The sequence below is a fragment of the Cohnella faecalis genome (genome assembly GCF_003570905.1).
Classification (GTDB): domain Bacteria; phylum Bacillota; class Bacilli; order Paenibacillales; family Paenibacillaceae; genus Cohnella; species Cohnella faecalis.
Map to the genome: position 1 here is coordinate 57,454 of NZ_QXJM01000040.1, position 230,686 is coordinate 288,139.

Below are 230,686 nucleotides of genomic sequence, written 5' to 3' on the forward strand. Positions count from 1 at the left end.
CGTCTGCGTACACCAGATGCATCGTTCATGCACCCTCCTTTTTAACCGGCTTCGCTTATCAGGTCGGGCTGCCGCTGCGCGGCTTGCGAATTCCGCCGGTTCGCGAACCGGAGGCGTCCGGCACCATGCCCGAAGTGTCCAGAGAATCGATGAATTCCTGATTCGTCTTCGTTCTGCCGAGTTTTTTCAAAAATTGTTCGACGTATTCCATCGAATCGTTCATGTTTTTGCGGATAGCCCACAATTTCTCCAGATCCTCCTGGGATTGCAGAAGCTCTTCGCGACGGGTACCCGAGCGGCGAATGTCGATTGCAGGGAAAATACGTCTTTCCGCCAGCTTGCGATCGAGATGCAGCTCCATGTTGCCGGTACCCTTAAACTCTTCATAAATGATATCGTCCATCCGAGAGCCTGTCTCGATCAGCGCCGTCGCGAGAATGGTCAGGCTGCCGCCCTCTTCGATATTCCTCGCCGCTCCGAAGAAACGCTTAGGACGATGGAACGAAGCCGGATCGATACCGCCGGACAGCGTACGACCGGACGGAGGAACGACTAGGTTGTACGCTCTTGCAAGCCTCGTGATGCTGTCCAGCAGAATAACGACGTCGCGCTTTTGCTCAACCAGCCTCATCGCTCTTTCCAGTACGAGCTCCGCCACCTTGATGTGATGCTCCGGCACTTCGTCGAACGTCGATGCCACAACCTCGCCTTTGACCGAGCGCTGCATGTCCGTCACTTCCTCCGGACGCTCGTCGATCAGCAGGACGAACAGGTCCATGTCCGGGCGGTTCAACGAAATGCTGTTGGCGATTTCCTTCAGCAGCAACGTCTTGCCTGCCTTAGGCTGGGCAACGATAAGGCCGCGCTGGCCAAGTCCGACGGGAGCGAGCAAATCGATAATTCTCGTGGATAGATGAGTGGGAGACTGTTCGAGCTTCAGCTTGTTCTGTGGATAGAGCGGGGTCAATGCGGGAAAATGGAGACGGTCGGCGGCAACCTCGGGAGGTTCGCCGTTAACGGCGTTTACTTGCAGCAATCCGAAAAACCGTTCATTTTCTTTTGGGGCCCGGCATTTGCCAGACACCAAGTCGCCCGGCCGCAAATCGAACTTGCGGATTTGAGACTGCGAAATGTAAATATCCTCGGAGCTTTGCCAATATTTCAGCGGTCTGAGGAAGCCGTAGCCGTCCGGAAGCACGTCCAACACGCCTTCCATGAACATGAATCCGCTTCGCTCGGCTTGTGCCCGCAAGATCGCGAGGATAAGCTCTTTCTTCTTCATTTGCCCGTAGGCGGCAATCTGATGCTCCTTGGCCAGCTTATAAAGCTCCGTAAGCTTCTTCTCTTCCAAATCGGACATTTGGTAGTCGCTCATTGAATCCCTCTTTTGCTAAAAAGTGAGGCGGTGACGCCGGCTTTATCCGTTGCGCCACACTTCCGCCCCGAGATTGCTCAGCTGGGTAACGAGCTTGTCGTACCCTCGGTCTATATATTCGACTCCGCTGATTTCGGTCGTTCCTTCAGGTACCGTCAAGGCGGCAACGACGAGCGCCGCGCCTGCTCGAAGATCCGCGGCCCGAACTTTGGCCGCGTTCAGCAATCCGCCCTCGATAATCGCCGAGCGGCCTTCCACCCGGATTTGCGCGCCCATGCGGACGAGCTCCGGAACATGCTTGAACCGATTGTTGTAGACGGTGTCCGACAGTACGCTGACGCCGCGCGCCTGGGTAAGCAGACTCGTCATCGGGGATTGCAGATCGGTAGCGAAGCCGGGGTAGACGAGCGCTTTCACGTCGACCGCCTCGTAATCCGGCTGTCCGACGACGCGAATGGCTTCGTCCATTTCATAGACGTGGACGCCCATTTCCTGAAGCTTGGCCGTCAGTGCTTCGAGATGTTTCGGAATAATATTATCGATGAGGACGTCGCCGCGAGTCGCGGCAGCGGCAATCATATACGTTCCGGCTTGAATGCGGTCGGGAATAATCGAATGGCGGCAGCCATGCATGGAGTCAACGCCTTCGATCCGAATCGTCTCGGTGCCTGCGCCTTTGATCTTGGCGCCCATCGAGTTGAGCAGCGTAGCTACGTCGATAATTTCCGGCTCTTTGGCTGCGTTCTCGATGAGAGTGGAGCCTTTGGCCCGGGAAGCCGCGAGCATAATGTTGATTGTCGCCCCGACACTAACGACATCGAGGTAAATCTTCGCCCCGCGAAGCTCCTTCGCCCGAATCTTAATCGATCCGTGATCGTTGGTAACTTCAGCGCCGAGCGCTTCGAAGCCTTTGATATGCTGATCGATCGGCCGGGGCTCGAAGTTGCAGCCGCCTGGCAGCCCGATCGTCGCTTCGCCGAACCGGCCGAGCAGCGCACCCATTAGATAATAAGAAGCGCGAAGCTTTTTGACCCGTCCGTTAGGCATCGGAACCGACTTCATCTTGGAAGGATCGATGGTCATTCGGTCGTCCATCCAGGTTACGCTGCCGCCCAGCTCTTCGAGAAGCTCCGCATAGACGGCTACGTCGCTGAGCTGAGGCAAATTATCCAGGCGCACTTCCGACTCCGCCAAGATGGCGGCTGGCACAAGGGCAACGGCGCTGTTCTTCGCGCCGCTAATCGCGACCGTTCCGCGAAGGGGGCGCCCGCCCCTAATCAATAACGTTTCCATATGAGGCAGGGTCCTCCTCGTGTTGTTGCCGGACACGTAAGCGTCGGCACATGAAGGAAAGGGAAAACGCCGAACCGACGTTTTCCCGAATGATTACCTTCCGGCTATTAAGGTCCGATCGCAAACGGCAACCCGTTCGGATCGGAGTAAGTTCGTGCTAAAGCTTCTTGCTTAAAAGCCTGCCCCGGATTGTCTCCGGGGCTTCGGCTGTGTAGCTGTTACGCTTGGTTGCTCGATCCGAAAAGACGGATTTTTTCTTGAACGACCGCTTTCATCGCGTTGCGGGCAGGCGTCAAGTATTTGCGAGGATCGATGACGTTAGCGTCTTTGTTGAGAACTTCGCGAATGGCGGCTGTGCAAGCCACTTGATTCTCCGTGTTGACGTTGATTTTGCCGACGCCGGCTTGGATAGCTTCGCGAATCATTTCGTCCGGTACTCCGGAGCCGCCGTGAAGAACGACAGGAACCGGAATTTGGGAAACGACGGCTTTGATGATATCGTAGTGAATTTTCACTTCGCCTTTGTACATGCCGTGCGCGGTACCTACCGCGATAGCGAGGCAGTCTACGCCGGTTTCTTCGTAGAAACGGATAGCCTCTTCCGGTTTTGCGAGGGAAGCGTCCGCTTCGTCGACGCTAAGGTCGTCCTCGACTCCGCCGATCGTTCCAAGCTCGCCCTCTACGGATACGCCCATGGCGCGAGCCGCTTTAACGACTTCTTTGGTCAGGCGGATGTTGTCTTCGAACGAGTGGTGCGATCCGTCGAACATAACGGAGGAGAAGCCTGCGCGAATACATTTCATCGCGACATCGAATGTGGAGCCGTGATCCAAGTGCAGCGCGATTGGCAGGCCGGATTTCTCCGCAGCCGCTTTAGCGATTGCAACCGTGTATTCGATTCCCATGTATTTCAGCGCGCCTTCGCTAACGCCGAAGATAAATGGGGATTTTTCTTCGATTGCGGCTTCGGTGATCGCTTGAGCGAACTCCAGGTTGTTCATGTTGAATTGACCGACTGCGAATTTGTTCGCTTTGGCTTTAGGTAGAAATTCGTTCATTGATACGAGTGGCATAATAGACAATTCCTCCTGCTTTTTCTTTTCGCTTACCTTGAATCTTCTCCGATAAAAACGAACTCGCCCACTCTAGCATGGCGGCGCCGCTTTTACTTGCGTGACAAGCATACTGCGATATTATAACACAAAATGTCTTTTCATAGTAAAGCGAACGGGTGTTTCCAACCTTGCAAGAAAAAAAAGGCCTTACGACCCCGATGCATATCGGGACGAAGACCCTTCGTCTAGCTGAGCGTTCACGGCCGAGCGCAATTCGTCGATATCAAACGGCTTCGTGAAATGCATCAAGGCGCCTAGATCGGTCGCTTCCTTGATCATGTCCAGTTCGCCGTATGCGGTCATCATGATAACCTTGATCGAACGATTGATCTCTTTAATTTTCTTCAATATTTCCAAACCGTCCATGCCGGGAATCTTCATGTCAAGCAGCACCAAGTCCGGGGAATGCAATCTGACGATATCGAGCGCCGTCTTCCCGTTAGCCGCTTGGAATGTTTCGTATCCTTCGGTCGCGAATACTTCCAATAGCAAAATGCGGATACCGACCTGGTCATCCACAATCAGCAACCTCTTTTGGTCCAAGATCGTTCCCTCCGTAACAGCAGTCCGTTTCCTTGCTGTATTCGCGGTATGTGGTACGAAATCCTTCCTTTTCCAATAAAAATTGTATTGAAAAACCGCTTCGCAATGGCGCGAAGCGGTTTTTAGCTTTGATTTAGTCTTGTTTGTGGTTCAAGGAAGCTTTAACGAATTCGCGGAACAGCGGCTGCGGACGGTTCGGACGGGACGTGAATTCCGGATGGAATTGCACGGCGAGGAACCACGGATGATCAGGTAGCTCGATCATCTCGACGAGGCGGCCGTCCGGCGACGAACCGGAAATGCGCAAGCCTGCGGATTCGATCCGCTCGCGGAACTCATTGTTGAATTCGTAACGATGGCGATGACGCTCGTAGACGAGCTCGTCGCCGTAGCATTGAGCAGCCAAGCTGCCTGGCACCACTTTGCATGGGTACAAGCCTAGACGCATCGTGCCGCCGAGATCCTCGATATCCTTTTGCTCGGGAAGCAGGTCGATAACAGGATAAGGCGTTGCCGGATGAATCTCCGAGCTGTTGGCGCCGTCCAATCCGGCCATGCTGCGGGCATACTCGATAACTGCGACCTGCATGCCCAGACAGATACCGAAGAATGGAACTTCTTTCTCACGGGCATAACGAATCGCGGTGATCTTGCCCTCGATTCCCCGATCGCCGAAGCCGCCGGGAACGAGAATGCCGTTCACGCCGCCGAGCAGCTCTCCGACGTTGGAAGGAGTGATCTCTTCCGCGTTCACCCAACGCAGCTTCACTTGAGAGTCGGCATGGATACCCGCATGGCCGAGCGATTCGACGATGCTGAGGTAAGCGTCGTGAAGAGCGACGTACTTGCCGACGATGGCGATTTCCGTCGTCTTGGAGAGAGACTTCACGCGGTGGACGAGCGCTCTCCATTCTTCCATGTCGGGCGTCGTGTCCGGCAAGCCCAGATGCTTGCACACGTAGTCGTCCAACCCTTGCTCGCGAAGCATTAGCGGAACCTCGTATAGAGTGGAAGCGTCGCGGCATTCCACTACCGCGCCCGCGTCAATGTCGCAGAACAAAGCGATTTTGCGTTTCAGATCTTCCGCGAGCGGATACTCTGTCCGGCAGACGATCACGTTCGGCTGAATTCCGATGCTGCGCAATTCCTTCACGCTATGCTGCGTCGGCTTCGTTTTTACTTCTCCGGCGGCTTTGATATAAGGGATAAGCGTAACGTGGATATACATAACGTTGTCGCGTCCGATATCGCTCTTGATCTGACGGATCGCTTCCAGAAACGGAAGGCTCTCGATATCCCCTACCGTACCGCCGATTTCCGTAATGACGACATCCGAACCCGCCTCGCGTCCCGCGCGGAAAACGCGGTCCTTGATCTCGTTCGTGATGTGGGGAATAACTTGAACGGTGCCGCCCAGATATTCGCCGCGGCGCTCCTTGCTGATGACGGTCGAATAAATTTTGCCCGTCGTTACGTTGCTGTTCTTCGAAAGATTAATGTCGATAAATCTCTCATAGTGCCCCAGATCGAGATCGGTCTCGGCTCCATCGTCGGTTACGAACACTTCTCCGTGCTGGTAAGGACTCATCGTCCCCGGGTCTACGTTAATGTACGGATCGAACTTCTGAATCGTCACCTTAAGTCCGCGATTCTTGAGCAGCCTGCCGAGCGAAGCGGCGGTAATCCCTTTGCCGAGCGACGACACGACGCCGCCGGTTACGAAAATGTATTTGGTCACTCTGAACGAAACCTCCCACCCCATGCCGGTTCGGCATTGTCTTTATCGTTGCCAGTTGAACGTGATTCCTTAAGTCTAAAAAGCCAAGAAAAACAAAAAAGTGACACCCAATAAATGGGGGCACTTTTAGGATTTCGTTACCTATGGTCAAGCATGCTTCCAAAGCCCAAGCATAAGTGTACCGTCTCGTAAGGACAGTGTCAAGCCTGAACCCTAGGTGAATCGAACGTCTTTTTTCTATTACTTGTCGTCTTCGTCATCGGCGTCGGAATCGTCGTCTTCGTCGTCGAAGTCGTCCTCGTCATCCGCTTCGCCTTCGCCTAAATCCTCGTCGAGAGACTGCTCTTCCTCTTCCTCGATGGCGACTTCCTCGTCCACCTCGGCCGTCTCTTCGCCTTCGTCGAAAATTTCTTCCCGCTCTTCGTCGAACAGGTCGTAATTCTCCTCGTCGGGCGTAAAGGTTTCTTCCTCTTCCTCGCCGTAGATATCCTCGTCCAGCTCATCGTCGTCGTCATTGATAATGCGCGGACGCTTGGCGCCGCCGGTGACCGGATCTTCGGAACGCTCGACGGGGTACCAGCGCTTCAAGCCCCAGACGTTGCTTCCGACGCAAGCGAAACGGCCGTCGATGTTAATCTCGGTATACACCTGCGCAATAACTTCGTTGACAGCTTCTTCGGAAAAACCGCGATGCTTCGCGATTTCCGTCATGAGATCACGGTAGTAAAACGGGGTATTAGCCGCTTTCAGCACCTCAAAAGCAAGGTCGACCATCGGCATTTCCCGAATCTTCTCGGAGTCGAGTTTCAGTACGTACTCGGCGCTCACGTGACTTCCCATCCTCTCTGTATATGAACCCTATAGTGTTGTGCTTCGGTTTTATCAACCTATAGTAAACCTCATTTCTTACCAAAATGCAAGCAACGAAAAAGCGAAGGCGCGTCCCGTCGGACATACGCCTTCGCTTTTCGACTGTATCCCCTCACCGGCCGCTCCGCGGGCGGAGGAACCGGCAGGCCAAGAGTCTCGCCGGGAAACTCTCCATTTATCGTATGTTATTCCTCCCGAATTGACACGGAACGCCGCCCATTTCCGGGCAAAAAAGGCCGTTTCCCAAGCTTTTAGCCTCGCGCCTTCATAGTATAGGGGAGCACATTCGTCGGGGAGGGGTTCCAGATTGGACATGAGGCGCATCGCCGATTGGCTGCAGCACTCCCTAGCAGCAAATGAACGCAGACATAGCCGCAAAATCCTCCGATTTACGAATCCCGGCGACTATCGTTCTTTCCTGGAAGAATGGGTCAGGCGCCTGCCCGGTATCGACAGCCCGACACCCGTCCGAGCTCTCGGCCTCATCCAAGCGCTTGCTTGCCCGATCCCCGAAGGCGATTCGCCTCCTTCGCCCGGGGACCGGATCATCTGCGAGGAAGACGAGAAGGTTGCAATCGCAGGGTTGCCCAAAGGCGAGATCACCTCCGACAAAGGCATTCCGTGGGGAGTGCGCCGCATCAAAGCGCCGGAAGCCTGGAGCCGAACGACGGGACATCGAATCCGGGTAGGCGTAATCGATACCGGTGTCGATTTCCAGCACCCGGACCTCGCGCATTCGCTTGAACGCGGAATCAATCTGCTCCAACGCTCGATGCTGCCTCAAGACGATAACGGCCATGGCACCCACATTGCAGGCACAATTGCCGCGGCCAACCAGTATTACGGGATGATGGGAGTTGCGCCCCGCGCCTCCGTCCATCCTATCAAAGCGTTCGACAACAACGGGACCGCTTACGTCTCGGACATCGTGCTCGGCATCGACTGGTGCGTCCGCAACCATATCGACGTCGTCAATATGAGCTTCGGCATGCGAACGCGCAGCAAATCGCTGCTGAACGCAGTTGCAGGAGCTTACCGCTCCGGCGTGCTCATCGTCGCCTCCTCCGGCAACGATGGCCGCAAGGAGGAGATCGACTATCCCGCTCGATACCACCAGTCTGTAGCCGTAGGGGCCATTAACCGCCAAGGCCGCATCGCCGCTTTTACCAACCGAAGTCCCTTGATCGACATCTATGCCCCTGGAGAACGCATTTCCTCCGCATGGATCCGAGGCAAGCATCGAATCATGAGCGGCACCTCCATGGCGACCTCTCACGTGACCGGAGCCGTCGCGCTGCTTCTCTCGTACCGGCCCGGGCTTTCCCCCGCGCAAATCAAAGCGATATTGAAACAGTCCGCCAAGCCGTTAAAATACGGAAAAGCTCCCCGGTTGGCCGGGGAGCTTGATATCTCAAGGATGCTTCATATCGCCGAAAGAGATTACTAGGCTACAGAGCAGCGGTTGCTTGCAGGTGCTTTGAGCGAGGCCTGCAGGATGCTTGAGCAGGCGCGTTAGACAGGGGCTTTGCGATGTCTAGGGAGGCAGGCACGGAGTGCCGCGAAGCGCGTTAAGCGCGGGCACGGAGTGCCGCGAGGCTCGTTAAGTGCAGGCACGGGGTGCCGCGAGGCGCTTGCAGGCGCCTTTTTTCATGATGAACGAATAAGTCCGCGTGAATTCGCAGTCGTTGCCCATTCGAGGCGACAATAAGACGATTTTTCCGTCTTATTCGCCTCATAAAAGGATGCAGGGCAGAAATAAGACGAAAAAATATCGCTATGCCTCCACCGACACGCACTTTTGAGAAACCAAGCTCGCTTTAAGACGAATTCCTCACCTTATCTACCCGCTATAGGTAGGCCGTGTTGGAAATAGAGTGATTTCTTCGCGCTATTGCCTCTTTTGAAAGAACATCCCGGGCACGACCCGGCAAACCAGCTCATCACAACCGAAGACCCGCCACCGACTCCAACGCATCCTTGATTATCATATAGACTTGCTGGTCGGTCAGTTGATCCTTGTTCGTTATGAGGCCAACGGTGGCTTTGCTTAATATGCCTCTGCTCTCAAGCTCCGTTTGTGCCTTGTCGAGAGAGATGTCCATTCCGAGCGTTTGCGCAATTGTGTAGCTGGCCTGGCTTAGCGTCAACACCGTTTTTTCCGGCGTCTCAAGTCCGGCGATTGCCGCCGACGGATCTCCCTTGAAGTAATCTTTGTACATCCGTTTGACGCTGCCCATTTGATTAACCAAACGTTTGGCATTAGAAGGCTTGTCCTCTTCAAAAGCGGCGTTGCCGTAGGAGCCGTACGCTATACCCATATACACGGCCGCCTTGAGGCCCGCATAGGTCGGATAGGCGGTGAAAGGCTGCGGCTCCGCCGTGTAAGGTTGCAGGTCCATCCCTTGTTTGTTAAGCCTTTGCTGCAGCTCGGCGATCAGCGGCTTCGATTCGGCCATCGCACGGAAAGTAACTCCCCGTTCCGACGCCAGCTTCGCTGCAGCACCCGCTGCTTCCCCTCCGCCATTCCCGTCGGAATGACGCGCGCGCTGCCGTGTGCCAACGTATCGTAGCTGGCGGAGCGGCCGACAACGAGCAGCCCGTCGATCTCCCGCGGCACGATGCTTCGGAATGGAACCGCGTATTGGATCGGATCGACGACGACCGCACCATTGTCCGATGGAGCCGTCCTCTGAATATCGGCCGGATAAGAACCGAACGCAATCCGATCCCACTGGTCGCGATTTTCCAGCAGATCGACGACGTTCAACCGATACAATCCGTTCATATGCCTCGTCTCCCGTATGTAAAGCTCGGGCGCAATAGCATCCAGCTCAACATTCTTGAATTCTTCGAATTGCTGCAAATATTTCACGACATTCGGCAATTCTTTGGCTGCGATGTCCAAGCCCTCTTGACGCGATTCCGCACTCAACCCATCGATGCCGAAAATATGCAGCGCATTAAGAAGGATCGTGCCGTCCAATTGCCTTCCGATGTTCAGGCCGCGCATTTTCGTGCGTTCCTTGTTGATGGGCTCATACCCTTTCATCTCGTTGCCATAGCCCCATGCCGACAACTCGCTGACGCCCGTATTGGCATCATTGTCGCCGTTCAGTCTCTTGGCGATCAAATCCCATGCTGTATCATCGACATTTTTCAGACGAAAAACGGCCGTTGCCGCCATTCGGGAAGTCGGATCCCCCAAATCTTCGCGTCCGATAGTGAACGAAGCGCCCGCGGCGGCGGCAATGTCCGCATCCTGCGTAGCGTCTATGACGGCATTCGACAGAACCTGTAGTTTCGTTCCATCTGGCTGCGCAATACTGATTCCTTCCACCAGCCCCGCTTCTCCACTTTTTTTGACAATTGGCTCGATGTCCTGCGACTTCACATACAAATCAATGTTGGACTCTGCTCGAACCAAATCGTAAAAAGCGTTGGCCGCCGTCGTTACGTCGAAGGAGTGGCCTTCTGTCTTGTCGTACCATTCCTTAAAAATCCCTTTGTTCAAATAATCGTCGTCTTGAGAGGTCTTGCGATCCCAGTTCATATCGATGCTGTTCAGCCAGCCTTCTGTCATCAGCCCACCCAACAAAGTGCGGCTTCTGCCTTCCACGAGCAAGGTTTTCTGGCCGTTGCGCGCTGCCGAGACAGCGGCGCTGATCCCTTCCGGATCCGTGCCTACTACGATAACGTCATACCGGTCTTGGAGCTCGTCGACGGATACGACCTTCCGTTGCTCCTGCTTTTCGAATTTAACAAGCTTCTTTTTCTCCGCATTCCCATCTGAGGAATCCGAGAAATTACAACCCGACGTTACTGCGACAACCGAAGACAAAATCAAAGAAAATAACCATTTTCGCGACATTATGCACCTCAAATAAAGATAATGACCCTATTATACAGGAGAAAATCGCTCATTTAATTTGCTATATCTAACAATTTTCTTAAACATTTCATAAAAAGTCGGGGTTTCTTATCGATACAGCTCCCTCTCCGACATTTTAATGACACCTTATGCCGTTGCAAATCGATCCGGAGTAACTCTAGGTGCCTTATTCGACGGCCAACGCGGGCGGATCGCGGGGATAGTAACTCTAGGTGCCTTATTCGGCAGACAACCGGTCGGATGGAGGAGATAGTAACTCTAGGTGCCTTATTCGACGGTCAACGCGGGCGGATCGCGGGGATAGTAACTCTAGGTGCCTTATTCGGCAGACAACCCGGTCGGATGGTGGAGATAGTAACTCTACGTGCCTTATTCGGCGGTCAACGCGGTTGGATGGTGGAGATAGTAACTCTACGCGCCTTATTCGGAGCCCAACGCGGTTGGATGGTGGAGATAGTAACTCTAGGTGCCTTATTCGGCAGACAACCCGGTCGGATGGTGGAGATAGTAACTCTACGTGCCTTATTCGGCGGTCAACGCGGTTGGATGGTGGAGATAGTAACTCTATGCGCCTTATTCGGCAGACAACCCGGTCGGATGGAGGAGATAGTAACTCTAGGTGCCTTATTCGGCGGTCAACGCGGTTGGATGGTGGAGATAGTAACTCTACGCGCCTTATTCGGCGGGCAACACGGTTGGATGGTGGAGATAGTAACTCTACGTGCCTTATTCGGCAGACAACCCGGTCGGATGGTGGAGATAGTAACTCTAGGTGCCTTTCGGCGGTCAACGCGGTTGGATGGTGGAGATAGTAACTCTACGTGCCTTATTCGGAGTCCAACGCGGTTGGATGGTGGAGATAGTAACTCTACGTGCCTTATTCGGCTGGCAACACGGTTGGATGGTGGAGATAGTAACTCTACGTGCCTTATTCGGCGGCCAACGCGGTTGGACGGTGGAGATAGTAACTCTACGTGCCTTATTCGGCTGGCAACGCGGGCGGGCGAGGTCAAGCGGTGGTTCAGACTGAAAAGCCAGAGCACAAACGCACGCGAGGAAACACGAAAAAAAGGCTCCCCCTCAACAAAAGGGAAGCCTTCCACTCACAGGAAACTACATCCGGTCCGGAGCGGAGACGCCGACCAGACGCAGACTGTTCGCGATAACGATTCGCAGCGCGCCGAGAAGCTGCAGCCGGGCTTGGCTCTGCTCCGCATCCTCGGTAATGACGCGTTCCGCTCTATAGTAACTGTGGAACAGCGCCGCCAGTTCGTACACATAGCGGATGATCGCATGCGGCGCATAAATCCGCGCGGCGTCGGCGATCGTCTCCGGAAGCTCGCCCATTTTGCGAAGCAAATCAAGCTCGTGCTCCGTCGTCAGACGATCCAGCTTCGTCTCGGCAAGCGGCAACAAAGCAACTCCCTGCTCCTCCGCTTGGCGGAAAATGCTGCAAATGCGCGCATGTGCATATTGCACGTAGAATACCGGATTCTCGTTGGACGTCGAGACGGCCAGATCCATGTCGAAATCGAGATGGGAATCCATGCTTCTCATCGTGAAGAAGTAACGGATGGCATCGACGCCGACTTCGTCCATCAAATCTTCCATCGTAACCGCCTTACCGGTCCGCTTGGACATCTTCACCTTCTCGCCGTTCTGGAACAAGCTCACCATCTGTGCGATCAATACGGTCAGCTTATCCGGATCGTTGCCAAGCGCCGCCATCGCCGCCTTCACCCGCGGAATATAGCCGTGATGGTCGGCGCCCCAGATGTTGATCATCCGATCGTAGCCGCGACTGTACTTATCCATATGATACGCGGCATCCGGCGTCAAATACGTATAGCTGCCATCATTTTTCACAAGCACGCGGTCCTTGTCGTCGCCGAACGTCGTCGAGGACAGCCACACCGCTCCGTCCTGCTCGTACACTTGACCTTTCGCGCGAAGCGCGTCCAGCGCCTCCACCACTTTACCGGTTTCGTACAACGAAGTCTCGCTATACCACTCGTCGAAGCGGACGCCAAAGCGACCGAGATCGCGCTTGATTTTGTCAAGCTCCTTCTCCAGTCCGTACGTGCGGAAAAATTCGAATCTCGCCTTATCCTCCAAAGACAGAAGCTTGTCGCCTTCCCGCTCCGCCAACTCCTTCGCAAAACCGACGATGTCTTCTCCGTAGTAGCCGTCCTCCGGCATTTCGGCTTCTTGTCCGAGCGCCTGGCGATAACGGGCTTCGATCGACTTCGCCAAATTGTTGACCTGGTTGCCCGCGTCGTTAATGTAATACTCGCGCGTCACCTTGTAGCCGGCGAAGTCCAGCACGTTGCAAAGCGCATCGCCCACTGCCGCTCCGCGCGCATGCCCGAGATGCAGGCTGCCCGTCGGATTCGCGCTGACGAATTCAACCTGGACGGACTGGCCTCCGCCAGCCGCAACCGAGCCATAGCGCTCCCCTTGCTGCAGAACCTCCTCGACAACCGGATAAAGATAGCTTTTGTCGAGACGGAAGTTAATGAAGCCTGGGCCCGCGATTTCCGCAGATTGAATCCACGCGCGGCTCTTGTCGAGATGGGCGATAATCGTTTCCGCGATTTGGCGCGGTTTTTCTTCGCGATTTTCGTCAGTTGCATCGCCAGATTGGTGGCGAGATCGCCATGGCTTTTTTCCTTAGGCACTTCCAGCGCAATAGCCGGAAGCTCTTCCCGATTCTCTATGAGCCCTCCCGCCAACGCCGCTTCCGCCAACGCTTCGCTCACCGCTTGCTGCAATTTCTCCAATGCGTTCATAAGTAGTGATCCTCCCTAGTCGTTCTCTATAGATTCGGCATGAAGCCGTATGACGAACAGCCCCGCATCCTCGCCCGCAATTCGGAGCGTGTAATGCCATTCGAGCAGCATCGGAAGCTTCGGACTAGGCGTCTGATCCCCCGGCCCTTCTCCTCCCGAGCTTACGATTCGGAGAAAAGACGTCTCCGTCTCCAACGGAATTGGACATTGTCCGAGCGGTAATAGCCGGAATGCCGGCCTCCCGCCGAAAAAATTTGTTCCGATTCGACATCGCCCTGGCGTACCAGCCGCAGTCGCCCGTCCTTCCAGGACAGCAGCGTCCTGACAAGGTTCGCTCCTTCGGTTTCCTCATAGCGCAAATAGATCGTCCGGTTTTTGGAGTACCATTCGCCTTCCAGCGACTGTTCTTGTTTCTCGCCGCCTGCATCGCTTTCCAATCGGATTCGGACGAGAGCTTTCTCGTCCGAAGCTCCATCCCTCGGCAAAGGATTTCCCCCCTTCTCGCCTGAAAAAAATAAAAAGCCCCCGTCTCAATACAAGAGACGGAGGCTAAGTCCGCGGTGCCACTCTTCTGGCTTTCCCGATAACCGCGAGGTTACGCAATAGAAAGCCGCTCGAACACGATAACGGTGTGACCGGACAGCCCTACCCAGCGCGTTCGCCGCGCCTTCAAGCCGTCAACTCCCGGGTGCGCTTCCGCCACGCTGGAAACCGCCGGCTCCCACCGCCCCGGCTCGCTGTTCGTTCCATTCATTGGCGTACTGTCCCGATCATCGCAAGTTACAGTTATGCCTTTATTATAGGGAAGCCGTCAAAAAAAGCAAGAACGCTCTCCGCCTAATTACCGTTTGCGCGTCTCCGTTAAATGGAATTGCCCGACGAGCTGCTCCATTAACGCGGTAATCGCTTCTACGTTGCGCGAAGTGTGGCGAACGTCCACGATATCCGCTTGCAGCTCTTGAACCTTCCCTTCCACCTCCGAAGAGATGGAACGGTTATCTTGGCTGACCGCCGCGATCTTCTCCATCAGCACGACGACCTCGTCGATAATTCGCGCCTTCTGGGAGTCATCCGCCTTCGCAGCTCCGAGCGTCTCTACAGCCGCAGCGACAAGCTCGGTTCCCTCTTCCACTACGCGCGTCCCTTCCTCCATGGAAGCATAAGCTTCTTGCGCATGAAGAGACAGCTTCTCGATAATCTCGTGAACCTCTTCCGTCGATTGCTTCGTCAGCTCCGACAGCTTGCGAATTTCCGAAGCGACGACGGCGAAGCCTCTGCCGTGCTCACCTACCCTTGCCGCTTCGATCGAAGCGTTCAAAGCGAGCAAGTGAGTCTGAGCGGAAATTTCTTCGATAACGGTAAGCACGCTGCGAATTTCGTGTGCGGTATCCCGAAATACCCGAATCGTCCCGTTCGTATCCGCGACCCGATCCGAAATATGGGACATCTTGTCCCCGATCCGCCCGACCTCGCTTTGAGCGACCGTAATTTGCTCCGAAGCTTTTTGCTCCAATAGCTGGAGCGTCTCGCGCGCCTCGTCCGCCACCCCTTGGCCACGTCGATATCCTTCAGCTGCCGACGAATGCTTCGCACCATATCGTGAATGCGCCCGCTTACCCGATCGATGGACTGCGCGGTCGTTACGGTAGATTCGCCGAGCAGCCGCTGGCTCTCCGTCACGTCGGACGCCGCCAGCTTTACTTTCATCATAATGCCTTCCAGCGAATCGATCATATTATTGATCCATTTGGCCAAATCGCGCGTTTCGTCGTTCTCGAATTGAGCCGTGTCGAGCCTTTGGGTCAAATCCCCCTTGCCCTCCGCGTTGATCCGGATGAACCGATTGATCGGAGCAGAGGATCGACGACCTTCCGGCGGCTTCTCCCGTGAATAGCTCCGATCGTCACGAATCCGAACGCAAGATTAAACGCAAAGGCGCACAAGGCGATAACGGGAACGGATGCGGACAAAGCGATCAAGTAGACAAGGGCGGCAGCCAAAACCGCGCTTGCGACCGTCAGCCAAATATGCGGTCGAAGCTGTCGATACGCGATGCCCCGCCCTCGATAGACCTCTTCCAAATCCCCTTCGCACATCATCCCCCACAAATCCGGGCAATGCGGAAGCTTGAATGTTACGCCCTTCCCGATTACGGAAATATGCCGATAGTCGGAATACCCCGCGAATTCCACGAACAAATTGTGACCATTGCGAATCGTATTCGCTACGCCGGATGCAGCTGTCCGGTCGCCGGGTCCGTGAACATGAGCTCCAGCTCGGTATGCTCCTTCACCGATACCGTGCCCCAATCCGTCGTCACGCCGTCCTTCAAATTTTCCCCGTGCGTAAAGGTTCGCGTCCTCGAACCGGCTTCGCGAAAGCGCCGTCCCCGGCCACGATGTGCACGTTCAATTCCGCCTTCGCCATGAAAAGATAATTATCGCCGGAATCGGGGTACACATGGCCGGATCCCGCTGATCAAATCGCCGATGACATCGTTCGGAACCCGCGCTCCTATCGCCCCTTCCCATCGGCCGTCTTTCATAATCGAAAATGAACATCAGCGTCATTTTGTCATGGAAGAAGAAAGATCCGCCGGACCGATCGCAAGCGGTCGCGTCGGGTCCGCATGAAGCGAGGCCGCGAACAAGCACGGTCTCCATTCTTGCCGTCAAGAAGCGATAGCGTAGTTCAAGCCCGAAGCCAGCAACCGATCCTCTCCGTACCCACGGGCCATGTGCCGGGCAATTTAGGTTAGAGAAGACCGGACCGCGCCCGCTTGTCAAAATAAAAATTTCGTAAAATCCGCCGCGCGCAGAGTAGTTCGGCTAAGCAGCCGCTTGATTCCCTACTCGCCGATCCAGTTCTCCGGACGGAATTCCAGTGATCGCGAAGACGCTCCAGATGCAGCCAACAGCTCACCCGCCCAATCGGCAAAGCAGCTGCACCCTCGTCTCGGGCGAACCTTCAAAAATTTTTCGACATCCTCTTTGAGACCGCATTCCAACACTATTCGACCGCCACAACTGCAACCCCTTTTTGAAACCTAACCAATCGAACATAAGGTCGCTTCTCCTCTTGGTGAACATTTATATCTAATAATGTGAGGATTGTAGCACATTTTGTCGAATTGTTATTTTTTCATCGGGGATTTCTTTGCCCTCTATTTTTTCATTTCGCGGCAGATTTCATGCTGCCAGTCCTTATCTCGTCATCGAAGCGAAGCAATGATAGGTATATAACCCGGACAACCGGATATATGCGAAGCGTTGACGGCAAGACCAGTGCTCGAAGTCCGCCTGCTCCTGTGACGCTGAACGGACTTACTCTTCCTCAATGAACCACAGCTCAGCCAATCTTTTTCGTATAGGCACATCACATGGATCGAACATTCCCCCTCATGAGCCATTTATGGCAACGAGTGCATCTTACATAGCCTGCGTTAGCAGCTTTTGAGGTCGACTTATTTCCGCGGTTTCTCCCCTCCTTTCACAGACTAAAAAAGCGACCTCCCAAAAGGCAACTAGCCCCAGGAAAGATCGCCATTATTCGGATGGCCACGCTTTTTAGGCGCCGATTAGCTTACTAACCGAATGGCAGCATCTCGGCGAATTCATCTTCGAAGCGACGATCGGCCTCATCTCGGTCGGTCGGTGTAGATCGGAGCGACTTCGACGAGCGTCTGCTCGAGCGACGACGTTCACGCCGGAGCGCGCAATCGCATGATCGCTCGAGCAGTTCGCCCGACGTGATTGCCTCCCGCTCGGGTCGTTCCGGTCCCGGCGCCGCGAAGGGTCGAGCACGTCATACTTGTCTACTCGTCACGTACCACGGACGACCAGCCAGACGACGGCAATTCGCTTTAAGAGGCTCCGCGCACGACGAATGGGTGGAAGTGGATACCGATTGTGCGCATTACGTCAGTCTTCCTTCGAGCCGGAGCGGTGATGCCGAATTGATAGACGTTAGACGGACCCGATCAGCTCGGCGCTTTGGCGCAAAGGCGTCGAGTGGAGAGCGGCTCTCCTTCTTAGTCTTCGCGAAATCCGTTATGGGCGTCAAATGAAAGAATGCGAGATCCGGTACTTCTTGTACACCTCTTGAATAACGGGCCACGCTGACCAAGGTGCTTCGCCGCCCAGGGCCGACCGGAATTTTGCCGTCGTCCAGGACGCCGCGCACAAAACTCGCCGATGCATGTCTAGACTTTTGGCCGCATGCCGAACCCTTGCAGCAGCAAATCTCCGGCATCGAAGTATTCCAAATCTACAAGCTGCGATCCAGATAGGGGCTGTATTCCTCCAGCCGACGGACGCTTCCGCGAATGCGGGCCGGGGACCGAATCGGGGAGCGGACGCAAAGAAACGTTGTAATCATCGCATTTGCCGTAGATGACCGCCTTGGAGAGGCGTAATCGTCGAGCTGCAGATGAACAACTTGCCGGAATAGCTTGGGTAAAACGCATGAACTTGTGTTCCTCCTCTCAAGTAAAGGGAGCGACGGACGAGCGCGTTCCCGACGCATTTTTATTCGTCAAATCTTCCACGAACTTCGGCAGCGCGAAACGCGCCGCTTTGTGGCAGCGCGGCGATAGTATTTTCGTTCGAGCTCCAGAAAGCGCTCTCGTCGACTGCGAGCGGATCGTGCTTTTTTGCTGCCCATCGCTGAACGTCCACAGACCGCTTGGTGTAATCGGCACGTCGCCGCGATACCCGAAGAGATGGGGAACACTTTCTTACTCGCGGTTGACCTTGTGGATCAAAGTCCGGCTTTGAACCAACGGTTGTCCGTCTGCGCGACGAATAACCCGTCTTCCTTCAACGCCCGTAGATGCCTTGGTAGAAGCGCGAGTAAACAAGTTGACCGCTGGCGCCCATGCGGCTCGGTCGTGTCGCCTGATGACTCGTACGTATTTTTGTGATCGTGAATATGCATGAAAGCCGTCGTTCACAAGACTTCCACGCGCGAATCTTCCAGCTTTGCGGCAATCGAAGGAAGGTACTTCTTCGAATGCTCGAGGACTTTGCCGGTCGATGTCGACAAGGACGACTTTTTTCACTTTCGATGCTCAGCGCTTCGCGCACCGACGCCGCCGTCTCCTCCGCCAAACGATCAGCACGTGTCGGGTTCGAGTGGGTGAACAACGGCCACGTGGGCTACCATCTCTGATAGACGAACTCGTCTTTTTCGGTCGTCATGACGCTACCCGTCGAGAAGAGGCATGTTGCCCCATTCTTCCGTCTCAATCATGCAAGCTCTTGAAAGTCCGTCTGTTTCGTGGACGTGACGTTTGTTTAATTTCATCGTGATGCCGAATGGGCGCCGTCTGTTTCTCCGTATACCACAGTTTCCATCGAGGACGATGGATATCCCTTCTTTCTTCGAAAAATTCTCGTCGCTATTAATTGCAAACAAGGTATTATATAAAAAAGCTGCAAAATGCAACCGAATAGCCTCCTAACCTAACTTTTCCATACTGAAAAGGATACGGTTTCCGCAGGCGGAAGTTAGCGGCAGGGAGGTGCTTTCGTGACGTGCGAATTCGGAAAACCAAGCCTCCGAGAAGCCAAAAAAAATCGCGCTGGTCGGCCGGTAAACGCCACTTGGCTGGATGACGCTGTTCGCTTGCGTACGGCGGCGGCGGCGGATACGCTGCTTCGTTACGGCGCGCGGCGGCAGGCTCCGTGCCGCAGCCGACGCGAATTGCTGGGCGCGACCGCACCTAAATCGCCCAGCTTGAGGCGGCGTCAATCGACCCTCTGTTCGGCTCCGGATATTTGCCGTTGGTTGATCAAAGTACGCTCGCGGTTGAGGATCGGCGTTTCTACGAGCATTAGAGACTCCGACGTGAGAGGACTGGCGCGCGAGCCGCCTGGACCGACGTGCGTCACCTGTCCAAGCGGCAAGGAGCTGAGCACGCTAACCCAGCAGGCTCTCCGCTTTCCATGTCCGTCATGCGACAGAGTACAGGTTGCGGCGAGCTGCTGGTTAAGCGTGCTAGCCCTTGCCGTTTGGACAGCGTGAACGCACGTCGGTCCAAGGGGCGGCTTGGCGCGCCAGTCCTCTCAACGTCGACGCCTCTATGGCTCGTAGAAACGCCGATCCTAACCGCGAGCGTAGCTTGATCAACCAAGGCGAAATATCCGCGAGCCGAACAGAGCGTCGATTACGCCGCCCCAAGCTGGCCGCATTACCCGGTTTTGGGGTGGCCCCGCCGTCCGCGCCCGAGCAATTTGCGTTCGGCTGCGGCACGGAGCCTGCGCGCAGCGCGCCATTCGTAACGAAGCAGGACGTATCCGCGCCCGCCGCGTAAGCCAAGACCGAACAGCGTCATCCACGCCAAGTGGCGTCTTACCGCCGACCAGCGCCGATTTTTTTGGCTTCTCCGAAGGCTTGTTTTCCGAATTCGCACTCACGAAAGCACCTCCCCTGCCGCTAACTTCCGCCTGCGGAAACCGTATCCTTTCAGTATGGAAAAGTTAGGGGGAGGCTATTCGGTTGCATTTTGCCAGCTTTTTTATATAATACACTTGTTTGGCACATTATAGCGGACGAGCATTTTTCGAAGAAAGAAGGGATATCCATGTCCTCGATGGAACTGTGGTATACGGAGAAACAGACCGACAATTACGGCATCACGATGAAAATTAAACAAACGTACGTCCACGAACAGACGGACTTTAAGAGCTTGCAATGATTGAGACGGAAGAATGGGGCAACATGCTCGTTCTCGACGGTATGGTCATGACGACCGAAAAAGACGAGTTCGTCTATCACGAGATGGTAGCCCACGTGCCGTTGTTCACCCACCGAACCCGAGCACGTGCTGATCGTTGGCGAGGAGACGGCGGCGTCGTGCGCGAAGCGCTGAAGCATCCGAAAGTGAAAAAAGTCGTCCTTGTCGACATCGACGGCAAAGTCATCGAGCATTCGAAGAAGTACCTTCCTTCGATTGCCGGCAAGCTGGAAGATCCGCGCGTCGAAGTCATTGTGAACGACGGCTTCATGCATATTCACGATCACAAAAATACGTACGACGTCATCATGGCCGACACGACCGAGCCGATGGGCCAGCGGTCAACTTGTTTACTCGCGGCTTCTACCAAGGCATCTACGAGGCGTTGAAGGAAGACGGCTTATTCGTCGCGCAGACGGACAACCCGTGGTTCAAAGCCGACTTGATCCAAAGCGTCAACCGCGATGTAAAAGAAGTGTTCCCTCTCGTTCGGGTATACGCGGCGAACGTGCCGACTTACCCAAGCGGTCTGTGGACGTTCACGATGGGCAGCAAAAAGCACGATCCGCTCGCAGTCGACGAGAGCGCCATTCTGGAGCTCGACACGAAATACTACTCGCCGCGCCTGCACAAAGCGGCGTTCGCGCTGCCGAAGTTCGTGGAAGATTTGACGAAATAAAATGCGATCGGGGAACGCGGCTCGTCCGTCGCTCCCCTTTTACTTGAGAGGAGAACACAAGTTCATGCGTTTACCCCAAGCCTATTCCGGCAACGTGTTCATCTGCAGCTCCGACGATTACGCCTCCTCCAAGGCGGTCATCTACGGCATGCCGATGGATTACACCGTTTCTTTCCGTCCGGGCTCCCGATTCGGTCCGGCCGCATTCGCGAAGCGTCCGTCGGGCTGGAGGAATACAGCCCTATCTGGATCGCAGCATTGTAGATTTGGAATACTTCGATGCCGGAGATTTGCTGCTGCCGTTCGGCAATGCGGCCAAAAGTCTCGACATCATCGCCGAGTTTGTGCGCGGCGTCCTGGACGACGGCAAAATTCCGGTCGGCCTGGGCGGCGAGCACCTGGTCACGTGGCCCGTTATTCAAGAGGTGTACAAGAAGTACCCGGATCTCGCGATTCTTCATTTTGACGCCCATACGGATCTTCGCGAAGACTACGAAGGAGAGCCGCTCTCCCACTCGACGCCTTTGCGCAAAGCGGCCGAGCTGATCGGTCCGTCTAACGTCTATCAATTCGGCATCCGCTCCGGCTCGAAGGAAGACTGGACGTATGCGCAGCAATCGGGTATCCACTTCCACCCATTCGTCGTCGCGGAGCCTCTTAAGAGCGAATTGCCGTCGCTGGCTGGTCGTCCCGTGTACGTGACGATCGACATCGACGTGCTCGACCCTTCCGCGGCGCCGGGCACCGGAACGACCGAGGCGGGAGGCATCACGTCGGGCGAACTGCTCGAAGCGATCCATGCGATTGCGCGCTCCGGCGTGAACGTCGTCGGCTTCGACCTCGTCGAAGTCGCTCCGATCTACGATCCGACCGAGATGACGCCGATCGTCGCTTCGAAGATGATTCGCGAGATGCTGCTCGATTCGTTAAGTAAGCCTAATCGGCTAAAAAGCGTGCCATCGAATAATGAAGCGATCTTCCTGGGGCTAGTTGCCTTTGGGAGGTCGCTTTTTTAGTCTGTGAAAGGAGGGGAGAACGCGGAAATAAGTAACTCAAAGCTGCTAACGCAGGCTATGTAAGATGCACTCGTTGGCCATAATGGCTCATGAGGGGGATGTTCGATCCATGATGATGATGCCCATATACGAAAGATTGGCTGAGCTGTGGTTCATTAGGAGAGTACGTCCGTTCAGCGCACAGGAGCAGGCGGACTTCGAGCACTGTCTTGCCGTCAACGCTTCGCATATATCCCGGTTGTCCGGGTTATATAACCTATCATTGCTCGCTTCGATGACCGAAGATAAGGACTGGCAGCATGAAATCTGCCGCGAAATCGAAAAAATAGAGGGCAAAGAAATCCCCGAATGAAAAAATAACCAAAAATTCGACAAAATGTGCTACAATCCTCACATTATTAGATATAAATGTTCACCTAAGAGGAGAGAGACCTATGTTCGATTGGTTAGGTTTCAAAAAGGGGTTGCCGTTGTGGCGGTCGTATCGTTTGAATGCCGGTCTCAAAGAGGATGTCGAAAATATTTTTGAAGGGATTGCCGAGACGAGGGTGCAGCTGCTTGCCGATTGGGCGGGTGAGTGTTGGCTGCATCTGGAGCGTCTTCGCGATCAACTGGATTCCGTCGGAGATGGATCGGCCGGAGAGGGAATCAAGCGGCTGCTAGCCGGAACCTACTCGCGCGCGGCGGATTTTACCGAAATTTTTATTTTGGACAAGCCGGGCGCGGTCGTCTTCTCTACCTATGCTCCGCACATCGGCGTCGGGTACGGAGAGGGATCGGTGCTGGCTTCGGGCTTGAACTACGCTCGCTCTGACGGCAAGAATGGGAGACCGTGCTTGTTCGGTCCTTATGCGGACCCGACGACGCTTGCGATCGGTCCGCGATCTTCTTCCTTCCATGACAAAATGACGCTGATGTTCATTTTTCCGATTATGAAAGACGGCCGATGGGAAGGGGCGATAGGAGCGCGGGTTCCGAACGATGTCATCGGCGATTTGATCCAGCGGGAATCCGGCCATGTGTACCCCGATTCCGGCGATAATTATCTTTTCATGGCGAAGGCGGAATTGAACGTGCACATCGTGCCGGGGACGGCGCTTTCGCGAAGCCGGTTCGAGGACCGAACCTTTACGCACGGGGAAAATTTGAAGGACGGCGTGACGACGGATTGGGGCACGGTATCGGTGAAGGAGCATACCGAGCTGGAGCTCATGTTCACGGACCCGGCGACCGGACAGCTGCATCCCGGCGTAGCGAATACGATTCGCAATGGTCACAATTTGTTCGTGGAATTCCCGGGGTATTCCGACTATCGGCATATTTCCGTAATCGGGAAGGGCGTAACATTCAAGCTTCCGCATTGCCCGGATTTGTGGGGGATGATGTGCGAAGGGGATTTGGAAGAGGTCTATCGAGGGCGGGGCATCGCGTATCGACAGCTTCGACCGCATATTTGGCTGACGGTCGCAAGCGCGGTTTTGGCTGCCGCCCTTGTCTACTTGATCGCTTTGTCCGCATCCGTTCCCGTTATCGCCTTGTGCGCCTTTGCGTTTAATCTTGCGTTCGGATTCGTGACGATCGGAGCTATTCACGGGAGAAGCCGCCGGAAGGTCGTCGATCCTCTGCTCCGAATCAATCGGTTCATCCGGATCAACGCGGAGGGCAAGGGGGATTTGACCCAAAGGCTCGACACGGCTCAATTCGAGAACGACGAAACGCGCGATTTGGCCAAATGGATCAATAATATGATCGATTCGCTGGAAGGCATTATGATGAAAGTAAAGCTGGCGGCGTCCGACGTGACGGAGAGCCAGCGGCTGCTCGGCGAATCTACCGTAACGACCGCGCAGTCCATCGATCGGGTAAGCGGGCGCATTCACGATATGGTGCGAAGCATTCGTCGGCAGCTGAAGGATATCGACGTGGCCAAAGGGGTGGCGGACGAGGCGCGCGAGACGCTCCAGCTATTGGAGCAAAAAGCTTCGGAGCAAATTACGGTCGCTCAAAGCGAGGTCGGGCGGATCGGGGACAAGATGTCCCATATTTCGGATCGGGTCGCGGATACGAACGGGACGATTCGGGTATTTCGGGATACCGCACACGAAATTCGCAGCGTGCTTACCGTTATCGAAGAAATTTCCGCTCAGACTCACTTGCTCGCTTTGAACGCTTCGATCGAAGCGGCAAGGGTAGGTGAGCACGGCAGAGGCTTCGCCGTCGTCGCTTCGGAAATTCGCAAGCTGTCGGAGCTGACGAAGCAATCGACGGAAGAGGTTCACGAGATTATCGAGAAGCTGTCTCTTCATGCGCAAGAAGCTTATGCTTCCATGGAGGAAGGGACGCGCGTAGTGGAAGAGGGAACCGAGCTTGTCGCTGCGGCTGTAGAGACGCTCGGAGCTGCGAAGGCGGATGACTCCCAGAAGGCGCGAATTATCGACGAGGTCGTCGTGCTGATGGAGAAGATCGCGGCGGTCAGCCAAGATAACCGTTCCATCTCTTCGGAGGTGGAAGGGAAGGTTCAAGAGCTGCAAGCGGATATCGTGGACGTTCGCCACACTTCGCGCAACGTAGAAGCGATTACCGCGTTAATGGAGCAGCTCGTCGGGCAATTCCATTTAACGGAGACGCGCAAACGGTAATTAGGCGGAGAGCGTTCTTGCTTTTTTTGACGGCTTCCCTATAATAAAGGCATAACTGTAACTTGCGATGATCGGGACAGTACGCCAATGAATGGAACGAACAGCGAGCCGGGGCGGTGGGAGCCGGCGGTTTCCAGCGTGGCGGAAGCGCACCCGGGAGTTGACGGCTTGAAGGCGCGGCGAACGCGCTGGTAGGGCTGTCCGGTCACACCGTTATCGTGTTCGAGCGGCTTTCTATTGCGTAACCTCGCGGTTATCGGGAAAGCCAGAAGAGTGGCACCGCGGACTTAGCCTCCGTCTCTTGTATTGAGACGGGGGCTTTTTATTTTTTTCAGGCGAGAAGGGGGGAAATCCTTTGCCGAGGGATGGAGCTTCGGACGAGAAAGCTCTCGTCCGAATCCGATTGGAAAGCGATGCAGGCGGCGAGAAACAAGAACAGTCGCTGGAAGGCGAATGGTACTCCAAAAACCGGACGATCTATTTGCGCTATGAGGAAACCGAAGGAGCGAACCTTGTCAGGACGCTGCTGTCCTGGAAGGACGGGCGACTGCGGCTGGTACGCCAGGGCGATGTCGAATCGGAACAAATTTTTTCGGCGGGAGGCCGGCATTCCGGCTATTACCGCTCGGACAATGTCCAATTCCGTTGGAGACGGAGACGTCTTTTCTCCGAATCGTAAGCTCGGGAGGAGAAGGGCCGGGGGATCAGACGCCTAGTCCGAAGCTTCCGATGCTGCTCGAATGGCATTACACGCTCCGAATTGCGGGCGAGGATGCGGGGCTGTTCGTCATACGGCTTCATGCCGAATCTATAGAGAACGACTAGGGAGGATCACTACTTATGAACGCATTGGAGAAATTGCAGCAAGCGGTGAGCGAAGCGTTGGCGGAAGCGGCGTTGGCGGGAGGGCTCATAGAGAATCGGGAAGAGCTTCCGGCTATTGCGCTGGAAGTGCTAAGGAAAAAAGCCATGGCGATCTCGCCACCAATCTGGCGATGCAACTGACGAAAATCGCGAAGAAAAACCCGCGCCAAATCGCGGAAACGATTATCGCCCATCTCGACAAGAGCCGCGCGTGGATTCAATCTGCGGAAATCGCGGGCCCAGGCTTCATTAACTTCCGTCTCGACAAAAGCTATCTTTATCCGGTTGTCGAGGAGGTTCTGCAGCAAGGGGAGCGCTATGGCTCGGTTGCGGCTGGCGGAGGCCAGTCCGTCCAGGTTGAATTCGTCAGCGCGAATCCGACGGGCAGCCTGCATCTCGGGCATGCGCGCGGAGCGGCAGTGGGCGATGCGCTTTGCAACGTGCTGGACTTCGCCGGCTACAAGGTGACGCGCGAGTATTACATTAACGACGCGGGCAACCAGGTCAACAATTTGGCGAAGTCGATCGAAGCCCGTTATCGCCAGGCGCTCGGACAAGAAGCCGAAATGCCGGAGGACGGCTACTACGGAGAAGACATCGTCGGTTTTGCGAAGGAGTTGGCGGAGCGGGAAGGCGACAAGCTTCTGTCTTTGGAGGATAAGGCGAGATTCGAATTTTTCCGCACGTACGGACTGGAGAAGGAGCTTGACAAAATCAAGCGCGATCTCGGTCGCTTTGGCGTCCGCTTCGACGAGTGGTATAGCGAGACTTCGTTGTACGAAACCGGTAAAGTGGTGGAGGCGCTGGACGCGCTTCGCGCGAAAGGTCAAGTGTACGAGCAGGACGGAGCGGTGTGGCTGTCCTCGACGACGTTCGGCGACGACAAGGACCGCGTGCTTGTGAAAAATGATGGCAGCTATACGTATTTGACGCCGGATGCCGCGTATCATATGGATAAGTACAGTCGCGGCTACGATCGGATGATCAACATCTGGGGCGCCGACCATCACGGCTATATTCCGCGGGTGAAGGCGGCGATGGCGGCGCTTGGCAACGATCCGGATAAGCTGACCGTATTGATCGCACAGATGGTGAGCTTGTTCCAGAACGGCGAGAAGGTGAAGATGTCCAAGCGGACCGGTAAGGCGGTTACGATGGAAGATTTGATGGACGAAGTCGGCGTCGATGCCATCCGTTACTTCTTCACGATGAGAAGCATGGATTCCCATCTCGATTTCGACATGGATCTGGCCGTCTCGACGTCCAACGAGAATCCGGTATTCTACGTGCAATATGCACATGCGCGCATTTGCAGCATTTTCCGCCAAGCGGAGGAGCAGGGAGTTGCTTTGTTGCCGCTTGCCGAGACGAAGCTGGATCGTCTGACGACGGAGCACGAGCTTGATTTGCTTCGCAAAATGGGCGAGCTTCCGGAGACGATCGCCGACGCCGCGCGGATTTATGCGCCGCATGCGATCATCCGCTATGTGTACGAACTGGCGGCGCTGTTCCACAGTTACTATAGAGCGGAACGCGTAATTACCGAGGATGCGGAGCAGAGCAAGCCATTTTGCGAGCAAATCAAGCTCGTGCTCCGTCGTCAGACGATCCAGCTTCGTCTCGGCAAGCGGCAACAAAGCAACTCCCTGCTCCTCCGCTTGGCGGAAAATGCTGCAAATGCGCGCATGTGCATATTGCACGTAGAATCCGGATTCTCGTTGGACGTCGAGACGGCCAGATCCATGTCGAAATCGAGATGGGAATCCATGCTTCTCATCGTGAAGAAGTAACGGATGGCATCGACGCCGACTTCGTCATCAAATCTTCCATCGTAACCGCCTTACCGGTCCGCTTGACATCTTCACTTCTCGCCGTTCTGGAACAAGCTCACCATCTGTGCGATCAATACGGTCAGCTTATCCGGATCGTTGCCAAGCGCCGCCATCGCCGCCTTCACCCGCGGAATATAGCCGTGATGGTCGGCGCCCCAGATGTTGATCATCCGATCGTAGCCGCGACTGTACTTATCCATATGATACGCGGCATCCGGCGTCAAATACGTATAGCTGCCATCATTTTTCCACAAGCACGCGGTCCTTGTCGTCGCCGAACGTCGTCGAGGACAGCCACACCGCTCCGTCCTGCTCGTACACTTGACCTTTCGCGCGAAGCGCGTCCAGCGCCTCCACCACTTTACCGGTTTCGTACAACGAAGTCTCGCTATACCACTCGTCGAAGCGGACGCCAAAGCGACCGAGATCGCGCTTGATTTTGTCAAGCTCCTTCTCCAGTCCGTACGTGCGGAAAAATTCGAATCTCGCCTTATCCTCCAAAGACAGAAGCTTGTCGCCTCCCGCTCCCCAACTCCTTCGCAAAACCGACGATGTCTTCTCCGTAGTAGCCGTCCTCCGGCATTTCGGCTTCTTGTCCGAGCGCCTGGCGATAACGGGCTTCGATCGACTTCGCCAAATTGTTGACCTGGTTGCCCCGCGTCGTTAATGTAATACTGCGCGCCACTTGTAGCCGGCGAAGTCCAGCACGTTGCAAGCGCAGGCCTGGTCCGCGCGCATGCCCGAGATGCAGGCTGCCCGTCGATTCGCGCTGACGAATTCAACCTGGACGGACTGGCCTCCGCCAGCCGCAACCGAGCCATAGCGCTCCCTTGCTGCAGAACCTCCTCGACAACGGATAAAGATAGCTTTTGTCGAGACGGAAGTTAATGAAGCCTGGGCCCGCGATTTCCGCAGATTGAATCACGCGGCGGCTCTTGTCGAGATGGGCGATAATCGTTTCCGATTTGGCGCGGGTTTTTCTTCGCGATTTTCGTCAGTTGCATCGCCAGATTGTGGCGAGATCGCCATGGCTTTTTTCCTTAGGCACTTCCAGCGCAATAGCCGGAAGCTCTTCCGATTCTCTATGAGCCCTCCCGCCAACGCCGCTTCCGCAACGCTTCGCTCACCGCTTGCTGCAATTTCTCCAATGCGTTCATAAGTAGTGATCCTCCCTAGTCGTTCTCTATAGATTCGGCATGAAGCCGTATGACGAACAGCCCCGCATCCTCGCCCGCAATTCGGAGCGTGTAATGCCATTCGAGCAGCATCGGAAGCTTCGGACTAGGCGTCTGATCCCCCGGCCCTTCTCCTCCCGAGCTTACGATTCGGAGAAAAGACGTCTCCGTCTCCAACGGGAATTGGACATTGTCCGAGCGGTAATAGCCGGAATGCCGGCCTCCCGCCGAAAAAATTTGTTCCGATTCGACATCGCCCTGGCGTACCAGCCGCAGTCGCCCGTCCTTCCAGGACAGCAGCGTCCTGACAAGGTTCGCTCCTTCGGTTTCCTCATAGCGCAAATAGATCGTCCGGTTTTTGGAGTACCATTCGCCTTCCAGCGACTGTTCTTGTTTCTCGCCGCCTGCATCGCTTTCCAATCGGATTCGGACGAGAGCTTTCTCGTCCGAAGCTCCATCCCTCGGCAAAGGATTTCCCCCCTTCTCGCCTGAAAAAAATAAAAAGCCCCCGTCTCAATACAAGAGACGGAGGCTAAGTCCGCGGTGCCACTCTTCTGGCTTTCCGATAACCGCGAGGTTACGCAATAGAAAGCCGCTCGAACACGATAACGGTGTGACCGGACAGCCCTACCAGCGCGTTCGCCGCGCCTTCAAGCCGTCAACTCCCGGGTGCGCTTCCGCCACGCTGGAAACCGCCGGCTCCCACCGCCCCGGCTCGCTGTTCGTTCCATTCATTGGCGTACTGTCCCGATCATCGCAAGTTACAGTTATGCCTTTATTATAGGGAAGCCGTCAAAAAAAGCAAGAACGCTCTCCGCCTAATTACCGTTTGCGCGTCTCCGTTAAATGGAATTGCCCGACGAGCTGCTCCATTAACGCGGTAATCGCTTCTACGTTGCGCGAAGTGTGGCGAACGTCCACGATATCCGCTTGCAGCTCTTGAACCTTCCCTTCCACCTCCGAAGAGATGGAACGGTTATCTTGGCTGACCGCCGCGATCTTCTCCATCAGCACGACGACCTCGTCGATAATTCGCGCCTTCTGGGAGTCATCCGCCTTCGCAGCTCCGAGCGTCTCTACAGCCGCAGCGACAAGCTCGGTTCCCTCTTCCACTACGCGCGTCCCTTCCTCCATGGAAGCATAAGCTTCTTGCGCATGAAGAGACAGCTTCTCGATAATCTCGTGAACCTCTTCCGTCGATTGCTTCGTCAGCTCCGACAGCTTGCGAATTTCCGAAGCGACGACGGCGAAGCCTCTGCCGTGCTCACCTACCCTTGCCGCTTCGATCGAAGCGTTCAAAGCGAGCAAGTGAGTCTGAGCGGAAATTTCTTCGATAACGGTAAGCACGCTGCGAATTTCGTGTGCGGTATCCCGAAATACCCGAATCGTCCCGTTCGTATCCGCGACCCGATCCGAAATATGGGACATCTTGTCCCCGATCCGCCCGACCTCGCTTTGAGCGACCGTAATTTGCTCCGAAGCTTTTTGCTCCAATAGCTGGAGCGTCTCGCGCGCCTCGTCCGCCACCCCTTTGGCCACGTCGATATCCTTCAGCTGCCGACGAATGCTTCGCACCATATCGTGAATGCGCCCGCTTACCCGATCGATGGACTGCGCGGTCGTTACGGTAGATTCGCCGAGCAGCCGCTGGCTCTCCGTCACGTCGGACGCCGCCAGCTTTACTTTCATCATAATGCCTTCCAGCGAATCGATCATATTATTGATCCATTTGGCCAAATCGCGCGTTTCGTCGTTCTCGAATTGAGCCGTGTCGAGCCTTTGGGTCAAATCCCCTTGCCCTCCGCGTTGATCCGGATGAACCGATTGATTCGGAGCAGAGGATCGACGACCTTCCGGCGGCTTCTCCCGTGAATAGCTCCGATCGTCACGAATCCGAACGCAAGATTAAACGCAAAGGCGCACAAGGCGATAACGGGAACGGATGCGGACAAAGCGATCAAGTAGACAAGGGCGGCAGCCAAAACCGCGCTTGCGACCGTCAGCCAAATATGCGGTCGAAGCTGTCGATACGCGATGCCCCGCCCTCGATAGACCTCTTCCAAATCCCCTTCGCACATCATCCCCCACAAATCCGGGCAATGCGGAAGCTTGAATGTTACGCCCTTCCCGATTACGGAAATATGCCGATAGTCGGAATACCCCGGGAATTCCACGAACAAATTGTGACCATTGCGAATCGTATTCGCTACGCCGGATGCAGCTGTCCGGTCGCCGGGTCCGTGAACATGAGCTCCAGCTCGGTATGCTCCTTCACCGATACCGTGCCCCAATCCGTCGTCACGCCGTCCTTCAAATTTTCCCCGTGCGTAAAGGTTCGGTCCTCGAACCGGCTTCGCGAAAGCGCCGTCCCCGGCACGATGTGCACGTTCAATTCCGCCTTCGCCATGAAAAGATAATTATCGCCGGAATCGGGGTACACATGGCCGGATTCCCGCTGGATCAAATCGCCGATGACATCGTTCGGAACCCGCGCTCCTATCGCCCCTTCCCATCGGCCGTCTTTCATAATCGGAAAAATGAACATCAGCGTCATTTTGTCATGGAAGGAAGAAGATCGCGGACCGATCGCAAGCGTCGTCGGGTCCGCATAAGGACCGAACAAGCACGGTCTCCCATTCTTGCCGTCAGAGCGAGCGTAGTTCAAGCCCGAAGCCAGCACCGATCCCTCTCCGTACCCGACGCCGATGTGCGGAGCATAGGTAGAGAAGACGACCGCGCCCGGCTTGTCCAAAATAAAAATTTCGGTAAAATCCGCCGCGCGCGAGTAGGTTCCGGCTAGCAGCCGCTTGATTCCCTCTCCGGCCGATCCATCTCCGACGGAATCCAGTTGATCGCGAAGACGCTCCAGATGCAGCCAACACTCACCCGCCCAATCGGCAAGCAGCTGCACCCTCGTCTCGGCAATCCCTTCAAAAATATTTTCGACATCCTCTTTGAGACCGGCATTCAAACGATACGACCGCCACAACGGCAACCCCTTTTTGAAACCTAACCAATCGAACATAGGTCTCTCTCCTCTTAGGTGAACATTTATATCTAATAATGTGAGGATTGTAGCACATTTTGTCGAATTTTTGGTTATTTTTTCATTCGGGGATTTCTTTGCCCTCTATTTTTTCGATTTCGCGGCAGATTTCATGCTGCCAGTCCTTATCTTCGGTCATCGAAGCGAGCAATGATAGGTTATATAACCCGGACAACCGGGATATATGCGAAGCGTTGACGGCAAGACAGTGCTCGAAGTCCGCCTGCTCCTGTGCGCTGAACGGACGTACTCTCCTAATGAACCACAGCTCAGCCAATCTTTCGTATATGGGCATCATCATCATGGATCGAACATCCCCCTCATGAGCCATTATGGCCAACGAGTGCATCTTACATAGCCTGCGTTAGCAGCTTTGAGTTACTTATTTCCGCGTTCTCCCCTCCTTTCACAGACTAAAAAAGCGACCTCCCAAAGGCAACTAGCCCCAGGAAGATCGCTTCATTATTCGATGGCACGCTTTTTAGCCGATTAGGCTTACTTAACGAATCCGAGCAGCATCTCGCGAATCATCTTCGAAGCGACGATCGGCGTCATCTCGGTCGGATCGTAGATCGGAGCGACTTCGACGAGGTCGAAGCCGACGACGTTCACGCCGGAGCGCGCAATCGCATGGATCGCTTCGAGCAGTTCGCCCGACGTGATGCCTCCCGCCTCGGTCGTTCCGGTGCCCGGCGCCGCGGAAGGGTCGAGCACGTCGATGTCGATCGTCACGTACACGGGACGACCAGCCAGCGACGGCAATTCGCTCTTAAGAGGCTCCGCGACGACGAATGGGTGGAAGTGGATACCCGATTGCTGCGCATACGTCCAGTCTTCCTTCGAGCCGGAGCGGATGCCGAATTGATAGACGTTAGACGGACCGATCAGCTCGGCCGCTTTGCGCAAAGGCGTCGAGTGGGAGAGCGGCTCTCCTTCGTAGTCTTCGCGAAGATCCGTATGGGCGTCAAAATGAAGAATCGCGAGATCCGGGTACTTCTTGTACACCTCTTGAATAACGGGCCACGTGACCAGGTGCTCGCCGCCCAGGCCGACCGGAATTTTGCCGTCGTCCAGGACGCCGCGCACAAACTCGGCGATGATGTCGAGACTTTTGGCCGCATTGCCGAACGGCAGCAGCAAATCTCCGGCATCGAAGTATTCCAAATCTACAATGCTGCGATCCAGATAGGGGCTGTATTCCTCCAGCCCGACGGACGCTTCGCGAATGCGGCCGGGACCGAATCGGGAGCCCGGACGGAAAGAAACGGTGTAATCCATCGGCATGCCGTAGATGACCGCCTTGGAGGAGGCGTAATCGTCGGAGCTGCAGATGAACACGTTGCCGGAATAGGCTTGGGGTAAACGCATGAACTTGTGTTCTCCTCTCAAGTAAAAGGGGAGCGACGGACGAGCCGCGTTCCCCGATCGCATTTTATTTCGTCAAATCTTCCACGAACTTCGGCAGCGCGAACGCCGCTTTGTGCAGGCGCGGCGAGTAGTATTTCGTGTCGAGCTCCAGAATGGCGCTCTCGTCGACTGCGAGCGGATCGTGCTTTTTGCTGCCCATCGTGAACGTCCACAGACCGCTTGGGTAAGTCGGCACGTTCGCCGCGTATACCCGAACGAGAGGGAACACTTCTTTTACATCGCGGTTGACGCTTTGGATCAAGTCGGCTTTGAACCACGGGTTGTCCGTCTGCGCGACGAATAAGCCGTCTTCCTTCAACGCCTCGTAGATGCCTTGGTAGAAGCCGCGAGTAAACAAGTTGACCGCTGGGCCCATCGGCTCGGTCGTGTCGGCCATGATGACGTCGTACGTATTTTTGTGATCGTGAATATGCATGAAGCCGTCGTTCACAATGACTTCGACGCGCGGATCTTCCAGCTTGCCGGCAATCGAAGGAAGGTACTTCTTCGAATGCTCGATGACTTTGCCGTCGATGTCGACAAGGACGACTTTTTTCACTTTCGGATGCTTCAGCGCTTCGCGCACGACGCCGCCGTCTCCTCCGCCAACGATCAGCACGTGCTCGGGGTTCGGGTGGGTGAACAACGGCACGTGGGCTACCATCTCGTGATAGACGAACTCGTCTTTTTCGGTCGTCATGACCATACCGTCGAGAACGAGCATGTTGCCCCATTCTTCCGTCTCAATCATTGCAAGCTCTTGAAAGTCCGTCTGTTCGTGGACGTACGTTTGTTTAATTTTCATCGTGATGCCGTAATTGTCGGTCTGTTTCTCCGTATACCACAGTTCCATCGAGGACATGGATATCCCTTCTTTCTTCGAAAAATGCTCGTCCGCTATAATGTGCCAAACAAGTGTATTATATAAAAAAGCTGGCAAAATGCAACCGAATAGCCTCCCCCTAACTTTTCCATACTGAAAGGATACGGTTTCCGCAGGCGGAAGTTAGCGGCAGGGGAGGTGCTTTCGTGAGTGCGAATTCGGAAAACAAGCCTTCGGAGAAGCAAAAAAATCGGCGCTGGTCGGCGGTAAGACGCCACTTGGCGTGGATGACGCTGTTCGGCTTGCTTACGGCGGCGGGCGGCGGATACGTCCTGCTTCGTTACGGCGCGCTGCCGGCAGGCTCCGTGCCGCAGCCGACGCAATTGCTGGGCGCGGACGGCACCGTAATCGCCCAGCTTGAGGGCGGCGTCAATCGACGCTCTGTTCGGCTCGCGGATATTTCGCCTTGGTTGATCAAAGCTACGCTCGCGGTTGAGGATCGGCGTTTCTACGAGCATAGAGGCGTCGACGTGAGAGGACTGGCGCGAGCCGCCTGGACCGACGTGCGTCACCTGTCCAAGCGGCAAGGAGCTAGCACGCTAACCCAGCAGCTCGCCCGCAACCTGTACTTGTCGCATGAACGGACATGGAAGCGGAAGCTGAAGGAAGCCTGGTATGCGGCGCGGCTGGAGCAGACGTATACGAAGGACGAAATACTCGAGCTCTATCTCAACCAAATTTATTACGGGCACGGCGCATACGGAGCGGAAGCCGCATCCCGTCTCTATTTCGGCAAATCGGCGAAGGAGCTCACGCCGGCGGAGAGCGCCTTGCTCGCAGGCATCCCGAAAGGGCCCAGCTATTATTCCCCGCATCGGCACCCCAAGGAGTCGCGCCAACGCAGACAAACGGTGCTGCAGGTCATGAAAGATACCGGCGTGATCTCCTCCGCGACGGCAGATGAAGCTTCCCACACGGCCGTCTCGGTCCGTCCGCTGCCGGAAGAGCCAGAAGGAACCGCCCCGTATTTTGCCGACTATGTGTTAAAAATAGCCGAAAGCAAGCTCGGCATCGACGAAAGGCTGCTGCACGACGGCGGACTCGTCATCCGCACGACGCTCGACGCGGACATGCAGCGAAAAGCCGAGGAAGCCATTCGCGACGGCCTGCCGCCGAAGTCCGAGCTGCAAGGAGCGCTCATCGCCATCGATCCGCGCAACGGATACATCAAGGCGATGGTCGGCGGCCGCAGCTATCGCGGCAATCAATATAACCGCGTCTTCGCCTCGACCCGCCAGCCGGGCTCATCGTTCAAGCCGATCGTCTATGCGGCTGCGCTGGAGCGGCGGATCGTTACGCCGGCGACTCGGTTCCGGAGCGAGCCGACGATTTTCTATTACGACAACGATCGAAAAATATACCAGCCCAGCAACTACGCCGACCGTTACTTCCGCACGGAAATCGGGATGCGCCAAGCGATCGCCGCTTCCGACAACATTTTCGCGGTGAATACGATTATGCAGACGGGGGCCGAATCGGTCATCGCCATGGCGCGAAGGCTGGGCATCGGCTCTCCGCTCAAAGCCGTTCCTTCGCTTGCTCTCGGTACTTTTCCAATCAGTCCGTTCGAGATGGCTTCCGCCTTCTCGGCTTTCGCCAACGGAGGATTCAAATATACGCCCCTTGCCGTTCTGAGCATTCGGGATAGCAAGGGCAACACCCTGTATGAAGCTCATCCGCGCGGCGAGCAGGTTATCTCCCCTGCCCTCGCGTTCGTAACGACCCAACTGCTGGAGAGCGTGTTCCAAAAAGGCGGCACGGCCTACCGGGTATCGAGGCTGCTTGCCAGACCCGTCGCGGGCAAGACGGGAACGACCGACTCCGACGCCTGGACGGTCGGCTACACGCCGGAGCTGGCGACCGCCGTCTGGCTCGGCTATGACAAAGGAAGAGCCATTACTTCCGGCGAAGCGCATCGGGCGGCTCCCATTTTCGCCAATTTCACCGAATCGGCCCTCTCCGGCTCCGCTTCGCCCGGCTTGTTCACCATGCCGGAAGGAGTCGTCACCGCGTTGATCGACCCGGTTACAGGCTTGCTCGCAACGGACGGCTGCCCGAATCCCGTGCTCGAAACGTTCCTCTCCGGAACGGAGCCTTCGGCCTCCTGCTACGTACACGGCTCTGCAAAAGAGAAGACCGGCGGCACCGCCAGTCAAAAATCGGGAGCGTGGTGGAAAAAGCTGAGGCATTGGTGGAACTAAAGCCGATCTTGCGGCTTCCTCTTAACAGAAACTTAACGGTTTCCAACACATTTTGCTAACACTTTGCCCCTACACTTAGACCTACATACTAGTGTAGCGAGGTGCTTTCAGCTGTTTAAGTTCTTAAGACGCAAAAGCTTGATGTTTTCGAGCTCCTTGGTACTGGCATTCCTGTTTCTGTGCGTCATCTCCGTGATGGTGTGGGGCTCTACATTGCCCAGAAAAATGCCGCCTTCCACGAATTCGAACAGATCGGAGACAAGCTCCGCACGCAGGCGCAAGCCAACGTCAGCTTAATCTTACCGATGGCGCAGGCTTTCGACGCAAACCAAGAGCCGCCCGCCGACGAAATGGAAATTTTGAAGAAGCTGCTCGACGGCATGACGGACCCCGACCTGCTGACCAACTCTTACTATTTATCGGCGAATAAAATCGATAAAGACGGGACGGCCTACCTTAAGACGCTCCAAGTAAGCCAATCGCTAACCGACAAGCAATTCGTCGCAGGCAAGGAGTTTCCGGCGTCGGACGTTCTGTTGAAAGCCTTCGACGAGTCCGCCAAGGGCCATTCCGAGCTCACCGCCTCCTATCAAGACGAGCTTGGCTCGTGGATAACATACATAGCGCCCGTCCAAGACGAGGACGGGGATCCGGTAGCCTACTTCGCGATTGACTTCGATTACGATAAAGTCGAAAAGCAGATGAGCACGCTGCTTCTGCGCGCCGTCTTGTTCGGTATCATAGTCGCATTAATCGCGATTGGGCTCGTCATCTTCCTCATTCGAATGGCCGTTCGCCCGCTGCGCCTTTTGGCAGCGAATGCGAAAGAGGCGGCCAAAGGCAATCTGACCGTCTCCGTGCCCGTTACCAACGGCAACGAAATCGGCCAAGCGTCAGCCTCCTTCAACGAAATGATAGGCAGTCTCCGCGAGCTGGCGATCAACATTAAGCAGACTTCGGCGGAAGTGTCCGTATCCTCCCGCAGCCTGAAGGAGACGGCGAGCCAGACAGCTCAAGCAACGAACGAAATTACCGAAGCGATTCAGAACGTCGCCACGGGCACTGAGACGCAGCTCGGAAGCTCGCAGGAATGCCAGCGCGCCATGTCGGAGATGGCCGGCGGAATCCAGCGGATCGCCGAATCCGCCTCCGTCGTCTCCGATCTTGCGGTCAACACGGCGGACCTCGCTGCGGAAGGCGACACCGTCATTACCCGTACCGTCAAACAAATGCAAACGATCGAGTCTCACGTCTTCACCGCCTCCGATTCGATGCGCGAATTGAACGATTCGAGCGACAAGATCGAGGATATTCTTTCCCACATTTCCGAAGTCGCCAATCAAACCAATCTGCTCGCCTTGAACGCATCCATCGAAGCGGCGCGCGCCGGCGAACACGGCAAAGGCTTCGCCGTCGTCGCTCACGAAATCCGGAAGCTTGCCGAGCGCTCCAAGGAATCCTCGGAGGAAATCGTAGCGATTCTGCATTCGATCGGAATCCGCTCGAAGCAGGTCGCCGCCTCCTTGGCCGTGACGGCAGAAGAGACGCGAATCGGCTCGGAGCTGGCAGTCACTTCGGGCGAATCGTTCCGCTCCATCCTGCTCTCGGTCAAGCAGGTGTCCGAGCAAGTGCAGGAAGTGTCCGCTTCGTCGCAGCAAATGTCCGCCAGCAGCGAACAAATAGCCGCCTCGCTAGAGGAGCTCGAACGGATCGCCCAAACCTCGTCCGCCCACTCGCAGCAGGTTGCGGCCGCCTCCGAGGAGCAGTTGGCCTCCGTCGAAGAAATCGCCAGCGCCTCGGAGCAGCTCCGCTCGATGGCCGGCGATCTGAATGAAGCCGTCAGCCGGTTCGCAGTGTAGGCCGACGCGAATATATTGCAAAAAAGCGAGCAGGTAAATTCCCCGCTCGCTTTTTTGCAGCTTTCCCGCCGCTCCTTGGCACCTTGGGCGCTTCGAGCCTGCCTGGAGTCGGGCACCCCGCCTTACGCACACCCACCAAACCATTTAGCCTTACAGCAGCCGGTTACTCTCACCTTTTGCGCCCCACCAAACCATTTAGCCTTACAGCAGCCGGTTACTCTCACCTTTTGCGCTCCCACCAAACCATTTAGCCTTACAGCAACCAGTTACTCTCACCTTTTGCGCCCCACCAAACCATTTAGCCTTACAGCAACCGGTTACTCTCACCTTTTGCGCCCCACCAAACCATTTAGCCTTACAGCAGCCGGTTACTCCCGCCTTTTGCGCCCCACCAAACCATTTAGCCTTACAGCAACCAGTTACTCTCACCTTTTGCGCTCCCACCAAACCATTTAGCCTTACAGCAACCGGTTACTCTCACCTTTTGCGCTCCCTCTAGACCATCTAGCCTTACAGCAGCCGGTTACTCCCGCCTTTTGTGCTCAATCTAGACCATCTAGCCTTACAGCAGCCGATTACTCCCGCCTCTTGCGCTCCAGGCCGCATTTTACAATGTCGTGTATTTTTTACATCGCTTAGAGGAACTTTTTCTACTGTTACTCGTCTACAGATTGGTGCTAATTCCGAAACGAAGTGGGCGATGCGCTTTGAGAGAAAAGAAGAAGATTAACGAAATCAATATCGTCCGTGCGTTCGCCATCTTGGCGGTGCTAATCATCCACGCAACGGCGGGCGCCAGATCCAACGTTCCGTGGGGAAGCGCGTCCTCGCCGTTCTACATCACGGTAAACCAGCTCAGCACGTTCGCGGTTCCGCTTTTCATTATGATAACCGGGCTGGTTCTATTTTACAGATACTATGATAATTGGACCTGGGAGCAAGCTCTGACGTTTTATAAAAAAAGAATTCAATACATCGTCCTGCCCTATTTGATATGGTCAATATTTTATTACGTTTATAATCAAGCTGTGTACAACCATGAGGTTTCATTCGATATCGAAGCGCTCAGCCAGCAATTATTGTGGGGACGAGCGGGGTATCACCTTTATTTTATGGTTATCATTATACAATTTTACGCGGCATTTCCGTTGATCTTGACCCTTTTTCGTAAAATGCGATTAAGCGCGCGGAAAGTGATCGGAGCCGGCCTGCTCGTTCAAACCGTCTTTTATATTCTTCACTATTGGATCGGGCCGTTTGCCCATAAGGCTGCCTTGATGCCGAATTACTTTCTCGTCTTCTGCGTTGGCGCCGCCATCGGAATGAGCTATCAACGGTTTACCGAGCTTGCCGGACATCTTTGGTGGACTTTCGCCGCAAGCGTCGCGGTAGGATTCACGACTGTCTTGATCGGCCTCGCCTCTCGAAGCGGCGCCCACTACTGGCCGCCGGTATATGCCGTTTTATTTAATCTGTATGCGATTCTCGTCGGCTTCAGCGCGCTTTGGATCGCACAGAAGCTGGACGCTCGCGCATCGGCCGCTTCGAAGCTCGCGAACGCTTTCGGAGCTTTGGCCTTCGGGATCTATCTCATCCATCCTGCCGTCCTAACGCTCTGGAGGCAAATTTACAACCCCGATCCGCAGCAATCCGTTTACCACCTTTATAATTTAGCAAGCTTAATGATTATCATCATCGTGCCTTGGGCAGTCGCAAAGCTGATCAAACAATCCAAACACCATTGGCTGCTGTTCGGAAAATCATAGTGCTGCCGGTCTGTGGAAGGTAAGAGCCGCAGCTCCGGTTGAAAAGGCGATTCAACACCACGCTTGCCTCAAAAACGGCTATCGCCCTCTACGTTGCCTTCTTGGCAAGGTGGAGGGCGATCTTCTTTGTGTTTACGACTGAGCTAGGGGGATAGCGGCCGGACGTCAGTCCTGCAAAGTATCGCTGCCCCCTGTCGGCTCAACCGCCAAAGCGAACTTAACGACTCTGCTGAGCGCTGCGGGAAGCACGCTAGTGTGTTCCTCTTCGGCAAATTTGACGAAGGATGCCCGAAACGTAGAGAGGGTCTCAGCCGCTCGATCAGCGTCTCCGAGTCTGCGACCATGTCGGCCAGCTCTTCCGCTCCGATCGTCAGCAGCAGCCGCGCCTGGGCGGCGAACGACCCGAATTCGTCTGCGAAACGCTCCAACCCTTCAAGATCGCATAGTTCCCCACCAAATGGAGGGGCTGCCCGCCGCATAATTCGCGAACAGCCCCGTTCTGGCAAAAAGGGCGTGCAACACGAACAGCCCTCCGAGCGAATGTCCGAAAATCGTCTGCCGCGCGGAATCGACTTCAAATCGCGTCCCCACGAAAGGGAACAGCTCGAACTCCAGAAAGTCGAGAAACCGATCCGCCCCGCCGCTCTCCGGCCACGGACATCCATCCGGACGTACGGGCAAAGTTCCCTCCTCGGCGGGTATCGTAAAATCGAAGCATCTCCGAGTCATGTCGAACGGTTCGCCCGAAGGATAACCGATACCGACGACAATAGCGGGATCGTAGCCGTGCGGCTTGCGCGTCTGCAGCCGAACCGCTTCCGCCAGCGTGAAGAAGGTCGCGTCCCCGTCTAGGGCGAAGATAATCGGATAGCCGCCGGGCGGAGGGGGATCGGCAGGTCTAGCGATCAGAATGCGATATTCCCGCCCATTTTTCTCCGACAGAAGCAGATGCTCTTCGCTGCCTGCGATGCGGACGCCCGGAGCTTCGGCCCCGATCATGGTGCGAGCAGGCGGACGGTTTCGTCAATGACGTTGCCGCTGGCAATCAAGCCGCCGTAGAGCCATGATTCGTCCTGCACCTCGTACACATTCCCGTTCTTCACTTGCTTCATGCCTTTCCACAAGGCGCTTTCGGTCAATTCCTTCAGAAAAGCATTCCCGGTTTGGGAATCGTTGACGAGAAAAATATAATCGGCGTCCAGCTCGGGCAAAATTTCAAGCGACAAGTCCGCGCTGCTCTCGTGCTCGACCAGCTTGATCTTGCCGAAGCCGAGATCGTGCGCAAGGACGTAACCGCCGTAGTAATCCCCTCCGAGCAGGAACATGCCTCTGGCGTTAAAACGGATGATTACCGCTTTCTTCCCATCGGCAGCAGCAGCCAGCTTTGTTTTCGCCTGATCGACCTTGCTGCGGTAGTCTTCCAGAGCCGTCTCGGCTTCGGCGGATTTGCCGAACAGCTCTCCCAGTTTGCGGAGGGAGGTTTCGATATCCGTTGCCGCGTTGCTAAACACGTAAGTCGGAGCGATCTTCGCATACTTCTCGTACACTCCGTTTTCCGCATAGTACGAATTGTTCAAAACGATCAAATCGGGCGCGTACGACATGACGGTTTCCGGCGTCGGCAGCCCCGCCGCGAAGTCCGCTTTCGGAACGCTGGCCATTCGCTCCTGCAGGTAGGCGGGAACGACATTGCCGTTCGCCCATTGAGCAACCGGCGTAACGCCCAGCACTAACAAAGAATCCTCCAGCCCCGGGGCGAAAATGCGCACGGGAGCCGCAGGCAGCTTCACCTCGTGCCCAAGCTCATCTTGGAAGCTTTGCGGATAGACGGCAGCGGATGCCTGAGCGCTCGACTCGACAGCGGACGGTGCTTCGGAGGAAGCCGGAGCGGTTGCTGCGGGAGGGCCCGCAGAGTCGTTATCGGAGCTGCAAGCGGCAAGCAAGCCTGCACACAGCACAGTACAGAGCACGATAAGCTTGCCGGCTCTGCGGACATTCAGTGACCAAGAAAAACGATTGATAAACACATAAACCCTCCTTCAAATGATAACCATTCTCAGTAAATGATTATAGTTCAGAGGAGATCGAGCCGCCATGGACGGAAGCCGGATCGTAGTTTGGACATTTTCCGGTTATTATCATCACCATCTCATCCATCATTCGGTCGATCGAGAGGGCGGAGTATTCATACCACGGGTCGGAAGGAATGAGATGGACCTGGCCCTTGCCGACCGCATTCAGCGCGCGCCATCTGGGGGAATGCTGGATAGCAAGCCATCCGGCGCGAGTCTCCGCGTCGGACAGACGAGCAGCAGCACGCGGTCGGGATTCAGCCGGTCGATCGCAGCAAGGTCGGTCGGCTCGTTGTAGAGGTCGGCTTCGGGGGAGAATAGGCCGGATTCAGCCCCAAATCGCGATATACGACATCGCGTATTCCTTGGTTGCAATACAAATGAAACGTATTGCCCCACAGCCGCAGCGCGACGAACGTCTCTTTTCCGGTTAGCCGCTCAACGTCCCGGCGCGCCAGATCGGCCTTGTGTCGGTAAGCGCCGATCCAGGCCTCGCATCGCTCCTCCTTGTCGAGAAAGGATGCGATCCGGCGAAGCTTCCCGATCCAATTATCCTGTTCGGCAGGCACGAACAAGGGAAGAGCCGATCTCTCCAGCGCATCCGGCAAGCCGGAGTCCGAAGGGCGCTCATGGCTGACGACGATGTCGGGGCGGCTTTTGAGCAGCGTCTCCGTATCCTCGGAAAAGTCGCCATCGCCGGGCTTCAGGTGGAACGGGATGCGTGAAGCGTATGAATGATAGTAATAAGCCGTCCATTTGGCATCCAGAGGGGCGGCGACAGGAACGATGCCGAGCGCCAGCAAGTATCCGATCGAAGAGGGCGAGAGAACGGCGATCCGATGTTTGGAATTGCGCAGGTAGGCGGAAGGGGCGAAGCCGACCTCTTTCTTGAACTTGCGGCTGAAATAGAACTCGTCGCTGTAGCCGACTTTGCGCGCGATGTCCCGCAGCAGCTCGTCCGTCTCCCGCAAATAGCGCTTGGCATGGCGAATCCGCACCTCGGTTATGTAGTCCATAGCGCTTTGTCCGAACCTTTTTTTGAACAGTTCCCCAAAATATTTCGGGCTCAGCCTGGCCTTGTCGGCCAACAGATCGATTGTTATAGCCTCGTCATAATGTTCTGCAATATAGACGCGCGCTTCTTCGATCGCTTCCATCCGCGCAAGCTCCCCCATCCGGCTTGTCATGCTCATCCCCCCTCTTAATTGAGAATCGTTATCAATAATATATAAGCCAAATTATAGCGGAACCCCCTCCTCATTGCAAAAAGAATGAAAGCCCCACATCGTGAAGACGCTCGGCCAAACGTGCAGCTCCAGCCTCCTTCAAATTCCACCTCTCGGCAGACTCGCTAATGTTAGGTGTTCGCCGGCCCTGTTCGGTACTTTCACCGCCCATGTTGGGCGAACACAAAAAAAGCAAGGCCTCAGCCTTGCTTTTTCTTCGCCTTCCCTATGACTAAGCCAGCAATTCCTTCAACTGCTGGGACGAGCGGTCCCACCACTCGGAATTGTGCTCGACGAGCAGCTTCCGCAGCGCCGCTTTCTCGGCGTCGCCGATGTTGTCGAGCATGAACTTGCGCTTCAATGCCGCATCCAATCGATTCACATGATCGGGTAAAAGCTTCCATCCCCGCCGGGCTTCCGTATCGATCAGCATCTCGCACGACGTCGCGCCCGCGTAATAGCTGCCTTCCTCGTTGCGATCGACCGCAACCCACACGACCCAAGCAGGACGGCCGTTAGGGACATCCTCTTTGTTCGGGGAAAATTTGATTCCCTTCTCGATCTTGCTCTTCGCGTGCATGGCGCCGACATCGATGTAAGCTTCGCCGCCGTCAATAATGACGCACGATACTTGGCTAAGGTCGATAGTACCCGCGCCGAATCCGCGGTGCTCCTTGTTGCTTACAACGTTCAACGACAGCTTCTTTTTCTCCGGCTGTACGTTCGATTCCTCGCTCATCGAAAATCCTCCTCGTTCAAAAAACGGGCCGGATGCCTCGCGAAAGGCTCCGTCCCGCGCGATATAAGGTATGCGAACATTTGTTCGGGGTTTTTTAGGTAATCCACATTCAACATCATAACAAAACGGATAACATAAGTCTATTGTTTTCCTTCGTTTTAAGGCACAATGGATACTGTTACCGCAAAAGGAGGAACGGATGAATGGATGCATCAACCGAGCTTTATACGGAAGAGAGATCGAGGCTGGACGAGACGTTCGGCGAAATCGAGCGACAAAGAGCGGGCATCGGCCCCGTCTATTACGGCAACGATTTTGTCGAGCAGCTGCTGGAGGAAAAGAGGGAGGAGACGCGCAGACGTCTGGCGCTCCTGGGCTCGGAGCCCTACTTCGGGCGGCTCGACTTCCAGGAGAAAGGCAAGCAGAGCGAGCCTTCCTCCTTGTACATCGGCAAAAGAGGGATGGATCGTACGGAGACCGGAGAGCCCTATATTATCGACTGGAGAGCGCCGGTTGCGAGCCTGTTCTATTCGTTCACGGGCGGAGACGCGCCGGTCGCTTACGAGGCTCCGGAAGGGACGATTCACGGAGAGGTTCACCGCAAAAGAAACCTGTCGATTCGCGATAAGGAGCTTCAGCGAGTCGTGGAAAGCTACGTCCGGGGCGGCGACAACCTTGGCCTCAGCGACGACTTCCTCCTCTATCGTCTGGGAGAAAAGAAAGACAATCGGCTCCGGGATATCGTCTCGACGATCCAAGCCGAGCAGGATTCGATTATTCGCGCGCCGCGCCATAAAGCCCTCATTATTCAAGGAGCCGCAGGATCGGGAAAAACAACGGTAGCGCTGCACCGTCTGGCGTTCCTCTTGTATCAATACCAAGGGCAAATTCGCGCGGAACGGATGATTATTTTCGCGCCGAACGCCATGTTCCTCGATTACATCTCCGGGGTGCTGCCCGAGCTTGGCGTCGGAGAGGTGAAGCAGACGACATTCGCGGAATGGGCGCTGGACCGGATCGGCACGAAGCTTACGCTTCCGGATCACACGGACGATAAGTGGTTTTCCTTAGCTAAGAAGAGACCGAATATCGACGACGAGACGCCCGGACGGTTCAAAGGCTCGGACAGCTTCCGTCTTTGGTTGGACGGCAAGCTTCGTCAATACGAGGAAAGCTACTTGCAGGATCACGATTTCGAAGCGTGGGATCGCCGCGTGCTGAAGGCCTCTTTGATCCGACAATGGTTCGAGGTCGAATACCGTCACTATCCGCTCGCGGCCCGCAGAGAACGCCTCATCGGGCGCATCAAGCGGTGGCTGGACATGCAGCTGAACGAAATCGGCGATCCGAAAATCCGCAAGGAAAAAACGAAGACGTCTAAGCAAAAGCTCCGAACCCATCTGAAAAAGCTGCCGGAGATCGATGAAGTCGCCTTCTATCGGAGCTTGTTCGATCAACCGAATGAATTCGTTCCCTCAGACATCGCCAAGGAGACGAAGAACGGTCTGAAGCGAGGTTCCGCTCAGCCGGAGGACCTTGCTCCGATCGTATGGATACGAAAGTATTTTCACGGGCCGGAAGGCCTTACGTTCGACCACGTCGTCGTGGACGAGGCGCAAGACGTATCTCCTTTCCAAATCACGCTGCTGGGCTCCTTCATGGTCGAGCCGTCATACACGATCTTGGGCGACCTTGCGCAGGGAATTCACGCTTACCGAGGCGTACATCGCTGGGAAGAGCTCGCGTCCGTCTTCGACGAGAACTATTCGTCCTATCATGAGCTGAAGCAGAGCTACCGCTCGACGCTTGAAATCATCGAATTCGCCAACCGCATTCTGCCGTTCACGGATACGGGACTTCCTCCCGCTGAGCCGGTATTCCGCAGCGGCGATCCGGTCAAGCTCGTACAAGTTGCGAACGACGCCGAACGGCTCGCTTACATCCGGGACTTTATTCGCGATCAGCAAGCAGGCTCCATGCGAACGATCTCGCTCATCGGGAGAACTGCGGAAGACTGCACGAAGCTGCATGAGCGCCTGACAGCCGAAGGTATCGACACGAATCTGATCGCCGAAGGCCAATCCCACTACCGGGGCGGCGTCTCCATCGTGCCGGTTCATCTCGCCAAAGGTCTCGAATTCGATGCCGTTCTGCTGCTTGACGCCGACCGCGATCGCTATCCCGCTTCTCCGCAGGATGCCAAGCTGCTGTATGTCGGCTGTACTCGCGCCTTGCATCGGCTAACGCTGCTTCATGAAGGGGAGCCCTCCGAATTGGTGACGGCTGCGGATTCGCAACAGTAGGACGACATACCATACATTCGCCGAGAGATGTGTTCAGTCGCGCAACAGTTGGACGAGATCCCATACATTCGCCGAAAAATGTGCTCAAACGCGCAACAGTAGGACGAGGTACCATACATTCGACGGAAAATGCGGACGAGAGCGCAACAGTGGTACGAGATCCCATACATTCGGCGGAAAGTGTGGTCGAGCACGCCAACAGTGGTATGAGATCCCATACATTCGGCGGGAAGTGCGGTCGAGAACGCAACAGTGGGATGAGGTACCATTCATTCGGCGGGAAGTGCGGTCGAGAGCGCAACAGTGGGACGAGGTACCATACATTTGACCGAAAGTGCGGCCGACAGCGTATCAGTGGTACGAGATCCCATACAATCGGCGGGAAGTGCGGTCGAGTGCGCAACAGTGGGACGAGGTACCATACATTTGACCGAAAGTGCGGCCGACAGCGTATCAGTGGGACGTGGTACCTTACATTCGGCGGGAAGTTCGGTCGAGAGCACAACAGTGGGACGAGGTACCATACATTCGACGGGTAGCGTGATCGAGTGCGCAACAGTGGGACAAGGTACCATACATTCGGCGGAAAGTGTGATCGAGTGCGCAACAGTGGGATGAGGTACCGGGTAGCGTGATCGAGAGCGCAACAGTGGGACGAGGTACCATACATTCGGCGGGTAGCGTGATCGAGAGCGTATCAGTGGGACGAGGTACCATACATTCGGCGGGTAGCGTGATCGAGAGCGCAACAGTGGGACGAGGTACCATACATTCGGCGGGTAGCGTGATCGAGAGCGCAACAGCGGGATTAGGTACCATACATTCGGCGGGAAGTGCGGTCGAGAACGCAACAGTGGGATTAGGTACCATACATTCGGCGGGTAGCGTGATCGAGAGCGCAACAGTAGGACGACATACCATACATCCAGCGAGCAGGACATTCTACTCAAGAATGCAGCGATAATAGCGCCAACAGACGCAAGCAAGCCGACACCGCATTCAACGGTGTCGGCTTGCCGGCTTGTTGGCGGTACGACGCCAACTATTTGTTCAAATCATTCCACTTGGTCAGAAATTCTTTCAGCATAGCCTCTTTAGATAATTGTCCGCCAACATATCCTTGCATGGCGTCGGAGAAATAATGGCTGGTCGCTTCGCCGCCCGGGAACTTGAACCAGTTCCAGCTAATGGTGCGATTTGCTTGGCTGTAAGCGATAATATCGGCAGCCAACTGACCTAGAATTTCATTGTTTGCGGTAATATTGTCGAAGGCGGGAATGTGCTTAAACTCTTCCGTCATATAGCGTTTACCGATATCGGAGCTAACCATCCAATCGAGGAAAGCCTTAGCTTCATCCTTCACCTTGGACTTGTTGTATACGACCCAGCTGTAAGGAACTCCTACCGGCAGCTTGTCCATTGCTTCGGCATCGTTGTTAATAGGCATCGGAAGAAGGCCGATATTCAGGCTCGGATTTGTCTCGGAAAGGCTGACTTGGGTCCAGTTGCCCTGCTGCGTCATCGCAGCCTTGCCTGTGGCAAACTCCGAAATCTGGGTGTTGTAGTCCACCTGCAGCGAGTTCTTCCCCCCGTACTTCAGCGTCAAATCGAACAGCTTCACCCACTGCTGGAACTTCTCGTTGTCTACGAACGTTGCGGTACCTTGATCGAGTCCGGCAATAAAGGTGTCCGGATTATCCTGATAAGCGAAACCGATATTGGCCAAATGATTGCCAAGCACCCACCACTCGCCATACCCGTTCACAAAAGGAGTAATTCCCGCAGCCTGCAGCTTGGCGGCAGCCGCTTCAAGCTCGTCGAACGTTTTGGGCAGCTCGGTTATGCCTGCTTGCTTAAACAAATCCTTATTGTAAATAAAGCCGTACCCTTCCAGATTAAGAGGCTGTCCGTAAAGCTTGCCGTCCTTGGTCATCGGCTCTTTGGCGAACGGGAGCACGTGCTCCGCCCACGGCTGATCGGACAAGTCCTCCAGATGCTCCAGCCAGAGATCCAGCTCCTTGTAGCCGCCATTGAGAAAAATGTCGGGTTGATCGCCGGAGCTGAACTTGGTGCGCAGCGCCGCAGCGGAATCGGCACCCCCGCCTATCGTTTCCAGCGCGATCTTGACGCCCGGCGTCAATTGCTCGTATTCCTTAATCATAGCGGCCAATTGATCTTTGATTTCGACCTTGAAGTTCAGCATTTTAACCGTCTTGGTCGCTCCGCCGCTCCCTGTCCCCGTTGCGGCCGCGCCGGACGATGCATTCCCGCTCTCCGCAACCCCATTGCCGCCCGAGCTGCAGGCTGCGATGACGGATACCCCTGCAAGCAACAGCAGCATGCTTGCGATTTTCATTTTCCTCATTGTGATTTCCTCCCTTTTGACTTCATAGCCATGGACTAGCCCTTTATAGCGCCTGCCGTAATACCAGCGATAATCTGCTTTTGCAGCAGCAGGAACAAAGCCAGAATCGGGACGATACCCATCACGAGCCCAGCCAGAGCCAAATCCCACTGTTTGGAATATTGGCCGAAGAAGGCGTAGATGGCGAGCGGTATCGTACGTTTGTCCGGATCGTACAAGACGATCAGCGGCAACAGAAAATCGTTCCATATCCATAGACTGTTCAATAGAACAATCGTAACGGTGGCAGACTTGAGCAAAGGAAATACAATTCTCCAGAATACTCCGTAGGGCGTGCATCCATCCACAATCGCCGACTCTTCGATTTCCAAGGGAATGGATTTCACAAAGCCGTGAAAGAGAAATATGCTCAAGGACGCCCCGAATCCGAAGAAGCTAATAATCAATCCCGTCCTGCTGTTCATCAAGTCGGCCCACCCTAACACTTTTACAAGCGGAATCATCACGGCTTGGAAAGGAATGATCATGGCGGATACGAATAGGCCGAACAAGAAGTTATTGAACCGCGTCGGCCGGCGCACCATGCGATAGGCAGCCATTGCGCTGATCGTCACTATGCCCGCTATGCTGACGACGGTAATGAGGAAGGAATTCATGAAGGCGCGCGGGTAGTTCATAATTTCCCACGTTCTGCTGTAATTGCTCCATACGAAGCTTTGCGGCCAACTGGCCGAGTTGCTGAGCAGGTCGCTGAAGCTTTTGACCGAGTTGCTCAAGACGAAGTAAAAAGGAATCAAGAAGAGAAGCCCCAGCAAATAACACAACACTTCCAGACTGAACCGGCGCAGGTTGTATTTGTCGTCTCGCATCAGGCTTCAACCTCTCTCTTCTTGGTGAATCGGACTTGAAGGATGGACACCAGCGCCACCACTACGAAAAATATTAACGCCTTGGCTGTCCCCAGTCCGTAACGGTTGTTCCCGAACGCTTCGTTGAAGATATTGAGCGCAACCGATTCCGTTGACCTGAAAGGACCGCCTTTGGTCAAGGAAAGGTTCAAATCGAATACCTTGAAGCACCAGGACATGGCCAAAAAGAAGCAGATGGTGAAGGCCGGCATGATCAGAGGAAAAATAATACTGAGAAGCATGCGAGGCCCCGACGCGCCGTCCATCTTTGCCGCCTCTTTAATCTCCGGAGGAACGTTCAAAAGCGCCGCAATGTAAATGACCATTAAATAGCCGGAGTATTGCCATACGCTTACGATGACGAGTCCCCAGAAGGAAGTCTGGGCGGTGCCGAGCCAAGGCAATTGCAGCACGCCGATATGCAGCGCATCGCCTGCGGAAGCAAAGCCTTTAACGAATATGAAATGCCAGATAAAACCCAGGAACAGTCCGCCGATTACATTCGGCATGAAGAAGATCGTGCGCAGCAGATTCGTGGTCTTGAGCTTCTGAGTCAGCATCAACGCCAAGCCGATCCCCACGGCATTCATCAATACGACGGACACCAGAGTGTATCGGGCCGTAAACCAGAACGCTCTGCGAAACGCCGTGTCCTCCATAACGATTTGCTTAAAATTAGCCAGCCCGACCCAATCTATCTCGGAGTTGACTCCATTCCAATTCGTCAGCCCGTAGTAAATGCTCAACATGAATGGAGCGATGACGATTAAGGAGAAAAAAAGAACGGCTGGCCCCAAGAACACAAGCTGGAGTCGAAAATATGACCAGGAAAATCCACGTCTCTCCATTTGCACCCCCCGTTCTGTATGAAATGGAGTGATTCGGCGCTTGCTGTGTAATTTCGCAGTTAATCCTTACCATTCATTTTAGAATGCAGATTTTTAAGCTTTTAATGCACTTAACGATACTTTTGCATCGCGTGCATTCCCCGGTCTGCCGTGTAGATCGGGCCTTTATCCCATAGCTCCTGATTCAGAAGCTCCAGCGCAAGATAACCCGTGTACCCTTTGTCCCTCAGCACTTGCACGATTTTGTCCATCGGCAGTATTCCTTCGCCGGGCAGCAGCCGATGCGAATCGTCCAGCTCGGCCAGCTTCAAATGAGGAAGATCGCACAGGTGTACGTGGAACAGCTTCTCGACCGGCAAAGCTTCAATGTCTTCCAATGAGCCGCCGCTACGGTAAAAATGGAACAAATCCAGGTTATACCCGATGCTCGGATGATCGATGTCTTCCACTATCCGCAACGTTTGATCCATATTCTCCAAAATAAACGGACCGATCGGAGGAGCCAGGCTCATAAATTCCAACCCGAGTCGAACCTCGTATCTCTCGGCCAAATCTCCCGCCTTGCGCAGGTTGGCAAGCGCAGTCTCGTACCATCCCTCGTATTCCTTGGATGCCGGATCGGCTCCGATGCCCAGGTTCTTAATGCCCAAAGCCTTGCAAATAGCCAGCTGTCGTTCCAAACCGCGTTCATAAGACTCATAGTTGTCCTTCGTGGACAGAAGCAGCCCCGCCTCCGACGAAGCTAGTCCGATCGCAGCGATCGGGACAAGCCCCGCAGCCGTCAGGTCGGCGCCCAGCTGCTCGACCGAATGCTCGGCCAAATATCGATCGACCTTGCTGATGGCCAGTTCAACCGCTTGCCAGCCCGTTTGCGAGAAAGCTTCAAGATCGGCAGCGGTGCTTGCGGGGAGCGTCGTTATTTGCGAAATCGCGATGTTCATATAGTCTCCTCCGTCCGCTTAAGGAATAAGCGCACTCAATGTTTTGTAGCCTAGAATCAAACCGTTCCGATCCTGCACATAATTATTGACGATGTCCGATTCTTCCGTGATTTCGCCCATGTCGATCGTTTTGGCGAAGACGTCGTCCTCGTGCTCGATATCGATATTGCCGGTATAGTTCACTTCGATCAGCGCGGTGATATATTTATCCCATTTCACATCGCCCCAGCCCGGAGTTCTAGCGCGCCACCACCCATGGCCCAGATCGTCGATATTCCGGAACAACGTTCCGAATTGTCCGCTGCGTGCCTTCACATCATGGAGAATTTCCATGTCCTTGGCGTGAGCGTGGAAGATTTTGTGACCGAATTCATGGATCGCTTTAACGTAGTCGATTCCTTGCCACACCATATGGGACGGGTCGATTTCCAGACCGAGGTGATCGGACGGAACGGCATCGAAGAGCACCTGCCAGATTTCAGGGCTATAGGCGATATTTAATCCTTCGGAAGTAACGTGGTTCATCATGGGGCAATTTTCCATCGCGATTCGGATATTTCTCTTCTCGGCCTCCTCGCAAAATCTGGAGAACACCTCTTTGAACAGCGGAATGTTCTTCTCGACAGAAAGTCCGGGATGACGGCCGGCAAACGTCGATACGGTCCGCACATTCATCTTCACGGCCAGATCGAGCAGCTTTATGAAATATCTTTGGGCCTCGTCGCTGTGAGCCTTGTTCGGATCCAGGAAATTCGGATAATAACCGAGCGTCGAAATTTCGATATCATGAGCTTGCAAATCCTGCTGAATCTCTTCAATGCGCCGATCTGAGATGGTGTCCGCATTCAGCGAGGATTTGGGCCAAGCCGAGAGTTCCATGCATTTGAATCCAACCTCGGAAGCGAATTTGACTGTCTCAGGGGTGTAATTTCCGTAGAAGCCTAGTTTCATTGTGTGTAACCCTCCAAATAGTGTGATAATTCAAAATGTAACGCGTTACAATTTTATTATATTGGACATTAGCAACTCGTGTCAACAAGGTAAATAGTTTGGTCTTGAAACGAAAAGAGCTGCAAAATGTGAAGGATCACACTTTGCAGCTCTTTAACGGCTCTAAATTTAATAATTCATCGTCGACTCTCTAATGATCAAATCATGATCCAGGATGACATTCTTAATCGCGGCGCTTCTGTCGGCGATTCTCTTGAACAGCATGGCCGCCGAATGGCTTCCCATCTCGAACATCGGCTGGGATATCGTCGTCAAGGTCGGGTTCATAACGGACGAAAAATCAATGTTGTCGAACCCGCTGACTACGAGCTCTTCGGGAACTTTGATGTCGAGATCCTTGGCCGCTTTCAGCACGGAAATCGCAATCGTATCCGACACCGCGAACACGGCGGTAGGTCTGTCTTCCGTCATCAACAGCTCGCGAACGTCCTGCTGCGCGTTCTCAAAGTTCAGATCCGCATGCGCGATCCATCTTGGATTCACCTCAATGCCGTGCTCCTCCAAAGCTTTCAGGTAGCCTTGTTGCCTCAAGCCCGCCGTGTATATATTCGAATTGACGAGCGCGATTTTCCGATGCCCGAGCGCAATCAGATGCTTGACCGCTTTATAAGCAGCCTTGGCATTATCGATGCTTACGCAAGGCGCGTGGTCGTTGCCGACGTGCTCCCCGCAAATGACGACGGGGTAGCGGTTCGTTGTCGTCAGCATCTCGTAAAATTCGGAGGAAGGATCGATCGAAATCAGTCCCTCCGCCAGCTTTTTCTTCACCATATCGTAATACAGCAGCTCTCGCTCCGGATTGGAATCCGTTGTGCAGAGCATGATGTTGTAACGATTTGCCTTGGCTACGCTCTCGATTCCCGATACGACCTTGGCATAAAATGGGTTCGAAATGTTGGGAATCAAGGCCAGGAGAAGCCGGCTCTGAGAGGAACGCAAGCTTTTTCCCAGCATATTCGGTTCGTACTTCAGCTTCTCGATCACTTCTTCGACTTTCCTTCTTGTTTTCAGCGAGACGGAAGGATGATTGTTCAATACGCGCGACACCGTCGCTACGGAAACGCCGGCTTCTTTCGCAACTGTATGGATATCTGCCATAGTTTTCTCCTATTTTGCGAATAGATTTTGGAATAGATAATCAAAGTGATAGCGAAAAGCAACAAAATAATGTAACGCGTTACTGTCAATTTCATTATATTATGTGCGCGAATGGAATGACAATCCCTAAAGTGACGATAAAATCTTAACCTGCTCCATCGTTTTATTTTCTCCAACGTCGTCTGGCAGGAGCAACAAATAAAAGAACGAGCGCAGCTAAAATTATTGAAATAACGATGAGGGTGGCAGGGTTGCTCGCATCGTTATTAACAGTGTGAGGGGTAACAATGGCATTTGCTGCAATCGCATTTGACTCATCACGCTCTATTGCGTTAGAGTACTCCCTCTCCACATCGCTTTCGGCCAAGGCGATGATTTGATCCATTTCCTCCGGTGTATGCTTCTCACCAATAATGTCCTTGTACACATCGACCTGCTCTCCAAAAATATAATCCGATTGATAAACCCCTGTATAGTCGTACTGATCGACAAACTTCTTTGCATCCTCATCGTTCTTTATTTCTCGGTCCATATTATCTTCCTCAATAGTCATGGAGGCTGAATAATGTTCCACCCCTTCTCCCGGTGCCTTCTGAATGACGATGTAATGAACCTCTATGTACCTTTTTCCTCATTCCACACAATGTCGGTTAGTATTCTTCTTAGTATCCCATCTTCATATCTTGCCTGGACAACAGATGCCATACACAAAGAAAGAAAGCAAAATAAAATTATAATTTTTTTCACTTAATTAGGCACTCCTTCATTGATAAGAATACTTAACTTACAAGGTTATCTTTATCTTTATCTTTCAACTAATTTAAATCCGCATCGAAAGTTGATGTTTTGTATTTTTATGGAATAAAGCAGCGCTATTTTACCATATCGGAACCTAATTTCATACGGATTGAATAATCTTCCGCCGCCTAGACAAGCAGAAATATTCCGCGGACAACCGTCATATATATCCCGTAGATGCTTGTCAACGGGAGGGTTATCCGAATGCCTGAACGCCGTATGCTGCGAATGCTTCTATTCATCGCCGCCGCGATCGCGCTAGTTTTTTCCATCCGGTTCGGATTTGCCGACGCTTGGGTAGATCAGTACGCGCTGCCCGCTTCGGCCGTTACCGAGGAGCTTGAGCCTGAGACCCCCGCTTCGCCCGCCTCGCAGCCGATCGCAAGATCGGAGCCGGAAGCCGACGCCGCTCCCAAGCCCGCCGTGCTAAGCCAGCGAGTGACGGAGTATCACATATCCGTCTCGCTCGGGACGGACGGTACGCTTGCCGGCGAGCAAATCGTCACTTGGAAAAACCCGGGCCGCAAGCCCGTCTCCGACCTCGTCTTCCACCTGTACCCGAACGCCTTCTCCCCCGGCAGCACGTTCTTGGCGGAGTCGGGCGGACAGCTTCGCGGAGACAAGATGCAAGCGGGCGGACACGGCTCTATGGAGCTGACGGCGCTGACTACCGAGCAAGGAGAAACTCTCCTCCCCGACTTCGATTTATTCAGCCTGACGACGAGAACAAGACCGACCGGACGCTGGCGACCTTCCGCCTTCCCGAGCCGATAAGACCGGGCATGTCCGTCACTCTGCGGATGAAGTTCAAGGTTCAACTGCCGCCCATATTCGCCAGAATGGGCAAAACCGGCGACTTCGTCATGGCCGGGCAATGGTTTCCAAAGCTTGCGGTGTACGAGACGGTCGGAACAAGAGGGCGCAGCGATGAAGGCTGGAACATGCACCAGTACCACGGCAATTCCGAATTTTACTCCGACTTCGGCATTTACAGCGTTCGCATCGACGTTCCGGAAGCCTACAAAGTAGCGGCCACCGGCTTCCAGACGAAGACCCCTGCCGTCTCCAAGGGCCGCAAGTCATATCAATTTTACGCCGACGACGTCCACGACTTCGCTTGGTCCGCGTCGCCTCATTTTGAATTCACAGAGGCTTCTTATTCGAGCGCGGGCGTTCCCGGAGTCCGGATCAAGCTGTACCTCGATCCGTTGCACAAAAAATTAAGCGACCGCTACATGCACGCCGCCAAATCGACGCTAGCCAAGCTTGGCGAATGGTTCGGCGATTATCCCTATTCCACGCTTTCCGTCATCGTTCCGCCCTCGAACGCGAATGGGGCCGGCGGGATGGAATATCCGACGCTGGTGACAGCCGCCTCCGCCAAGGACGATACTCCCGGGTACGATCTCGAAAGAACGCTTGTTCACGAGATCGCCCATCAATACTGGTACGGCCTCGTCGCTTCCAACGAATTCGAGGAAGCTTGGCTGGACGAAGCCTTCACGTCGTACACCGAAGACAAGCTAATGGCCGCCATTTACGGCGTGCTTCCGAACACCCCCGTGGAATCCAGCTACTTGACCGATCCGGAGCCGCTTCAGCAAAATTCATGGAGCTTCGGCTCCTCGGATCGTTACGCTGACAACGTCTATCTTCGCGGGAAGCTCGTTCTGACGGCTATCGAGCGCCAAGTCGGCGATAAGACAATGAGCAAAATCATGCGGACTTATTTTCAAAAATACCGGTTCAAGCATCCCTCATCCTCTGACTTTCAGAGAGTCGTCGAATCCGTCACGAAGAAAGATTGGAGCGGCTTCTTCAAAGCCTACGTTCGTCAGGGTCAGGTGTCGGACTTCTCGGTCGACTCGATCAAAAGCGGTAAATCCGGGGATGGGAATTTCGAAAGCCGCGTCCTCATCCGCCGCAACGGAGGCAGCCCTCAGACGGTTTCGGTCATCTTTCACTTCAAGGACGGCAAAACGGTGAGCAAGGAATGGGACGGCGTTCAGAACCAAATCGAGCTGCAGCTCCGGTACTCCTCTCCGCTCGTGTATGTGGCCGTCGATCCTTCCCTGTCCGTCGTGCTCGATAATCTTCGCTATAACAATTATTTGAAGGCGGAGATTCCGGCTAAAGCGCGCACACGATGGACGACCGGATTGACCGACCTGCTGGAAAATCTGATCGGAACCTTGGCTTGGTGAGGAGGCTTAACAATGGGCGGAACGCTGCGAAAAGGATGGGACATGACGGTTCGGCATAAATACGTGCTGGTGCTCTTCTTTCTCTATCGATTGTTGTGGGGGTTCTTCATCTACCGTTTCATCGATTCCGTCGTCACGCCGATTTTGTCACGCTACCCGAACGAACATCCGAATGCCGGCGCCGCGGAGCTGTTCGCAATCGAAGCACAATTCCGGCTGCTGCGGACGGATCTGATCGATGAGACGCTGTGGACGCTGGGCGGGATGATCCTCACCCGCATGCTGCTGACACCGCTGTTGAACGCCGGACTCTATTACTCCTTCAACCATTCGGCCGACGGCCAGGGAACGCGAATGCTGACGGGAATGCGCCGAGCGTGGAAGCCGATTGTCGTGTTGTACTTGGCGGAAACATTTCTCCTGCTTCTCCCTGCCGTATGGCTGCTTCCGATGGCGAAGGATCGCTTTTTCTCGAACGGCTCTATGCAGGAATGGATATTCGGACTCTTGCCTTACTTCGCCGGGTGGATACTATGGGGGTTTCTCCTTCATCTAGCGTTCCAGTTCATGCAATTCGGCGCCGTCGCCGGCGAGAGCGTCTGGAAAGGGCTGCTCGGAGCCGTTCGAAAAGCGTTGCCGCTTACAATCGTCACCTTGCTTTTGGCGGCATTCGGCCTGCTCGCTTCGGCTGCCGCATCCTCGATCTCCATTCTCTGGTCCGGATTTCTGGCCGTCGTCCTGCACCAAGCGTTTCATTTCATCCGCTCGATGCTGTCGGTGTGGACCGCTGCGTCGCAATTCGAAATATGGCGTGAATCGTAACAACCATAAATAAACGACAGCCCCCGGCCGCGTCCAACAGACGCGAACCGGGGGCTGTCGTTTTCGCCCGATTCCGAACAATTCCGGGTTATTACCCATAATAGGTCGTAATAACCCCTATTCTGAGTATTTTCTAATCCTAAATGAGGAGGAAATTCGCCTTAAAACTCGAAACTTATATAGGAGCATGTTAAATATTGCCGAATTCCCGTGCGAGCGGGAAACGGGGGAACCATTTTATCTGGGTGAATTGACCTTGCCACACAGGGGTCATAGGGAGCCTTCAACCGAACCCTCCAGCTAACCTCGTAGGCATGGGAAGGGGTTTACCTGTTTTGCGTAAAGTTTCTGCATTACTGCTTGGTCTTGTATTTGTGCTTGCTTTTCAGGTTGGAAGCGCCTTCGCTTCCTCCAAGCTGGACGACACGATCGACAAACTGATCGGAATCGATTACAAGTACGGCGGAACGACGACGAAAGGGTTCGACTGCTCCGGTTTTACCGGTTATGTATTCGACAAACTCGGAATCGATCTGCCGCGCTCATCGAGAGATATGTTCGGTTGGGACGGCGGCACAAAAGTAGATCGCGACGAGCTTCGCGCCGGCGATCTGGTATTCTTCAACACGAGCGGCAGCGGCGTATCTCACGTGGGCATTTATGTAGGCAACAATAAGTTCGCCCACTCTCATTCCGCAGGCGTAGCGATTACGTCTATGGATGACAAGTACTACGCCAAACGCTATCTTGGCGCCCGTCGCGTAATGAGCACGGAAACGTACAAGAAGCTCGCAACGGAAGCCGAATAATTTTCGAGCTTCCCCCAAGTACAATAAGGCTTGTCTGTCCTTCGTGGACGGACAAGCCTTTTGTATGGGTGATGGCTTTTTCGAAGAACCCGGAAGGATTCGCCCGAACCCTTTACCCTCGCTGCTGCGGACTTATAAGATTTATTCTCTACTTCGTACGGCTGCGCATCATGAGCAAGAACAAATAGGGGGCTCCCATTAGCGCCGCGACAAGGCCGGAAGGAATTTCCTTGGGCTCCAGAACGGTGCGTCCGAGCCAATCCGCCGTAGCCAGCAATACGCCGCCCAGCAAGGCTGATAGGAGCATGGAGCGGCGATGATTCGTACCTGCGAGCATGCGGGAAGCATGCGGCGCAAGAAGGCCGATGAAGCCGATCGAGCCTACGCACGCGGCGGCAACGGAAGCAAGCAGCACGGCGATGAGGCCGGTCGCCAGCCGAGTACGGCGAACCGACAAGCCCAGCCCGGTAGAGCTCTCGTCGCTGAACGACAGCAGGTCCACCCTGCGCCCCATCCACCACGCAATCGGCGCCAGGACCAACAAAAGCGGAAGCAGCAGCCATACTTCCGACCACGAACGTCCGTACGTGCTTCCCGCCAGCCAAGCCAGCGCAGGAGCAAGCGTAAGCTTCGCACGGATAACGAAGAGGTTGATGAAGGCGGAGCCGGCCGCCGACACCGCAATTCCGACGAGCACGAGAACCGTCGGGCTGAGCCCTCTTCTCCAGGCTGAGGCATAGACGACCGCGGCTGCCGCAACGCCTCCGATAACGGCGCCGACCGGAATCCACCCTGCCGCCGCGCCCGGCACGACGAGCATGAGCAGCATAGCGCCGAAGCCTGCGCCGCTCGTCACCCCGACGACTTGCGGATCCGCCAGCGGATTGCGCACCGAGCTCTGCAGCAGGGTTCCGCTAATCGCAAGAGCCATACCGGCCAAGCCTGCCGTCAGCAGTCTGGGCAATCTGAAGTCGAGCACGATCTGCTTCGCCATCTCGTCCCCGCCGCCTGTCAGCGCCTGCAGCACCTCCCACACCGTCAGGTCGAGAGCCCCGCTCATCAGATTGAATATCCATACGGCAACAAGCAATGCGGTTAGGAAAACGACCCACACCTTGTATGGAATAAAGCCGCTTCCGCCGCTTAGTCGAACAGCCGAGGCTCCCGCGCTCGCCGAATCGGCCCTGTGAGCGGTCCGAAGCGCCAGCCAAATGAGCCAGGGGGCTCCAATAATCGCCGTTATGGCTCCGGCCGGAAGCTCTCCGTACGAGGCGATGAATGCTCTCGCGATCGTATCCGCCCCGACGAGAATAACGGCGCCCCATACGGCGCTTATCGGAATAAGCCAGCCATGCCGGGTCAAACCGGTCAATCGCACGATGTGCGGCGCCATCAGGCCGATGAAGCCGATCGGACCGACGACGCTGACCGTGACGCACGCCAGCAATATGGCAACTCCCATCGCGAACGCACGGATGACGATAATTTTTTGTCCCAGAGAACGGGCCGTATCTTCCGAAAAAGCCAACAAATCCAAATGGCGTACAGACAGCAGAACCGCCGCAATCCCCCCGATTACCCACAGCCAGGTGAATTGAACGCCGTCCCAATCGTTCTGGACAAGCGAGCCGGAGCCCCAAAGGAATATCCCTTGCGTGCTTTGCTCGTTCAGCATTTGCAAGGCGCTCGTAATGGCGCCGCACACTAGCGTGACGATCATCCCCGACAAGGTGATGCGTACCGGGGTGCTCTTCCGGCCCCCGCCCATGACGTAGACGGCGGCTGCCGCCCCCGCCCCGCCTGCAACCGCAAACAACAAAGAGTATTGGTGAAGAATCGCAGGCCAAAAAATCGTTCCGACAACCACAACCAAGTAAGCGCCGGCGTTCACTCCCAATGTCGTCTCGGAAGCGAGCGGATTACGGGTTACGCTTTGCATAAGAGCGCCCGCGATAGCCAGAGCCGCCCCTGCCAGCAAGCCCATCACCGTGCGTGGCAGCCTCATCCCGCGAATAAGCTGATGCTCGGTAACGTCGGGCTGAGGCGATAGTAAAGCTTCGATCACGGAGCGGACCGATACGTGGGCCAGCCCTTGCGTTAAGCTGACGAAGACAATGACGGCAAGCGCGATCAGACCTGCGACAAGCATCCCTAACGGCCTCCGGCCCAATCCGTCAGGAAGGACGGGTTGGGCCGGACGAGAGCTTGACGGCGGCTGCGCGCCGAAAACTCGGCTGCGCGCGCTCATTATTTCGTGAGCAGATCTACGATTTTGCCCGCTATGATTTTAGCCGACAGCGGTCCGCCATACGGCCAAGTATCGCCGCCAAGCGCGTAGACGCGGTTTTCTTTGACGAAGCTTAAGTTTTTCCAGATGGCATTGTCCTTCAATTGATTCTCGATTACGTTATCGCTCTCTTGAATCATGTGGATGAAGTTTGCGTCCTGAACGGGAGGCAAAGCTTCGACATCCGTAGTTGAAAAGCCGTACACTTCGAATTTTGCAGGTTTGTACGCATTGGTTAGACCGATATGCTCCAAAATCTTGACGGCCAACGAGTTGTCTGTGGACAAGCGGAATTGCACCGCGTTCTGATTGCTGTACGCCAGCGCAAGCACGAACGGCTTGTCGGTTTTGCCTGCGGACTCTAGCTTCGCCTTGGAGTCGGCGTAGACTTTGTCCAGATCGGCCAGAACGGCTTCCGCTTCGGCTTTCTTGCCAAGAACGTCGGCGATGGTTTTGAAGGTGTCGACCATCTCTTGATACTGGTCTCCCTTGCCTTCTTCCGGATAAGAATTGAAAACGAGCGTCGGAGCGATCTTGCTGAGCAGCGGATAAGACTCTTGACCGCGGAAGTGCGCAAGAATGATCAGGTCCGGCTTCAACGAAGCGATTGTCTCCAGGTTCGGCTCCTGGCGGGTGCCTACATCGACTACGTCCGCTCCAAGCTGCGGCTCAATGTTCACGTATTGCTTGTAAGTAGCGATATCGGCGAAGCCGACCGGCTGAACGCCGAGGGCGAGCAAGTCTTCTCCGTATGTCCATTCCAGCACGACAACGCGTTTCGGAGTTCCTTTGATTTCCGTTTTGCCCATGGAATGTTCGAAGACGCGAACCTCATCGGCAGCCGGAGCCGCTTCCGGAGACGAGGATGCGGATGCCGTTGATGCCGGCTTTTCGGAGCCCTGCGCGGACGCGTCGGATCCCTCGTTTTTGCCGCAACCGACTATAACTAACAATAACGAAAAGATAAGGAGCACAGACGATAACTTAAAAAGACGCACTTAAAGAAGCCTCCAGTTGGTATTCTTTTTTAGATGGATACCGCGATTTTTTCGGGAACGGACTCGAATTCGGCAGAGGCACTCTCAAGGCCCGATTCTTCCTCTTCGGCCAAGCCATAGGGCAAGCAAAGCGGCGAGCCCGTGCGAGGATCCGGAATAACGTCGGCATCGATGTTGAATACCGCACGCAGCATCTCGCTGGTCATAACCTCTTCCGGCTTCCCTTCGTACAGGACAGTTCCTTGCTTCAGAGCGACGAGATGCTGCGCGTAACGGGCCGCATGGTTCAAATCGTGGACGACCATAATGATCGTACGCTTTTGCTCGCGGTTCAGCTTCTCAAGAAGCGTCATGACCTCAATCTGATGTGCCATATCCAGGAAGGTCGTCGGTTCGTCCAGAAGAAGCACTTCCGTATCTTGCGCGACGGCCATTGCGATCCAAGCTCGTTGACGCTGACCGCCCGATAGTTGATCGACGGGACGATCGCCGAAGGCTTCCATTCCTGTCGCCTGCAAGGCCCATTGGATCATTCGCGCGTCTTCGGCCCTTAGACTTCCGAAGCCCTTCTGATGCGGGTAACGACCGAACGAGACCAGCTCGCGAACCGTCAACCCTTCCGGGGAAATCGGGTTTTGGGGCAATATAGCAAGCTGCTTCGCCACTTCTTTCGTAGCTTGGCGATGAATCAGCTTTCCGTCCAAATATACGCCGCCCGACACGGGATTCAAAATTCTCGCCATCGACTTCAAAATCGTCGATTTCCCCGAGCCGTTCGATCCTACCAGTGCGGTAATCAGACCGTCTGGCACATGCAAATTCAGTTCTTGCACGATCGGTCGATTTCCGTATGCCAAAGACAGCTTTTGTGTGCTTAATCGAGACAACAGCCTCACCTTGCCTCTCCAATGAAAATCGTTCTCATTCATTCCTGCTTTCATGAATGATAATAGTTATCAATGGCATTGTCAACGGTAATATAGCTCGCCAGCGAAAATAACCGGCCATCCGAAAGGCCTGCAGCCGGTTAGTTATCCCGCTCGCACGCCCGCCAACTCAGTAGCCCAACCTCAGCCGGTTATTCACTCTATTCGCACGCACGCCAACTCAGCAGCCCATCCTCAGCCGGTTATTTCCCCCATTCGCACGTCCGCCAACCCAATAGCCCAACCTCAGCCGGTTATTTCCTCCATTCGCACGTCCGCCAACCTAATAGCCCAACCTCAGCCGGTTATTTCCCCCATTCGCACATCCGCCAACCTAATAGCCCAACCTCAGCCGGTTATTCCCTCTATTCGCACGTCCGCCAACCCAACAATAGCCCAACCTCAGCCGGTTATTTCCTCCATTCGCACGTCCGCCAACTCAGTAGCCCAACCTCAGCCGGCTATTTCTTCCATTCGCACGTCCGCCAACCCAACAGCCCAACCTCAGCCGGTTATTTCTTCCATTCGCACGTCCGCCAACCCAATAGCCCAACCTCAGCCGGCTATTTCCCCCATTCGCACGTCCGCCAACTCAGCAGCCCATCCTCAGCCGGTTATTTCCTCCATTCGCACGTCCGCCAACCTAATAACCCAACCTCAGCCGGCTATTTCTTCCATTCGCACGTCCGCCAACCCAATAGCCCAACCTCAGCCGGTTATTTCCCCCATTCGCACGTCCGCCAACCCAATAGCCCAACCTCAGCCGGCTACTTCCTCCATTCGCACGTCCGCCAACTCAGTAGCCCAACCTCAGCCGGTTATTTCCTCCATTCGCACGCCCGCCAACTCAGTAGCCCAACCTCAGCCGGTTATTTCCCCCATTCGCACGTCCGCCAACCTAATAGCCCAACCTCAGCCGGTTATTTCCTCCATTCACACGTCCGCCAACTCAGTAGCCTTACCGAAGCCGGCTATTTCCCCCATTCGCACGTCCGCCAACCCAATAGCCCAACCTCAGCCGGTTATTTCTTCCATTCGTACGTCCGCCAACCCAATAGCCCAATCTCAGCCGGCTATTTCCTCTATTCGCACGCCCGCCAACCCAATAGCCCAACCTCAGCGGGCTATTTCCCCCATTCGCACGTCCGCCAGGTAGCGTCAAGAAGTTTGTGTAGTAGGTTTTTCCATCGGGATGATGGACATGATTTTAGGTTTTAGAGTTGGCGGAGAGCGCAGCTCAAGCGAAGGCGCGGGAGATTGGTTTTTGTGGCGCTACTCCTCGGATGTTATCTTGTCCGAATATCGTGCCTCAAACATCTCGGTTAACTTCTTCTTCACTTCAGGATCTGCAAACCCACGTATGGCGCGACTTTCGTTACGTTCGTTGTAGTCGATTGCCTGCAAGTAAACGATCTTCTCTGCCGCATCCATGTTCGTTAAACTATTCATCGGCTTGAGTCTCTTGCGGATTTCCTTATTCATCCGCTCGATTGGGTTGGAAGTGTAAATGGCTTCCTTGATGAGGCTGGGAAATTTGTAAAAGGTCAGCAACGTAGGCAGTTGCTCCTTCCAAAGTTCCATCTCTTTTGGATACAATTTGCCCCACTTTGCGTAAACCGTGTCGAAGGCTGCTAATGCAAGATCTTTGTCCTCAGCCGTGTAAACCGTTTTGATATCCTCGATAACTTCCGTTCGATGTTGCACCCGGATTTTTGGGAAAGTAGCACGGACTTTGTGCACCACACAATGCTGCACGTCGGCTTTCGGGTAAGTCTCGCGGAAGGCTGCTTCAAGCCCTGTCAGGCCGTCAAACACGCCGAGCAGCACGTCTGTCGCCCCGCGTTTATAAAGATCTTTGAGTACTTCCCGCCAGCCATTTGAACTCTCTTGGCCGCCAATGTAGAAGCCAAGGATTTGCCGGTGACCATCTTCGTCGATCCCCATCGCAAAGTAAACGACTTCGCCACTTACGGTGCCGCGTTTGAGTTTGACGTAAAGACCGTCGAGATAAATAACCGAGTAACGTTTTTTTAGCGGGCGCTGCAGCCAGATTTGAATGTCCTCCAACACTGTCGCTGTAATATTACTGACGGTCGTAGGCGAATATTGGCTACCAAACATGCTTTCAATGAAACGGGCGACGTCTCGTGTGCCCATACCGCTTTTGTACATCTGAATAACAGCTTCCTCTAGCCAACCATCTCGGCGCTGATACGGCTCGAATACGCTGGTTTGGAATTGGCCATTACGGTCACGTGGTACCTGGAGATCTTCAATGTGACCATACTTCGTGTGGAGGGTGCGCGTGTAATAACCGTTCCGGCTATTACGCTGATGTTCTTCCTGCTCCTCCAACATGTGTTTGATTTCAGCTCGCATGATCGTCTCAATGTTCTGTTTCACAAACTGTGTGACAAGATTTTCAAATAGATCGTTAAGCATGTTTTCGGGTATAGTAGTCATCGAGTAGGGCTCCTTCTTGGTGGCGTCGTAACCCCGAGAATACCCTACTTTTTTTTGTTTTGGTAAGACTCCAAAACATGGTACACAAACAATTTTACGTCATCGTCCGCCAACCCAATAGCCCATCCTCAGCCGGTTATTTCCTCCGTCCCTGCGCTCTCCGAGCGAAGCAACCGCTCGCAGCCGAACAATCCCGCAAAAAAGAGCTGCCTCGGCCAACAGTTGCCGAAACAGCTCTTTTGCGCTCACTATATCACGCTTATTAGTCGAACAGATCTCCAAATACGTCGAGCACGCTCTTTTTCTTCTTATGCTTGGGTAATAGTTGCCATGGCTTCCTTGAGACCCATAGCCCTGCGGCTGCTGGGAAGGAGGATAGCTCTGCGATGGATAAGGCTCCGGCTGCTTAGGCGGCTGAGCCTGTTGCGGACGCCGATCATTGCGCGACTCATCGTAGTACCACTCATTATAGTCCTGTCGAACTTCGCGTACTCCCTGCATCAACTTCTCCAGCTCGCCTCGATCCAGCCATACTCCTTTGCAGGACGGGCAAATATCGATCAAGATGCCGTCTTTCTCCACTTCTCTCATACGAGTGCTTTCGCAAACGGGGCAATTCACGGCTACTCCTCCTCTGAATCGTCGTTTTCATACTTCTAATACGAACTTGCCCCGAGATGGTTTCCATCAAACCTATCCGAAAGAACTTCTCCGCAAACAGCACGGGCAGCTCTCCTATTGAACGGAAAAAGCCGCCCTTCGCAAGGCGGCTTCATCTTCTTATTTTAACTAACCGTAAATCCCGGCGGAGGCGGAGGAGGTACGGCCACACGATCTTTCAGATCGTCATAGAAGTGTGCCGCGGACGTCAAGACATACGGCGCAATCCAGAGATAGCCTATACCGAACGTCAGAGCTCCAAGGATCCACCATCCGATAAACGACAGATACAGAACGAACAACCGCCATTTATGACCGACCATCATCTGCTTGCTTCTATTGATAGCCTCCAGAGCATCCATGTTCGGATTATCCTGCATAATGTAGAATGCCTGGGAATATCGGAACGAAGCGATAATACCCGGAATGATGAACAACAGCGACCACAAAAAAGTAAATATGCCCACTAATAGATACAGCACGAAGGCGGGAACAAAACGGCCGAATCCCTCAAAAGCGTCGCCGACGGACGGCGAATTCAAGCGAGCCAGCTTCACGAAGAACATATTAAGCCCCAAGGCCAAAGGACCTGCCAACACAAATCCGACAATCCATCCAGCGAAGGGGATCAAATTAAATAACCCCAGAGCAAAGCTTGCTATGTAGAAAAGTACCAACGTTCCAATCGCCAATCCCCAATTCCCTCTCAAGCTCTGCCTTGCTCTTGCCCGAATTTCCGCACTAGTAGGTAGCACGAATTCGTTTCCTCCCAACAATATGGTTTTATTTCCGGAATCCGGAACTTCCAGAACTACTCGACAATATTTGACGATTCTCCTTCCTTTCTTCTCATTTTTCTCATTTCATTATTTCATTGTATTCACACAGGAGCGGCAAATTGCCTAACTCCCACTTAATTGTAATTTCTCTTCAATTTGTATAGTATTGTCGAACCGTTCTGCGTATAATGGGTCGTAGAAACCATTTAGGAGGATCCGAAGTGGATCAATTTTCCAACGAATCGCAGCCTCATAACGATTCTCAGCCGATCAACGAATCCCAGCAGTACGCCTTTTCACCACCGCCTAACCCTTACCAACCGCCAAAAACGAACGGAAAATCGATCGCCGGCATGGTTCTAGGCATTTGCTCGATCGCAATCCCTTATATTGGCTTTATTATCGGCATCATTGCGATCATCTTCTCTTCGCTATCGCTCAAAGAGATCAAGCGGAACGGCGATCAAGGGCGCGGGATGGCCGTGGCCGGACTCGTATGCGGAATAATCGGAACGGCACTGTACGCAATCATTATCCTTGCCATTGTGCTGGTCATCGCTTTTAATCCCGACATAGGGAACAATTACGATTTCTCGAACAACAGCAACAATATTGAGCAATCTTTCTAAAATCATATTCAACACGAAGACCCGGCTGCGCATTCTAATAGCCGGGTCTTTGTCTTATACGGAGCGTGATTCCAATGAAAAAAATGCTGCTCGGCATCGTTATGGCATTGCTCCTGTTGAACGGAAGTTTGCCGGTTACTGCCGCTGCCGGAACGAACGATCAACTGTTCTGGACAGGCTCGTTCGACGAACCGAATTGGCTTGGCGTCAATCTTACGGTCGTCGACGGCAAGAAGAACGAGACCCGGCGACTTTACAAGGGCGCCGCCACTTCCCTCGCCGTGGTCGGCGACTGGATTTATTTCTTGAAGCAGGACCCCGATTCCGAAGTGATTATGGGCAACATCGTCAAAATGAAAAAAGACGGCTCCAAGCTAACCGAAGTAACGAAAGGGAACGACATCCAGCAGTTTTACGTCGAGGGTCAATCGATTTATTTTGGCGGCTACGATCGAAATTACAATTTTCAGCTCGGGGTCATGAGCCTTAACGGCACAGGTAAAAAAATCTTGCTCTCCAAAGCTCAGTTCTGGTCCTACTCCGCCATCAAGGGCTTTGTGTTCTACGTCGACATGAACAAGGACTCCCGCCTCTACCGGATAAAGCAGAACGGATCGGGAAAAACGGCGATATCCGCGGGAAAGCTAGAGGAATACGGCAGCTTCGCCCTTTATGGCGACACTCTTTATTACGCGGAGATCGCGAGCAAAGGCACGACCAAGTGGTACTTGTCCGACCTTGACGGCAAGAACAAGAAGGCGCTTGCTTCCAAGGGAACCCTCGCGCCAATCTCCTACCGGGACAAATGGTTCTATTATGAAGAAACGGTTCGCACATCGAAGACGACCGTCCGGTCGCTGCAAAAAATCAAGCGAGATGGCACCGGGAAGCAGGCTGTCTCGAATCTGTCGCCGAACGATCGCTTCATCGGTCTCGCAGGCGCCGCTTTCGTCTATAAGGCTCACGATGGAACCATTTATCAAATCGGGCAAGACGGCAAAATAACGAACCCGACGAAGTCCTGAACAATTTTCCACACAAAAGCCCCGCCAATCTAATTTGGCGAGGCTTTTTGCTTTACTTCCGCACTTCCCGGCTGCTGTGATAAAGCAGCTCCGATACGGTCACGAAGCGATACCCTTCGTTCTGAAGGCTCGGCAATATTCGGCTCAAAGCCTCTACCGTTTGCGTAGGCCCATGCACGTAATCGTGCAGCAAAATAATATCGCCGCCTCTAACGTTGCCAAGCACTTTGCGAACGATGCGGTTGACTCCGGGACGGGACCAGTCGTGGGTATCCTGATGCCACGACCAGAGCACCATCTGCAGCCCCTCTTCTTTGCCCACAGCGATCATTCGGGGTTGAACAAGCCTCCCGGCGGACGAAACAGACGAGCTCGAACCCCGGTCGCCGCAAAAATCGTTTCTTGCGTATCGACGATTTCCTTCCGGATTTGCTCCGCCGTGAAGGAGGAGTCCAGCATCCGATGCGTGAACGTATGGTTCGCCAGCTCGTGTCCCTCGGCGGCTGCCCGCCTGAGAATATCCGGATGCTCCTCGGCTTTACGGCCCATTACGAAAAAAGTCGCCTTGGCGTCGTACTTTTTGAGCAAATCCAGAATCCGCGGCGTATCCGTCGGATCGGGTCCGTCATCGAATGTGAGGGCAACTTGCTTTTCCTTGCTCGGCGCCTCCCATACGACGTCTCCTCGTGATTCGTAATAGTATCTGACGTTCGGAGCCGCTTGGACAAGCATGACCGGCATCACCGCAACCAGCAGACAAACAATAACGACGCTCCGAACGAAAAGCAGCTTAGAAGCCCTTATATTGAGGTTCTTCATTCTCCAGTTGCGTAACGCGCCCCTCCACTTGATCGACGATAGCTTGCGTCTGGGCGGCCGCGTTCGTGAACAATGACTTCGCTTCCTGGTTCTGGGTGCTTATCGCGAATTGCTCGAGACTGGCCTGTGCGCTTTTCAAAGAAGCGACACACGTTTTCACTTGCGACGATACGGTCACATGATCACCTTTTCCTTTGGAATTTTCCCTTGTAAGGACCCCATTACTTTGCCCCGCGGCACCGATTTTTAAGAATCAAATATTTGGAAGTTCTAAAATCCCGTTTTGGAGGAATCCTCACCTTAGTTTGGAAAACGAGGTGATCTAGACGTGGCCAATAAAAAAACGAAAAAGCTCACTCCCGTTCAGCAGCAATATCAGCAAGCAGCTCTAAGACGTATTCCTCCGCGCCCTTTCGTCAAAAACGGACTGCGAGCCTTCCTCGTCGGCGGAACGATCTGCCTGGCCGGGCAAGGTATTCAGCAAGCGCTAATCCACTACGGGGGCATGAACAAGCAGCAGGCGGCAAGTCCGACCGTCGCCATACTCATCATCGTATCCGTGATCCTGACCAGTCTCGGCGTCTACGACAAGCTCGGGCAATGGGCGGGTGCCGGATCGGCCGTTCCGGTAACCGGCTTCGCCAACTCGATGGCGTCCGCGGCGATCGAGCATCGAAGCGAAGGTCTCGTGCTGGGGTCGGCCACGAACATGTTCAAGCTGGCAGGCTCGGTTATCGTCTTCGGCACGGTCGCGGCTTTCGTTATCGCCTTTATTCGTTTGATTTTCCGATAAGGGGTTGATTGTGGCAATGCTCAAAGGACACCAAAGCTGGATATTCCGCCGGAGGCCGGTTATTACGGGAACGGCCGCCGTCGTCGGACCTTTCGAAGGTAGAGGGCCGTTGGGGGACGATTTCGATATTGTCCATGGCGACTCCATGGTCGGGCAAGATAGTTGGGAGAAGGCGGAGCAAGCGTTGTTGGAGGAGGCGGCCAATGTTGCGATTCAGCATGCCGGCATTACCAAGGAACAGGTTCACTTTCACGTCGGCGGCGATCTGATGAACCAGATCACGAGCACCAGCTATACCGCGCGCACGATGACGATTCCGTACATCGGCGTCTTCGGCGCTTGCTCCACCTCGATGGAGAGTCTGGCGCTGGGCGCTCAGCTCGTCGATTCCGGCGCCGCCAAGCATGTGCTCGTCGGGACTTGCAGCCACAATTCCAGCGCGGAAAAGCAGTTTCGCTATCCGACAGAATACGGATCCCAGAAGCCTCCGACGGCGCAATATACAGTGACCGGAGCAGGAGCCGCCGTCGTATCCGATGAAGGGGACGGCCCTGTCGTCGTGGCCGCCACAATCGGCAGAGTCGTCGACATGGGGATCAAAAATCCGTTCAACATGGGCGCTGCGATGGCTCCCGCCGCTGTCGATACGATCACGGCGCACTTTCGCGACCTACAGGTCGGTCCGGACCATTACGATCTCATCGTTACGGGAGATCTTGCAAAGGTCGGCTACGAAATCGCCAGCGACTTGTTCGAAAAACACGATATTCCCATGCACAAGACCCGTTACCGGGACTGCGGAATGCTAATCTACGACTACGAAAAACAGATGGTTCAATCCGGCGGCAGCGGCTGCGGCTGCTCGGCGGTCGTCACTTACGGGCACCTGATAAAAAAATTGCGAAAGCGGGAATTCCGCCGGATTCTCGTCGTCGCGACAGGTGCGCTCTTGTCGCCGATCGCCATGCAGCAAGGGGAGACGATTCCCGGCATCGCGCACGCCGTAGCAATCGAGGCCCCCGAATCCATCTAGCGGAAGGAGCAAAAAAGGCGTGCCTGAATGGACCCATATCGTGTTCCGCTCCCTCGGAGCCTTAGTTGTTCTATTTATTATGGCCCGCATACTGGGCAAGAAGCAGATTTCGCAGTTGACCTTCTTCGAGTATGTTATGGGAATTACACTCGGCGAATTGGCGGGCTTCATCTCCACCGACCTGGAGGCTCACTATACCCACGGTCTCATCGCCATGCTCGTCTGGTTCACCATTCCGTTCCTGCTGGAGCTTCTGACGCTGAAGAGCATCAAGCTGCGGCATCTGCTCGAAGGAAAAGAGCGCGTCGTCATCAAGGAAGGCAAGGTGCTGGAGAACAACCTGAAGAAAGAGCGGTTGACTGCGGACGAGCTGCTCGAACAGCTGCGGGCGAAGAGCGTCTTCAACCTTGCCGACGTCGAATTCGCGGCTATGGAGACGAACGGCGATCTCAGCATCCTGCTGAAAAAGGACAAGCAGCCATTGACCCCGAGCGACATGAACATGAAGAAGGTCACGGAGGTCGCCCCCCAGACGGTCATTATCGACGGCAAAATCATGGACGAGCCGCTCGCGACGATCGGGCTGAGCCGCGGCTGGCTCCGAACCGAGCTCGAAAAAATCGGCGTCAGCGTCGACAATGTATTCCTCGGTCAAGTGGATGCTTATCAGCAGCTTTACGTCGATCTGTTCGACGATAAGCTCCAGGTTCCCGCGCCGCAAGGCAAAGCGCTTCTGCTCGCGACGCTGAAGAAGTCGCAAGCGGATCTGGAGCTGTTCGCAATCGCGACCCGCAGCCCTGCAGCGAAAGCAATGTACGAAACGAACTCTGCGGCTTTGCAGCAAGTCATATCGGACCTTCGTCCGATTCTGAACGGATAGCAAATGTATGGTACCTCGTACCACTGTTGCGCTCCCGGACACGTTTCCCGCTCAATGTACGGTACCTCGTACCACTGTTGCGCTCCCGGACGCGCTTCACGCCCAATGTACGGTACCTCGTACCACTGTTGCGCTCCCGGACGCGCTTCACGCCCAATGTATGGTACCTCGTACCACTGTTGCGCGCCCGAACACGTTTCCCGCTCAATGTACGGTACCTCGTACCACTGTTGCGCTCCCGGACACGTTTCCCGCTCAATGTACGGTACCTCGTACCACTGTTGCGCTCCCGGACACGTTTCCCGCTCAATATACGGTACCCCGTACCACTGTTGCGCTCCCGGACGCGCTTCACGCTCAATGTATGGTACCTCGTACCACTGTTGCGCTCCCGGACACGTTTCCCGCTCAATGTACGGTACCTCGTACCACTGTTGCGCTCCCGGACGCGCTTCACGCTCAATGTATGGTACCTCGTACCATTGTTGCGCTCCCGGACACGTTTCCCGCTCAATGTACGGTACCTCGTACCACTGTTGCGCTCCCGGACGCGCTTCACGCTCAATGTATGGTACCTCATACCATTGTTGCTCGTCCGTACACGCTTCAATAGTGGCTATCCCGTGAGCCAATACAGCCCTTCCAGGGCAGCCCCATGCTCATTGGCGCTTACCCGACGTTCGCGCCGATCGGATCGGGCACGGGAACTTTCCGAGTGCGCGGCCTGCCGCTTAGCGACCAATAGGTTACCATTCGCAGCACCCTCTCCATCGGCCCGATCTTGAATCGGCTCAGCAGGAGCAAGGACGCGGCAGCCTGCACAGAGTAAATTCCCGCAGCCAGCAGCACGCCGCTTAGAACGCCCAGCTTTCCGAACCATCCGAAGCCGTAACCGTAGAAAAGCGTGGTGCAAATAACCGATTGCATGAGATAGTTGGTCAGCGACATTTTTCCGACAGCCTGAAACGCCCTTGCGACGACATTGCGATCCGGGACGATTGAAAATAGGAGCGCCGCCAAAGCGATATACCCGAGCGCCAACATGCCGGCCCCCGCCGTTAACCAAACGCCGCTCCAAGCTGAGGAAAGGTGCAGAACAGCCCAGCTCTTCAAGCCCAGACCGATCGGCAATAGGACAGACGCGCTTCCAATATACCGTCGGCGTTCCCTCCCGGGATCATGAAACCATCGCTTGCCCGCAGCTATAATGCCTAGGAGAAACATCGGGAGCATCGCAATGATAACGACAGCTGCCAGCACTGCCCCGTTACCCGGCAAGTCGGGAATATCCGGATCGTCGCTCAGTCGAAAATCGAATATCTCCGCGTAAGAGCCATGCTGGTACACCTCGATTGAACGTTCCACATACTCTTCGATCCGCTGCTTTTCCTCTTTCTCCGACTTCGAATCCCCCGTTCCGTAGCCGGCGGCAATTAATACGAGACTTAACAGGAGCGTCCATATAATCAGAGTTTTCGGCTTGCGGTTAGCAAACAAGAGCAGGGCGAATCCCATCGTCCCGTAGCCCATCAGGATGTCGCCCTCCCATAGAGCGAAGCTGTGTGCTATCCCGAAAACGATCAGCATCACAAAACGCCGGACCAGAACCCAGCCGGGCTTCAGGCCGCGTTGAACCAGCCCTCTCCTCAGCTTGTATACTCCGTACCCAAACAAAAACATGAAGATCGGAATAAAGTTTCCGTCAACGACAATTTGGAGTCCTCGATGGGCCCACTCGTCGATGCGGGACAGATGGAAGGCACTCCCCGCTTCCATTCCGTAAAAGCCGTACTGAAAAATAACCATATTCGCCATTAGAATGCCGAGCAAGCACAATCCTCTAATTTTATCGACTGCGCCTACCCGATTTCCTTGCTCGTCGATGCTCGTCATCTTCTTCACCTCGACACTCATCCTATCGCACCGCGGTGAACGGGGATCGAACGGAGTCGAAACGGATAATTAATTTTTTCCGTCATTTCGTTCAACTTCTGTTAAGGTTTTCAAGCTATCATATTATTAGGTGATAGGTGATGAATCCGAGAATCTTAATCGTGGACGACGAGCCGTCCATCGTGAAAATGCTGCATATGGTGCTGCAAAAAGAAGGCTTCGAGCAAATCTATACCGCCGGATCGTGCCGGGCTGCCCTCGACGCGCTCGATCGGCATGGCGCGGACATCGTGCTGCTCGACGTCATGCTGCCGGACGGCAGCGGCTTCGAGCTGATCTCGCAAATAAGGACGCGCGGAAATCCGCACGTCTTCTTCCTGACGGCCAAGGTGTCCGACCTCGATAAGCTGACGGGCTTCGCCATGGGCGGCGACGATTACATTACGAAGCCCTTCAATCCGTTGGAGATCGCCGCCAGAATCAAAGCTCGCCTTCGCCGAACCGATTCGTCAGCCGTTGCAGGATTGCCGGCCTCGCCGTCAAGCTCCTCGCCAAGCTATGATTTCGGCCGTTTTCGCCTATTCGAGGCTTCGGGAGAGCTCTATGTCGGGGACGCGCTCGTCAGTTGTCCCGCGCAAGTGTTCCAGCTGCTGCTTTACTTCTGCAAGCATCCCGGCATTCTTTTCTCCAAAACGCAGCTCTATGAGGCGGTATGGGGTATCGACGGCTTTGGCGACGACAATACGGTTACGGTTCATATTCGCCGGATACGCGAACGGATCGAAGCGGACCCGAGCGCGCCCAAGCATCTCGTCACGGTACGCGGATTAGGTTACAAGCTGTCCAAGGAGTATTTGAGAAGATGAAAAAAATGAAAATACAGCGCAGACTGGCCTTCCAATTTACTTTTCAATTGATTATCTACTCCGTCCTGATCATAGCGATCACGCTGGTGTTCGTCATTGCGTTCACCGAGCAGCTGTCCAAATCGGAAATCAAGAACAACTTCCCTCATGGCGCATTGGATATGATGGTTACCGAAGCGGTAACCGAGGATACGCTTTCTCTATCCGATTTCTGGACCCGGCTTATCGAGGAGCGGCGGATGTGGCTGCAGGTCATCGACGAAAACGGCGTCGTCGTCTACAAGGTGAACGTCCCTGCCTCGCAGCCGTCGTCCTATTCGGTCGCCCAGCTTCTGACGATTACAGATACGGAACGATTCGGCCCTTATACCGTCAACTCGCAGCTCGACGACTCCTCCGAATCTCCGTATCTTTTTCTGCTCGGCTATGAGAACCCGAAGCTGGAGCAATTGATCTCCTGGTTCGACGCTTATCAAAGCAAAGGTCTCGTGAACGACGCGGCGAAGGATGGCCTGCTTGAGCAATTGAGTGCCAGCGACGGGTATTTGACGATTGTGAACGATCACGGCGAAATCGTTCAGACAATCGGAGATCCGTCGTTGACTCCGAAAGCCTTCAAACCGCTGGAGCTGCTGTCGATGCGGCAATCTCCCGATAACTACGACACCGGCGTCATCGCCTACCAGCCGGAATCCGCGGCGATTACCTGGATTCTTCATACTCCGAACGATACTTATAGAGTCTCGGACATCCCGGAGCTGAAGGACGCCATAGGCGTCATGATCGCAATCGCAGGCGTCGCTCTGTTTCTATCTCTCGCCTCTTCCATATGGCACGGCTATCGCTACGGCCGTCCGCTTCTCCTGTTCGCAGGATGGTTCGAGCGAATGGGGCAAGGCATGTATGACTCGGCGCTTTCGCCCCGCGAACGGCGCATCGTCTTCCGGCGCAACGGCAAGCTTCGCGTCCGGTTCCGACTGTACAAGGAAGTCATCCAGTCGTTCCATTCCATGGCCGAGAAGCTGGCGCAGACCGAGAAGGACCGCGCGCTTTTGGACAAGACGCGCGAGGAGTGGATGACCGGCATCTCGCACGACCTCCGCACTCCGCTGTCCACTATTCAAGGCTATGGCTATATTTTGGAGAACAAGCCCGACGGCTGGAGCCCCGAAGAGCTTCAAGAGATGGGGACCATGATTCGGGAGAAGGGCGATTACATGCTGGAGCTTATCCGGGACTTCTCCTATGTATTCCAATTAAAGCAGGCTTCCTTTCCGTTCGAGCGGGAACGGATCGATATCGACGAGCTGCTGCGCCGGTCGGTGCTGAAATATGTGAACGATGCGACGCTCGCCGAGGCTGAGTTCGTCTACGACGGCGAGGAACGTCCCGTTCCCGTGCTCGGGAACGCCATGTGGCTTCAACGTCTCGTGGACAACCTGTTGTCCAATGCGGTCAATCACAATCTTCCCGGCGTTATCGTTACGGTGTCCAGCGGCCTGATCGGCGGCGAAGCTTATATTAAAGTGTCGGACAACGGCAGAGGAATGGACGAGGAAACGAAGCGGAATTTGTTCGAGAGATACTATCGAGGAACGAATACGGAGGAATCGACCGTAGGCTCTGGACTTGGCATGAGCATCGCCAAAATGATCGCGGAAGCCCACCAAGGCCGCATCGAGGTGCGCTCGTCGGTTGGCAGTGGCACGGAAATCGCCGTTTTTTTCGCTCTTGCGGCGAAGGAGTGAGGTAAGGCTGTCCCATGAGTGAGCTTTTGGGACAGCCTTTGATGCGTTCGATCACACTTCCCGCCGTATGTATGGTACCTCGTCCCACTGTTGCGCTCTCGATCACACTTCCAGCCGTATGTATGGTACCTCGTCCCATTGTTGCGCTCTCGATCACACTTCCCGCCGTATGTATGGTACCTCGTCCCACTGTTGCGCTCTCGATCACACTTCCAGCCGTATGTATGGTACCTCGTCCCACTGTTGCGCTCTCGATCCCACTTCCCGCCGAATGTATGGTACCTCGTCCCACTGTTGCGCTCTCGATCCCACTTCCCGCCGAATGTATGGTACCTCGTCCCACTGTAGCGCTCTCGATCACACTTCCAGCCGTATGTATGGTACCTCGTCCCATTGTTGCGCTCTCGATCACACTTCCCGCCGAATGTATGGTACCTCGTCCCACTGTTGCGCTCTCGATCACACTTCCCGCCGAATGTATGGTACCTCGTCCCATTGTTGCGCTTGAACCTCTGTCAAGAAAATAGACACTTAGAATCGAGAAATTAGGCCGGATTTGAAAACGCCCGTTCGTAACTGTTCGGCGATAAATAGCCAATGGTTGAATGAATTCGTTCACCATTATAGAAACATGTAATGTACTCAAAAATCTGTTTCTTCGCGTCCTCACGCGTCCTGAATTTTGTAAGATAAATGAGCTCTTTCTTGAGGACGCTATGGAACGATTCAATGCAGGCATTGTCGTAGCAGTTGCCTTTTCGGCTCATGCTTCCTTCCATCTTGTACTGCTTCATTTTCTTCTGGTATTCGTGTGAGGCGTATTGGCTTCCCCGATCGGAGTGATGGAGTAATCCGGCTCCTGGCCGACGCTGGGCGTAGGCACGATCTAGCGCCTTAATGACGAGATCTTTGGTCATTCGATCCGACATGTGAAATCCAACAATTTTACGGCTGTACAGGTCCATGACGCTCGCTAAATACAACCAGCCTTCATTGGTCGGGCAGTAAGTAATATCAGTAACCCACGCCTGATTGGGAGCCTCAGGTATGAACTTCCTGTTCAGCGTATTATCATGTACGGGCAGGTTGTGTTTGGAATTCGTGGTAGCTTTATATTTCTTGACGGTACGGGATTTTAACCCCATTACCTGCATCAAGCGAGCAACGCGTTTCTCGGATACAACGACTCCCCGAGCACGAAGGGCAGCTGTTACTTTCGGGCTGCCATACAGGCGTCTGGAGCCAAGAAATATACGCCTAATCTTCTGCTCCAAATCTTCTCTGCGTTTGCGGCGCTCAAGCCGCTTGTCGTAGCTTTTTTGCCATGCGTAGTAACCGCTTCGGGAAACCTTAAATACAGAGCACATCTTTGCGACACGGAGCTTAAAGCGGTATTTGTAGATAAACGGAAAAATCAGCGCCGGTCTTTTGCAAAGTAGTGCATTGCCTTTTTTAAGATTTCATTTTCCTCCTGCAAGTCACGAAGTTGTTTCTGCAAATCGCGTAGCGCCTTATCCTCAGGCTTTAGATTACCGCTTCCTGGGAAAGCCTGCATACCATCCTGTTTGAGCTCGGCAATCCAACGATATAGTGAGTTTTCATGGACGCCTACCTCACGTGCTACCTGCGCAATCGGCTTGCCTTCTTGAATCATCTGAACCGTCTGCATCTTAAACTCTCTGTCGTATTTCTTCGTCATGTCGGACACCTCGAATGAAAGTAATTATATTCTCCCATTCTCGATTCTTCGTGTCCACTTTCTAGTCTAACAGCAGCTCTCGATCACACTTTCCGCCGAATGTATGGTACCTCGTCCCACTGTTGCGCTCTCGATCACACTTCCCGCCGATTGTATGGTACCTCGTCCCACTGTTGCGCGCTCGGCCACACTTTCCGCCGAATGTATGGTACCTCGTCCCACTGTTGCGCTCTCGATCACACTTCCAGCCGTATGTATGGTACCTCGTCCCACTGTTGCGCTCTCGATCACACTTCCAGCCGTATGTATGGTACCTCGTCCCACTGTTGCGCGCTCGGCCACACTTTCCACCGAATGTATGGTACCTCGTCCCACTGTTGCGCTTTCGATCACACTTCCCGCCGAATGTATGGTACCTCGTCCCACTGTTGCGCTTTCGATCACACTTCCCGCCGAATGTATGGTACCTCGTCCCACTGTTGCGCTTTCGATCACACTTCCCGCCGAATGTATGGTACCTCGTCCCACTGTTGCGCGCTCAGCCACACTTCCCGCCGAATGTATGGTACCTCGTCCCACTGTTGCGCGCTCGGCCATGACAAGAGAACATCGAAAGCTCTCGCTTTTTCGGCAACAGTTTCCGTTTCTTCGAAAAATCGTTAGAATAAGACTGTTGCATGCCTCTGCCATGCCAGTATCGAGCCTTCGGACGAAGGCGGAGAAGGGACATAACACCAATGATTATTAAACCAAGAACACGCGGCTTTATTTGCACGACCTCCCACCCGCGGGGCTGCGCTGCTCAAGTGCAGGAGCAAGTGGATTATGTAAAAGAACGCCCTCCTATTAAGGGGCCGCGCAACGTGCTCGTCATCGGAGCTTCGGCTGGGTACGGACTTGCGGCGCGCATCGCGGCCGCTTTCGGCGCGGGCGCCAACACCGTCGGCATCTACCGGCAGGGCGAACGCGGCGGCGGACGGACGGCATCGGCGGGCTGGTACAATTCCGCCGCCTTCGAGACCGCGGCGCAGGAAGCCGGACTCAAGTCGTTCAGCGTAACCGGCGACGCATTCACGGACGAGACGAGAGCGAAAGCGATCGAGGTCATTCGCGAGGAGCTTGGACAAGTCGACCTGGTCGTATACAGCGTAGCGTCCCCGCGCAGAACGGATCCCCGGACGGGCGTGACGTCCACTTCCGTCCTTAAGCCGATTGGCAAGCCGTACACGAACAAAACCGTCAACTTCCATACTGGAGAAGTAACCGAGATTACTATCGAGCCGGCTACGGAAGAAGAAATTCAAGCTACGGTAGCCGTCATGGGCGGCGACGATTGGCAGCTGTGGATCGACGACCTGCAGCAAGCCGGCGTTCTCGCCGACGATGCGACAACCATCGCCTACTCGTATATCGGCTCGCAAATTACGCAGGCGATCTACCGGGAAGGCTCGATCGGCCAAGCGAAGGATCATCTGGAAGCGACGGCGAACAGGTTGAACGAGCAGCTTGGCGCCACCGGCGGACGGGCATTCGTTACGGTGAGCAAAGCGCTCGTCACCCAATCGAGCTCGGCTATTCCCGTCGTGCCGCTTTATATTTCCGCTTTGTACAAAGTGATGAAGGAAAAAGGGCTGCACGAAGGCTGCATCGAGCAAACGTACCGGCTGTTCGCGGATCGGTTGTACTCAGGAGGAGGCGAGGTTCCCGTCGACGAGAAAGGCCGCATCCGCATCGACGATTGGGAGCTGCGCGAGGATGTTCAGGAGGAGGTCGCGAAGCTGTGGAATGCGCTGACGACCGAAAATATCGCGGAGCTTTCCGATCTGGAAGGCTATCGCCGCGAGTTTTTCCAGCTGTTCGGCTTCGAAACGGACGGCGTTGACTACGAGGCGGACGTCGATCCTGACGTAACCGTTCCTAACGTGCGCTAAACATGAAAAGGCGGCCGCTGCATAAAAGCGCGGGCCGCCTTTCGTACTCTTTACACAAGAGGCGCTTGAATCAAGGTCGCAAAATTAAACCGGTGCACATGTCCGTCGTTCAAAGTCGTTTGGCCCGTAACGAAATGTACATGCTTGCCGTTGCCGACTGAAATAGCCGGTCCCGTTCGAATTCTTCTCAGATTATGAAAATGGTTTAAGAAATCCGTTCTGGAGAGATCGATTTCATGGACGTGACTGTTTCCTACCCGAATCGCTTGCCCCGTAACGCCCGCAAATCGATGATTATGGCGGTCCGCGCCTTGCTCGGCCAGCTTCGTGCTCCCTTCGAATTCATGCACGTGTCTCTGCACGCGTACAGAAGACGCCGCAATCCTCTTGATTTTCGGTTTTCTAATCGGCATTAGTCGCCTGCCTCCTTAGGATGATATAGCTTCATAACATCCTATTACGACAAACAAATAGTCGTTCTAGACGGCTGTCGGCGCTGTATCATGGAAAAAACAGACCAGGCTCCCTTCGATTAGGAGTCTGGTCTATCTCTTTAACCTATCTAGGAGTCACGACTCTGGAGCAAAGCAAATGCCGTCTGCATCTTTTCTATATAGGCGGGATCTCCGCCCGAGCACATGAAGCGGATATTCCCGCTTCCGCAGCTGTCCGCGATGCCGTAACGGCTTAGCAGCGCGGATAGCCGTTTTACCGTGCCTACGTTCCCGTTCACGATCTGAATATGAGGAGGAAGCACTTTGCGCAATATATCCGTGTAGAACGGATAATGCGTGCAGCCGAGCACCACGATGCCGTACTTATCCAGCTCGTAAGGAGCGAGCTTGCCGCGGAAGTAATCGCCCATCAACGTTTCGTCGAACTGGAGCGATTCGCAATAGCGGACAAGCTCCGGCAGAGGCAGCGAATCCACGATTCCTTCCTCGTCCACTCGCGAGACAAGCGCATAGTATTTCGGCTGCTGCAGCGTCAGAGGCGTCGCAAATACGAGCACTCTTTTTCCCGTTGCCCGATTCATCTCAACCGCCGGCTTGACGGCCGGCTCCATGCCAACGATAGGAAAAGAATACAGCTCCCGCAGCTCCGCGACCGCTATGCTCGTTGCCGTATTGCAAGCCACAACCAGCGCATCGATTCCTTCCCGTACCATCATTCCTACGCAATCCAGGATGTACGCTCGAACCTCTTCCTTCGACTTCGTACCGTATGGAACGTGAAGCGTATCCGCCATATAAAGATAATCGTGGGTGGGCAGCAGCCGACGCGCCTCCGCCAGCACCGTAAGTCCGCCGATCCCCGAATCAAAAAAGCCTATTCTCATATGTTATCGATTCCTAAAGGATGTAGTTTAGAAGATACCCCTAGCATATCGCGACCGCTCCTCCTCCGCAAGGTTCTTTCGCTTCCAGCCTTTGCTCACCTTATTGCGCCGGATGATCTAGTTATTTGATGGCATAGTGTGGTACCTTAATTCTATTGAAGGCCGATTGCGAGGAGAAATACGATGATAAAGCTTGTATCCTGGAACGTTAACGGGTTGCGATCATGCGTAAACAAAGGTTTCGTCGATTATTTCGAGGCTACGGACGCCGATATCGTCTGCGTTCAGGAGACGAAGCTTCAAGATGGACAAATTAAGCTGGAGCTTGGCGACAGCTATTCGCAATATTGGAATTACGCGGTCAAAAAAGGCTACTCCGGAACCGCCGTGTTTACGCGGATCAAGCCGCTGTCGGTTCGATACGGCATGGAGGAAGACGAAGAGCCCGAAGGAAGAATCGTTACGCTGGAATTCGACGCCTTCTATCTCGTGAACGTCTACACCCCGAACGCGCGGCGCGATCTGTCCCGGCTGGAGTATCGGCTGGAATGGGAGGAGCGGTTCAAGAGCTATCTTCTGCAATTGGACGCCCTCAAGCCCGTTATCGCTTGCGGCGATTTGAACGTCGCCCACCGGGAGATCGACTTGAAAAATTGGCGGGGCAACAGGGGCAACTCCGGCTTCACGGATGAGGAGCGGGACAAGATGACCCGGCTGCTGGACGCCGGATTCGTCGATACGTTCCGGCACCTCTACCCCGACCGGACGGACGCTTATACCTGGTGGTCGAACATGCCGGGAGTGCGGGAGAGGAACGTCGGATGGCGGATCGATTATTTTATCGCTTCTTCCCGATTGGTTCCTTCGGTAATCGACGCTCGCATCGACGCCGAAATCAGAGGCAGCGACCATTGCCCTATCGGTCTAACTGTTGCAATATGACTTAACTAGAGCACGCCTAAGAACCGGAGGCTTATCGATTGGACTATATCGTACTGGACATTGAATTTAACGGACGCAAATTCGCCAGCGACTTGCCGATGGAGGTTATCGAAATCGGAGCCGTCAGGCTGGATTCATCGTTGCGGCAGACGGATGAATTCTCGGCGATGATCAAGCCGGTCTATTTCTCGAAGCTGAACACTTTTATCAAGAAGAAAACCGGCATCGCGCAGGAAGAGATCGACCGGGCCGACGGCTTCAGGAAGGGGTCCGCCGATTTTACGGCATGGCTGAACCGCAGCGAATCCTTCCTCCTTATTACGTGGGGCGGCGAGGACCTGAAGCGTATCGTCTACGATACCCGGATGCACAAGCTGGACGACGCCTACTGGATGGCCGTTCTTTATTACGATTTGCTGAAGGGATTTCTGCGGTACAAAAACGTCACGAACGACGTCAGCGTCGAAGCGGCCCTGCTCGATCTCGGCATCGAAGCCGAAGGCTCGGCGCACCGCGCGTTGGACGATGCCCGCATGACGTCGGAGGTGTTCCGGAAAATATTCGACCGGCTGGATCTGGAGCTGAAGCAGCAATTCAAAGACCTGTACACCAACGCGAAGGAACGCCGGTTCGTCAAGAACGCCATCCGCACGCTGCTCTCGCAGAAGAAGTCCCCCGCTGGGAGACAGTCGCTGAGCATTTTCTGGCGAGCAAGGTTCCGCTGACGGACGAGCGGAAGGCGGCGGAGCTGCAAGAGTATTTCGTCTCGGAGCTCGCCAAAGCGCTGACGAAGAGCTCGGGGAATGCCGGAAGTGCCGAATAGCATTAGGTGTAAGCAATGAATGACGGCGATTACCCGACATTCTCGAACGCGCGCTGTAGAACGGACGGGACGAAGCAGCCTAGGCTCCTCTGCTTCGTTCTTTTTGCGTTTTGCGCGTTTTGTCACAATTCAAGATGTTGAGCTGCTTGATAATACTGGAAAAACCAATATAATACTGATTAAACCGACTATTCGGTTTAATTCTATGGAGGGGAACCCGCCGAATGACGAAGCGCGCTTACGACGCCGAACATACGAAGAAAAAGCTCCTCGAAGGCGCTATGGTCTTATTCGCCAAGAAGGGCTACGCCGCCACCTCCATCGATGACATCTGTGAAGCGTCGGGATGCAGCAAAGGAAGCATGTACTATCATTTCAGGAGCAAGGAACAGCTCTTTCTTGAGCTCGCGGAACAGGCTTTCTCCGACTCCTGGCGACGCTGGAACGAATTGTCCGCTCCCCTCTCTACCGCTACCGACAAGCTGTATGCCTATGCCGACTACTTCGTCGACAATCACAATCGGCCGTTGAACAAAGCGGGCGAGGAATTCATCGCCAAGATCGGCGCAGCATCGGAAGCCGGACAGCGATTTTTCGGCATCGTCATGGGCGTCATTGCCGACTTCGAGAGCCTCGTGTCGGAAGGAATCGCCTCCGGGGAATTCAAGAACGAAGATCCGAAGGAATTAGCCTTCATCATCCTCAGCTACTTCTCGGGCTTGAGCGACAGTTATCTGTTCATGGACCGGGACGGCATGAAGCGCTTGTTCCGCAAGGCTGCAGGCTTTCTTTTGGAAGGCATTCGCATCTAACCCATTTACGACTAGGAGTGTGTCCGAATGAACCATTCGCCTTTTGCAGGTTTCGACCATGAAGGTCCAATCCGGTTTTCCGTCCTTATTCCCGCCCATAACGAAGAGAATTACATCGGCAAGTGTCTGGATTCCATCGCGGCCGCCGCAGCTCCCTATCCGAACCAAACGGAAGTCATCGTCATCCTGAATCGCTGTACCGACCGAACGGAAGAAATCGCGCGGGCTTACGGGTGCGTCACCCTTGTGGACGACAGCAAAAATTTGTCCATGATTCGCAATGCAGGAGCGAGAATCGCACGAGGCGAATTTATCGTCACGATCGACGCCGACAGCATGATGACGGAACGCATGCTGACCGAGATCGATTCGCACCTCGCCTCCGGGTCTTACATCGGCGGAGGCGCCGCCGCGAAATTCGAGCGCATGTCCGCCGGCATCGTCGTGTCCGCGATCCTTCTTATCGTACCTTTGCTGTTCAAATACGGCGCCGTCTCCATCGGCATTTTCTGGTGCCGCAAGAGCGACTTCGATGCCATCGGAGGCTTCAATGAGAAGATGCTCATGGCCGAGGACGCGGATTTCGCTCATCGATTGAAAAAATGGGGCAAGCGGCAAGGCAAAAAATACGGTACGATCAAGAAAGCCCAGATGATCACCTCCTGCCGCAAGTTCGACAAGCACGGGGATTGGGCGCTGGTCAAGCAGCCGTCGATCATCTTCGCTTATCTCAGAGGAACGGACAAGGACTATGCCGACAAAACCTATTATGAGAATCAAGGCAGATAATACTCGTCTTGCGGAAAAGGATGATAACAAGCGATGACCATATACGCAGCGCTCTTGAGGGGCATTAACGTAGGAGGCAACCATCTGGTGAAGATGGCGGATTTGAAAAAGCTATTCGAAGGGTTGGGGCTCGCCCGGGTGCAGACGTACATTCAGAGCGGCAACGTGCTGTTCGATTCGGCCGAAGAGGAAGCCCCTCTTCGCTTGCGGCTGGAGCGCGAGCTCGAGGCGGCCTGCGGCTTCCCGATCCCCGTCCTGCTTCGCACGGCGGCGGAGCTAAGAGACATCGTTGCGAATTGTCCGTTCCCGGAGGAAGAGCTTGCGCAAGCGGCGGCCAATTCCAAAGGCGAGACGCTGTACGTGTCGATGCTTCTCGAGCCGCCTGCCAACGATGCGCTGGAGCGGCTGCGCCCTTATGCGAACGAGGACGACCGGTTCCGCGACGTCGGGCGCGACATCCACTTCTTGTTCGGGAGCGGACTGTCCGACTCCAAGCTCGGCAACAATCTCCAGAAGCTGAAGCTTCCCACGACTATGCGCAATTGGAAAACGATGAACAAATTGGTCGCCCTCTCCGGCGCGATGGAAAGCGAATAGAGCGGCGAGAAGCTCGCTGCGCGCCATAGCTTCATGAAGCCAACTTTCGCTGGGAGGATCCCGAACAACCATGTTCCCTTTTTTCCGTATCGTCGTCTCTTCTTTCTGGCAGCATAAAGTCAAAACTGCGCTGTTGTTGGCCGCTCTTCTCGTCGAGCTGGCCTATGAAAGCTTCATGCCTCTTAGCTTTAAGTTCATCATCGACTTCGCCATCGTTCCAAGAAAGTATTCGCTGCTCCTCTTTATTCTCATTCTGCTGGTGTCGGGCGCACTCGCTTCCGTCATTATCGGAATATTCCGCGACCGCATGTTTACCCGGTTGGGAGCTCGAATCGTCTCCGATTACTATAAGCAGCTGTTCAAAAAGCTGCAAAGCTTGCCCGCCGATTTCTACCATCGCGTGAACGGCGGGGATATTGTCTCCCGATTCAACAACGACCTGCTCTCTATCGACGCCTTCATCATGCTGATTCCCTATGCGATTCTGTCCGTGATGGGATTGCTCTTTAACGTAGCCATTCTATTCTTTCTTCAATGGCAGCTTGCCTTAATTGCCGTCATTGGCTTACCGCTCTGTCTCATCGGGCCGAAATGGTTCGGACCGAAAGCTTTCGAGGACAGCTATCGATTGAAGGAGGAACAGGCCGAGCTCACAACCGTCGTTCAGGAGAACGTGAGCGCCCAGCCGGTAATCAAGGCTTTCGGATTGCAGCCGCTCTTCATCCGGAGATTCGACGATCGAATGGTCCGATATGCCAAGCTCGCCGGTCAATCCAGCTTTTCGAGCTTTCTCATCGACCGTACGACGAATATGGGCACCATGCTTCTGAACCTCGCTACCATCTGCGCAGGAGCCTTGCTCGCTTATTTCGAGATTCTCTCCATCGGCTCCCTTCTCGCTTTCAGCTCTATCCTGATCAGCTTGAGCTACTTGGTGGCCGCCGTTACGTGGCTTGCTCCGCAGCTTATTCAAGCGGCGTCCGGAATGCAGCGAGTGCGGGAAATCATCGAAGAACGGCCCTCACTAGAAGACAGCGAGCAGGCGCTTGATATGCCTCTCTTCCACCGCGCGATTGAATTCAAGGATGTCCGGTTCTCTTATACGCCGGAGCAGCGCAGCTTGAACGGAATCAACCTGACTATTCCGAAGGGAGCGTATGCGGCTTTCGTCGGAGCCAGCGGCTCCGGCAAAAGCACGATCATTAACTTGCTGATGCGTTTCTACGATCCGTCGGAAGGCTCCGTCCGTTACGACGATACCGATATTCGCGACATCAAGCTGCAATCGCTCCGCTCCCAAATCGGCATCGTCTTCCAGGAAAGCTTCCTATTCCGTGCCTCCATTAGAGAGAATATCCGTCTGGGCAAGCCCGAGGCCAGCGACGAAGAAGTCGTACAAGCGGCGCGATCGGCGGAAATACACGATTTCATCATGGGTCTTCCGGACGGATACGATACGGATGTCGGCGAACGGGGGGCCGCTTGTCCGGCGGACAAAGACAGCGCGTCGCCATCGCTCGCGCCATCATTCGGGACCCGGCTATCCTCATCCTGGACGAAGCAACCTCCGCGCTCGATCCGGCTACGGAATCGGCGATCAACGCGACGCTGCAACGGCTGACCGCCGATAGAACGGTCATATCCGTCACCCATCGCCTGGCTTCTGCCGAGCATGCGGATTGCATCTATGTCCTTCACCAGGGGGAAATTGCGGAACAAGGCTCCCATCAGCAGCTGCTGCAGCTGCCAGCCGGCCGCTACAAGCAGTCGTGGCAGAAGCAGACCGGCTTCGACATTAGCGAAGACGGCTATCACGTCGAGGTTAGCGCGGAGAGGCTCAAGCTATTTCCGATTTTCTCGGAAATGGAGGATTCTTTCTTGCGAGAAATTTCTTCCTTTTTCGCAACCGAATCGTATGCCAAGGATAGAACGATCATTCACGAAGGGGATCCCGGGGACAAGTTTTACGTTATCGTACGCGGCAAAGTCGAAGTGTTGAAAAGCGACGAGCAGGGTAACGAAGCGCGGGTGGCCGTTTTGTCGGACGGCGACTTTTTCGGGGAAGTGGCTCTCTTGCGCAACGTTCCCCGAACGGCTTCCATTCGGACTTTAACGCCTGTCGTATTCGTTACGCTGCAGCGGGAATTTTTCCAGGACTTGCTGAAGAAAGCTCCTCATTTGGCTGCTGTCATGGAAGACCGGTCGAAGTAAATCGCACGAATGGAATCGACGAGCAGGTGATTGCGGGCAGCGATGTTCACCTTCTCGTGAAACTCGGGCCTGATCAGATGAGCCAACGGCTGGTCGACCTTGTCGTAATGCCTGAAAGCTTCAAGCGCTTGAGCATCCCACGCTTCCGCATAGTGAAGCAGATCGCCGGGCATGACTCTCGTCCGATCGGTTCCTTCCTCGGGCAAGCAATCGAACGGCTCGTCCACGTTCAACGAACCGTAATCGTCGGTTAACTGCTCCCCGGAAAAATATCGCGAACGGCGATCTCGATCTCGTAGGCGGTGCCGATGCAATTGGCATGGAAGCTGTGGTTGACATACTTGCCGTTGTCCCAGCAGAGTACGAATTTGCCGTGCTGATTCCGGTAAGAGTATTTGAGCACGAGCTTTTTGCGATCGCTGTCCAATGCCTCTACAGCTTCCGGTTCCAGAATCTGATCCAGATCGTCCAACGCCCACGTTATCGTTCCCTTAGGAATAAACCGGGTGGCGAACACTCCGAATCCGATTTTGTCGTCGATGTAGCGCAGCTCCGTATGGGGATGCATCATGCCGCATTCTCCTTGTCGAAAAAAGGTTGTATATGTATTTATATACTATATGGCACAACCTTTTGTCGATAGATGACTGAATCGCGCTTCTCTAACAAAAAGAAGGCCTGAAGCCCCCGGATTTCGGAGGTTGTTCAGGCCTTCATTCCATTCCTCTTCAGAGCTGCCGCCCCGTAAGCCTACACTCTGTTCTTCTCCATCCAACGAACCGTCCAATCGACCAACGGCCTCTGCTTCAGAAATCTGACGTCGGCATTTCCGACTCGATGAACCTTGATGTCATGCTCCCTGTCGTAGTCCTTGCCCAGTCGCACGAAGTCCTCGTCATCTACGGCCTGGGTATTGTAAGTGACCCATTCTCTTTGGCCGCCGACCGTAATCGCGCTGCTTTCGTCGGCGAATTTCTTGGTCGGGAAGTCGGCGCGGGTTTCCGCCAAGTGCAGTGAAGTATTCTTGTCATAGCCGACCCCGATCAACAGCACATGACCGTCAAGCTGATACAGCTTGTCTACGGGAGAGTTTTTGCCGAAGATGTTGCTCAAGTCATGCTCTTGCGTAATAAATTCCGCATGCTTGCCGACTGCCGCGATGGACCGGGCCGGATGATCCGTTCTTTTCGCTCCCGGCCATTTGCGGAACATCTCGGCTACGACGCCCATGCCGATCGCAGGCGTAATCTCCTTGTTATAGGCCGGCCAGTTGGCGCGAATAATCGGCCAGCTATCCTCCGGCGCATCCCAATGCACTCCGGTTGAGGGATCGAGGTTTTTCCACGTTTGGGAAGGCATCAGCAAGGTGCCCTCCTGCCCTACGATTTCCAGAAGCGCCCGAATCAGCGTCTCGGCTCCTCCTACGACAAAACCCAAGCTATTCAAGGAAGTATGCACGAAGATCGTCTGTTCTTCCGCTACGCCGCAGCTTCTGAATTGCTTTATCAAATCCTCTTTCGTTAATACAGCCTTCTTGATCTGCGCTTCCGACATCGGCCGCAGCCTCCTTCAATGATTGTTGCCCGAACGGGCACCGTATTCTTAAAGCTTGACCGGCTGCCCGAGAGCCGCCGAATTGTATGCGGCCAATGCGACAACCGCGGAAAGCTTGCCGTCTTCTCCGCTAACGGGAACGGGAGAATCGCTGAATATCGCATCGACGAAAGCTTTCAGCATGTAATGGTCCATGCTGTCGCCGAAATAGGACCAATTGGCTTTCATAACCTCGTCGCGATACAGATCGAAGCTTTGTTTAAAGCAATCGACGGAGATCGACCCTTCCGTTCCGACGATTTCCATCGTAACGTCTCCCCAGGTCGGATACGATTTGGGGCGGGACCAGCTCGGGTCCAGGACGGCGATAACGCCGTTGTCGTATCTCATATGGACCATGCCGGCATCGTCGACATCGATATCGTGATACAGCGTCTCGGCCAGCGCGTATACTTCGCAGACTCTCGAATCGGACATGAACCAATTCATCAAATCCGTAACATGCACCGTATGGTCGAGTACGGCGCCCCCGCCGGAAAGCTCTTTATTCGTAAACCATGGCTCCGCCGGCTTCGTCCCCCTGTTCGTTCCCCGAATGGCCACCACCTTGCCGATCTCGCCCTTATCGATCGCTTTCTTGGCCTCGACGACTGCGGGTACGAAGCGGCAAGGGAACGCTGTCATCAACTGAACGCCGTTCGCTTTGGCCTCTCTGATCATTTGATCCATCTCTGGAATGCCGATCCCCAGCGGCTTCTCGCACAAGATGTGCTTGCCTTGCCGGGCGGCCTCTACAGCCATCTCGGTGTGATATGCATTCTCGGAACAAATAATGACGGCCTCGACGTCGCTCCCGATCAGCTCCCTGTAGTCGGAGAAATAGGGGAGCTTGTATTGCTCGAGGACTGCGGATACTCTCTCTCTATCGCGATCCGCAATTCCGACGACTTCGACGTTAGGCATACGCATCAGTTCATATAAATAACTGAACGCATGGCCATGGGCAAAGCTGAGCATCCCCACTTTTAATTTTCTCATAATGAAGGAACACCTCTTTCCTGCATGTAGACCGGCAGGCCGGTCCGCGCCGATTCCATTGCCGCTTGCGCGATCTCTATGTTTATACGCGCATCTTGAGGCGTTACTAACAGAGGCTTTCCGTCCCGAATATGATCGATGAAATGGAGCATTTCCAAATAATAAGGATCCTTGTTAACAGGGCTGAGGGATGTTGTCGAAGATTCGGCTTCCCCTCTCTTGAAAATTTGCAGCGGCGTCTCTTCCCTGCTGTCGAAATGAATCAAGCCTTCGCGGCCGGATATTTCGAGCGCATAGTGAAATTGCCCGGGATAACCCCAATAAGCTTCCAAATTGGCAATCTCCCTATTATCGAACTGAAGCGTGACGAGCGCATAATCCATCGTATCCTGGTTGCGGTAATTAAGCGTGTATACGCTTCTGACCTCGCCGAACACCCATCGAAGAAAATCGATATCGTGGATCATAAGATCCATAATAACGCCGCCGCTTCGTTCGAATTGGTTATACCACTTGCTGAATTTGCCGGGATGGGGACCGACCCTTCTCGTTCGGGCGACGCCGATTCGGCCTAGCTCTCCCGCCGCGATCCGTCTCTGGGCTTCGGAATAGGCAGGGAAAAACCGAACGACGTGGCCGATGAACAGCTTGACGCCCTTCCGCTCGCAGTAAGCGATCATCTCCTCGGCCTCTTCCAGCGAGCCGGCGATCGGTTTCTCGCAGAAGACGTGCTTACCGTAATTGGCCGATTTGATGACGAATTCTTTGTGCATGGGGGTCGGAAGCAGAACGCAGACGATGTCTGGATCCTCTGCGATCATCATCGTATCGAAGGAGACGTACGCTTTCGTATGATACGCCGCCGCTACTCGTTCCGCCGCCTCCGCCGAGTTGTCGAACGCCCCGACGAGCTCGACGCCCGGCATTTTGGCTAGATTGCTCGCATGCGTATGTCCCATTAGGCCACAGCCGACGATGGCTATTTTCATGTTCAGTCCCTCCGGTTCTCAAAGAATGCTGGTTCTCTTTAAGTACAAATGAATGCAGACGATAATTAGAATGGGAACAAAGCCGAAGGAGAGAGCCGCATTCATGCCGACCGCCTTGCCGATAATGCCCATGGCAAGAGGAATAAAGATGCCCCCCAAGGCGCAGCATGCCATCAACAATCCGAAAGCGGTGCCGGTATATTTCGGATAATATGCCCGGGCCAGAGCCATGATCAAAGGCCAGATTCCCGCGAACCCGAGCCCTACGCCGAACATGGCGCAGAAGGATGCGGCGGCGCTTCCCGACAGGACGATCACGAGAAGGAACGCCGCCGACAACAGCGCGCTAATAACGACGATCTCGTGCAGCTTGATCGAGAATCTGCTCACGGCGTAGCGTCCGACGATCGTTCCTCCCCAGAAGGCGGAGAGAACCGCGCTGGCATACCAGGCCGACGTCGACCCGCTCTCCCGGATGTACGTTGTAATCCAGAAGCCCATGCCCGACTCGATTCCGACGTACATGAGAATGGACAAGCCTAAGAGGAGAAACCTTTTTTGCTTGAGCAGCAGGGACGTATACGTCTCTTCGGTTGCGTCTGCGACACTTCGGCGAGGGTACGGATATTTCAAAAACAGGAATGAGAAGAAGAGAATCAACAGGAAGCTGAGACCGTAGATAAGCTTCCAATCGTCCGCGTATTCCATCGCCGCCACTGCCATGAAAGGACCGATAACCGTCCCTATGCTGAAGAACATCTGGGAGATGTTCAGCACACGGTTCGCGTCGCCTTCCTCGAAGTCCGTCAAAAGCGTCGAGATCGAGCCGGATAGGATGCCGAATCCCACTCCCGTCAGAAAAATACCGACGAGAACCGCGTAAGCTGCGGGAGCAAGCCAGATGACGAGAAGCCCGAGCAGGAAAAACAAGCAGCCGCTTCCGATTACCTTTTTCCTGCCGAACCTGTCGCTCCTCTCTCCTGTTGCGAGAGAACCGCACAAAATACCGACGAAATGCGCGGTAGCCGTAAATCCCATCAAAACTTTGCTTAACGAATAGTCTTGAGCGATATAGTCAAGCATCCGTTGAAAGGCCGACAAATAGAATCCCAGAAAGGCCATCAGCCCGAAGCACAGAACTTTAACTAATCCCTTGGTCATTGCCGCACTCTCCGAAAAAAATCCAAAATCATAGTCTGCGTAGCTAACGTAACGATTTTGTAGCGTAACCGGTTGCACTGAGAGTCGAATGGAGTATACCTTGGCTTTTTCGTGCCGGTCAATAAGGTACCTGCAAGTAACTACCCCTGTGAATTTTCTTGCGGCAGCTTCTCCCTCGCGAGCTCCTGGCTAAGATACTCTTCCCCCCAGCTGCACATCATGACTACAATGGGGATGAGCCGTTCTCCCTGCCCGCTCAGACTGTATTCCACCTTGGCCGGCACGATTTCGTACACCTTTCGATGGATCAGCCGGTCTTCTTCAAGCTCTCTGAGCTGCTCGGTCAGCACTTTCTGCGTAATTCCCGACAGCTCTCTTCTAAGCTCGTTGAAACGCATGCTGCGCTTGCTTAGCAGCCATAAAATAATCGTCTTCCATCTGCCTCCGATCAAGCTTTCGGTTAACCGGATCGGACATTGCGAGCGGTCGTTGCTGCGTTTTTTCATGCGTATTCCTCTCCTTGTCGGCTAGTCGAAAAACCCCTAACAAGTACCCTGTACGGAACTACGTCACATAAAAGTAAGTTATTGATTCCTTTTTCCTGCGGATTATACAATCAAGCTTGTTATCGTCTATCGTCCCCGCAAGACCGCATCATCCCAATCCCATACTATGGCCGAAACGGGAGGTGAAACGAAAACTGGGTATTGACTTCATATTCGCACAATGATAGATTCAATGCAACCGATTGCATTGCATTGAGAGCGAGGAACTGCATTCATGGGTATCACGATCGGCGATATTGCAAAAAAAGCCAATGTATCGAAAGCGACCGTCTCTCGCGTTATTTCCGACCATCCTAAAATCAGCGCGAAAACGAAGGAACGGGTGCTCAAGGTCATGGATGAATTCGACTATCATCCGAACATGATCGCTCGATCCCTCGCACACAGATCGACCAAGATTATCGGCGTCGTCATTCCCGGCATTTCCGAAAAATCGTTCAAGCACCCTTTCTTCCCGGAAATGCTCAGAGGCGCGGCAAGCGTGGCGCAGAAAAATCACTACAACATTCTGATGTCTGCGGTCAGCACGGCCGAAATGGAGACGCAAGTCATTAATGAGCTTGCCAAGGGCGGTATTGTCGAAGGCATTATTCTGATGGGCGCAACCGTTCACGACAAGTTCATCTCCGAGCTTCTGAAGCTTAAATTTCCTTTCGTCGTCGTCGGCAGACCGGAGAACCAGGATTCCGTCAGCTGGGTCGACAACGATAACGTCCAGGCCGCTTACGAGTTGACCAAGCACTTCATCGAGCAAGGCCACAGTCGGATCGCCTTTTTGGGCGCATCTTCCATAGACATCGTCGTGATCGACAGGCTGGAAGGCTACAAAAAGGCTATGCGGGAGCACGGGCTGCCGATCAACGAGAAGCTGATCATCGAAGACAAAAACATCGACGGCGACGGCTATGCCTTCATGAAGGCGCTGATGAAACGACAGGAGCCTATGACGGGATTAATCGCGATGGACGACTTCATGGCCTTCGGAGCCATCAAATACATCAACGAATGCGGATTAAGCGTTCCGGACGATATCGCCGTGGCCGGATTCAACAACGTCTTGCTGTCCAATTACTCTACTCCTCCGCTCACTTCCGTCGAAGTGAATCCTTTCCATCTCGGCACCCGAGCTTTCGAATTGCTGATCGCCAACCTGACGAGCAGCTATAAAAGCATCGACCGCGCGATCATTCCTGCGGACCTTGTCGTCAGACAATCGACGCTTCGGGGGACAGGAAAATAACAATGCATCTTGTTAAGCTCTCCTGCCAATCGGCAGGAAAGCTTGCAGGAACAAATGTAAACGGTTACTTTACGACTGACCAATTGAGGGGGATCTCGTCAATGAGCGTTATTGCCAAAAAGAAAGCCGTTCAAGCCATGGTTTTGCTTCTGTCCGTCGGGATGATTGCCGGAATGACCGCATGCAGCAAGGCCAATAACGAGAACAAGCCTGCCAGTCCTTCCGCTTCCGTCTCGCCTTCGGCAAGCGGTTCTTCGGTGCTGGAGCCTGAACCGGGCGCCGAGTTGACCATCTGGGATTCAGAAGGGAACGACGGAGGCCTTTGGCTGAAAAAAGTATTGCCGGGTTTCACCGAGAAGTACGGAGTCAAGGTTACTTACGAGCCGGTCGCCGTCGATGACGTGCCGTCCAAGATTGCGACGGAAGGACCCGCCAAGCTTGGCGCCGACGTCTTCAATGCCGTTCACGACGCGCTGGGGGGACTCGTATCCGCCGGTCTGGTCTATCCGAACGACACGCTCAAAGCCGACGACCTCGTGCTTCCTGCCGTACAAGGCACCGCCTACGGCGGCAAGCAGTACGGATATCCGGTAGCCATTGAGACCGCTGGTTTGTATTACAACAAGGATTACGTCAAGGAGCCTCCGAAAACGTTCGACGAAGTAATCTCCTTCGCCAAGGAATTCAACGGCAAGGGCAAGTACGGCTTCATGATGGAGACGAGCAACTTTTACTTCGTCAATTCGTTGCTGTCCGGTTATGGCGGCTACGTGTTCGGGAAAGACGGAACCGACAAGGACGATATCGGACTGAACAACGAAGGCGCCGTTCAAGGAGCCGAATTCTTCCGGTCGCTGAAGAGCATTCTGCCGGTCAACGCCAGCGATCTGAAAGAAGATATCAAAAAAGGGCTGTTCATCGAAGGCAAAGTGGCGTATAACATCGACGGTCCTTGGAACCTCCAAGGCTACAAGGATTCGAAAATCAACTTCGGCGTAGCTCCGCTGCCGCTGCTGCCTAACGGCAAGCCTCCTGTCACCTTCTCGGGCGTAAGGGCGTTCTACGTCAATTCGTACACTCCGTACCCGAAAGCGGCCAAGCTGCTTGCCAGCTACCTGACTTCGGAAGAAATGCTGATGGACCGGTATCTAACGATCGGTCAAATTCCGCCGTACAAAGAGCTCCTCGCCAAGCCGGAAGTTAGCGGCGATCCGATTACGGCCGGCTTCGCCGCGCAGATTGAGAATTCGATTGCGATGCCGAGCATTCCGCAGATGGGCGCCATATGGGAGCCTGCCGCCAGCGCGCTGGAGGAAATCTGGAACAAAGGATCGGATCCGAAGACGCAGTTGGACCGCGCCGTCAAATCGATCAAGGATGCGATCGCCCTGCAGAAAAAATAAATTCGGCTGTTCATCCGCTGCTTCGGCATGAAGGAGGCATAGAGAAATGGGGAGGCACTCCGGAAGGGCTGCGGTGTTATCGGCTTTGTTTATGGGGCTTGGTCAGTTATACAACAGACAGTGGCTCAAAGGCATCCTGCTGGCTCTCATTGAACTCGCTTTTCTAATCTATTTGCTGCCCAGAGCGATTAAGGATGCCCAGGGACTGATCACCTTGGGAGACACGCCGCAGCTATTCGTCGACGGCATATTCATTCCGGGGGATCATTCCATCTACATGATGGTGTTCGGCCTCATCACCCTTCTTAACGTCGCGATTTTTATCGCCGTGTACGCCGTCGGCATTATGGACGCGCGCAAAGTCGGCCAAGCTCGCGACGAGGGCCATTCCTCCAATAGCTTTATGAAATCGCTTTACGTACTGACGGACAAAGGATTTCCTTACTTAATGCTAACCCCGTCCGTCGCGCTCATTCTGTTCATTACGCTGCTGCCCCTTGTTTTCGGTGTCCTAATCGCGTTCACGAACTATTCCAGCCCCAATCATCTGCCGCCCAGAGCGCTGGTAGATTGGGTAGGCTTCAGCAACTTCGCGGATCTGTTCCGGCTGCCCTCATTAAGCCGAACGCTGGGCGGAGTCGCGCTCTGGACCTTCGTGTGGGCGATATTGGCTACCGGAGGCTCGTTCTTAATCGGCATGCTGCTTGCGTTGCTCACTAACGCAAGCGGCATCCGCTTCAAAAAGATATGGCGAGTCATCTTCATTCTTCCGTGGGCGATGCCGCAGTTTATTTCCGCGCTGATCATGCGCAACATGCTTAATCAGGAATTCGGGCCGATCAACCGCGCCCTCGACCGTCTGGGGATCGATCCGATTCCTTGGCTTACCGATCCGACGATGGCCAAAATTTCGTGCATCCTCGTCGATTTCTGGTTCGAGTTCCCCTACTACATGATTTTGATCACCGGAGTATTGGCCAATATTAACAAGGACATGTATGAAAGCGCTTCGCTCGAAGGGGCCGGCACGTTCACCCGGTTCCGCGCGATTACGCTGCCCATGGTTTTGCAGGTGACTTTCCCGCTGATCATCATGGGCTTCGCCTTCAATTTCAACAATTTCACGTTCATCTACTTGCTGACGGGCGGGGAGCCCCGCAACATCTCGTTCAGCTTCGCCGGCCATACCGATATTCTCTTATCGTGGCTGTATAAGATCACGCTGGAGCAGAACCAGTTCCATCTGGCCGCGACGGTATCCATTCTGATCTTCCTTGTCATATCGGCCATTTCGGTTGTGAGCCTGCGTTCTTCGAAATCTTACCAAGAAGAGGATATGATGCGATGAAAAAAAGCGGCTACACTTCAAAAACAACCAGGCTGTTCATTTACCTGCTGCTTGGCGCCGTTGCCGTCTCGTCGCTCTATCCGATTCTGTGGATCGTCTTGTCCTCCTTATCGCCCGGCAGTACGTTGTACTCGGCCAGCCTGATCCCGGACAGGGTAACGTTCGTCCATTACAAGACGCTGTTCCTCGATTCACCGTTCACACTGTGGTATTGGAACACGTTGAAAATAGCGCTTATGACCATGACGCTCTCCGTCCTGCTCATCGTGCTCGGCGCCTACTCCTTCTCGCAATTCCGCTTCAAGGGCCGGCAGTTTTTTTTGACGACGATGCTTGTGCTGCAGATTTTTCCGCCATTCATGACGATGATTGCCGTGTTCCTGCTGCTTTATCAAGTGAATCTGCTTGATTCGCATCTCGGGATGGTGCTTGTGTACACCGGCGTAGCCATTCCTTACGGAACCTGGCTCATGAAAGGGTACATGGACGGAATTCCCCGTTCCGTACCGGAAGCGGCCAAAATCGACGGAGCCAGCCACTTTGTAATCTTTGCCCGAATTATGCTGCCGATGACTACTCCCGCTTTGATTTTCATCTCGTTGACCAATTTCACGGCGCCGTGGATGGACTTCATTCTGGCTCGTCTCGTCCTGCATTCGGCGGACAAAAAGACGCTTGCGCTGGGGCTTTTCGATATGGTCAAGGACAAGGCGGCTTCGGAATTCACGACGTTCGCCGCAGGCTCGGTCATGGTCGCCATCCCGATCGCCCTCCTCTATTTGTACCTGCAAAAATATATCGTGAACGGCGTAACGGAGGGAGCGTCCAAAGCTTAAGCAAGTGTGAATGCGTTCGCGAAAACAAAGCCTGAACTTCTCGGTGACGAGGGGTTCAGGCCTTTTTTTTGAGGGGATATTGAAGCTCTGTTAGCGCTTTAGCTGGTTGTCTCGCAAAGGCTGGAATTTAGTGGAAAAATGATGCAACTTTTACATATCCAAAAGCGTCAGCTAATGTAGAACGAAAGTACAAAGGTAAAAGGAGGATAACTGAATGTTACGTAAATACAAATGGCTGTTAGCAGCCACATGCACAATCGCATTAGTTGCAGTCGGGCATGACCTTATAGGCGTGAATCCGGCGACGGCCGCATCAGAAAAAACCGTTCAATCGTCAAATGATTTAAATACAGAAGACTCGATAAACGATCAAGCAAACAAGGAAACTCTTCAAGCCCTCTTAACCGATCATGGTTTTCCTCAATCAGCGGCTTCTTCACTGCAAAGCTCAATTCAATCAGCTCCTGCTGTAATCGGGGGTAAAAGCGGAAAAACGACCGTTACGTACAAAGTTGTTGTTACGCAGTCATCAACGGAGAACAACTCAAAGCCGTACGAAGTAGAATTAACGAAGGACTGGAATATTAACGTGAACGGCAAAGATGTTATAGGCTATTGGAAATATAAAGTAAATGGCGATAAAGTTACTCTGCTTATTGAAAGGAATAACGATTCCGCCATTAATTTGATTAAGTAAAAAACGCACGAAGAGTCTCTATGATGACTCTCCGTGCGTTTTTATTCTTTTATCGTTTTCCGCCAGCTTTGGTTATTCCATTGCCATCCGGATTTAGCGAGTGGATACTATATCCATACAATTCTCCGGTTTGAGCGTCGTAGTATCTTTCCAACAGCGCATTCTCGACAAAACCGCGCTTGTGCTGATAACCATTCATGACCATACACTTGCTGAAGACATCATTCAGGATGCTTTTATCAAAGCAATAACGAATGGCCCGAAAATTCGGCCTGACTCGAATATTCCGGCTTGGGTCAAACAAGTAACTCGCAATACGGCCTTGGATCGAATACGAAAGTTAAAGCGAGATCGTCAGGCTTTAACAGAAGTATTCTTAAATATAGGTGCAGCTCTTGATGATACGAGTACAGCATCTAAAGTGGAGATTAAGTGGAGGGACGAGCTTTTGCACAAGGTTATGGCCGAATTGAATCCGGACTCCCGCGCCTTGTTGCTGATGTTCTATATAGAAGGAAAATCGTATAGGGAAATTTGTCAGGAGCTGCACATTAGCGAATCGGTCCTCACCCAACGCTTGGCTAGAGCGCGAAAAAAATTGCTTCATCGGTTTTTAAGAAAATGGGGGGATCATGATGAATGAACTTGAAGAAGATCGTCTCATTCAGCAAGCTATGCAAACCGTTCATGCTGACGTTGAAATACCCGATCCGACAAAATCCTGGAATAACGTTCAAAATAAGATTCAACGACTTCACCAAGCGAAAAAGCGGAGAAAACGTCTAAAAATCGTTGTTGGCGTCGTAGCGCTCACCTGCCTAATAGAAATTTCGATTCAGGCTTCTATTTTGAAATCCTATGCGAATGTCTCCACTCTTTTTCGGGAAGTGAAGCAAAATGTTATTGAAATTTTCTTCGAGCCCTCGCCAAAACAAGATACGTCCGCTGCGAAAACCAGTCCTCCACCATCGGCAGAAATAGATGTTCCGGCCGTACCTGAAGAAGTGCCCCTCAGCGATGCCTTAGAAAAGCTTGCATTCGATCTTTTGTTACCTAGCTATCTGCCACAAGGTTTTGAGTTGGGAGCAGTCCGTATTTTCAGGGAAGCCGATGGATTATACAAAAATGTTTACTTAGAATACGAAACAGCTTCCGGAGAAATATTTAAGCTGAGCGAGCGTATAGTCGAGCCAAAAACAGCCAGCATAAAGTCTGACATTGCTTCGGAGGCAGGCGCTATAAATAACTACATAGTGAATGGAAATGAAGCCGTTCTAGTCGTCATGCCGGATAATTTCGTAGACATGGAGTGGCTGACCAAGAGTCATATTAAAATTTCTATTTCCGGCAAACTGGCAGAAGAGGAAATTGTGCTATTTGCTCGCTCTCTAAAATAATAAAGCGAACGGAGCCTTGACCGCCGTTCGCTTTATTATTTTAGGGAATTAAATAGGATGAGGAATAACGATAACCCGATTCGGTCGTAGCGCCCTTGCGAATCCAATGGTATGACTTTGTTCGATAATAATAGCCTGAAGAAACCAAAATATGACTGATTGAAGAATAGACATACGCTGAATTGCTCTCCGCTTGGTTCGCCGCGTAATACGCATCGACCCATACTGTGCCTGTCCAGCGCTGCAAGGTAAGCTGCACGCTTATTTCATCTGCCTTAACGGTACCATAAGTTTCACCCCATATATTTACTTTCCCATTTCCTTCATACGTTAAATAGCCTTGCCCCTTTTCTAAGTACGTATAATTCGGGTCAAAAACTGTAAACGGTGTAAAAAGGAACTGCGGAGCAGACGTCAATGCTTGCGAATGATTGATTGCATTTTCTTCGGCAAGCACTTGGACGGGGATAGCAAAAGCAATTACACCCAGGAATAAAACCAATCCTCGCACTGAATTCATTTTTTTCAATAGACTTCCTCCTTCAATGTTTTCCACTCTATTAACGACGTTCCCCCCGAATACCTAACGCTGCAAATAAATAATCCCGCACCACGATCACAATCCGGGGCACCGACAACAAAGCTCCATGATTTCTTGTTATTATCTGCTTCAATTCTCAGCCGTTTCTTGATATCGCGGCATTACGATGGAGCTGTAACCATACGAGCATGGAGCGAAACATAAGCGAAGAGGGGAATAGCCATGACGAAAAAAACAAATTGGTGGGGTATTTCTTCCATAGTCGGAGGAACGGTCTGGATCGTATCTTGGATCGTCATTGCGCTGAGGCCCGAAGCGGAAAGCGGGGGATATCGCGAAGTGGATGATGTCCACATCTGGATCATGACGGGAATGGCTTTCATTCTGGTCGGCTGCTTGGGTATGCATTGGTTCGGGAGGCGGTCAAAATCGCTTGCGGAACATCTGCTAGGCGTTCCGCTCCTAGCGGGCGCTTCCCTTATGGCGATTGGACGATGGATGCAGCATCAGGGCTGGGACCCTCAACCCACCGTAGCCATCGGTTGGATTCTGCTCTTCTTAGGCTTGTTCTCGTACGGAGTCAACGAGATTGTCAAGCGGACGGCACCGCTATCTATCGGAGCCGCCTACCTGATAACCGCGTGTTCCTTGATCGTAATGAACGACCAGGATTGGAGAGCATGGCTGGCCGTTCCGTTCGGCGCGGCGTGGCTATTGCTTGGAACCGTTGCTCTTCGTACCTCCCGCAGCGACAACTTTGATTAGGACTCGGTGTATTCGTATTCGATCAAATTGCGCTCCGTGTACAGCTCCCAATACTTATCGGCCATGCGATCCGGGTCGAAATACGTACCGGGAGACACGAAGCCGCTGATCGTGACAGTGCCGACATAGACGTTGCTCGGCTTAAGCTCTTGCGCCAGTGAGTACGTCAACGAGCGAACGCCGGCTTTGCCGATGGAGAGCGAAGCATAATCGGGGTGAGGATGCAAGGCAAAGCCTCCGCCCGTAATGAGGACGGCTCCCTCCTTCCGCCCGACGAAGCGCGGCACGACTTCTTTGACGCTCGTCAGCGCGCCGACGACGTTCACCTTGAAGTCCTCGATCAATTGCCGTTCGTCCAGCGCCGTTGCCGCGGCTTTGGAAATGGCTGCAGCGTTATACAGCAGCACGTCCGGCTCGCCCAGCTGCTCCCGAATGGATCGGAACGCATCGGAGAGCGACTCCGGCCGCGATGCGTCGGCCGTCACGAAGTAAGTCTCGATCTCTTGCTCGCGCAGCTCGGTTGCCAATGCGTCCAGCGAAATCGCGTTTCTCGCGACAAGCGCGACGCGGAATCCGTTCGATCCGAATTTGCGCGCGACCGCCGCGCTGACACCGGGACCTGCTCCTACGACGGCAATAATGGGTTTGCTCATGGGATTCTCTCCTTTGTTTTTATCGGTTTATGACGAATGTTCCGCCGCCGCTAAGGACAGGAACACTTTGCCTGCGGCCAGCAATGCCCGTTCGTCGATATCGAACTTCGGATGATGATGCGGATAATGCGTTAGCTCCTCGTCGTTGCGTGCGCCTACATGCAAATAAGCGCCTGGCTTAGCTTCCAGGTAATAGGCGAAATCCTCCGCGCCCATGACCTGCGGCAAGTCGATCCATGCCTCCGAGCCGAACAGCTCGCCGACAAGCGCTCGCACTCGCCCGGCTTCCGAGCTCGGATTCACGAGCGGAGGATAGCCGTTCAAATAGTCGATCTCGAAGTCCGCATGCGCCGATTCGCAGACGCCTCTGACGAGAAGACGGATCTCATCCTCGATTTGTCTGCGAACTTGCCGATCGAACGTGCGTACGGTGCCTTCGAGCTTTGCTTTGCCCGCGATGACGTTAAACGCCGTGCCCGCGTGGAACACGCCGACGGTGACGACCGCGGGCTGCAGCGGATTGACCCGGCGGCTGACGATCTGCTGCAGGCTGCCGACGAGCTGGCTTCCGACGACCAAGGCATCGACGGAATTATGCGGCCGAGCCCCGTGTCCGCCTTTGCCGACGATCGTAATCGTGAACGCGTCGACGGCGGCCATGGCCGGACCTTCCCGGAGCCCGACGCGCCCGTAAGGAATTTCCGAGGAGACGTGCAGGCCGTACACCGCGTCGACGCCGTCCAGGCAGCCGTCTTCGATCATCGCCTTGGCTCCTCCCGGCGGCTTCTCCTCCGCATGCTGGAACAAGAATACGATCTTGCCTCCGAGCTCGTCCCGATGCCGGCTCAGAACGCCGGCGACGCCGAGCAGCGCCGCCGTATGAGCGTCGTGTCCGCACGCGTGCATGACGCCGGGCACCGTCGACTTGTACGGCACCTCCTTCTCGTCCTGAATCGGCAGCGCGTCGAAGTCGGCGCGGAACGCGAGCGTACGCCCGGGCTTGCCGCCTTGGAGAAAGCCGAGGACGCCGTTGCCGCCTACGTTCGTTCTCACTTCGAGACCGTAATCGCGCAAGCGCTCGGCAATGTAGGCAGCCGTGCAATGCTCCTCGAAGCTGAGCTCCGGATGCCGGTGCAAATATCTTCTAACTTCGATGATCTCCCGTTCGTCAGTTTCGAGCGCACGGATCCATCTCCTCAGCGTGGTCGTCATCCGTTCGCCTCCTTCTATCTGCTAATTGCTCGTATCAGATCGGATAATGGCACGCCGCGACATGGTCTTTGCCGATCACCGCAAGCTTCGGCTCTTCCTCCCGGCACTTAGCCGCAGCGAACGGACAGCGCGTATGGAACCGGCAGCCCGACGGCGGCCGCATCGGCGAAGGAATTTCGCCTTGCAGCGTCGTTCGCTCCCATCGACGCGACGGGTCAGGCAACGGGATCGAGGCGATGAGAGCTTGCGTGTACGGGTGCGCCGGACGAAGGAACAGCTCATGGCTCGGCGCGATCTCGACCAGCTTGCCCAGATACATGACGCCGATCCGGTCGGAGATGTGGCGGACGATCTGAAGGCCATGGGCGATAAACAAGTACGTCAAGCCCAGCTTCGCCTGAAGCTCTTGCATCAGGTTGACGACTTGCGCCTGCACCGACACATCGAGCGCCGATACCGCTTCGTCCGCCAGCACGAATCGCGGATTCAGCGCGATGGCGCGAGCGATGCCGACCCGTTGCCGCTGTCCGCCCGACAGCTCGTGCGGATGCCGCTTCGCGTAGGATGCGTCCAGCCCGACGGCGCCGAGCAATTCGGCGACCCTCTCCTGACTTTCGCGCGCGCTTGGCTTCTCGTGCGTCCGAAGCGGCTCCGCGATAATGTCGCCGACGCTCCAACGCGGATCCAGCGACCCGTACGGGTCCTGGAAAATCATCTGCATCTCTCTGCGCGCGCCGCGCAGCGCCGAACCGCCGAGCGTCGTCAGCTCGCGGCCCTGAAACGAGATCGTTCCTTCGGTCGCGCGCTCAAGCTGCAGCAGCACCCGGCCAAGCGTGGATTTGCCGCTGCCGGATTCGCCGACGAGACCGAACGTTTCTCCTTTGCGGATCGTGAAGCTCACGTCGTCGACAGCGCGGATGAACGTGCGGGTTCGGCCGGGCAACCGACCCTTGACCGGATAAAATTTGCTTACCCCGTTTACTTCGATCAAATCGGGAGCAGGCGCATCCTCTCCGCTCTCGTCAACCGCAGATCGAGCCGACTCTGTGTCAACGATAGCGGCGGCTTGCGTATCCGGTACGCGCCAAGCGGCCTCGATTACCCGATCGCTATGCCAGCAAGCCGCTTTCCGATCGCCTTCCGAGACGAGCGGCGGCGCTTCGCTCCGGCATTGGTCCGTCGCGTACGGGCAGCGCGGATGGAACAGGCAGCCTGCGGGCAGCGCCGACAAGCTCGGAATCGTCCCTTCGATGGCATGCAGCTTCTCGCCCTTCTTCGTATCGAGCGAAGCGATCGACCGGAGCAGCCCCTGCGTATAGGGGTGACGCGGAGCTGTGAACAGCTCCTCCGTCGGCGCTTGCTCGACGACGCGGCCCGCATACATGACGACGACGCGATCCGCGATTTCCGCGGCAATGCCGAGGTCGTGCGTTATGAGCAGGATCGCCATTCCAAACTCTTCTTTCAGCTCCTGCAGCAGCTGCAAAATTTGCGCTTGGATGGTTACGTCGAGCGCGGTCGTCGGCTCGTCCGCGATGAGCAGCTCCGGGCCGCAAGACAGCGCGAGCGCGATCATCGCGCGTTGCAGCATGCCTCCCGACAGTTCCCCCGGATATTGCTTCATTCGAATTCGAGGCTCGGGAATGCCGACTCGTTCAAGCAGCGATACGGCATGCATCCATGCTTCGGCCTTCGTCTTCGCGTCGTGCACCCGGATCGTCTCGACGATCTGATGACCGATCGTATAGACCGGATCGAAGGCTGCCATCGGCTCCTGAAACACCATCGCCATCTTCTTGCCCCGAAGAAGTCGCAGTTCCTGCTGGGACAACGTCGTCATATCGTGGCCGCCGAAACGAATGCGGCCTTTCGAAATCCGGCCGTTCTCGTAATCGAGCAGTCGCATGACCGCCTTCGAGGTAAGCGTCTTGCCGCTTCCCGACTCCCCGACGAGACAGACCGTCTCCCCGGGGAGGATCGTTAGCGAGACGTCGGTCAGCGCTTGAAGCAGCCCTCTTCGCGTATGAAAATCGACGGACAACTCTTGAATGTCGAGCAGTTGCTCCAAGTCGGATCCCTCCCTCTGCTTAGCGTTAATGCGTTAAGCTTCTTTTTTCTTCGGATCCAAGTTATCGCGCAGCCAATCCCCGACGATGTTGACGGACAGCACGAGCATTGTGATCGCCAGCCCCGGGAAGGTGCAAATCCACCACGCGATGGTCAAATAACCTCTGCCTTGCGACAGCAGCGTGCCCCAATCGGGTATTTCCCGCAGCAAGCCGAGCCCCAGGAAGCTCAGTCCCGAGCCCGCCAAGATGGAAGTGCCAATGCCGATCGTCGTCATGACGAGCAACGGGGATAATGAATTCGGCAGCACATGCCGCCAGAAGATTCCGAAGTTCGATACACCTATCGAACGCGCGGCTGTAATGAACGGACGTCCGTTAATGCTCATCGTCTGGCTTCTCATCACCCGCGCGTAGCCGGGAATCGAAGCCGCGGCGACGGCTAGTACGATATTCGTCATGCTCGGCCCCAGGGCGGCGGCGATCGCCAGCGCCAGCAGGATGCCGGGAATCGTCATCAGAACGTCGATGCCTCTCATGACGGTCGTATCGAACCATCCGCCGATATAGCCCGACAGAGCGCCAATCGTGCCTCCAATGAGGCCGCCGACCAGCACCGACAGCAGCCCGATGAACAGCGAATCCCGCGCGCCGTACACGACGACGCTGAACACGTCCCGGCCGAAGTAATCCGTGCCGAACGGATGCGCGGCGCTCGGGGATTGCAAGAGGATGTCCGTCATCATCTCCGTCGGCGAATAAGGCGCTACCCATTGCGGAGCGATCGCGCACAGCGCGATAAAGGCGATCACGATCGCGGCGAGTCCTACGAACAACTTCGGGAAGTTTAACCGTCTTCCCGGGACGCGCAGCGCGGGAAGCTCCCACTTGCCGCGCCGCAGCACGGCTTTCGCCGTCGCCGTCGTGGCCGAATCTCTCATGTGCTGTCCTCCTTATGCTTTGCGCCTGACGCGCGGGTCGATGAACGTATACGAGAGGTCGACGATCAGGTTGACAAATACGTAGACAATCGCGGAGAAAAAGATGACGCCTTGGACGACGGGAAAATCCTTGGCCATGATAGCGTCCGCGAGAATGCGCCCGATCCCCTGCCGGGAGAAGACCGTCTCTATGACGACCGCGCCCGCCAGCATCTCGCCGACCAGCATGCCGATCATCGTCACCGTCGGAATAAGCGCATTGCGAAGCGCATGCCGGTACATGATCGCGCGCTCGGACAGCCCTTTGGACCGGAGCGTCACGATGAAGGGCTCGTTCACGACTTCGAGCATGCTGTTGCGAACCATCCGGACGATAAAGCCGGCCCCGATCAACCCGAGCGTCGCCGCCGGCAGAATGAGCGTCTTCCAGCCCTCCGATCCCATCGCCGGTACCCAGCCGAGATGGATCGAGAATACGAGCAGCAGCAGAATGCCCGACCAGAACGTCGGCATCGAGATGCCGAGCAAGCCGACGATTCGGGCGACGACGTCGATCGTCTTGTTCCGGTGAATGGCCGACAGTACGCCAAGCAGCACGCCGACCGTGGCCGAGATGAACGTGCTCGCGCCGGCTAGCGTGAGCGTAGCCGGCAAATGCGCCACGATCTTCGGCAGCACCGGCTCGGAGTTGAGCAGCGACTGGCCGAAATCCCCGTGCAGCAGCTTACCGAAGTAGTCGGCAAGCTGCTGCAGGAACGGCTGGTCGGTACCGAGCTGGCGGCGAAGGTTGGCGATCGCCTCCGCGGAAGCCGTCGACGGATCAAGGATGGATCCCGCCGGGTCGCCGGGAAGCAAGTACATGATCACGAAGACGAGCACGGACGATCCGGCGATGACGAGCAGCGAGGCGATCACCCGTTCCGATACCGCTCTAACCACGGCCGTTACCTCCTCCGCGCGTTATTTTTGAAGATTAACGTCATTGAACAATGGGTAACCGGACTTGTCGAACTTCAGCCCTTGCACGGATTTCCCCGCGGCGACCGTATACGGGAACACGTAGATCGGGATGATGACGGCGTTGTCCTTGATGTATTGCTGGACGTTCTTGTACAGCTCCGCCCGCTTCGCGTCATCCTTCTCTACCGCGCCCTGCTCAAGCCACTGGTCGACTTGCGTATCCGACACGCCGGCAATGTTGCCGAAGCCTCCGGGAGCGGCCGTGTGGTAGAACGCATACAGCGCGTTCGGATCGCTATTCACTTGGCTGTTGCCGTATATATCGTAATCCCTGCTCTTGAACACTTTGGTCAAGACATCCTTCGTAAGCTCGATGTTCACCTCAACGCCGATCTTCTTCAACTGCTGTTGAATGATGACGGCGATATCGTTGCGCTTCTCGCGGTTCGGCGTACCGTCGACGTAATGCAGCGTCAGCTTCTTGCCGTCCTTCACGCGGATGCCGTCCGCTCCGGTAACCCAGCCGGACTCGTCAAGCAGCTTGGCGGCTTTGTCGGCATCCGGCTTCACCGAGCCTTCGAGCGAGGCATCGTAGCCGAAGATGCCCGGCGTCAGCGAGGACCATGCTTGCTCGTAAGTGCCCAAGTACAGCGTCTTCACGATCGCTCCGACGTCGATGCCGTATTGCAGCGCCTGTCTCACTTTGACGTCGTTCCAAGGCGCTTTATCTTGATTGAGGAACAGCGTATACGGCAAGCCGACCGTGTTTACCTTCAGCAGTTGCAGCGAGGAATCGCCTTGGATCGAGACGACGTTCTGAGGCGGCACGGTCTCGGCGGCTAGAATCTGCTTGCTCTGCACGCTGCCGATCCGAGTCGCTTCCTCCGGAATGATCTTGAACGTAATGCCGTCCAAATAAGCGGCGCCTTGGTTGTCTACGTTGCCCGGCGCCCAAGCGTAATCCGGGTTGCGCTCAACCTGAATGTCCGCGTTCTCCTCCCACTTCACGAACTTGAACGGCCCGGTACCGACCGGGTTTTTGCCGAACTGTTCGCCGTACTTCTGCACAGCCGTCGGCGAAACGATGCCGAGCGTCGAGGTGCTGAGGTTGCCGAGGAACGCGCGGGAAGGGGTCGACAGGTTCAGCTTGATCGTATAAGGATCAATGACCTCGGAAGAAGCGTAGGCAGACAGCTGCGCGGCAGCGTTGGACGCTTTGGTCGCCGGATCTTTGATCCGGTCGAACGTGAACTTGACCGCATCGGCGTTGAACGGCGTGCCGTCCTGGAATTTGACGTCCTGGCGAAGCTTGAACGTGTAGCTTAGGCCATCTTCTCCCGCCGTCCATTCCGTGGCGAGCCAAGGCTTGATATTGTTGTCCGCGTCCGTAACGACGAGGTTATCGAAGATCGTCTTGTAGACGCGGGAAGCAACCGCGAGGCCGCTGCGGGCCGGGTCGAGCGTATCGGGCGACGTCGCCAGCGCGTACGTGAGCACGCCGCCTTGCGTAGCCGAAGCTTGCGGCGATGCGGATGCGGAAGCCGATTCGGATGCGGGCGGCTTGGAAGCGGCGCCGGGGGAGGAGGCGCCTTCCTTGTTGTTATTATTGTTGCCGCAAGCGGACAACGCGGACAAGACGAGCAGCAGCGATACGAACGTCAGCCCTAATTTCGAACGTTTAGCGATAGGTTTCATCGGATGGTTACTCTCCCTTTTAATTAGAAGTGACGGTTTGTTTCGCATAACGGTTGATCGGAAACGGCAATCCCAAGTTGCCGCGCAGCGTGTCGTGCTCGTATTCGACCCGGAACAGGCCACGGGCTTGAAGAATCGGAACGACTTGGTCCACGAAATCCTCAAAACCGTTCGGAACGCCGGAGCCGACAATGAAGCCATCGGCCGCTCCCGTCTCGAACCAGCGTTGAATCTCGTCCGCTACCTTTTCAGCCGTTCCGATGAAGCTGCTTCGCGGCGTTGTCGAACGAAGCGCGACTTGGCGCAGCGTCAGGGTATGCTCCTTCGCCTTCTGCTTGATTCGGTCCGTCGTGCTCTTGAAGCCGTTCGAGCCGAGCTCGCCGAGGTCCGGGAACGGCTCGTCTAGCGGGTATTGGGTGAAGTCGTGATGATCGAAGAACCGGCCCAAGTAGCGCAGCGCATCTTCGATCGAGCCAAGGTTCGCCGTCTCCTCGTATTTGAGCTCGGCTTCCTCGAGCGTCGCGCCGATGATCGGGCCAATGCCCGGGAATATAAGAATGCTGTCCGGCGAACGGCCGTAAGCGGCGGCGCGCTGCTTCACATCGGCGTAGAACGCCTGCGCTTCCTCGATCGTCTCATGGCCGGTGAACACGGCGTCAGCCGTCTTGGCCGCGAGGTTGCGTCCAGCCTCCGAAGAGCCGGCCTGGAACACGATCGGCTGTCCTTGCTTGGAGCGGGCGATGTTCAACGGCCCTTGGACGGAGAAATGCGTACCTTTATGATCGAGGCGGTGCAGCTTCTCCGGATCGAAGAATACGCCGCTCTCCTTGTCGCGAACGAACGCGTCGTCCTCCCACGAATCCCACAATCCTTTGGCGACCTCGAGGTACTCCTCCGCGATTTCGTAACGGGAAGCGTGCTCCGGATGGCCGCCTTTGTTGAAGTTGGCGGCCGTGCCGACGCCCGGGGACGTGACGACGTTCCAACCGGCTCGTCCTCCGCTGATGTGGTCGAGCGAAGCGAACTGCCTCGACACGTTGAACGGCTCGCTGTACGAAGTCGACAACGTGCCTACGAGCCCGAGGTTGGATGTGACGGCAGCGAGCGACGACAGCAGCGTGATCGGCTCGAAACGGTTCAGGAAGTGCGGAATCGAATGCTCGTTAATATAAAGGCCGTCCGCGATGAATGCGAAATCGAACTTGCCCTCTTCCGCTTTGACGGCTTGCTGTCTGTAAAAACCGATATTAATGCTGGCATCGGACTGAATATCGGGGTGCCGCCATGCCGATACGCTCGACCCTACCCCGTGAATGACCGCGCCGAGTCTCAATTTTCGTTGTTTTGCCATAGTTATAATCCGCTCCGTTTCTATTTTTGTTTTTGGTTGCGATTAATTCATAGTAATCCACTTGTTTTAATCGTATATTACCTATTACTATAAGGGAAATGTCCGTTGGCGGATAATAGAAAAATTCGAATGACGAATAGGCGATATCGATTGGTCGTACGGGAAGCGGAGTGGTAGGTTGATCATGGACGACTGTCCGGAAGGAGGAAGATCGCGCGTGACTATCGATTTTCGTATGAAGCCTCCGATTCCCGCTTGGGAGCGGTTGTTTGAGGAAGGACGCAACGCGGCGGGCCGATGGCTTAACTTGCGGGGATTGGAGCCGATCCCGTCGGAGACGTTGGATGATGTGATCGGAGAGATGGATGCGCAAGGCATCACGCATGCCGTCATCATGGGAAGGGGCAACGAGCCGGGCTCGTCGAACGCGGAGCTGGCGGCGTTCCTATCCGGCCAGACATCGAATCGGTTCATCGGTTTCATCGGAGCCGACAGCCCGGACATAGCAGGCGCGGTTGACGCTGTCGAGACATTCGCGCCCACCGGGCTGTTCCGCGGCGTGTCGCTGAATCCGGCTACGCTGCAGCCTCGAACGCCGATCGGAGATCCATCCTGCGATCCGCTCTTCGAGGCGGCACGGAGACACGGACTCCCGCTGTCGATTACGGTGAGCGGGCTGCTCGGCTTGTCCGGAGAGTCTATCGATTACGATTACGCCAGACCGGCCGGGCTCATTCGCGCGGCGAAGGCTTATCCCGATCTCAAGATCATCCTCTCGCACGGCGCATGGCCTTTCGTCAGCGAAGCGATTACCGCGGCGATCGTATGTCCGAACATCTACCTGTCGCCGGATCTGTATTTCCGGTTTCCCGGCAGCCAGTTGTACGTCGAGGCGGTGAACTTCCAGCTGTCGGATCAACTGTTGTTCGGGAGCTGTTACCCGAACGTGCCGTACGACTTCGCGATCTCGCACTTCAAGAGCCAGAATTGGAACGAAGGCGTTCTACGCAAAATCTTATACGAGAACGGCGCGAAGCTGCTCGGTTTGCCGCTCTAATCGGCAAGGGGGCCGTTCCGGATGTCATCGGCGATGACTTCGGAACGGCCCCCTTCTCGTTCATTCATACGGAGCGCGTCCGCCTATTTGCCGTTCCAAACCGAACTTGGAACTTCGCGGCGCAATATCGGCGCGACTTCTTCGGCAAAACGCTCCAGCTGTTCCCGTTGTTCCGTTGCGGATAACCCGTCAACGCTGATGCTGAGCACTTCGTTCCCGAACGCTTCCCGATAGTTCAGTATTTTCTCGACGACGCTTTCCGGATTGCCTACCAACATCGAGCCGCGGGCAACGTGATCTTCGAGATCCTTGAAAGGGGATTGGTTATGCAAGGAAGAAGGCGTGGAGAAGTAGGCGTCGTAATAAGGACGGAATCTCTTGATCGCCTCTTCGGGAGAATCGGCCAAATACAAGCTGCCCGCGCCTGCCCCGACGATTGCCTTGCGAGGATCGTGTCCGTAGAAGGCCAATCGTTCCCGGTAATGATCGATAAGCGCCTTGTATTTCTCCTGCTGATGGAACGTATTCGACGAAAATAACGGTTCCCCGTATTGCGCGGCCAGCTCCGTCGAAAGCTGACTGGATGCGCTGCCGTGCCAGATCGGAATTTTTTTCTGATAAGGTCTCGGCAGCACGGTTACCTCATGAAGCGGCGGCCGGTATTTGCCCTCCCACGTCACGTTCTCCTCGTCCCAAAGTCTTCTTAACAACCCGTATCGCTCGGCCAGCGAATCCCACTGCTGTTCCTCCCGAATGCCGAACAACGGATAATGCCGCGGATCGTTGCCCTTGCCAATGATGATTTCGAGCCTGCCTTCGGATAGATGGTCTAATGTCGCATAATCCTCGGCTACCCGCACCGGATCCAATACGCTGAGCACGGTTACGGTGGTGAGCAGCCGGATCCGTTTCGTTCGGGACGCGATTGCCGTAAGCACCACGGGCGGTGACGACGATAAAAAAGGGGGGCCGTGCCGCTCCCCTACGCCGTAAGCATCGAATCCGAGCCGTTCCGCCAATTCGGCTTGAGTTAGAACGTTATGCAACTGTTGATGATCCGAAAACGTCTCACCGGTCACCGGGTTAGGATTATTCATGATCAAGCTGAATAATGCGAATTTCATGGCACGAACAACCTCTCCCGTCGCCTCGCTTTAATGATCTATCGGCTAACGATGCTCTGAATTTCCCGCAGAATGGCTTCTTGCTCTTGGCCGATGACTTCCGTTCTCCGAAGCTTCAAATAGCGAAGCAATTCTTTCTTCTCCGATTCGCCGAGCTCGCTTATCGGTTTTCCGCGTCCCTCCAGCTCGGGATGCTCGTTCCAGAACGATTCGATCCATTGGCCGAGAAGGGCTGTGATCTCCGCGGGACGTTCGATAAACACGCCGAGCTCCTGTCCCGACTGATCGAAAAAAACGTAGGTTGGAATATGACTGCGCCCGTCGGCATGCTTATACAAATCGGCGATATCCTGATTATCCGGATCGCGGTTCAGAATGTGCAGCCGCAGCTTATCCGTCCGATCCGCGATCTTGCCGAACAGCGGAAGATTCGCGACGACGTCTCCGCACCAATCGTGAGCGAGAACGAGAACGTCCACCGGCTCCTGCCGGTCGTTCAGAAAATCCAATTGCCGCTCCTCCGGCGCGTAAGCCTCGTAATTAGCCGTCAATGTCCGCTGGTTCACTTGCGCTTCCTCGACGAACTTGGCGAAAGAAACCGCTTCTTGAAACGCGCGCTCCCTTCTCTCTTGAGACAAGCCGGATGTTTGCGAGATGGTCATGGGAAAACCTCCATTTTAATTTCCGATTATTTTTATATGAATTTATGTATATTAAATTAACATGGCAAAGACGCGCGGGCTAATCGACTTTTTCTATCGTGTAATAGAGAAATCGTAACCCCCGCAATTGTCGTGCGATATCCGTCGTGAGCAGCCGACCTCCACACCACCGTACGTACCATTCGGTATACGGCAGTTCCTAAGTTTACGTAGCAACTTGTCGAGATAATAATCTGAAAAGAGTACCAATCCTTCGTTCCCGAGCACTTGTAAGCCTCGCGAATAACTTGAATGCCTTCGAATACGCCGCTGCCCAAATGAAGAGCGACGTCGAACGATTCGGTCTTCAGCAGAGCGCACTAGCTCACCAATCGCCGAAAGTAAGGTACCTCGTCACACTGATGAGCGCACTAGCTCACCAATCGCCGAAAGTATGGTACCTCATCACACTGATGAGCGTCCCAGCTCACCAATCGCCGAAAGTATGGTACCTCGTCACACTGATGATCGCACTAGCTCACCAATCGACGAAAGTATGGTACCTCGTACCACTGATGAGCGTCCCAGCTCACCAATCGCCGAAAGTATGGTACCTCGTACCACTGATGAGCGCACTAGCTCACCAATCGCCGAAAGTATGGTACCTCGTCACACTGATGAGCATCCCAGCTCACCAATCGCCGAAAGTATGGTACCTCGTCACACTGATGAGCGCACTAGCTCACCAATCGCCGAAAGTATGGTACCTCGTCACACTGATGAGCGTCCGAACACACCAATCGCCGAAAGTATGGTACCTCGTCACACTGATGAGCGCACTAGCTCACCAATCGCCGAAAATATGGTACCTCGTACCACTGATGAGCGCACTAGCTCACCATTCGCCGAAAGTATGGTACCTCGTACCACTGATGAGCGTCCCAGCTCACCAATCGCCGAAAGTATGGTACCTCGTCACACTGATGAGCGCACTAGCTCACCATTCGCCGAAAGTATGGTACCTCGTCACACTGATGAGCGCACTAGCTCACCATTCGCCGAAAGTATGGTACCTCGTCACACTGATGAGCGTCCCAGCTCACCAATCGCCGAAAGTATGGTACCTCGTCACACTGATGAGCGTCCCAGCTCACCAATCGCCGAAAGTATGGTACCTCGTCACACTGATGAGCGTCCGAACACACCAATCGTCGAAAGTATGGTACCTCGTCACACTGATGAGCGCACTAGCTCACCAATCGCCGAAAATATGGTACCTCGTCACACTGATGAGCGCACTAGCTCACCATTCGCCGAAAGAAAGGTACCTCGTCACACTGATGAGCGTCCCAGCTCACCAATCGCCGAAAGTATGGTACCTCGTACCACTGATGAGCGCACTAGCTCACCAATCATCGAAAGTATGGTACCTCGTACCACTGATGAGCGCACTAGCTCACCAATCGCCGAAAGTATGGTACTTCGTACCACTGATGAGCATCTGAAGCCGCCAGTCCGCCGAAAGCAGGGGAGCGCGTACCGCCGATGCCGCTCTACTCTTTGGCAACCATCAACAAATTGCCGTCGGGGTCCTTGATGACGAACCAATGATCGTGCTCGATCCCGGTCGCCAAAGCGATGTCGTTCTCTTTGACGAACTCGAATGCCCCCTGCAAATCGCTCGTCAACAGCGTGAAAGCCGGAGTCTTGATGGCGGGTGCGCCTCCGGGCTCCTTGCCTCCCCACATCGGCATCGTATCCAGAATAATGCTCGTTCCGTCCATCGGCAGAGGACAAAGATGACCATTCATAATTTCGCAATCCGCCGGCAATCCGAGCAGTCTGCAATACCATTCGCGAGATTTCTCGATATTCGTCACGGGAATAAAGAGACTTCCGACTTTATTTTTGATAGGACTGGGTTCTGCGTTCGTGGTCGATTGCACCGTAGATTTCATTGCGACACCTCCGAATAATATTTTTACCGCATTAGGCACGACAGTCGGCTTGTAGCTGTCGGCGCCCCGCTGAGGAAGCGCCCCTTGTCTTGCTCGTCTCTTCTTGGCATTCTCGGCCATCGCATCTCCGCTTCTTTCTCCGCATGGGCAATTTATCGTTCCAAAACAGGGACATAACAGACAACCATTGTCGATCTGTCCAAGTCGCCGTCGTCTCCCGCCACATATTTCGCAAACCACTGTCTTTGATCGTCCAGCCGGTACTCCCCATTCCGGCAAACCCACGCATGGAGCAAATCCAGCACGCCTGTCATGGCACCGTAGGCTCCGGTCGTCATATGCGCGTATAGACCTCCTGCCAGCCAACTTATACGCCCTCTGTCTTCGACGGATAAATCCATGTCATCGACAACGGATAGAGCGAGCTCGTACCAGCTGTCGGCTTCTTCTGAAATACCGTAGCTGCAAGACATGTAAATCGATGTCCCGCTATCCCCCAATCCCGCTCTTCCCGTTAGCCACGCGCTCATTCGTTCGTCAACCTTGGCTTCGGCATCTTTTCCTTCCGAGCGGAAGGCCAGCACCCGGACGGGCGACAGTTCCGCGATTCCGATCGCCTCGTGCTCTTTTTTTCGCATTACCGGAAGGAACAGCTTCAATCGGGCGACTTTGCCCCGGAGATGTTGGAACTCTTCCATGAACGGATGGTCACCCAGCTTAAAAGCGCTGCGCGGCAGCCATTCGGCAAGCACGCGGTTCCATGCGGCAGTAATCGAAGCGGCCGGACCGGGGGGCGCTTTGCTCAACGCGTAGAGCCCGCCCGGCAGACGAATGACGGACGCTTTGGGGTGGGCGAACGTAAAGGCATCCCTCACCGGAGCCATCATGACGTATTCGTGCGTATTCGGCTGGCTGCCCGAATCCGGCACATCGGAACCAAACAAGCGAATCTTGTTCATATTGACCCCGGCCTCCCACAGCATCTTGTAAAATATTGCAAAAGCCTCTTCCGCCAACCCTTCCCTTGCAGAAGAAACGTGCCGATAAGAGACGACATCCACGGGTCCAACCCGAACCACCTTCACGTCCGGATAGCGGCTCGACAATTCCCGGTCTTCCGAATAGTCGATTCTCTCCGCCAAATTGACCCGCTCGAAGCTGTAGTACGTCTGGGCTTTGCGGTATGCGCCCGGCGTCATACCCGTCGTTTTTTTGAATACGGCGGCAAAGGTTCGGTACGACTCGAAGCCGCAATCGAGCGCCGTGTCCATGACGGAATCGCCGAAATGCCGCAACTGGATGGCCGCTTGACTGACTCGTCTTTTTCGGATGTACTCCATGAGGGGATGCCCGGTGAGCGCGTAAAACGCCCGGTACAAATTAGGAAGCGACATATACGCGGCTTCGGCAATCCGTTCCGGTTCCAACCGCTCGCCGATACGCTCTTCCATATAATCGATCGCTTGTTGTACCGCATAGGCGGTATCCATTTTCATCACTCTGCCCTGTTGGAATAAATTTCTAACCCTATATTATCAAAATGATTGATGAAAGACGTGCCGATTTTTATCAAAATACTAAAGAAACCTTCCCTGACCAAGGCTGAAAAAGCGTTCTTTGTAAATCCGGAATTATATATTCCTTGACAGGAATATTCCATCTTGGATATAGTTTAATCATAATCGGGAAAAATGAAATGGTGGCGCTTGCGACCCGTAATCCAAAATCGTTTACATGGAGAAGATTCAATATGAATGTGGCGACTTTAAGCGCGCTCGCCGAACCTAATCGATTGCACATCGTCGAGCTGTTGCGCTTCGGGCCAAGACCGGTAGGCGAAATCGCGGATGAACTGCAGCTTAACCAGCCCCAAGTATCCAAGCATCTTCGGGTTCTCAGCGAGGCCGGCATCGTCGAGGTTCGTCCGATCGCCAACAGGCGGATTTACAAGCTGCGGCCTCAACCGCTAAGGGAACTGGACACTTGGCTGGAATCCTTCAGGCGTCTGTGGGAAGAGAAGTTTGATCGTCTGGACGATTACCTTCGAGAGCTGCAAGCCCAAGACAGCATGGATGAAAATCAATAAATAACCGTAAGGAGCAATTCTTATCATGAACGAGAATATTTCGGCCGAGGAAAACGCAGCCGAGCTTCTGATTACACGTTCTGTCAACGCTCCGCGCGAGCTCGTATTCAAAGTGTGTACGGAGCCCGAGCACCTTAGCCGCTGGTGGGGCCCCAAAGGCTTTGACATGCACGTGTCCAAGCTGGAGCTGCGCCCAGGCGGCGTCTTCCATTACTCCCAGCGTTCCCCCGAGGGGCAAGTGATGTGGGGCAAATTCGTCTACCGCGAAATTACCGCTCCGGAGCGACTTCTGTTCACGAGCGCCTTCTCCGACGAAGAAGGCAATACGGTCAGAGCACCGTTCAGCGCCACTTGGCCGTTGGAAATATTGAACGATTGGCAATTTTTTGAATCGGACGGCAAGACGACAATGACCATGCGCGGCACTCCCGTCTCTCCGACGGACGACGAGCTTGCTACCTTCAAGAACGCGAAGAGCATGCTCCAACAAGGCTTCGCCGGCACGTTCCAACAGCTTGAGAACTATCTCTTCGAATTGACAGAGGGCTCGAGATGACAACGACCACCGCGGATAGAGAGATTGTCATTACCCGGATGTTCGAAGCGCCGCGTACGTTGGTTTTCCAAGCTTGGACGGACAACCGTCATTTGGCTCGCTGGTGGGGGCTGACCGGCTTCACAATTACGACGCGCTCGCAAGATTTTCGCCCGGGCGGCGAGTGGCGGTTTGACATGCACGGTCCCGACGGCACCGACTACCCAAACAAAATCGTGTACGGGGACATCGAGCCTCCCGAACGACTCGTATACATCCACGGCGATGACTCGGACGACGGCGGGCATTTCGAAGTAACCGTCACGTTCGAGGAACAAGGCTCCGGCACGCTGCTGACCATGCGTTCTCTCTTCCCGACAGCCGAAGAACGCGATAGGGTTGTTCGAGAATACGGGGCCATCGAAGGCGGCAAACAAACGTTGGATCGCCTCGCCGAATTTCTCGCAAGCTAAATGCAATAAGAACGGCATTCAAACTAACCAACGTTTGGATGCCGTTTTTTCGTATAAAGATGGGGGTATCGTACCGAATTTGGCTGGCAAACGCACCATCTGCTAGCTTCGCGTAACTGTTTAACCCGCTCAGATACGGCTAATTCGCCGATCCCCACTCCTCACAACCCATTAACCCACCCAGATACGGCTAATTCGCCGATCCTGATTCCTCACAACCCATTAACCCGCCCAGATACGGCTAATTCGCCGATCCTGACTCCTCACAACCCATTAACCCGTCCAGACACGGCTAATTCGCCGATCCCCACTCCTCACAACCCAATAACCCGCTCAGTCACGGCTAATTCGCCGATCCCCACTCCTCACAATCCAATAACCCGCCCAGACACGGCTAATTCGCCGACCCCGACTCCTCACAACCCAATAACCCGCCCAGATACGGCTAATTCGCCGATCCCCACTCCTCACAACCCAATACCCCGCCCAGATACGGCTAATTCGCCGATCCCCACTCCTCACAACCCATTAACCCGCCCAGATACGGCTAATTCGCCGATCCTGATTCCTCACAACCCAATAACCCGCCCAGGTAAGGCTAATTCGCCGATCCTGATTCCTCACAACCCATTAACCCACCCAGATACGGCTAATTCGCCGATCCTGATTCCTCACAACCCAATAACCCGCCCAGGTACGGCTAATTCGCCGACCCCGACTCCTCACAACCCATTAACCCGTCCAGATACGGCTAATTCGCCGATCTCCACTCCTCACAATCCAATAACCCGCCCAAACAGACACGGTGTGCTCCACTCAATCCAAGCGGCGGCGATCCAGCCTCTTACCTGTAAGCTATACCGGACACTGGAACAACTCTCCTATTGACAAATAGTCCCCACAGGATTTAAAGTTTGTTAGGTCGCGATATTGATAATCATTATCATTAATTGAATTTAATCCTTGGAGGCTAATCTTACATGCACACACAGAAACCCGCTAGCACGAAAATGACACCAAACGGTCATCTTGCCAAGAAGCTGTTCGTCTTATTGACCGCCATCCTCATCGTCGCCGCTCTGAGCGCCTGCGGCAAAAACAATGACAAGAACGCCGCTAGCCCTACCGCCAGCGCTTCCAATAGCCCTTCGGCCAGTCCTTCCGCAAGCCCTTCCGCTTCCGCAGAGACGGCGACGGGAACGATCACGTACCAATCCGAGAACGGCCCCATTGAAGTGCCCGCCAATCCGCAGCGCGTAGTCGTGCTTTCTTCCTACACCGGAAACGTATTGGATCTGGGAGTTCCCTTGGTCGGCGTCGAATCCTGGTCCAAATCAAACCCGAATTTCCAAGAACAGCTCAAAGACGTGCAAGAGGTGTCCGACGAAAATCTCGAAAAAATTATCGAATTGCAGCCCGATCTCATCATCGGCCTGTCCACGATCAAGAACGTCGACAGGCTGAAGCAAATCGCCCCAACGGTTACTTATACTTACGGCAAAGTCGATTACTTGACGCAGCATGTGGAAATCGGCAAAGCGCTGAACAAGGAAAAAGAAGCGCAAGCATGGGTAGACGACTTCAAGAAGCGCGCCCAAGAGCTCGGCGATCAAATCAAAGCGAAGATCGGCTCCGACAAAACGGTGTCCGTCATTGAGAACTACGAGAAGCAGCTTTACGTATTCGGCGACAACTGGGGGCGCGGCACGGAAATTTTGTATCAAGCGATGAAGCTCCCAATGCCTGCAAAAGTGTCTGAAATGACGAAAAAAGACGGCTACTACGCCCTGTCGCAAGAAGTTCTTCCCGATTACGCGGGCGACTACGTCATTTTCAGCAAAAACCCGGATGCGGACAGCTCCTTCCAGCAAACGGATACTTACAAGAACATTCCGGCCGTCAAAGACAATCACCTGTTCGAAGTGAACGCAAAAGCTTTCTACTTCAACGATCCGATCTCGCTCGAATACCAGCTTGAATTCTTTAAACAGAAGTTTCTAGGCAACTAAATCGACCGGGAGGAATTCTGCACGCAAGAATTCCTCCTGTCCTATTTTCCGCAAATTCCCTCAAAGAGATGAGAACAGATGAACACTGACACGAAAACTTCCTTCTCCTTCTTCGCTAAGCTGATCGTCGGCTTATGCGCTCTAGCCGCCATGTTCGCGGTGTCCATGTCTGTAGGAGCCGCCGATGTCGGCGTTCGGGACGTCTGGCTGGCTATGACCACCCATGCGTCGGGAGAGCACCTTACGATTATTCGCGAGTTGCGCTTCCCCCGCGAGGTGGCAGCCATAATAGTCGGAGCTGCATTGGCCGTATCCGGCGCCATCATGCAAGGACTGACGCGCAACCCGCTCGCCGACCCCGGGCTGCTCGGGCTGACTTCCGGCGCGAATGCCGCGCTCGCTTTTTCGATAGCGATTATTCCTTCGCTCGGTTATTTCGGCATTACCATTGCCTGCATGATTGGAGCGACTGTCGGCGCCGCCCTCGTCATCGGCATAGGAGCGGCCAGACGCGGGGGTTTGTCGCCTCTTCGCATGGTGCTCGCCGGGCGGCCGTATCCGCATTTCTCTACGCGGTTGCGGAAGGGATCGCTATTCACTTCAAAATTTCCAAGGATGTCTCCATGTGGACCGCCGGCGGCTTGATCGGCACGACATGGTCGCAAATCCAGACCATCGTCCCGTTCATTGGCATCGGCATTCTGATTGCCTTGCTGCTCTCGCGCCAGCTAACCATCCTCAGCGTCAACGAGGAAGCGGCCGTCGGGCTGGGGCTGAAGACGGGAAGGATCAAATCGCTCTTGTACGTGACGGTCATTCTTCTGGCGGGCGCTTCCGTCGCGCTTGTCGGCAATCTCGCCTTCGTCGGACTGATGATCCCGCATATCGTCCGTCCGCTGGTCGGCACCGACTACCGGCGCGTCTTGCCGATGACGGCAGTCGCCGGTGCGGCATTCATGCTGCTAGCCGACACGCTGGCCCGGACGATCCATGCGCCGTATGAGTCGCCTATGGCGGCTATTATCGCGATTGCGGGCTTGCCTTTCTTCCTGATTATCGTGCGCAAAGGAGTCGACTCGTCCTCATGAACCGCAGCCTTTCGCTCCGCAATCAGCCGGTCGTCATCGCCATATTGGTCATTCTGACCTTGCTTACGATCGTCGCCAGTCTGGGACTCGGCTATTCCTCCGTGTCCTTCGGCCGGATCATACCTACCTTCCTTGGGCACGGGACGTTCAAGGAGGATTTCATCCTGTTCTCGGTCCGGATGCCGCGCATCGCCATTACGCTGCTCGCCGGCATGGCCTTGGCATTGTCCGGAGCTATCCTGCAAGGCGTAACGAGGAACGATCTGGCCGATCCCGGCATCGTCGGCATCAACGCGGGGCCGGTGTCGGCGTAGCCGCCTTCTTCCTAACGTCGCCGATCGAACCGGGCTCGTTCGTCTACTTGATTCCGCTGAGCGCTTTCGCAGGAGCCTTCCTGACCGCCTGTCTGATCTACGCGTTCGCTTACAGCCGCAAATCCGGCCTCCATCCGGTACGGCTCGTACTGGTCGGCATCGGATTCTCCATGGCGCTCTCCGGCGTCATGGTCGTCATCACTTCGTCCGCCGACCGGAACAAGGTGGATTTCATCGCCAAATGGCTCGCGGGCAACATCTGGGGCACCGATTGGCCGTTCGTCTGGGCGCTGCTGCCGTGGCTGATCGTTCTGTTCCCCATCGCCCTGTACAAGTCGAGAACGCTTAACCTGCTCGCTCTGAATGAATCAGTCGCCATCGGCTCCGGCGTTCCCGTAACGAAGGAACGCGGAATTCTTTTGATTACCGCTGTAGCGCTCGCGGCATCGGCTGTCTCCGTAACGGGAGGCATCTCCTTCGTCGGATTGATGGCTCCGCATATCGCGAAGGCGCTCGTCGGACCGCGCTTTCAGGCGTTCGTTCCCGTCTCCGTATTAATAGGAGGCTGGCTGCTGCTGCTGGCCGATACGATCGGGCGCAACGTCGCCGACCCTAGCGGCCTTGCTGCAGGGATCGTCATCGCGCTAATCGGTGCGCCGTACTTTGTCTATTTGCTGCTGCGTCGGTTGTAGACTTGCCGCAAGACACATAAAATCCGTCCGGGCACAACAAGCCCGAACGGATTTTTCGATTGGAGCCGCCGCAGCAAACCGGCGGTCCGCTTATTTTTTTGCGCTGAATGACACCGTCGTGCCTTGGCCGGGAGTACTGTCGACGCGAAGACCGCGCCCATAGATTTGCTTTAGCCGGCGATCCGTATTGCCCAAGCCGATTCCTCGCCCTTCTTCGCTTGCTTGGCCGTCCCGGAAGCGCCGCATCGCGCTCTCTTCTACCCCCACGCCGTTATCCGCGATGGTCACTTCCGCATATTCGCCGCGATCGACTATCCGAATCCGCACTTCCCCGCCCTGGGCGCGCTTTAAGATGCCGTGCCGAACCGCATTCTCTACGAGAGGCTGGATGGATAGCGGAGGAATCATCACTTCCATGCCCATATGTTCATCGACCTCCCAGACGATCCGCAGCCGATCCTCGAATCGTTCCTTCTCAATGAATAGGTAGGCTCGCACAAGGTCCAGCTCCTGCCTGAGAGGAACGAACCGATCCAAATTCCGGGATCGAAGCTTACCCGGAGATACTTGCCGAACGCTTCCAGCAAAGCCCGCATGCGCGTCGTATCGAACTCGCTGAGCGAGGCGATCGCATTCAACGAGTTGAACAGAAAATGCGGCTGGATCTGAGCCTGCAGCCATGCCGCTTCCATGCGCAGCCGCTTGCGGAACGATTGCTTGCCGTCCGTCAGCGCCCGCACGCGCGATTTCAATTCATTCGCAGCTACCGGCTTGGTCAAGTAATCGTTCGCCCCGGCTTGAAAACCGACCTCGATGTCCTCCGGCCGGCTGCGGGCGGTCAGGAGCAAAATCGGCAGCTCGGACAGCGAGTAAACCTCCCGAATGGCGCGCGACAATTGGTAGCCTGACATATTCGGCATCATAACGTCCGCGATGATCAAATCCCATTCCCGAGACGGCAGACGAGCTAAAGCCTCTTCTCCGCTCGTACACGTCACGATATCGTAATTTTCCGAAGCAAGCACGCTTTGGAGCACGCTCAAGTTGACGGGATCGTCGTCGACCGCCAGCAGGCTCGATCGATCCGCAGAAGCGGATTCGGCATCGACGACAAGCGCCGGATTATTCCCGTCCTTGGCAAGCTCTTCAGCCAAGCCTGCGGCGGTCTCTTGAAGGACGATGAACGCAGATGTCGAAGGCGTTTCGTCCCCGTGAGGGGCAGTCGATTCGGATAGGGGCAAGGAGAACGAGAAATCCGTGCCGCGGTTTGGACTGGAGCTGACTTCAATCGTGCCGTTGTGCAGCTCGACCAGCTGCTTGCAGATGCCAAGTCCGAGCCCTAGACCGCTCGCGCCGTCCGGCTCGTCAAGACCGCCCTGCTCATAAGGCTCGAATAGGGCTCCAAGGGCAGCTTCGTTCATGCCGATACCGGTATCCGAGACGCAAATGTAAGCCATTCCGTCGCGGACATAGGCGTCGACCTTGATCGTTCCTTCGTTCGTAAATTTAGCCGCATTGTGCAGCAGATTGAACAGAATTTGGATAAGCCGGTTCTCGTCGGCCTTCACTGGCGGGAACGCTTCCGGGATGTCGTTCGCCAGCCGGATCGGCTTGTCCCCTATCATGACGCGAATCATATCCAACACGCCCGATGCGATCGCCTGAACGCGAACATCCCTCAATTGGAGGTGTACCCGGTTCTCCTTCAGACGCGTTAGATCGAGCAGATCGTTCAGGAGATAGGACATTCTTTTGCCTACGGCTACGAGCAGCTTCAAATTATCCCTGTTTCGGGCTTCGTCGGATCGCCCGCCGTCGTCGAGGACGGTCTGGGCGATGTTCAACATGCCGTGAAGCGGATTTCGCAGCTCATGGGACGTCTGCACAAGGAATTGATCCTTGCGCTTGTCCTCTTCCAGAAGCCTCTCGGCCAGCCGGGCCGTCTGCGCGGAGCTTCTAAGATAGCTCTTGAACCAATACAGGGCAAATCCGATGAAAGTGGCGATCAAATCGAACGGGTAAAAGCCCATTTCCATCCAGCCCGTATTTTTGACAACACCCCAGACCGTGCTGAGCATGACCGCTGTGACGCCAAGCAAAATATAAATAAAGTCCTTCTGCCCTCTGACAACTGCCCGGAACGCCAATGCGGGAACGACCAGAAACGGAATCATCGTCAGCAGCGTATGAATGTAGTCGGCAAGCGTCAGCCATCGGATTGTCATTAACGGCACAGCCGCCGCATAAGCTGCGCAGATTGCCGTATAAGCGCGCAGCCACCAGATCTTCTTTTTCTCTGGAAGCAGCAAATGTCTCCCGAATTGAAACAGGAACGCGGCGATGCCAAGATAAGCCATATAGTAAGTTTTCATAATCCATTCGTCGTCCATCGAAGACCAGACGGGAAGCAGACGACTATCGTCGATCAGAACGGACACAATCGCACATACATTCATCAATGCAAAATACAACAGCGCCTTCTGTCGCATTCCCATGACATATAGAATACCGGAGTATACAGAATGAGCCAGCAAAATCAGACAGACGGACAGCTGCAAGCCGATGGAAAAGTTGGCCGAGCGATCGACGGCAGAGTCGGTGCCGAACTTGATCGGCCACACGATGCCTCCAGCGATCCGATCGTCGAAATTCGCGACTTGAACGATAATCTCGATCTCATCCCGATCGGTTGCAAAGGAAGCGGTGTAAGGAACGCTTCTCGCCGTATAAGCTTCCCGGCTGGACGCGGGCGTTCCGGAATGCCCAACCAGCCGTCCGTTGACGTACAGCTCGGTGGAGGATGTCACCACGGGCATTCGGATTGCGTAGATGCGTTCCCGGTCGGGCTGAACGAGAACTCGCAGCCTGTAGGAGCCATAGCCGAACGTAGAATCGGCTCGTCCGGTTCCTCCGTTTTCTTTCGACATCGCCTCGTTCCACCTACCGGGCACTTTAGCGATCTGCCCGCCCTCCGGCACAGACAACGACTCTTTGCTTTGCCCGATCAGAAACCGCCCGGGGTAAAATTCCCATTCGCCGTTCAGCGACACGGCGCGCTCCGAGCCGAAATCCCAATCCCTCATATCTATTAGCCCTTGAACGGCCCGGGCGTGTCCCGGCGGCATGAACAGGAACAACCATGCCAGCCGCACGCTCGTAAGCGCGACGATGAACGCCCCGACGATGAGAAGAACTCTTTTCAAGCTCACTTCGCTCCGAACCTTTTGATAGATTTGGCTCGTGCCCGTTCTATCTCGATCTCCCGATTCCGGGAAGGAGCTTGCGTGACCAACGAATCCAACAGCTTCCGAGCCGCTTCGGCCACCTCCTGCACGGCAAGCTCGAACGCCTCCCCGTTCGCCTTCGACGGCTCGTTGAAGCCCGAAAGCTTCCTTACGAATTGCAGCGACGCCGCCCGAACTTCCTCCTCGGTAGCCGGCGGCTCGAAATTGAACAACGTCTTAATATTTCTGCACACAGCGCATCACTTCCCGATCCGAATGTTTTTTCCTACGTACTAGCGTATCGTATTTCCCGTCAACCCGGCTTGTGCCTAAGCTTCTTTAATCGAAAATACGTCCTTTCTCTCTTCCTCCCCACTATCCCGATGCAGATAGGTACCTTCATCATACAACTTGGAGCGCGCCCCAGGTCAATAATTTTCACGGTTCTTGAGCTTGACTTGGAGATGACGGCTTCGCCGAACAGGGCGAGAAGGCTTTCGACAAGGTGGAGATTATGCCTTCACTCCCTATCGTACAATAATTGCGCTCCCGATCGTCCATTGTTCAATAGCGGCCGGGTAGCTTATAATGCTTCTTGTAAATGATAATAATTATCAATATCATTCAGGAGGGCATTATGAGACTTACGCAAAAAAACATCGCACTCGTCGCATTCATCCTATTATTCAGCATCGTTCTGGCAGCTTGCGGCAACGACAAGAACGACGCAGGCGCATCCAAGACGGCTCCAGCCAGTCCCGCCGCCGCGCAGCAAGCGCAAGAAACCTCGTCCGCCCCTGCGGAACAACCGGCGACGCGCAAAGTGACTCATGCCTTGGGAGAGACGGAAATTCCGACCGAGCCGAAGCGCATCGTGGCGGATCAATATATCGGTCATTTGCTGGCGTTGGGCATCAAGCCTGTCGGAGCACGAGGCGATCTGATGAAAAGCCCTTTTATCCAAGATCAATTCGAAGGCGTGGCAGACACCGGCAGCCCCATGAATTTGGAGAAGGTGCTGGAGCTGAAGCCGGATCTTATTATCGTTCAGAGCGAAGACAACTACGAGCAGTTGTCCAAAATCGCCCCTACCATCGTCTATGAGTATGGAAAAATCAACACGTTGGAGCAACTGAAGCTGTTCGGAGACATTCTGGGTAAGCAGAAGGAAGCCGACGAATGGATCGCTGCTTTCGACGCGAAAGCCAAATCCTATCGCGAGAAGCTGGCCGGGGCTGTCGGTCCGGACGAAACGGTCTCGGTTATCGAGCTGTGGGCGGAAGGCCCGTTCGTCTTCGGCAACAACTGGGGGCGTGGCGGGTACAGCTTGTACAATGCCTTGCAGTTGAAGCCTCCCGCTATTGTGGCGAAAGAAATTATCGATAAGGAACAGTTCAGGGCTCTGTCGATGGAGGTGCTTCCGGATTACGTGGGCGATTTCGTATTCCTTACCGTCTATGCAGAGAACGGCGGCGACAAGAAAGCGCAGGAAATCAAAGACAGCGCAATCTGGAAATCGCTCAAAGCCGTCAAAAACAACCGCGTGATCGAGCTTCGGATCGAAGATATGGCTCCCGGCGATCCGATCTCTCTGGACAAACAGATGGACATTCAGTTTGAAAAGCTGCTTGCGCTGAAAAAATAACCATTCAAACGCGGACCGTTGCAGGTCCGCGTTTATACGTTTAAAATGAGAATGTGTAATTGAAAATAATTCTCATTTAAAGCGAGGTTTCGCCCGAGATGTCCGATTCGATTTCATCGTCGGCCCGCACGCTCTGTTTGTTGTTGGATAGCATCGAATATAAGACGATCGATCGCGTATGGCATCCCGAGCGGAAGCCCGGCATGTACATGCTGATCGCCGTCGCGTCCGGGCAGGGTGCTCTGGATATCGCGGGCGCAAACTTTCGTCTGAAGCAAGGTCATGGCTGCCTGATCGAGCCCGATCTTTCCGCCGCCATCGGCGGCGCTCCCGAGCGGGCGATTCAAGCTTATCTTCTCGGCTTTCGGAAGCTTCGGACGGGCGATGACAGCTCGATCCATGAGCACGCTTTCGAAATTCCCGCCGCCGTATGCTCCAGCGTGCCGTTATCCGCGGAAGCGATGTTCGTGCTGCAAGATTTGTTGGAGCATAAAGACGACAATCAACCGCATCAACAACTAAAAAATCATATTCGCTTTCAACAATTCATGCTGCCGATCCTGTTCCCGCCCGCCCAGGACGGTTATGCGCGGCATTCACGCGATGCGGTTCGCGAGGTTATATCCGATTTGGACAACTCTTTTGTCGACCCCGTCGACATCGACGGCCTCGCCCAAAGGTCAGGCATCGGCAAACGGTATTTCAACCAATTGTTCCGCGAATTGACCGGAACGAGCGTCACCGAGTACGTAACCTCGCTGCGTATGAATAGCGCCTTGCGGCTGTTGTCCCGCTCCGATGCCAACGTCAAGGATGTCGCCCGGACGGTCGGCTATTCGGACGAGTATTATTTCAACCGAAGGTTCAAGATGACTTACGGCATCGCTCCGGGACAGTATTCCCGCAGCGAGACGAGAAGAAGCAAGCTTTTCGCTACGCAATATTTGGGCCATCTGCTTACTCTCGGAGTGAAGCCGGTGGGCGCGACGAGCAATATTATGACGCATTCCTTCCTTCGAAAGCTCGTTGCCGGAATCGAATCCGTCGACATTCTGCCCTCTTCTCCCTCGCGCGTCTCCGAGCTGATGCCGGATCTTATTATCGGGTGCGAGCAAAGCGACAAAGACCTGTACGCTTCCATCGCTCCCGTCATGGTAATGCCTTACGGAGAACGCGATGCGGTCTATCAATTGGAACGGCTGGCGGAAATGCTCGACAAGCAAAAAGAAGCCAAGCGCTGGAAAGAAGCTTACGAACGAAAATCGATGCGGCTAAAGCGGTCGCTCGACGGAACGATCGGCCGTTCCGAAACCGTGTCGGTCATCGAGATTTGGGAGGAAGGTATTTTCGCTTACGGCAACAGATGGGGACGAGGCGGCTACAATTTGTACAACGCTTTGGAATTGAAAGCGCCTGCGCCTGTCGAGCGTCATCTGATCGACAACGAGCCTTATCGGCGTATCGAATTGGAGGAGCTTCCCGACTATGCCGGCGACCATGTGTTCTTGACCGTCTATGCGGAGGGAGGAGGCGAACGGCGTGCGAACGAGATCAAACGCAGCGCAATATGGCGGAGCTTGCCCGCCGTTATCCGGAACCGCGTCTACGAAGCGGACATCTCGTTATTCGGCCCCGGCGATCCGATTTCACTTGGCAAGCAGCTCGACATTCAGGTCGGTATGCTTCTGGCGGGCGGCAGGCGGTAGGATACATTAGCATCGTAAATACGCACGTATCGATTGCGGCCTAGAGTGCGGCAAGACGACTATACGAGCCTTCGGCCGAACATGTCGTGCTTCAAAGTACGCAGCGGCCATCCGGCAAACTTCGCGTGGAGTGGGACGGGGTACCTTTCTTTCGGCAATTGGTGAGCTGAGGCGCTCATCAGTGGGATGAGGTACCATTCTTTCGGCGATTGGTGAGCTGGGCGCTCATCAGTGGGACGTAGTACCATGCTTTCGGCGATTGGTGAGCTGGGGCGCTCATCAGTGGGATGAGGTACCATACTTTCGGCGATTGGTGAGCTGGGCGCTCATCAGTGGGACGGGGTACCATTCTTACGGCGATTGGTGAGCTGGGGCGCTCATCAGTGGGACGTAGTACCATACTTTCGGCGATTGGCGGGGACGGGCGCTCAACAGTGGGACGACGTACCATTCTTTCGACGATCGGTGAGCTGGAGCGCTCATCAGTGGGACGACGTACCATTCTTTCGACGGTCGGTGAGTTGGGGCGCTCATCAGTGGGACGTAGTACCATACTTTCGGCGATTGGTGAGCTAGGGCGCTCATCAGTGGGACGTAGTACCATACTTTCGGCGATTGGTGAGCTAGGGCGCGCATCAGTGGGACGGGGGTACCTTTCTTTCGGTTGGTGCCCACACAAATTTGCAAAAGAGCCTCACTAGGAGATCCTTCTTCGCTTCGTCCAAGCTGCTCATCTACTCCCCGATCGTGATCGTGGTCGTTTTCTATAGCTTTATTGGCGCATTCCTCGATTTGCCGTCCAGCACAGGATAAATCAGCAAACCTTCTGCAATGTAAAAAGACTGCAACGACTTGTCAGGCAACAGCCCAGTGCAGCCTTCTGTCTGCGACTATGGGGAACCGGAGACGGCGGTGAACGGATTCCCTGCGTTCATCCCGGTATCGGTAATTCTGGCGCTGACCGTCACGATAACTTTGGCATACGAGAACTGCTCCGCCCAGTCTCCGGACCAGCTTCTCCATAGCCGAGGGTTTCTTCTTTCCAAATATTGTCCGGCCAACAATACGTCCGCTTTCTTCTCCTGCACGAAATCGACGGCGTCCTTTGCGCCGCGTTCAATCTCTTCGGCGACCCGTTTCAAGAAATGTGCGTTTCCGTCTACCGTCTGGATGTCGGAGCAGGTCATCTCCCCCATCTTCCCATCCAGATCCAGATGAATGCGGATGAGCGGTCGTCCTCCCCTCTGGGTCACCTTAAGCCGCGATTTTGAAGCATAGACCCAATACGAGTCCTCCTTGGTTACTCCGGACGAGCCCTTTCCTTCTTCTTTTTCGCATGGAATCGACAATTGCCCTCTCCTGTACTCCCCCCTGATCATCAATAAATAGGGAGCGAACTGCATAGGAACGAGACTGGCGTCGATAGTTCCTTCCGGAAAACGAAGAATGGCCAAGCTGTCGATTGTCACGACCTCATGCTCGTCCTTGGACAGACGGATGTGAGGCAGCAAGGCAATCGATCCCGGCGTCTGGGACAGAATATTCAAATCGAGCAGCGTGATCGTCGTGGATATGCCCGCTTGCGTGCTGGCTATCGACTCTGCCGTCCTCAATTGCTGACCGATCGTATTCTCGATAAGCGGCTTAATAAGAAGATATCGACTTGCTTCTCCTTGAGTCGTCATCACATTGACCGATCCTCGCGGGCCTTGGGAACGCGAGAAGAAATCGAGCAACTCGCCGATATTGCGGGTCCGAATAACCTGCTCGCCGACCAGCAGCGCTCTCATATGGCTCCACTGCAGCCTCCGACCCAGCTCTGCGGCGAGCTTCAAGGAAGCCTCCGACATCGTAGCTGCCTCTTCGGTCAAGGAAAGATAAGAGCCTCCCTTGGTCGCCATCCCGCTCCTCGATTCGGACGATCCGGGACGGTAGATTTGCGCCATGACCTTTATACGTCCGCTCTCGGAGCGATCGATGGCAACGGCTTGCACAAATCCCCAATCCGTTAGCTCGTTCTTGTCCCAGCAACCAGCCAATAGAAGCGAAATAAGCGACAGACAGCCAAGCAAATACACGGTTGCCTTCATTCGGGAAAACCGCCCTTTCTTGGGGATGAAGGCGAGTCCGCTAAGCGTCGGTTGCGAGGAGATGCCAGCATCCGCTTGAGAGGAACGCGGACGAAAATATCTCTAAAGTCCCTGAGCTTCAGAGGAGCGAACGAGGTCAAATAAGGCTGCCCCAACGTCTGCAAACAAGTCATATGAAGCAGGAGAAGCAAAAAGGCGATCATCAGGCCGAAGCCCCCAGCAGCGTTGCCGCCAGCATTAAGGGAAACCGGAGGATACGGATCGCTATCGCGATTTCGTAATGAGGAATGGCGAAGGAGGCGATTCCCGTGAGTGCGACGACGATCACCATGATCGGAGATGCGATCTTGGCCATGATTGCGGCTTGGCCGATGACGAGAGCGCCGACGATGCTGACAGCCGAGCCTACCGGCCTTGGAAGACGGATTCCCGCCTCTCGAAGCAGCTCGAAGGATACTTCCATAATCAAAGCTTCGATGAAAGCGGGGAAAGGAATCCCTTCCCTCGTGTCCAATATAGCTAACAGAAGGACAGTCGGAATCAACTCCGAATGAAACGTTGACAGGGCGATGTAGATGCTCGGCAAAGTCAAGGCAATCAAGAACGCCAGCAGCCTTAGAACCCGGACCATCGATGCGAAGACTGTTCTGACGTAATAGTCCTCTCCCGTTCCGATAAAGTCGACGAAGTAGGACGGGGCGATCATAACGGCGGGCGAATTCTCGACCAATACGGCGACTTTCCCATCCATGAGAGCGGCGGCGACGGCATCCGTTCGTTCCGTATACCGATATTGAGGAAAGGGCGAGTAAGCGGAATCCTGTATCCAGTCTTCCACATAAGAGGTTTCCGGAACGTCGTATTTTTCGATCCCTTTCAGTCTGCTCTTGAATTCCTCCAGCACGGAGGGCAGCACGACCCGGTCCAAATAGCAGAATGCTATGCTGGTCTTACTCGTCTCTCCGGCCGACAGAAACTCGATCTTGAGCCGGGGAGTCTGGATTCGCTGTCGGATCATCCCCAAATTAATATCGATGTTCTCTATCGTGCCTTCCCGGGGGCCCTTTACGACCGGCTCGCTAACCGGCTCCGTCACTTGTCTCTTCTCGAATGAAGCCACTTTGTAGGCTACAGCCTTGTCCCATCCTTCAAAAAGCAGCACGACATATCCTTGAAGTACGAGCTCCACCGCGCCGCTCAGCTCGGAGGAAGTCGTAAAGCCTTGCCAAGCGGCACCCCCGCGGTCAAAATAGCTCTGAATCGAGTCAGGAGAAGCTACATCGTCAGTACCCGATCCTTGCCCGGACAGGTCTTCGAGCGTTCGCTTCAGATAATGATTATTGTCCGCGCTGACAAGCGAGCTGCAATAAACCGACAAAACGTCGTATTTCAAACCGCCTCCATAGGTCCAATTTTCAATAACGATGTCTTGACAGTTCTCGAAAGCCGTCTCGATATAAGAACGATTGCTGCGCAAATCGGAGACAACCGATGAAGGAACGTTAGATGTCGGGCTCATGAAGCTTTCTCCTCCGGCTGATGGCGAAGCCGCTCCCGCACCCATGTCAGACCGGCAAGCGCGAATACGAGCGTGCAGCCGACTCCGACGACGGTGAACGGCCAGAGGGTGTATACTTGCCGCTGAAATTCAGCAGGGCTGGCAAACAAAGTAAGCGAAAGGAAGATACAAATCAGCCCAATCGGGTAAATGTAAGCCTGCTCGTCATCCGTTCCGGTTAAGCGGATGAGAATCCGATTCAGAGCGATCAGAAAAATAGTAGCCTTCATATAAGAGCCCAGAATAAGCGCAATTCCGATAACGGCTTCTACTCGCTCGTTAATACCGCTGAAGACTATATTGCTGGCAAGCTGATACAAGGCATAGGTAAGATGGCCCGCCGCCGGTCCGAACGCGATAATCGTGCAAATCGTTGAGAACACCATAAGAATTCCGGTCACGGAGAATGCCCAATAGAGCTTTCGGTAGAACGACCTCCCCCCTTCTTGAGGCGAGGAGGAGAGAATAACGGAAAACAAACATACTTCTCCGAAAGGAAATCCGGCTGCGACGAAAAAGCCGTGAAGCGCTGAGCCCGTTCCCTTGTCTAAGAAGGGAAGCAACCGCCCCCAATCATACAAAGGAAGGGCGAAAAAAAGTACGGCGACCGTGAACACAATCATGACGGGGACGAGCAGAACGAACATTCGCGCGGTGACTTTGATGCCGGCTCTCGCGGTCAAAGCGGCGGCAAGCATGCTCAAGGAGCAGAAAACGAAGGTCGGGGTCCTCGGCATCATTCCCCGGGCGAAAAAATCGCCGATGCCGGTGAGGATAGCGGGGATTGCGAATAACAGCATAGCTGCGACGGGGATCATAACCAGTCCCGTGGCCGTCTTTCCTAGCAGCTTGCGGCAGTAGTCGACAAGACCTGCGCCGTTGTGGCGCCGATGCAAATAGAGGATGCAAGAGAGCACCAGCATTCCGAAGCCGCTAGATCCAGCGATAGATACCCACGCTCCATTGCCCGCTATGCCCGCCAGCGTTCCCGGAATATAAATAATGGCGGAGCCCGTCGAAAAAGCGATGAGCAGGCTGACCATTTGACCTTGAGTGAGGTTGGACTGGCGGTTTTCCAACCGATCAGCTCCCTTATCCGAAAGATTCGAACCAATAGACGACCCAGTCGGACGGTGCCCCGTAAACCCATTCAAGCAGCTCGCCGTAGCCCGGCCACCGGGGATGCCCGATAAATAAAATCGACAAATAAACGGAAGGCACGGCAAAGATCAGGCTCCAGATCCGCGTCCTTCGGCTCCGCTTGCGCCAATGCCGCCATTCGGCCATGATCCATGAAGCAAACAGCAGCAGCACGAATAGAATTTTATCCGTTCGTTCCTTCCTCCTTGCAATCGGATGGATATCCGCTTCCTCATTTTCCCACTGGACAGCGCAGGTTATGCATAAGAGAGGTACAAATAACAAGAAGTTCACCCACGGAGGGGGGGGGGACTTTGTAGAAGACTTGGGAAGGGGAAAAATAAAAAAAAGTCCTGAATTTTTTCAAGACCTCATTCAACATCTTAACCGATCGGAAATTATAAGTCTATATTTTCGGAACCTTTTGTGTAAAAATTTCCCTTGAAATCATCCATTCCATACAGGGGGAATTCATGCATGATTCCGGAATGTTTATCCGCTTATCGCTTGTTCATGCCTATGCTGGACGAAGTCGCCGAATGGTCGCTTCTGAGACAGTGGTCGTTGTCCGAAGTTTATCGGGCCATACTGAAAACCGGCGAAACCCGCATTATCAAATGGGGAGGAAAAGAAATGGCCGGGGAAGCGGTCATTTATCGGCAGCTAGTGAGCCAGTTGCAGATAAAGGCTCCAGAAATCTTTGAGTTTTTCGAAGCAAATGGCAGTACAGTCATGGTAATGGAGGATGCCGGAAAATATAATTTGGAGCAGCAGCCGTACCCCCGCTATTTTCTGGAGGCTGCCAGGGAATTAGCCAATCTGCGCGCAACGGCAGCGGCTAATCTGGCAAGAAATATCCCCGGCCGCGTCATACGTTCGCACACGGTATCCGTCGAAGACTTCCTTGCTCTGCTGGACGATCTTCTTCAATCGCCCTGTCTCTCCGAACGCATTGCGCTTGCAAAACTAAAAAACACATTCCCATACGATCTCGCCAAGCTGTATCGAACTTCTCCTCTTACGCTCGTGCATCATGATTATCAGGCTAAAAATCTCTTGGTTCAAGCGGACGGCATATTGCCGATCGATTGGTCCATTGCGTATTTAAGCCCTCATCTCGGCGATCTATATTGCTTGATTGCCGACGCTCGTACTTGGAGCGGCGTATCGCGGGAGGAAATCTTGTCGGCATTCCTCAGTGAAGCCGGCAACGATTTATCCATTGAGCAGTTGAACTGGCACATACGAATCGGCGGTTTGTGCTGGCTGGTCAAAACTCTGAGATGGCTTGTTTACGGGGGGACGGCAGCTATTCCGGGCTCGGATGCGTGGATACCCGATTTAATGAATCAAGTGGAGAAGCTTGTAAAAGAAGCGGAGGAAGAAGGGGAACGTCAGTGAGGGAAGACGGTAGGATGGGATTGGCCACCCACCCCCAGGCTTCGGCCGAGGGGGGCGGATTTAATCAGGCTTGGATCGGCTCTTCGATAATGATGCTGTCAAGCTTAAGATTGACCGGATTGGCGATCGTATCTCCAACCGGGCATTTGCTCTCCAGGAATTGAACGAACTCCTCCACCTTGTCTCGCGGCGAATTGGTTCTGATATAGAACGAATATCGGATATCCGAGTAGCCCGGGCGAACGTCGGATTTGTTGAAAAACCCGTCAAGATCGATGTCTCCTTCTACCTCTACGCGAAAATCGTCAAGCTCGATACCGAATTTGCTTGCATAAACTCTGGCTACGATCGATTGGCATGCGCCTAACGAGGCAAGAAGCGCTTCGACCGGATTCAAACCCGTATCCGTTCCGCCCAAGCTTTTGGGCTCGTCGATGATCAGCTCGAATTGTCGGGAACGGGTTATGACTTTCACTCCGTCTTGCAGATGCGCCGTTGCTTTGAAGGTTTGTACAGCAGCCATGTTCTTCTCTCCTTTGATGAATGGGTTGATTTTCGACTTGCTCATCCGTAAAACCAACTTTTCCACTATGTATTATATGTATTTTATATTCGGGAGAGAATACTGTCAATCGCCAAGTAACCGGCGAGTCCATTCCGCGTACTAATCGACACGGTTCAATAGACTTAGCAAATACTCGTCCAACCGTTCCCTCATCATCTCGTTCGTAAGCCCGGTCATGCCTAGAGCCGTCCACCCCGCATAGATTTCGGGCGGCGGACCGTAGGCATAGTCTAGCAAAACAACGAGGTCCCAATAGGGATCGTAGACAAAAGCGTCGCCGGCATGACTCCGATAGCGAGCCAGAAATTCGTCCGCAGCCTCTACACCGTGCAATTGCGCCAGGTTGACGCGGCAATGTCCGACGTCGATACCGGCCGGGCCGATGCAGCCATTGACCCAATCGACGATTCCGCTGACTTCGCCTCCGGACCATAAGATGTTGGCCGGATGAAAATCCCTGTGAATGAACCGGTTCGCGAACTTCGGACGGCTACCCTTCACGATAGCGACCCCGGCTTGCCACTTGTCGGGATGCTTCGACCAAGATGAGGTATCAAGCGTAGAAGAATCGGTGTACGGCGAGTACGTCCATGGGAAATCGTCCGGCTCCACGGCGTGGATTCGGACAATCGCTCGCGCCATGCCGTCCAACCATTGGGGAAAGTCGGGCGGATCCAATACGACATGGCCTTCCAGTCGCGACATTAACAGCGCCGGCGCGCCGCACTGGCTGCCCGTTTCATCGAAGGCGATAAGCCGCGGCGTATCTGCACCGGCTGCCCGGGCTGCCCGGCGCAAGCTTTCCGCTTCGCGCAGAGCTACATCGGGTTGATTCCGTACCCAGTCCGCATTGTCGAACTGGCGAAGCACAACGTTGATTTCCTCTCCGTGAACATCCAACGAAACGCCGTGAACCAGAGAGGAAATTCCCCCTTGCAGCTGCCGGGATTCCCGATAGGCGGCTTTGGGATGCACGGCGTTCAGTACCCATTTCAAGACGTTATCGGGCAACGCATCATTGTTCGTTGGCATAGAACCCATCCATTCTTTCGTCAATTAGCGGCTTGTCTCTTGTTCCGCTTGTTCCGCTAAAGCGGACTCGTCGATATTTTTCAACGCTTCCCTGCGGCTCAACGGCTTCCATTCATGCGCCCCGACGAAGCGGACGACCGAAGCCGGACTCGTCTTCGCATATTCCCGGAGCGCCCATCCAATGGCCTTCTGCAGGAAGAACTCCGATGAGCCCGCATGCCGACGAACATAGTCATAGAGCCGACGCTCGTCCGTCTTCTCCTTGTATCTGAGCTGGAATAGAATCGCTGTCCTATTGAGCCAGAAGTTGTCCGATCGAATCCAGCGCTCCGCGTATTCGTCGCGCAGCTCGGGGAACCTGTCGAACAGGTAGCCGACGACGCTGGAAGCGATGCCGTCCACGGTATCCCACCAGGACTTGGTCACGATGCATCGTTCGACCAGCGCAATGTCGGCCGGCTCCAGCTGCTTCCTAATTTTGAAGAGCAGGTCGACCGCGAGCGCCGCGTATTCCCGCTCCGGTAAATTCCATAGCAGCCAAATCAATTCCTTGGATGGCGAATGCTCGGCCAAGAACGCTTTCATCAGCTCCCTGCGCAGCGGAGCCTTGATGCCGAAAAAGGGAAACTGCCCGCGCATATATCCCTCCATCGCCTCGGCGGCGGACGGATCGCGGTGTCGTTCGAACTCCATTTGCAAAGCTTTAATCGTCTCTTCGATTCCGCTCACGGCTATGTCATCTCCCTATGATTGTCTATCGTCTGTATTCCTGATCTTTACTATTTTACCATAACGAAAGAACCGGATAGCCTCGATATGTACGAAGCCTTCCGGTCCTTTGGCTGCGGTATTTGGATAACTACGGCTTGCTTGCCGGATCGTCTCCCGCTTCTTCCAACGCCGCCGCGGTAGTCGCTTCGGCATCCGGCAAATCGGAGATGTTCCGCCAGTTGATCGCCGGCGGCACCGGCCGGCTGCGCCCGTACAGCTCCGAATAGATCATTTCGATTTCCTCGCCGGTCAAATCCCCGCGCTTCAACAGCTCCTCCGAGATGACATGTATGAACTCGGCGTGCTCCAGAACGAGCTTTTTCACTTGAAGCATCTGATCCCGGAGCAGCTCGTTGATCCTCGGCCGGAGCGCCTTGAGCGCATCCGCCCTCGTACCCCCGGACGCTTGCCAACTGAACAGCTCGTCGCCCATCCCCAACATGCCCAAGTAAACTCCGGCCAGCTCCGTTGCCTGCTGGAGGTCGGAAGTCACGCCGTTTAATTTTTTGCCCAGAAATGTCTCTTCCGCCGCGCGTGCCGCCAAGCACACCTGAATTTCCGCGAGAATCTCGCTATCGCTGCGGTTATACCGTTCGCTCATCGGCTTCGTAGCTGCAAGCCCGAGCGCTCCGCCGCGGCGAATGATCGTCACCTTCCATACCCTGTCGTGCGGCTTCAGCAAATATTGGGCTACCGCATGGCCGGCCTCATGATAAGCGACGTTCCGCTTCTCGTCCTCGCTCATGGAGCGAAGCGGCTGCTTAAGCCCCCACTCGTAGGTTTCCATGGCGACTCTGAAATCCTCGTACCCTGCCAATGGAGCGCCCCGCTGATGGGCGATGACGACCGACTCGTTGACGATGTGCTTAATCTGGGCCGGACTGTAGCCGACCGTATCGAGCGCTGCAAGCTCGGGAGTAAGAGTGGCGTCCAGCTTCACCTTCCGAAGATAATATTGGAACACGTCCACGCGCCCGTCATAGTCGGGAGAGTCGACCCACAGCTTCCGGTCGAACCGGCCTGGCCGCAGCAGCGCATCGTCGAGCACATCCGGCAGGTTGGTCGCGGCAATCGTCAGTACGGCCGGGCGCTCCGCCTTCCTGCGCCGCAAGCCGAGCGTCCGCAGCAGCTTCGCGATCCTGGAGCCGTCGATGTTCGGCGGATCCATCTGCAGAAGCAGCTCGTTGAGCAGGCCCGAGCCGCCCCCCATCCCGAACATGCCGCCGCCCCCATGCCTCCCGCTTGCCTCTTCATCCCGATCGCGTCGACCTCGTCGATGAAGATAATGCACGCGCCGTATATCTTGGCGAGCTTGCGGGCTTTCTTGTACAGCCTCATCACTTTCAAATTGCCGACGCCGAAGAACATATTCTGAAAGCTGGGAGCCGAGGCATAGGCAAAGGGAACCTGAGCTTCGTTAGCGATGACCTGGGCCAAGTACGATTTACCGGTACCGGGCGGTCCGCAGAGCAGCAAACCCCGGATTGCTTCGCCGCCCATATCCTTGAACGCCTTGACGCCCCGAAGCAGCGTGACGATACGCTTGGCGTTCTCGACGATCTCGGGATTACCCCGGTAGTCGTCCCATGTCGCGCCCGTCTCCCCGGGCAGAATCCAGTACGTGCGCCCTCGCGCAAGGAACCAGAACAGCGCCGCGAACTGGATAATGATGAACAGCACGGCGAACAGAAGATTCATAGCAATGCCGAGCAAGCTGACCGCAATGCTCCACGACGTCGGCGCGCCCGCCCACATCCCCCCTCCGATTGCGGCGAGGACGGCAAGCTTGAGAAGCAATCTGCGCCACTTGATCCACCGGTAACTGCTCATGGCCTCGCTCCCTTTGCGATGGAATGGAAACGTGTGACTGCCCTATTTTTCTTCGTCGCCGTCTATGAAATTTACTTGGCTTGATAACATCTATTTCAATCGGCGCGGAATAGAACGTCCCGCTCGCCTCTTCGAATATTACTTTTTGGTTACGCCGCTCCTGCCGTCAGCTTTCCGAATATCGACCGATCATTTTTTCGAGCTTTGCCTTGAATTGCCGTCTAAGCTCCCGGGGCTCCACAATCTCCACCCCTTCTCCGAAGCTTAATAGAATCGAGATCAGCCAGTCGGACGCGGCGATATCGTCTATCTTCAAGATTAGCGTTAAAGAACCGTCTTCATTAAAGTTTCTTGTCGCATCGTAAAAGGCGTCCATCGCCTTGGCGAGCGAATTGGCCGACACATTCAGGACGACCTCGGCGCGTCGGTGCCGCTCCATCCACTCATAGGCGTTGTTGCTCGGAGCCGCGTCGTGAGCACGCTGAAAAACTTCGGGCAGCGAGGCCAGCTCCATCATGCGCGACAGCTTAAACTCTCGGTAATCCTCGCGCGTTCGGCAATAGCCGTACAAGTACCAGGTGTGATTTTTATACAAGAGGCTGACCGGCTCGACGCGACGGTTCGTCCTTTCATTCTTGGCGTCAATGTAATCGAATCGCACGAGCTGCCTGGCCGTAATAGCCGTTCTAAGAAGGCGAAGACCCTGATTGCTTACCCTGCGATTGCCGATTTCCATGGACAGGCTCGGCGCTCCGTTATCCTTGCGAATGGTTTGCAGCCTGCGGACGGTTTCCATCGCCTTCTCGTCCTTGAATACGGTCGACATGCTTTGAAGCAGCGTAATCAGCGACCCCACATCGTAGGAGCCCAGCAAGCTTTTGTCCATTTTGTATTCTTCTATAATTCCGTAGCCGCCGTTCACTCCCTGGTAGGATACGACCGGAATGCCTGCCGCGCAAATCGCCTCGATATCCCGATAGATCGTCCTTTGGGATACCTTGTATTTGTCCGCCAGCTCGGAAGCCGAAATAATCTCGTTGTTAAGAAGCATGTAGATCATGGATATTAGGCGCTCGAGCTTCATACCGTCCCTCCCATCCTAATTCTTTTTTTAAGGCAGGCTGAAACTCAGACATAATGCTGTCATATATCGACCCTTACTATGAAGAGGAATAGAAAAGACATTCCAAGTGGAAGGAAAAAAATATCTATGAGCGGAAAGCAAAATAAGCAGGGGTTCGTTATCGCCGGTCTTCTTCTCGCCATTCTGATGGCATCGATGGATAATTCAATCATGGCGACCGCGATGGGCTCTATTATCGGCGAGCTGGGAGGCTTCGATAAATTCGTGTGGGCGACGTCCGCCTATATGGTGGCCGAGATGGCGGGAATGCCGATTTTCGGGAAGCTGTCGGATATGTATGGGCGCAAAAGATTTTTCATCTTCGGGATCGTCATGTTCATGCTGGGCTCCATCCTGTGCGGAACGGCTGACTCCATGGTGCAATTAAGCGTGTACCGGGCCGTTCAAGGAATCGGAGCCGGAGCTTTGCTGCCGATCGTGTTCACGATTATGTTCGACGCCGTGCCATCGGATCAACGGGGGAAGCTTAGCGGCCTGTTCGGCGCTGTGTTCGGATTATCGAGCATCTTCGGTCCGCTCCTCGGGGCGTATATAACCGATCATATCGCTTGGCAATGGATTTTCTACATCAACCTGCCGATCGGACTAGTCTCCACCGGGATGATTGCTCTCTTCTACAAGGAATCCCGCGAGCATTCCAAGCAGCAAATCGACTGGGCGGGCGCAATTTCCCTGGTCGGAGCGATCGTCTGCCTCATATTCGCCATGGAGCTTGGCGGCAAGCAATACGCCTGGGACTCCGTTCAAATCGAAGGACTGTTCGCGGGATTCGTTCTTCTGACCGCCGTCTTCCTGTACGCGGAGAAGCGCGCCAAGGAACCTATCATCTCGTTCCAAATGTTCAAGAATCGTCTGTTCGCCACCAGCAACGCGCTGGCGCTTCTTAGCGGAGCCGCATTCATTACGGCTTCCGTCTACATTCCGATTTTCGTTCAAGGCGTTCTAGGAGGCACGGCTACGAATTCCGGCCTCATTCTTCTTCCGATGATGCTGGGAACCGTCGTTACCGCGACGATGGGCGGTATGCTCATATCGAAGTTTTCATACCGTTCGATCATGATTCCTCCCTTGTTCGTCCTTGCGGCGGGCTTCGCGCTCCTGACGACTTTGACGCCGGATTCGTCCCGGTTGGTCATTACCGTCTACATGATCATGATTGGCCTCGGGATTGGCGCTTCCTTCTCCGTATTAAGCAATTCCGTCATCCATTCGTTCCCGCTCAATCAACGGGGGGCGGCGAACTCTACGCTCGGCTTTCTTCGCTCCTTCGGAATGATGCTGGGCATTACCGTGTTCGGCATTCTGCAAAATCACTCGATGTCGCGGAAGTTGACCGAAGCTTTCGCGGGAAGCGATCAAGCGTCGCTCGCTCGCGATCTTAACTTGAGCGACCCGCATTCTCTGATGAACCCTGCGACCCGCGCCCAAATTCCGCCGGAGGCGTTGAGCAGAATAACGAATGGCCTCTCTTCCTCCATCCTCGATGCCTTTGCCTGGAGCCTTGTTCCGGCTCTGCTCGCTCTGGCTGTCGCTTTCCTGATGGGCAAGGAGAAGCATGAAGCCGAGCCGTCAGTTGCGAGCCGGAGCCCGCGGCCGGAACCTGCTCTGGGAGGACTGGAAGGCAACGCATAAGGAATCTCGTACCACTGTTGGCGCGTTCGATCACACTTTCCGCCGCATGTACGGAATCTCGTACCACTGTTGGCGCGCTCGACCACACTTTCCGCCGCATGTACGGAATCTCGTACCACTGTTGGCGCGCTCGACCACAATTTCCGCCGCATGTACGGGATCTCGTACCACTGTTGGCGCGCTCGACCACACTTTCCGACGCATGTATGGGATCTCGTACCACTGTTGGCGCGTTCGACCACACTTTCCGCCGCATGTACGGGATCTCATACCACTGTTGGCGCGCCCGATCACACTTTCCGCCGCATGTACGGGATCTCATACCACTGTTGGCGCGCTCGATCACACTTTCCGCCGCATGTACGGAATCTCGTACCACTGTTGGCGCGCCCGATCACACTTTCCGCCGCATGTACGGAATCTCGTACCACTGTTGGCGCGCTCGATCACACTTTCCGCCGCATGTACGGGATCTCATACCACTGTTGGCGCGCCCGATCACACTTTCCGCCGCATGTATGGGATCTCGTACCACTGTTGGCGCGCTCGACCACACTTTCCGACGCATGTACGGAATCTCGTACCACTGTTGGCGCGCTCGACCACACTTTCCGCCGCATGTACGGGATCTCGTACCACTGTTGGCGAGCTCGACCACACTTTCCGCCGCATGTATGGGATCTCGTACCACTGTTGGCGCGCTCGACCACACTTTCCGCCGCATGTACGGAATCTCGTACCACTGTTGGCGCGCTCGACCACACTTTCCGCCGCATGTACGGGATCTCGTACCACTGTTGGCGCGCCCGACCACACTTTCCGCCGCATGTATGGGATCTCGTACCACTGTTGGCGCGTTCGACCACACTTTCCGCCGCATGTACGGGATCTCATACCACTGTTGGCGCGCCCGATCACACTTTCCGCCGCATGTACGGGATCTCATACCACTGTTGGCGCGCTCGATCACACTTTAATGGAGCTATCTCTCTGGTCCTTCCAGACTTTGCGGGGCAGCTCCATCTTTTGAATACACCGAAAAACCGCTTCTTTTGTCCCAACCCGTTCTGCTCCAGAATTGTTGGCCTGCTTCATTATCGTCCAGAACGAAGATGTGGCATTTATCGATGCCCTCTTCCTTCAGCCTGCCCATGCTTAAATCCACCAGCCTTTGAGCGATTCCTTGCTTTCTGAATTCCTGCTTCACGGCAACGTGATAAATATACCCTCTCCGGCCGTCATGCCCGCTGAGTATAGTTCCGACGATGTCCCCTTCCGCTTCGTACACATAGCTGAGCCTGCTGTTTCTGTTCAGATACATTTCAATATTTTGTCTGGAATCGGCTTCGCTCAATGCCAGTCCATCGATGGAGCTCCATAATTCAATCATCTGATCGTAGTCATGAATGGTCATCTCCCGGATCACGTTCAGCCCCACACCCTTCTGCTAGTTTTTTATGTACACCCCTAGTATAGTAACGAGACTTGAATTGAACAAATGAATAATAGAGTTCGCTAATTCACTTTATAAATAAGAGTCTCATAAGGGCAGCTTCGTCCGCCTCGTCTTTTCCCGTCCTGTAGATGATTTCTTTGCTTCGATCGAAAAATTCCTTCCCTTCCCCATCGTCCGTGATTTCCTTTTCTCGGACTGCGTATTTTCATAGGTTCTCCTCACGAATGCGAACTGATGTTTGTATCGATTGTACCACAATTGCTAAACCCGCATAAAGCGTGGGACTTTTGTAGAAAAAAAACAAACCTCCGCTCCCGCTTTTACAGCGAAGATGGAGGTTTGCTCATTTGTATTTTCCATTGCTCGTATAATTTCTCGAATGAATTATTCAAAATCCGCTCGATCTGCTTGGGATTTCTGACGATCCTGTTCAAAGCATCGGCTCCATACGTATCGGCCATATATTGAACGAACGTTCCGCAGTAAAAGTAAGCCGCGCTGCCAGCCTCGTCAAAATAATCGGGACTCTTCAATTGCTCAAGCGTCGGCAGATCAAAGAAAACGGCCCTTCGTTGAAGTTCTTTTCCAAGCTGATTGGACGCGTAGTACGCAGCCCCTTCGTCGAGCCACTTCACTCGCCCGACGCTCGGATTGATTTGTTGAATGACGGCATGAACAAACTCGTGAACGATTTGATCGGTATATTCCTCCCGCGTCTCGGGATCGTCCAGATTGGCTGGCGTATATACCTTAATAATCTTCTCGGAAGCTACATAAGACCCTTCAGTCGCCCGGCCCATCATCGTTTGAAATTCGCTCTTGTCCGTATATACGTAGATCGAAGTCTTGTCAGAAAGCTCATAGTCGAATAGCTTAGCGATCCGACTGTAATTCGATTCAAAGGCTTCCGACAGAATCGTAATTACACGGTTAACATTCTCAGGCAAATCCGGACTATAAAATAAACCGTGATCCGTTTCCTTGATTAACGGCAATTCCGCCGACGCAGTCTTATCGGTCCCATCTCCCGAGCAAGCCGTAGCGAAAATCAATAATGCGATCAGACTTGCCCCCACGAATCGATTCCACTTCATCTCGCGTCGCCTTCCATCCGGTTTGAGTCCGACACGCCCCCGAGCCCTAGCGGCAATCGAGCCTGCATCCTCCATTCTTCCGGCGTTCCTTCCGCGATAATGGTTCCTCCCTTGGGGCCTCCCTCCGGTCCCAATTCGATCAAATAATCGCAATAGGACAACACGTAAGGATCGTGCTCGATCACGAGAACGGAATGATTGTCGGTTACCAATTGATTAAGCAGAACGAGCAGCTTTTCCGCATCGTAGTAGCTCAGACCTACCGTCGGCTCGTCCAGAACGTACAAATAGCGGCCTTTTTTGTTCTTGCCCAATTCCTTCGCTAGCTTCAACCGTTGCGCTTCCCCGCCGCTCAAGGTCGTCAGGCTTTGTCCCAAGCCCATATAGCCCATTCCCAAATCCTCGATCGTGCCGAGCAGCTTCCGAATGCGGGGAAATTCATTCAGCGCGACAAGCGCCTCGGATACGGACATCTCCAAATAATCCGCTATCGTATAGCCGTTGCAGCGAATCTCCAATACTGCCCGCTTGAACCGCTTGCCCTCGCAAGCCGAGCATCTATCCTGAACAGGCAAGCTCCCAAGCCATCTCTTCACGACTCCGCTTCCGTTGCAGGCCGGACAGGAGCCTGTCGAATTGAAGGAGAAGAAGCCCGCGTCGAATCCTTGCTCCAGCGCCTCAGCTTGCGCCGCGAACATTTTTCGAACTCCATCCCATACGCCCAAATACGTAGCTACGCAGGAGCTCTCGAATCTTCTTGCCAATCTTTGCGTGACGACGCAATAGCCGTCCAAATGCTCGACCCCTTCAACCTCCGCTTGCGGCGGAACGAAGCCGATCTCTCCTTCCCCATCCTCCCCCTCGTCTTCCCGCGCTCCCGCTTTCTCTTGAAAAGACGCGTGTAGTCCGGGCAGCAGAGAGTCGATAATCAAGGAGCTTTTGCCGCTGCCCGACACTCCGCATACTCCTACGATAGCACGCAGAGGAATATCCGCCGTCACGTTCTTAAGATTGTGCGTTCTCGCATTCCGAATCGTCAGCTTGGGGAAGCCTCGTCGCGGACGAAACGATAGCTCTTGACCGGTTGGCTCTTCTGCTTCAGATAGGCGGCCGTCAGGGATTCGCCGCATCTCGCGAAGCCGTCGTAGTCGCCCTGGTACCGGACTTCGCCGCCGAGCTTGCCCGCCATCGGCCCGAAATCGATAATATGCTCGGCGCGCCGGATGACGCTCTCGTCATGCTCGACCACGATGACCGTATTGCCCTGCTCTTTCAAGCGCAGGAAGCTTTCAATAAGCTTCGCTTTCTCCGTCTCGTGCAGCCCGGCCGTCGGCTCGTCGAAAATATAAACGATCGAGTTCATTCTCGCCGTCAAATGAGACATAATATGAAGCCGCTGCGCTTCTCCGCCGCTTAACGTAGGAGTTTCCCGATACAGGTTCAAGTGGGACAGCCCGACCGTCTCCAAACATTCCAGCTTCCTCGCCATTTCTTGCAAAATATGATTCGTAAAGGGGCTGCCGGCTCTGGAGGCCCGATAGCGAGCGATGAACTCCTTCAATTCGAGCGCGTCCATGAGGCATAGCTCCCCGATATGCCGGTTCTCAAGCCGGATATCGAACGCTTGCCTGCTTATGCGATAGCCTTGGCAGCTTGGACACGCTCTCTTAATTTGCAGCTCGGGAAACCGTTTGAAATCGATCTTCTTTATTTTCTCTTCGATAACGACTTCTACGCCGTAGAAGATAAGAGGCTTCTCCTTCTTCGATTGCGTGCGTCTCGGACGATAGGTTAAGAAGACGCTTCTGGCTTCCTCCGACAACGCCGAGAACGGCGTATCCGTCGAGCAGCCGTAAGCTGCCGCGAAGTTGTCCAGCCTTCCGGCAATATAAGCTTTCGCTTCCTTCGTCTTGTTCGGGAACCGATAGGCGAGATCGTGCCACTGCTCCAGCGAAGCGGAAGCATCCGGCCAAAGATGCCGGAAATTGACCTCGGTAACGCTTCCTCTTCCGTCGCATTGCGGGCAGGCGCCGTGGGGAGAATTGAACATGAACATCCCCGGCAGCCGATCTTCCCGACCCCGGTCGCGACCCGTTTCGCTTGCGCTGACGCCCTCTTGCGCATAGACATTCGCCAGCAGGTTCAGAAGACGCGTAGTCGTCCCGACCGTCGAGCGAGGATTGATGGAGCTGACCGTTCTTTGCCTAGCCGCAATCGTTGGACTCAAGCCTTCTATGTAATCGAAGGAGTCCCAACCGAAGCTGTCGTGGCTGATCCCCGATGCCTCCAAGTAGACTCTCTGGCCTTCCTTGTGAAGCGTATCGAAAATAAAGCTGGATTTCCCCGAGCCGCTTACTCCCGTAACGACGACGAACCGATTTTTGGGAATGGAAACGCGGACGTTGCGGAGGTTATGCAGCCTTGCGTTGTACACTTCGATAGTGTTCATAGCATTATCCTTTGGGTTCATTGATCATTCCTCGTATTGAAGACAAGCATTCTCCGCATGGAGCCTGCGAACCGAAGCGATATTCGCATCGGGATCCTGCAAATAAATCGCCAGCTCGTCCAACAGCTGCAGCGCTTCCTCATTGGAACCGTCAATCGCTTGTTTTCCTATCGGAGGAAAATCCCAATAACGCGGCTCCCGGCCCAAAATCGCGCTCATATCGTGACACAGATTGTTGCGGATATACGAGAGTCCCCATGACGTCTTGGCTCCGAACAGACGCGGATTGATTTCGTTATTGCGGGCCATTAACCAGGCATCCCCCGCCAATATGAAGCCTTCCCGAATGTCGACGATCTCCCGATCCGGGTCCACAAGCACCCATCGCTCTTCCCGGTCGTTCCACACCTCGCATATCCAATGATCCACATGCTTGGCCGCGCGGTCGGAGAGATAGCTGGCGAACCCGACCCGGCATCTTGCCGGAACGTTCCGGGAGCGCAATATCGATAGAAGAAGCAACGCGTGGTAGCGGCACGATAAAATAAGCCGTTCATTCGGAGCGCGATCCATAAGAAGTCCGTTCGCATTGCGCTCTTCCAGAGCTTCGAGCATATCGGCAACCGTATCGAATCGCGCGTCTTCTCTTTTGGCGGACTTTAACGAATGCTTGAATCGGTCGGTATTGTCGGGGTGTATAAGCTGCGCCTTGATGAGACGGCACAGCGACGGCAAATCCTCGGGAAGACCCTCGTAAAGATCGACCAGCTCCCCCGGGTCGGTCGTTCTCGTCAATTGGGCATACGCGGTGCTCATCGCTCGATCACGGCCTCCACTGGCATTTTTATTGAATAGGGATATAGATCTTCATAGCTAAACAGCCGGGAACGGAATGACGGACATCCGTCACCTCGAAATCGGGACCCTCTCTCCGCTCATAATTGGAATTGGGCAGCCATGTCCCGTAAATGTATCGCCACAAGCTCTGGTTGAATTCGGGAGCGCCGTTCGCCTTGAATTCCGCATAGGTTCCCCCGGGTATTTCGAAATGGACGAAGCCCGTCTCCCGATTGCCGAATGAATGGACTTCTTCGCCTATAATGAACGAGAAATCGCCGTTATCTTCATAGTATGCTCCGATGCCATATGGAAAATCGGGCTTGGCGCGATCGGTAATTCGCTCGTAATATCCGTTCACTCCGAAGTGGTCGTAAAATCCGGGAATGTCCGCGAAGTAGCTGCCGTTGTTCAAGCTGGTTTTGTATTCATGACCCACAATCTTCATAGGCTCCAGCCGAACGAGATCGGGCTTGCGCAGCTTCGTCTCTTCGTTCGCTCTACCTGAATAGTCCCGAAAGTCGACTTTGTTCTGCATATTCAATCGATAGTCGTTCTTCCGGTATTCTGCGGGAGTCACCCCGAAGAAGCCGGCGAAGGAGCGAGTGAACGCTTCGTGAGAGCCGTATCGGCATGATAGCGCGATATCCAGCAAACTCCCGTTCGTTTCCTTGACGACCTTCGCCGCTTCCGACAGCCTTCTCTTGCGGATATATTCATGGACCGTAAATCCGGTAATGAGGTGAAAGAGCCGCTGAAAATGAAAGGCCGAAAAGCAAGCCTGCGCGGCAATTTCCTTCATATCCACATCCTCATGAAGCCGATTTTCGATGAACTCTATCGCGTTTTGAACCCGGGTGTAATCGTTCATTGCGCTTTATCCTTTGGCCAAAGGGTTTGTTTAGTCTTATCTTACATGATTTCTTCGTTCCTTATTTGATTTTCCGTGCTAAAATCCGGCAATCGGCTTTAGCCCGCAACGTCCCGCTTCGTGAACAGAATCCAGGCGGCCAGCTGGAAGACGACGTAGTAGGCGACCAGCATCGTGATCGAGAAGGACAGCGTCATTTCCGGCCGGATTGGGGTTGAGCCCTCCAAATATTGCGTAAGATCGACATTGGCGAACAAAAGGTATTTGACCCATACGTATTTGCTGAAAATCATCGTGATCGAGCTGCCGACCAGCATGAACAGAAGCGAGAAGGCAATCGCCATCGAAGAGCTGCGGAAGGCCGCCGAAATCATGAAGGCGAACGTGACGTAGATTAGAAGAGATACGACGCTGTACCCGTATTTTTGCAGTGCGATCCCGATCATGGAGCTTTCATGGACATTGCCGTCGGCTCCGATCGACAAGTGCGGCGCGCCCACACCGTCAAAGCCTTGGAGCACGGCTCCGGCGCCGAAGGCGACTACGAAGGACACAATTAACAGAAGAAGCGCGAAGCCCATCGTCGCGATATATTTGCTTAGCATAATTTTCGAACGGGAAGCCGGTCCCACAAGCAAGAGCTTAATCGTTCCCCATGAAAATTCGGCCGCAATCATGTCGGCTGCGACGATGACGGTTAATATCGTTACCAATATGATGAGCTGGGAAGAGTAGTAGACGTAGTCCCACAACGATTGCTCGTTCGGATTGACGTCGTGCGCCAAGTAATATTCGTTCAGCTTGACCTCTTTCTCCAAGTACTCTTTATGCTCCGCTCCCAGCTCTTTGTCCGTCTGAAGCTGCGTCTGCATTTGTTGATTTTGCGCAGTCAGGCTCGCCTTCCAATTCGGATCCTCGCTTGGGCTATCCCATTTAATCAATCCGCTCATGAGCAGCAAAGCGAGCACAAGAAACCCGACCATCAGCCATGTACGGGGACGGCGGTATATTTTCATATTTTCGTTACGAATTAATTGGCTTAAACTAGACAACCATCTCACCTCCGGTCATTTCCAAAAATTGATCTTCCAACGATTTCTGAGTCGCATGAATGCCATAAATATCAAGCTCCGCGTTCACCAGCAGCCTTGCGATGTCCGGAATTCGAGCTCGATCCGTGACTAGCTCCAGACGGTTGCCTTGAAGCGAGACATTCGCATTCTGGAAGGAAGCCGAGACTAATTCGTACGCTCTGCGGGGATCGTTCACATCGATCGCGATCTTGTACGGCTTGGCCTCGTCCGCCGTTTCCTGCAAGGAGCGGACATCGATAAGCTTGCCCGCCTGGATGATCGCCACGCGGTCGCACATCAGCTCCATCTCCGACAGCAGGTGGGACGAGACGATGACGGCAATTCCCTCTTCCCGCGACAGCTTGCGCAAATAATCGCGAAGCTCGCGAATGCCCGCAGGATCGAGCCCGTTGGTCGGTTCGTCCAGAATGAGGACGGAAGGCCGATGCAGCAACGCCTGCGCGACGCCAAGTCTCTGTCTCATCCCGAGAGAATAGCGCTTAACCTTCTCGTGTATTCGATTCTGCAGTCCGACCAGCTTGATGACTTCCTCGATGCGCTCCTTCGTTACGCCGCTATGCCGCCGCGCAAAATGAACCAGGTTCTGATACCCGGTCAGGAACTTGTACATTTCCGGATTTTCGACGATCGCCCCGATATGGGTCATCGCGAGCTCGAACTGCTTGCGGACCGAGATTCCCTTCACGGCAATCTCTCCTTGGGTCATCGAGATCAACCCGACGATCATGCGGATCGTCGTCGTCTTGCCCGCGCCGTTCGGCCCCAAAAATCCGAACACTTCTCCGGCCGGCACATCGAAGGACAGATCGTCGACGATGCGGCGGTTGCCGATTTTTTTCGTTACGTTCCGAAGCTTCAGAACGACTTCTTCCTGCTGCATGCTGCTTCATCCTCCACCCGTTTTTCTGAAGTATACCGGGAATTCGTCCAGCTCAAAATAGCCCTGGGATGAGTCCGGCACTGTACTTTAGTCGAGGTGCGGCTTGGCAAAATACAATCGGCGGGAAGTGTGGTCGAGTGCGCATCAGTGGGACGTGGTACCGTACATTCGGCGAGAAGTGTGATTGAGAGCGCATCAGTGGGACGTGGTGCCGTACATTCGGCGGGAAGTGTGATCGTGAGCGCATCAATGGGACGTGGTACCATACATTCGGCGGGAAGTGTGGTCGAGAGTGCATCAGTGGGACGTGGTACCATACATTCGGCGAGAAGTGTGATTGAGAGCGTATCAGTGGGACGTGGTACCGTACATTCGGCGGGAAGTGTGGTCGAGTGCGCATCAGTGGGACGTGGTACCATACATTCGGCGGGAAGTGTGTTCGAGAGCGCATCAGTGGGTTGACCGCCGGAATGTTTTCCCAGATTGCGCTCTGCTTGATCTATTCAACTCGCATCCACCACCAAGGAATCCCTTTCATTACCTTAACAGCTTCATTAACCCCGATATTTAAAATAAAAAATAGTCGCATGCAGCTCGCCGTTCGAAGATTGCGCATAGTTCGGAAGACGTCCGGCTTGTATGTAGCCTAGCGAACCGTACAGAATGTTGGAAGGGTCTCCTTCCCTAGTATCGAGAACCAGCAATGACCTGCCCTCCCGCTCGGCTCTTTTTTCCGCCTCCTGCATAAGTAAACGTCCGATGCCCTTGCGCCGATAGCCGGGATGAGTCATTAGCTTCGCGATCTCGGCCCGATGGCTGCCGTTCTGCTTCGTACACAAATGCAGCTGTACGCTGCCGACTATCCGTTCGTTCAGTTTGGCGACAAATAGAATGGCTTCGGGACTAATAACATTTCCCCAGTACTGCTCGGAATCCGCAGGGCTAAGCGGGGGCAAAAAACCAATCGAAGCTCCATCCTCGACGACTTGAATCAGAAGCTCGGAGAGCTCCGCAGAACTCTCTTCAATCGACTGTAATTGTTCAATTATCACCTTGCTGCCCATACAATCCCCTCCTCGTTCTGTCTATATGAATCATATTGAATCTTGCCCGTTTATTTGTCATACAAAATCGAACGAATTCTCTCTTCGCTAAGTCCAAATCTTGCAGCAAGCTCGATAATACTAACCCCCTGCTGCCGAAATAGAAATTGGATTTCCATGTTGCGCTTTTCAAGCTGTTCACGCGATCCGTTGGCGCTCCCCCAGCTCTTTCTTCCTTTTTGAGGAATATAGAGATGAGCCCCTTCTACATATTTTTGTATCTCCTCGATCAGGTGCTGCGGAAGAATTTGTTTGGCATTCACGTACTTTTTCATCATTCCCGCCCCTGTTTCTATACCGACCTGTACAGCGCGACTTGCCCCATAGGCGCCAATAGAAATCCTTCCGCGCAAAGGGCTATCATACTTAACAAATTACGCGAGGACATACGCGTTCCCGCGTAAGCCACACCTAGCTGCTTCATTGAAGCCAACACGCAACGGACAAAACGTTGAATTTCCGAATAGGAGCCTTGATGGTTCCAAGCTGGCCGAATATGTATGCCCAATGTGTTGGTTCCCCACTGATTCTCATGCCTGTTCACTTGATAGTAGGCAATTCCAACCGTTCGACCGTTATCCGGATCGACTAACTTTAGAAAAATGTGATCCGGCGACAGCTCCTCGTAATCATATCGAAGCGACTCCGCGATCAAGTCCTCCCCATCCTCTTCCAATATGGCTGCGATCTCTTCCAAATCGATCTCGGTGGCCGGTACGACATTGTCAGTCGCCAACTCGCCAGGGGCTTCCCATCTTCTGAAATCCTGACATACTACCCATTGACTATAATACGGCTCCGGCTTAAAGCCGTAGGTTGCCCAATAATCGAATTCTCCGTTAGTCAGTTGGCCCGGCAGGATTTCGGAGAAGCAGGTTAGTTTTCTGCCGCCTTTGCTCTTAACAAAAGCAATGCCCGCCTCAATCAATGGCGCCAAACCGGCCTCACTTCCCTCCACGCAGCCTAGCATGTGCAGGTTTCCGTTGCCGCTCTGATGAAGCGTAACTGTCACGACAGCAACGATTTCTCCGTTGCTCTCAAGCACGAAGCCTTTTGAACTCCGACTAAGCAAGGATGAGTCCCCGTTGTCCGGAAAATAGTTTTCTTTTCGAACGATCCTATGGCTCGTATCTACGGAAAATGAGCCGTTCATATGGATCCCGATTCGTTCTCCGCGTCTCCTGTGCTCCTCCCAAACCAAGCGATCAAAATAATGGAAATCGTCGTCCTCGCGAAACTCGCGTACCGCTTCGTTTTGCCCCATAGGTTTTCTCCTCGCAACCTTATTGTTGCCCCTATCATGGCATAAATTGGCGCGATTCAATAGATTGACTTTTTTTCAAACAAAAGAACAGATAAAAGACAGACCGTAACAGCTCATCCTAAGGATTGAAATGAAGCCTTAGTCTAAACCGCCAGAGGAGCGAGCGGGATCGACCAGGCTGCTTTCTTCACCGGAGGGCTCCTTGTTCCATTGTCGTCCCCACCTATGCATCTCCCTGCTGTTCACGTTCGGCTCGTTGCTATGCGCAGTCGCTCCGGGCATCGAGTCGTTAGTCGCTTTTCGAGTTGTTCAAGGAGCGGGGGCGGCATAGTCATTCCGATCCTGTTCGCTTATACTTATCGGCTCAGCCCTCCCGAGCAGGTCGGCTGCTTATCGTCATTATAATAACGCTTATCGGAGTCTTGCTAAGCGCCCTAATCCCCGAAGCGTCGGAAAACAACAAAGAAAACGACGCTATACCCAAGTAATGTCGGCCGGGAGACATCGCTCGTTAGCGGTAGTTTCCGGTCTTTTTTGCCTGCGCCGACTAGCGCTCTTGCTCAGAGAAAGAAAAACATCTATGCTCCTACCCGGACATTGCCTTAAAATTAGAATATAACCCTAGAAAATTCGATGACGCAGGAGGAGCTTATTCAATGTCGGACAATCCGAAACATACGGAAATCTATTCGGAGGATAGCCGCCACCGTCTGCAAGCCGACTGCGAAAGCTGCTTCGGCTTGTGTTGCGTTGCGCTTCCTTTCGCCGCTTCTTCGGACTTCGCCATCGACAAATCGGCCGGACAGCCTTGTCCGAATCTGCAATCGGATTTCCGCTGCGGCATTCACAACAGTCTCCGGCAGCGTGGCTTTCGCGGCTGCACGGTTTACGACTGCTTCGGCGCCGGACAACAGGTTTCTCAAGTTACCTTCGGCGGACGTCATTGGCTGCAAGCTCCGGAAACCGCGAAGCCGATGATCGAGGTGTTCCCGATCATGAGGCAGCTCCACGAACTGCTCTGGTATTTGACGGAAGCGCTGACGCTGCAAGCGGCGCATCCGATCCACGACAAGCTCGGCTGGGCGCTCGACGAGACGAGACGTCTCACTCGTCTCGACTCCGACTCGCTTCTGGAGCTGGATGTGGGAGCACACCGCGCCAATGTCAATACTCTGCTTCTGCAAGCCAGCGAGCTTGCTCGGGATGAAGCTCGTCGTCGGCATAAGCCCCCCGTCAAGCAGCGGAAGAATGTAGGACGAGGAGCCGATCTTATCGGGGCCAACCTCAGAGGAGCCGATCTTCGCAGCTCCAGCTTGAGAGGGGCATACCTTATAGCCGCCGATCTAAGAGGGGCCGACTTGAGAGCGGCCGATCTCATCGGAGCCGATTTCAGGGATGCGAACCTTTGCGGTGCCGATCTTACCGGCAGCATCTTTCTCACGCAAGCTCAGCTAAATGCAGCGAAGGGCAATGCCGACACCAAGCTGCCGTCCTCACTGGTTCGCCCCGCCCACTGGTCCGGCTCCGACAAAGAACGTTAAGCATGACAACAGCCAAATAAACACGCCTCGAAACTCATCTCAGTCTGACCGCCTTCTTAAAAAGATAAAAAGCTGCGACAGCCTGCCTGCCGGCAACCGTTCGCAGCTCTTCAACCTATGTTCCGCGCGGGTTCTTCGCCCCTTCAACGCCACAAGCCATAACCGACATTTCAATTGCGCGAGCACCTTGACGCTCACCCCCGATTTCGTCCCCGCACACGGCCTTCTCTAACGTGCTCCTTATTAGAGCCGTACTCCCCGTCATACCGGACAAAGCCGACTCGCTGCCTGATAGGATAGCTGAAGTCGAAATCACTTGGCCGCCCGTACAAGCCGTAAGTATCTCCCGGATGCGAATAGTCGCCGAACTCGTCTGCATCCCTTTCCTTACCGATAAAGGGTCTCATCACGCATGCCTCCTATTGATCGCGCCCGGTTACTTCATCCCGCTAAACGCAATTCCACGAACAATTTGCTTCTGCCGAATCAGAAACGTATATCGGAGCAAGCCGCTCAGCTCAATACTCGACTTTCTTGCGAAAACGACAGTGACCGCAGCCGCGTTCCACATCTTGAAGCGCTGAAACGTCAAATTATAAATATGCAGCACCATCGTCGTCGTTGAATTCAGCGGTCGACCGTTCGTCATGCTCAGCACTTGCCTGAACGACGGCTTATGACAAAAAGGAGACCAAACGTCTTTCCCGTTCGGTCTCCAGTTAACTGGTAGATATTCAAATGATTCAATTGGCATAGTCGGTCGGATCAACTGCAACATTGGCGAACCAAAGCTCGTCTCAAGACTCTAGTAAGACAGACACCTATGACAACAAGGAGAATGTACACCATGAAAATTCGATTGATGTCCGTCATGATGGCCGCTGTTTTGATGGGAGGCTTGCTCAGCGCATGTTCCGGCAAAAATAACGCAAATAGCAGCGGCAGTCCGTCGACGGCGACAAGCGAAGCTTCCTCTAGCCCGGAGGCGAGCCCAAGCGCCTCGGAAGAGCCCAGTCCTAGTGCGGAAGCGAGTCCCGGCGAATCGGCAAGCTCCAGTCCGGAAGCGAGCCCAAGTCTCGAAGCCAGCCCAAGCCCGTCCGGGAAGCCGAGCGCAGATCCGGCTCCGAGCAAAAAGCCTGCTCCGAGCAAAGACCCGGCTCCTAGCAAGAAACCGACTCCCAGCAAAGATCCGTCCCCGAGCAAAGAACCGACACCGAGCAAAAAGCCGACGCCTTTTCCGTCCCCATCGCCTAGCGTGAAGCCGGATGCGACCTCACCGGCGACGAAAGATATCGTGGACACGATGCTGGAGCAAGTCGAGCAGCCTCGCCTAATCGAGTTAGAGAGCGACAAGCTGAAGGATATCTACTATCTCGATCCCGAGCTGCTGACGGAATTCACGATCCGCATGCCGCTCATGAACGTCAAGACGAACGAAATCGCCGTTCTCAAGGTCAAGAACGCCAAGGATATCGCCGCGGTCAAGAAGGGCTTGGAAAAACACGCCATCGACGTTCAGAAGCAATTCGAAACGTACCTTCAAGACCAATACGAGAACGCCAAAAACTATAAGATCGTCACGAAAGGCAACTACGTCCTCTTCGTCATCTCCGAAAGCGCGGACGATTTGGTGAAAGCCTTCTCCGACATTTTTGAGAAAAAATAAGTCGCAGCTGCGAGACTGCGTGCAAATAATAAAAACGGCCTGGAGCAGATTGCCCTCGGCCGTTTCTTTGCATCCGTTATTCCCGAGCGTCCCGCGTTACCAGCCGAAATCCAACGTTTTCCCCGACTCGGCATACGTCTTGATATTGCTAAGAATCATCGGCCAGCTCTCCTGCGTGCTCTCATACGATGGGTGACCCTCCGGCCAGCGATCGTTAATAAGCATAAGCTTCGTGCAGCTGCCTACCTTCTCCAATTCAAGCGTCACCCGCGTTTCGAGCTCGGCGTGGTTCTCGCGATAGGATGGTCCGGGATGCTCCGTATAGCTCATCATCCGGTTCGGCTCGAAGCCCAGTACATTGCCGTAGACATGAACCGTCTCGTCGCCATCGTTGCCGGGACCCTTGTAAGCATAGGGAGCTCCGATTTCAAAGGTCGAGTCGAGCACACATCCGAAAAAGATAGCCTTCGTTCCTTCGGGCGTTACGAAAATCCGCCATACGTCCTCCGGTTCGGCCGCGATATAGACGACGTACTTCAAATCATTCATTATTCGTCCTCCGTTCCATAGATATCTTCTTGACCATGAATCCATTAGAGTTTCTGTTCACTATTATAGTGCAGACCCGGGACGCTCGTATTGTAAATACGCGACAATGCGGTCCGAATTCAGGCAAGCACTTTTTCCAATATTAAAGCCACTCCGTCCCGATCGTTGCTTGCGGTTATTTCATCTGCGATTTCTTTCAGTTCCGATATGGCATTCCCCATTGCGACCGAATACCCGGAGCTTCTGAACAAGCCTATATCGTTATGATCGTCGCCAAATACGATAACCGAATCGGCTCCCGTTCCATAGATCTCGCATAGCTTCGCAACGGCCTGCTCCTTCGACGCGCGGAGAGGCATGATTTGAATCAGCTGATTGTTATCCGTCGCGATAAGATTTACCCGGTGAGCGAACGCTTCGTAAAGAGGCTGAAGCTCTATCTCTCCCGACAGCAATAGCTTGGTCGCCTCGTATTGCCTCAACTCTTCCAGAGACTTGACGACGGGATTGGCTTTGACGTTCATGACGACAGAGTAGTCGAGCTCCCTCAAGCCAAACCATTCGTCCCGGTATTCCATCGTAAGCTCTGCGTCGGGATTCCGATTTAAGCAGAAGTCGATAATTTCAGCCGTTAAAGACGCGGGAATGGATTCATGCCATTCCGTACCGGTATGTCTGCATATGACCTGAGCCCCGTTGTAATAGACGAAAGCGGCGATGTTATGCAGCTCTTCGGGCAGGAACTCCTTGACCGCTCTGGGCGGGCGCGCCGTCGCTATAACGATTCTCATGCCTTCGTCGAAGCAAGCGAGCACAGCGGCGAGATTGCGTTCGGATACTTGTTTTGCCGAATTGAGATAAGTTCCGTCAAGATCGAGAACAACGACCGAAAATTTCATAAGCCCTCCTGATTTGCGTCCGTCCTGTTCGACTCTATGGTTGGTTAGGCTCCGTGTCCCACTCCCTCAAGTCGTCCTGCTGTTTGAATTTTAAATTCTGATCTTTTAAATAATAGATATTCTCATCGGGGTAATGTACGACATCGCCTGTCTCATTGGTTCCTATGTCTAGAATCTCCAATACATCTGTACCCGTGTTAATAAATTGATGAGCGTTGCCTTGGCCTGCCGGCTTGGCGACGAAGTCGCCCCGGGATACCGCAAGCTCTTCTCCGTTCATTCTTAGCGTTCCGTTCCCGCTCAATATGATGAAAAATTCCTCTTGCTTCGAGTGAGTATGATATTTTGCGCTTTTGGCACCGGGTTGAATTTTGTCGATATTGATATAAAGCTTCTCGCTGCCCGCGGCGCCACCCAAAAACATCGTGCTGGCTTTCCCTAGATAGTCGCCAATAAATTCGTCCGGAATGGAGTTGATGTTATGAATTTTCCGCAACTCTATCCCCTCCCATTTTTTCCAATAGTCTATCACATTTTCGAAAAAATACAAACGTATGTTCCTTTTTCCGAATTGTTCGAGCTAGAACTGAACCGCTATCGGCTTCCGCTTGCGCCGGGTTAACAGCCATTGCGCAAAAAACAAGTTGGGAACCCAGCAGAGCCATGCGATCACGCGATAATAGTCATTGAAATGCTCCAAGCCGAACACCGCCATGCAAATGGGCAAATAAAGCCTCAAGGTCACAGCCGCGAAAGTCAGCGCGTAGTTCCTTGTCATCCATCTCTGATGCTCCGCCCGGTCCTTCTTGACGGCAATAGCCCGAATGCCCCGAACTAATGTATACAGCCACAAGATCGACAACAGGAGAAACCCGACGCTGGACACCCAGCCGCCTGTGGCATAGAACGACAAGTAGAACCCGCTAATTCCACCCAGCAGCACGCCGACGCTGTAGATTCTGCCTATCGCCTTGTGCAAGCGATAAGATCTCGATCTAAGCTTGCTGATGAACTGCAGCCACCCTGTGCAAATGGCCGCTATGGCTGTCGCGACATGGGTATAGACCATGACGTACCAAAGATCGTTCAGATTCATTTCACCCAGTTTGTCTTGGACGAGACCGGATTGATCGGCCCCCATGACAAAATATTGCACACCCAAGTACAAGCTCAAAAAAATAGCCAAAAATGCAACAATCGACAGCCATTTGTTAGTTCGGATCGCTCTTAACACGGACGTCCCTCCTCATATGGGCGAGGGAGCGCAGTTACCCTCGTTAAGAAAATTTTACTAAATATGTATGAATAAATAATCCGCCTCCAGCAGAATCCTCGACTGGACTTAAGACGGGTTGCAAAGTTTGACGATGATAATCATTATCAATATAATGGAAGGGACACTAAGGATTTGCGGAGCATGAACGGCCGTTAACTAAGAGGGAAGAAGGTTGAAGCATGAGCGAGCAGCTGGAATTATACGATGTCACGATCATTGGCGGCGGTCCTGCCGGCATGTATACAGCTTTTTATAGCGGAATGCGCGATTTGAAAACCAAGCTGATCGAAGCCCGGGAAGAGCTGGGAGGAAGAATTCTCATCTATCCGGAAAAAATGATCTGGGATGTGGGCGGCCAAACGCCGACGCTGGGAAGCAAGCTCATCGAGCAGCTGATTCAGCAGGCGTGTACATTCGATCCGACGATTGTTCTCGGCCAGCATATTACCGCATTCGAGCGTCAGCCGGACGGTACGATCCTATTGACGGCAGCGACCGGCGAGCGTCACTGGACTCGAACCGTTATTCTCGCCATCGGCTACGGCATTCTCCAATTGGCGAAGCTGGAGATCGAGGGGGCCGATCGCTTCGAGGTGAGCAATTTGCATTATACCGTTCAGGAGCTGGAAATTTTCCGGGGCAAAAGAGTGCTGATTTCCGGCGGCGGGGATTCGGCGGTCGATTGGGCGAACGCGCTGGCGCCTCTGGCCGCAAGTTTGACCGTCGTGCATCGCCGGGACAAATTCGGCGGTCATGAACGGAATGTCGCAAATATGAAAGCTTCGTCGGCTAACGTCCTTACGCCCTATGCGGTGGAATCGCTCCACAGCTCCAACGGCAAGGAAATCGACCAGGTCACGATCAGCCACGTCGATACCGGCGAACGGCAAAGCATTGACGTCGATGCGGTCATCGTGAATCACGGACTTCGGTATAATTTCGGCCCGATCAAGGATTGGGGACTCGATATGGGCGACTGGAACGCCAACGTCTCCGGCCGGATGGAGACGAACATTCCCGGCATCTTCGCGGTCGGAGACTTCGTAAAGCATGACAGCAAGGTCCACTTGATCGCCGGCACGTTCACCGATGCCGTCAATGCGCTCAACAGCGCCAAGCTGTATATCGACCCGCAGGCGGAAAAGGTCGCATACGTCTCTTCCCATAATGCGAAATTCAAAGAAAAGAACCGGCTGCTTGGCGTCGTGGACGACGACGGCCATTAATAGCGGCTCGCCAAGGCGACCTCCTCGCGGGGGTTTTCTTTTTTTTCGTGGGCATGAAGAAAGGGCATATCCTTCCACTCGTATATCGGTTATAGTCTTTGGTGAGAAAATATTCCATAAAAATGAAGGAGAGATAGTCAATGGCGATCAACGATATTTGGATTAATCTCCCGGTGAAGGATCTCGACAAGTCTGCGGAATTTTTTAACCGAATCGGAATTTCCGCGTTCAATGGCGGCGACATGGTTCGCCTGCTCGTCGGGGATAAACAAACGGTCGTAATGCTGTTCCCCGAGTCTACCTTTCAGAGGTTTACGGGAAATGAAATCTCGTCAACGAGCCAGGGTACCGAAGTGCTGCTGTCCATTGGGGCGGAAAGCAAAGAAGATGTGGACGATCTGATTGGCAAAGTGACGGAAGCGGGCGGCACCGTCTACGGCAAACCTTCCGATCAAGGATGGATGTACGGAGCCGGTTTCGTCGACTTGGACGGGCATCGTTGGAACGTGCTCTACATGGACTTGAGCCAGGCTCCTCAAAAATAAAGGGAATCCTCCGAATTCCAGCACTTAAGAATAGGGTCGTGAGAGGCCTTCATCAATAATCGAATGAATGCCTCTCGTGGAGCAAACCTAACCTACAATTAATCGAGCCGCTTCGTTAGAAGAATTTCCAACGGCTCGTTCTCCAGCAACAAGCATCCGGCATCCTTGTAGCCTAATTTTCTATAAAAGTGCTGCGCGCCTTCGTTAGCCAGAGTTGAAGTCATGACCAGACTGCTCCCCTGCTTTTTCATTTCGCTCTCCCAATTGAGAACCACGCGTTTGCCGATGCCGTTATTCCGATATTCCTCGTCAATCCAGAGCATGTTCATGAAGGGCGTATTGTCCCAAAAATACCCGTGCCTCATCCATCCGATGTTCTCTCCGCCGGAATTGCGAAGAATGACGATTTCGTTGCTCCTTATTTTCGGTAATATCAGGCTTTCCAATAGATGCTTATCGCGAGCGAGAATATAAGGGTAATCCGACTCTGTCGCATATTCGATTCTCATTGAAAGGTTCTCCCGTCCGCTTAGAATATCTGCAAAAATGGGCTTTGCTTAACTATATTCCAAATTATTCATACTCTCGGCAGAGGAAATGGTTGCTCTAAGTGCCGCAAAAAGGGAGCTCCCGATTCAGGAGACTCCCTCTTTGTTTGCTTTTTCGTTACCGTCAACGGCCTGAACGTCCGCTTCCGCCCTTGTCGCCGCAATAACTTGGAACCCGTAAGGATCGAGCCGCACCTTGCAGATTCCGCCGGATACATCGACCGCTTGCCCGGTAAACGCATCCGACCACCGACCGCCGGACAACGGAACCGCAATCTCCCTCGTATCTTCGTCCGGATTCATCAGAACAACGATCCGTTCGCTGCCATCCGACCGTTCGTAGGCGAGAAGCGTGTCCCGTTCTTCCGCGCGCAGAAAATTGAACGCTCCCGAACGAAGCGAGGAATATTTCTTCCGCAGAGCGATCACGTCCCGATGGAAAATGAATAATTCCCTGTCTTGTCTGGAATGATCCCATTCCATGCATCTGCGATTGTCCGGATCGAACTCGCCGTCCATCCCGATTTCGTCGCCGTAATAGATGCATGGCACTCCTGCAAAAGTAAACTGGAACAGCACGGCCAGCCGCATGATCCTCTTGTCTCCCTTGCACAAGGTCAACAGCCTGACCGTATCGTGAGTGCCCAGATGGTTGAAGGAGGCTTCGAGCGCCTGCTTCGGATAACGGACGAGCAGCTCGCTCACGCGATCCGCAAACCTGCGCGCGTCATGGTGGCCGAAGACGAAGAAATCGAGGACGGCATTGGCGAAAGGATAATTCATGACGCCGTCAAATTGGTCTCCCTGCAGCCACATGATGGAATCGTGCCAAACCTCTCCGAGTATATACGCTTCCGGGTTCGCTTGTTTGACGACCTTGCGGAATTCCCGCCAGAACGAATGGTCGACCTCGTTGGCAACATCGAGACGCCAGCCGTCGGCTCCAATCTCCTCGATCCAATAGCGGGCAACGTCGAGCAAGTAGCTCCGCACCTCGGGATTGGCCGTATTCAGCTTGGGCATGGTCGGCTCAAAAGCGAACGTCTCATAGGTTGGAATTCCGTTCTTCGCTACACGCAGAGGCCATTTCCTGACGAGAAACCAGTCGGCATACCTGGATTCCGCCCCCTTCTCCAGAACGTCGACGAACGGCCGAAAGGTTTGCCCGCTATGATTGAACACGGCGTCCAGCATAACGCGAATGCCGCGATCGTGACACGCCTGCACTAGCCGCTTGAGCAAGTCGTTCGAGCCAAAATGAGGATCGACCTTCAAATAATCGCGGGTATCGTACTTGTGATTGGCGGGCGCATCGAACAAAGGATTGAAATAGATCGCCGTTACGCCAAGCTCGGACAAGTGGTCCAGCTTATCCCACACGCCTTGAAGATCTCCTCCGAAAAAGTTGTCATACTCCGGCCTGCCGCCCCACGGCTGTACGTTCGGCGGATCGATGGCGGGATCGCCATTGGCGAATCTATCTACGAACACTTGATAGAAGACGGCGTCCTTCACCCAGGCAGGAATCTTGAACACATCCTCGGGATGAAGCACCGGATACTCGTACAGACCCAAATGCTGAGTCGGAGCCCCTTCGGAGAAGCCGTTCTCGGTTGCCCACCGGCGCTCTTCTCCCTTGCACAGAATAAACCCGTAGCAAAGCCTGCGGTAAGGCGGCCGAACCTCCGTCTCCCAATAGTCGTACCGCTCGTCCGAGACGATTCGCGTCATCGGCGCTTCCGTCATTGCGCTCCACGGCAAGCACTTGTCTCCGTGAAAGATGCGGACGGCGTCAACATCGTCTCTCTTGGTGCGAATACGAAGCTGAATCGTCGTCTCATCGAGCGCATAAGCCCAATTCAGCTTAGGGCGATGATAGTAAGCTTCCAGAAACATAACGGCCTCCCTCTCCTATCTAGCAGCATTATCCTTTTTCCGCCCCGGCCGTCAGCCCTTCGATCAGGAACCGCTGCAAAAAGACGAACAACAGCGTAATCGGGACGGCGACGAGCACGCATCCGGCCGCGAACAACGTGAATTCGGTCGCGAACTTAATCTTGACCATCTTGAACAGACCTACGGCGAGCGTAAGCTTGTCGTCATCGGTCAATACCATATTGGCAAAAATAAAATCGACGAAGCCGCTGCTGAAAGAAGTAAGCGCGATAAAGACGAGCATCGGCTTCGACAGCGGCAGCATGATTTTCACGAATATCGTCCAATGGCTCGCTCCATCGATCTTGGCCGCGTCGATCAAGCTGGAAGGGATCGTGTCGAAGAAGCTTTTGACATACAGGTAGCCCATGGACGCCCCCGCGGAATAAACGACGATCAACGCCATATGCGTATCCAGCAGCTTCAGCTGCAGCAGCAGGATGTAGACCGCAATCATGCTCATGAAGCCCGGAAACATGCCGATCACGAGAAGCCCGAGCATAATCTTCTTGCGCCCTTTGAATCGGAATCTGGAGAAGACGTATCCCGTCAACGTGACGATAATGGTAGAGAAGATCATAGTAAAAAAGGAAACTTTCAGCGTATTCGCGAACCATTGCGCAAAAGGGTATTTGTCGAACAAGGTGCGATAATGCTCCAACGTAAAAGAATGGGGAATCAGTTGCTCGCTGTGCAGCGCCGTGCCCGGACGAAAGGAGGACATGACTACCCACAGAGCGGGATACATGCACGCGATTCCGATCAGGGTCAGAGCCAGGTAGCCGAAAGAGAGCTTGATAACGTTCGATTTCTGGCGGCTCTTCAATGAAAGTCACCCTCTTCCTTGAAAGCTTTCGTTCTTCTAATGTTCCATATGGACAAGGAGGCAATAACGATGAAGATAAACAAGCCGATGACTGAGGCGTAATTGTATTTCCCTTGGGTCAGCGTCAAATTGTACAGCCACGTAATCAGAATGTCCGTGCTGCCCGCGAACTTGTAGTCCGCATTGGCGGGCGCTCCCCCTGTCAGCAGGAAGATCAGATTGAAGTTGTTGATGTTGCCGGCGAACGACATGACGAGAATCGGTCCGAAAGCGTACATAATCGACGGCAGCGTAATCGCTCTGAATTGCCGGTAGCCGCTGGCTCCGTCCATCTCCGCCGCTTCGTACAGGTCCTTTGAGATGGTGGAGAGTATGCCGATAATCATCAGCATGGTGATCGGGAAGCCGATCCAGATATTGACGATAATGACCGTCACCTTGGCCCAGAACGGATCGGTCAGCCACGGCAGCTTGCCAAGGCCGAAATAGGACAAATATTGGTTGATAGGGCCGAATTGGCCGTTGAACATGTTTTTCATAATCAACAGCGAAATGAATTGAGGAATGGCATAAGGGATAATGAAGAGCGTCCGCCAAAATCCTTTGAACCGGATGCCCTTCATTTGCACGAGGAGCGCGACGAGGAAGCCGCCGAAAAAGACGGTGACCGTTGCGCTGACCATCCATATAAGCGTCCACACCGTTACTCCGATGAAGGTTCCGCTCCACGCCTTCACATTGAACATGTCGACAAACGACTTGAACCCGGTCCAATCGACGAGCTTCGCCGGAGGCAAGTAGTTCGGGAAGGAGAAATTGGTAAAGGCAAGCAGCACCATGAACAAAATCGGCATCGCCGTGAAGAATACAACGAGGAGCAGCGGAATGGACAAAACCAGCAACGGGAACCGCTCTTCCGTTATCCTTTTTACGGTGGTTCCGAACCCGTTCGCCGTCCCCCCTTCGTCCCGAAGCTTCCCTACCCGATAGGCATCGCGAATATTCAAAGCATAGATATAAACCAGCACTAGAGCCGCCAGCAATGCGATAATTCCTTCCACCATCAGGAAGATGGAGTGATCGCCCCGCACGTTGACGTATACTCTGCCGACCTTTTCCAGCCGATCCGCCTTATCCCCTAATGTCACCAAGCCCCATAACGCTTTCGGAAGAACGGTGATGATAAAATAAAGCCCCGTAAAATAAAGGAGCAGCATGAGAAGCCCTTTCATATACTGACGGTTGTATACTTGTCCCAATCCCATGCCGAGGACGGACAGACTCGCTGCCGTTTTTCGATGCCGTGACACTGGATAGCCCCCCTTTATTGCCCGTACATTCGTCGAGTATTCAAGCCATCCCCCATCTATGAAGACGGTTGATGGCTTGTTGATCTCTTCGGATTAATTAGTCGTTCTGCGTGGAGATGCCGATTCGAATATCGTCGACGGCTTTATCAAGAGACGCCTTCACATCTCCGCCGTTCCAGATCAGCTCCATCGCTTGCTGGATCGGAACCCAGACGGAGTTCATCTCGATAATCGAAGGCATAGGCATGGAGTTCTCAAGCTGCTTCAGAGCGCTGACTACCATTTCGTTGTTCTTGATAGCAGACTCTTCCGCCATTCCTTTGCGCGCCGGGATGAAGCCGGACATTTCGAAGTTTTTCAACAGCGCATCCTTCGACGTCACATATCTTGCGAACAGCTTCGCCGCGTTCGGGTATTTCGAATATGCGCTTACGTAGTACGCTTTAACGCCTGCGAAAGAGATTGGAGTCTTGCCATTCGGCAGCGTAGGCAGCGGAATCATCGTGGCGTTGAAGCCAAGCTTCGAGAAGTTGCCGATATTCCAGACGCCGTCCAGATTGATGGCCAGCTTGCCATCCTGGAACAGCGAAGTTTTGATATCGTCCGAAGCGTCGGCGGGAGCCATCGGCAAAATCTCCTTCAGCGTACGGAAAAACTTCATGCCTTCAACCGAGCCCTCGTTGTTCAAACCGATATCGTCCGGGTTCGTGCCGTTGTTGCCGAACACGTAGCCGCCATAGCCGGAGAAGAACGGATAGAGGAAGTAGAGCGTATCCAAACGGGACATATAGCCGTATTTGTTGTTCTTGATGTCGTTGAACGATTTCGCGAAGGCGATGATGTCGTCCCAAGTATTGAGAGGGGCGTCCTTAACCAAATCCTTGTTGACGAATAGAGCGTAGGTTTCCATATTTCTCGGGTAACCGTACAGCACTCCGTTGTTCGTCACGGCGTCGACCGCAGGCTGAATGAACTCTTCTCTCGTCTGCTCTTCGTAATAATCGTTCGGCAGCACGAATCCGCTTTTTACGGCATTGCCCAGGTCATTGTGAGGCTGCGTCAAAATATCCGCTGCGGTTCCTGCCTGACCATCCGTCTTCATCTTCTCCAGCTGCTCGGGCCCCCTTGCTCCTGAACCTCGACCGGAATGCCGTATTCAGCCGTGAATTGCTTGGCAATTTCCTTCAGAAACGGCACTCCGTCCTTGCCGTCCCATACGAGCAGCTTCGCGCCGGGCTCCGGCTCGATATCGCCTGCGGATTCCACACCCGCCGACGAAGGGCTGGCCGACGGCGTTTCCGTTGCGGTTGGCGCAGGGGTTTGTTTTTCGTTGTTATTGCCGCTTCCGCAAGCTGCCAACACGAGTACGAGCGTGAATACGAGCGAAGTGATAACCGATCTTTTTAACATGAATGACACCCATCCTTTTTGTATATAATAAATGAAAGCGCTTTCATAATGTGCGCAGGCAAAGAAGCTTGCCTAATCTGCACGATTTTCATCATGATGAGGACTGACCGGAGCTGTGCTTTGCCTAACCTTCAAGCTAACCGGCAACACCACCTTTCGCGAGTCGTAACGGAGCTCTTCGCTGATTTGGTCGAGCAGAAGCTGAACCGCGATGTTACCCCTTTCCGCGATATCCTGCTTAACCGTCGTAAGAGACGGAAGCATATAATCGGTGTAAAATAAATCGTCGAAGCCAACGACGGATACGTCTCTCGGCACTTGTACTCCCAATTCGTGAAGCCCTTTAATCAGACCCATCGCGCCCACGTCGGAAAATACGAAAACAGCCGTAATTTGCTTCCTTGCATCGGTAATGTATTGCGCCGCTTGGTATCCGCCGATCGTCGACACCGGTTCTTCCCGGATCAAATCCGGATCGTAAGGCAAGCCCGCCTCTTCCATCGCTCTGCAATAGCCGAGCCACCTCATGTGGCTGACTCCGCCCTCCAGAATTTTGCCGGTAAGGAGCGCGATTCGGCGATGGCCCAGACTGATCAGATGCTTGGTGCCCAAATACCCGCCCACTTCATCGTCCAAATATATTTGGTAAAGGTTCGGATCGGACAAGTAGCTGTCCATGAATACGCAAGGGACATCCAAGGATAAGATTTTTTTGAAAATCGGGGATTGTTCATAAGTGCCGACGACAATCAAGCCGTCCAGATGTCTTTCTTGGACGAAGGAAAAGCTCTCCTCCTCGTCCACTCCGAGCAGAATAACATGAAGCCGATGGTTGCGGGCTCCTTCCTCAACACCCAGCACCAGATGCCAGTAGAACGGATTGTCCTGAAGCCGGCCTTTCTCAAGGAAAGGGACGACGACCGCGATCAAATGAGATTTTTTGTCCCGCAGATTACGGGCGGAGGCGCTTGGAGAAAACTCCATCTCCTCGATCACTTGTCTAACCTTGCGAATGGTATCGGGAGATGTCCGACCCGAATTGTTAAGAACGTTGGACACGGTCGTGACCGATACATTCGCTCGTCTGGCGACGTCTTTAATCGTTACTTTTCCCACCGAATTCACCTATCCAAATGTGATTTAACGTTTCATCTATCGTGCTGCAAACTATACCGAATATAGCAGAAGATAGCAGCATAGTCCAATCCAAGGCTTCCGACAAATTTCACCGGTAAGTTGCTTGTGATTGATGAAACGTTTCATCAACATGATGATAATATATTATAGGGATTTATTATTGTCAATGCTATTTTTGATAAATCGTTACCTCAACTTTCGGAATCTCTTTTTTCAATCGTCGGGTTGTCCAATCTTCTCAAAATGTACGCCTAAATAGCTATAAAGCGTCTACAAATGCACAAGCCTCCAACCACGGCCAAGGTGGGGGAGGCTTGTGTTCCCTACATGTACGCTCTTAAAGCGGTGTTCAAAAAATCATAAATGTTGACTGTTACGCGCTGTGTCCCATGCCCTCTTAAATTCAGCAACCGCAGCATATCTTAGTTCGCGCCGATCGCTGACTGCACGCAAAGCCACCTCGTAAAGCAATGGTCCGGCATCCCATCCGGAGTAGGAACGGTCCATCTCCCCGCCCAGCAAGCCGAATGCAATGGCTCCCATGTTGAATACATTAGTTCTGGAATCAATTGGAGCGCCTAAAATAAACTCTTCAGGTGATTTCGAACGCATTGCGCCCCAAAAATCCTCTCCCAAATCATTGATAGAAGGCGCCTGTCGGTAAAAATCAATGTCGCATATGCGGGTTATATCGTTTTTGAAGTCATACAGGATGCTCCCGTCGTAAAAATCGACAGCGACGTATCCTCTGGCTTCGACATGCTCGTGAAAAGAAAGGATAGTATCCATAGAGTCCAAACGTTTTTCTATCGGCAGTTGCTTAAATCGATAAAACGGCGAGCCGGGATGGTTGTATTTAGCCGGCGGCGGGAAGGACCAATGCGAGTGCAAGCACTCTCCTTCAAACCACTCGAACACCGCCGCATGTCCCTTATCGACTGCGAAGTGGTCAACCAGCTTGATTAGTGCGGGATGCTCTAGCTGTTGATACAAAGGTATCGCTCTTAACAAGCGTGCAACCGCATCATCCGGGCTCCCTGTGTACGCAAGAGGGCTTGCACCGGCATAATTAATAAATCTTTTCCGTCCGTTTATTTCCATGCCGAAACTAATATTTCCGGAATCCTGCTGGTCGAATACGCAGAATGCATTCCCCAGATGATTCAGCCATCGAAAATCGTGATGCTCTTGAAGCTGAAAAGTAACGTCTCCTAGCCGAATAGAAATCGGATCATTTATTACAGAGTCTTTTTCCATACGTTCCTCCCTGATCTGACGGGGAATCACGCTGTTTGCCGGGCTAATTTGGCGTTATCCCCTGAGTTTGTTGCGCCCGAATACGGTTAAGTTCCTTTGGCATAAGACAACCCCTCCTGCTCAATGATTAGTTAAAATATATAATTTGTGTTTATTTAAGTAAAGGTGAAATACTACAAGAAAACCGCCCGGGCAGTCGCCTCGGACGATTATTCGATAGCTCTATGGTTACGTTCTGCAGCTGCAGTTGAAGTGATAGAGCTAAGTAAGCTTGTCAGTCATCCTGCCGGGATGAAAAACGTTGCACAGCCGTGCACAACCTATGATACCATTACAGCATAGACAACACGGATGGGGACGGATGACGATGGATTCGCAATTGACGATGTACATTACGCTTGTCAGCGTATCGGGCGTATTCAACGCATTTCTCAGCTTATACGTCTTCTTCAGACGGAGCGAAATTCCGGGCGCTCGAACCTTCATCATCTATACGATAGCGCTATCCATCTACAGCTTCGCCTATGCCTTTGAGCTGGCCAGCGATACTCTCTGGAAGGTGAAGCTATGGACCGTCATTCAATATATGGGAATGCCCTTCGCCGCGCCGCTCGGCTTAATGCTCATTCTCCACTATCTGGGGTGGAAGGTTTCGCGGAAGGGTGCGGCAGCTCTGCTCGTAGTCCCGTCCATTACATGGCTAATGGTCGCAACCAACGATTATCATCATCTGTTTTACAAAGTGATTAGGCTCAAGGAGAACCTCCCTTCTCCCCTTCTGGATATTGAGATCGGAGAATGGTACATCGTTCACGGCATCTATACCTTCAGCTGCTTGCTGGCCGCTGCCGCGCTGCTGCTGAGCCGCTGGAAGCAGACGCGAAAATCGTATCGGCTGCAGCTGTTCACCCTCATTTGCGGACAGTTGATTCCAATGGTCACCGCGTTCCTGTACCTTGTCGGTGCGACGCCTGCGGGAATCGATCCGGTGCCGATGGTCATGTGCATCACCTCAGGACTATACATATGGGCCATTCTATCGATCAAGATGCTCACCGTCATTCCTATCGCCAAAGAAACGATATTCGACAGCATGGGAGAAGGCGTTATCGTTCTCGATTCGGCAGAACGGCTTATCGACTACAACCGGGCCGTCGGACGGATGATCCCTTCGTTACGGCCGGCCATGCTCGGCAGAACGTTGGATCAAGTATGGACAGAGCTGACCGGAGCGTCCTTTCCGTTCATTCGTCAGCCGGATGGCAGTGCGGAGGAACTGGCGTGGACCTCCAACGGCATGGAACGATTCTATGAAGTGCGCTCTTCCGTCCTGCGGCATCGGAATGGTGAACAAGCCGGCAGCCTGCTCATGCTCATCAACGTGACCGAGTTGAAGCGGCTTCAGCAAGAGCTTGAGCATCAGGCTTTCTATGACGGCCTTACGCAAATTTTCAATCGTACGCAATTCATTCGCCGCGGCCGGGAGATGCTTGCTGAATCCCTCAGGCTAGGAAACCCTTTTACGGTCATGCTGTTCGATATCGACTTTTTCAAGCGCGTTAACGACAATTTCGGCCATGAGACGGGAGACAAGCTTATCGTGCATGTCGTATCCACGTGCAGACGGCTGCTCTCCGCAGACATGCTATTCGCCCGCTACGGAGGCGAGGAATTCGTACTCGCGCTGCCGTCCAGCCCTCTTCTGGATGGGAGCTCGATAGCCGAGCGTCTGCGCGCAGAACTGGAAGCGCACCCCCTGCTAACGGCAGGCGGAGAGATTGCCGTAACTGCAAGCTTCGGAGTCGCACAGGCCGAGATCGGCCGCGACGAAACGCTGGACACGCTGCTGCGCAAAGCCGACGAAGCGCTGTATGCATCCAAGCGCAATGGGCGCAACCGCGTCAGTGAGTATGCGGCACAGGGACCGACTCCCGCTATGAGATAGCGCTTATCGCCCTCTAATGAGGGCTTTTTATTTTCTCACTTTAAAATTGACAATGATAATCATTTTCAATTAAAATAAACAAACAATGATTTTATAACTATCCTTGACTATCCAAATGTCTTTTCATCATACCCATTGAAAGGAGAACAAAGAGTTGGCGAATGTACTGCTCGTTTATGCAAGCATGACAGGAAATACGGAGGAGATGGCCGATGCGATTGCGGAAGGCATTCGCGCTGCGGGAGGGACGTTAACCGTCAAGATGGTTATGGATGCTCAAGCCGCCGAATTGTCCCAATACGCCGCAGTTGTCCTGGGCGCCTATACGTGGGGGGATGGCGAGCTTCCCGACGAGTTCCTGGATTTCTACGAAGCAATGAACGACCTGAATCTGTCGGGAGTAAAATCCGCGGTATTCGGTTCCTGCGACTCGAACTATCCGGAGTACGGCGTGGCCGTTGATATTCTCATCGAGAGACTGAAGGCACGAGGTTCGGATGTCGTTCTGGAAGGGTTAAAAATCGAGTTTGCCCCTAGCGAGGACGAGAAAGAGGTTTGCAGACAATTCGGCGAGCAGCTCGTGCGAAGCGCGAGGGGAGACGGAGGGGAGATTCCTCATGGGTCTGCTGTATAATTATTGTCAATCCATTCAGAATAACAAAGATCACGGGATTGAACGGGAGCATCTGGGTCCAAGCGGCGAGACGGAGCCCTCACTTTCCTTGCTTGCGCTAATGTCGCGCCCGATCGGCAGCGACAAAATGGTCTCGGACTACGACGCGCCGGCAAAAAAAAGCTGACCGTTGTTCGGTTCGTTCGGAATATGGAAGGGCCGGCCGCATCCTCGAAGGGGGGATTGGTCGGCCCTTTGTCTAATAGAGATGTTTAGAGCGAAGGCTCGTTATCTCCCATTTACGAAATGATTCAAAAGGTGGAAAACGATGAGAACCCGAACGGTGGAAAACGACTTTTTGAAAGGCACGATGTTCGAGATCGTAGAAGCCCGCTGCGACAACCAGCCTCCTGATTGGATGAAGCGGCTCAAGTCGATCAAGCATCACGCCCTGATCTTCCTAGACGCCGGAACCGGCACGCTCATCGTTAATGGCCATCCCTCCAAGCTTATTCGGGACAGCTTCTATATGTACGCGCCTGGAACAAGGCTGGAATTGCAGCTCCAACCCGGATCCGGGTTGAAGCTCTACGCGGTTATGTTCGACTTGTTCCGGACAGTCGCCGGATCGGATTACCAGCGTTCATATGTTCGGGACCTGACTTTCCCCTTCCAAGGACAGCATCGGATGAGCGGCGGCCGCTTCAAGCGTCTCTGCCGGCTGCTGACCTCCGAAGGAGAAGCGCTCTTAGAGCGCAGACGCTTCCTCGGTCAACAATATCTCTATGACATTCTGGACGATCTGCTAAACGCCGCTTCCATAGCCGCCGACGAAGACGATGTGGAAACCCGTCTTAATCGCTCCATCAGCTACATATTGCGCAACTACAGGGAAGATATTCGAGTCGATAAGCTAGCCGGGCTAGCTCGGCTCCATCCGACTTATTACACACATGTATTCAAGCAATCGATGCGGAAGCCGCCTGTCTCGTTCCTGACCGATTTGCGCATGAGCAAAGCTAAGGAGCTTCTCCTTCTCACCAACAAGCCGATACGCGATATTGCCCGAGATGTGGGTTACGAGGACGAATTCTATTTCAGCCGCCGATTTAAGAAAACGAGCGGAATCGCCCCCAATTCCTTTGCCAAAAAAGATGATATGAGAGTCGTATCGTTGTCCTTCCCTTACACCGATCATCTTCATACTCTTGGAATCGTACCGAGCGCCGCTCAACTGCATCCCTTCCTTCCCATTCAGACGGTCGCGTTGAAGCTGCCGGAGCATGCCATCGATCCATGGGAAATCGATCGACAAGTTTTTATCGATGCGCAGCCTGACCTCATACTATGCAAAGACAACGTTCTCCCGAGAGCCAGAGAGAACATTAATGACATCGCCCCGATCATCTCCATTCCATGGTCGGGGGAGGATGTGTACTCCCACTTGTCCAACATCGCCGAACTGGTCAACAAGCAACCGGAAGCTAAGCAGTGGCTGGAGCTTCATGAGCGAAAGTCGGAGCGTCTACGAGCCCGGGTTCGGCATGCAATCGGCCAGAGCACGGTAACGATTTGCGTGGCAAGAGGGGAGAAGCTGCGAATTTATGGCGCGAGGAATATCGGCCATGTCTTCTATCGGTCACTTCGACTGGCTCCGCCGGATGCTGTCGCGAAACGCATGAAGCCTTATCCGGCAGGGACGATTCATAATTGGATAGCTATCCAGGAAGACGAGCTCATCCATTACGAGTCTGATTTCCTGTTCTTCGTCGTCGGGAACGAAGAAGATCTTAAGAGGGTTCACCGCTTAATCCGCACTAGTTCGTCCTGGATGATGCATCCGGCCGTTCGCGCCAACAAAATTGGATTTCTCAACTGGGACAAGTGGATGATCTATGCCCCCTCCATGCTTGATGTACAGCTCGAAGCCGCTGCACAGCTTCTCACCGGATCAGCCCCCTATTAGCGAGCTGATCTGATCGGATGAATCCGGTCTTATCCAAGAAAAATCCATGAGAACAAACTTGAATAATGACATGTACGAATCGAATGGGACGGCTATAATCAGTAAATGATAATAATTATCATTTCTGTTTCCAAGGGGGTTGCGGACCTACAACTACGATATGAAGCCCAAAAAAACATACGCGATTTGTCTGTGGTTCATCGCTGCCGTCGCCATATTGATCCTATCAACTTTCATAGCCATTTCCTACGGAGCCAAGAGCCTATCCTTATCGTCGGTATGGTCGGCAGTTTTTCAGTATGATCCAACAGCAACCTCGGATCAAATCGTCCACGACATTCGCCTCCCCCGAGTGCTGGGCGCGGTCGTAACCGGGATGGCTTTCGCCGCTGCGGGTGCGATTATGCAAGGGGTAACCCGCAATCCGATGGCGGATACGGGAATTCTGGGCGTCAATGCCGGTGCGTCCTTCGTCGTGGCGCTTAGCTTCGCCTTCCTTCCCGGCCTCGCTTATTCCGGACTGATCGTCATGTCCTTCACCGGGGCGGCGATTGCCACTCTTCTCATTGTTCTGCTCGGAAGCGCGACCCCGGGGGGACTGACCTCGATAAGACTGACCATTGCCGGAGCGGTTGTGGCAGCGATGCTTCACTCGTTAAGCGCCGGTATAGCCATTTACTTCGATCTCAGCCAAGATCTCGCTTTCTGGTATGCGGGAGGCGTCGCGGGAGTGAAGTGGTCGCAATTGAAGCTGCTAGCGCCCATTATTCTGGCTGCGTTGATTTGGGCGATTTCAATGGGCCGCTCCATTACGTTCCTGTCTCTTGGCGACGAGTCAGCCGTAAGCCTGGGAATCGATACTCGACGGGTACGCATTCTAGGGATGACGGCCGCTGTTATTCTGGCAGGCGCTTCCGTATCCGTTGCGGGGGCGATCGGTTTCGTCGGCCTTGTCGTTCCCCATATCGCGCGCCGTCTAGTAGGCGTGGATTACCGGGTTGTGCTGCCCTTATCCGCTTTGCTTGGCTCCATTCTGCTCGTATGGGCCGATTTCGCCTCGCGAATGGTGAATCCGCCGAAGGAGTTCGCCATCGGCGCCATGGTCGCCTTGGTCGGTGTACCCTTCTTTCTTTATTTGGCTCGCAAGGAAGGGAGATCGATGTAGAATGGCGCGAAGCTTCACGAATATGGAGAGAAGCAAGAGAGCTTGGTGTACCGGCATTGTCTTGTTGACGGGGGCATTAGTGCTTATCGTGGTTAGTCTAAATACGGGGACCGTCCGCTTGTCGACCCAGGAGTTGTGGCATACCCTGCTAGGCTCGGGAACTCCGGATAGCAAAATCGTTCTGCTCGAATACCGGCTTCCCCGTATCGCCATCACCGTTCTCGCGGGTATCGGACTCGGTGTGGCCGGATCCGTTCTGCAGGCCGTCTCCCGCAACTCTCTTGCCGATCCGGGAATTGTCGGCCTCCATGCAGGAGCCGCCTTCGGGCTAATCGTATTCGTCTCCTTCTTCCGAACGATGGAGGGACCCTCGTCGCTGCTCATTCCTCTCTTCACCTTCGTCGGGGGAACGGCCATTGCGCTCCTAATCTTCATCTTGGCCTATGACCGCTACAAAGGACTTATGCCTATCCGGCTCATTCTGGTCGGAATTGCAATGGAAGCCGGCTTCAGCGCGGCGACGCTATTCCTGTCGTTGAAGCTTGATCCGGATACGTATGCGTTCGCCGCCCGCTGGCTAGCCGGGAGCGTGTGGGGAAGAGACTGGATTAACGTCGCGGCGCTGCTTCCTTGGATCGTTGTTCTCGTTCCTTATATCTACTCTCGCAGTCGAACGCTGGACATCTTCGCGCTTGGCGACGATATCGCCACCGGCATGGGAAATTCGGTCACACTTAGCCGGATCGGGCTGCTCGCAGCTGCCGTCGCCCTCTCCTGTGCAAGCGTATCGATGGCCGGAGGCATCGGGTTCATCGGTCTGATTGCTCCGCATATTGCGAGAAGACTGGTCGGCCCCATGCACCGTCACAATTTGCCGATATCCGCCCTTATTGGCACGACGATTCTCGTTGCCTCGGATACGATCGGAAGGTCGATTTTCCATCCGAACGCCATACCCGCGGGAATCGTGGTCGCGGGGGTCGGGGCTCCTTTTTTTCTTTACTTGCTATTGAAATCAAAATCTTGACTGACTGCAGGAGGTTCTATTGTTTATGAAAAACAAACCGTTAGTACTGATTATAAGCTTGGCGATTCTGATTGTTCTGTCCGCTTGCGGGCAAACCTCGGGCTCCGAAAAACCGGAGGCATCGCCGACCCCCTCTGCCAGTCCAACTGCCGGAAGCTCTGCGCCGGCGGCCGACGCCGGTTCCTCTTCATCCGCAGCTGCGGATGAAATTCTAAAGAACAACCCCAATGCGAAGATCGCGTCCATCTCGATTCACATTACTAACAATCTTCTTGCGCTCGGCATCACTCCGGTCGGCTCGGTCGTAGGCGGCGACGTCAAGGATTTCCTGCCCCACGTGAAGGATCGGCTAGCCGGGGCTGCCAAGCTCGGCGTCGTGACCGATCCCGATATGGAAGCGATTCTGAGCTTAAAGCCTGATGTTATTTTTATTGATAGCGTGTATTCCGGCAAAGATAGGGCCAAATTCGAACAAATTGCTCCGATAATTGCGATCGACATGGACGCTGGAACTTGGCGCGATCATCTGCAAACCATTGCGGGGCACGTCGGCCACGAGGCTCAAGCCGAGGCCTTCATCAAGAACTACGATGACAAGGCGGCTAAAGTAAGCAAGCTGATTCATTCGGAGCTCGGAGAAGGCGCCAAGGTTATGGCGATCCGATCGACCGCTAAGGAATTGCGAGTGATGGGAATCAAGCGTCCGGTCGGACCGATCATGTTCGACGATCTCGCGCTGAAGCCTGCCAACGGAGTCGAGAAGATCGACAAAGCCTTCGAGGTGATTTCCCAGGAGGTGCTTCCGGATTTCGACGCTGACGCCATCTTCGTCATTATCAGCAAAGGCAACGAAGCAATGAATAACTATACATCATTGGAGAAGAGCGCTCTCTGGTCAAATCTGAAGGCGGTCAAAAACCGTCACGTTTACGTACTGGATGGGCAAACCTGGCTGGACTATTCTTCAATTGGCCAAGACTTCGCTCTTGACGATGCGGAAAGGCTCTTCAAGAAGTAAGCGAGCCGTTACAAAAATAGCGAGCCCCGAATATCCGAGAAAGGCGAGCACGCCGCTCTCGATAGATGCGAACAGCCGCTGGCTGCAACGAAGCGGTTGCGGCTAGCGGCTGTTGTATTTTGCACGGTGCACGAAGACAAGGCCCTTGAACAAAACGATTTTCTCATTTATTTCTTAGCTTGTACAGAATGATTATTTGCCGAGCAACGCTATCCAATCCTTGTCTTCGGCTGTTTCATCCTCGATTTTCTTCGCCATGTCATCGGTCAGAACCGGTTCCTGGAAGCGAATATAGTCGATTGTCGTGTAGTTGTCGGGAGAACCGTTGAGATCGGTCAGCAAGCAGAATCCGACCTGAAGAGTATCCGGGAAATCGTCCCTTCTATTCGCCTCCGCGAACTGCCACGCGCCGCCATCCTCTTTGTACAGTTTCACGATATCGTTACCGATTCGCGCCAGCCTTAGCTCGATCCAGTCGGTATTAACATCCGCGGTCTGGAAGGTGAAGCTGCTTCTAATATTTTTCTTGTAGTCGATAATCCGCGAATCGGCATGCCCTCCCGTGGACAAGTACTCCCAATTCTCATTGCTGTCGGAGTAAGCTTCGCCGGTCTTCTGATTGGGAACACGCGCCATCAAGCCGGTAAGATCGTATGAGCCTTGCGGAATCGGCGTATTCTTGCCAGCAACCTTGACCCGCATCGAAGCTACAAAGTCGCCGGTTACCTGCTTGAACGATAGATGGCCTGTATTTTCCCCATACCATGTGCCTTTGACGGCTTCTATGTACAAATGGCCTTCGCTCGTTTGATTAATATCAAATTTGCCAATGTAAGCGTCATCGGTTTTCACGTCAATTGCTTTCGTCCATTTGGACCAAGACGAGCTTTCGTTGAACTCATCGCTCAGGCTCGTAAGAGCAACTTGATCTGCCTTATCGTCCGAATCCTTGCTGCTGCAGCCCTCTGCGATGAAGATCGTTAGCAAGAGCGTCGATACTTTGGTGAATAACATTTTTCTTGTGAACATGGCGCGTTCCTCCTGGAGTGATGACTGGATTTACCTAAGTAAATCAAAGCGCAATCATTCCATCAAGAACGCACTTTTTGGTTACTGGCCTAGAACGGCGAGCTTTCCAGGCGGCGATTCTGGTCTTCTGCGCTCTCGACCGTCAAGCCCCACGTAAAGAGACTGCTCAAAATCGGCTTCACGGCTTCTCCCCGCTCCGTCAAATAATACTCGACTCTCGGAGGGTTCTCGTCGAATATTTGCCTCCCGATAATACCGTCCTTCTCCAACTCCCGCAGTTGCTGAGTGAGCATCTTCTGCGATACGCCGGGCATCAGACGCTGCAGTTCGTTGAATCTTCTTCTTTGATCCTGCAAGTACCATAGAGCGAGTACCTTCCACTTGCCGCTGAGAACATCGACTGCAAGCTCTACCGGACACTTCACGTAATTCAGAGACATGAGCAAGCAGCCCCCTTCCTAACTATTCACATTCGATAAATTTGGTTATTCTTCCTTCGAGCGACAGCCATCGAGCACCACCTCGCAGAAAAGTTCATGGTACCGATAAAAAACGAGAAAGAAACGTCGGTTTTAGTTTATGAATCTATTTTATATTTAAAGCAGGAATATGGCTAATTCTGGTGAAACCTAACTTAGAAACAAAGATTCGCTGCAGAATAGCCTGTCATAATATGGAGGATAATGAAGTTGGAAAATGTGAGCACAACTAATAAACCATTCAATCAAGTAAAGGCCTGGGGGATCTTGCTCAGCGCGGTGGGATTGCTGCTCCTAGTGTCAATATTGGGATTAGCGGTAGGATGGTATGCTTTTTCTCTGTCGGAATTAGAGACAATATGGAACAGAGATCCGGAAACTACGCATCATGAGATCATAGTTAAAATCCGATTGCCTCTCCTACTCACCACTCTTGTGGGTGGAATGGGTCTGGCAGCAGCTAGCGTCATTCTGCAGCGTGTAATGCGGCACCGATTGGCGGATACAGGAATTATGGGCTTGACGGAAGGAGGCGCGTTCGCTGCATGCCTGGTCGTGCTTTATAAACCCGACGCAGCTTACCCTTGGTACATTGCGGCAATAGGCTTGGGTACGATTGTCCTCGGCGCTTTCAATATTATTTTTGCCCGTAAAGTTCGAGGCGGAAGTCTGGCGGTTCGCAGTATGCTAGTCGGCGCCATCATGATTATGGTCTTATTGGGTTGTGCACGGCTTATTGTCCTATTCACGGATGACCTTTTAAACAATGTCATTCAGGTATACCTAGGCAGCTCTGGCGCTGTCTATGAGAATTGGCTGCTCCCATGCTTTGCTCTAGGTTTGCTTGGTGCGATTGCCGTCATCGCATTCAAACCTTCAACCGACCGTGCGAGAAAAGGCGTGTTATTAGCGTCGGCAGTCGTTGTAATCGTATTGTCCATGGGAGCAGCGGCCGCTTTCGGAGCCATCGCTTTTGTCGGGATGCTGGTTTCCCTGCTCGCCCGGCGTCTCGTCGGCGGGAGTGAAGGGTGGGTGCTGGCGGTTTCCACCGTCTTGGGCGCTATCGTAATGGTAACGCTTAGCATCATTAATCGCACCTTGGCAGCACCGTACGAACTGCCGTTGTATGTTCTTATTTCGATGTTCGGCGCTCCGATTTCGCTGTACCTTTTTTACCGTTCCCTCATGAATCCGCATAAACCGACAGACGGGGAGCACTAGAAGAACTTATGGTTACTATAAAAATGAATCACTCTATGTACCACGCGCGGTAATCGTCCAAGAGCCTTCTTTCCGTCGCTTTCTCAAGCTGGGCAAACTCTTGATTTAATTGCTCGCAAAAGCTCTCGTCCATGCTCAAGCCGAATGATCCGACAGGTTGACGGTTCAAATGTCGAATGCGATATAAGGTTGGAGGGTGCGTATCATCCAGGGAGGCGGGAGCCGATTCTCGTATTTTGTTCAATCGCCGCTCTTCTTTCTCCGGTATGCTCCGCGTGAACTTTCGCACTTCTTCGAACAGTTCGTTCGAATAGCGATAATGCGCCACCTTTTTTAACGTCATGAAGAAAGTCGGGGCAAAATGCATTTTACCAAGCGCGGACACGGCGGCCTCCGTACCGGCAATGCGCGCTGACGTCATATCCGCAAAATACTCGGCGCGCTGGCTTTGCTTCCATACGGATAGTCCCAACAGCAAATAGGCATAGTACACTACGTCAGCCAATCTTTTGCGAATGAAAGCAATGACGTAATGGAAAGGTCCGATTATCTCCAAATAATCCGTCTTGGGAAACAGGAAGCCATACCACAATCCTAACGTTCGCAGAGCCTGACGCACTATAAATCTTCGGGTCAGGTCCGCATTGGCGTGGTGTCCCATCTCATGTGCCAAAACCGAAATTTTCTCTTGCAAATTAAGCACCGAAAACAACGGAATTCCGATGCCCACCACCGATTTACGCCGCATACCGGTTCTTGTAATAAACGCATTAAACTCGCTGTTTGCGACAAGTCTATCCACTTTGGGCGCGTTTAATTGATTCGCTATTTCATCCATAAGCCTGTGCAGTGCAGGATAGTCGCTTCGATGAAGTTTCATGCCATGTATTTTCCTTTTGACTGGCCAGAACAAGACCACGCTAACAGCCAAAATAATAAACCCGAGCATAAACTCTCCAATCGTACGCGACCAAAAAATTTCATGAATCGCCAGACAGACCATACCAATTGAAGCCGCATGTAATAAGAAAGAGAACAAATAAGCCCCTATCGTCCCCAACGTAACCGGATGGGTAGAGACAGCAGCGTTCGATAATTCCTCGTACAGCAAATTGGCAGAACGAGCTCCGAGACGAGACTGCAAACGCCGCATTAAGGTTGGGGATTTGGCGTCGGACTCTGTAGGACTAATATTCCAATCGCATTGCTCGCACCAAGTAACATAACCAGGGATAACCGGCATGGAATGACCGCATGTAGGACAGACTTCGACTTGTTGATTGGACATTGGAGTTCTCCTTGTGATTTTTTGGCAAGCTCAACTAATCCTTTATGAATCCACCCTCGATCACATTAACCCCTTCTATTTTTACAATTTCATTCCATTCGCTTAAATAGATTGCATGAATGCGTTTCGTATAAATTATTAATCATGGAGATGTTGCTTTGCTCCTTTGCTATTTAGCATAATTATACCATTAATATGGGAAACATTGTCGTATCAAGGAGCTTCCCTAAGTCATCTATGCTAAGAAGACGAAAAAGTCCACCCTTATGCAGGGTGGACTTTTTCTTGCAGAATACGTTTTGCATTGGTTAGAGTTCAATGATCTTTGTAGCCATATTGTTGCAAAATTCACTGTCATGCTCCACAAAAAGAATGGTAGGCGCGTATTCAAGCAATAACTCTTCAATCTGCATACGAGAAATAATATCGATAAAATTCAGCGGTTCATCCCAAATTAGCAAATGAGCTTGCTCGCTAAGACTTTTTGCAATCAGCACTTTCTTCTTTTGACCGCCGCTAAAAGCCGAAATATCCTTCTCAAATTGAGCTCTGGAAAAATCGAGTTTTCTTAGAATCGCTTTAAAAAGACTTTCATCGATCCTATTGTTTCTAGCGTAGTCCGTTAAATTGCCCTGTAAGTGTGACGTTTCCTGTGAGACATAAGATATTTTAAGCTGACTTCCCCTTCTGAAAGTGCCCGTATAGGTTAAATTCTCGCCGCAAATAAGCTTGATAATACTTGATTTTCCGGAGCCATTTTTGCCTGAAAGCGCAATTCGCTCGCCTTGCTCAATAGTAAAGCTTACATCTTGGCAAACCCTCTTCTCGCCGTAATAAATCGAGACATTCTCAAGCTCGGCAAGCTGACGCTTATGATATGTGAGCTGCGAGATCTTTAGGTTCTCGGAGGTTTCAATATTTCTAAGGAGCCTAGACCTAGCATCAATGGCCGATTGCTGTCTTTGCTCCATGGCTTTAGAGCGTTTCATCATTTTAGCAGCCTTGTGTCCAACATACCCTTTATCAACCTTGGAACCGGAGTTTCTTGTGCCGTTTTTCGTTTTTTCCACTTCGTCTGACCAGTTGCTCGTTCGTTTCGAGGCATCAGACAAGCGTCTGATGTCTTTTTTTAGCTTTTCGTTCTCGGCCAGCTCAAAGCGATCTTGCCTCTTTTTATTTTCCCACCAATTGGTGAAATTTCCTTTTTGAATTTCTATGTCGGTCTTATTGATGGAAAGGATGTGATCTACACAGTTATCCAAAAACGATCTGTCGTGGGACACCAGAATAAATCCGCTCTTTGTTTGGAGATAATCACTAACAAGCTTTCTTGCATTCAAATCAAGATGGTTGGTCGGTTCATCAATTAACAGAAAACTGTTTTCCCTAAGAAATAGGGCAGCCAGCAGCACTTTCGTCTGTTCTCCGTTGGACAAGGAGTCATAAGGCCGATCTAAAACATCCTCAGATACCTCTAGCAAGGAAAGCTCACGCATGAGCTGCCAGTGAAGATAGTCTGGACAAATGTCGTTGATTACATCAAGAGTATTGCTTTGCTTGTTTTCGACATGGAAAGGAAAATATTCAAAATGAACATTAGCGGCTATTTTTCCGCTGTATTCATATTTGCCAAGCAACAAATTTAGAAATGAGGTCTTGCCTCTGCCATTTCTCCCCGTAAATCCTAATTTCCAATCGGTATCGATCTGAAAGCTTACATTTTCAAAAATATTGTCGTAACTGCCCTCGTGGGCAAACGTTAGGTTGGCAACTTTGATCAATGACATACAATCGTCCTCCCGCCAAATAAATATAAAAAGCTACAAGAAAGTTACATTCTTGTAGCTCAAATAAATATACGGCGAATCCAACCCGCTTCGGGGCCGGACGAGGATATATTCGTTGAGTGAAAAGATAATGTAACTTTCTTGCGTATAAACAATAAAACATGCGAAAAAAAATCGCTTAGGAATGTTTTATTATCCGCAAGAAGAATCACATTATCCCATCAACTCCAATCCTTAATTATCAGTATCATATCATGCCCGTTTAATGATCTCAATAACTAAACAAAAGCCAGCTGGTTATACCTATGAGATGAAATAAGAATAGTGTCTTATTTTAAGACACTACCGCTATTTTGTTTCTATTCACTAAATTTTACTCTTGCTATAGTGAGAAAGTATTTGAGCAAGGTCACTATAGGGGGAATTATTTTGATACACGGAATTAAAAAATTTTTATTAGCAAAAACAACGATTGCTGCGATCGGAGTCGCCATCATTTATCAATTTATTATGATAGGCGTAGTCTTGCCAGGATATTCAGCCATGCCAAAAAACATTGAGAAGCTGCCGATCGCAATTGTTAATGAGGATAATGAACAGGGAAACGAAATAGTTAATCAACTAAAAGAAAAATTACCATTGAAAATCGTGGAGGGTTACTCCCTTATTGAAGCGGAAAACGCTTTAGACAAACGCGAACTATACTTAATTATCCATATACCAGAAGATTTCACAGCAAACTTAACGAAACAGGATAAGCAAGTAACCATTAATTTTCACATTAACGAGGCCAGTCAAGCACTAGTATCAAGCACTGTGAAAATGATTGCTACCGAGATGTCCAGTACATTTGGTGCACAGGTGCAAAAAGATATGATGAAGGGCGTGTTTGCTCAAATGCAGATGCCTGAAGAGCAGGCAAATGCTAAAGCTGAAATGGTCGCAACAAAATTCAACGCGAATGTCATCGAAACCAATGAAGTGCGAGATGGGATGCATAATCGGTTAGCGCCATTATTTTTAAATGTAGCGAATAATGTTAGTGCAATGATGGTATCACTAATCCTAGTAAAGAGTCTTAATCGACTACGTCCGCTTATTGGGAAATGGCAATCCTTTATTGGATTAATAATTGCTGTTGTAATCGTTGCAGTATTGGCTCCTCTTGGAGGGTTGGGAATTTTCTTCTCTATAGAGAATTATGGTGCAGATACATTCTTTACAATGTGGGCTGCTCATTCTCTCATCGTACTTGCTTCAACATTGATTTTCTTAATTAGTACGATGTTGTTTGGTGAAATTGGCATGCTAATCAATATGGGATTTGTATTTACACAAATTGTAAGCGGCACGGGAATATTGCCGCGTGAAATGTTGTATAATATTTTCGATGTTGTCAGAGTTGTATCGCCAATGTACTACGCAGTTCAAGCTGACTTCACCACTTTATTCGGTGGATCGCAGCTTGCCCCGTATCTTTTGGGACTTGTGTTGTTAGCGGCAGGTGGTCTATTCATTACAGCGTGCATTCACGCCTGTATTCCCGAGGATCGTGAACCGCGCCCATCCATTATCTAATGCAAAATGAAAGCAGATAATCTACACTTTGATTATCTGCTTTCGTTTGCATCTATTGAACTTCCCATTAAAGGGTGAGGATAGTTGAATCATGTAACAGAGCGTACACGTGCACATATTTTACAGAGCTTTCAATCCTTATTGGAGGATAAAGGCTTCGAGGACATTTCAATAAAAATGGTTTGTGAGGCTAGTAAGATTCATCGAAGCTCGTTTTATCGTTACTATATAGATAAATATGATTTATTCGAAGACTTATTGCGTTTGATTACAGAAGAATTATACGTGCTCATTGAAGAAGAGAATCAATCTTTTTTTGAAGTGTTTATTGATTATGTGAGCTCCCGTGAAAAAATAGCGAGGCATTTATTTGACAACAATAATGAAACCTTCAATTATTTCGTCAAGCTAGCGAGTAAATTGATGCTGGAGCAGGCTAAAATTCAAAGAAGTCCTTTTACAAAAAAGATTAATGAGGCGAAATTCCCTGAAATTGTTTGTGATTTTTATAGCAGTGGAATTATTCAGATCATAAAAAAATGGCTTGGCCGGCAGTATAGCATGACTAAAGAGGAGTTGAAAAACTTTATTTATGACGAAACAAAAGGGTTTGATTAGACATCAAGTTTACGGGTGCCCATCCATTTCACTATTTCAGGATCGCGATGAGATAAGAACAGGCTCTGTTCCGTATCTAACGCAGCAATCGAATCCATATCCCCTTGGCTTAATTCAAAATCAAAGATATTGAAGTTCTCAATAATTCTTTCTTTACGAACGGACTTTGGAATCACAACGACTTCTCTTTGCGTCAACCAACGTAAAACCACCTGAGCGACGGATTTATTATACCTTTCAGCAATGGATACCAATACCTCATTTTGGAACAGATTATTTTTCCCTTCGGCAAAAGGCGCCCAGGACTCGATCTGAACATTGTTTTCCTTCATGAATTTCGCACTTTCGATTTGCTGGTTGAAAGGGTGCGTTTCAACCTGGTTTACGGCAGGAGTTACTTCATTATGAATAATCAAATCGATCAGTCGATCCGGCTGAAAGTTACTAACGCCAATTGCACGAACCCTTCCCTCACGATACAACTCCTCCATAGCGCGCCAGGAGCCAAATACATCTCCGAATGGCTGATGAATGAGATACAAATCCAAATAATCCAATTGCAATCTGTTCAGTGATTTTTCAAATGCTCTTTTTGTGCGCTCATAACCAGCATCTTGAACCCAGAGTTTTGTAGTTATGAATAATTCCTCTCTCGGCACGCCGCTTCGTTTGATTGCTCTGCCAACGGCTTCTTCATTTAGATAAGAGGCAGCTGTATCAAACAGCCGATAGCCTGCCATAATAGCGTCGTAAACGCTTTGTTCACATTCGTTTTGATCTGAAATTTGAAAAACACCAAAACCGAGTATAGGCATCTCAACACCATTGTTCAAAATTACTTTTTGCATTCGAGAACTTACCCCCTTCTTTTACATCTTTATTATGCACCAAATGATAAAGCGACCGTTACCCCATTTTGGTGGTTCAAGGGGCGAAGGAGGTATTGCTTGCACAGGAGCGCTTTAAATACAGTCCTGCCGATTACCTTGTTGCCTCCGTGCATTTGCCAGTTACCACCCAAGTGACTGAAGCTACTTCAGATGTTCCCTATTTGGGATTCAAACTTGAATTCACACGGAGTGAATCTTTGAGGTTTTGCGTGATTCTGAAATGCGAGTTAAATCGAAAGAAAATGCTAAGCGAGCTATGTTTGTCAGCAAGATGGAGTCGCCTTTGCTGGATGCGGTAATTAGGTTAGTCCGTTTGTTAGACAACTCTAAAGATATCCCTATACTTGCGCCTCTCTTCATGAAGGAAATTTTCTATAGGGTTCTGCAAGGGCAGCATGGGGATGCGCTTGTACAAATTGCAATAGAAGGCAGCTCTGCTCATCAAATCAAAAACGTTATCGAACACATCGTGAATAACTACAATAAGTCTTTTCGAATAGCGCGCCGCCAGTTATTTGCAGAGTCAACAGATGCCGCTGATGTCGCATTTCGGGTAGGCTACGAAAGCCCATCGCAATTCAGCCGTGAATATTCCCGCATGTTTGGTTTTCCGCCTATAGAAGAAATAAAGCGCCTGAAGTCGCAATATGACTAATGGATAGGTATTTAACTCGTTTTCGGCGGCAGAATCATACAGATTATACGGGCTTACCCGTATACTTTTCTAGTTTTGCATAAATTCCTCTTTTACGGGCACGTTTGACGATTAGACCAAAGATACTACGCTGTATCCAGAACGGAATGCCAACGATTAATGTATTTTGCAGCGATAAAACTAAAGCGGTGTGTGCGAGCAATTTGGGATTGCCCTTTGCATCTGTTAAACCATCATCCATTAGTCCGTAGTGAATACGAACCGACTGCTCAAACTGGCTTGGCGGTGTTAAACGAACACGGAATACAACAGGCTCTTCGTCATTATTTGTAAATGTATGCGGCGTTTTAAGCGGAACAGTACGACAGTCTCCCGCTTCTAATAAGTGCTTTATTTTGCCTAATGTTACTGTGAGCTTACCAGAAACCACTTCAAATTCTTCTTCAAAGCGGTCATGAATATGCAGCGGCGGACCCTTGCCATACGGGGGCAGCGCAACTTCAATTAATAAATATTTTCCGTCCGTGTCCTCTGCCGTTTCTATAAACGTAATTTGTTCACCCGTAACTTGATTCGTTACCGTTCGTTCCACACACGTTCACTCCTTGGGGTTAAGTTGTCTAAACCAGACAGTCAAAATTCATGAGAATGGGCGCTCAAATCTAGAGCAGACGAAGTGCTTCAGCTCGGTTTTAACCCTCAATCCTTTCTATTATAGAGAATAAGTAAATTGCCAAGTAGTGCGTTTTTTCGTCATTTTGTCATATGACAATATGGATTTTTATGGGATAAATTGAAAAGGCCACTCGAAGTGAAGTGGCCCAATAATGGTAGACAGGTTATTTTCCCCTCTGCGCAATCCCCGTAACGCCGAGCTGGGCTCCCGCATACAATATCCCACGTTCGAAAATACGGAGGTCTTCCCCATGAGCTTGCCGAATAGGGCACAGCAAGAGCTGACGCCCATCTATCAGTGCGATTCCCATCTCCATCATACGCTGCGGTCCGCCCGAGACCATCTTCATCAGCTGTGCGCTCACCACGCCAACCGTCTAGTCAGGGCCGAGACGATGGACGGCGACGTCTTCGAAGGGCATATCCTTCACAGCGACAGAGGAATCGTATACTTGAGCCTGTCGAATGAGAGCTACGCCCGCGCCTTCTTCCCGCCTCCTCTGAATCCTACTGCCAATTTCGTTCTTCCTCTGGTTCTCTTTAACCTTCTTACCATCTCGCTGCTCTAAGAGCGCAAGGATAGCCGACCATCTAAGGAGTGATACACTTGGCTTTCATGCCACCCTTCGGACCGCAAGGCAGCCCGCAGCCCCCCTCTTCGCCTCCGCCGCAGACGATTCCTCCCAAGCCCCTAACGTCAACGTTTGCCGTTGATCCGGGCGCAATCGCCGGCTGCTTGTTCCGCTATACGTATATTTGGCCGCGCAGCGGACCCGGCTTCTGGTTTTACCCCGTTTTCGTCGGTCGGACGTCGATCTCGGGCTTTCGATGGAACGGCTTCTTCTGGATGTTCTCCGGCCTGGATCTTCAGAGGATCGAATCGTTTTCGTGCTTCTGAATGTCTTTCCAGACGGCAAAGAACCGGGGCTCCCGCCTAGGGGCTCCCCGGTTCTTTGCCGTCTCCGTCTATATCATAAGAAGGAAGAAGGGACCGTTCGCGACTTCGGATGAAAGGGATTAGGTCCCGCTCCTTTGCCCGACGGCATCGCTCCCGGCACGCCGTCAGCTTCGAGCAGCGGACGGATAATGAGCTTCACCGGCCATGCGTCGTTGTCGAACAACACATGGCGCAACAAGCTTCGATCGACCTCGGGAATATCGATGTTCTGCAAAGCTTCTCTTAATTTCGTCTCCGTAACTTCCCACAATAGGTTCACTGGAATACGATAAGCATCCGACAATGCTTCCGTAATCGAAGCCAAGTTGACTTGCGTCCCCAGCGATTGAACGTAGAAAATCAGCTTCTCCAGCGTCTCGTTGTACAAGCTGTTCGAATAACCGGGCCTGATATGATAACCGGGATCCTGAATCCGATGTTTGTCCAAATACGGCTGGTGCAGACGCACGGAATCATGATCGCGGAACAACAGGCCGACGACCTTGTCGTCCTTCAATACGACACAGCAATTTTGACCGTGTATTTCCGGCACGATCCCGACTTTGAACAATCTCATCGTAACATCGTAGAACATGGCGGCCAGATCCGTATAGAAGCGGATGACGTCCTCGCCGGACAGATCTTCTCCCAGAATCTCGGATAGAAAATGAGTCTCTCGCTCCACCACTCCCAATGATGACATCGGGATGATTTTATAACCTTCTTCCATAATTTCACGAGGGTACACCCTTACCTGCGCAGCCAAGTGACGCGGATGATCGTCAAACAGCCCCATCGTTGAAGGCATATACCCCCACCAGTTCTTCTCCTCGCATAAGAAAACTTTGTCGGCCAGCGTCTCATCGCAAGCTACCGCCTGACGAAACATCTTCTCTCCGACAAGCCCGTTCAACAATTTCACGACCGGCAAATATCTGGCGGCGCCTAATGATTTGACGCTAATCGGAAGCTTCAGCATCGTTGTCGATGCGTCGGACGACGTCAAGGAGCGCACCGAAGAAGTCGCCAGGAAATCGCCCGCCATCGAATCCAGCACAATGACGGTTTGCTCTTCGACTTCTTTTTTGAAATCGGGCAAAATGATATTTTCCAGCTGCCACGGATGAACGGGAATAATCGTATATTTGTCTTTTGATATGGCTTTCTCGGCCAGTTCCTTTTCGATGATCGCCCTTTGCCCATCGTTCAGCACATCGAGAGCTTGTATGGCCGCTTCCGGACACCCTTTTACAACCGAATCGTTATCGATCGCCACCCAATGCAAAGCGGTCGTCTTTCCGAACTCCGCCATGTAGTTCTCGTAATCCCGCTCCGTAAAACCGATCTTCGCCTTGGACAACGGATGAAAGGGCCGGTCGCGCAACGAAGAAATCATCTCGCCCTTCACATACCAATCGTAAGCGGATTTCGGCGCGAAAGAGCGGTAAGCCTCCGCTCGCTCCAAGCTCCGATCCAATTGCCGAATGGCGATGTCCAACCCTTCCAGGAAATCCGCTACTCCCGGGTGCGCATAGGCCGTCTCGGACAACGCGCCGCGCAGCACGATTTGACTAAGCTCTCTAGGCGAGCGTGTTTTGGTCCAGTCGCCGTTTACTCTAATATAGATCGGAGAATCGGACACCCACTGATGCCCTTGTCGATAGCTTTCCTGGAGAAGAAAGCAAATATCGCCGACATATAGCCACGCCTGCTCATATTCGGGATAGAGACGTTGCGCCAGATCGGGTGCAGCCGACAGCTTGATTGTCGTCTGATCGTCGATGGCAAAAAAACGTTCTGCAATAAAGGCATCCATCAAATCTTTCATAATTTGCCGTTCGGCGGCTCGGGGCCGGGATTGCGTTATCGCTCTATTCATCCTGATTTCCTTCCGTTATATAGTAAAATTTCGGATGCGGATGACCCAAAAAATCATGATGAGAAATCGTCCAACAGTATGCGCCCGACTTCTCGAACAGAAGCACGTCTCCCACCCGCAAGCTGTCCAGCTCGGCGTCCGTATGGAGACGATCCTTGGGCGTACACAGCTCCCCGACAATCGTCACCTTGGAATCGTGAACGGCAGGCCGTGAAAAAGGATACTCCCATCGGTCTGTCGGCACGACGCGGAACGGATGATTATGCCCCCACGATGCCGGCAGCCGGTTATGATGCGTGCCGCCTCTTACGACGGCAAACAGCTGGTCGTGCGACTGCTTGATATCGACGACTTCAACCGCATAATATCCGTAATCGGCAACGATGAATCTTCCGGGCTCGAAGAAGAGCTGCGTATCCCCCAAAGCTTGCAGCGCCTTGCTCTCCGTCAACAAGGAGGTGAACTTCGGCCAGTCGAACCCCGGCTTGTCGTCGTAAGCAACTCCGAAGCCTCCGCCTGCGTTAATAACCCGAATGTCCAAGTCGTACGCGCGCTTCCACTCCTCCGCTTTCCGCAAATAGAGACGGATCATATCCGCGTGCAGCTCCGCCAGCAAATTGTTGGACAAGGAGTGAAAATGAAAGCCGCTGAAATGAACGAACGGGTTGTCTTCCCCTCTTATAATCGCGACTGCCTCTTCAATGAAAGATTCGTCAATGCCGAACGGACTCGGCCGGCCGCCCATCGTAATTTTCGTTCGGGGCAGCGTGTCGGTTCTTAAGTTAATGCGGAGCAACACTTGCGTATGCTTGTTCCATTTTTTCGCCAGCAAAATAATCTTTCTAAGCTCCAGCAGACTTTCCACGTGAATATACGAGACGTTCTTGCGAATCGCCGTCTCCAGCTCCGCGTCCTTCTTCCCCGGCCCTCCGAATAAGATCGGCACGCTCTCAGAAACCTCTCTTACAAGCGACAGCTCCCCGATCGACGCCACCTCGAAGCCTTTCACGAACGGCAGCAACGCTTCGATAATTCTTTTGTCCGGGTTCGCTTTAATCGCATAGAACAGGCTGGCTTGCTCCGGCATCGTCTTCAGCATATCCCGGACATGCCTCTGAATGGCCGCGAGGTCATACACATAAGCGCATACCGGCTCGTCGCCCCGTTCATGCCATTCGCGAATCCATTGCTCGACTTGAACGCTCATTGTCTTCCCCCCAACACGCCCCGGTAAACTTCTCTTTTTTGGCTGTACGCCCGGAATGCCGTATTTCGATCGTCTCCCAGCACGAAAATATTCGTACCCTTCTTCGCCCACTTGACATGACTGTCCAAATTTCTCGACACGACGGCATAAGGCACGCCGCACCGCTCCGATGCTTCATGCAGCGTCTCCAACGCTTCCTGCACCTTCGGATGCTCGGTATCCCAAGGGACGCCAAGCGATTGCGAGAGGTCCGCCGCCCCCTCCAGAACAAAGTCGATGTGCGGAACGGATAAGATCGATTCGCTCCAGCTCACTCCCTCGACGCTTTCGATCATCGGGACGATCATGAGCTCCTCATTCGCTTCCGCAATATAATCGGTCAACGAATATTTGGCGAAGGCACCGGGACGACCGCTGTTCAGGCTCCTCATGCCGATCGGATGGTAATAAGCGCAACGAACGGCTTCCTCGACTTGCTCCTTGCTCTCCACGTGAGGGATGACGATCCCTTGCGCTCCGCTATCCAGCACCTTCAATATTTCGTTTCGGTCTACCTTGGATATTCTCACCAGGGGCGTAATGTCCATCAGCTCCGCAGCGCGAATCATCTCCTCAATCGTTTCCATATTCGTCGACGCATGCTCGCAATCGATAATGACGAAGTCGAATTCCGCATAGCCGATCAGCTCGATCACAATCGGATGAGGGATGGAGACGAACAGTCCGAACACAGGCTCGCCGCCGCGTATTTTTTCCTTCAGCTTATTTTTTCTCATACGAGGACATCCTTCGCCAGCAGCAATGGATTGTTCGCTTTGCGGAAGTACAATTCGCCGTCGCCGTAGATGCGCCGCTTCGTCATTTCTTCAATTAAGGAATCCTCGGAGAACAGGTCGAACATCTCGAACCGCTCCTTGTATTCCGGATGCTCGTTCTGGTAGCTCACAATCGTGTCGGTGCATTTTCGCCAAAAATCAGCCTCGCTCAGACCGAATTTCTCAAGCGTCCAGCAAATGTCCGACATGCAGATGAAGAAGAAGGCGTCGAACGTATAATCTCGGACCTCGGATACCGATTCCGTCTGAATGAACGAATAGCGGTTGAATTTCCGGTGCGTCTCCGGCTCTGGGTTGAGCTTCGGCGCCCACTCGGGGTGCAGCAGCTTATCCGGCGTATAGCGAACGCCATCGTGCAAGTCTTTAATAATAATCCTTGTCGGAAAATCTTCCTCCACGACCAGGATGATGTTCTGGGCATGGGACTCCAACGCAATTCCATGAGCGTACAGCAAATGGATGATCGGCAGCGTCACCGTTCGAATGAGCGCATCGCTCCACTTTTCGATCCCGTGCCGGTCAATCGCCTCTTGAATGAACGACTCCCCGTTCTTCTGCGTCAGCAGCAGCGCATTCAGCGGCCACGCTTGCTCCCGCTCCTCCAAATAGGTCGACACGTTCTCCCTGTAGATGGCGCCAAGCGTTCCGTAAGCCGAACGGTATGGAATGGACGGCAGCGCATCGTATCGGAAGGAAATGCCCATCATTTCTCTTAAAATTTCGAACCGTTCTTTGGCCAACAATGGATCGTTCCGAACGATTTTGTTCAGCCAGTCGCTTATGAGCGGGGCATTCTGCGTCGTATGATGCGCCAGAATACGGCTCGTCGACGTATTCGTTATGCTCAGCGCCAGCTTAATATAGGCAGCCTCGGCATTGTCGCGGCGAGCCAGCGTCCGGATCGACTGCTGCGCCCGATAAGGGCTGTTCGACGCACCAAGAGGCACGATATCCTTGTCCGCCAATTGTTGAACGAAGACGGATGGAAGAAGGCGCTCCGCCTGCCAAGGATGCACGGGCACGAACACATACTTTTTGTCGCCGCTGCCTTTCTCTTGAACGATCCGATTGAATTTGCGCGTATCCTCATCCGTAAGGTGCTGCTTGTAGATGTCGTCAAACGAGTTTTCGCCGGAGATCGAGACGTCGACCAACCGCTCATCCACCGCAACCCAGTGCAAGGAAACCTCTTGATCGAATTCAGGGCCATACGCATAGTTATCCGCCAAGGAAAAACCGATTCTCGATTTGTAGCTGGGATGATAAGGATGCCCATCCGTCATATGGCTTTCCAAAGCTTCATAATGCCGATCTTGCTCCGGGATCCGATCCGGCTGGAACTCTCTCGACTGGCGGTCCTTCGCCAACGTTTCCAGCAATTCATGGATGAAAGAAGCCGTCAACGCCCCATCCAATCGATTCTGAATGACCTCTTCGAGGAAAAGGTAGAGATCGGAGCATTCCCGCTCTTCTCTTCGAATAGAGTTCTTGACGATTTTCACTCTGCCGAAAGACCGCTTCTCATCGGCTTCGCACGAATAATGGATGAGGACTCCCTCTGCCGTCTTCCCGGAGAACGACCACTTTCTCTCCTTTTTCACAACGTCGACGATTCCTTCGAAAATAAGGGCTTCCATCGTCTGACGCATAATTCTCTCTGTTACTTCCTCGAAAGCGGTCCTCTTTACTTTAGACAAGCTGCTTGCTTGCTCCACTAATTTCACTCCCTATGTTCTTCATGATATTGTTCACCGGAACGTAAGACGGCGCCTCGCTGTTGCCCGCCAGGCAGCTCATCAAATTCTTCTTCGCATAAAAAGCGTCAGCCGTCAGCAAGTGCCGCACATATTCGTTCCCGCTTTTCTCATATTCCTGCACGAGTACGTCCCGCACGATTTCCCAAAAATGCTCTTCTTCTACCCGCGCGTCTCTAGCCATGGCATGAATGAAAGAGCCTAAGTGATTCACTACAAAATAGTAGGATGTACGCGCCCAAGCCGCTTCTTTGGAATAAAAAAGAGGTCCGGCCGTATCCGCAGCCTCTTCAGCCTTTTCCCTATTTACGCTTACCCCTTCCAAATCCCGAATAATGAAGGTGTGGGGCATCCCGTTCTTGACGGTTAATAAGGCGTTCTGCAAATGCGCCTCAAAATGAATGCCTTTCTCTTCCGCTATGCGAACGATAGGCAGCAGGGATATGGCCAAATATTGCCGGAACCATCGATCGACATGACGACGATCCATCAACGAGAATAAGCGGGACGGCGCTCCCCTCACGGGAGCCTCCACCAGACTGGACAGCACGTAGGTCGACGTCGTATCGAACGCGATCGGACGGTAGGCAATCGTAAACAATTTCGTCGTCTCGTCATCGTCAAAATGGCAGGTGCAAACGCCTTCCTCATAGGCGATTTGGGTATTTGGCTCCTTCGCGAAGCAGTCCCGCCGCTTCAGATAGCCGGCCGCGTCCAACGTTCTTCGCATCTGTTCCTTGTTATTGTTTCTCGTCATATTGGTGATCTGAATATTCAGCGACAGCTTGATGTTGCATTTCATATCTGGAATGAACACCGTACGCACCGAAGACGTCGGGTAGGCTAACGGGCCGCAGCTTCCAAGAAGAACGATTTTCCGTTCCCGAATGTAGTCCTTTACGATGCCGATCGTCTGGACATGTTCATATTGCCAAGGATGGATGGGCAAAATTTCGTATCCTTCACTTTGCTCCTGGAGCGCCTGGCGAGCATGCGTCTTCACGCTTTCGTGCAATTCGATTCGTCTTTGCTCCGATACCCACTCTTCCCGAAAGATGTCTTTCCTCACAGCCGCATAGCAAAGCCGGAAGGAAGCATGGAGCTCCGGACAAAACGTTCTCACGTCGTCCTCGGAGAAGCCCATCGTATTTTTCGGAAACGGATGGAACGGGTGGCCGCATAGCAACGATTGCTCGGACGACAGATAGTCCCGTACCCGGGAGTGAGCGGAATGCTCTAAAAACAGGGCCAAGTTCCGATAGCTGTTCGCTATTTTATTCGAAAAATCTTCCTCCTTTTCGGTCGTAATGAACGAATGCTGCCGCAGCTCTTTCACGATCCATTGAACCAGATGCGCGTAATAAAGCTCCTGCCCGTTATTCACGCGATAATGGTCGTATTCATGCTCGCCAATCGCCGAGTAGAAGGAAAGCTTGCCTGAAAGGGCAATGTCGCTCGCCGGAAAGCTAATCGTATAAGTCTTTTCCTGAGGATTCACGACAAAGACGTTCGTATTTTCATGACAGAACTCCCTGATATAGCAGTTTAACAAGGTTTTGCAAGTATGCCTGTTGGCTTGTTGAAGACTATCAAGCCGCCGGCTCTTTCCCGTTTCCAACAACGACACCCGCTTTCTTCCCGTTCATAACTAACACAAGCGGTAAAGTGAGCAGCATTAAACCGCCTAGAGCTATGCACTCTTCTTTTAAGGCCATCCATTTCGCATATTCGGCAGACTCGCCCGACTGCACGATCATTTGCCAACGAACATCGTAATACACACTGAGCAACATAACGGCGAAGGAAGAAGCCAGTCGCTGAATCGTATTCGATAGCGCGGACCCTTCGTGCAAATCTTCTTCCGGCAAGGAGTTAAGTCCGATTGCGGTCACCGTCATATCGGATAATCCGTTGCCGATTCCTCTCAAGGCCATGAGGAGGAGGAGGACGAGGAAGGAAACTTCTTTCGGGACAAATGCAAAGGCCAATACCGAAACCGCAATGAACCCGATGCCATATGCGATAAATTTCAAAGACTTGCCGGAATCAACCAAGCTGCCGCCAATCCATACGAATAAGCTCGTGAATAAAGCCGTCGGAATGAACATAGCCCCTGTCACGGAAGGCGACAAATGAAACACCTCCTGAAAGATCAAAGGCAGAACAAAAATCACACCGAACATCACGGCATCCTGTATCGCGGAAATAAGGAGCGACACCGTAAACACGGGATTGCGCCGCAGCAGCTTGTAACGAATCAAAGGCTCCTCTTTGGCGTTTTCTTTCTGAATAAAGCGAACGAGCGCAGCAGCGCCTAATGCCAGCAGCAGGCACGGTACCCACCTCGGAACAGTAGGATTAGAAACCATTTGAATACCCAGACTTAGCGATGCAATGCTTAGAACCATCAGGGCAATTCCTTGAAGGTGAATGGTTTTTCTATAGGCCGGAGGGTAGCGCTTGATTTGCGTGCAGCATAGCAGGAACGAAAAAAACGCAAATGGGACATTGATCCAAAACAGGAGCTCCACCCGACCGAACTGAACAATGGCGCCCCCCAATGTAGGACCGATAGCCGGGGCGATCATGAGCAGAATGCCCCATGCGCCGACCACTCGCCCCCGCACTTCCTTGCCGTAATAATCGAACAGCAGCACGAGCGACAAAGGAATCATCAGCCCGGCCGCGATCCCATGCATCACTCGCACCAGCAAGACGACCTGCACATATTGACAGAATAAGCCGCCCACAATAGAGAACAGGCCATATAAGCCGAGGCCCAGAATATAAGTATTCTTTCTGCCGAGACGATCGACGACAACCGAAGTCAGAGGCATTGTAATCGTCATCGCCAAAATATAAAGAATAATGATCCATCCGCCGAACGCCGTCGATATGCCGTACATGCGAACGAAGCTCGGCAGCAAAATATTAAAAGCGCTGTTCGTCAAAACCAAAGAAAAGGCCCCGATCAATATGGCCAATAATACGGAATGCTTCTTGATGTCGAACGCCTTCATCCTCTATATCGCTTCGCTTCAATGGCGGAGGCGACGGATTTCTCGAAAATGGACAATACTTCCGCCGTTTCTTGCGCCGTAATCGTGAGCGGCGGCAAGAAACGAAGCACGGCCGACCTGCGGCCTCCCACTTCGATAATGAGGCCGTTCTTAAAGCAGCTCTCTTGTATCTTCGATGCGAGCTCGCCGCATGGCGGATAATGGCCGATGCGATCTTTTTGACCGTTTGGATCGACGACCTCGACTCCGATCATCAAGCCTCTTCCACGAACGTCGCCAATCTCTTCGTAGGTTGCCTTCAAGCGATTAAGCGCTTCGAAGAATTGCTCGCTGCGCGCTTTTACATTGTCGAGCACTCGGTGTTCTTTCATGTATTTTAACGTCGCGAGTCCCGTAGCCATGCCTAATTGATTGCCGCGAAACGTGCCCGTATGCGCGCCCGGCTTCCATTGGTCCAGCTCTTCTTTGTAGATAACCACCGACATCGGCAAGCTCCCGCCAATCGCTTTGGAGCATATAATGACATCCGGAACGATGCCCGCATGCTCGAAGGAGAACATGGTGCCGGTTCTGCCAATGCCTGTCTGCACCTCGTCTACGATGAGAGGAATCCCTCTCTCGGCCGTAATGCGCCGCAGCTCCCTCAACCATTCGATATCGGCCGGAATCGCTCCGCCTTCTCCTTGAACGGTCTCGATAATGACGCCGCAAGGAGAAGCGATGCCGCTCTCACAGTCGTCCAGCAAGTTCTCGATGTACTGCGTGCTGATCTTCGCGGTCATTCCTTTCCCTACGCCGAATGGGCAACGATACTCGTAGGGGAACGGCAGGAAGTGGACGTCCGGCAGCAAGCTTTGCAGATGCTGCTTCTTGCTCAAGTTGCCGCTCATGGACATCGTCGCTTGCGTCGAGCCGTGGTAGGCGCCTTGGAAAGCCAGGATGGATTTGCCGTTGGTCGCGTTCTTGACGAGCTTGATGGCTGCTTCCACGCCGTCCGCGCCGGTCGGTCCGCAGAACTGGATTTTGGCCGTGTCTCTTAGCCCCTCGGGCAAAATAGAGAAAATCTCCTCCATGAAAGCGATTTTTAGAGGAGTCGCCAAGTCCAACGTATGCAAGGGGATTTGCTTTTCCAGAACATCCCCTATCGCCGCGATAATAACGTCGTGATTGTGTCCCAGCGCCAATGTGCCCGCTCCCGACAGGCAATCGTAATAAGACTTTCCTTCCGTGTCGGTTATGATCAACCCTTTCGCTTTATCGATGACGAGCGGGAAGCGCCGCGGATACGACTTGGCGTTGGACTCTCTGTCGTTTTGCAGCTGCAAATACGTATTCTCGGCATTTATGGAAATCATCATTGAACGCTCCTTTTATTCTTCAAATAGATACTGCAAGTAACTTTGGAACACGTCTGTAGAAGCCCCTTGGAAAAAAAGGGACGGATCGATCATATCCGGCAATGCGTTGACCTCAAGAATCCCCCCGTTCTCATCGTTCAGCGGAAGACGTATATCTCGGCATCGAATATCGATACCGGCGACGTCGACCTGCAAAGCCTTGGCCGCCTCGACGGCGATATTCGCGTTGACCGCGCTAATATCCTCGGACCGATCGAGCACGATTTCGCTTATCCCGTCCGCCAGAATATTTCCGCCGGAGAACAGCTCCACTCGTTCCCCTTGTTCCAAAACAGCTTGAAGAGATTTGCCCAGCTCCTGCAAATGCATGAGCAACGACTTCGACTCGACGTCTACGGGCTGGAACGATCCGGCATCGCCTACGCTATTGCGCCGAAGCTGGTCCTCATTCAGCTTGCGGATCAGCTGCTCGATCGTCGAACGGCCATCGCCTTCGATGAACGCCGGCTTATACTCCAAGGCGCCTATTGCTTTCCCCCCAATGACCAATACGCGGAAGTCGGTGCCTTCTACATATTGCTGGATCATGACTTGCTCGCTATGAAGACGAGCCGTCTTAACGGCATTCTCCAAATCGTCTTCCCTATCGATGCGCAGGGTGACTCCGACGCTGCGGCTCGTGTCCAAGGGCTTTACGATGACCATGCGATGGGTATTCAAAAAACGGACAGCCTCTTCGCCTGCTTGGGATACAACGATGTAATCCGGCACCGGCAGCCCGCGTCTTCTTAGCAGGAGATTGGAAGCATCCTTGTTCTTGGCTAATAAACCCGCCATCAACGGCATCTTATGAGATCTGGTCTTATTAATAACAATGGTCTTGCCCCGGTATGAAAGCTCCAAAAAATCTTCGCATCCCGGAATTAACGGTTCGCACTCAATCCCCATTTCCCTCGCTTTCTTCATAATTTGTTTGTTTTGTGCGTTTTGAACCTGATATGGGTTCAAAGCAACCCCTCCCGACGACAGGCGATAAACCTGATTTTCTCGCATGTTGATAATGATATTCAATATCATTGCGTATGATTATCATATGGATTGTTGTCACGGCTGTCAATATGGTGCAACCTTGTATAATTGTGTAATGAAAAAAAGCACCTGTTTCCCACGGAAACAATGTGCTTATTCATGGTGTAATAGAGGAGGTCTGCCGATTAGCACGTAGAAACCACTTCATGCTTTATTTTGGGGCACGTCGGGCAGTAGTCTTCAGGCTCATCCGAAGCGAGGTAGTAGTAACAGCACGTTTTGCGAATGCGGATGGGCGCCTCGGAAGCTTGGGTTACCACTTTGGGGCTGTCGAATCGGGCGAACGGATTTTTCTTTTCTCCGAACAGATGGGCCGGCGCCTCCCGAATCAAATATTCGAAATCTTCCTGGACCCGGGATTTTTGAATATCGTCGACTCCCTCTCCGAACTTATTCTCATACAGCCAATAGACGTAGATAGCCGTATTTTCCCATAACACAGCCTTCGAAACAGGGCCCAGCTTGGAAAGAGAGTGCCACGCTTTGACTATATTCTCGGCGAATAAACTATGGATCACTTGATCCCGCCATTCCTTCCGACCGCCCTCTGCCGGCTGCGAGACGTTCCATTCGGTCAAGCGCATTTTCGGAAGCCATGCCCGGCCTTGATAGCTGGATTCGATATGGCAATTTTCAATGGAATAGTCCATGCCCTTGTTATATACACTCATCGCATACAGGCTCGAAGCAATAATCAAGAAGCTGTATCTCTTGGCAAAAAGCGATACGGTAGCCACACTCGACGGCGATTCGAAAATGCCCGCAACCCCGTCCAAGTATGCTCTGCACTTGTCCGGGTTCAGCAAATCGACCGCCGGCATCGAAAATTCCCTGTCCGTCGACGGTTCTATCGCCAATCGATGGTCTCTCGTCAAAACGTCGATTTCTTCCGGCTTAAACGCTAATACCATCGCTTTTTCTCCATTTTCTTCATGATAATGTCCTGCCCTTGCCGTGCGGCACGCACATCGGCGTTCCGTACAGCGGATCCTTGATTACGTTCGACTTCATGTGGAAGACCGATTCGATCATGTCTGCGGTCACGACTTCTTCCGGCGAGCCTTCGGCGAATACCTTCCGGTCCTGGATCGCCACGATATGATGCGCATAACGGCAAGCCAAGTTGATGTCGTGAAGAACCATGACGATCGTTCGTCCTTCTTGTACGTTAAGCGAATACAGCAGATCAAGCACCTCGATCTGATGCGTCAGGTCCAAATAGGTCGTCGGTTCGTCCAGCAGCACGATGTCCGTGCCTTGCGCCAGTACCATCGCAATCCAAGCGCGCTGCCGTTGCCCGCCCGACAGAGAATCCACCGTCCGCTCCGCAAGCTCCGTCAAGCCGGTCGTCTCCAGCGCATGGCTCACATGCCGCTCGTCTTCCTTGGACCATTGCTGAAGCCAGCTCTGATATGGATATCTTCCTTGCTTGACGAGCTGAAGGACAGTCAGCCCTTCCGGCGCCGAAGGGCCTTGCGGCAGCAGCGCCATCCGTTTCGCGACGTCCTTCGTGGGCAGCGTCGCGATGCTGTGACCTTCGAGCAGCACGTTGCCATCCTGCGGCTTGAGCAGTCGGGCCATCGTGCGAAGCAGCGTCGATTTGCCGCAGCCGTTGCTTCCGATCAGCGCGGTAACTTTGCCTTTGTCGATCGACAGATTCAAATCTTGAAAGACGAATTGATTTCCGTAGCATACCGATAAGTCACGAGTTTCGAGAGCGTTCAGGCGGCTCATCTCCTTTTATTACCATAAAGTTTAATCAGACAATGACGCAATGTCAACGAAATTGATAATTATTATCATTTATTTCTTGAAAATGGTTTCCTTTTCCACTAAAATAACTTAGGGCATCCAGAATCCAATCTTAGAAAAACATGGGAGGACTCAAGTTGAAACGAACCTTTTTTATTGTCATCGCGGCGGCATTGTGGCTGACGACGGGCTGTAGCTCTTCTCCGTCATCCGACCGATACATAGAGGCAGCGGAACAAACGCCCGAACCGACTCCGACGGCAAGCGAGCAGCCCGTTCAGACGGAAAGCCCGCAAGCGGAGCAGCAGCCGTCGGAATCCGGCTCTACGGAATCGGCGCAGCCGGAGCCTTCTCAAGCGGCCCCGACGCAGCAAGGCGGGAACAATGCGGAGCAACCGCCGGAGAAGACGAGCGAGCCGGCCAAGAAGCAGACCAAATCCCAACAAGTCAAGGAAGCCAAGAAGAACAACGATGCCGTAACCAAAGCCGTCACGGATTCGATTATGGACGACAGCGCGGATAAAGCGGCTGCGAACGGCCCGGAAGCGGAGCGGTTGAAAAAGTCTATCGAACAGATCCGATCGCTGGTCAAAGACTTGAAGCAGCAGACCGAAAGCAACGACGCGGCGAAAATAAAGGACGTCTCCTCCCAAATCGCGCAAGCTTGGGAAGCGATGAAAGCGGACGTAGACGCTTCCTATCCGGACATGACCGATTTTGTGCAAGAAAAGATCGGCAAATTGAACGAGCTGCAAGCCGCCGAGACGATCGATTCCAAGGCGATGCTGCAGCTTGATTACGAGCTCTACCAAGCATTCCGCCAACTGGCCGACAAAGCCGGTCTGTAATTAGTTTGACCGGATTATCTGGAAAATTATTCTTGACAGCGGCAAGACGCTCGTTTTATGATTCGTGATAATGATAATCGTTATCATAACTTAACTTTTGAAAGGTGGATTTTTACTCCCCATGATAAAATCGACATTCCGCACCATGGCCTTATGTTTATCCTTCCTGCTCGCCATCGTTTCCGTTCCGTTCGCCGCGACGGCGGCCGCAGCGCCGATTAAAGTCGTGCTCGACGGCCAGCAGCTTACCTTCGGCGTCCAGCCGCAAGTGATCAACGGCACTACAATGATTCCTTACAGCGCGGTAGCATCCAAAATCGGCGCTGCCGTAAGCTTCAATTCGCAAACGAAAAAGGTTACCGTCACGAGAGGCAAAACGACTGTCGTGCTGACGCTTAACAGCAACCAAGCGACCGTAGACGGCAAAGCCGTCACGCTCAGCACCAAAGTAATCGCCAAAAACGGCAGCACCCTCGTCCCGCTCCGCTTCCTTGGCGAAACGTTCGGCTTGTGGGTGAACTGGAACGCCGGGACGAAGACGGCAAGCATTGAAACGAAGCGTACGATTACCGACGCCATGGGCCAAAAGACGCTAACGTCTGTTCCGAAACGCGTTGTCGTCCTGTTCAACGGCATGGTCGACATTTCGCTGACGTTGGGCGTCAAACCGGTAGGCGCGGTAGAGTCGTGGGTGCAAACGCCATGGTACCACTATTTGCGGGCGGACATGGCAGGCGTCAAAAACCTCGGCAGCGAGCTGCAGCCTAACATCGAAGCGATCGTCGCTCTGAAGCCGGACCTGATTATCGGAGCGAAAACACGCCACGAGAAAATTTTAGGCCAATTGTCCGAAATCGCCCCTACTGTGCTCGTCGGTCAATTGTTCGAATGGAAGTCGAACATGGACTTGGCAGCCAAAGCGCTCAACAAAGAAGACAAAGCCGCTTCCTTCATGAACGATTGGAACAAGCGGGTCGCAGACTTTAAGGCGAAAGTTGGCAATCGCGCTAACACCGAGGTGTCGATCGTCCGCTTCTATGACGACAACAGCGCGCGCATCTACATTACCGGATTCGCCGGCTCGATTCTGGAGGAGCTTGGCCTGAAGCGTCCGAAATCGCAGCAATCTCCGGACAAAGTATTCGTCGACCTCGCTTCCCAAGAGCAAATTCCGCTCATCGACGGCGACATCATCTTCGACATCACTTCCAGCAACCACGGCGGAGACGAGTTCAAAACCCAGGACGAATGGCAGAAGAATCCGCTCTGGAGCAATCTCAAAGCCGTCAAGAATGGCAAGTACTACAAGGTGAACGATATTACCTGGAGCATGTCCGGCGGCGCGACCGCGGCGAAAATGATGCTTGACGACCTGTTCTTCTACTTCGACGTGTAAAAATCGTATATAGATCGCGACGCATGAAAGAATGGGCTATTCAGCTCATTCTTTTATGCGTCGCGGGACTGGAGCGGCAATCATGGGAAGGTTGTTTGCCGGAAGCCTCGCCAAGGGCTCCGGCCTTGCGTTAGGATTCATTGTAATGGTCGCGTTAGTATATGCCAGCATGATCTACGGATTGACACCGATTGGTTGGTCCGATGTGTACCATTCCTTCACGAATTATGACACCAGCTCGAACGAACAAGTTATCGTACAAACGGCGCGTATGCCGAGAGCATTCACGGCGGCCGCCATCGGGGCCAGCCTGGCCGTAGCCGGTTCGCTGATCCAAGGGCTGACGAGAAACCCTCTCGCCGATCCGGGCATCCTCGGAATCAACTTCGGCTCGTCGTTCGCGCTTGTATTTACCGCGACCGTGCTGTCCGTCTCCTCGCTGCCGGTGCTGACGGGAGTATCTTTCGCAGGCGCGGCGGTTGCCGCCGCAGCGGTGTACTTGCTCGGCTCGCTTGGCCGGGACGGCTTGACGCCGCTCAAAATCATCTTGGCGGGAGCCGCGCTGAGCGCGCTGTTCACTTCTTTCACGCAGGGGATGCTCGTGCTTGACGAGCAAGGCTTGAGCGAGGTTATGTTCTGGCTGACCGGGTCGGTCGCGAACAGATCCTTCGACATGCTGAAAGCCGTACTGCCGCTCATGGTTGCCGGCTGGATTGCATCGCTCTGGATCGCCAGGCATATGAACGTGCTGACGATGGGCGAAGATACGGCGCAGGGACTCGGGCAGCGGACGTTGTTCGTGAAGCTGGCCGCCGGTCTGATCATCGTGGCGCTGGCCGGCGGGTCCGTCGCTGTGGCGGGGCCGGTCGGCTTTATCGGGCTAATCGTCCCTACGATTGCCCGTCAATTCTCCGGCAACGATTACCGATGGATCATTCCGTACAGCGCGGTTCTCGGCGCGATTCTCGTTCTCGCAGCCGATATCGCGGCCCGCTTCGTCATCCGTCCGGAAGAACTGCCGGTCGGCATCATGACCGCGATCATCGGCATTCCGGTATTTATTGCGATCGCCAGAAAGGGGATCGTCAAGTAGTGAAAAATTTTACGCACGTCCGATTCGAGAAGATTCCCGTCTCTTTCTTCCTTCATAAGAAGACATTGACGGTCACGATCATACTGGCCATCGCCTGCGCAGCGGCTATGCTGCTGAGCACTTCGCTTGGGGATATGCGCATTCATCCGCTGGACGTTATGCGAACACTCTTCGGAGGGGGCACGGACGAGCATCGGCTCGTCATCCAGAAGCTCCGTCTTCCCCGAATTATCGCCGCGTTCCTCGTCGGAGCCGCGCTGGCGGTAGCCGGAGCCATTCTGCAAGGAATTATTCGCAACCCGCTTGCTTCTCCCGACATTATCGGCATTACGAGCGGCGCTTCCCTTGCGGCTGTTACATTCATCAGCTATTTGGCCGGGACGGTCAGCATCGTCTGGCTGCCGGTTGCGGCAATGGCGGGCGCAGCCGTCACGTCGATCGTCATCTACATGCTCGCATGGAGAAAGGGAGTAACGGCGATCCGGCTCGTCCTGATCGGCATCGGGATTAACTTCCTGCTCGGGTCGATAACCAAAGTGATACTCGTCAAAAACCCGATTCAAACGTCGTCGCAGGCTTATATATGGTTGACGGGGACAGTATACGGCACCGATTGGAGCATCGTATGGATGATCGTTCCATGGGTCGCCGTCTTTATCCCGCTCGCTTTCGTGTTCGCCAGAAACGTCAACGTGCTTCAACTGGGAGACGACATCGCAGCCGGCGCGGGCAGCGCCGTCCAGCGGCAGCGGTTCGCGCTGCTCATGATCAGCGTAGCTTTGGCAGGCGCGGCCGTATCGGTAGGCGGGGCCATCTCGTTCATAGGGCTCATCGCCCCCCATATGACCCGCAAGCTGATCGGGCCTTCGTTCGGCGGCGTGTTGCCGGTATCAGCCTTGATCGGCGGATTAATCGTCGTCCTCTCGGACACGGTGGCGCGAACGGCCTTCTTGCCTTACGACATCCCGGTCGGCGTGTTCACCGCCGGCGTCGGCGCTCCGTTCTTCATCTACTTGCTTTATCGCAATCGGAATTCGTAGGGCTCAAAGCAAACAAGCAATACGCCTTCAGCGCAGAGAAAGACGCTGAAGGCGTATTTGCGATATTCAAATTGGTTAGGTGCATGAGCGAATGACGAGGGTAACCCGCCACAGTTGGGCTATCAATCCGGCGCGTGAGCAAATGGCGGGAGTAACCGGCTACAGTTGGGCTATCAGTCCGGCGCGTGAGCAGATGGCGAGAGTAACCGGCTACAGTTGGGCTATCAGTCCGGCGCGTGAGCAGATGGCGAGAGTAACCGGCTACAGTTGGGCTATTGGTCTGGCGCGTGAGCAAATGGCGAGAGTAACCGGCTACAGTTGGGCTATTGGTCCGGCGCGTGAGCGAATGGCGGGAGTAACCGGCTACAGTTGGGCTATTGGTCTGGCGCGTGAGCAAATGGCGGGAGTAACCGGCTACAGTTGGGCTATTGGTCCGGCGCGTGAGCAAATGGCGGGAGTAACCCGCCACAGTTGGGCTATTGGTCCGGCGCGTGAGCGAAAAAATGATCGCAACTCCTGAGATCCAGCCATATAAACACTCTGTTACATGAAAATCCGTTAACCGCTTATTTGAAAGAAGATTTGTCGACTTTTATCGAATATAATTGTGATACTGGCCTTTAAACATTGCCTTATAGAGAGGGGATTCACAATGACTATCGATATCCTTGAACGAAATAATGTGAAAATACTCGGCAACGGAACCAAACCTATCGTATTCGCGCATGGATTCGGTTGCGATCAAGATATGTGGCGTTACATCGTTCCTAACTTCGAAAGCGACTATCGCGTCATCCTGTTCGATTACGTAGGCTCCGGAAAGTCGCAGCTTGACCATTACGACGCGAACAAATACAACGACTTGCAAGGCTATGCTCAAGACGTGCTCGAGATCATGGATGCGTTGGAGCTGAGAAATGCGATATTCGTAGGACACTCCGTCAGCAGCATGATCGGATTGCTGGCTTCAAACCGCGACTCCAAATATTTCGAACGCATCGTTATGCTCGGGCCGTCCCCTCGCTATATTAACGATCTGCCCGATTACTACGGCGGGTTCAATAGAAACGAAATAGACGAGTTGCTCACGATGATGCAAATGAATTTCATCGGCTGGGCCAGCTATCTAGCCCCGATCGCCATGCAGAATTCCGAGCGGCAAGACTTAACGGACGAGCTGGAGAAAAGCTTCTGTTCCAGAGATCCTCATATTGCTCGGCAATTTGCAGAGGTAACCTTTTTATCCGATTGCCGCGGCGATCTCCCGTTTGCACCCGTCCCTTCGCTTATTCTGCAATGCTCCGACGACAGCATCGCTCCGATCGAGGTAGGGAATTACTTGCATGCTCATCTGAAGGACAGCACGCTGCAGCTGATGAACGCCAAAGGCCACTATCCTCAATTAAGTCACCCCGAAGAAACGACAGCATTGATTAAAAATTATTTAAACAGCAACTAGGAACCGGAGGCAGTTGTTCAATGGACACTCAGCTAGATTTTGCACCTTGCGGGTACTTCTCTATCTCAAGCAAGGGAATTATTCAATCCGTCAATCAGACACTGTTGAATATGCTTGGCTACGATCGGAACGGAATGCTGGACCGACATATCGAATCCTTCCTGTCCGTCACGAACAAGCTGTTCTTTCACACGTATTTCTACCCGTTTATTCAGCTATACGGGCAAGTGAGCGAGCTGTATCTCTCTTTAAAAGCAAGCAGCCAGCTCGATGTGCCCGTGCTCCTCAACGGAGTCCGGCAGGAGCGAAACGGTGAAATTTTCATAGATTGCGTAGTAGTCGAAATGCGAAAACGGTTAGAACACGAGAAGGATATTCTCCAAACCAAAAAACGGCTGGAAGAGTTGTATCAGGCTACGAACGAAGCGAACAAAAAGCTCGAGCTCCTGCATCAAGAGTACGAAATCAAGCAGCAGGAGTTAATGAACGTCAACCATCAGTTGGAAACCATTGCATTGACCGATCCTTTGACAGGACTGAAAAACCGCAGGTTTCTCCAAGAAAGCTTGCTTACGAACATCGCCTTGTTCCAACGAACGCAATTGTCCTTTTCGCTCTTAATCTTCGATATCGATCATTTCAAATCCATTAACGATACCTATGGGCATCCCGTCGGTGATCTGGTTCTGATCAAGCTGGCGCAATTGCTCAAGGCCGAAGCCCGAGAAATAGATATCGTCGCTCGTTACGGCGGAGAGGAATTCATCCTTATCCTTCCGAACACGACCCAGGAGGACTCCTCTCGTATAGCGGAAAGATACCGTTCCAAGATCGAGGCCACTCCCATGGGAGAATACCGAATTACGACAAGTATCGGTGCAGCGACAATTACGCAAGAAGATTCGGATCAAACCCTGCTTCAAAAAGCAGACCAAGCGCTGTATTACTCCAAAGCCAACGGAAGAAATCGGGTTACTCATGCCATTGCTTTAACGTAGAGGAGGAGCACGGGCTAGAACGAAGCCGCCTGCATCTCGCCGAGCTCGAACGCTTCCCTCTCTCCGGACGGCAGCCCATCGGCGAGCGCTTCTTGCGCCCGCTCCCGAAGACGTTGCAATGCTTCCTTAACCTATTAACGCTCCGAATGCCGTTCGCGCTCCCGCCCCTAAGATAAAACCGTCAGGGGAGCTCACCCTGACGGTCCTTATCGGTTTGGATAATAAATCCATTTATTGAATAACGATCGGAAATTGAGTCTGCATGGAGCTATCAATCGTGTATTCCTGCGTCGTGTTCGGTTTTTTTATCGCAGCGCCTACCGCTTTGGTTGGAAGAACGATGCTCGCTGTGTACTCGCCGGCGGGAACCGCTCTTCCTTTGTCATCCTTCTGATCCCAGACGAGCTTCGTAAATGCGCTGCCTTGTCTCCAATAAATAGTTCCTGTCAGCGGCGCGGTTCGGAGCGTCCGGATTAATTGTTGCGAATCGCCATTTCTCTTCGTTATCTGAACCTCTAATGAAACAGGTTGACTCAAAACAATCGTATCGCTGTCGCTAAGGTTCACCATGTGAACTTTGATCTCCACCGGCTGCCCTTTTTTGACTTCATGTTCCGAGCCGATGCTCACGCCTAATGGGTTTCCGGTCATGCCGCCCGCTCCTTGTATGACGCCATCTATTTGCTCATACGTCCAAGAAGTCTCATCAACTAACCGAGCCTGCAATTTATACCCTTCGACTGGATTCACATAAGGGAAGTTCGTCTCGAACGTCGCGACTTCCCCCGCCGCCATATCGCCAACGGCACGGGAACGCAACTGAATGGGTTCCGTTACGGCCACTTGTTGATTGTCCTTATCGAGTACGGCCACGACCACCTGCTTGCCTTTCGGTATAGTCTTGTAAAACTTTACGGCTCCCGTTATTTGGGGGGTAGAAACTAAATAAGTTGGATGCTCCGCGAATTGCACGTCCACATGCCCCATGCCTACGTAACCGGCAGTATCGCGTACCGTCAAATCACGGTCGTCTACCTTAAAAATGTCGACTGACGCCCACGTATCTCCAGGCTTAGGAGCGTGGTAGTCGACCGTGCTCCCCAACTTTTCGGCGAAAACCCGAAGCGGTATGTACATGCGATTATTGTATTTCAGAACGCTGACTTCCTCGGTTCCTGTGTTATCTTTCCCATCGATGTAAAAACGCAATTCTGACGGAAAGAGAGTCGCTTTCACTTCATTCGAAACCGCAGCTACCGCAATCGATGCCCCGCTAAGCGCAAGACCGCATATCAAACCCATTATAAACCGTTTCACCGTGTTCACGCTCCTAATCTTCAAGAATATCCCATCATTGAATTTAGACGTATGAATGACGGGAAAGTTGTGAGGTACGGAACCGGGTTCCCAAACACTCGGCCTTTCGCCTATCCTTGCAGCATAAGATTGGAACCTGATCTCGGTAATATCGTATCAAAAATGGGAATGGAGTCATACAAAGCGAGGTGCGGTACATTGCCAATAGAGAAACGGAAGATGGAAACCTCAAAAGGGAAGCTGCAATAATCTGTCTTTTCCTATAATCGATTCGGCGTTGCGGGCAGCGATAGGCCGAAGGAGCCTCAAGACGGAATTACGATTGTCGAAGCTTTGCGTGAGGCGCTAACTCTGGCAGGATTTGAACCCCCATTTATGCTGGTTGGACATTCGTTGGGGGATTATACGCTAATTTATATGCCCGGCTTTACCCACACGAAGTGGCTGGAATCGTCTTTTTGGAATCCAGCCATCCGAAAGATATTCACCTTAACGAGTATCAAGGAAAAGTCGTAAAAGCGATTAACAAGCTGTTCTCTATGTTCGACTCCTTGTCTCCGCATAAGCAATACAATGAAGTTCATTTTGTAAAAAGAACAGCGGCGCACACTCAGCAACTAGACCGGTTTCCTCAAATACCCGTCTATGTGATTACAGGCGGAAAAGAAAACCGGATGATGCCCGAAGAAGCTCGCAGACAACGAATGGCGAATCAATTGGAGCTGTTACTTGTTCGCTACATACACCTTCAGCAGCTTGCCCTTGACCGTTGTCGTCCTCATCGCTTCCAGTACAAGCTTGCCTTTGCCGTTCAAGATATCGACGTACGTCTCCAGATCCTGAATCGCGATGATGCCGATATCGTCTGCGGACATGCCAGCGAGGTTGGAGAGGGTTCCGACGAAATCGACGGCTCTCAGCTTCTTTTTCTTACCTCCGCCAAAATACAGCTTCGTTATTCCTTGGTTCAACTGCGCGTTCTTGTCTTGCTTGAGAGTCGGCTGGGTCATTACTTTCTTCTCGAAAGCGGGCTGTCTGAGCAGCACTTCATCGGGGGAAGGCGCCTTCCTCTTCCGAATCTCAAACCCGATATAGCCTTGGATGCCGGCGAGGAACTTGTCTTCGCTTGGAATTGCGAAAGAGATCGCTTTGCCTTCCTTGCCCGCTCGTCCCGTTCGGCCGCTGCGATGAACGTAGCTTTCGTTGTCCTGCGGAAGATCGTAGTTGATTACGTGCGTGATGTTATCGATATCGATGCCTCGCGCCGCCACGTCCGTCGCAACCAGATAGCGGAATTCGCCCCTTCGGAACGCGTTCATGACCTTGAAACGATTCTCTTGGTCCATGCCTCCGTGAATCTTGCCGCAGCGCAGACCGATCGTGTCCAATTGCCGATAAATCAGATCCACTTGCTCCTGGGTTCTGCCGAAAATTATCGCGCTCTCCGGATTCTCCACGACGAGGACATCTCTAAGCAGCTTCGACTTGTCCGCATCCTTCGCAACGGCAATGAGCGAGTGGTCGATCAGACTTGTCGCGGCTCCGTTAGGCGTGTTGATCTCGATATCGACCGGATCGTTCATATAGTGATGGCACAGCTTCTCGACATCCTTCGGAAGCGTGGCGGAGAAGAGCAGCGTCGTCCGATCCTTCGGGAGCGCTTGGATAATGCTCTCCACTTGCTCGATGAACCCCATATTCAGCATCTCGTCGGCTTCGTCGATGACAAGGTAGCGGATTTTCTCCAAGTCGATCGTCCCTCTGCCAATATGGTCCAGCACGCGCCCCGGCGTTCCGACGACGACGTGGGTTTTCTGCTTAAGCTGTGCGGCTTGCTTCGCGAACGGCTCTTTGCCGTAGACGGCCGTCGCCTTGATCCGTTTGAACCTCCCGATATTCGTCATGTCCTCGCTTACCTGCAGGGCAAGCTCGCGCGTAGGCGTCAAGACCAACGCCTGCGGCTTATTTTCCTCCCATTGAACCTTCTCGCAGATCGGAATGCCGAACGCTGCCGTCTTGCCGCTGCCCGTTCGCGATTTGACCGCGATATCTTTGCCTTCGAGAACGATGGGAATAACCTTGTCCTGAACGTCCGTTGCTTCCATGTAACCAAGGCCCGCCAACGCGCGGACAATATCGTCGCTTAATTTATAGTCGTTAAAGCTTCTAGCCGTCATAAACAATCCCCTTCTATCTATGCGCCGTCGAATGCGGTTGCGCACGGTTATTAATGAGCATAACGCTCGTTGCCTCCCGCCGCAACATTCTTCAAGCATTATAAGGGATGGCCGTCGAACAAATGAACGACGCTTCAACAGCTCTTTTTATAGAAAACAAGGGTCGCATGATCATTTAGCTTCTTCTGTACGCCAGTCTTCACGAATCCCATTTTTTCATATAGATAACAATTACGCTGTTCCTCTAAGATCGTCGCTAGCTCCCAAGCAGCGGCATGCGGGAACATTTCCGTGAACAAAGTAATTGATTGTTGCGCAATTCCTCTTCCCTGATATTCGGGAAGTATAAACATGGGGCTTATCCAAATCGGCGCCCCCTCCTCTTTCCAATACACACAGATTGCCCCGACAAGCTCATGGTCGGCCAGTATTTTATAGAAGCCGCCTTGGGGATTATTTATCCTTGCAATAACTCGCTCCAAGGTTTCGTTTGCCGGATTTGTTTCATAGTCCTGATATAGCTCCAATAATGGTTGGAAAGCTTTGACTTGAATATCAAAAATAAATTCCGCGTCGGCTTCCACCGCTTTTTCAAGGCTTATTTTCATCCGGCTGCCCTCAATTGGTAGTATATCCCGTCGCTTTCGGTGCGTCCCGGAACAGTCTGAGTAATCTTTATGGTCCATTGGCTAGGAAATGTTAGCTTTAATGTAGTTGAATACGCGCCGTTTTCGGCGACTAAGCTTGATGAAGTAAGCAGTGGCTTCCAACTGTTTTTCTCGAGAATGTACACTTTGATAATCGTGCCTTTGCTCAGGTTCCACACTTTAATCGTATCTTTTAGTTTATTATCCATGTAATCAAGAATCTCGATTTGGCTGTCTTCCAGCGGCGCAGAGGGCTCGGGAGAATAGGATTTTGCAGTCAAATCACTCTCTATTCCATTTCTAGAAACAGTCACATATATGGAGCCCGAATCAGGCTTTAAGCTAACCTCTACATGGGCTGCAAATAGGCCATAACCCGTTTGTTCTGCAATGGAAGATCCAAGCAAGACATCGTCGCCAATACGTGCCGAACTGTATACGTTGACTGTGTCCCCCATTTTCAACCCCGAAACCGTCACTGTATCGCTGCTCCCGTATCGATTGATTACGGTAATGACGCTTGCGAGAGGAGCAGCGGGCGGCGCTTCCCGGTACGATACTTGGACCCGGGCGCTTTCGAGGTAATCTTTACGAATAACCGATACGTAAACCAAACCCGCGCTCAAATCTTTGCTGAATTGAGAGAGCGACACCGTGATATCGGTTCGTCCGCTGGCTACTGGATTCGAAGTCGCCAAAACCAAGGATTTAGGAGTCGCATCTTTATAAACCTTAACCACATCGCCGGCAGCCAATCCGTTCACAATGACAAGATCGGGCTTAACCAGATTGTTGATCGCTACGACATCTTGAACCGGCTCGGATGGCTGTGCCGTATATGCCTTTTCCGTCGGCGAGCTTTCTATTCCCTCTTTTGTCAGCGTCACGTAAATCTTCCCTGCCTTACCGGTAGGAAGTTGGAGCGACACTAAGGCGGATGGCTTGGAGCCGATTCCAGAGAGCGCAGCCTCGCCCGTTGCTAACAAGTCCGTTGTTAACACGTCACTGTAAATCTGAACCTTATCGCCTATCGCCAATCCGGTCACTCGTACCGTATCCTCTACTCTATCATTCGTCACTGCGATTGAGCTAATCGCCAACCCCTGGGGCGCTTCTTGCGGATAAGTCGCGACGACTTTTGCACTTTCCAGATATTCGCTGCGGATCACGGATAAATACACCGTACCCTCGCGCGTTCCTAATTGAGGGAGCGTAATCGTTACGCTGGATTGTCCGTTGGCTACCGGCTTCGAAGTCGCAAGCGTTGCAAGTTTAGCGCTAAATACCTTGACAACATCCCCTGCGGACAAGCGTTTAACCGTTATCGAGTCTGATGATGTTTTGTAGTTATTACGAATCAGAATATCCCCATCGGGACTGTTGAGTTGATCCGTATTCAACGGTACGGACGGTTCGGCCAAATACGCTTTGAGGGTCCGGCCGCTTTCTCTGCCATTCTTCGTTATGCTAACGTATACAGTGCCTGCCTTATGGCTAGGCAGTTCGAGATAAACCGTACAAATCTTTTTCGAGCTTGCGGATGTACAGGAAGGCCCCGCGACGGAAGACCCTAGTAGAGTACCATCGTTCAATTGATCGTAGACGGAAATGACATCGTTATCGGTCACTCCCGTGATCGAAACGCTGTCCACATTGCCAACAGAACCGGCTGCTAATCGATTGTCTACAGTAATGGCCGTCGCAGACGGACCGGCAGATGGCTCTGCGTTATACGAAACCTCCAACCGTTCACTTTCCGAGTAACCGGCCTTAATAATTGTTACATAGATACTGCCTGCCGTTTTTCCCAGCTGGTTGATGAAAAGCTGCGCGTCCCCGGCGCTCGTTACCGTAGTTTTTGCTAAGGACGATTTCGTTGTATTATCCTTGTAGACCTGTACGGTGTCGCCAATTTTAAGCTGCGATACAACGACGGAATCTTTGATTGGAGACAAATTATTGTAAATCCTGACGGATCCGTTACTCAACTTGGCCGAGGGCTCTGCTGCGTAGCTCTTTGGCGTTTTTCCGGATTCATTGCTTCCGCTGGTTACGGACACATAGACCGTACCAGCAAATTCGCCTAGCTGCGGGATCGAGACTCGAGACTCGTAACTCCGGGTACCGGGCACTATCGTCGCAGTTCCTTGCGCAATCGGAATCCGGTCGTTTAACTCGCGATAGACTTTTACCGTATTCCCGCTAGCCAGCCCCTTCACCGTCACAATATCTTCGATTCCGGTTGCATTGTTGGTGACCGAAATATTCGCCGAAGCCGGTCCCGCCGCCGGTTGCGTCACAACGATGCGGCAGGTTGCTTCTTTATGCTGATCCGCTGTTACGACTTTAATGATGGCGGTTCCCGCTTTTAATGGAGTAATGACACCATTCTCATCCACTCGTGCCACTGCAGGGTCGCTGCTGCTCCAGGTAATCGTTTTATTCGTTGCATTACTAGGCAAAATTCGTGCCGTTAACGCTACGGTGCCATCGCCGGGCTTTAACGTCATTCGTGATTGATCAAACATGATCCCTTCTACATGATTAACGTAGAAATTAATAGAGACCTTGCGCTCTAACGTCACCTTACTTGTAACATCTATCGCTGTATAGGCTACTTTCTCTTCTTTTATATTCGTTACCGTGAACGTGACTTGTCCATTTTCATCGGTCAACTCGCCCTGTATAGGCCTAATGATGGAACTTCCCTCGCCTTGCGTCAACCTTATCAAATGGTTGGGAATTCTATTGCCTGTGCCATCTCTTAGCGTAACTGTCAATGTACTGCTAGATTCCCCTGTCGATTCTACGTTAGTTTGCGAAGACTCAAATAACGAGCTTACCCCGTTTGCCACACCGATAGTAAATCTAATTTCAGCTGACAGCGCAAAAGTCGTATTGTCTATTGAATCATGCGCTGTGTAAGTTACGGTTTCGGCTTTTCTATTGCTCACAAAAAAACGAGCTTGCCCGTTATAATCCGTATACCCTTCCTTTTCCGGTGAAATAATGGAATTGCCTTCGCCTTGCGACAGGGAAACTTTGCGGTTAGTAATCGCATGATTGCCGGAGTCCTTAAGCGTTACCGTTATGATGCTGGTTGATATGCCATCCGCCGCGACTTGCGGCAACGATACGGTTAACGTTGAGTTCGCAGAGGTTGCTAAACCCTTCACAAAATAGACTCGAGGCCTATCCAGCATAACTGTATTGGACAACCTTTCAACTGACGCAGAGTACATGACCGTTTCCACGTACTTATTGGTTACGGTAAAAGTTGCCACTCCGTTTGCATCTGTTAATCCGCCGTTAACGGGCACTATCTTGGAGTGTGTTGAATCGTCTTGAGATAGAGTAACTTCCTCATTAGGAATTGGATTCCCAAAATAGTCTACCAGGATTACGGTTACCCTACTGTAAGCATTGCCGTTCGCTTCAACCTGAGCGTGCGAGACGGATACTCTTGAGCTCATCCAATCGAATAATCCCGCATTAAACACAATTTGCGCCGATTGGGCCAGCGTCACATGATCTGTCATATCAGTCAACGTATAAGTAACCTTTTCGGCTTTCGTACTCGTTACCGTATACCAAGCCTGTCCTTTAGCGTTCGTCCGTCCTCCATTCAAAGGCGTAATCACGGAGCTGCCACCTCCTTGCGACAGAACGAGCACATGACCTGACATAGGACGATTTAGTGAATCTATGAGACTAACCGCTAGGGTAACTTGAAATCCACTACCGACATTCACGCTTGAAGCTGAAGCTGTCAGTGTGGAACCGTCCCGATCCGTCAAACCGATTACCTTTATCCGGCTTGTCGCCGTCATTCCTTGATCCTCGGTCGTTACAGTAATGATCGTGGTTCCTGCCGCCAACGGCATAATCAATCCATCACTGCCTACTACCGCAACTTCAGGGTTGCTGCTGGTCCATATCAACCGCTTGTTCGTAGCTCCTTCGGGCAAAACGGTCGCTTTTAAGCGCGGTGAATCTTTACCGACTTTAAGAGTCAACTCGCTTTGATCCAAGGTTACACTCGTAACATCGCGATAAAAAATAACTTGTACCGTTTGCGCTAATGTCGTCTGGTCGGTAGAATCAGTCGCTGAATAAACTACGGTTTCCGGCTGGTTGTTAGCCACCGTAAAAAAGGCTTGTCCATTTGAGTCCGTGACTCCTCCGTTTATAGGAACAATAACAGAAATGCCGCTTCCTTGCGTGAGGGCAATAACATGGCCCGGAATCGGAGTACCCGCGCCGTCTAAGAGAGTAACGGTTAAGGTCGTATTGTCCGTTCCGTTTGCTTCCACATTTGAAGACTCTGTGGCCACATGGGCATTCAATGCTTCAGGACTGAACGTAATTTGAACCGTTTGTTCTATTGCTTTTTGTTCCGTATCATCCGTAGCCGTGTATGTAATAGTCTCGGCAACCGTGCTTCTTACCAAAAACGAAGCTTGTCCGTTTAAATCGGTCACTCCGCCGCTTATAGGTAGAACGATGGAATTTCCTTCACCCTGGCTAATGTTGATTAAGCGTTGCGGAATGGGGTTGTTGTGCTTATCTCTCAGCATTACAGTCAAAGTACCGCTTGTCGTCCCATTGGCGGGCAAAAAGGTGGACGATGTCGTAAGCCGTGAGTTCGTTGTATTTACGGCATCCGCTGTAAACGTGACAAGAATGGATTTCATGACTGCCACTTGATCTGTAGTATCTATCGCGGTGTAGTTTACATTCTCCGCCTGCGTACTAACTACGATAAACGAAGCTTGCCCACCTGCATCCGTCACCCCATTCAGCGGGGTAATCGCAGAGCTTCCATCTTGCGATAAGCTCACGGAGTGTCCTTGAACCGGACGACCTTGTTTATCCGTTAGCTTTACCGTGAGAACCGATTCGCTTCTTCCATCCGCCGATGTTCTGGATACGGAAGCAGACAAATCGGATAAAGCGCTATCTGTTGTACCGAGGGCAAGCAAAGGAACGTATTGCCTCTCCGTCGTTTCTCCGTTACCCAGTTGACCGCTCACGTTGTATCCCCAAGCCCAAATATCGCCATCCGCCTGTATGGCTAAACTATGGCCAGCACCTGCAGATACCGTAATTGGATCATTGATAGTACTAATCAATTCAGGATAAATGCCAAATGAATATTGTGCGTAATAGTTTAGGGACCATTCCCATACCGTACCGTCACTTTTTATAGCAAGACCGTTATCGCTGCCTGCCGTTATGGATTTGACATCGCTAAAGCTACTGCCGTTATTATTTTTCATTTGCCAAGGGATGCTTTTACCCTGCCCCCATACCCAGACGGTACCGTCGGTCTTTAAGACCAAGCTATAATATTTACTTGCAGCTACCCCCTTTGCATCAGATATATTATTTACTTTAATAGGAATATTGACGTGATAAGAATAGCTAGGCCCCGATTGACTATACGTATTATCTCCCCATGCCCATACCGTTCCATCATTCTTCACCGCGAGGTTATGATTAAGTCCCGCTGCAATGGCTACTACATTGTTAATTGTTGATACCTGCGTAAATTCCCTACTATCTGAACCGTTTCCTAATTGCCCGGCATTATTGTAACCCCAAGCCCAAACGGTTCCATCCGCTTTTAAAGCCAGACTGTAAAGCGATCCTGCGGATATGGATTTAACATCACTAAGATTGCTTACTTGAACGGGAATCGTAATGTAAGCATTCGAATCCTGATCCAAGTATCCTGCTACCCCGTAGACATTATCTCCCCATGCCCAGACCGTACCATCGCTCTTTAGGGCAAGGCCATGTGTATCTCCAGCCGCAATGGCCGTTATATCGCTAAGGCCACTCACTTGAGTTGGGGTGAGACTGTCCGTTGTCGTCCCGTTCCCCAATTGACCCTCACCATTGTAGCCCCAAGCCCAGACCGTACCGTCAGCCTTCAATGCGAGGGTAAATTCCTTACCGCCATCCACCTGGACATACCCTCTACTTTCCGAGGGATGGATAGAATTAGCTTGTGCGAACGGAACTGGCAAAATAGAAAATAACAATAGTGCAGTCAAACATATGGATGCCCATTTTGTTAATCTTGATTGAGTCACATTAACTACCTCTTTCTTTCATCGCAAATATTTAGTTCTATTATCCTATGTAATGTATATTATTGGCAATCCTATTCATTTAATATAAATAATAAATAGGAGGGACATAATCATAATTCGAAGGTTCTTACAGCGTTCAACAGCTACTGAAATAAGAAAACCGCCCGCCGCTTGGCCAATAAGGCTAAGCAGCGGGCGGTTGCTATTTTGCGTTGAAAGATCGTTATTTACGGGGCAATTGCGATATAAATCTCGACGACGGTTTCGTTGGGATTGGCAGAGCGTACGTCGTAGCGTTCGAAGTCTCCGGTAAAAGTACGCTTGTAAGAGCCTGTTTCCGCCCACTCCCAGATGTGCTGCCACAGTTCGACGACCACTTCGACCACCGGACCGCGACGGGAAGTGAATATGGCATAGCGCGATGCCGGCAGATCGACTCTCGTCCACTCTTCCGGAACGTCTTGCTCGCTGCCTATCCGGCAACCAACCGTAATCTGGTAGCTTCCGTTGACCCCATCGGAATAGTTCGAATAGCATCCGTAGCTGACATGCGGTTCGTCTCCGCTCGAAAACAAGCTTTGAAGCTGATCTTGCTGCCAGAACCGCTCCCATAGCTTAGCGATTTTTGCATCCGGCCCTCTCTCGGCTTCATTCGCGGTCACGCCTGCAAGCCCTGCAATAGAGAACGCATCAAGCTGTTTCACTAGAGGCTCTACAATAGGTTGGGAAAAAGCTGCAACGGCACCGGAATCGTTGTCCTTGTCAGCTTCCCGTTGCTGTCCCCTCCAGCGCTCCAGTCCAGGCAGTTGATGCTGCAACAGCTCGCGGGCATGTTGCTCATCCATTCCTTCCTCCACCATATACGGAATAGAAGCCTCAATCATACCTTTCAGTGTAAGATCCGGCTGTACAAAAGCCCCGTCTTGATAGCAATAGGTGCAGTACTTGTCTGTTTTTGCCCCATCATGCTCCGTACCGTGTACTTCTTCGCTTGCCACCGGCATGCCGCAGCTTTGGCAGAATAAAGTTGCAGTTGTCATATTCAATCACTCCTGTATTGAGATGAGATATGACGCCAGTATAATCCTCCGAACTGGACAACGTACTGTCATGTTATAAATCACCGGAATAAATATCGGCTACTCGCTGAGCGGACTGTCGAATGATATTCCTGATATGAGCAGGCTCCAACACCTCTACTTCAGATCCGAAGCTTAAAATAAAGCCGTAAAGCCAGCTATCCTCCGGAAAACGGGCCGTAGCCCGCCATTTACGCACCTCTCCAACGGTCTCGGACTCCAGTGATGATATGCCAAACCATTCCTCGGCCAGGTGTCTGGCTTGATCGGTGAATCGAAGGACGACGTCGGTTGTATTTTCCGGTGTATACCATTGCTTGACGACCAGAGTGGGATTATCGGTCTCTGCATCTGCCCGTCTGGTAAATGCCGCCTCGGTTATGACAGTGTCCTTCATGCGTTGCAGCTTGAACAGGCGGTAATCATTGCGCTGGCGACAGTAAGCGTAGAGGTACCAGCTTCGTCCCTTCATCAACAAGGTATACGGCTCGACAAGCCGTTCGCTGACTTCGCCCTTGGCATTATGATATTGAAACCTCAGCAGTCGCTGATTGCTAATGGAGCGCTTGACGGTACTTAACATCGCTTCAAGCTGTGGATAATGCCCCCAAGGGGAGAGGTCTACGAGCAATTGGCTCGACTGCTCTTGAAACGCCTGCTGCCGCACAGCCGGAATAATGCTGCGAATCTTCTCCATGAGCATCGCGCTGTCGGCACCATCCCCTGCGGCGAAGGACGTAATGCTGCGCAAGGCGGTCACAATGGCCGCGCATTCCTGGTCGGTCAGCAGGTGGCGATCCAGCCTGTACCCCTCCGCAAGCCCGATGCCTCCGTTGCTGCCCTGATGAGTTACGACTGGAATGCCGGCCAGCCCTAGCGCCTCGATATCGCGATAGATGGTTCTTACCGACACTTCGAACCGTTCAGCAAGCTCCTTCGCTTGAACCATGCGATGATTAATAAGGATGATCACGATATTTAACAGCCGTTCCAGCCGCATGTTGAGCCTCCATAGTTTCGACTTTTACTAAAACATTAATCAAAATAAAAAAGAGATTATTCTGTCCATGTGGAATTCATGTAAATAAAAGGTTTTATTCAGTATACATCGAATATATACACATTCTTATATACTCGATGGAGGCTATCATGATTATTCCAGAAATTAAGGTGAAGTGGGAGAAATATGTTCTGACTATGCTCATCGCAGCTGTAATCGCGATCGGCATGACTTTCTCAGCAGCTTCGGCGGATGCTTCTTCTGATCGCGTAGTAACCGATGGGCACACGCCGGAAGAAATAATTGCGAAGTGGGATGAGTACAAGCCGACCTTCTCCGGAGATCCTTTTCTCGTCAAACCGAATGTAACCGCCCCTTATGCGACGGGAAAGCTTAATCCCGCATTCATACAAGACGGGGTCAATATGGCGAACTTTGTAAGATTTCTTGCAGGACTTCCGGATGATCTGGAACAAGATCAATCGTTGAACGATCAAGCGCAATACGGCGCAGTCGTGCTGGCTGCAGTAGATACATTAACTCACTATCCTGCGAAGCCGAAGGACATGGATAGCGGCTTCTTCGAGATCGGCGCCAAATCGACTAGCAGCAGCAATCTGCATGCGGGATTAACGAAGCTTCATCAGACGGTGCTTGGTTATATGAGCGATAGCGACTCGACCAACATTGACCGGGTCGGCCATCGCCGTTGGATATTGAATCCTCCTTTGAAGAAGGTAGGTTTCGGTTACGCGCTGAGTAACACTGCAACAGCCTATTCACCGATGCAAGTGTTCGACAAAAGCGGAGCGAAAACCTCGGCTTCGCCGATAACCGCCTGGCCTTCCCCGGGAGCGTTCCCAATGATAGCCTTTGATTTCGGAGATGCTTGGTCGGTTAACTTAAATAAAGAACAATACGAAAGCCCGACCCTGAATGAGGTTAAAGTTAATTTAAAAAGGATAACTGACGGAAGAGAATGGAACTTCGATTACAACGATAAAGGATCGCCTGACATGAGCCGCAATTATTTCAACGTAGAAGGCTCAGGCTTTGGTGCCGGAAGCAGTATTATTTTCCGGCCTGCCGATGCGGGTGCTCCTAGTGATCAAGATGTGTACGAAGTGAAGATCGAGGGGATCAAGACGATATCCGGAGAAGCTGCGACGATCAGCTATACGGTGTCGTTCTTTGACATTCCCGGCAAAGACAATGCAGCCGAATATTTGGCGCAGTGGCGTCTGCCAAGAGAAGCCAAGAGTCAGCTGCCGATCAAATTCAAGAGCAGCACGGTAGAACAATGGGTGCGACTTAAGCTTGGAATTAACCAAGCTGTAATTACCGAGGCCGCTCTGAGCAGAATTTCTGACTTCTATTTCGATTACAACAATGGAGATACCTCTCTGGATGAGGATATTTTGCCTAAGCTGACGGGATTGCGTTCCCTTAACTTTCAATCTCTCGGAGAGGCAGGAGTTGCTCCGATTGCAAATCTAAGGGGATTGACGGAGCTGTCTGTTGCAACATCGTTCGCAGAAAAGCCGATCCACGAATTGCAATTGCTAGCGAATTTGAAGCAGTTAAACAAATTATCGCTTTACGGCTCTATACCGGAGGGAGACTTATCTCAGCTTCTCGGACAGTTGCCGAATTTGCGACAGCTCACTGTGGAGGATGATCAGCTTACCGATCTTTCCTTCATTCCGCCCACTGTTATGGCGAACCTCGTGGAATTGACGGTTACCAGTGACGGGCTGAGGGATGTTACCGCCCTTCGTTATGCCAACAAGCTGCTGAACTTGTCTCTGCAAGGAAACGATGTGCCCCTGCTCGATCTGCGGCCGATTACTTCCCTCTCAGGCTTGCTATGGCTGGGAGTTAATTCATTCGGAATTACGGATGCGGATGTCGTTAAGATTTCCAGAATGACGGGATTGACTACGCTAAGTCTGCGAAACAACCAGATTCGCGATATTTCACCGATTGCTGCGCTTACCAAGCTGGAGGATATCAATGTGTCCGGCAACAAAATACGCGATGTGAGCGTATTGTCGAAGTTACCTTCATTGAAATGGATCGATATCGGCTTTAATGGCATCTATGATATCTCTTCCGTTATGAACGCCGATTTTGATATTCAACAGCTGAGCGTCAGAGCTAACTTCCTGGACCTGACAGAAGGCGGCCGAACGAAGGTATGGTTGGACAAGCTGGCGACCAAGCCGATCTATTTAAGCTCCGTAGGCGGCACGGTTACAGGCAATACGGCTTTTTACGATTCTCAACAGCAGAATGAGCTGTGGTATTACGAATGGTCTGATCTGACGGACAGGACATTCGATAGCCGCAGTCTGGTCGTCGGGGATTCCATTCCAGCCAAGATTATCGCGAGATACGTCGATTACAATGACCAAGTCATCGATAACAGCAGCGAATGGGTCTCTTCAGATCCTAAAGTTCTAATGATCAAGAACGGCAAGATCACGGCGCTGAAAAGCGGGTACGCATCGATCAAAATCAAATGGGGCGATGTCGAGAAGAACGTCTGGTTCAATGTTATTAGCCGTCCGAACATGGGATACTACTATTCGAAAGCTTTGACCGATACGATGAAGGCACAGCTGCAGAATGCTCTTGTACTAGGAGTTGGCAACGGTACTATACTTGCCGACGGTACGCTCGAAACGACGGATGCGAAGCCTTTCGTCGATAAAGCCTCCGCATCGACGCTGCTTCCTGTGCGGGTTGTATCGGAAAATCTTGAATCAAGCGTTACATGGGACAAAAAAACGCAGACGGCTGTGGTCACTAACTACGACGGCAGCATTCGCATCGAAATCCGCATTGGCGAAAAAACGATGAAGGTAAACGACAAGGTCGTCGATTTACCCGTAGCCGCACGAATAGTGGACAGCAACACTTACTTGCCGTTGCGCGCGCTATGCGATGCCCTCGGTAAACAGATTACTTATCATAATGGCGTAATTGCAATCGCAAATCACAGCTTCTATAAAGAAGCCGAATTGTTAAACACACTCAGTAAGATGTACTCTTTGAAGGAATAGCTTCGTTCAACGTCTTCCTGCAAGCCAAAGCCCCCTTGTGAAAGGGGGCTTTGGCTTGTCTAACGAATAGAATGGAATAATTTATCTTTATTAAAAAACATTGATGAATATCTTTTTATATCATGTTAGCATTCCAAATGTATTCCATTCTATTCGAGAAAGGACAAAAACTATGAATATTACAATCGAAATTCTGCCTAAATATCGGATTGCCTATGTGCGACAAGTTGGTCCCTATGGTCCTGACAATACTCAAGCTATGGAGAAGTTAAAACAATGGGCCAAGGGGAACAATCTGCTTGCCGAATCGGCAATCATACTCGGAGTTCCGCAAGATAACCCTGAAACAACACTTCCGGAAAAATGTAGGTATGATGCATGTATTGTCATTTCAAAGGATTATCCCGTTGATGATTCAATTTGCGAAAGTGAACTTTCTGGCGGAACGTATGTTATTTGCAAAATCAAACATACAGAGGAGGATATTCAAAAAGCATGGAATGAAATTTTTGCATACTTACAAAACAGCGGATACCAAATTGACAATAAACCGATTATAGAGAGATACACGGGTGTAATGATTAACAACGATTTTTGCGAAATATGTGTACCTATTAAAGGGACTCCAGGTTTAAGATTAGCCTCCAGAAAAACTTAATGCGATAATGATTTACAACTTTTTTCTAAAAAAACCAGGGTCAAGTAATGACCGATTACTTCCCTCTTAAACACTTGATATCCCAATCTATTGTACAAGCCAATATTTTTCTCGCTGTTGCTGCCGGTAAATAGTTCAAACCTCGTAGCGGGGCAAGCTTTTTCAATCTCTTCCATCAGTGATTTGCCAATACCCCTGCCTTGATATTCAGGTTGTACAATCAGCTTCCCAATAAAGCATGTCCCATCTTTGACATAGGCTCTAACCGAACCTATGATTGTTCCATCGCTAATCGCTTTAAGCACAATGTGGCTTTCAAACTGACTTTTGAAATTTTCGATCGTTTGAACAAGCGGCTCGATCTCATAGTTGGAAATACTTTCGGCTTCGCTTCTGAACGCAAGCTTTTGGAGTGTTAAAATTTGTTCCGCATCAGAAACAAGCGCCCTTTCAATAATGACATTCATCTCGGCTCCCCTTTCTCTGCTCATCTTTTCTGCAGGACCAAGGGCAGCCCCTAGTGAAACAGTTCGGCTCCTGATTCTGCGCTTGTCTTACCTTTGATATTTGTTCTTTATTCGCATGGAACGATTCAAATGAAGGAAGTTATGCCTTGTAGCAGGCATTAGCACTAATCCGGCAACGGTTTTGCTCCCCCAATAGTCAATAAGCCACTGAGCCTTATCCTTCACTGCGCCTTGTTCGGTTAATTTGCGAAGGCGAGCGGACTCGACTTTGTTTTTCAACTGCCCCGGGCGCAGCGACTTCATAATGTCGCGGGTTTGCCGTCCAACCGCAAGCCGATATAAGAGCAACTCTTCAATGTCCATCGTCGAGCTTAATTCGGCTACTTCTTCGGTTTCCATTTCATTGCCGGAGTGGCTGGCGTTTACTTTCATTTTATCGAACCAATTATTTGTATGGAAAATTTGGTCGCTTCCGTTTACCAGAACATTCATCGTCATATCTTCAATTCTGGCGATGTGCCAAAGATGCCACACAATAGAGTTTCTCGTGTCCGGAGCATTGACAGGGTATTGGCGAAGAGTCTCTTCTTTGATCCCTTCCAGAAGATCATCCTCCATGGTCGGGTATTCCGAGTGGTCCATTGCGCGGGAGTATAATAAAGCGTGTTGCTTCAAAAACAAATCAATGGCTTCTTCATGCTCGTCCGGCTTCAAAATGATACCTGTCAATCGTTTGTGGTTGTCATTCCACGTCCTTCTCTGCTCCAGGTTCATAGGTTACCATCGCTCCCATACGCCAATTGCAAGTTCCATTTTACGGACTTATCCGGTTTGTAGTTCGAATCCTTCGTTGAAGATAATGACTGTATTTCTTTGGAAGATCACTCACTAATTATAGGGCACGCCTGGTTGTTGGGACAATCGTTTATAGGGTTCTTTCGTTAAAAATCTCGCTATGCGAGGAGACCGCCATGGAAACGCTGGATCGGTGAAGCCGACGTCAGGGGCTGTTGCAAGAATTGGATACCGCTGCGGTTTGAGCCTTCGGTTTCGAATATGGTATGATATCTAAAAGGCATGGAAAAGGGGGGAAACGAATTGAGACACGTTCGCGCGTTTCAGCGTTTGCCCTTTCTTTTTTTCCTTCTGTGCGCTTTTTTCGTCTTCAACATGCCCACCATGATGATCGGCGATCCCGTTGCGACTTCCAACAGCAGCGCTCTCGTTCATGACATGCCGAACAGCGTGAAGGCGACCAAGAGAACTTCGCCGACTCCTGCCGGCAAGCTGCTGTGGATCTCCGCGCTATTAGCCAGTCTATTCCGCTTTTTCTCCTACCCTCTGTTTCGCATGACCGCGCCGCCGCTTGCCTTTCTCCCCTCATTTTTCCTCCACAATCTAAAACGAATGCTCATGCCTCTCAAATTCACCACCTCCTACATCCCGGTTTGATACGAACTGTCGCAGCTTTTCGCCCATTGAGCGAAGGCTTGTTTGGTTTGTTCAAAAATCGGAATGCATTGGCCGTTCCGCCACCTTGGGAGGATATTCAAAATGAACCTACGCGAAATCGATCTGCCCGGAATAGGCAAAAAATTTCAAATGAAAACTCGCGGCGGAGACCAACTCGTCGTCATCGTGCATGAAGACGGTCGCCGCGAGTGCTACCATTTCGACCATGACGACCCGGACATGAGTCTGTCCATGATCACGCTCGATGACGACGAAGCCCGCATGGTTGCAGCCATCATCGGCGGCATGACTTATAAACCCAGAATGCTCGAATCGATCGAGGTCGCCCTGGACGATCTGATCATCGAATGGTATAAGCTTGAGAGTCACTACGCCTGCGTCGGAAAAACGATAGGTGAATTGGATCTTCGCAAAAACACGGGAGCGACGGCAATCGCTCTCATTGAAGCGAATCATGCCAAGCATATCAATCCCGGTCCGGAGATCGTCCTGTCCGCAGAAGCGACGCTGGTCGCAGTCGGTGAACGTCCGCAGCACAAAGAACTGAAAAAAATCCTCATGAACGGATGTGATTGATGGTATGAATCACATTGTTCTTGAGATAGGCCTGGCGATCGCGCTGATTGCCATGGCTGGTTTGCTGTCGGCAAAATTACGATTTTCCGTCATTCCGTTCTATATCCTGATCGGCATGGCCGTCGGTCCGCACTCCTTCGAGCTGTGGCATTTGGATTTCCGGTTTATCGAAAGCGCTCCTTTGATCGACTTTATGGGCAGGCTTGGCGTACTGTTCCTGCTCTTCTATCTCGGACTGGAGTTTTCCGTCGGCCGGCTGATTAAGTCCGGACGATCGATCGCGTTCGGCGGAACCATCTATATCGCGATCAATTTTACGTTGGGTCTCGCGTTCGGGTGGCTGAGCGGCTTTCCGCTTCAGGAGACGCTTGTCGTGGCCGGAATTACGACGATCTCTTCAAGCGCCATCGTCGCCAAAGTTCTCGTCGATCTGAAGCGTACGGCCAATCCGGAGACGGAGATGATTCTGGGCATCATCATGTTCGAGGATGTCTTCCTCGCCGTTTATATTTCCATTCTGTCCGGTCTGGTCCTGAGCGGATCGACATCCGTAGGCGGTGTGGTGCTGTCCGCGCTGATCGCGCTCGTCTTTATGCTTGCGATGCTGACGCTCGGCCGCAAAGCAGCGCCGTTGCTGAACAAGCTGCTGAATATCAGATCCAACGAGCTGTTCGCGCTTGTCGTCTTCTCCGGGCTGTTTCTCGTCTCCGGCTTCTCCGAGACGATTCACGTCGCCGAAGCGATCGGGGCGCTGCTCCTCGGTTTGGTACTGGCGGAAACCGAGCACATGAAGCGGATCGAAAAGCTGATTTTGCCGTTCCGGGATTTCTTCGGAGCGGTGTTCTTCTTCAGCTTCGGGCTGACGATCGACCCGACCACTCTCGGAGGAGCGGTATGGCTGTCCATCGCCGCCGTCATTGTGACGCTGATCGGCAATTTCACGGCCGGCATGCTGGCGGGGAGAAGCGCGGGCTTGTCGCACAAGGCTTCCGTCAATATCGGCTTTACGATCGTATCCCGCGGCGAATTTTCCATCATCATGGCCAATCTCGCCAAGGCGGGCGCCTTGATGACGATTATCCAGCCTTTTGCCGCGCTGTACGTTCTAATATTGGCTATATTGGGGCCATTGCTGACCAAGGAGACGAAGCTGTTATATCGCCTGTTGAATAAAGCGTTCCGTTTCGAGAAGAAATCAGTCGGCGTCGCAAACCAAAGCGAAGGGTAAGGTAACCTGATGCCCCATCGGAGTCCGTTAGACTTATAACCCGATGTTCGGGAAAGGAGGATTACCGCGATGAGCTTCAATAATCGCCTATCCGTCCGACTCACACTTGTCAGCGCGGGTTCTTTGTCCGCCGCCGCAGGGCTGGAGCTGTTTCTCGTTCCGCATAATTTGCTGGTCGGAGGGATGACCGGGATTTCCGTTCTGTTCTCCTATTTGACCGACATGAGATTGGGAGTGCTGCTGATCCTGCTTCACTTGCCTTTGCTGCTGTTGCTGCTGTCCGACCAGAAGCGTCATCCGCACACCCGGCTGCTCGGAGCCGCAGGCATATTCGTATGGTCGGTTGCCACCTTTGCGCTTCATCCCAAGCCGGCGCTGATCGATCAGTCTCTCGCTTCGGCCGCGGCCGGCGGAATCGTAATCGGCATTGGCTTCGGTCTCGTCCTCCGGTACGGCGGCTTCCTCGATCCGGTGGCGGCCGGAGCCGCGAAACGCGCGCTGCCCCGATACGTCGCTGCATTCGGCTCTTACCATGCGGCGATCAACGGCATATTGCTGCTCGCGGGAGGAATTATGTTCGGCTGGGAGGCTGCGATGCATTCTATTCTGGCGCTGGCGTTCGTTTGGCGGATGACCGTCGTCGCGCTGAACGGGTTCCCCATGACGAGAACGCTGCGAATTACGACCGAGCGGAGCGACGAGATCGGGCTGGCGCTGCGCTCCAAATTCGGCAAGGAAGTTACAATTTTGTTATCCGAGCCCGACGATGGAGGGGCGAGAAAGTCGATGCTTTGCAACGTCCACCGCTTGGAGCATTCGCATATCGTTCGTGATATCCGGGCGCTGGATCCGGAATGCGAGCTGTCCGTTCTTCCCGTGAATCAATAAACGAAGGGGTTGTCCCGAAAGGTCTGCAAGGACCAGAGGGACAACCCTTTATTGTGTAGTCGAAGACGTAACAGTGGGACGAGGTACCATTCTTTCGGCGGGAAGTGCGATCGAGAGCGCATCAGTGGGACGAGGTACCATTCTTTCGGCGGGACGCGTGATCGAGAGCGCATCAGTGGGACGAGGTACCATTCTTTCGGCGGGACGCGTGATCGAGAGCGCATCAGTGGGACGAGGTACCATACTTTCGGCGGGACGCGTGATCGAGAACGCAACAGTGGGACGAGGTACCATTCTTTCGGCGGGACGCGTGATCGAGAGCGCATCAGTGGGACGAGGTACCATTCTTTCGGCGGGAAGTGCGGCTGAGAGCGCAACAGTGGGACGAGGTACCATTCTTTCGGCGGGATGCGTGATCGAGAGCGCATCAGTGGGACGAGGTACCATACAGTCGGCGAGACGCGTGATCGAGAGCGCATCAGTGGGACGAGGTACCATTCTTTCGGCGGGAAGTGCGGCTGAGAGCGCATCAGTGGGACGAGGTACCATTCATTCGGCGGGACGCGTGATCGAGAGCGCATCAGTGGGACGAGGTACCATTCTTTCGGCGGGATGCGTGATCGAGAGCGCATCAGTGGGACGAGGTACCCTACTTTCGGCGAGAAGTGCGGCTGAGAACGCAACAGTGGGACGAGGTACCATACAGTCGGCGAGATGCGTGATCGAGAGAGCGCATCAGTGGGACGAGGTACCATTCTTTCGGCGGGATGCGTGATCGAGAGCGCATCAGTGGGACGAGGTACCATACTTTTGGCGAGAAGTGCGGCTGAGAACGCAACAGTGGGACGAGGTACCATTCTTTCGGCGGGACGCGTGATCGAGAGCGCATCAGTGGGACGAGGTACCCTACTTTCGGCGGGAAGTGCGATCGAGAGCGCATCAGTGGGACGAGGTACCATACTTTCGGCGGGACGCGTGATCGAGAGCGCATCAGTGGGACGAGGTACCATTCATTCGGCGGGACGCGTGATCGAGAGCGCATCAGTGGGACGAGGTACCATACTTTCGGCGGAAAGTGTGATCAAGTGCGCATCAGTGGGACGAGGTACCATACTTTCGGCGGAAGTGTGATCAAACTTGCAACTCCATCACTGAGTATGACGGTATCGAGAAGGTTTCAGGGGGTTGCCGTCCCTTCACCAGCTCTAACGTCGCAGCAATTAAAAACTATGCTCTGATCACCAGTTCCCCTTCTCCAGAAGGAGTCTCAAAACCGCTTAAAAACCGGGTTAGAGTGTCTTCGGTGATCGGAAACGCCGCATTAGCGTCAAAACGTTCACTCCGGATAAGAAGCCTCTGACGCAATTCTTCCGGCTGAACCTTTAAGTGAATCAGCTCCCATACACCGCCATGCCGCTCGATCAGTTGCTTGTAGTCGCTTCGTCTTTGACGCTGCCAAAAGCTGAAATCGATGACGACATGGTGTTTGGTCTGGACTAAATTCACCAACACCCCACGCAGCTTTATTTCCGATTCTTCTTTATAGGACTCATAATTCTGTTCCGGATAATCCACTCCAAAACGGCCGTGTGTGGCCCAAATATCCTCATCTATCGAGAGCCGGACAAATCCCTCTTTCTCCAGCTTCTGAGCAAAGGTGGTTTTACCCGATCCTGCCACGCCACACATCATCACAACGACGGGAGCCGCGCTCGTACGCATTTGCTGCACCAAATTTTCGATAACAACCTTTTCATTCAGCACAATTTACCATCTCCTTTCTATCGGTAATAGCATGCAGAGGCAGAATTAGACAAACGGGAGCTAGAGCTTCACTTTATAATCACGCATATCTCTAATTGAACAGCCATGCGGTTAATGGTTTATCGTCCCAGACCTGTGCTTCTATGTACCTTTCCGGGCCATAATTGCCCGAAGGGTTCCACTCCTGCGGCATTCCGAATTCATTTATGACCTGATAGATCTCATTTAACGTATATACCTGCCCCCGATACTTCTTCCCGTCCTGGTATCTCATCGTTGGAAACAAATCCCCATAGGTAAAGCTCACGGTATTAGGATCAAATTTTGTAAGGGGTATATGAAGCTCCTTGCCCTTCTCAAACCACTCTAAGAGCCATGGACATTCTCCAACTGTCATGTAATGAGGGTAACTTCGAATAGGCTTTCCGCCCTTCATAATAAACAAATCTCTTGCTTTAAGCTCGAGACTTCGACGAATCGTCAGATAGTTCATTGGTCGTTCACTCGCAAATCCCTTCTTCCGAATCCGAATTTCGTTGAGAACTTGTTCTGCTTCCGCTAGTTCTAGATCGGATAAATTACGAAAGGGGCCAGTCAATTCATCAAAATAATGACATAGAAAATATATCATCAATAACCCCTCCCATTTAATTATACTATCTCCCGGTTTATTGAGATTTGACCGTTGGCATAAACGATATCCGAAATAAATTCGGTTCCCTCCATTTCAAAATTCACAAAGCCGCCCACACTGGATATGGCTGCGGCAAACAAGGACAAGCTGCCGTCATGATTATCTGTAAGGAGCATATCTCCATTCAGATGCGTGTATTCAAGAGTTACTATTTGTTTAGCAGCCGGACTAAAATAAGCCGCATGAGAGCGATGAAGCCCGGAACCCCATGAATAGGTGAAATACAATTCCGACCTTCCATCGCGATCTATATCGGCAAGTGCCATGCTTGTCACGCCAAAGCCGCCGAACCATTCACCAAGCGGGTATACGTTGCCCTCATACAACAGGAATGAAGCGGAAGATTGGTCATATTTGAAAATCCTGTATTCGGAGTTTTCTTTCATATAGGCCGGCGTGATGTTATAGCATGTGTCTGTGTCATAGCCCGATTTGAAGTCCTTATTTAGAGCTAGAAAGGCATCGACACCGTCCCGGGTTCCGACTATAGCGGCTTTCACTGGCACCCGCCCGTCAAGCTTTGAAACTTTATAAATACTCCAGATATATTCGCTTTTTTGAATATTGGCGGTGTCCTTGCGTATTTTCGCAAGCCACATCTCATCATCCAGCAGATAGAGACGGTAAGCAGGCGAAGCGGACGGATTGGTCAATGCATACTGATATCGTTCTTTGTAGGAGGCAATGTCAGGAACGCCGATACTATTCATCATAAAGCTGTTATTGAACTCCTGCTTATCCACCGTTGTCCGCTCGTAGTTAGTCGCCAATTTTTGCTGATTGCCGGCTTCGTCGGTGATGATGAGCGAGTTTTCAGTCAATGTGTAATATTC

208 protein-coding genes, 9 pseudogenes, 1 riboswitch and 3 other annotated features (2 of these 221 running past the window's edge) are annotated in these 230,686 nt (G+C 53.1%); of the genes and pseudogenes, 83 read left to right on the top strand and 134 right to left on the bottom strand.

Features of this window, described 5'->3' with window-relative positions:
* The 7 genes from D3H35_RS21685 to rpoE all read right to left on the bottom strand — a co-directional run.
* Positions 1–22, bottom strand: partial view of a radical SAM protein gene (locus D3H35_RS21685; RefSeq protein ID WP_119151312.1) — the 5' end (the start) only. 1,235 nt of this gene lie to the left of the window's left edge; 22 of the gene's 1,257 nt are visible here — the first part of the coding sequence; its start codon is at positions 20–22; its stop codon lies beyond the left edge, outside the window.
* 36 nt (positions 23–58) lie between these two features.
* Complete coding sequence (gene rho, locus D3H35_RS21690; RefSeq protein ID WP_119151313.1) at positions 59–1,375, bottom strand: transcription termination factor Rho; 1,317 nt, start codon at positions 1,373–1,375, stop codon at positions 59–61.
* 42 nt (positions 1,376–1,417) lie between these two features.
* Positions 1,418–2,668: a UDP-N-acetylglucosamine 1-carboxyvinyltransferase gene (locus tag D3H35_RS21695; RefSeq protein ID WP_119151314.1), complete on the bottom strand. Its 1,251-nt coding sequence runs from the start codon at positions 2,666–2,668 to the stop codon at positions 1,418–1,420.
* Between the two features lie 218 nt (positions 2,669–2,886).
* Positions 2,887–3,741, bottom strand: coding sequence for a class II fructose-1,6-bisphosphate aldolase (gene fba / locus D3H35_RS21700; RefSeq protein WP_119151315.1), 855 nt, complete (start codon positions 3,739–3,741; stop codon positions 2,887–2,889).
* A 189-nt stretch (positions 3,742–3,930) separates the two neighbouring features.
* Positions 3,931–4,326, bottom strand: coding sequence for a response regulator (locus tag D3H35_RS21705; RefSeq protein ID WP_119151316.1), 396 nt, complete (start codon positions 4,324–4,326; stop codon positions 3,931–3,933).
* Positions 4,327–4,459: 133 nt separating this feature from the next.
* Positions 4,460–6,064, bottom strand: coding sequence for a CTP synthase (locus D3H35_RS21710; protein WP_119151317.1), 1,605 nt, complete (start codon positions 6,062–6,064; stop codon positions 4,460–4,462).
* Positions 6,065–6,304: 240 nt separating this feature from the next.
* Positions 6,305–6,892 (bottom strand): DNA-directed RNA polymerase subunit delta, encoded by a 588-nt coding sequence (rpoE, locus tag D3H35_RS21715; protein WP_119151318.1) that lies wholly within the window; start codon positions 6,890–6,892, stop codon positions 6,305–6,307.
* A 355-nt stretch (positions 6,893–7,247) separates the two neighbouring features.
* On the opposite strand from rpoE, the gene D3H35_RS21720 reads away from it, so the two are divergent.
* Positions 7,248–8,381: a S8 family peptidase gene (locus tag D3H35_RS21720; protein WP_119151896.1), complete on the top strand. Its 1,134-nt coding sequence runs from the start codon at positions 7,248–7,250 to the stop codon at positions 8,379–8,381.
* Between the two features lie 493 nt (positions 8,382–8,874).
* Here the strand turns inward: D3H35_RS21720 and D3H35_RS32725 are convergent, their stop codons facing one another.
* The 9 genes and pseudogenes from D3H35_RS32725 to D3H35_RS34960 all read right to left on the bottom strand — a co-directional run bounded on the left by D3H35_RS32725 (position 8,875) and on the right by D3H35_RS34960 (position 18,980).
* Positions 8,875–9,390 (bottom strand): hypothetical protein, encoded by a 516-nt coding sequence (locus D3H35_RS32725; RefSeq protein ID WP_233568070.1) that lies wholly within the window; start codon positions 9,388–9,390, stop codon positions 8,875–8,877.
* The gene (locus D3H35_RS21725) at positions 9,369–10,802 is read right to left on the bottom strand and encodes an FAD-dependent oxidoreductase (protein ID WP_233568071.1); all 1,434 of its coding nucleotides are present in this window, start codon (positions 10,800–10,802) and stop codon (positions 9,369–9,371) included. Before D3H35_RS21725 ends, D3H35_RS32725 begins: the two co-directional genes overlap by 22 nt.
* Before the next feature lie 1,134 nt (positions 10,803–11,936).
* Positions 11,937–13,612, bottom strand: a pseudogene (gene argS, locus D3H35_RS21730) (arginine--tRNA ligase).
* 15 nt (positions 13,613–13,627) lie between these two features.
* Entirely contained in the window at positions 13,628–13,807 is a 180-nt protein-coding gene (locus D3H35_RS30395; protein ID WP_147355912.1) for a hypothetical protein, read from the bottom strand.
* Positions 13,774–14,097: a YwiB family protein gene (locus D3H35_RS21735; protein WP_119151319.1), complete on the bottom strand. Its 324-nt coding sequence runs from the start codon at positions 14,095–14,097 to the stop codon at positions 13,774–13,776. The genes D3H35_RS30395 and D3H35_RS21735 overlap by 34 nt, the downstream gene beginning before the upstream one ends.
* Positions 14,098–14,147: 50 nt before the next feature.
* Positions 14,148–14,395: a binding site (T-box leader), on the bottom strand.
* Positions 14,396–14,453: 58 nt separating this feature from the next.
* Entirely contained in the window at positions 14,454–15,158 is a 705-nt protein-coding gene (locus D3H35_RS30400) for a methyl-accepting chemotaxis protein (RefSeq protein ID WP_233568072.1), read from the bottom strand.
* Positions 15,159–15,414: 256 nt separating this feature from the next.
* Complete coding sequence (locus tag D3H35_RS30405) at positions 15,415–15,810, bottom strand: hypothetical protein (protein WP_147355913.1); 396 nt, start codon at positions 15,808–15,810, stop codon at positions 15,415–15,417.
* A gap of 2,003 nt (positions 15,811–17,813) precedes the next feature.
* On the bottom strand, positions 17,814–18,077 hold the full coding sequence (locus D3H35_RS32730; protein ID WP_233568073.1) for a hypothetical protein: 264 nt from the start codon (positions 18,075–18,077) through the stop codon (positions 17,814–17,816).
* 18 nt (positions 18,078–18,095) lie between these two features.
* Positions 18,096–18,980, bottom strand: a pseudogene (locus D3H35_RS34960) (spermine/spermidine synthase domain-containing protein).
* A 161-nt stretch (positions 18,981–19,141) separates the two neighbouring features.
* Here D3H35_RS34960 and D3H35_RS21755 point away from each other — a divergent pair.
* The gene (locus D3H35_RS21755) at positions 19,142–19,636 is read left to right on the top strand and encodes a hypothetical protein (protein ID WP_119151320.1); all 495 of its coding nucleotides are present in this window, start codon (positions 19,142–19,144) and stop codon (positions 19,634–19,636) included.
* Between the two features lie 166 nt (positions 19,637–19,802).
* Here D3H35_RS21755 and D3H35_RS21760 read toward each other — a convergent pair whose 3' ends face one another.
* Complete coding sequence (locus tag D3H35_RS21760; protein WP_119151321.1) at positions 19,803–20,024, bottom strand: hypothetical protein; 222 nt, start codon at positions 20,022–20,024, stop codon at positions 19,803–19,805.
* Between the two features lie 281 nt (positions 20,025–20,305).
* Between D3H35_RS21760 and D3H35_RS34965 the strand changes: the two genes are divergently transcribed.
* From D3H35_RS34965 to argS (D3H35_RS21790), 8 genes and pseudogenes are all read left to right on the top strand, one after another.
* Positions 20,306–20,737 carry a spermine/spermidine synthase domain-containing protein gene (locus D3H35_RS34965; RefSeq protein WP_411675164.1) on the top strand — a complete coding sequence of 144 codons (432 nt, stop codon included), beginning with the start codon at positions 20,306–20,308 and terminating at the stop codon, positions 20,735–20,737.
* Positions 20,695–21,027 carry a spermine/spermidine synthase domain-containing protein gene (locus tag D3H35_RS34970; RefSeq protein ID WP_411675165.1) on the top strand — a complete coding sequence of 111 codons (333 nt, stop codon included), beginning with the start codon at positions 20,695–20,697 and terminating at the stop codon, positions 21,025–21,027. The genes D3H35_RS34965 and D3H35_RS34970 overlap by 43 nt, the downstream gene beginning before the upstream one ends.
* Before the next feature lie 158 nt (positions 21,028–21,185).
* Positions 21,186–22,043: an agmatinase gene (speB, locus tag D3H35_RS21770; protein ID WP_233568142.1), complete on the top strand. Its 858-nt coding sequence runs from the start codon at positions 21,186–21,188 to the stop codon at positions 22,041–22,043.
* A 109-nt stretch (positions 22,044–22,152) separates the two neighbouring features.
* Positions 22,153–22,395, top strand: a complete 243-nt coding sequence (locus D3H35_RS21775) for a DUF7667 family protein (protein WP_199728583.1) — start codon at positions 22,153–22,155, stop codon at positions 22,393–22,395.
* Positions 22,396–22,477: 82 nt separating this feature from the next.
* On the top strand, positions 22,478–24,682 hold the full coding sequence (locus tag D3H35_RS21780; protein WP_119151322.1) for a methyl-accepting chemotaxis protein: 2,205 nt from the start codon (positions 22,478–22,480) through the stop codon (positions 24,680–24,682).
* 58 nt (positions 24,683–24,740) lie between these two features.
* Positions 24,741–24,987 (top strand) — a binding site (T-box leader).
* Positions 24,988–25,037: 50 nt separating this feature from the next.
* On the top strand, positions 25,038–25,361 hold the full coding sequence (locus D3H35_RS21785; protein ID WP_119151319.1) for a YwiB family protein: 324 nt from the start codon (positions 25,038–25,040) through the stop codon (positions 25,359–25,361).
* On the top strand, positions 25,328–25,507 hold the full coding sequence (locus D3H35_RS30410; RefSeq protein WP_147355912.1) for a hypothetical protein: 180 nt from the start codon (positions 25,328–25,330) through the stop codon (positions 25,505–25,507). The genes D3H35_RS21785 and D3H35_RS30410 overlap by 34 nt, the downstream gene beginning before the upstream one ends.
* A gap of 15 nt (positions 25,508–25,522) precedes the next feature.
* Positions 25,523–27,111, top strand: a pseudogene (gene argS, locus D3H35_RS21790) (arginine--tRNA ligase); the annotation flags it as partial.
* 3 nt (positions 27,112–27,114) lie between these two features.
* Here the strand turns inward: argS (D3H35_RS21790) and argS (D3H35_RS32735) are convergent.
* The 8 genes and pseudogenes from argS (D3H35_RS32735) to speE form a co-directional block, all read right to left on the bottom strand.
* Positions 27,115–28,535 (bottom strand): annotated as a pseudogene (gene argS, locus D3H35_RS32735) (arginine--tRNA ligase); the annotation flags it as partial.
* Positions 28,536–28,550: 15 nt separating this feature from the next.
* Positions 28,551–29,021, bottom strand: coding sequence for a YwiB family protein (locus tag D3H35_RS21815; protein ID WP_119151327.1), 471 nt, complete (start codon positions 29,019–29,021; stop codon positions 28,551–28,553).
* 50 nt (positions 29,022–29,071) lie between these two features.
* Positions 29,072–29,317, bottom strand: a binding site (T-box leader).
* 58 nt (positions 29,318–29,375) lie between these two features.
* Positions 29,376–30,341, bottom strand: a complete 966-nt coding sequence (locus tag D3H35_RS34260; RefSeq protein ID WP_325050128.1) for a methyl-accepting chemotaxis protein — start codon at positions 30,339–30,341, stop codon at positions 29,376–29,378.
* Positions 30,338–30,733: a hypothetical protein gene (locus D3H35_RS34265; RefSeq protein ID WP_325050129.1), complete on the bottom strand. Its 396-nt coding sequence runs from the start codon at positions 30,731–30,733 to the stop codon at positions 30,338–30,340. Before D3H35_RS34265 ends, D3H35_RS34260 begins: the two co-directional genes overlap by 4 nt.
* Positions 30,734–30,759: 26 nt before the next feature.
* Positions 30,760–31,578: a PDC sensor domain-containing protein gene (locus D3H35_RS34270; protein ID WP_147355915.1), complete on the bottom strand. Its 819-nt coding sequence runs from the start codon at positions 31,576–31,578 to the stop codon at positions 30,760–30,762.
* Between the two features lie 82 nt (positions 31,579–31,660).
* Positions 31,661–31,903, bottom strand: coding sequence for a DUF7667 family protein (locus D3H35_RS21825; protein ID WP_199728583.1), 243 nt, complete (start codon positions 31,901–31,903; stop codon positions 31,661–31,663).
* 191 nt (positions 31,904–32,094) lie between these two features.
* Complete coding sequence (gene speB / locus D3H35_RS21830; protein WP_119151328.1) at positions 32,095–32,967, bottom strand: agmatinase; 873 nt, start codon at positions 32,965–32,967, stop codon at positions 32,095–32,097.
* A gap of 64 nt (positions 32,968–33,031) precedes the next feature.
* Complete coding sequence (gene speE, locus D3H35_RS21835) at positions 33,032–33,859, bottom strand: polyamine aminopropyltransferase (protein WP_119151898.1); 828 nt, start codon at positions 33,857–33,859, stop codon at positions 33,032–33,034.
* Between the two features lie 257 nt (positions 33,860–34,116).
* Here speE and D3H35_RS21840 point away from each other — a divergent pair, with 257 nt between their 5' ends.
* The 3 genes from D3H35_RS21840 to D3H35_RS21850 all read left to right on the top strand — a co-directional run bounded on the left by D3H35_RS21840 (position 34,117) and on the right by D3H35_RS21850 (position 39,715).
* Entirely contained in the window at positions 34,117–36,090 is a 1,974-nt protein-coding gene (locus tag D3H35_RS21840; RefSeq protein ID WP_119151899.1) for a transglycosylase domain-containing protein, read from the top strand.
* Between the two features lie 200 nt (positions 36,091–36,290).
* Complete coding sequence (locus D3H35_RS21845) at positions 36,291–37,949, top strand: methyl-accepting chemotaxis protein (RefSeq protein WP_119151329.1); 1,659 nt, start codon at positions 36,291–36,293, stop codon at positions 37,947–37,949.
* 707 nt (positions 37,950–38,656) lie between these two features.
* The gene (locus tag D3H35_RS21850; RefSeq protein ID WP_158594222.1) at positions 38,657–39,715 is read left to right on the top strand and encodes an acyltransferase; all 1,059 of its coding nucleotides are present in this window, start codon (positions 38,657–38,659) and stop codon (positions 39,713–39,715) included.
* Between the two features lie 432 nt (positions 39,716–40,147).
* Here D3H35_RS21850 and D3H35_RS21855 read toward each other — a convergent pair whose 3' ends face one another.
* Positions 40,148–40,714 (bottom strand): alpha/beta hydrolase, encoded by a 567-nt coding sequence (locus D3H35_RS21855; protein WP_233568075.1) that lies wholly within the window; start codon positions 40,712–40,714, stop codon positions 40,148–40,150.
* On the bottom strand, positions 40,711–41,742 hold the full coding sequence (locus D3H35_RS21860; RefSeq protein WP_233568076.1) for an ABC transporter substrate-binding protein: 1,032 nt from the start codon (positions 41,740–41,742) through the stop codon (positions 40,711–40,713). Before D3H35_RS21860 ends, D3H35_RS21855 begins: the two co-directional genes overlap by 4 nt.
* Before the next feature lie 67 nt (positions 41,743–41,809).
* Between D3H35_RS21860 and D3H35_RS21865 the strand changes: the two genes are divergently transcribed.
* Complete coding sequence (locus tag D3H35_RS21865) at positions 41,810–42,085, top strand: hypothetical protein (protein ID WP_119151331.1); 276 nt, start codon at positions 41,810–41,812, stop codon at positions 42,083–42,085.
* Here D3H35_RS21865 and D3H35_RS21870 read toward each other — a convergent pair.
* A complete protein-coding gene (locus D3H35_RS21870; protein WP_158594223.1) occupies positions 42,045–42,974 on the bottom strand; it encodes a helix-turn-helix domain-containing protein in 930 nt (309 codons plus the stop codon). The genes D3H35_RS21865 and D3H35_RS21870 overlap by 41 nt on opposite strands.
* Positions 42,975–43,245: 271 nt before the next feature.
* Positions 43,246–43,752 carry a YwhD family protein gene (locus D3H35_RS21875; protein WP_119151333.1) on the bottom strand — a complete coding sequence of 169 codons (507 nt, stop codon included), beginning with the start codon at positions 43,750–43,752 and terminating at the stop codon, positions 43,246–43,248.
* A 203-nt stretch (positions 43,753–43,955) separates the two neighbouring features.
* Between D3H35_RS21875 and D3H35_RS21880 the strand changes: the two genes are divergently transcribed.
* A complete protein-coding gene (locus D3H35_RS21880) occupies positions 43,956–46,055 on the top strand; it encodes a HelD family protein (protein WP_119151334.1) in 2,100 nt (699 codons plus the stop codon).
* A gap of 1,042 nt (positions 46,056–47,097) precedes the next feature.
* Here D3H35_RS21880 and D3H35_RS21885 read toward each other — a convergent pair.
* The 7 genes from D3H35_RS21885 to D3H35_RS21915 form a co-directional block, all read right to left on the bottom strand.
* A complete protein-coding gene (locus D3H35_RS21885; protein ID WP_119151335.1) occupies positions 47,098–48,420 on the bottom strand; it encodes an ABC transporter substrate-binding protein in 1,323 nt (440 codons plus the stop codon).
* 35 nt (positions 48,421–48,455) lie between these two features.
* The gene (locus D3H35_RS21890; RefSeq protein ID WP_199728602.1) at positions 48,456–49,292 is read right to left on the bottom strand and encodes a carbohydrate ABC transporter permease; all 837 of its coding nucleotides are present in this window, start codon (positions 49,290–49,292) and stop codon (positions 48,456–48,458) included.
* Positions 49,289–50,176 carry a carbohydrate ABC transporter permease gene (locus tag D3H35_RS21895; protein ID WP_119151337.1) on the bottom strand — a complete coding sequence of 296 codons (888 nt, stop codon included), beginning with the start codon at positions 50,174–50,176 and terminating at the stop codon, positions 49,289–49,291. The genes D3H35_RS21890 and D3H35_RS21895 overlap by 4 nt, the downstream gene beginning before the upstream one ends.
* 110 nt (positions 50,177–50,286) lie before the next feature.
* The gene (locus D3H35_RS21900) at positions 50,287–51,117 is read right to left on the bottom strand and encodes a sugar phosphate isomerase/epimerase family protein (RefSeq protein WP_119151338.1); all 831 of its coding nucleotides are present in this window, start codon (positions 51,115–51,117) and stop codon (positions 50,287–50,289) included.
* An 18-nt stretch (positions 51,118–51,135) separates the two neighbouring features.
* Positions 51,136–52,068, bottom strand: a complete 933-nt coding sequence (locus tag D3H35_RS21905; protein WP_119151339.1) for a sugar phosphate isomerase/epimerase family protein — start codon at positions 52,066–52,068, stop codon at positions 51,136–51,138.
* 168 nt (positions 52,069–52,236) lie between these two features.
* On the bottom strand, positions 52,237–53,226 hold the full coding sequence (locus tag D3H35_RS21910) for a LacI family DNA-binding transcriptional regulator (protein ID WP_119151340.1): 990 nt from the start codon (positions 53,224–53,226) through the stop codon (positions 52,237–52,239).
* A 163-nt stretch (positions 53,227–53,389) separates the two neighbouring features.
* Positions 53,390–53,800: a hypothetical protein gene (locus D3H35_RS21915; protein ID WP_147355916.1), complete on the bottom strand. Its 411-nt coding sequence runs from the start codon at positions 53,798–53,800 to the stop codon at positions 53,390–53,392.
* 428 nt (positions 53,801–54,228) lie between these two features.
* Between D3H35_RS21915 and D3H35_RS32740 the strand changes: the two genes are divergently transcribed.
* The 4 genes from D3H35_RS32740 (at position 54,229) to D3H35_RS21930 (ending at position 57,859) form a co-directional block, all read left to right on the top strand.
* Complete coding sequence (locus tag D3H35_RS32740; protein ID WP_233568077.1) at positions 54,229–54,798, top strand: hypothetical protein; 570 nt, start codon at positions 54,229–54,231, stop codon at positions 54,796–54,798.
* 8 nt (positions 54,799–54,806) lie between these two features.
* Positions 54,807–56,228 carry a M1 family metallopeptidase gene (locus D3H35_RS21920; RefSeq protein ID WP_233568078.1) on the top strand — a complete coding sequence of 474 codons (1,422 nt, stop codon included), beginning with the start codon at positions 54,807–54,809 and terminating at the stop codon, positions 56,226–56,228.
* 12 nt (positions 56,229–56,240) lie between these two features.
* Positions 56,241–57,050, top strand: a complete 810-nt coding sequence (locus D3H35_RS21925; protein ID WP_119151342.1) for a hypothetical protein — start codon at positions 56,241–56,243, stop codon at positions 57,048–57,050.
* A gap of 188 nt (positions 57,051–57,238) precedes the next feature.
* A riboswitch (cyclic di-AMP (ydaO/yuaA leader) is annotated at positions 57,239–57,380 on the top strand.
* A 5-nt stretch (positions 57,381–57,385) separates the two neighbouring features.
* A complete protein-coding gene (locus D3H35_RS21930) occupies positions 57,386–57,859 on the top strand; it encodes a C40 family peptidase (RefSeq protein WP_233568079.1) in 474 nt (157 codons plus the stop codon).
* Positions 57,860–58,007: 148 nt separating this feature from the next.
* Here the strand turns inward: D3H35_RS21930 and fhuB are convergent, their stop codons facing one another.
* The 6 genes and pseudogenes from fhuB to D3H35_RS21960 form a co-directional block, all read right to left on the bottom strand.
* Positions 58,008–60,008 (bottom strand): Fe(3+)-hydroxamate ABC transporter permease FhuB, encoded by a 2,001-nt coding sequence (gene fhuB, locus D3H35_RS21935; protein ID WP_119151344.1) that lies wholly within the window; start codon positions 60,006–60,008, stop codon positions 58,008–58,010.
* A gap of 98 nt (positions 60,009–60,106) precedes the next feature.
* The gene (locus D3H35_RS21940) at positions 60,107–61,144 is read right to left on the bottom strand and encodes an ABC transporter substrate-binding protein (RefSeq protein ID WP_119151345.1); all 1,038 of its coding nucleotides are present in this window, start codon (positions 61,142–61,144) and stop codon (positions 60,107–60,109) included.
* A 29-nt stretch (positions 61,145–61,173) separates the two neighbouring features.
* Positions 61,174–62,031, bottom strand: coding sequence for an ABC transporter ATP-binding protein (locus tag D3H35_RS21945; protein ID WP_119151901.1), 858 nt, complete (start codon positions 62,029–62,031; stop codon positions 61,174–61,176).
* Positions 62,032–63,342: 1,311 nt separating this feature from the next.
* Positions 63,343–64,533, bottom strand: coding sequence for an IS256 family transposase (locus D3H35_RS21950; protein WP_119149548.1), 1,191 nt, complete (start codon positions 64,531–64,533; stop codon positions 63,343–63,345).
* Positions 64,534–64,795: 262 nt separating this feature from the next.
* Positions 64,796–65,154 (bottom strand): annotated as a pseudogene (locus D3H35_RS21955) (TFIIB-type zinc ribbon-containing protein).
* Positions 65,155–65,318: 164 nt separating this feature from the next.
* Positions 65,319–65,948 carry a DUF975 family protein gene (locus tag D3H35_RS21960; protein WP_119151347.1) on the bottom strand — a complete coding sequence of 210 codons (630 nt, stop codon included), beginning with the start codon at positions 65,946–65,948 and terminating at the stop codon, positions 65,319–65,321.
* A gap of 245 nt (positions 65,949–66,193) precedes the next feature.
* On the opposite strand from D3H35_RS21960, the gene D3H35_RS21965 reads away from it, so the two are divergent.
* Positions 66,194–66,601 carry a DUF4190 domain-containing protein gene (locus tag D3H35_RS21965; RefSeq protein ID WP_378124679.1) on the top strand — a complete coding sequence of 136 codons (408 nt, stop codon included), beginning with the start codon at positions 66,194–66,196 and terminating at the stop codon, positions 66,599–66,601.
* Between the two features lie 74 nt (positions 66,602–66,675).
* The gene (locus D3H35_RS21970; protein ID WP_119151349.1) at positions 66,676–67,626 is read left to right on the top strand and encodes a DUF5050 domain-containing protein; all 951 of its coding nucleotides are present in this window, start codon (positions 66,676–66,678) and stop codon (positions 67,624–67,626) included.
* A 52-nt stretch (positions 67,627–67,678) separates the two neighbouring features.
* Here D3H35_RS21970 and D3H35_RS32745 read toward each other — a convergent pair whose 3' ends face one another.
* From D3H35_RS32745 to D3H35_RS21980, 3 genes are read right to left on the bottom strand one after another with little or no spacing between them, the layout of a single operon-like run.
* The gene (locus tag D3H35_RS32745) at positions 67,679–67,948 is read right to left on the bottom strand and encodes a polysaccharide deacetylase family protein (RefSeq protein WP_233568080.1); all 270 of its coding nucleotides are present in this window, start codon (positions 67,946–67,948) and stop codon (positions 67,679–67,681) included.
* A gap of 5 nt (positions 67,949–67,953) precedes the next feature.
* Entirely contained in the window at positions 67,954–68,445 is a 492-nt protein-coding gene (locus D3H35_RS32750; RefSeq protein ID WP_233568081.1) for a polysaccharide deacetylase family protein, read from the bottom strand.
* On the bottom strand, positions 68,417–68,623 hold the full coding sequence (locus tag D3H35_RS21980) for a DUF1657 domain-containing protein (protein ID WP_119151350.1): 207 nt from the start codon (positions 68,621–68,623) through the stop codon (positions 68,417–68,419). Before D3H35_RS21980 ends, D3H35_RS32750 begins: the two co-directional genes overlap by 29 nt.
* Positions 68,624–68,773: 150 nt before the next feature.
* Between D3H35_RS21980 and spoVAC the strand changes: the two genes are divergently transcribed.
* The 3 genes from spoVAC to D3H35_RS21995 are packed head-to-tail and all read left to right on the top strand — an operon-like array spanning position 68,774 to position 71,151.
* Entirely contained in the window at positions 68,774–69,238 is a 465-nt protein-coding gene (gene spoVAC / locus D3H35_RS21985; RefSeq protein ID WP_119151351.1) for a stage V sporulation protein AC, read from the top strand.
* A gap of 16 nt (positions 69,239–69,254) precedes the next feature.
* The gene (gene spoVAD / locus D3H35_RS21990; protein ID WP_119151352.1) at positions 69,255–70,271 is read left to right on the top strand and encodes a stage V sporulation protein AD; all 1,017 of its coding nucleotides are present in this window, start codon (positions 69,255–69,257) and stop codon (positions 70,269–70,271) included.
* A gap of 19 nt (positions 70,272–70,290) precedes the next feature.
* Positions 70,291–71,151: a DUF421 domain-containing protein gene (locus tag D3H35_RS21995; protein ID WP_119151353.1), complete on the top strand. Its 861-nt coding sequence runs from the start codon at positions 70,291–70,293 to the stop codon at positions 71,149–71,151.
* Positions 71,152–71,820: 669 nt separating this feature from the next.
* Here D3H35_RS21995 and D3H35_RS22000 read toward each other — a convergent pair.
* Positions 71,821–73,044, bottom strand: a complete 1,224-nt coding sequence (locus tag D3H35_RS22000; protein WP_119151354.1) for a DUF418 domain-containing protein — start codon at positions 73,042–73,044, stop codon at positions 71,821–71,823.
* Positions 73,045–73,181: 137 nt separating this feature from the next.
* Between D3H35_RS22000 and D3H35_RS22005 the strand changes: the two genes are divergently transcribed.
* Both D3H35_RS22005 and D3H35_RS22010 read left to right on the top strand, forming a co-directional pair.
* Complete coding sequence (locus D3H35_RS22005; RefSeq protein ID WP_119151355.1) at positions 73,182–73,910, top strand: response regulator transcription factor; 729 nt, start codon at positions 73,182–73,184, stop codon at positions 73,908–73,910.
* A complete protein-coding gene (locus tag D3H35_RS22010; RefSeq protein ID WP_233568082.1) occupies positions 73,907–75,658 on the top strand; it encodes a sensor histidine kinase in 1,752 nt (583 codons plus the stop codon). Before D3H35_RS22005 ends, D3H35_RS22010 begins: the two co-directional genes overlap by 4 nt.
* Before the next feature lie 545 nt (positions 75,659–76,203).
* On the opposite strand, the gene D3H35_RS22015 is transcribed toward D3H35_RS22010, so the two are convergent.
* Positions 76,204–77,357, bottom strand: a protein-coding gene (locus D3H35_RS22015) for an IS3 family transposase (protein ID WP_267901427.1) whose coding sequence is annotated in 2 segments (ribosomal slippage) — positions 76,204–77,105 and positions 77,105–77,357 — 1,155 coding nt in all. Because the reading frame shifts where the segments join, the coding sequence is not laid out codon by codon here.
* A gap of 737 nt (positions 77,358–78,094) precedes the next feature.
* Between D3H35_RS22015 and fabV the strand changes: the two genes are divergently transcribed.
* Positions 78,095–79,288, top strand: coding sequence for an enoyl-ACP reductase FabV (fabV, locus tag D3H35_RS22020; protein ID WP_119151356.1), 1,194 nt, complete (start codon positions 78,095–78,097; stop codon positions 79,286–79,288).
* Positions 79,289–79,338: 50 nt separating this feature from the next.
* Here the strand turns inward: fabV and D3H35_RS22025 are convergent, their stop codons facing one another.
* Positions 79,339–79,701, bottom strand: a complete 363-nt coding sequence (locus tag D3H35_RS22025; protein WP_119151357.1) for a YmaF family protein — start codon at positions 79,699–79,701, stop codon at positions 79,339–79,341.
* A 149-nt stretch (positions 79,702–79,850) separates the two neighbouring features.
* Positions 79,851–80,627, bottom strand: coding sequence for a glutamate racemase (gene murI / locus D3H35_RS22030; protein ID WP_119151358.1), 777 nt, complete (start codon positions 80,625–80,627; stop codon positions 79,851–79,853).
* A gap of 186 nt (positions 80,628–80,813) precedes the next feature.
* On the opposite strand from murI, the gene D3H35_RS22035 reads away from it, so the two are divergent.
* From D3H35_RS22035 to D3H35_RS33655, 7 genes are all read left to right on the top strand, one after another.
* Positions 80,814–81,569 carry an exodeoxyribonuclease III gene (locus D3H35_RS22035; protein ID WP_119151903.1) on the top strand — a complete coding sequence of 252 codons (756 nt, stop codon included), beginning with the start codon at positions 80,814–80,816 and terminating at the stop codon, positions 81,567–81,569.
* Between the two features lie 38 nt (positions 81,570–81,607).
* The gene (locus tag D3H35_RS22040; protein ID WP_233568083.1) at positions 81,608–82,294 is read left to right on the top strand and encodes a 3'-5' exonuclease; all 687 of its coding nucleotides are present in this window, start codon (positions 81,608–81,610) and stop codon (positions 82,292–82,294) included.
* 322 nt (positions 82,295–82,616) lie between these two features.
* Positions 82,617–83,204 carry a TetR/AcrR family transcriptional regulator gene (locus tag D3H35_RS22045; RefSeq protein WP_119151359.1) on the top strand — a complete coding sequence of 196 codons (588 nt, stop codon included), beginning with the start codon at positions 82,617–82,619 and terminating at the stop codon, positions 83,202–83,204.
* 27 nt (positions 83,205–83,231) lie between these two features.
* Positions 83,232–83,993, top strand: a complete 762-nt coding sequence (locus tag D3H35_RS22050) for a glycosyltransferase family 2 protein (protein ID WP_119151360.1) — start codon at positions 83,232–83,234, stop codon at positions 83,991–83,993.
* A gap of 33 nt (positions 83,994–84,026) precedes the next feature.
* Positions 84,027–84,590: a DUF1697 domain-containing protein gene (locus tag D3H35_RS22055; RefSeq protein WP_119151361.1), complete on the top strand. Its 564-nt coding sequence runs from the start codon at positions 84,027–84,029 to the stop codon at positions 84,588–84,590.
* Positions 84,591–84,660: 70 nt separating this feature from the next.
* Entirely contained in the window at positions 84,661–86,211 is a 1,551-nt protein-coding gene (locus D3H35_RS22060) for an ABC transporter ATP-binding protein (RefSeq protein WP_119151362.1), read from the top strand.
* Positions 86,103–86,801 (top strand): cyclic nucleotide-binding domain-containing protein, encoded by a 699-nt coding sequence (locus tag D3H35_RS33655; protein ID WP_267901439.1) that lies wholly within the window; start codon positions 86,103–86,105, stop codon positions 86,799–86,801. Before D3H35_RS22060 ends, D3H35_RS33655 begins: the two co-directional genes overlap by 109 nt.
* Here D3H35_RS33655 and D3H35_RS32755 read toward each other — a convergent pair.
* The 7 genes from D3H35_RS32755 to D3H35_RS22095 form a co-directional block, all read right to left on the bottom strand.
* Positions 86,765–87,034, bottom strand: a complete 270-nt coding sequence (locus D3H35_RS32755; RefSeq protein WP_233568084.1) for a hypothetical protein — start codon at positions 87,032–87,034, stop codon at positions 86,765–86,767. The two genes, D3H35_RS33655 and D3H35_RS32755, sit on opposite strands and share 37 nt — an antisense overlap.
* Before the next feature lie 17 nt (positions 87,035–87,051).
* On the bottom strand, positions 87,052–87,372 hold the full coding sequence (locus D3H35_RS32760) for an SET domain-containing protein (RefSeq protein ID WP_233568085.1): 321 nt from the start codon (positions 87,370–87,372) through the stop codon (positions 87,052–87,054).
* Positions 87,373–87,551: 179 nt separating this feature from the next.
* Entirely contained in the window at positions 87,552–88,355 is an 804-nt protein-coding gene (locus tag D3H35_RS22075) for an AAC(3) family N-acetyltransferase (RefSeq protein ID WP_119151364.1), read from the bottom strand.
* Positions 88,356–88,403: 48 nt separating this feature from the next.
* Entirely contained in the window at positions 88,404–89,393 is a 990-nt protein-coding gene (locus D3H35_RS22080; RefSeq protein WP_119151365.1) for a Gfo/Idh/MocA family protein, read from the bottom strand.
* Positions 89,390–90,382: a Gfo/Idh/MocA family protein gene (locus D3H35_RS22085; protein WP_119151366.1), complete on the bottom strand. Its 993-nt coding sequence runs from the start codon at positions 90,380–90,382 to the stop codon at positions 89,390–89,392. The genes D3H35_RS22080 and D3H35_RS22085 overlap by 4 nt, the downstream gene beginning before the upstream one ends.
* A gap of 18 nt (positions 90,383–90,400) precedes the next feature.
* Entirely contained in the window at positions 90,401–91,543 is a 1,143-nt protein-coding gene (locus D3H35_RS22090) for an MFS transporter (protein WP_119151367.1), read from the bottom strand.
* Between the two features lie 140 nt (positions 91,544–91,683).
* Entirely contained in the window at positions 91,684–92,049 is a 366-nt protein-coding gene (locus D3H35_RS22095; RefSeq protein ID WP_119151368.1) for a winged helix-turn-helix transcriptional regulator, read from the bottom strand.
* Positions 92,050–92,323: 274 nt separating this feature from the next.
* Here D3H35_RS22095 and D3H35_RS22100 point away from each other — a divergent pair, with 274 nt between their 5' ends.
* The 7 genes from D3H35_RS22100 to D3H35_RS22130 all read left to right on the top strand — a co-directional run bounded on the left by D3H35_RS22100 (position 92,324) and on the right by D3H35_RS22130 (position 99,030).
* A complete protein-coding gene (locus D3H35_RS22100; RefSeq protein WP_119151369.1) occupies positions 92,324–93,349 on the top strand; it encodes a LacI family DNA-binding transcriptional regulator in 1,026 nt (341 codons plus the stop codon).
* A gap of 101 nt (positions 93,350–93,450) precedes the next feature.
* Positions 93,451–94,752: a sugar ABC transporter substrate-binding protein gene (locus tag D3H35_RS22105; protein WP_199728584.1), complete on the top strand. Its 1,302-nt coding sequence runs from the start codon at positions 93,451–93,453 to the stop codon at positions 94,750–94,752.
* 46 nt (positions 94,753–94,798) lie between these two features.
* Positions 94,799–96,100 (top strand): sugar ABC transporter permease, encoded by a 1,302-nt coding sequence (locus D3H35_RS22110; RefSeq protein ID WP_119151370.1) that lies wholly within the window; start codon positions 94,799–94,801, stop codon positions 96,098–96,100.
* Positions 96,097–96,936: a sugar ABC transporter permease gene (locus D3H35_RS22115; RefSeq protein WP_119151371.1), complete on the top strand. Its 840-nt coding sequence runs from the start codon at positions 96,097–96,099 to the stop codon at positions 96,934–96,936. Before D3H35_RS22110 ends, D3H35_RS22115 begins: the two co-directional genes overlap by 4 nt.
* A 214-nt stretch (positions 96,937–97,150) precedes the next feature.
* Positions 97,151–97,633 (top strand): hypothetical protein, encoded by a 483-nt coding sequence (locus D3H35_RS22120; RefSeq protein WP_119151372.1) that lies wholly within the window; start codon positions 97,151–97,153, stop codon positions 97,631–97,633.
* Positions 97,634–97,733: 100 nt separating this feature from the next.
* Complete coding sequence (locus D3H35_RS22125) at positions 97,734–98,276, top strand: RNA polymerase sigma factor (protein WP_119151373.1); 543 nt, start codon at positions 97,734–97,736, stop codon at positions 98,274–98,276.
* Entirely contained in the window at positions 98,266–99,030 is a 765-nt protein-coding gene (locus tag D3H35_RS22130) for a DUF4367 domain-containing protein (RefSeq protein WP_119151374.1), read from the top strand. The genes D3H35_RS22125 and D3H35_RS22130 overlap by 11 nt, the downstream gene beginning before the upstream one ends.
* A gap of 40 nt (positions 99,031–99,070) precedes the next feature.
* Here D3H35_RS22130 and D3H35_RS22135 read toward each other — a convergent pair whose 3' ends face one another.
* Positions 99,071–99,559: a hypothetical protein gene (locus tag D3H35_RS22135; RefSeq protein WP_119151375.1), complete on the bottom strand. Its 489-nt coding sequence runs from the start codon at positions 99,557–99,559 to the stop codon at positions 99,071–99,073.
* Positions 99,560–99,793: 234 nt separating this feature from the next.
* Here D3H35_RS22135 and D3H35_RS22140 point away from each other — a divergent pair, with 234 nt between their 5' ends.
* Complete coding sequence (locus D3H35_RS22140; RefSeq protein WP_119151376.1) at positions 99,794–100,336, top strand: hypothetical protein; 543 nt, start codon at positions 99,794–99,796, stop codon at positions 100,334–100,336.
* On the opposite strand, the gene D3H35_RS22145 is transcribed toward D3H35_RS22140, so the two are convergent.
* The 7 genes from D3H35_RS22145 to D3H35_RS22175 are packed head-to-tail and all read right to left on the bottom strand — an operon-like array spanning position 100,333 to position 109,214.
* Positions 100,333–100,989 carry an SDR family NAD(P)-dependent oxidoreductase gene (locus tag D3H35_RS22145; protein WP_119151377.1) on the bottom strand — a complete coding sequence of 219 codons (657 nt, stop codon included), beginning with the start codon at positions 100,987–100,989 and terminating at the stop codon, positions 100,333–100,335. The genes D3H35_RS22140 and D3H35_RS22145 overlap by 4 nt on opposite strands.
* A gap of 27 nt (positions 100,990–101,016) precedes the next feature.
* The gene (locus D3H35_RS22150) at positions 101,017–102,201 is read right to left on the bottom strand and encodes a M20 metallopeptidase family protein (protein WP_119151378.1); all 1,185 of its coding nucleotides are present in this window, start codon (positions 102,199–102,201) and stop codon (positions 101,017–101,019) included.
* Between the two features lie 34 nt (positions 102,202–102,235).
* Positions 102,236–104,269 (bottom strand): ABC transporter ATP-binding protein, encoded by a 2,034-nt coding sequence (locus D3H35_RS22155; RefSeq protein ID WP_119151379.1) that lies wholly within the window; start codon positions 104,267–104,269, stop codon positions 102,236–102,238.
* 33 nt (positions 104,270–104,302) lie between these two features.
* Positions 104,303–105,208 carry an ABC transporter permease gene (locus D3H35_RS22160; protein WP_119151380.1) on the bottom strand — a complete coding sequence of 302 codons (906 nt, stop codon included), beginning with the start codon at positions 105,206–105,208 and terminating at the stop codon, positions 104,303–104,305.
* Positions 105,209–105,220: 12 nt separating this feature from the next.
* On the bottom strand, positions 105,221–106,147 hold the full coding sequence (locus D3H35_RS22165) for an ABC transporter permease (protein WP_119151381.1): 927 nt from the start codon (positions 106,145–106,147) through the stop codon (positions 105,221–105,223).
* Between the two features lie 21 nt (positions 106,148–106,168).
* Positions 106,169–107,863, bottom strand: coding sequence for an ABC transporter substrate-binding protein (locus tag D3H35_RS22170; protein WP_119151382.1), 1,695 nt, complete (start codon positions 107,861–107,863; stop codon positions 106,169–106,171).
* Between the two features lie 19 nt (positions 107,864–107,882).
* Positions 107,883–109,214: an LLM class flavin-dependent oxidoreductase gene (locus D3H35_RS22175; protein WP_119151383.1), complete on the bottom strand. Its 1,332-nt coding sequence runs from the start codon at positions 109,212–109,214 to the stop codon at positions 107,883–107,885.
* 217 nt (positions 109,215–109,431) lie between these two features.
* Here D3H35_RS22175 and D3H35_RS22180 point away from each other — a divergent pair, with 217 nt between their 5' ends.
* Positions 109,432–110,271 carry an amidohydrolase family protein gene (locus D3H35_RS22180; RefSeq protein WP_119151384.1) on the top strand — a complete coding sequence of 280 codons (840 nt, stop codon included), beginning with the start codon at positions 109,432–109,434 and terminating at the stop codon, positions 110,269–110,271.
* Between the two features lie 83 nt (positions 110,272–110,354).
* Here D3H35_RS22180 and D3H35_RS22185 read toward each other — a convergent pair whose 3' ends face one another.
* The 4 genes from D3H35_RS22185 to D3H35_RS22205 all read right to left on the bottom strand — a co-directional run bounded on the left by D3H35_RS22185 (position 110,355) and on the right by D3H35_RS22205 (position 115,490).
* Positions 110,355–111,395 carry an LLM class flavin-dependent oxidoreductase gene (locus D3H35_RS22185; RefSeq protein WP_119151385.1) on the bottom strand — a complete coding sequence of 347 codons (1,041 nt, stop codon included), beginning with the start codon at positions 111,393–111,395 and terminating at the stop codon, positions 110,355–110,357.
* A 38-nt stretch (positions 111,396–111,433) separates the two neighbouring features.
* Positions 111,434–112,057, bottom strand: a complete 624-nt coding sequence (locus D3H35_RS22190; protein ID WP_119151386.1) for a thioredoxin family protein — start codon at positions 112,055–112,057, stop codon at positions 111,434–111,436.
* Positions 112,058–113,589: 1,532 nt separating this feature from the next.
* Positions 113,590–114,114: a VOC family protein gene (locus tag D3H35_RS22200; RefSeq protein ID WP_325050131.1), complete on the bottom strand. Its 525-nt coding sequence runs from the start codon at positions 114,112–114,114 to the stop codon at positions 113,590–113,592.
* A gap of 32 nt (positions 114,115–114,146) precedes the next feature.
* Positions 114,147–115,490: a helix-turn-helix domain-containing protein gene (locus tag D3H35_RS22205; protein ID WP_119151388.1), complete on the bottom strand. Its 1,344-nt coding sequence runs from the start codon at positions 115,488–115,490 to the stop codon at positions 114,147–114,149.
* Positions 115,491–115,744: 254 nt separating this feature from the next.
* Between D3H35_RS22205 and D3H35_RS22210 the strand changes: the two genes are divergently transcribed.
* The 6 genes and pseudogenes from D3H35_RS22210 (at position 115,745) to D3H35_RS22235 (ending at position 121,191) form a co-directional block, all read left to right on the top strand.
* Positions 115,745–116,080 (top strand): ArsR/SmtB family transcription factor, encoded by a 336-nt coding sequence (locus tag D3H35_RS22210; RefSeq protein WP_119151389.1) that lies wholly within the window; start codon positions 115,745–115,747, stop codon positions 116,078–116,080.
* A 25-nt stretch (positions 116,081–116,105) separates the two neighbouring features.
* The gene (locus D3H35_RS22215; protein ID WP_119151390.1) at positions 116,106–116,636 is read left to right on the top strand and encodes an SRPBCC family protein; all 531 of its coding nucleotides are present in this window, start codon (positions 116,106–116,108) and stop codon (positions 116,634–116,636) included.
* The gene (locus tag D3H35_RS22220) at positions 116,633–117,088 is read left to right on the top strand and encodes an SRPBCC family protein (protein WP_119151391.1); all 456 of its coding nucleotides are present in this window, start codon (positions 116,633–116,635) and stop codon (positions 117,086–117,088) included. The genes D3H35_RS22215 and D3H35_RS22220 overlap by 4 nt, the downstream gene beginning before the upstream one ends.
* A gap of 980 nt (positions 117,089–118,068) precedes the next feature.
* Positions 118,069–119,097, top strand: a complete 1,029-nt coding sequence (locus tag D3H35_RS22225) for an iron-hydroxamate ABC transporter substrate-binding protein (protein WP_233568086.1) — start codon at positions 118,069–118,071, stop codon at positions 119,095–119,097.
* A 78-nt stretch (positions 119,098–119,175) separates the two neighbouring features.
* Positions 119,176–120,185 (top strand): annotated as a pseudogene (locus D3H35_RS22230) (FecCD family ABC transporter permease).
* Positions 120,182–121,191, top strand: a pseudogene (locus tag D3H35_RS22235) (FecCD family ABC transporter permease). The pseudogenes D3H35_RS22230 and D3H35_RS22235 overlap by 4 nt, the downstream one beginning before the upstream one ends.
* 90 nt (positions 121,192–121,281) lie before the next feature.
* Here the strand turns inward: D3H35_RS22235 and D3H35_RS30930 are convergent.
* Genes D3H35_RS30930 through D3H35_RS22250 form a run of 3 tightly spaced genes read right to left on the bottom strand, consistent with a single transcriptional unit; the run spans position 121,282 to position 124,669 of the window.
* Entirely contained in the window at positions 121,282–121,614 is a 333-nt protein-coding gene (locus D3H35_RS30930) for a sensor histidine kinase (protein WP_158594224.1), read from the bottom strand.
* Complete coding sequence (locus D3H35_RS22245; protein WP_147355917.1) at positions 121,599–124,394, bottom strand: response regulator; 2,796 nt, start codon at positions 124,392–124,394, stop codon at positions 121,599–121,601. Before D3H35_RS22245 ends, D3H35_RS30930 begins: the two co-directional genes overlap by 16 nt.
* Before the next feature lie 2 nt (positions 124,395–124,396).
* Positions 124,397–124,669, bottom strand: coding sequence for a DUF2277 domain-containing protein (locus D3H35_RS22250; RefSeq protein WP_119151394.1), 273 nt, complete (start codon positions 124,667–124,669; stop codon positions 124,397–124,399).
* Positions 124,670–125,052: 383 nt separating this feature from the next.
* Here D3H35_RS22250 and D3H35_RS22255 point away from each other — a divergent pair, with 383 nt between their 5' ends.
* Both D3H35_RS22255 and D3H35_RS22260 read left to right on the top strand, forming a co-directional pair.
* Positions 125,053–126,060: an iron-hydroxamate ABC transporter substrate-binding protein gene (locus D3H35_RS22255; RefSeq protein WP_158594225.1), complete on the top strand. Its 1,008-nt coding sequence runs from the start codon at positions 125,053–125,055 to the stop codon at positions 126,058–126,060.
* A 98-nt stretch (positions 126,061–126,158) separates the two neighbouring features.
* Entirely contained in the window at positions 126,159–127,766 is a 1,608-nt protein-coding gene (locus D3H35_RS22260; protein WP_119151396.1) for an AraC family transcriptional regulator, read from the top strand.
* Between the two features lie 890 nt (positions 127,767–128,656).
* On the opposite strand, the gene D3H35_RS22265 is transcribed toward D3H35_RS22260, so the two are convergent.
* From D3H35_RS22265 to D3H35_RS22280, 4 genes and pseudogenes are all read right to left on the bottom strand, one after another.
* Positions 128,657–129,856: a Ger(x)C family spore germination protein gene (locus D3H35_RS22265; protein ID WP_119151397.1), complete on the bottom strand. Its 1,200-nt coding sequence runs from the start codon at positions 129,854–129,856 to the stop codon at positions 128,657–128,659.
* A pseudogene (locus D3H35_RS22270) lies at positions 129,853–131,420 on the bottom strand (spore germination protein). Before D3H35_RS22270 ends, D3H35_RS22265 begins: the two are co-directional and overlap by 4 nt.
* On the bottom strand, positions 131,372–132,493 hold the full coding sequence (locus D3H35_RS22275; RefSeq protein WP_147355918.1) for a GerAB/ArcD/ProY family transporter: 1,122 nt from the start codon (positions 132,491–132,493) through the stop codon (positions 131,372–131,374). Before D3H35_RS22275 ends, D3H35_RS22270 begins: the two are co-directional and overlap by 49 nt.
* Before the next feature lie 13 nt (positions 132,494–132,506).
* Positions 132,507–132,839 (bottom strand): hypothetical protein, encoded by a 333-nt coding sequence (locus D3H35_RS22280; RefSeq protein WP_147355919.1) that lies wholly within the window; start codon positions 132,837–132,839, stop codon positions 132,507–132,509.
* Between the two features lie 192 nt (positions 132,840–133,031).
* On the opposite strand from D3H35_RS22280, the gene D3H35_RS22285 reads away from it, so the two are divergent.
* Positions 133,032–133,955 carry a phosphotransferase gene (locus D3H35_RS22285; RefSeq protein ID WP_119151400.1) on the top strand — a complete coding sequence of 308 codons (924 nt, stop codon included), beginning with the start codon at positions 133,032–133,034 and terminating at the stop codon, positions 133,953–133,955.
* Between the two features lie 64 nt (positions 133,956–134,019).
* Here D3H35_RS22285 and D3H35_RS22290 read toward each other — a convergent pair whose 3' ends face one another.
* The 6 genes from D3H35_RS22290 to D3H35_RS22315 all read right to left on the bottom strand — a co-directional run bounded on the left by D3H35_RS22290 (position 134,020) and on the right by D3H35_RS22315 (position 139,237).
* On the bottom strand, positions 134,020–134,478 hold the full coding sequence (locus D3H35_RS22290) for an OsmC family protein (RefSeq protein WP_119151401.1): 459 nt from the start codon (positions 134,476–134,478) through the stop codon (positions 134,020–134,022).
* Positions 134,479–134,619: 141 nt separating this feature from the next.
* Positions 134,620–135,552, bottom strand: a complete 933-nt coding sequence (locus D3H35_RS22295; RefSeq protein WP_233568088.1) for a phosphotransferase family protein — start codon at positions 135,550–135,552, stop codon at positions 134,620–134,622.
* A gap of 24 nt (positions 135,553–135,576) precedes the next feature.
* A complete protein-coding gene (locus D3H35_RS22300) occupies positions 135,577–136,281 on the bottom strand; it encodes a DNA alkylation repair protein (protein WP_233568089.1) in 705 nt (234 codons plus the stop codon).
* 130 nt (positions 136,282–136,411) lie between these two features.
* The gene (locus D3H35_RS33660) at positions 136,412–137,491 is read right to left on the bottom strand and encodes an AAA family ATPase (RefSeq protein WP_119151402.1); all 1,080 of its coding nucleotides are present in this window, start codon (positions 137,489–137,491) and stop codon (positions 136,412–136,414) included.
* A complete protein-coding gene (locus D3H35_RS32770; RefSeq protein WP_119151403.1) occupies positions 137,398–138,153 on the bottom strand; it encodes an AAA family ATPase in 756 nt (251 codons plus the stop codon). The genes D3H35_RS33660 and D3H35_RS32770 overlap by 94 nt, the downstream gene beginning before the upstream one ends.
* Before the next feature lie 166 nt (positions 138,154–138,319).
* On the bottom strand, positions 138,320–139,237 hold the full coding sequence (locus D3H35_RS22315; protein WP_119151404.1) for a helix-turn-helix transcriptional regulator: 918 nt from the start codon (positions 139,235–139,237) through the stop codon (positions 138,320–138,322).
* A gap of 126 nt (positions 139,238–139,363) precedes the next feature.
* Between D3H35_RS22315 and D3H35_RS22320 the strand changes: the two genes are divergently transcribed.
* The gene (locus D3H35_RS22320; RefSeq protein WP_119151405.1) at positions 139,364–140,929 is read left to right on the top strand and encodes an MDR family MFS transporter; all 1,566 of its coding nucleotides are present in this window, start codon (positions 139,364–139,366) and stop codon (positions 140,927–140,929) included.
* A 982-nt stretch (positions 140,930–141,911) separates the two neighbouring features.
* On the opposite strand, the gene D3H35_RS22325 is transcribed toward D3H35_RS22320, so the two are convergent.
* The 11 genes from D3H35_RS22325 to D3H35_RS22370 all read right to left on the bottom strand — a co-directional run bounded on the left by D3H35_RS22325 (position 141,912) and on the right by D3H35_RS22370 (position 151,977).
* Complete coding sequence (locus D3H35_RS22325; protein ID WP_325050132.1) at positions 141,912–142,367, bottom strand: GNAT family N-acetyltransferase; 456 nt, start codon at positions 142,365–142,367, stop codon at positions 141,912–141,914.
* 338 nt (positions 142,368–142,705) lie between these two features.
* Positions 142,706–143,479, bottom strand: a complete 774-nt coding sequence (locus tag D3H35_RS22330; protein ID WP_119151406.1) for a gluzincin family metallopeptidase — start codon at positions 143,477–143,479, stop codon at positions 142,706–142,708.
* Positions 143,476–144,609: an excinuclease ABC subunit UvrA gene (locus tag D3H35_RS32775; protein WP_233568090.1), complete on the bottom strand. Its 1,134-nt coding sequence runs from the start codon at positions 144,607–144,609 to the stop codon at positions 143,476–143,478. The genes D3H35_RS22330 and D3H35_RS32775 overlap by 4 nt, the downstream gene beginning before the upstream one ends.
* Complete coding sequence (locus D3H35_RS32780) at positions 144,516–145,949, bottom strand: excinuclease ABC subunit UvrA (protein WP_233568091.1); 1,434 nt, start codon at positions 145,947–145,949, stop codon at positions 144,516–144,518. The genes D3H35_RS32775 and D3H35_RS32780 overlap by 94 nt, the downstream gene beginning before the upstream one ends.
* A 3-nt stretch (positions 145,950–145,952) precedes the next feature.
* A complete protein-coding gene (locus tag D3H35_RS22340) occupies positions 145,953–146,744 on the bottom strand; it encodes a transglutaminase domain-containing protein (RefSeq protein ID WP_119151407.1) in 792 nt (263 codons plus the stop codon).
* A gap of 28 nt (positions 146,745–146,772) precedes the next feature.
* Positions 146,773–147,636: an AraC family transcriptional regulator gene (locus D3H35_RS22345; RefSeq protein ID WP_119151408.1), complete on the bottom strand. Its 864-nt coding sequence runs from the start codon at positions 147,634–147,636 to the stop codon at positions 146,773–146,775.
* A 98-nt stretch (positions 147,637–147,734) separates the two neighbouring features.
* The gene (locus D3H35_RS22350; protein WP_119151409.1) at positions 147,735–148,688 is read right to left on the bottom strand and encodes an ABC transporter permease; all 954 of its coding nucleotides are present in this window, start codon (positions 148,686–148,688) and stop codon (positions 147,735–147,737) included.
* Positions 148,681–149,610, bottom strand: coding sequence for an ABC transporter ATP-binding protein (locus D3H35_RS22355; protein ID WP_119151410.1), 930 nt, complete (start codon positions 149,608–149,610; stop codon positions 148,681–148,683). Before D3H35_RS22355 ends, D3H35_RS22350 begins: the two co-directional genes overlap by 8 nt.
* 554 nt (positions 149,611–150,164) lie before the next feature.
* The gene (locus D3H35_RS22360; RefSeq protein WP_119151411.1) at positions 150,165–150,674 is read right to left on the bottom strand and encodes a GNAT family N-acetyltransferase; all 510 of its coding nucleotides are present in this window, start codon (positions 150,672–150,674) and stop codon (positions 150,165–150,167) included.
* Positions 150,675–150,724: 50 nt separating this feature from the next.
* Positions 150,725–150,991, bottom strand: coding sequence for a CD3324 family protein (locus D3H35_RS22365; protein ID WP_233568092.1), 267 nt, complete (start codon positions 150,989–150,991; stop codon positions 150,725–150,727).
* Positions 150,992–151,005: 14 nt separating this feature from the next.
* Positions 151,006–151,977 carry a hypothetical protein gene (locus D3H35_RS22370; protein WP_119151412.1) on the bottom strand — a complete coding sequence of 324 codons (972 nt, stop codon included), beginning with the start codon at positions 151,975–151,977 and terminating at the stop codon, positions 151,006–151,008.
* Between the two features lie 656 nt (positions 151,978–152,633).
* On the opposite strand from D3H35_RS22370, the gene D3H35_RS22375 reads away from it, so the two are divergent.
* Positions 152,634–153,518: a pentapeptide repeat-containing protein gene (locus tag D3H35_RS22375; RefSeq protein ID WP_119151413.1), complete on the top strand. Its 885-nt coding sequence runs from the start codon at positions 152,634–152,636 to the stop codon at positions 153,516–153,518.
* A gap of 194 nt (positions 153,519–153,712) precedes the next feature.
* Here D3H35_RS22375 and D3H35_RS22380 read toward each other — a convergent pair whose 3' ends face one another.
* The 3 genes from D3H35_RS22380 to D3H35_RS22390 form a co-directional block, all read right to left on the bottom strand.
* Positions 153,713–153,925 carry a hypothetical protein gene (locus tag D3H35_RS22380; RefSeq protein ID WP_119151414.1) on the bottom strand — a complete coding sequence of 71 codons (213 nt, stop codon included), beginning with the start codon at positions 153,923–153,925 and terminating at the stop codon, positions 153,713–153,715.
* Positions 153,926–153,954: 29 nt separating this feature from the next.
* On the bottom strand, positions 153,955–154,167 hold the full coding sequence (locus tag D3H35_RS22385; protein WP_119151415.1) for a sugar ABC transporter permease: 213 nt from the start codon (positions 154,165–154,167) through the stop codon (positions 153,955–153,957).
* Between the two features lie 116 nt (positions 154,168–154,283).
* Positions 154,284–154,820, bottom strand: a complete 537-nt coding sequence (locus tag D3H35_RS22390; RefSeq protein WP_119151416.1) for a hypothetical protein — start codon at positions 154,818–154,820, stop codon at positions 154,284–154,286.
* Between the two features lies 1 nt (position 154,821).
* On the opposite strand from D3H35_RS22390, the gene D3H35_RS22395 reads away from it, so the two are divergent.
* Complete coding sequence (locus D3H35_RS22395; RefSeq protein WP_119151417.1) at positions 154,822–155,184, top strand: DUF4358 domain-containing protein; 363 nt, start codon at positions 154,822–154,824, stop codon at positions 155,182–155,184.
* A gap of 96 nt (positions 155,185–155,280) precedes the next feature.
* Here the strand turns inward: D3H35_RS22395 and D3H35_RS22400 are convergent, their stop codons facing one another.
* The 4 genes from D3H35_RS22400 to D3H35_RS22415 all read right to left on the bottom strand — a co-directional run bounded on the left by D3H35_RS22400 (position 155,281) and on the right by D3H35_RS22415 (position 157,866).
* A complete protein-coding gene (locus tag D3H35_RS22400; protein WP_119151418.1) occupies positions 155,281–155,733 on the bottom strand; it encodes an SRPBCC family protein in 453 nt (150 codons plus the stop codon).
* A 119-nt stretch (positions 155,734–155,852) separates the two neighbouring features.
* Positions 155,853–156,632, bottom strand: a complete 780-nt coding sequence (locus tag D3H35_RS22405; RefSeq protein ID WP_119151419.1) for a Cof-type HAD-IIB family hydrolase — start codon at positions 156,630–156,632, stop codon at positions 155,853–155,855.
* Positions 156,633–156,666: 34 nt separating this feature from the next.
* The gene (locus tag D3H35_RS22410; RefSeq protein ID WP_199728585.1) at positions 156,667–157,182 is read right to left on the bottom strand and encodes a cupin domain-containing protein; all 516 of its coding nucleotides are present in this window, start codon (positions 157,180–157,182) and stop codon (positions 156,667–156,669) included.
* 30 nt (positions 157,183–157,212) lie between these two features.
* Positions 157,213–157,866, bottom strand: coding sequence for a DUF2306 domain-containing protein (locus tag D3H35_RS22415; RefSeq protein WP_119151420.1), 654 nt, complete (start codon positions 157,864–157,866; stop codon positions 157,213–157,215).
* Positions 157,867–158,087: 221 nt separating this feature from the next.
* On the opposite strand from D3H35_RS22415, the gene D3H35_RS22420 reads away from it, so the two are divergent.
* Positions 158,088–159,134, top strand: a complete 1,047-nt coding sequence (locus D3H35_RS22420) for an NAD(P)/FAD-dependent oxidoreductase (RefSeq protein WP_119151421.1) — start codon at positions 158,088–158,090, stop codon at positions 159,132–159,134.
* Between the two features lie 140 nt (positions 159,135–159,274).
* Positions 159,275–159,679 carry a VOC family protein gene (locus D3H35_RS22425; protein WP_119151422.1) on the top strand — a complete coding sequence of 135 codons (405 nt, stop codon included), beginning with the start codon at positions 159,275–159,277 and terminating at the stop codon, positions 159,677–159,679.
* Positions 159,680–159,777: 98 nt separating this feature from the next.
* On the opposite strand, the gene D3H35_RS22430 is transcribed toward D3H35_RS22425, so the two are convergent.
* The 8 genes from D3H35_RS22430 to D3H35_RS22465 all read right to left on the bottom strand — a co-directional run bounded on the left by D3H35_RS22430 (position 159,778) and on the right by D3H35_RS22465 (position 168,102).
* Positions 159,778–160,188, bottom strand: a complete 411-nt coding sequence (locus tag D3H35_RS22430) for a GNAT family N-acetyltransferase (RefSeq protein ID WP_119151423.1) — start codon at positions 160,186–160,188, stop codon at positions 159,778–159,780.
* 126 nt (positions 160,189–160,314) lie between these two features.
* Positions 160,315–162,123 carry an alpha-glycosidase gene (locus D3H35_RS22435; RefSeq protein ID WP_119151424.1) on the bottom strand — a complete coding sequence of 603 codons (1,809 nt, stop codon included), beginning with the start codon at positions 162,121–162,123 and terminating at the stop codon, positions 160,315–160,317.
* 28 nt (positions 162,124–162,151) lie between these two features.
* On the bottom strand, positions 162,152–162,988 hold the full coding sequence (locus D3H35_RS22440; protein WP_233568093.1) for a sugar ABC transporter permease: 837 nt from the start codon (positions 162,986–162,988) through the stop codon (positions 162,152–162,154).
* Positions 162,985–164,298, bottom strand: a complete 1,314-nt coding sequence (locus D3H35_RS22445) for a carbohydrate ABC transporter permease (protein ID WP_233568094.1) — start codon at positions 164,296–164,298, stop codon at positions 162,985–162,987. Before D3H35_RS22445 ends, D3H35_RS22440 begins: the two co-directional genes overlap by 4 nt.
* A 97-nt stretch (positions 164,299–164,395) precedes the next feature.
* Entirely contained in the window at positions 164,396–165,400 is a 1,005-nt protein-coding gene (locus D3H35_RS22450; RefSeq protein ID WP_119151425.1) for a sugar ABC transporter substrate-binding protein, read from the bottom strand.
* Positions 165,397–165,708 carry a hypothetical protein gene (locus tag D3H35_RS22455; protein ID WP_119151426.1) on the bottom strand — a complete coding sequence of 104 codons (312 nt, stop codon included), beginning with the start codon at positions 165,706–165,708 and terminating at the stop codon, positions 165,397–165,399. Before D3H35_RS22455 ends, D3H35_RS22450 begins: the two co-directional genes overlap by 4 nt.
* Before the next feature lie 72 nt (positions 165,709–165,780).
* Positions 165,781–166,824 carry a LacI family DNA-binding transcriptional regulator gene (locus D3H35_RS22460; RefSeq protein WP_119151914.1) on the bottom strand — a complete coding sequence of 348 codons (1,044 nt, stop codon included), beginning with the start codon at positions 166,822–166,824 and terminating at the stop codon, positions 165,781–165,783.
* 378 nt (positions 166,825–167,202) lie between these two features.
* Entirely contained in the window at positions 167,203–168,102 is a 900-nt protein-coding gene (locus D3H35_RS22465) for a serine/threonine-protein kinase (RefSeq protein WP_119151427.1), read from the bottom strand.
* Positions 168,103–168,463: 361 nt separating this feature from the next.
* Here D3H35_RS22465 and D3H35_RS22470 point away from each other — a divergent pair, with 361 nt between their 5' ends.
* The 7 genes from D3H35_RS22470 to D3H35_RS22500 all read left to right on the top strand — a co-directional run bounded on the left by D3H35_RS22470 (position 168,464) and on the right by D3H35_RS22500 (position 175,836).
* Positions 168,464–170,047 (top strand): histidine kinase N-terminal 7TM domain-containing diguanylate cyclase, encoded by a 1,584-nt coding sequence (locus D3H35_RS22470; RefSeq protein WP_233568095.1) that lies wholly within the window; start codon positions 168,464–168,466, stop codon positions 170,045–170,047.
* 154 nt (positions 170,048–170,201) lie between these two features.
* Positions 170,202–170,681, top strand: a complete 480-nt coding sequence (locus D3H35_RS22475) for a flavodoxin (RefSeq protein WP_119151428.1) — start codon at positions 170,202–170,204, stop codon at positions 170,679–170,681.
* Positions 170,665–170,847, top strand: coding sequence for a hypothetical protein (locus D3H35_RS22480; RefSeq protein ID WP_119151429.1), 183 nt, complete (start codon positions 170,665–170,667; stop codon positions 170,845–170,847). Before D3H35_RS22475 ends, D3H35_RS22480 begins: the two co-directional genes overlap by 17 nt.
* A gap of 141 nt (positions 170,848–170,988) precedes the next feature.
* On the top strand, positions 170,989–172,626 hold the full coding sequence (locus tag D3H35_RS22485) for an AraC family transcriptional regulator (RefSeq protein WP_119151430.1): 1,638 nt from the start codon (positions 170,989–170,991) through the stop codon (positions 172,624–172,626).
* A 160-nt stretch (positions 172,627–172,786) separates the two neighbouring features.
* Entirely contained in the window at positions 172,787–173,791 is a 1,005-nt protein-coding gene (locus tag D3H35_RS22490) for a FecCD family ABC transporter permease (RefSeq protein ID WP_119151916.1), read from the top strand.
* A 1-nt stretch (position 173,792) separates the two neighbouring features.
* Complete coding sequence (locus D3H35_RS22495) at positions 173,793–174,818, top strand: FecCD family ABC transporter permease (RefSeq protein WP_378125379.1); 1,026 nt, start codon at positions 173,793–173,795, stop codon at positions 174,816–174,818.
* A 25-nt stretch (positions 174,819–174,843) separates the two neighbouring features.
* Entirely contained in the window at positions 174,844–175,836 is a 993-nt protein-coding gene (locus tag D3H35_RS22500) for an ABC transporter substrate-binding protein (protein ID WP_119151431.1), read from the top strand.
* Positions 175,837–176,028: 192 nt separating this feature from the next.
* On the opposite strand, the gene D3H35_RS22505 is transcribed toward D3H35_RS22500, so the two are convergent.
* Complete coding sequence (locus tag D3H35_RS22505; protein ID WP_119151432.1) at positions 176,029–176,865, bottom strand: DUF1349 domain-containing protein; 837 nt, start codon at positions 176,863–176,865, stop codon at positions 176,029–176,031.
* An 89-nt stretch (positions 176,866–176,954) separates the two neighbouring features.
* Complete coding sequence (locus D3H35_RS22510) at positions 176,955–177,305, bottom strand: winged helix-turn-helix transcriptional regulator (RefSeq protein ID WP_119151433.1); 351 nt, start codon at positions 177,303–177,305, stop codon at positions 176,955–176,957.
* Positions 177,306–177,563: 258 nt separating this feature from the next.
* Between D3H35_RS22510 and D3H35_RS22515 the strand changes: the two genes are divergently transcribed.
* A complete protein-coding gene (locus D3H35_RS22515; protein WP_233568146.1) occupies positions 177,564–178,565 on the top strand; it encodes an iron chelate uptake ABC transporter family permease subunit in 1,002 nt (333 codons plus the stop codon).
* A 28-nt stretch (positions 178,566–178,593) separates the two neighbouring features.
* Here the strand turns inward: D3H35_RS22515 and D3H35_RS22520 are convergent, their stop codons facing one another.
* A complete protein-coding gene (locus D3H35_RS22520; protein WP_158594228.1) occupies positions 178,594–179,445 on the bottom strand; it encodes a M48 family metallopeptidase in 852 nt (283 codons plus the stop codon).
* Between the two features lie 716 nt (positions 179,446–180,161).
* Entirely contained in the window at positions 180,162–181,640 is a 1,479-nt protein-coding gene (locus D3H35_RS22525; RefSeq protein ID WP_119151436.1) for an Lsa family ABC-F type ribosomal protection protein, read from the bottom strand.
* A 429-nt stretch (positions 181,641–182,069) separates the two neighbouring features.
* Here D3H35_RS22525 and D3H35_RS22530 point away from each other — a divergent pair, with 429 nt between their 5' ends.
* A complete protein-coding gene (locus D3H35_RS22530) occupies positions 182,070–183,218 on the top strand; it encodes a YhgE/Pip domain-containing protein (protein ID WP_119151437.1) in 1,149 nt (382 codons plus the stop codon).
* 84 nt (positions 183,219–183,302) lie between these two features.
* Positions 183,303–183,836: a TetR/AcrR family transcriptional regulator gene (locus D3H35_RS22535; protein ID WP_119151438.1), complete on the top strand. Its 534-nt coding sequence runs from the start codon at positions 183,303–183,305 to the stop codon at positions 183,834–183,836.
* On the opposite strand, the gene D3H35_RS22540 is transcribed toward D3H35_RS22535, so the two are convergent.
* Positions 183,833–184,684: an aldo/keto reductase gene (locus tag D3H35_RS22540; protein ID WP_119151439.1), complete on the bottom strand. Its 852-nt coding sequence runs from the start codon at positions 184,682–184,684 to the stop codon at positions 183,833–183,835. The genes D3H35_RS22535 and D3H35_RS22540 overlap by 4 nt on opposite strands.
* Before the next feature lie 68 nt (positions 184,685–184,752).
* Between D3H35_RS22540 and D3H35_RS33665 the strand changes: the two are divergent.
* A pseudogene (locus D3H35_RS33665) lies at positions 184,753–185,381 on the top strand (AraC family transcriptional regulator); the annotation flags it as partial.
* A gap of 43 nt (positions 185,382–185,424) precedes the next feature.
* Here the strand turns inward: D3H35_RS33665 and D3H35_RS22550 are convergent.
* On the bottom strand, positions 185,425–185,973 hold the full coding sequence (locus D3H35_RS22550) for a cupin domain-containing protein (RefSeq protein ID WP_119151440.1): 549 nt from the start codon (positions 185,971–185,973) through the stop codon (positions 185,425–185,427).
* Between the two features lie 334 nt (positions 185,974–186,307).
* On the opposite strand from D3H35_RS22550, the gene D3H35_RS22555 reads away from it, so the two are divergent.
* Together D3H35_RS22555 and D3H35_RS22560 are read left to right on the top strand one after the other, a co-directional pair.
* On the top strand, positions 186,308–186,625 hold the full coding sequence (locus tag D3H35_RS22555) for a hypothetical protein (protein ID WP_119151441.1): 318 nt from the start codon (positions 186,308–186,310) through the stop codon (positions 186,623–186,625).
* 47 nt (positions 186,626–186,672) lie between these two features.
* The gene (locus D3H35_RS22560; RefSeq protein WP_233568148.1) at positions 186,673–186,954 is read left to right on the top strand and encodes a transporter; all 282 of its coding nucleotides are present in this window, start codon (positions 186,673–186,675) and stop codon (positions 186,952–186,954) included.
* A 73-nt stretch (positions 186,955–187,027) separates the two neighbouring features.
* Here D3H35_RS22560 and D3H35_RS22565 read toward each other — a convergent pair whose 3' ends face one another.
* The 10 genes from D3H35_RS22565 to D3H35_RS22610 all read right to left on the bottom strand — a co-directional run bounded on the left by D3H35_RS22565 (position 187,028) and on the right by D3H35_RS22610 (position 199,861).
* Complete coding sequence (locus D3H35_RS22565; RefSeq protein WP_119151443.1) at positions 187,028–188,872, bottom strand: IucA/IucC family protein; 1,845 nt, start codon at positions 188,870–188,872, stop codon at positions 187,028–187,030.
* Entirely contained in the window at positions 188,865–190,079 is a 1,215-nt protein-coding gene (locus D3H35_RS22570; protein WP_119151444.1) for a type III PLP-dependent enzyme, read from the bottom strand. Before D3H35_RS22570 ends, D3H35_RS22565 begins: the two co-directional genes overlap by 8 nt.
* The gene (locus D3H35_RS22575; RefSeq protein WP_119151445.1) at positions 190,076–190,855 is read right to left on the bottom strand and encodes an HpcH/HpaI aldolase family protein; all 780 of its coding nucleotides are present in this window, start codon (positions 190,853–190,855) and stop codon (positions 190,076–190,078) included. The genes D3H35_RS22570 and D3H35_RS22575 overlap by 4 nt, the downstream gene beginning before the upstream one ends.
* Positions 190,852–192,630 carry an IucA/IucC family protein gene (locus D3H35_RS22580; RefSeq protein WP_233568096.1) on the bottom strand — a complete coding sequence of 593 codons (1,779 nt, stop codon included), beginning with the start codon at positions 192,628–192,630 and terminating at the stop codon, positions 190,852–190,854. The genes D3H35_RS22575 and D3H35_RS22580 overlap by 4 nt, the downstream gene beginning before the upstream one ends.
* Entirely contained in the window at positions 192,605–194,167 is a 1,563-nt protein-coding gene (locus tag D3H35_RS22585) for an IucA/IucC family protein (protein ID WP_233568097.1), read from the bottom strand. Before D3H35_RS22585 ends, D3H35_RS22580 begins: the two co-directional genes overlap by 26 nt.
* Positions 194,168–194,258: 91 nt before the next feature.
* The gene (locus D3H35_RS22590) at positions 194,259–195,689 is read right to left on the bottom strand and encodes an MFS transporter (protein ID WP_119151448.1); all 1,431 of its coding nucleotides are present in this window, start codon (positions 195,687–195,689) and stop codon (positions 194,259–194,261) included.
* On the bottom strand, positions 195,686–197,047 hold the full coding sequence (locus D3H35_RS22595; RefSeq protein WP_119151449.1) for a diaminobutyrate--2-oxoglutarate transaminase: 1,362 nt from the start codon (positions 197,045–197,047) through the stop codon (positions 195,686–195,688). Before D3H35_RS22595 ends, D3H35_RS22590 begins: the two co-directional genes overlap by 4 nt.
* A gap of 12 nt (positions 197,048–197,059) precedes the next feature.
* Positions 197,060–197,884 (bottom strand): ATP-grasp domain-containing protein, encoded by an 825-nt coding sequence (locus D3H35_RS22600; protein ID WP_233568098.1) that lies wholly within the window; start codon positions 197,882–197,884, stop codon positions 197,060–197,062.
* 377 nt (positions 197,885–198,261) lie between these two features.
* Positions 198,262–199,047 (bottom strand): IucA/IucC family C-terminal-domain containing protein, encoded by a 786-nt coding sequence (locus tag D3H35_RS22605; protein ID WP_119151451.1) that lies wholly within the window; start codon positions 199,045–199,047, stop codon positions 198,262–198,264.
* Between the two features lie 19 nt (positions 199,048–199,066).
* A complete protein-coding gene (locus tag D3H35_RS22610; RefSeq protein ID WP_119151918.1) occupies positions 199,067–199,861 on the bottom strand; it encodes an ABC transporter ATP-binding protein in 795 nt (264 codons plus the stop codon).
* A 164-nt stretch (positions 199,862–200,025) separates the two neighbouring features.
* Between D3H35_RS22610 and D3H35_RS22615 the strand changes: the two genes are divergently transcribed.
* The 7 genes from D3H35_RS22615 (at position 200,026) to D3H35_RS22645 (ending at position 206,722) form a co-directional block, all read left to right on the top strand.
* Positions 200,026–200,736, top strand: a complete 711-nt coding sequence (locus D3H35_RS22615; RefSeq protein ID WP_119151452.1) for a hypothetical protein — start codon at positions 200,026–200,028, stop codon at positions 200,734–200,736.
* Positions 200,737–200,857: 121 nt separating this feature from the next.
* Positions 200,858–202,132 (top strand): stalk domain-containing protein, encoded by a 1,275-nt coding sequence (locus D3H35_RS22620; RefSeq protein ID WP_119151453.1) that lies wholly within the window; start codon positions 200,858–200,860, stop codon positions 202,130–202,132.
* Between the two features lie 82 nt (positions 202,133–202,214).
* Positions 202,215–203,225, top strand: coding sequence for a FecCD family ABC transporter permease (locus tag D3H35_RS22625; RefSeq protein WP_119151454.1), 1,011 nt, complete (start codon positions 202,215–202,217; stop codon positions 203,223–203,225).
* Complete coding sequence (locus D3H35_RS22630) at positions 203,225–204,265, top strand: FecCD family ABC transporter permease (RefSeq protein WP_233568099.1); 1,041 nt, start codon at positions 203,225–203,227, stop codon at positions 204,263–204,265. The genes D3H35_RS22625 and D3H35_RS22630 overlap by 1 nt, the downstream gene beginning before the upstream one ends.
* Positions 204,266–204,356: 91 nt before the next feature.
* Positions 204,357–204,785, top strand: coding sequence for a hypothetical protein (locus D3H35_RS22635; RefSeq protein ID WP_147355921.1), 429 nt, complete (start codon positions 204,357–204,359; stop codon positions 204,783–204,785).
* A 132-nt stretch (positions 204,786–204,917) separates the two neighbouring features.
* The gene (locus tag D3H35_RS22640; protein ID WP_119151456.1) at positions 204,918–205,724 is read left to right on the top strand and encodes an alpha/beta fold hydrolase; all 807 of its coding nucleotides are present in this window, start codon (positions 204,918–204,920) and stop codon (positions 205,722–205,724) included.
* A gap of 20 nt (positions 205,725–205,744) precedes the next feature.
* Positions 205,745–206,722, top strand: coding sequence for a sensor domain-containing diguanylate cyclase (locus tag D3H35_RS22645; protein ID WP_119151457.1), 978 nt, complete (start codon positions 205,745–205,747; stop codon positions 206,720–206,722).
* Positions 206,723–206,953: 231 nt separating this feature from the next.
* Here D3H35_RS22645 and D3H35_RS22650 read toward each other — a convergent pair whose 3' ends face one another.
* The 6 genes from D3H35_RS22650 to D3H35_RS22680 form a co-directional block, all read right to left on the bottom strand.
* A complete protein-coding gene (locus D3H35_RS22650; protein ID WP_147355922.1) occupies positions 206,954–208,039 on the bottom strand; it encodes a stalk domain-containing protein in 1,086 nt (361 codons plus the stop codon).
* Positions 208,040–208,764: 725 nt separating this feature from the next.
* Positions 208,765–210,216 (bottom strand): DEAD/DEAH box helicase, encoded by a 1,452-nt coding sequence (locus D3H35_RS22660; protein ID WP_119151459.1) that lies wholly within the window; start codon positions 210,214–210,216, stop codon positions 208,765–208,767.
* Positions 210,217–210,350: 134 nt separating this feature from the next.
* Positions 210,351–210,824: a GNAT family N-acetyltransferase gene (locus D3H35_RS22665; RefSeq protein WP_119151460.1), complete on the bottom strand. Its 474-nt coding sequence runs from the start codon at positions 210,822–210,824 to the stop codon at positions 210,351–210,353.
* Positions 210,821–216,961 carry an RCC1 domain-containing protein gene (locus D3H35_RS22670; protein WP_119151461.1) on the bottom strand — a complete coding sequence of 2,047 codons (6,141 nt, stop codon included), beginning with the start codon at positions 216,959–216,961 and terminating at the stop codon, positions 210,821–210,823. The genes D3H35_RS22665 and D3H35_RS22670 overlap by 4 nt, the downstream gene beginning before the upstream one ends.
* 227 nt (positions 216,962–217,188) lie before the next feature.
* On the bottom strand, positions 217,189–218,001 hold the full coding sequence (locus D3H35_RS22675) for an effector binding domain-containing protein (RefSeq protein WP_119151462.1): 813 nt from the start codon (positions 217,999–218,001) through the stop codon (positions 217,189–217,191).
* A 73-nt stretch (positions 218,002–218,074) separates the two neighbouring features.
* Positions 218,075–219,040, bottom strand: coding sequence for a helix-turn-helix transcriptional regulator (locus D3H35_RS22680; protein ID WP_119151463.1), 966 nt, complete (start codon positions 219,038–219,040; stop codon positions 218,075–218,077).
* 149 nt (positions 219,041–219,189) lie between these two features.
* On the opposite strand from D3H35_RS22680, the gene D3H35_RS22685 reads away from it, so the two are divergent.
* Positions 219,190–222,105, top strand: coding sequence for a stalk domain-containing protein (locus D3H35_RS22685; protein WP_158594229.1), 2,916 nt, complete (start codon positions 219,190–219,192; stop codon positions 222,103–222,105).
* Positions 222,106–222,277: 172 nt separating this feature from the next.
* Complete coding sequence (locus tag D3H35_RS22690) at positions 222,278–222,763, top strand: AraC family transcriptional regulator (RefSeq protein WP_119151465.1); 486 nt, start codon at positions 222,278–222,280, stop codon at positions 222,761–222,763.
* On the opposite strand, the gene D3H35_RS22695 is transcribed toward D3H35_RS22690, so the two are convergent.
* The gene (locus tag D3H35_RS22695; protein WP_119151466.1) at positions 222,760–223,230 is read right to left on the bottom strand and encodes a GNAT family N-acetyltransferase; all 471 of its coding nucleotides are present in this window, start codon (positions 223,228–223,230) and stop codon (positions 222,760–222,762) included. The two genes, D3H35_RS22690 and D3H35_RS22695, sit on opposite strands and share 4 nt — an antisense overlap.
* A gap of 87 nt (positions 223,231–223,317) precedes the next feature.
* On the bottom strand, positions 223,318–223,944 hold the full coding sequence (locus D3H35_RS22700; RefSeq protein WP_325050133.1) for a DinB family protein: 627 nt from the start codon (positions 223,942–223,944) through the stop codon (positions 223,318–223,320).
* 384 nt (positions 223,945–224,328) lie between these two features.
* Here D3H35_RS22700 and D3H35_RS22705 point away from each other — a divergent pair, with 384 nt between their 5' ends.
* The 4 genes from D3H35_RS22705 (at position 224,329) to D3H35_RS22720 (ending at position 227,395) form a co-directional block, all read left to right on the top strand.
* A complete protein-coding gene (locus D3H35_RS22705) occupies positions 224,329–224,682 on the top strand; it encodes a hypothetical protein (RefSeq protein ID WP_147355923.1) in 354 nt (117 codons plus the stop codon).
* Positions 224,683–224,784: 102 nt separating this feature from the next.
* A complete protein-coding gene (locus D3H35_RS22710) occupies positions 224,785–225,279 on the top strand; it encodes a cation:proton antiporter regulatory subunit (RefSeq protein ID WP_119151469.1) in 495 nt (164 codons plus the stop codon).
* Positions 225,280–225,283: 4 nt separating this feature from the next.
* On the top strand, positions 225,284–226,507 hold the full coding sequence (locus D3H35_RS22715) for a cation:proton antiporter (protein ID WP_119151470.1): 1,224 nt from the start codon (positions 225,284–225,286) through the stop codon (positions 226,505–226,507).
* 69 nt (positions 226,508–226,576) lie between these two features.
* Entirely contained in the window at positions 226,577–227,395 is an 819-nt protein-coding gene (locus tag D3H35_RS22720) for a YitT family protein (protein WP_119151471.1), read from the top strand.
* Between the two features lie 1,227 nt (positions 227,396–228,622).
* Here the strand turns inward: D3H35_RS22720 and D3H35_RS22725 are convergent.
* From D3H35_RS22725 to D3H35_RS22735, 3 genes are all read right to left on the bottom strand, one after another.
* Positions 228,623–229,159: an AAA family ATPase gene (locus D3H35_RS22725; protein ID WP_325050134.1), complete on the bottom strand. Its 537-nt coding sequence runs from the start codon at positions 229,157–229,159 to the stop codon at positions 228,623–228,625.
* Positions 229,160–229,250: 91 nt separating this feature from the next.
* On the bottom strand, positions 229,251–229,790 hold the full coding sequence (locus tag D3H35_RS22730) for a hypothetical protein (protein ID WP_119151472.1): 540 nt from the start codon (positions 229,788–229,790) through the stop codon (positions 229,251–229,253).
* 20 nt (positions 229,791–229,810) lie between these two features.
* Positions 229,811–230,686 carry the final stretch of a M56 family metallopeptidase gene (locus D3H35_RS22735; RefSeq protein ID WP_158594230.1) on the bottom strand. 1,077 nt of this gene lie beyond the right edge of the window, so 876 of the gene's 1,953 nt are visible here — the last part of the coding sequence; its start codon lies off the right edge, out of view — the gene reads right to left on this strand; its stop codon occupies positions 229,811–229,813.

What these genes read in the sequence shown, in the direction of transcription:
- rho (WP_119151313.1), bottom strand. Translation starts at nt 1,375, where the DNA reads ATGAGCGACTACCAAATGTCCGATTTGGAAGAGAAGAAGCTTACGGAG.
- D3H35_RS21695 (WP_119151314.1), bottom strand. Translation starts at nt 2,668, where the DNA reads ATGGAAACGTTATTGATTAGGGGCGGGCGCCCCCTTCGCGGAACGGTC.
- fba (WP_119151315.1), bottom strand. Translation starts at nt 3,741, where the DNA reads ATGCCACTCGTATCAATGAACGAATTTCTACCTAAAGCCAAAGCGAAC.
- D3H35_RS21720 (WP_119151896.1), top strand. Translation starts at nt 7,248, where the DNA reads ATGAGGCGCATCGCCGATTGGCTGCAGCACTCCCTAGCAGCAAATGAA.
- D3H35_RS32725 (WP_233568070.1), bottom strand. Translation starts at nt 9,390, where the DNA reads ATGGCCGAATCGAAGCCGCTGATCGCCGAGCTGCAGCAAAGGCTTAAC.
- D3H35_RS21725 (WP_233568071.1), bottom strand. Translation starts at nt 10,802, where the DNA reads ATGTCGCGAAAATGGTTATTTTCTTTGATTTTGTCTTCGGTTGTCGCA.
- D3H35_RS32730 (WP_233568073.1), bottom strand. Translation starts at nt 18,077, where the DNA reads ATGCGTTTTACCCAAGCTATTCCGGCAAGTTGTTCATCTGCAGCTCGA.
- D3H35_RS34965 (WP_411675164.1), top strand. Translation starts at nt 20,306, where the DNA reads ATGATTGAGACGGAAGAATGGGGCAACATGCTCGTTCTCGACGGTATG.
- D3H35_RS21775 (WP_199728583.1), top strand. Translation starts at nt 22,153, where the DNA reads ATGATGATGATGCCCATATACGAAAGATTGGCTGAGCTGTGGTTCATT.
- D3H35_RS21780 (WP_119151322.1), top strand. Translation starts at nt 22,478, where the DNA reads ATGTTCGATTGGTTAGGTTTCAAAAAGGGGTTGCCGTTGTGGCGGTCG.
- D3H35_RS34270 (WP_147355915.1), bottom strand. Translation starts at nt 31,578, where the DNA reads ATGTTCGATTGGTTAGGTTTCAAAAAGGGGTTGCCGTTGTGGCGGTCG.
- D3H35_RS21825 (WP_199728583.1), bottom strand. Translation starts at nt 31,903, where the DNA reads ATGATGATGATGCCCATATACGAAAGATTGGCTGAGCTGTGGTTCATT.
- speB (WP_119151328.1), bottom strand. Translation starts at nt 32,967, where the DNA reads ATGCGTTTACCCCAAGCCTATTCCGGCAACGTGTTCATCTGCAGCTCC.
- speE (WP_119151898.1), bottom strand. Translation starts at nt 33,859, where the DNA reads ATGGAACTGTGGTATACGGAGAAACAGACCGACAATTACGGCATCACG.
- D3H35_RS21840 (WP_119151899.1), top strand. Translation starts at nt 34,117, where the DNA reads ATGACGCTGTTCGGCTTGCTTACGGCGGCGGGCGGCGGATACGTCCTG.
- D3H35_RS21855 (WP_233568075.1), bottom strand. Translation starts at nt 40,714, where the DNA reads ATGATCGGGGCCGAAGCTCCGGGCGTCCGCATCGCAGGCAGCGAAGAG.
- D3H35_RS21865 (WP_119151331.1), top strand. Translation starts at nt 41,810, where the DNA reads ATGGACGGAAGCCGGATCGTAGTTTGGACATTTTCCGGTTATTATCAT.
- D3H35_RS21870 (WP_158594223.1), bottom strand. Translation starts at nt 42,974, where the DNA reads ATGACAAGCCGGATGGGGGAGCTTGCGCGGATGGAAGCGATCGAAGAA.
- D3H35_RS21875 (WP_119151333.1), bottom strand. Translation starts at nt 43,752, where the DNA reads ATGAGCGAGGAATCGAACGTACAGCCGGAGAAAAAGAAGCTGTCGTTG.
- D3H35_RS21880 (WP_119151334.1), top strand. Translation starts at nt 43,956, where the DNA reads ATGGATGCATCAACCGAGCTTTATACGGAAGAGAGATCGAGGCTGGAC.
- D3H35_RS21885 (WP_119151335.1), bottom strand. Translation starts at nt 48,420, where the DNA reads ATGAGGAAAATGAAAATCGCAAGCATGCTGCTGTTGCTTGCAGGGGTA.
- D3H35_RS21895 (WP_119151337.1), bottom strand. Translation starts at nt 50,176, where the DNA reads ATGGAGAGACGTGGATTTTCCTGGTCATATTTTCGACTCCAGCTTGTG.
- D3H35_RS21900 (WP_119151338.1), bottom strand. Translation starts at nt 51,117, where the DNA reads ATGAACATCGCGATTTCGCAAATAACGACGCTCCCCGCAAGCACCGCT.
- D3H35_RS21905 (WP_119151339.1), bottom strand. Translation starts at nt 52,068, where the DNA reads ATGAAACTAGGCTTCTACGGAAATTACACCCCTGAGACAGTCAAATTC.
- D3H35_RS21910 (WP_119151340.1), bottom strand. Translation starts at nt 53,226, where the DNA reads ATGGCAGATATCCATACAGTTGCGAAAGAAGCCGGCGTTTCCGTAGCG.
- D3H35_RS32740 (WP_233568077.1), top strand. Translation starts at nt 54,229, where the DNA reads ATGCCTGAACGCCGTATGCTGCGAATGCTTCTATTCATCGCCGCCGCG.
- D3H35_RS21920 (WP_233568078.1), top strand. Translation starts at nt 54,807, where the DNA reads ATGTCCGTCACTCTGCGGATGAAGTTCAAGGTTCAACTGCCGCCCATA.
- D3H35_RS21925 (WP_119151342.1), top strand. Translation starts at nt 56,241, where the DNA reads ATGGGCGGAACGCTGCGAAAAGGATGGGACATGACGGTTCGGCATAAA.
- fhuB (WP_119151344.1), bottom strand. Translation starts at nt 60,008, where the DNA reads ATGCTTGTCGCAGGTCTGATCGCGCTTGCCGTCATTGTCTTCGTCAGC.
- D3H35_RS21950 (WP_119149548.1), bottom strand. Translation starts at nt 64,533, where the DNA reads ATGACTACTATACCCGAAAACATGCTTAACGATCTATTTGAAAATCTT.
- D3H35_RS21970 (WP_119151349.1), top strand. Translation starts at nt 66,676, where the DNA reads ATGAAAAAAATGCTGCTCGGCATCGTTATGGCATTGCTCCTGTTGAAC.
- D3H35_RS32750 (WP_233568081.1), bottom strand. Translation starts at nt 68,445, where the DNA reads ATGAAGAACCTCAATATAAGGGCTTCTAAGCTGCTTTTCGTTCGGAGC.
- spoVAD (WP_119151352.1), top strand. Translation starts at nt 69,255, where the DNA reads ATGCTCAAAGGACACCAAAGCTGGATATTCCGCCGGAGGCCGGTTATT.
- D3H35_RS22000 (WP_119151354.1), bottom strand. Translation starts at nt 73,044, where the DNA reads ATGACGAGCATCGACGAGCAAGGAAATCGGGTAGGCGCAGTCGATAAA.
- D3H35_RS22010 (WP_233568082.1), top strand. Translation starts at nt 73,907, where the DNA reads ATGAAAAAAATGAAAATACAGCGCAGACTGGCCTTCCAATTTACTTTT.
- fabV (WP_119151356.1), top strand. Translation starts at nt 78,095, where the DNA reads ATGATTATTAAACCAAGAACACGCGGCTTTATTTGCACGACCTCCCAC.
- D3H35_RS22025 (WP_119151357.1), bottom strand. Translation starts at nt 79,701, where the DNA reads ATGCCGATTAGAAAACCGAAAATCAAGAGGATTGCGGCGTCTTCTGTA.
- murI (WP_119151358.1), bottom strand. Translation starts at nt 80,627, where the DNA reads ATGAGAATAGGCTTTTTTGATTCGGGGATCGGCGGACTTACGGTGCTG.
- D3H35_RS22045 (WP_119151359.1), top strand. Translation starts at nt 82,617, where the DNA reads ATGACGAAGCGCGCTTACGACGCCGAACATACGAAGAAAAAGCTCCTC.
- D3H35_RS22050 (WP_119151360.1), top strand. Translation starts at nt 83,232, where the DNA reads ATGAACCATTCGCCTTTTGCAGGTTTCGACCATGAAGGTCCAATCCGG.
- D3H35_RS22055 (WP_119151361.1), top strand. Translation starts at nt 84,027, where the DNA reads ATGACCATATACGCAGCGCTCTTGAGGGGCATTAACGTAGGAGGCAAC.
- D3H35_RS22060 (WP_119151362.1), top strand. Translation starts at nt 84,661, where the DNA reads ATGTTCCCTTTTTTCCGTATCGTCGTCTCTTCTTTCTGGCAGCATAAA.
- D3H35_RS32760 (WP_233568085.1), bottom strand. Translation starts at nt 87,372, where the DNA reads ATGATGCATCCCCATACGGAGCTGCGCTACATCGACGACAAAATCGGA.
- D3H35_RS22075 (WP_119151364.1), bottom strand. Translation starts at nt 88,355, where the DNA reads ATGTCGGAAGCGCAGATCAAGAAGGCTGTATTAACGAAAGAGGATTTG.
- D3H35_RS22080 (WP_119151365.1), bottom strand. Translation starts at nt 89,393, where the DNA reads ATGAGAAAATTAAAAGTGGGGATGCTCAGCTTTGCCCATGGCCATGCG.
- D3H35_RS22085 (WP_119151366.1), bottom strand. Translation starts at nt 90,382, where the DNA reads ATGAAAATAGCCATCGTCGGCTGTGGCCTAATGGGACATACGCATGCG.
- D3H35_RS22090 (WP_119151367.1), bottom strand. Translation starts at nt 91,543, where the DNA reads ATGACCAAGGGATTAGTTAAAGTTCTGTGCTTCGGGCTGATGGCCTTT.
- D3H35_RS22095 (WP_119151368.1), bottom strand. Translation starts at nt 92,049, where the DNA reads ATGAAAAAACGCAGCAACGACCGCTCGCAATGTCCGATCCGGTTAACC.
- D3H35_RS22100 (WP_119151369.1), top strand. Translation starts at nt 92,324, where the DNA reads ATGGGTATCACGATCGGCGATATTGCAAAAAAAGCCAATGTATCGAAA.
- D3H35_RS22105 (WP_199728584.1), top strand. Translation starts at nt 93,451, where the DNA reads ATGAGCGTTATTGCCAAAAAGAAAGCCGTTCAAGCCATGGTTTTGCTT.
- D3H35_RS22110 (WP_119151370.1), top strand. Translation starts at nt 94,799, where the DNA reads ATGGGGAGGCACTCCGGAAGGGCTGCGGTGTTATCGGCTTTGTTTATG.
- D3H35_RS22115 (WP_119151371.1), top strand. Translation starts at nt 96,097, where the DNA reads ATGAAAAAAAGCGGCTACACTTCAAAAACAACCAGGCTGTTCATTTAC.
- D3H35_RS22120 (WP_119151372.1), top strand. Translation starts at nt 97,151, where the DNA reads ATGTTACGTAAATACAAATGGCTGTTAGCAGCCACATGCACAATCGCA.
- D3H35_RS22130 (WP_119151374.1), top strand. Translation starts at nt 98,266, where the DNA reads ATGATGAATGAACTTGAAGAAGATCGTCTCATTCAGCAAGCTATGCAA.
- D3H35_RS22140 (WP_119151376.1), top strand. Translation starts at nt 99,794, where the DNA reads ATGACGAAAAAAACAAATTGGTGGGGTATTTCTTCCATAGTCGGAGGA.
- D3H35_RS22145 (WP_119151377.1), bottom strand. Translation starts at nt 100,989, where the DNA reads ATGAGCAAACCCATTATTGCCGTCGTAGGAGCAGGTCCCGGTGTCAGC.
- D3H35_RS22150 (WP_119151378.1), bottom strand. Translation starts at nt 102,201, where the DNA reads ATGACGACCACGCTGAGGAGATGGATCCGTGCGCTCGAAACTGACGAA.
- D3H35_RS22160 (WP_119151380.1), bottom strand. Translation starts at nt 105,208, where the DNA reads ATGAGAGATTCGGCCACGACGGCGACGGCGAAAGCCGTGCTGCGGCGC.
- D3H35_RS22170 (WP_119151382.1), bottom strand. Translation starts at nt 107,863, where the DNA reads ATGAAACCTATCGCTAAACGTTCGAAATTAGGGCTGACGTTCGTATCG.
- D3H35_RS22175 (WP_119151383.1), bottom strand. Translation starts at nt 109,214, where the DNA reads ATGGCAAAACAACGAAAATTGAGACTCGGCGCGGTCATTCACGGGGTA.
- D3H35_RS22185 (WP_119151385.1), bottom strand. Translation starts at nt 111,395, where the DNA reads ATGAAATTCGCATTATTCAGCTTGATCATGAATAATCCTAACCCGGTG.
- D3H35_RS22190 (WP_119151386.1), bottom strand. Translation starts at nt 112,057, where the DNA reads ATGACCATCTCGCAAACATCCGGCTTGTCTCAAGAGAGAAGGGAGCGC.
- D3H35_RS22200 (WP_325050131.1), bottom strand. Translation starts at nt 114,114, where the DNA reads ATGGCCGAGAATGCCAAGAAGAGACGAGCAAGACAAGGGGCGCTTCCT.
- D3H35_RS22205 (WP_119151388.1), bottom strand. Translation starts at nt 115,490, where the DNA reads ATGAAAATGGATACCGCCTATGCGGTACAACAAGCGATCGATTATATG.
- D3H35_RS22210 (WP_119151389.1), top strand. Translation starts at nt 115,745, where the DNA reads ATGAATGTGGCGACTTTAAGCGCGCTCGCCGAACCTAATCGATTGCAC.
- D3H35_RS22215 (WP_119151390.1), top strand. Translation starts at nt 116,106, where the DNA reads ATGAACGAGAATATTTCGGCCGAGGAAAACGCAGCCGAGCTTCTGATT.
- D3H35_RS22220 (WP_119151391.1), top strand. Translation starts at nt 116,633, where the DNA reads ATGACAACGACCACCGCGGATAGAGAGATTGTCATTACCCGGATGTTC.
- D3H35_RS22225 (WP_233568086.1), top strand. Translation starts at nt 118,069, where the DNA reads ATGCACACACAGAAACCCGCTAGCACGAAAATGACACCAAACGGTCAT.
- D3H35_RS30930 (WP_158594224.1), bottom strand. Translation starts at nt 121,614, where the DNA reads ATGGGCATGGAAGTGATGATTCCTCCGCTATCCATCCAGCCTCTCGTA.
- D3H35_RS22255 (WP_158594225.1), top strand. Translation starts at nt 125,053, where the DNA reads ATGAGACTTACGCAAAAAAACATCGCACTCGTCGCATTCATCCTATTA.
- D3H35_RS22260 (WP_119151396.1), top strand. Translation starts at nt 126,159, where the DNA reads ATGTCCGATTCGATTTCATCGTCGGCCCGCACGCTCTGTTTGTTGTTG.
- D3H35_RS22265 (WP_119151397.1), bottom strand. Translation starts at nt 129,856, where the DNA reads ATGAAGGCAACCGTGTATTTGCTTGGCTGTCTGTCGCTTATTTCGCTT.
- D3H35_RS22285 (WP_119151400.1), top strand. Translation starts at nt 133,032, where the DNA reads ATGATTCCGGAATGTTTATCCGCTTATCGCTTGTTCATGCCTATGCTG.
- D3H35_RS22290 (WP_119151401.1), bottom strand. Translation starts at nt 134,478, where the DNA reads ATGGCTGCTGTACAAACCTTCAAAGCAACGGCGCATCTGCAAGACGGA.
- D3H35_RS22295 (WP_233568088.1), bottom strand. Translation starts at nt 135,552, where the DNA reads ATGCCAACGAACAATGATGCGTTGCCCGATAACGTCTTGAAATGGGTA.
- D3H35_RS33660 (WP_119151402.1), bottom strand. Translation starts at nt 137,491, where the DNA reads ATGGATCCGCCGAACATCGACGGCTCCAGGATCGCGAAGCTGCTGCGG.
- D3H35_RS32770 (WP_119151403.1), bottom strand. Translation starts at nt 138,153, where the DNA reads ATGAGCAGTTACCGGTGGATCAAGTGGCGCAGATTGCTTCTCAAGCTT.
- D3H35_RS22315 (WP_119151404.1), bottom strand. Translation starts at nt 139,237, where the DNA reads ATGAAGCTCGAGCGCCTAATATCCATGATCTACATGCTTCTTAACAAC.
- D3H35_RS22320 (WP_119151405.1), top strand. Translation starts at nt 139,364, where the DNA reads ATGAGCGGAAAGCAAAATAAGCAGGGGTTCGTTATCGCCGGTCTTCTT.
- D3H35_RS22330 (WP_119151406.1), bottom strand. Translation starts at nt 143,479, where the DNA reads ATGAAGTGGAATCGATTCGTGGGGGCAAGTCTGATCGCATTATTGATT.
- D3H35_RS32775 (WP_233568090.1), bottom strand. Translation starts at nt 144,609, where the DNA reads ATGCGGCGAATCCCTGACGGCCGCCTATCTGAAGCAGAAGAGCCAACC.
- D3H35_RS32780 (WP_233568091.1), bottom strand. Translation starts at nt 145,949, where the DNA reads ATGAACCCAAAGGATAATGCTATGAACACTATCGAAGTGTACAACGCA.
- D3H35_RS22340 (WP_119151407.1), bottom strand. Translation starts at nt 146,744, where the DNA reads ATGAGCACCGCGTATGCCCAATTGACGAGAACGACCGACCCGGGGGAG.
- D3H35_RS22345 (WP_119151408.1), bottom strand. Translation starts at nt 147,636, where the DNA reads ATGAACGATTACACCCGGGTTCAAAACGCGATAGAGTTCATCGAAAAT.
- D3H35_RS22355 (WP_119151410.1), bottom strand. Translation starts at nt 149,610, where the DNA reads ATGCAGCAGGAAGAAGTCGTTCTGAAGCTTCGGAACGTAACGAAAAAA.
- D3H35_RS22360 (WP_119151411.1), bottom strand. Translation starts at nt 150,674, where the DNA reads ATGGGCAGCAAGGTGATAATTGAACAATTACAGTCGATTGAAGAGAGT.
- D3H35_RS22365 (WP_233568092.1), bottom strand. Translation starts at nt 150,991, where the DNA reads ATGATGAAAAAGTACGTGAATGCCAAACAAATTCTTCCGCAGCACCTG.
- D3H35_RS22370 (WP_119151412.1), bottom strand. Translation starts at nt 151,977, where the DNA reads ATGGGGCAAAACGAAGCGGTACGCGAGTTTCGCGAGGACGACGATTTC.
- D3H35_RS22375 (WP_119151413.1), top strand. Translation starts at nt 152,634, where the DNA reads ATGTCGGACAATCCGAAACATACGGAAATCTATTCGGAGGATAGCCGC.
- D3H35_RS22380 (WP_119151414.1), bottom strand. Translation starts at nt 153,925, where the DNA reads ATGAGACCCTTTATCGGTAAGGAAAGGGATGCAGACGAGTTCGGCGAC.
- D3H35_RS22385 (WP_119151415.1), bottom strand. Translation starts at nt 154,167, where the DNA reads ATGACGAACGGTCGACCGCTGAATTCAACGACGACGATGGTGCTGCAT.
- D3H35_RS22395 (WP_119151417.1), top strand. Translation starts at nt 154,822, where the DNA reads ATGCTGGAGCAAGTCGAGCAGCCTCGCCTAATCGAGTTAGAGAGCGAC.
- D3H35_RS22400 (WP_119151418.1), bottom strand. Translation starts at nt 155,733, where the DNA reads ATGAATGATTTGAAGTACGTCGTCTATATCGCGGCCGAACCGGAGGAC.
- D3H35_RS22405 (WP_119151419.1), bottom strand. Translation starts at nt 156,632, where the DNA reads ATGAAATTTTCGGTCGTTGTTCTCGATCTTGACGGAACTTATCTCAAT.
- D3H35_RS22420 (WP_119151421.1), top strand. Translation starts at nt 158,088, where the DNA reads ATGAGCGAGCAGCTGGAATTATACGATGTCACGATCATTGGCGGCGGT.
- D3H35_RS22425 (WP_119151422.1), top strand. Translation starts at nt 159,275, where the DNA reads ATGGCGATCAACGATATTTGGATTAATCTCCCGGTGAAGGATCTCGAC.
- D3H35_RS22430 (WP_119151423.1), bottom strand. Translation starts at nt 160,188, where the DNA reads ATGAGAATCGAATATGCGACAGAGTCGGATTACCCTTATATTCTCGCT.
- D3H35_RS22435 (WP_119151424.1), bottom strand. Translation starts at nt 162,123, where the DNA reads ATGTTTCTGGAAGCTTACTATCATCGCCCTAAGCTGAATTGGGCTTAT.
- D3H35_RS22450 (WP_119151425.1), bottom strand. Translation starts at nt 165,400, where the DNA reads ATGAAGACGGATGGTCAGGCAGGAACCGCAGCGGATATTTTGACGCAG.
- D3H35_RS22455 (WP_119151426.1), bottom strand. Translation starts at nt 165,708, where the DNA reads ATGTTAAAAAGATCGGTTATCACTTCGCTCGTATTCACGCTCGTACTC.
- D3H35_RS22465 (WP_119151427.1), bottom strand. Translation starts at nt 168,102, where the DNA reads ATGGAAAAAGACTCTGTAATAAATGATCCGATTTCTATTCGGCTAGGA.
- D3H35_RS22470 (WP_233568095.1), top strand. Translation starts at nt 168,464, where the DNA reads ATGACGATGGATTCGCAATTGACGATGTACATTACGCTTGTCAGCGTA.
- D3H35_RS22480 (WP_119151429.1), top strand. Translation starts at nt 170,665, where the DNA reads ATGGGTCTGCTGTATAATTATTGTCAATCCATTCAGAATAACAAAGAT.
- D3H35_RS22485 (WP_119151430.1), top strand. Translation starts at nt 170,989, where the DNA reads ATGAGAACCCGAACGGTGGAAAACGACTTTTTGAAAGGCACGATGTTC.
- D3H35_RS22490 (WP_119151916.1), top strand. Translation starts at nt 172,787, where the DNA reads ATGAAGCCCAAAAAAACATACGCGATTTGTCTGTGGTTCATCGCTGCC.
- D3H35_RS22495 (WP_378125379.1), top strand. Translation starts at nt 173,793, where the DNA reads ATGGCGCGAAGCTTCACGAATATGGAGAGAAGCAAGAGAGCTTGGTGT.
- D3H35_RS22500 (WP_119151431.1), top strand. Translation starts at nt 174,844, where the DNA reads ATGAAAAACAAACCGTTAGTACTGATTATAAGCTTGGCGATTCTGATT.
- D3H35_RS22505 (WP_119151432.1), bottom strand. Translation starts at nt 176,865, where the DNA reads ATGTTCACAAGAAAAATGTTATTCACCAAAGTATCGACGCTCTTGCTA.
- D3H35_RS22510 (WP_119151433.1), bottom strand. Translation starts at nt 177,305, where the DNA reads ATGTCTCTGAATTACGTGAAGTGTCCGGTAGAGCTTGCAGTCGATGTT.
- D3H35_RS22520 (WP_158594228.1), bottom strand. Translation starts at nt 179,445, where the DNA reads ATGAAACTTCATCGAAGCGACTATCCTGCACTGCACAGGCTTATGGAT.
- D3H35_RS22525 (WP_119151436.1), bottom strand. Translation starts at nt 181,640, where the DNA reads ATGTCATTGATCAAAGTTGCCAACCTAACGTTTGCCCACGAGGGCAGT.
- D3H35_RS22540 (WP_119151439.1), bottom strand. Translation starts at nt 184,684, where the DNA reads ATGCAAAAAGTAATTTTGAACAATGGTGTTGAGATGCCTATACTCGGT.
- D3H35_RS22555 (WP_119151441.1), top strand. Translation starts at nt 186,308, where the DNA reads ATGAGCTTGCCGAATAGGGCACAGCAAGAGCTGACGCCCATCTATCAG.
- D3H35_RS22560 (WP_233568148.1), top strand. Translation starts at nt 186,673, where the DNA reads ATGCCACCCTTCGGACCGCAAGGCAGCCCGCAGCCCCCCTCTTCGCCT.
- D3H35_RS22565 (WP_119151443.1), bottom strand. Translation starts at nt 188,872, where the DNA reads ATGAATAGAGCGATAACGCAATCCCGGCCCCGAGCCGCCGAACGGCAA.
- D3H35_RS22570 (WP_119151444.1), bottom strand. Translation starts at nt 190,079, where the DNA reads ATGAGCGTTCAAGTCGAGCAATGGATTCGCGAATGGCATGAACGGGGC.
- D3H35_RS22575 (WP_119151445.1), bottom strand. Translation starts at nt 190,855, where the DNA reads ATGAGAAAAAATAAGCTGAAGGAAAAAATACGCGGCGGCGAGCCTGTG.
- D3H35_RS22590 (WP_119151448.1), bottom strand. Translation starts at nt 195,689, where the DNA reads ATGAAGGCGTTCGACATCAAGAAGCATTCCGTATTATTGGCCATATTG.
- D3H35_RS22595 (WP_119151449.1), bottom strand. Translation starts at nt 197,047, where the DNA reads ATGATGATTTCCATAAATGCCGAGAATACGTATTTGCAGCTGCAAAAC.
- D3H35_RS22600 (WP_233568098.1), bottom strand. Translation starts at nt 197,884, where the DNA reads ATGGCGGGTTTATTAGCCAAGAACAAGGATGCTTCCAATCTCCTGCTA.
- D3H35_RS22605 (WP_119151451.1), bottom strand. Translation starts at nt 199,047, where the DNA reads ATGGTATTAGCGTTTAAGCCGGAAGAAATCGACGTTTTGACGAGAGAC.
- D3H35_RS22620 (WP_119151453.1), top strand. Translation starts at nt 200,858, where the DNA reads ATGATAAAATCGACATTCCGCACCATGGCCTTATGTTTATCCTTCCTG.
- D3H35_RS22625 (WP_119151454.1), top strand. Translation starts at nt 202,215, where the DNA reads ATGGGAAGGTTGTTTGCCGGAAGCCTCGCCAAGGGCTCCGGCCTTGCG.
- D3H35_RS22635 (WP_147355921.1), top strand. Translation starts at nt 204,357, where the DNA reads ATGACGAGGGTAACCCGCCACAGTTGGGCTATCAATCCGGCGCGTGAG.
- D3H35_RS22640 (WP_119151456.1), top strand. Translation starts at nt 204,918, where the DNA reads ATGACTATCGATATCCTTGAACGAAATAATGTGAAAATACTCGGCAAC.
- D3H35_RS22645 (WP_119151457.1), top strand. Translation starts at nt 205,745, where the DNA reads ATGGACACTCAGCTAGATTTTGCACCTTGCGGGTACTTCTCTATCTCA.
- D3H35_RS22660 (WP_119151459.1), bottom strand. Translation starts at nt 210,216, where the DNA reads ATGACGGCTAGAAGCTTTAACGACTATAAATTAAGCGACGATATTGTC.
- D3H35_RS22665 (WP_119151460.1), bottom strand. Translation starts at nt 210,824, where the DNA reads ATGAAAATAAGCCTTGAAAAAGCGGTGGAAGCCGACGCGGAATTTATT.
- D3H35_RS22675 (WP_119151462.1), bottom strand. Translation starts at nt 218,001, where the DNA reads ATGACAACTGCAACTTTATTCTGCCAAAGCTGCGGCATGCCGGTGGCA.
- D3H35_RS22680 (WP_119151463.1), bottom strand. Translation starts at nt 219,040, where the DNA reads ATGCGGCTGGAACGGCTGTTAAATATCGTGATCATCCTTATTAATCAT.
- D3H35_RS22685 (WP_158594229.1), top strand. Translation starts at nt 219,190, where the DNA reads ATGATTATTCCAGAAATTAAGGTGAAGTGGGAGAAATATGTTCTGACT.
- D3H35_RS22690 (WP_119151465.1), top strand. Translation starts at nt 222,278, where the DNA reads ATGAATATTACAATCGAAATTCTGCCTAAATATCGGATTGCCTATGTG.
- D3H35_RS22695 (WP_119151466.1), bottom strand. Translation starts at nt 223,230, where the DNA reads ATGAATGTCATTATTGAAAGGGCGCTTGTTTCTGATGCGGAACAAATT.
- D3H35_RS22710 (WP_119151469.1), top strand. Translation starts at nt 224,785, where the DNA reads ATGAACCTACGCGAAATCGATCTGCCCGGAATAGGCAAAAAATTTCAA.
- D3H35_RS22715 (WP_119151470.1), top strand. Translation starts at nt 225,284, where the DNA reads ATGAATCACATTGTTCTTGAGATAGGCCTGGCGATCGCGCTGATTGCC.
- D3H35_RS22720 (WP_119151471.1), top strand. Translation starts at nt 226,577, where the DNA reads ATGAGCTTCAATAATCGCCTATCCGTCCGACTCACACTTGTCAGCGCG.
- D3H35_RS22730 (WP_119151472.1), bottom strand. Translation starts at nt 229,790, where the DNA reads ATGATATATTTTCTATGTCATTATTTTGATGAATTGACTGGCCCCTTT.